This is a genomic window from Desulfopila inferna (genome assembly GCF_016919005.1).
GTDB lineage: Bacteria > Desulfobacterota > Desulfobulbia > Desulfobulbales > Desulfocapsaceae > Desulfopila_A > Desulfopila_A inferna.
In genome coordinates, this window is record NZ_JAFFQE010000006.1 from 1 (window position 1) to 230,686 (window position 230,686).

General features: G+C 49.6%; 177 protein-coding genes (1 of these 177 cut by a window edge). 82 read left to right on the forward strand and 95 right to left on the reverse strand.

The features are described 5' to 3' along the window. Positions 1–667 precede the first annotated feature (667 nt). Positions 668–1,270, forward strand: coding sequence for a hypothetical protein (locus tag JWG88_RS14735; protein WP_205234556.1), 603 nt, complete (start codon positions 668–670; stop codon positions 1,268–1,270). Positions 1,271–1,280: 10 nt separating this feature from the next. Further along, the gene (locus tag JWG88_RS14740; RefSeq protein ID WP_205234557.1) at positions 1,281–1,625 is read left to right on the forward strand and encodes a hypothetical protein; all 345 of its coding nucleotides are present in this window, start codon (positions 1,281–1,283) and stop codon (positions 1,623–1,625) included. Between the two features lie 117 nt (positions 1,626–1,742). On the opposite strand, the gene JWG88_RS14745 is transcribed toward JWG88_RS14740, so the two are convergent. Further along, entirely contained in the window at positions 1,743–2,759 is a 1,017-nt protein-coding gene (locus tag JWG88_RS14745; RefSeq protein WP_205234558.1) for a sugar phosphate nucleotidyltransferase, read from the reverse strand. A 430-nt stretch (positions 2,760–3,189) separates the two neighbouring features. On the opposite strand from JWG88_RS14745, the gene thiS reads away from it, so the two are divergent. From thiS to JWG88_RS14770, 5 genes are all read left to right on the forward strand, one after another. After that, positions 3,190–3,387 carry a sulfur carrier protein ThiS gene (gene thiS, locus JWG88_RS14750; RefSeq protein WP_205234559.1) on the forward strand — a complete coding sequence of 66 codons (198 nt, stop codon included), beginning with the start codon at positions 3,190–3,192 and terminating at the stop codon, positions 3,385–3,387. A 1-nt stretch (position 3,388) separates the two neighbouring features. Further along, positions 3,389–4,165 (forward strand): thiazole synthase, encoded by a 777-nt coding sequence (locus JWG88_RS14755; protein ID WP_205234560.1) that lies wholly within the window; start codon positions 3,389–3,391, stop codon positions 4,163–4,165. Positions 4,166–4,180: 15 nt separating this feature from the next. Further along, positions 4,181–5,281, forward strand: coding sequence for a 2-iminoacetate synthase ThiH (gene thiH / locus JWG88_RS14760; protein WP_306793111.1), 1,101 nt, complete (start codon positions 4,181–4,183; stop codon positions 5,279–5,281). Between the two features lie 158 nt (positions 5,282–5,439). Then, positions 5,440–6,729 carry an IMP cyclohydrolase gene (locus JWG88_RS14765; protein ID WP_205234562.1) on the forward strand — a complete coding sequence of 430 codons (1,290 nt, stop codon included), beginning with the start codon at positions 5,440–5,442 and terminating at the stop codon, positions 6,727–6,729. Between the two features lie 98 nt (positions 6,730–6,827). Beyond that, a complete protein-coding gene (locus tag JWG88_RS14770) occupies positions 6,828–7,277 on the forward strand; it encodes a diacylglycerol kinase (protein WP_240194473.1) in 450 nt (149 codons plus the stop codon). 48 nt (positions 7,278–7,325) lie between these two features. Here JWG88_RS14770 and JWG88_RS14775 read toward each other — a convergent pair whose 3' ends face one another. The 3 genes from JWG88_RS14775 to yoaA are packed head-to-tail and all read right to left on the reverse strand — an operon-like array spanning position 7,326 to position 11,219. After that, on the reverse strand, positions 7,326–8,219 hold the full coding sequence (locus JWG88_RS14775) for a divergent polysaccharide deacetylase family protein (RefSeq protein WP_205234563.1): 894 nt from the start codon (positions 8,217–8,219) through the stop codon (positions 7,326–7,328). Between the two features lie 33 nt (positions 8,220–8,252). After that, positions 8,253–9,227, reverse strand: coding sequence for a polyprenyl synthetase family protein (locus tag JWG88_RS14780; protein ID WP_205234564.1), 975 nt, complete (start codon positions 9,225–9,227; stop codon positions 8,253–8,255). A gap of 42 nt (positions 9,228–9,269) precedes the next feature. Next, entirely contained in the window at positions 9,270–11,219 is a 1,950-nt protein-coding gene (yoaA, locus tag JWG88_RS14785) for a DNA repair helicase YoaA (protein ID WP_205234565.1), read from the reverse strand. Between the two features lie 340 nt (positions 11,220–11,559). Here yoaA and JWG88_RS14790 point away from each other — a divergent pair, with 340 nt between their 5' ends. Further along, entirely contained in the window at positions 11,560–13,395 is a 1,836-nt protein-coding gene (locus tag JWG88_RS14790; protein ID WP_205234566.1) for a response regulator, read from the forward strand. Between the two features lie 25 nt (positions 13,396–13,420). Here the strand turns inward: JWG88_RS14790 and JWG88_RS14795 are convergent, their stop codons facing one another. The 3 genes from JWG88_RS14795 to JWG88_RS14805 all read right to left on the reverse strand — a co-directional run bounded on the left by JWG88_RS14795 (position 13,421) and on the right by JWG88_RS14805 (position 18,394). Next, positions 13,421–14,818: an MFS transporter gene (locus tag JWG88_RS14795; protein ID WP_205234567.1), complete on the reverse strand. Its 1,398-nt coding sequence runs from the start codon at positions 14,816–14,818 to the stop codon at positions 13,421–13,423. Between the two features lie 432 nt (positions 14,819–15,250). After that, positions 15,251–16,444: a hypothetical protein gene (locus tag JWG88_RS14800; RefSeq protein WP_205234568.1), complete on the reverse strand. Its 1,194-nt coding sequence runs from the start codon at positions 16,442–16,444 to the stop codon at positions 15,251–15,253. 189 nt (positions 16,445–16,633) lie between these two features. After that, entirely contained in the window at positions 16,634–18,394 is a 1,761-nt protein-coding gene (locus tag JWG88_RS14805) for an FG-GAP repeat domain-containing protein (RefSeq protein ID WP_205234569.1), read from the reverse strand. Between the two features lie 675 nt (positions 18,395–19,069). Here JWG88_RS14805 and JWG88_RS14810 point away from each other — a divergent pair. Then, the gene (locus JWG88_RS14810) at positions 19,070–19,603 is read left to right on the forward strand and encodes a hypothetical protein (RefSeq protein WP_205234570.1); all 534 of its coding nucleotides are present in this window, start codon (positions 19,070–19,072) and stop codon (positions 19,601–19,603) included. 86 nt (positions 19,604–19,689) lie between these two features. Here JWG88_RS14810 and JWG88_RS14815 read toward each other — a convergent pair whose 3' ends face one another. Beyond that, positions 19,690–20,796 carry a hypothetical protein gene (locus tag JWG88_RS14815; RefSeq protein WP_205234571.1) on the reverse strand — a complete coding sequence of 369 codons (1,107 nt, stop codon included), beginning with the start codon at positions 20,794–20,796 and terminating at the stop codon, positions 19,690–19,692. Positions 20,797–21,208: 412 nt separating this feature from the next. On the opposite strand from JWG88_RS14815, the gene JWG88_RS14820 reads away from it, so the two are divergent. The 15 genes from JWG88_RS14820 (at position 21,209) to JWG88_RS14890 (ending at position 42,036) form a co-directional block, all read left to right on the forward strand. After that, entirely contained in the window at positions 21,209–22,432 is a 1,224-nt protein-coding gene (locus JWG88_RS14820) for a glycosyltransferase family protein (RefSeq protein WP_205234572.1), read from the forward strand. Between the two features lie 36 nt (positions 22,433–22,468). Next, complete coding sequence (locus JWG88_RS14825; protein ID WP_205234573.1) at positions 22,469–23,770, forward strand: glycosyltransferase family 4 protein; 1,302 nt, start codon at positions 22,469–22,471, stop codon at positions 23,768–23,770. Positions 23,771–23,774: 4 nt separating this feature from the next. Next, positions 23,775–24,413, forward strand: a complete 639-nt coding sequence (locus JWG88_RS14830; RefSeq protein WP_205234574.1) for a histidine phosphatase family protein — start codon at positions 23,775–23,777, stop codon at positions 24,411–24,413. Next, on the forward strand, positions 24,410–25,579 hold the full coding sequence (locus JWG88_RS14835) for a glycosyltransferase family protein (protein ID WP_205234575.1): 1,170 nt from the start codon (positions 24,410–24,412) through the stop codon (positions 25,577–25,579). Before JWG88_RS14830 ends, JWG88_RS14835 begins: the two co-directional genes overlap by 4 nt. Further along, complete coding sequence (locus JWG88_RS14840; RefSeq protein WP_205234576.1) at positions 25,579–26,355, forward strand: polysaccharide deacetylase family protein; 777 nt, start codon at positions 25,579–25,581, stop codon at positions 26,353–26,355. Before JWG88_RS14835 ends, JWG88_RS14840 begins: the two co-directional genes overlap by 1 nt. A gap of 126 nt (positions 26,356–26,481) precedes the next feature. Beyond that, complete coding sequence (locus JWG88_RS14845; RefSeq protein WP_205234577.1) at positions 26,482–27,132, forward strand: ABC transporter permease; 651 nt, start codon at positions 26,482–26,484, stop codon at positions 27,130–27,132. A 39-nt stretch (positions 27,133–27,171) separates the two neighbouring features. Continuing rightward, the gene (locus JWG88_RS14850) at positions 27,172–27,912 is read left to right on the forward strand and encodes an ABC transporter ATP-binding protein (protein WP_205234578.1); all 741 of its coding nucleotides are present in this window, start codon (positions 27,172–27,174) and stop codon (positions 27,910–27,912) included. 129 nt (positions 27,913–28,041) lie between these two features. Further along, positions 28,042–32,793 carry an FtsX-like permease family protein gene (locus JWG88_RS14855; RefSeq protein ID WP_205234579.1) on the forward strand — a complete coding sequence of 1,584 codons (4,752 nt, stop codon included), beginning with the start codon at positions 28,042–28,044 and terminating at the stop codon, positions 32,791–32,793. A gap of 6 nt (positions 32,794–32,799) precedes the next feature. After that, positions 32,800–34,785, forward strand: a complete 1,986-nt coding sequence (locus tag JWG88_RS14860; RefSeq protein ID WP_205234580.1) for a DUF6785 family protein — start codon at positions 32,800–32,802, stop codon at positions 34,783–34,785. 235 nt (positions 34,786–35,020) lie between these two features. Then, positions 35,021–36,979 (forward strand): OPT family oligopeptide transporter, encoded by a 1,959-nt coding sequence (locus JWG88_RS14865; RefSeq protein WP_205234581.1) that lies wholly within the window; start codon positions 35,021–35,023, stop codon positions 36,977–36,979. 50 nt (positions 36,980–37,029) lie between these two features. Then, positions 37,030–39,591, forward strand: a complete 2,562-nt coding sequence (locus tag JWG88_RS14870) for an ATP-binding cassette domain-containing protein (protein ID WP_240194475.1) — start codon at positions 37,030–37,032, stop codon at positions 39,589–39,591. Further along, complete coding sequence (locus tag JWG88_RS14875) at positions 39,569–40,087, forward strand: cyclic nucleotide-binding domain-containing protein (protein ID WP_205234582.1); 519 nt, start codon at positions 39,569–39,571, stop codon at positions 40,085–40,087. The genes JWG88_RS14870 and JWG88_RS14875 overlap by 23 nt, the downstream gene beginning before the upstream one ends. A 38-nt stretch (positions 40,088–40,125) precedes the next feature. After that, positions 40,126–40,719 carry a hypothetical protein gene (locus JWG88_RS14880; RefSeq protein WP_205234583.1) on the forward strand — a complete coding sequence of 198 codons (594 nt, stop codon included), beginning with the start codon at positions 40,126–40,128 and terminating at the stop codon, positions 40,717–40,719. Positions 40,720–40,790: 71 nt separating this feature from the next. After that, entirely contained in the window at positions 40,791–41,672 is an 882-nt protein-coding gene (locus tag JWG88_RS14885) for a hypothetical protein (protein ID WP_205234584.1), read from the forward strand. After that, on the forward strand, positions 41,653–42,036 hold the full coding sequence (locus JWG88_RS14890) for a PqqD family protein (protein ID WP_205234585.1): 384 nt from the start codon (positions 41,653–41,655) through the stop codon (positions 42,034–42,036). Before JWG88_RS14885 ends, JWG88_RS14890 begins: the two co-directional genes overlap by 20 nt. Positions 42,037–42,065: 29 nt before the next feature. Here the strand turns inward: JWG88_RS14890 and JWG88_RS14895 are convergent, their stop codons facing one another. Then, the gene (locus JWG88_RS14895) at positions 42,066–42,839 is read right to left on the reverse strand and encodes a uracil-DNA glycosylase (RefSeq protein WP_205234586.1); all 774 of its coding nucleotides are present in this window, start codon (positions 42,837–42,839) and stop codon (positions 42,066–42,068) included. 546 nt (positions 42,840–43,385) lie between these two features. Between JWG88_RS14895 and JWG88_RS14900 the strand changes: the two genes are divergently transcribed. Continuing rightward, positions 43,386–43,760, forward strand: a complete 375-nt coding sequence (locus JWG88_RS14900; protein ID WP_205234587.1) for a helix-turn-helix domain-containing protein — start codon at positions 43,386–43,388, stop codon at positions 43,758–43,760. A 57-nt stretch (positions 43,761–43,817) separates the two neighbouring features. Beyond that, on the forward strand, positions 43,818–44,009 hold the full coding sequence (locus JWG88_RS14905) for an FmdB family zinc ribbon protein (protein ID WP_205234588.1): 192 nt from the start codon (positions 43,818–43,820) through the stop codon (positions 44,007–44,009). Positions 44,010–44,039: 30 nt separating this feature from the next. On the opposite strand, the gene JWG88_RS14910 is transcribed toward JWG88_RS14905, so the two are convergent. Then, complete coding sequence (locus JWG88_RS14910) at positions 44,040–44,360, reverse strand: FtsB family cell division protein (protein WP_205234589.1); 321 nt, start codon at positions 44,358–44,360, stop codon at positions 44,040–44,042. 117 nt (positions 44,361–44,477) lie between these two features. Here JWG88_RS14910 and JWG88_RS14915 point away from each other — a divergent pair, with 117 nt between their 5' ends. After that, positions 44,478–44,897, forward strand: a complete 420-nt coding sequence (locus JWG88_RS14915) for a 2-thiouracil desulfurase family protein (RefSeq protein ID WP_205234590.1) — start codon at positions 44,478–44,480, stop codon at positions 44,895–44,897. 88 nt (positions 44,898–44,985) lie between these two features. Here the strand turns inward: JWG88_RS14915 and tatC are convergent, their stop codons facing one another. Next, positions 44,986–45,681, reverse strand: coding sequence for a twin-arginine translocase subunit TatC (gene tatC / locus JWG88_RS14920; RefSeq protein WP_205234591.1), 696 nt, complete (start codon positions 45,679–45,681; stop codon positions 44,986–44,988). A 287-nt stretch (positions 45,682–45,968) separates the two neighbouring features. Between tatC and serS the strand changes: the two genes are divergently transcribed. The 3 genes from serS (at position 45,969) to JWG88_RS14935 (ending at position 50,130) form a co-directional block, all read left to right on the forward strand. After that, positions 45,969–47,246, forward strand: a complete 1,278-nt coding sequence (gene serS, locus JWG88_RS14925; protein WP_205234592.1) for a serine--tRNA ligase — start codon at positions 45,969–45,971, stop codon at positions 47,244–47,246. 10 nt (positions 47,247–47,256) lie between these two features. Continuing rightward, positions 47,257–48,600, forward strand: coding sequence for a hypothetical protein (locus JWG88_RS14930; protein ID WP_240194478.1), 1,344 nt, complete (start codon positions 47,257–47,259; stop codon positions 48,598–48,600). A gap of 114 nt (positions 48,601–48,714) precedes the next feature. After that, positions 48,715–50,130 (forward strand): MFS transporter, encoded by a 1,416-nt coding sequence (locus tag JWG88_RS14935; protein ID WP_205234593.1) that lies wholly within the window; start codon positions 48,715–48,717, stop codon positions 50,128–50,130. On the opposite strand, the gene mobB is transcribed toward JWG88_RS14935, so the two are convergent. From mobB to JWG88_RS14985, 10 genes are all read right to left on the reverse strand, one after another. Continuing rightward, positions 50,131–50,805, reverse strand: coding sequence for a molybdopterin-guanine dinucleotide biosynthesis protein B (gene mobB, locus JWG88_RS14940; protein ID WP_205234594.1), 675 nt, complete (start codon positions 50,803–50,805; stop codon positions 50,131–50,133). It lies immediately after the preceding gene. A gap of 225 nt (positions 50,806–51,030) precedes the next feature. After that, entirely contained in the window at positions 51,031–51,936 is a 906-nt protein-coding gene (locus JWG88_RS14945) for a formate dehydrogenase subunit gamma (protein WP_240194479.1), read from the reverse strand. A gap of 91 nt (positions 51,937–52,027) precedes the next feature. Beyond that, positions 52,028–52,615 (reverse strand): formate dehydrogenase FDH3 subunit beta, encoded by a 588-nt coding sequence (gene fdh3B / locus JWG88_RS14950; RefSeq protein WP_205234595.1) that lies wholly within the window; start codon positions 52,613–52,615, stop codon positions 52,028–52,030. Between the two features lie 15 nt (positions 52,616–52,630). Then, a complete protein-coding gene (locus JWG88_RS14955) occupies positions 52,631–55,429 on the reverse strand; it encodes a formate dehydrogenase subunit alpha (protein ID WP_205234596.1) in 2,799 nt (932 codons plus the stop codon). A gap of 73 nt (positions 55,430–55,502) precedes the next feature. Continuing rightward, positions 55,503–55,694, reverse strand: a complete 192-nt coding sequence (locus JWG88_RS14960; protein ID WP_205234597.1) for a hypothetical protein — start codon at positions 55,692–55,694, stop codon at positions 55,503–55,505. A gap of 218 nt (positions 55,695–55,912) precedes the next feature. Continuing rightward, a complete protein-coding gene (locus tag JWG88_RS14965) occupies positions 55,913–56,539 on the reverse strand; it encodes a TorD/DmsD family molecular chaperone (protein ID WP_205234598.1) in 627 nt (208 codons plus the stop codon). Then, the gene (locus JWG88_RS14970; protein WP_205234599.1) at positions 56,536–58,386 is read right to left on the reverse strand and encodes a 4Fe-4S binding protein; all 1,851 of its coding nucleotides are present in this window, start codon (positions 58,384–58,386) and stop codon (positions 56,536–56,538) included. The genes JWG88_RS14965 and JWG88_RS14970 overlap by 4 nt, the downstream gene beginning before the upstream one ends. Positions 58,387–58,609: 223 nt before the next feature. Beyond that, positions 58,610–59,287 carry a response regulator transcription factor gene (locus tag JWG88_RS14975; RefSeq protein ID WP_205234600.1) on the reverse strand — a complete coding sequence of 226 codons (678 nt, stop codon included), beginning with the start codon at positions 59,285–59,287 and terminating at the stop codon, positions 58,610–58,612. 128 nt (positions 59,288–59,415) lie between these two features. After that, positions 59,416–61,866, reverse strand: a complete 2,451-nt coding sequence (locus JWG88_RS14980; RefSeq protein WP_205234601.1) for a cache domain-containing protein — start codon at positions 61,864–61,866, stop codon at positions 59,416–59,418. A gap of 38 nt (positions 61,867–61,904) precedes the next feature. After that, positions 61,905–63,086: an ABC transporter substrate-binding protein gene (locus JWG88_RS14985; protein ID WP_240194480.1), complete on the reverse strand. Its 1,182-nt coding sequence runs from the start codon at positions 63,084–63,086 to the stop codon at positions 61,905–61,907. 548 nt (positions 63,087–63,634) lie between these two features. On the opposite strand from JWG88_RS14985, the gene JWG88_RS14990 reads away from it, so the two are divergent. Both JWG88_RS14990 and fdhD read left to right on the forward strand, forming a co-directional pair. After that, positions 63,635–64,552 carry a carbohydrate kinase family protein gene (locus JWG88_RS14990; protein WP_205234602.1) on the forward strand — a complete coding sequence of 306 codons (918 nt, stop codon included), beginning with the start codon at positions 63,635–63,637 and terminating at the stop codon, positions 64,550–64,552. 79 nt (positions 64,553–64,631) lie between these two features. Next, the gene (fdhD, locus tag JWG88_RS14995) at positions 64,632–65,402 is read left to right on the forward strand and encodes a formate dehydrogenase accessory sulfurtransferase FdhD (protein ID WP_205234603.1); all 771 of its coding nucleotides are present in this window, start codon (positions 64,632–64,634) and stop codon (positions 65,400–65,402) included. A gap of 177 nt (positions 65,403–65,579) precedes the next feature. On the opposite strand, the gene JWG88_RS15000 is transcribed toward fdhD, so the two are convergent. Further along, entirely contained in the window at positions 65,580–66,521 is a 942-nt protein-coding gene (locus JWG88_RS15000; RefSeq protein ID WP_205234604.1) for a D-alanine--D-alanine ligase family protein, read from the reverse strand. Between the two features lie 325 nt (positions 66,522–66,846). Here JWG88_RS15000 and rpsU point away from each other — a divergent pair, with 325 nt between their 5' ends. The 6 genes from rpsU to JWG88_RS15030 all read left to right on the forward strand — a co-directional run bounded on the left by rpsU (position 66,847) and on the right by JWG88_RS15030 (position 76,246). After that, positions 66,847–67,038: a 30S ribosomal protein S21 gene (rpsU, locus tag JWG88_RS15005; RefSeq protein WP_353740682.1), complete on the forward strand. Its 192-nt coding sequence runs from the start codon at positions 66,847–66,849 to the stop codon at positions 67,036–67,038. Between the two features lie 108 nt (positions 67,039–67,146). Then, positions 67,147–68,112 carry a site-specific tyrosine recombinase XerD gene (gene xerD, locus JWG88_RS15010; RefSeq protein WP_337833133.1) on the forward strand — a complete coding sequence of 322 codons (966 nt, stop codon included), beginning with the start codon at positions 67,147–67,149 and terminating at the stop codon, positions 68,110–68,112. Between the two features lie 78 nt (positions 68,113–68,190). Next, positions 68,191–70,857: a CBS domain-containing protein gene (locus JWG88_RS15015; RefSeq protein ID WP_205234605.1), complete on the forward strand. Its 2,667-nt coding sequence runs from the start codon at positions 68,191–68,193 to the stop codon at positions 70,855–70,857. A 139-nt stretch (positions 70,858–70,996) separates the two neighbouring features. After that, positions 70,997–71,629, forward strand: coding sequence for a site-2 protease family protein (locus tag JWG88_RS15020; protein ID WP_205234606.1), 633 nt, complete (start codon positions 70,997–70,999; stop codon positions 71,627–71,629). 208 nt (positions 71,630–71,837) lie between these two features. Further along, positions 71,838–72,809 carry an SPFH domain-containing protein gene (locus JWG88_RS15025; protein ID WP_205234607.1) on the forward strand — a complete coding sequence of 324 codons (972 nt, stop codon included), beginning with the start codon at positions 71,838–71,840 and terminating at the stop codon, positions 72,807–72,809. A 23-nt stretch (positions 72,810–72,832) separates the two neighbouring features. Beyond that, on the forward strand, positions 72,833–76,246 hold the full coding sequence (locus tag JWG88_RS15030; protein WP_205234608.1) for an AAA family ATPase: 3,414 nt from the start codon (positions 72,833–72,835) through the stop codon (positions 76,244–76,246). A 141-nt stretch (positions 76,247–76,387) separates the two neighbouring features. On the opposite strand, the gene JWG88_RS15035 is transcribed toward JWG88_RS15030, so the two are convergent. Then, positions 76,388–77,488, reverse strand: coding sequence for an Sfum_1244 family protein (locus JWG88_RS15035; protein WP_205234609.1), 1,101 nt, complete (start codon positions 77,486–77,488; stop codon positions 76,388–76,390). Positions 77,489–77,671: 183 nt separating this feature from the next. Then, positions 77,672–79,375, reverse strand: coding sequence for an AMP-binding protein (locus JWG88_RS15040; RefSeq protein ID WP_205234610.1), 1,704 nt, complete (start codon positions 79,373–79,375; stop codon positions 77,672–77,674). Between the two features lie 322 nt (positions 79,376–79,697). Here JWG88_RS15040 and JWG88_RS15045 point away from each other — a divergent pair, with 322 nt between their 5' ends. Then, positions 79,698–80,678 (forward strand): D-alanyl-D-alanine carboxypeptidase family protein, encoded by a 981-nt coding sequence (locus JWG88_RS15045; protein WP_205234611.1) that lies wholly within the window; start codon positions 79,698–79,700, stop codon positions 80,676–80,678. A 7-nt stretch (positions 80,679–80,685) separates the two neighbouring features. On the opposite strand, the gene JWG88_RS15050 is transcribed toward JWG88_RS15045, so the two are convergent. The 5 genes from JWG88_RS15050 to lexA all read right to left on the reverse strand — a co-directional run bounded on the left by JWG88_RS15050 (position 80,686) and on the right by lexA (position 87,346). Further along, the gene (locus tag JWG88_RS15050; RefSeq protein ID WP_205234612.1) at positions 80,686–81,051 is read right to left on the reverse strand and encodes a response regulator; all 366 of its coding nucleotides are present in this window, start codon (positions 81,049–81,051) and stop codon (positions 80,686–80,688) included. A 186-nt stretch (positions 81,052–81,237) separates the two neighbouring features. Beyond that, on the reverse strand, positions 81,238–84,234 hold the full coding sequence (locus tag JWG88_RS15055) for a DNA polymerase III subunit alpha (RefSeq protein ID WP_205234613.1): 2,997 nt from the start codon (positions 84,232–84,234) through the stop codon (positions 81,238–81,240). A 395-nt stretch (positions 84,235–84,629) separates the two neighbouring features. Further along, positions 84,630–85,841, reverse strand: a complete 1,212-nt coding sequence (locus tag JWG88_RS15060; protein WP_205234614.1) for a DNA polymerase Y family protein — start codon at positions 85,839–85,841, stop codon at positions 84,630–84,632. Positions 85,842–85,847: 6 nt separating this feature from the next. Further along, positions 85,848–86,708 carry a DUF72 domain-containing protein gene (locus JWG88_RS15065; RefSeq protein WP_240194483.1) on the reverse strand — a complete coding sequence of 287 codons (861 nt, stop codon included), beginning with the start codon at positions 86,706–86,708 and terminating at the stop codon, positions 85,848–85,850. Continuing rightward, on the reverse strand, positions 86,705–87,346 hold the full coding sequence (gene lexA, locus JWG88_RS15070) for a transcriptional repressor LexA (RefSeq protein ID WP_205234615.1): 642 nt from the start codon (positions 87,344–87,346) through the stop codon (positions 86,705–86,707). The genes JWG88_RS15065 and lexA overlap by 4 nt, the downstream gene beginning before the upstream one ends. Before the next feature lie 325 nt (positions 87,347–87,671). Here lexA and JWG88_RS15075 point away from each other — a divergent pair, with 325 nt between their 5' ends. Then, on the forward strand, positions 87,672–88,208 hold the full coding sequence (locus JWG88_RS15075) for a hypothetical protein (RefSeq protein ID WP_205234616.1): 537 nt from the start codon (positions 87,672–87,674) through the stop codon (positions 88,206–88,208). Between the two features lie 164 nt (positions 88,209–88,372). After that, positions 88,373–91,585, forward strand: coding sequence for a trehalose-phosphatase (gene otsB / locus JWG88_RS15080; RefSeq protein ID WP_205234617.1), 3,213 nt, complete (start codon positions 88,373–88,375; stop codon positions 91,583–91,585). Between the two features lie 15 nt (positions 91,586–91,600). Here otsB (JWG88_RS15080) and JWG88_RS15085 read toward each other — a convergent pair whose 3' ends face one another. From JWG88_RS15085 to JWG88_RS15100, 4 genes are all read right to left on the reverse strand, one after another. After that, positions 91,601–91,951 (reverse strand): TraR/DksA family transcriptional regulator, encoded by a 351-nt coding sequence (locus tag JWG88_RS15085; protein WP_205234618.1) that lies wholly within the window; start codon positions 91,949–91,951, stop codon positions 91,601–91,603. A gap of 205 nt (positions 91,952–92,156) precedes the next feature. Next, positions 92,157–95,156, reverse strand: coding sequence for a response regulator (locus tag JWG88_RS15090; protein WP_205234619.1), 3,000 nt, complete (start codon positions 95,154–95,156; stop codon positions 92,157–92,159). Continuing rightward, positions 95,137–96,168, reverse strand: coding sequence for an ABC transporter substrate-binding protein (locus JWG88_RS15095; RefSeq protein ID WP_205234620.1), 1,032 nt, complete (start codon positions 96,166–96,168; stop codon positions 95,137–95,139). Before JWG88_RS15095 ends, JWG88_RS15090 begins: the two co-directional genes overlap by 20 nt. Positions 96,169–96,767: 599 nt before the next feature. Continuing rightward, positions 96,768–97,220: an OmpH family outer membrane protein gene (locus JWG88_RS15100; RefSeq protein ID WP_205234621.1), complete on the reverse strand. Its 453-nt coding sequence runs from the start codon at positions 97,218–97,220 to the stop codon at positions 96,768–96,770. Positions 97,221–97,787: 567 nt separating this feature from the next. On the opposite strand from JWG88_RS15100, the gene JWG88_RS15105 reads away from it, so the two are divergent. Together JWG88_RS15105 and JWG88_RS15110 are read left to right on the forward strand one after the other, a co-directional pair. Continuing rightward, on the forward strand, positions 97,788–98,498 hold the full coding sequence (locus tag JWG88_RS15105) for a fumarylacetoacetate hydrolase family protein (protein WP_205234622.1): 711 nt from the start codon (positions 97,788–97,790) through the stop codon (positions 98,496–98,498). Between the two features lie 74 nt (positions 98,499–98,572). After that, positions 98,573–98,977 (forward strand): pyridoxamine 5'-phosphate oxidase family protein, encoded by a 405-nt coding sequence (locus tag JWG88_RS15110; RefSeq protein WP_205234623.1) that lies wholly within the window; start codon positions 98,573–98,575, stop codon positions 98,975–98,977. A 57-nt stretch (positions 98,978–99,034) separates the two neighbouring features. On the opposite strand, the gene JWG88_RS15115 is transcribed toward JWG88_RS15110, so the two are convergent. The 7 genes from JWG88_RS15115 to JWG88_RS15145 all read right to left on the reverse strand — a co-directional run bounded on the left by JWG88_RS15115 (position 99,035) and on the right by JWG88_RS15145 (position 109,995). Further along, positions 99,035–100,636, reverse strand: coding sequence for a TolC family protein (locus tag JWG88_RS15115; RefSeq protein ID WP_205234624.1), 1,602 nt, complete (start codon positions 100,634–100,636; stop codon positions 99,035–99,037). Between the two features lie 191 nt (positions 100,637–100,827). Beyond that, complete coding sequence (locus JWG88_RS15120) at positions 100,828–103,917, reverse strand: efflux RND transporter permease subunit (protein WP_205234625.1); 3,090 nt, start codon at positions 103,915–103,917, stop codon at positions 100,828–100,830. Beyond that, positions 103,914–105,122, reverse strand: coding sequence for an efflux RND transporter periplasmic adaptor subunit (locus tag JWG88_RS15125; protein WP_240194485.1), 1,209 nt, complete (start codon positions 105,120–105,122; stop codon positions 103,914–103,916). The genes JWG88_RS15120 and JWG88_RS15125 overlap by 4 nt, the downstream gene beginning before the upstream one ends. A 234-nt stretch (positions 105,123–105,356) precedes the next feature. Then, a complete protein-coding gene (locus tag JWG88_RS15130) occupies positions 105,357–106,802 on the reverse strand; it encodes an SDR family oxidoreductase (protein ID WP_205234626.1) in 1,446 nt (481 codons plus the stop codon). Then, on the reverse strand, positions 106,795–107,757 hold the full coding sequence (locus JWG88_RS15135; protein WP_240194487.1) for a YbgA family protein: 963 nt from the start codon (positions 107,755–107,757) through the stop codon (positions 106,795–106,797). The genes JWG88_RS15130 and JWG88_RS15135 overlap by 8 nt, the downstream gene beginning before the upstream one ends. 180 nt (positions 107,758–107,937) lie before the next feature. Next, on the reverse strand, positions 107,938–108,831 hold the full coding sequence (locus JWG88_RS15140) for a DMT family transporter (protein WP_205234627.1): 894 nt from the start codon (positions 108,829–108,831) through the stop codon (positions 107,938–107,940). Between the two features lie 225 nt (positions 108,832–109,056). After that, a complete protein-coding gene (locus JWG88_RS15145) occupies positions 109,057–109,995 on the reverse strand; it encodes an Lcl C-terminal domain-containing protein (RefSeq protein WP_205234628.1) in 939 nt (312 codons plus the stop codon). A gap of 164 nt (positions 109,996–110,159) precedes the next feature. Here JWG88_RS15145 and glgX point away from each other — a divergent pair, with 164 nt between their 5' ends. From glgX to JWG88_RS15170, 5 genes are all read left to right on the forward strand, one after another. Beyond that, a complete protein-coding gene (glgX, locus tag JWG88_RS15150) occupies positions 110,160–112,235 on the forward strand; it encodes a glycogen debranching protein GlgX (protein ID WP_205234629.1) in 2,076 nt (691 codons plus the stop codon). Between the two features lie 198 nt (positions 112,236–112,433). Then, the gene (locus tag JWG88_RS15155) at positions 112,434–113,234 is read left to right on the forward strand and encodes a DNA-binding protein (protein ID WP_205234630.1); all 801 of its coding nucleotides are present in this window, start codon (positions 112,434–112,436) and stop codon (positions 113,232–113,234) included. 65 nt (positions 113,235–113,299) lie between these two features. Then, complete coding sequence (locus JWG88_RS15160; protein ID WP_205234631.1) at positions 113,300–114,226, forward strand: ketopantoate reductase family protein; 927 nt, start codon at positions 113,300–113,302, stop codon at positions 114,224–114,226. Next, a complete protein-coding gene (locus JWG88_RS15165; RefSeq protein ID WP_240194489.1) occupies positions 114,210–114,797 on the forward strand; it encodes a 5' nucleotidase, NT5C type in 588 nt (195 codons plus the stop codon). The genes JWG88_RS15160 and JWG88_RS15165 overlap by 17 nt, the downstream gene beginning before the upstream one ends. 89 nt (positions 114,798–114,886) lie before the next feature. Further along, entirely contained in the window at positions 114,887–115,333 is a 447-nt protein-coding gene (locus tag JWG88_RS15170; protein ID WP_205234632.1) for an NUDIX domain-containing protein, read from the forward strand. 357 nt (positions 115,334–115,690) lie between these two features. On the opposite strand, the gene typA is transcribed toward JWG88_RS15170, so the two are convergent. After that, complete coding sequence (typA, locus tag JWG88_RS15175; protein ID WP_205234633.1) at positions 115,691–117,490, reverse strand: translational GTPase TypA; 1,800 nt, start codon at positions 117,488–117,490, stop codon at positions 115,691–115,693. Between the two features lie 338 nt (positions 117,491–117,828). Further along, a complete protein-coding gene (locus tag JWG88_RS15180; protein ID WP_205234634.1) occupies positions 117,829–119,208 on the reverse strand; it encodes a DEAD/DEAH box helicase in 1,380 nt (459 codons plus the stop codon). Positions 119,209–119,683: 475 nt separating this feature from the next. Between JWG88_RS15180 and JWG88_RS15185 the strand changes: the two genes are divergently transcribed. Beyond that, on the forward strand, positions 119,684–120,610 hold the full coding sequence (locus JWG88_RS15185; protein ID WP_205234635.1) for a hypothetical protein: 927 nt from the start codon (positions 119,684–119,686) through the stop codon (positions 120,608–120,610). A 38-nt stretch (positions 120,611–120,648) separates the two neighbouring features. Further along, a complete protein-coding gene (locus JWG88_RS15190) occupies positions 120,649–121,290 on the forward strand; it encodes a hypothetical protein (protein WP_205234636.1) in 642 nt (213 codons plus the stop codon). A gap of 64 nt (positions 121,291–121,354) precedes the next feature. Here the strand turns inward: JWG88_RS15190 and JWG88_RS21980 are convergent, their stop codons facing one another. Continuing rightward, complete coding sequence (locus tag JWG88_RS21980) at positions 121,355–121,747, reverse strand: rhodanese-related (seleno)protein (protein WP_263577196.1); 393 nt, start codon at positions 121,745–121,747, stop codon at positions 121,355–121,357. 549 nt (positions 121,748–122,296) lie between these two features. Here JWG88_RS21980 and JWG88_RS15200 point away from each other — a divergent pair. The 3 genes from JWG88_RS15200 to JWG88_RS15210 all read left to right on the forward strand — a co-directional run bounded on the left by JWG88_RS15200 (position 122,297) and on the right by JWG88_RS15210 (position 127,051). Beyond that, positions 122,297–124,093, forward strand: coding sequence for an ABC transporter ATP-binding protein (locus tag JWG88_RS15200; RefSeq protein WP_337833134.1), 1,797 nt, complete (start codon positions 122,297–122,299; stop codon positions 124,091–124,093). A gap of 150 nt (positions 124,094–124,243) precedes the next feature. After that, entirely contained in the window at positions 124,244–126,040 is a 1,797-nt protein-coding gene (locus tag JWG88_RS15205; RefSeq protein WP_205234638.1) for an ABC transporter ATP-binding protein, read from the forward strand. Between the two features lie 84 nt (positions 126,041–126,124). Then, the gene (locus JWG88_RS15210; protein WP_205234639.1) at positions 126,125–127,051 is read left to right on the forward strand and encodes an HDOD domain-containing protein; all 927 of its coding nucleotides are present in this window, start codon (positions 126,125–126,127) and stop codon (positions 127,049–127,051) included. A gap of 269 nt (positions 127,052–127,320) precedes the next feature. Here JWG88_RS15210 and lpdA read toward each other — a convergent pair whose 3' ends face one another. From lpdA to JWG88_RS15235, 5 genes are all read right to left on the reverse strand, one after another. Beyond that, positions 127,321–128,748 carry a dihydrolipoyl dehydrogenase gene (lpdA, locus tag JWG88_RS15215; protein WP_205234640.1) on the reverse strand — a complete coding sequence of 476 codons (1,428 nt, stop codon included), beginning with the start codon at positions 128,746–128,748 and terminating at the stop codon, positions 127,321–127,323. A gap of 253 nt (positions 128,749–129,001) precedes the next feature. Continuing rightward, positions 129,002–130,327 (reverse strand): dihydrolipoamide acetyltransferase family protein, encoded by a 1,326-nt coding sequence (locus JWG88_RS15220; RefSeq protein WP_205234641.1) that lies wholly within the window; start codon positions 130,325–130,327, stop codon positions 129,002–129,004. Positions 130,328–130,341: 14 nt separating this feature from the next. Next, the gene (locus tag JWG88_RS15225) at positions 130,342–131,319 is read right to left on the reverse strand and encodes an alpha-ketoacid dehydrogenase subunit beta (protein WP_205234642.1); all 978 of its coding nucleotides are present in this window, start codon (positions 131,317–131,319) and stop codon (positions 130,342–130,344) included. Beyond that, complete coding sequence (gene pdhA, locus JWG88_RS15230) at positions 131,312–132,415, reverse strand: pyruvate dehydrogenase (acetyl-transferring) E1 component subunit alpha (protein ID WP_205234643.1); 1,104 nt, start codon at positions 132,413–132,415, stop codon at positions 131,312–131,314. Before pdhA ends, JWG88_RS15225 begins: the two co-directional genes overlap by 8 nt. 160 nt (positions 132,416–132,575) lie before the next feature. After that, positions 132,576–133,463, reverse strand: coding sequence for a carbohydrate kinase family protein (locus tag JWG88_RS15235; protein WP_205234644.1), 888 nt, complete (start codon positions 133,461–133,463; stop codon positions 132,576–132,578). Between the two features lie 443 nt (positions 133,464–133,906). Between JWG88_RS15235 and JWG88_RS15240 the strand changes: the two genes are divergently transcribed. Next, on the forward strand, positions 133,907–136,291 hold the full coding sequence (locus JWG88_RS15240) for a sucrose synthase (RefSeq protein ID WP_205234645.1): 2,385 nt from the start codon (positions 133,907–133,909) through the stop codon (positions 136,289–136,291). A gap of 54 nt (positions 136,292–136,345) precedes the next feature. Here the strand turns inward: JWG88_RS15240 and JWG88_RS15245 are convergent, their stop codons facing one another. Beyond that, the gene (locus JWG88_RS15245) at positions 136,346–136,687 is read right to left on the reverse strand and encodes a hypothetical protein (protein WP_205234646.1); all 342 of its coding nucleotides are present in this window, start codon (positions 136,685–136,687) and stop codon (positions 136,346–136,348) included. Positions 136,688–136,733: 46 nt separating this feature from the next. Then, positions 136,734–138,197, reverse strand: a complete 1,464-nt coding sequence (locus JWG88_RS15250) for a tail fiber domain-containing protein (protein ID WP_205234647.1) — start codon at positions 138,195–138,197, stop codon at positions 136,734–136,736. 341 nt (positions 138,198–138,538) lie between these two features. On the opposite strand from JWG88_RS15250, the gene JWG88_RS15255 reads away from it, so the two are divergent. Then, positions 138,539–142,003 carry a DUF7933 domain-containing protein gene (locus JWG88_RS15255; protein WP_205234648.1) on the forward strand — a complete coding sequence of 1,155 codons (3,465 nt, stop codon included), beginning with the start codon at positions 138,539–138,541 and terminating at the stop codon, positions 142,001–142,003. Positions 142,004–142,323: 320 nt separating this feature from the next. Here JWG88_RS15255 and JWG88_RS15260 read toward each other — a convergent pair whose 3' ends face one another. After that, complete coding sequence (locus tag JWG88_RS15260; RefSeq protein WP_205234649.1) at positions 142,324–142,581, reverse strand: hypothetical protein; 258 nt, start codon at positions 142,579–142,581, stop codon at positions 142,324–142,326. Then, on the reverse strand, positions 142,572–142,829 hold the full coding sequence (locus JWG88_RS15265; RefSeq protein ID WP_205234650.1) for a hypothetical protein: 258 nt from the start codon (positions 142,827–142,829) through the stop codon (positions 142,572–142,574). Before JWG88_RS15265 ends, JWG88_RS15260 begins: the two co-directional genes overlap by 10 nt. A 305-nt stretch (positions 142,830–143,134) precedes the next feature. Here JWG88_RS15265 and JWG88_RS15270 point away from each other — a divergent pair, with 305 nt between their 5' ends. Together JWG88_RS15270 and rbr are read left to right on the forward strand one after the other, a co-directional pair. After that, positions 143,135–143,326 (forward strand): ferredoxin, encoded by a 192-nt coding sequence (locus tag JWG88_RS15270; protein ID WP_205234651.1) that lies wholly within the window; start codon positions 143,135–143,137, stop codon positions 143,324–143,326. Positions 143,327–143,340: 14 nt separating this feature from the next. Further along, complete coding sequence (gene rbr, locus JWG88_RS15275) at positions 143,341–143,916, forward strand: rubrerythrin (protein WP_205234652.1); 576 nt, start codon at positions 143,341–143,343, stop codon at positions 143,914–143,916. A 78-nt stretch (positions 143,917–143,994) separates the two neighbouring features. Here the strand turns inward: rbr and JWG88_RS15280 are convergent, their stop codons facing one another. The 3 genes from JWG88_RS15280 to JWG88_RS15290 form a co-directional block, all read right to left on the reverse strand. Further along, a complete protein-coding gene (locus tag JWG88_RS15280; RefSeq protein WP_205234653.1) occupies positions 143,995–145,170 on the reverse strand; it encodes an MFS transporter in 1,176 nt (391 codons plus the stop codon). 369 nt (positions 145,171–145,539) lie between these two features. Next, positions 145,540–145,848, reverse strand: coding sequence for a cache domain-containing protein (locus JWG88_RS15285; protein ID WP_205234813.1), 309 nt, complete (start codon positions 145,846–145,848; stop codon positions 145,540–145,542). Between the two features lie 213 nt (positions 145,849–146,061). Further along, on the reverse strand, positions 146,062–150,444 hold the full coding sequence (locus tag JWG88_RS15290) for a chemotaxis protein CheB (RefSeq protein WP_205234654.1): 4,383 nt from the start codon (positions 150,442–150,444) through the stop codon (positions 146,062–146,064). A 612-nt stretch (positions 150,445–151,056) separates the two neighbouring features. Here JWG88_RS15290 and JWG88_RS15295 point away from each other — a divergent pair. Beyond that, complete coding sequence (locus tag JWG88_RS15295) at positions 151,057–151,668, forward strand: MBL fold metallo-hydrolase (protein WP_205234655.1); 612 nt, start codon at positions 151,057–151,059, stop codon at positions 151,666–151,668. A gap of 90 nt (positions 151,669–151,758) precedes the next feature. On the opposite strand, the gene JWG88_RS15300 is transcribed toward JWG88_RS15295, so the two are convergent. Beyond that, positions 151,759–152,979: an anion transporter gene (locus JWG88_RS15300; RefSeq protein WP_205234656.1), complete on the reverse strand. Its 1,221-nt coding sequence runs from the start codon at positions 152,977–152,979 to the stop codon at positions 151,759–151,761. A gap of 274 nt (positions 152,980–153,253) precedes the next feature. Here JWG88_RS15300 and JWG88_RS15305 point away from each other — a divergent pair, with 274 nt between their 5' ends. Next, the gene (locus JWG88_RS15305; RefSeq protein WP_205234657.1) at positions 153,254–153,784 is read left to right on the forward strand and encodes a hypothetical protein; all 531 of its coding nucleotides are present in this window, start codon (positions 153,254–153,256) and stop codon (positions 153,782–153,784) included. A 195-nt stretch (positions 153,785–153,979) separates the two neighbouring features. Here JWG88_RS15305 and JWG88_RS15310 read toward each other — a convergent pair whose 3' ends face one another. After that, complete coding sequence (locus JWG88_RS15310; protein ID WP_205234658.1) at positions 153,980–154,831, reverse strand: DMT family transporter; 852 nt, start codon at positions 154,829–154,831, stop codon at positions 153,980–153,982. Positions 154,832–155,061: 230 nt separating this feature from the next. Between JWG88_RS15310 and JWG88_RS15315 the strand changes: the two genes are divergently transcribed. Continuing rightward, positions 155,062–155,559, forward strand: coding sequence for a TspO/MBR family protein (locus JWG88_RS15315; RefSeq protein ID WP_205234659.1), 498 nt, complete (start codon positions 155,062–155,064; stop codon positions 155,557–155,559). A gap of 150 nt (positions 155,560–155,709) precedes the next feature. Here the strand turns inward: JWG88_RS15315 and JWG88_RS15320 are convergent, their stop codons facing one another. The 3 genes from JWG88_RS15320 to JWG88_RS15330 form a co-directional block, all read right to left on the reverse strand. Next, on the reverse strand, positions 155,710–157,089 hold the full coding sequence (locus tag JWG88_RS15320; protein WP_353740683.1) for an aspartate aminotransferase family protein: 1,380 nt from the start codon (positions 157,087–157,089) through the stop codon (positions 155,710–155,712). A gap of 29 nt (positions 157,090–157,118) precedes the next feature. Beyond that, on the reverse strand, positions 157,119–158,828 hold the full coding sequence (locus JWG88_RS15325; protein ID WP_205234661.1) for an aldehyde ferredoxin oxidoreductase C-terminal domain-containing protein: 1,710 nt from the start codon (positions 158,826–158,828) through the stop codon (positions 157,119–157,121). Between the two features lie 390 nt (positions 158,829–159,218). Continuing rightward, on the reverse strand, positions 159,219–161,582 hold the full coding sequence (locus tag JWG88_RS15330; protein WP_205234662.1) for a sigma 54-interacting transcriptional regulator: 2,364 nt from the start codon (positions 161,580–161,582) through the stop codon (positions 159,219–159,221). 445 nt (positions 161,583–162,027) lie between these two features. Between JWG88_RS15330 and ald the strand changes: the two genes are divergently transcribed. The 5 genes from ald to JWG88_RS15355 all read left to right on the forward strand — a co-directional run bounded on the left by ald (position 162,028) and on the right by JWG88_RS15355 (position 167,425). Further along, positions 162,028–163,146: an alanine dehydrogenase gene (ald, locus tag JWG88_RS15335; RefSeq protein WP_205234663.1), complete on the forward strand. Its 1,119-nt coding sequence runs from the start codon at positions 162,028–162,030 to the stop codon at positions 163,144–163,146. Positions 163,147–163,237: 91 nt separating this feature from the next. Further along, complete coding sequence (locus JWG88_RS15340; protein ID WP_205234664.1) at positions 163,238–163,453, forward strand: hypothetical protein; 216 nt, start codon at positions 163,238–163,240, stop codon at positions 163,451–163,453. A 577-nt stretch (positions 163,454–164,030) separates the two neighbouring features. Then, positions 164,031–164,903 carry a SphA family protein gene (locus tag JWG88_RS15345; RefSeq protein ID WP_205234665.1) on the forward strand — a complete coding sequence of 291 codons (873 nt, stop codon included), beginning with the start codon at positions 164,031–164,033 and terminating at the stop codon, positions 164,901–164,903. Between the two features lie 301 nt (positions 164,904–165,204). Then, positions 165,205–166,065, forward strand: a complete 861-nt coding sequence (locus tag JWG88_RS15350; RefSeq protein WP_205234666.1) for a MoaF C-terminal domain-containing protein — start codon at positions 165,205–165,207, stop codon at positions 166,063–166,065. After that, positions 166,052–167,425 (forward strand): aspartate aminotransferase family protein, encoded by a 1,374-nt coding sequence (locus JWG88_RS15355; protein ID WP_205234667.1) that lies wholly within the window; start codon positions 166,052–166,054, stop codon positions 167,423–167,425. Before JWG88_RS15350 ends, JWG88_RS15355 begins: the two co-directional genes overlap by 14 nt. Before the next feature lie 80 nt (positions 167,426–167,505). Here the strand turns inward: JWG88_RS15355 and JWG88_RS15360 are convergent, their stop codons facing one another. The 4 genes from JWG88_RS15360 to JWG88_RS15375 form a co-directional block, all read right to left on the reverse strand. Next, positions 167,506–168,807 carry a TRAP transporter large permease gene (locus JWG88_RS15360; protein ID WP_205234668.1) on the reverse strand — a complete coding sequence of 434 codons (1,302 nt, stop codon included), beginning with the start codon at positions 168,805–168,807 and terminating at the stop codon, positions 167,506–167,508. A gap of 44 nt (positions 168,808–168,851) precedes the next feature. Further along, a complete protein-coding gene (locus JWG88_RS15365; RefSeq protein ID WP_205234669.1) occupies positions 168,852–169,325 on the reverse strand; it encodes a TRAP transporter small permease subunit in 474 nt (157 codons plus the stop codon). A 117-nt stretch (positions 169,326–169,442) separates the two neighbouring features. Next, positions 169,443–170,504, reverse strand: a complete 1,062-nt coding sequence (gene dctP / locus JWG88_RS15370; protein WP_205234670.1) for a TRAP transporter substrate-binding protein DctP — start codon at positions 170,502–170,504, stop codon at positions 169,443–169,445. 653 nt (positions 170,505–171,157) lie between these two features. Then, the gene (locus JWG88_RS15375) at positions 171,158–173,047 is read right to left on the reverse strand and encodes a bifunctional acetyl-CoA hydrolase/transferase family protein/GNAT family N-acetyltransferase (RefSeq protein WP_240194493.1); all 1,890 of its coding nucleotides are present in this window, start codon (positions 173,045–173,047) and stop codon (positions 171,158–171,160) included. Between the two features lie 585 nt (positions 173,048–173,632). Between JWG88_RS15375 and JWG88_RS15380 the strand changes: the two genes are divergently transcribed. Beyond that, positions 173,633–175,663 (forward strand): hypothetical protein, encoded by a 2,031-nt coding sequence (locus JWG88_RS15380; RefSeq protein WP_205234672.1) that lies wholly within the window; start codon positions 173,633–173,635, stop codon positions 175,661–175,663. A gap of 131 nt (positions 175,664–175,794) precedes the next feature. Here JWG88_RS15380 and JWG88_RS15385 read toward each other — a convergent pair whose 3' ends face one another. The 8 genes from JWG88_RS15385 to JWG88_RS15420 all read right to left on the reverse strand — a co-directional run bounded on the left by JWG88_RS15385 (position 175,795) and on the right by JWG88_RS15420 (position 187,891). Next, positions 175,795–176,973 (reverse strand): rhomboid family intramembrane serine protease, encoded by a 1,179-nt coding sequence (locus JWG88_RS15385; RefSeq protein ID WP_205234673.1) that lies wholly within the window; start codon positions 176,971–176,973, stop codon positions 175,795–175,797. Between the two features lie 285 nt (positions 176,974–177,258). Further along, positions 177,259–177,915 carry a MarC family protein gene (locus tag JWG88_RS15390; RefSeq protein WP_205234674.1) on the reverse strand — a complete coding sequence of 219 codons (657 nt, stop codon included), beginning with the start codon at positions 177,913–177,915 and terminating at the stop codon, positions 177,259–177,261. Between the two features lie 100 nt (positions 177,916–178,015). Beyond that, positions 178,016–179,056, reverse strand: a complete 1,041-nt coding sequence (locus JWG88_RS15395; protein ID WP_205234675.1) for a hypothetical protein — start codon at positions 179,054–179,056, stop codon at positions 178,016–178,018. Positions 179,057–179,478: 422 nt separating this feature from the next. Further along, positions 179,479–180,597 (reverse strand): toxic anion resistance protein, encoded by a 1,119-nt coding sequence (locus JWG88_RS15400; protein WP_205234676.1) that lies wholly within the window; start codon positions 180,595–180,597, stop codon positions 179,479–179,481. A gap of 46 nt (positions 180,598–180,643) precedes the next feature. After that, positions 180,644–181,618 (reverse strand): 5-bromo-4-chloroindolyl phosphate hydrolysis family protein, encoded by a 975-nt coding sequence (locus JWG88_RS15405; protein ID WP_205234677.1) that lies wholly within the window; start codon positions 181,616–181,618, stop codon positions 180,644–180,646. A gap of 600 nt (positions 181,619–182,218) precedes the next feature. Next, positions 182,219–184,201: a PAS domain-containing sensor histidine kinase gene (locus tag JWG88_RS15410; RefSeq protein ID WP_205234678.1), complete on the reverse strand. Its 1,983-nt coding sequence runs from the start codon at positions 184,199–184,201 to the stop codon at positions 182,219–182,221. An 808-nt stretch (positions 184,202–185,009) separates the two neighbouring features. Continuing rightward, complete coding sequence (locus JWG88_RS15415; protein ID WP_205234679.1) at positions 185,010–185,447, reverse strand: flavodoxin domain-containing protein; 438 nt, start codon at positions 185,445–185,447, stop codon at positions 185,010–185,012. A 251-nt stretch (positions 185,448–185,698) separates the two neighbouring features. Then, a complete protein-coding gene (locus tag JWG88_RS15420; RefSeq protein ID WP_205234680.1) occupies positions 185,699–187,891 on the reverse strand; it encodes an HAD-IIB family hydrolase in 2,193 nt (730 codons plus the stop codon). A gap of 504 nt (positions 187,892–188,395) precedes the next feature. Between JWG88_RS15420 and JWG88_RS15425 the strand changes: the two genes are divergently transcribed. The 6 genes from JWG88_RS15425 (at position 188,396) to JWG88_RS15450 (ending at position 193,795) form a co-directional block, all read left to right on the forward strand. Then, on the forward strand, positions 188,396–189,334 hold the full coding sequence (locus JWG88_RS15425; protein ID WP_205234681.1) for a UbiA family prenyltransferase: 939 nt from the start codon (positions 188,396–188,398) through the stop codon (positions 189,332–189,334). 208 nt (positions 189,335–189,542) lie between these two features. After that, positions 189,543–190,493: a ubiquinol oxidase subunit II gene (cyoA, locus tag JWG88_RS15430; RefSeq protein ID WP_371927094.1), complete on the forward strand. Its 951-nt coding sequence runs from the start codon at positions 189,543–189,545 to the stop codon at positions 190,491–190,493. 1 nt (position 190,494) lies between these two features. Then, complete coding sequence (gene cyoB, locus JWG88_RS15435) at positions 190,495–192,513, forward strand: cytochrome o ubiquinol oxidase subunit I (protein WP_205234683.1); 2,019 nt, start codon at positions 190,495–190,497, stop codon at positions 192,511–192,513. Positions 192,514–192,525: 12 nt separating this feature from the next. Beyond that, positions 192,526–193,137 (forward strand): cytochrome o ubiquinol oxidase subunit III, encoded by a 612-nt coding sequence (gene cyoC / locus JWG88_RS15440; protein WP_240194495.1) that lies wholly within the window; start codon positions 192,526–192,528, stop codon positions 193,135–193,137. Continuing rightward, positions 193,138–193,467: a cytochrome o ubiquinol oxidase subunit IV gene (gene cyoD, locus JWG88_RS15445; protein WP_205234685.1), complete on the forward strand. Its 330-nt coding sequence runs from the start codon at positions 193,138–193,140 to the stop codon at positions 193,465–193,467. It abuts the gene before it with no gap. Positions 193,468–193,636: 169 nt separating this feature from the next. Continuing rightward, a complete protein-coding gene (locus JWG88_RS15450; RefSeq protein ID WP_205234686.1) occupies positions 193,637–193,795 on the forward strand; it encodes a YgaP family membrane protein in 159 nt (52 codons plus the stop codon). 80 nt (positions 193,796–193,875) lie between these two features. Here JWG88_RS15450 and otsB (JWG88_RS15455) read toward each other — a convergent pair whose 3' ends face one another. The 8 genes from otsB (JWG88_RS15455) to JWG88_RS15490 form a co-directional block, all read right to left on the reverse strand. Further along, the gene (gene otsB / locus JWG88_RS15455) at positions 193,876–195,477 is read right to left on the reverse strand and encodes a trehalose-phosphatase (RefSeq protein ID WP_205234687.1); all 1,602 of its coding nucleotides are present in this window, start codon (positions 195,475–195,477) and stop codon (positions 193,876–193,878) included. A 15-nt stretch (positions 195,478–195,492) separates the two neighbouring features. After that, positions 195,493–196,512 (reverse strand): ATP-binding protein, encoded by a 1,020-nt coding sequence (locus JWG88_RS15460; RefSeq protein WP_205234688.1) that lies wholly within the window; start codon positions 196,510–196,512, stop codon positions 195,493–195,495. A gap of 500 nt (positions 196,513–197,012) precedes the next feature. Beyond that, the gene (locus tag JWG88_RS15465) at positions 197,013–198,038 is read right to left on the reverse strand and encodes a cytochrome d ubiquinol oxidase subunit II (protein ID WP_205234689.1); all 1,026 of its coding nucleotides are present in this window, start codon (positions 198,036–198,038) and stop codon (positions 197,013–197,015) included. A 75-nt stretch (positions 198,039–198,113) separates the two neighbouring features. Next, positions 198,114–199,469: a cytochrome ubiquinol oxidase subunit I gene (locus JWG88_RS15470; RefSeq protein WP_205234690.1), complete on the reverse strand. Its 1,356-nt coding sequence runs from the start codon at positions 199,467–199,469 to the stop codon at positions 198,114–198,116. Between the two features lie 225 nt (positions 199,470–199,694). Continuing rightward, on the reverse strand, positions 199,695–200,300 hold the full coding sequence (locus JWG88_RS15475; protein WP_205234691.1) for a class I SAM-dependent methyltransferase: 606 nt from the start codon (positions 200,298–200,300) through the stop codon (positions 199,695–199,697). Further along, positions 200,297–201,001, reverse strand: coding sequence for a bifunctional demethylmenaquinone methyltransferase/2-methoxy-6-polyprenyl-1,4-benzoquinol methylase UbiE (gene ubiE, locus JWG88_RS15480; protein WP_205234692.1), 705 nt, complete (start codon positions 200,999–201,001; stop codon positions 200,297–200,299). The genes JWG88_RS15475 and ubiE overlap by 4 nt, the downstream gene beginning before the upstream one ends. Continuing rightward, a complete protein-coding gene (gene eboE, locus JWG88_RS15485) occupies positions 200,998–202,182 on the reverse strand; it encodes a metabolite traffic protein EboE (protein ID WP_205234693.1) in 1,185 nt (394 codons plus the stop codon). Before eboE ends, ubiE begins: the two co-directional genes overlap by 4 nt. Beyond that, complete coding sequence (locus JWG88_RS15490; protein ID WP_205234694.1) at positions 202,179–203,393, reverse strand: 3-dehydroquinate synthase; 1,215 nt, start codon at positions 203,391–203,393, stop codon at positions 202,179–202,181. The genes eboE and JWG88_RS15490 overlap by 4 nt, the downstream gene beginning before the upstream one ends. A gap of 845 nt (positions 203,394–204,238) precedes the next feature. Between JWG88_RS15490 and JWG88_RS15495 the strand changes: the two genes are divergently transcribed. After that, positions 204,239–205,516: an NAD(P)/FAD-dependent oxidoreductase gene (locus tag JWG88_RS15495; protein WP_205234695.1), complete on the forward strand. Its 1,278-nt coding sequence runs from the start codon at positions 204,239–204,241 to the stop codon at positions 205,514–205,516. Positions 205,517–205,582: 66 nt separating this feature from the next. Then, positions 205,583–205,780: a rhodanese-like domain-containing protein gene (locus JWG88_RS15500; RefSeq protein ID WP_205234696.1), complete on the forward strand. Its 198-nt coding sequence runs from the start codon at positions 205,583–205,585 to the stop codon at positions 205,778–205,780. Positions 205,781–205,966: 186 nt separating this feature from the next. Here the strand turns inward: JWG88_RS15500 and JWG88_RS15505 are convergent, their stop codons facing one another. From JWG88_RS15505 to JWG88_RS15530, 6 genes are all read right to left on the reverse strand, one after another. After that, the gene (locus tag JWG88_RS15505; protein ID WP_205234697.1) at positions 205,967–206,986 is read right to left on the reverse strand and encodes a homocysteine S-methyltransferase family protein; all 1,020 of its coding nucleotides are present in this window, start codon (positions 206,984–206,986) and stop codon (positions 205,967–205,969) included. A gap of 30 nt (positions 206,987–207,016) precedes the next feature. Continuing rightward, positions 207,017–207,706, reverse strand: coding sequence for an arylesterase (locus JWG88_RS15510; protein WP_240194497.1), 690 nt, complete (start codon positions 207,704–207,706; stop codon positions 207,017–207,019). 16 nt (positions 207,707–207,722) lie between these two features. Beyond that, positions 207,723–210,242 carry an ABC transporter permease gene (locus JWG88_RS15515; protein WP_205234699.1) on the reverse strand — a complete coding sequence of 840 codons (2,520 nt, stop codon included), beginning with the start codon at positions 210,240–210,242 and terminating at the stop codon, positions 207,723–207,725. Continuing rightward, positions 210,239–210,904: an ABC transporter ATP-binding protein gene (locus JWG88_RS15520; protein WP_205234700.1), complete on the reverse strand. Its 666-nt coding sequence runs from the start codon at positions 210,902–210,904 to the stop codon at positions 210,239–210,241. The genes JWG88_RS15515 and JWG88_RS15520 overlap by 4 nt, the downstream gene beginning before the upstream one ends. A 231-nt stretch (positions 210,905–211,135) precedes the next feature. Then, the gene (locus tag JWG88_RS15525) at positions 211,136–212,362 is read right to left on the reverse strand and encodes an isocitrate dehydrogenase (NADP(+)) (RefSeq protein ID WP_205234701.1); all 1,227 of its coding nucleotides are present in this window, start codon (positions 212,360–212,362) and stop codon (positions 211,136–211,138) included. A gap of 198 nt (positions 212,363–212,560) precedes the next feature. Next, positions 212,561–212,983: a CBS domain-containing protein gene (locus tag JWG88_RS15530; protein ID WP_240194499.1), complete on the reverse strand. Its 423-nt coding sequence runs from the start codon at positions 212,981–212,983 to the stop codon at positions 212,561–212,563. A gap of 389 nt (positions 212,984–213,372) precedes the next feature. Here JWG88_RS15530 and JWG88_RS15535 point away from each other — a divergent pair, with 389 nt between their 5' ends. From JWG88_RS15535 to JWG88_RS15555, 5 genes are all read left to right on the forward strand, one after another. Beyond that, the gene (locus tag JWG88_RS15535) at positions 213,373–213,705 is read left to right on the forward strand and encodes a c-type cytochrome (protein ID WP_205234702.1); all 333 of its coding nucleotides are present in this window, start codon (positions 213,373–213,375) and stop codon (positions 213,703–213,705) included. 258 nt (positions 213,706–213,963) lie between these two features. Further along, positions 213,964–216,162 carry a molybdopterin-containing oxidoreductase family protein gene (locus tag JWG88_RS15540; RefSeq protein ID WP_205234703.1) on the forward strand — a complete coding sequence of 733 codons (2,199 nt, stop codon included), beginning with the start codon at positions 213,964–213,966 and terminating at the stop codon, positions 216,160–216,162. 21 nt (positions 216,163–216,183) lie between these two features. Beyond that, positions 216,184–216,738 carry a 4Fe-4S dicluster domain-containing protein gene (locus JWG88_RS15545; RefSeq protein ID WP_205234704.1) on the forward strand — a complete coding sequence of 185 codons (555 nt, stop codon included), beginning with the start codon at positions 216,184–216,186 and terminating at the stop codon, positions 216,736–216,738. Positions 216,739–216,748: 10 nt separating this feature from the next. Continuing rightward, complete coding sequence (nrfD, locus tag JWG88_RS15550) at positions 216,749–217,978, forward strand: NrfD/PsrC family molybdoenzyme membrane anchor subunit (RefSeq protein ID WP_205234705.1); 1,230 nt, start codon at positions 216,749–216,751, stop codon at positions 217,976–217,978. A gap of 409 nt (positions 217,979–218,387) precedes the next feature. Then, a complete protein-coding gene (locus JWG88_RS15555; RefSeq protein WP_205234706.1) occupies positions 218,388–219,881 on the forward strand; it encodes a DUF3373 family protein in 1,494 nt (497 codons plus the stop codon). 360 nt (positions 219,882–220,241) lie between these two features. Here the strand turns inward: JWG88_RS15555 and JWG88_RS15560 are convergent, their stop codons facing one another. From JWG88_RS15560 to JWG88_RS15590, 7 genes are all read right to left on the reverse strand, one after another. Then, complete coding sequence (locus JWG88_RS15560; protein ID WP_205234707.1) at positions 220,242–220,589, reverse strand: P-II family nitrogen regulator; 348 nt, start codon at positions 220,587–220,589, stop codon at positions 220,242–220,244. Between the two features lie 2 nt (positions 220,590–220,591). Next, entirely contained in the window at positions 220,592–221,383 is a 792-nt protein-coding gene (locus tag JWG88_RS15565; RefSeq protein ID WP_205234708.1) for a DUF1538 domain-containing protein, read from the reverse strand. Between the two features lie 5 nt (positions 221,384–221,388). Then, positions 221,389–222,150, reverse strand: a complete 762-nt coding sequence (locus tag JWG88_RS15570; RefSeq protein ID WP_205234709.1) for a DUF1538 domain-containing protein — start codon at positions 222,148–222,150, stop codon at positions 221,389–221,391. A gap of 194 nt (positions 222,151–222,344) precedes the next feature. After that, positions 222,345–223,700 carry a Na+/H+ antiporter NhaA gene (nhaA, locus tag JWG88_RS15575; protein ID WP_205234710.1) on the reverse strand — a complete coding sequence of 452 codons (1,356 nt, stop codon included), beginning with the start codon at positions 223,698–223,700 and terminating at the stop codon, positions 222,345–222,347. 59 nt (positions 223,701–223,759) lie between these two features. Next, positions 223,760–224,293: a nitroreductase family protein gene (locus JWG88_RS15580; protein ID WP_205234711.1), complete on the reverse strand. Its 534-nt coding sequence runs from the start codon at positions 224,291–224,293 to the stop codon at positions 223,760–223,762. 415 nt (positions 224,294–224,708) lie between these two features. Then, complete coding sequence (locus JWG88_RS15585; RefSeq protein ID WP_205234712.1) at positions 224,709–225,149, reverse strand: bacteriohemerythrin; 441 nt, start codon at positions 225,147–225,149, stop codon at positions 224,709–224,711. Positions 225,150–225,471: 322 nt separating this feature from the next. After that, entirely contained in the window at positions 225,472–226,059 is a 588-nt protein-coding gene (locus tag JWG88_RS15590; protein WP_205234713.1) for a M23 family metallopeptidase, read from the reverse strand. A 359-nt stretch (positions 226,060–226,418) separates the two neighbouring features. On the opposite strand from JWG88_RS15590, the gene JWG88_RS21985 reads away from it, so the two are divergent. The 3 genes from JWG88_RS21985 (at position 226,419) to JWG88_RS15600 (ending at position 227,991) form a co-directional block, all read left to right on the forward strand. Beyond that, a complete protein-coding gene (locus tag JWG88_RS21985) occupies positions 226,419–226,553 on the forward strand; it encodes a hypothetical protein (protein WP_306793113.1) in 135 nt (44 codons plus the stop codon). Between the two features lie 18 nt (positions 226,554–226,571). Next, positions 226,572–226,952 carry an AhpC/TSA family protein gene (locus tag JWG88_RS22170; RefSeq protein WP_353740685.1) on the forward strand — a complete coding sequence of 127 codons (381 nt, stop codon included), beginning with the start codon at positions 226,572–226,574 and terminating at the stop codon, positions 226,950–226,952. 211 nt (positions 226,953–227,163) lie between these two features. Beyond that, on the forward strand, positions 227,164–227,991 hold the full coding sequence (locus tag JWG88_RS15600; RefSeq protein ID WP_205234714.1) for an HAD family hydrolase: 828 nt from the start codon (positions 227,164–227,166) through the stop codon (positions 227,989–227,991). A gap of 855 nt (positions 227,992–228,846) precedes the next feature. Here JWG88_RS15600 and JWG88_RS15605 read toward each other — a convergent pair. Beyond that, positions 228,847–229,068, reverse strand: coding sequence for a SlyX family protein (locus JWG88_RS15605; RefSeq protein ID WP_205234715.1), 222 nt, complete (start codon positions 229,066–229,068; stop codon positions 228,847–228,849). Positions 229,069–229,348: 280 nt separating this feature from the next. Continuing rightward, positions 229,349–230,686: the 3' portion of an MFS transporter gene (locus JWG88_RS15610; RefSeq protein WP_205234716.1), read on the reverse strand. It continues 183 nt past the right edge of the window; 1,338 of the gene's 1,521 nt are visible here — the last part of the coding sequence; its start codon lies beyond the right edge, outside the window; it ends in the stop codon at positions 229,349–229,351.

Consider the following 230,686-nt stretch of genomic DNA (forward strand, 5'->3'; position numbering starts at 1 on the left):
CCGTTCCCATTCCGAACACGGATGACGGAGTCTCGCTGCACTCGCTTACCTACGCTCTTCAGCGCCGATGGTACTGCATGGGTGACTATGTGGGAGAGTAGGTCGTCGCCGAATTCTTATAGAAAAGCCCCTTAACGTTTTTTTCGTTGAGGGGCTTTTTTTTTTGCTCAGAATCCCCTTCAGGATAGTTTCAGGAGATCAGCCTCCCTCCTCCTATATCTATTTTTCAATAGACCTTGGTTTTCCATTTCTTCTTTCAGCCCTTTGGCTGAAGGCGACAAACTATTCTGTCTTCTGGCCTCTGACTTCTGTTTTCTGATACGTAGGTCGCATCCCAATTCTTATAAAAAAACCTCTTAACGTCTTTTCGTAGGTTTTTTATGTTCCGAATTTTCAATGGCCACATAAGAATCATGGGATGCCGAGTTGGATTCTCCATAAACAGAGGCTCAGAGTAATTTCGAATCCTGGCATCAAGGTTTCTATTAATCCATCTTCTTGTCAATCTCCTGTTTCATTAAGTTATGTTTTTTTCTTGTCCAGCTACAACAATATTATTTGGTTTTGCAATATTTTTAGAAACTGACTATAAATAATCGAAACATTAATTTAATATCATGCATTTAGCTTGTGTTCGGCTGAGAATACCTGTGGCTATGGCTAGACAGTGTCTGAACGTAATAACCCAATGTGGCGGAATAAGATTATGAGCAATCGGTATCATGTAGTCTTTTGTGGTGATATTATTGACGGTGGCGATGTAACAGAGGTTAAAAAAAAATTAGCCTTACTCTTGAAACAAGATGTCCAGAAGATAGAACACTTATTTTCCGGCAAGACCTTTGTTATTAAGAAGAATATAGATCTCACCACATCTGAAAAAATCCAGCGTTCCTTTAATTCCGCCGGAGCACTCTGCCACATTAAATATCCTGAGTCGGCAACTGCGAACAATGATCAGCAGGAATCTAAAGAATCTCTGCAGGTTGTGGAGGAAGATTGCCAAAATACCGGATCATCACCAGAAGAATTAAAGTCCAGGAAGAAAGATGTTTTTTTGAGGATATCCGTACTTGCGGGCAAATTCAAACTGGTATTGAACGGTGCTCAAAAGAGCATATCTAAATTATGGGCCGATGCATTGGAATCGATCCATTCAGATCTGGAAGTCGACGGTATGAAGATGCTCATAAAAAATAGATATTATCCTCACCTCGTTTGCTGCTGCGATCACCATTTCCTCTCTTCTTATTTTCGTGGTCAGCTATGAAAGGAAATCGATGCCACTCAGTGCTGAAAATTTCGACAAGCTATTGACCCATATAGAATTTATAGAGAAAGCTTTTACTATAGAAGAACTCCAAAATATGACGAAAAACCGCAAAGACTTTCTCGATTATGTTCTCGTACACCCAATTAAAAAGATGGGCTATGAATTTGAAGCCAGTATTAATGAAATTGCCGATGTTTATCTCAAGGATGATTTTAACGTCAATCAACTCAAAAAAGTAAATATGTATCTCGAAATAGCCTCACATGAGCGCGAAGAGCTATTCAACAGCGGTATTATTTCAGATAAAACTCAAAAAAGACTCGATGCCGTCTCCAAAAAGATTGGAAATTGAGACTTAGAATAGCTTTTCCCCTGAACAAGCGATTATTGCATATTCCTCTTGGTTTTCCTGTGCAATTTCCTCAAAATCAAAAAATATTGATTGCCGACAGAATTACCTGATTATCTGTTATTCCTTTTTGGAAGTGAGTGGTGGTATGATCGCATTTTTATCTATATTACAACCTTGGAGAACGCTGTAGGCGCCTATTCGCACATTATCACCTACTTTGCAGTGATGGAGAATAACACCATTTTCGATGATGCATGACTTGCCGATCAAGCTGTTTCCCGTGATATGTACATTTTGCAGAAGTTGGCAGTCGCAGCCTATTTCCACCGTTGGGGCTACCGTTACCATCTCACTGTTGAAAATCGTTATGCCCTGCCGCATCAGTTCAATATTTCGCTGCAGCTGGAGCTGTTTGTGGGCTGCCTCAAGCTCAACCCGGGAATTCACTCCGAGCACTTCCACGGAGGAGCGATTAAGGAATTTCGCCGCGTTCTTTCCTCTTGACACCGCATATTCGACAATATCTGTCAGATACAACTCGCCTTGAGTATTATCAGGTGTCAAGGTGTCCAGGGCCTCAAAAAGAAACTCCCGTTCCACCATATATATTCCCGCATTGATCTCTTTAATCTCTCTTTGCAGCTCATCTGTCTCTTTTTCTTCAACAATTGCCAACACACTGTTTCCCGCCGAGATAATACGGCCGTAGCCTGTCGGATTATCGACTATGGTGGTCATAACCGTGAGCACAGACTGCGCAGCGGTATGGTGCTCGTACATTTTCCTTAAAGAACTTGTACTGATCAGGGGGGTATCTCCACAAAGGATCATCACCACACCGGCATCTTCATTCATGGCAGGTCCAGCCACCTGTACGGCGTGTCCTGTGCCGAGCTGCTTTTCCTGCCGGACGATTTCCACATCAAAATCGACCAGGGAATTTCTCACAGCGTCCTCCTGATGACCGACGACAACAACACATCTTCCCGGCTCAAGCGGCTGCACACTTTGCAGTACATGATGCAGCATCGGCTGGAAAAAAACGTGATGCAAGACTTTGGCCGTAGCCGATTTCATCCTTGTCCCCTTGCCGGCGGCGAGTATAACCACTGAGAGTTGAGAGTTGCGGCTCATTGTTCTCCTTTTTCGATGTTGTGCTAACTGATAAAGTTTTACATCATTATTCTAAAACGTCCTGAAAGGATAAGATTTAATACTATCTTTTCCAAGTCACTTCATCCCATTTCTTCAAGCTATGGCCATTGCCACACAAAAATCAAAACCTTGAGAAGCTCGTTTCTTCCACCTTCTTGAAAACAAGGTTGGCAAGTTTTTAATATCTGATTATATTTGCAGATTATTCTTTACCGGAAGAGAAGAATGGACACGTTTTTTATCAACTGCAGCTCCACACTATTTTTTGAACCAATCCTGCCGTGGGAGCTCGATAAGAGCCTTAGTAATGCGTAATCTGTTGGCTTAACGTGCTTTTCGTTTTCTAATTTTTGCTTACGGGCTCTTCTGGGTGAGGCACTAACAAAAATTTTTCTTCTTTTTTTATGCTATGAACGTCACTATTAACGGTGAAAAGGTTGCTGTTTCACCTGGATCCACTATTGTAGAGGCTCTGGAAGGCTATGGTCTCCCTCAATCATTTGTCGTAGAATTGAATGGTGAAATAATCGACAACAATAATCTCGCCGATTACCTGCTCAATGATAGTGATATTCTGGAAATCATTCGATTTGTAGGAGGAGGCTGATATGCTGACAATTGCAGAAACCTCCTTTTCTTCCAGATTGTTTCTCGGGACAGGAAAATTCGCCTCCTCCAAAATAATGGAGCAGGCAATCTCTGCTTCCGGAACGGAAATGGTTACGGTTGCGCTGCGCAGGGTTGATTTGTCCAATCCGAACGATGACATCATGAGTGTTATCGATCCACGAAAATATACCTTTCTGCCAAACACCTCCGGAGCCAGGAACAGCGATGAAGCCATCCGTCTTGCCAGATTGGCCAGGGCGGCATCGGGGAATCGCTGGCTTAAACTCGAAGTGACCCCCGACCCGCGCACTCTTCTTCCTGATCCCGTCGAAACTCTCGTCGCCACTGAAAAACTGGTTAAGGAAGGCTTTATTGTTTTGCCCTATATGAATGCCGATCCAATCCTTGCCCTGAGGCTCCAGGATGCAGGCGCAGCTGCGGTGATGCCGCTTGGCTCTCCCATCGGCACCAATCAGGGGATTCTGACGGCTTTTCAGATTGAGATAATAATTGAACAGGCCGGCGTTCCCGTGGTTGTCGATGCAGGAATCGGAGCACCTTCTCATGCCGCACAGGCTATGGAAATGGGTGCCGATGCGGTGCTGGTCAATACCGCCATTGCTATAGCCAGGGATCCGATAGCCATGGCAGGCGCTTTTGCCAAGGCAGTGGAGGCTGGCAGAACAGCCTATGAAGCAGGTATGGGAGCTAAGAGTACCAATGCTCAGGCCTCCTCTCCTCTCCAGGGCATCTCTGAAGATCTCTCTTTCCTGTAATAACCAATGATGACGATGCCCGATTTCTTCTCATGGCAAAACCAGCTTGAACGCTGCTCTGAAAGCGATGTTATGCACGCGCTCGAATGTGCCAAACCTGGCATCGGCGAGCTCTCCGCCCTACTCTCTCCTGCTGCTGATCGTTTTCTTCCGCAGCTTGCCGCGCGTTCACGTGACCTGACTCTGCAGCGATTCGGCAGAACAACCCAGCTCTATGCACCCGTATATCTTTCCAACTTCTGCACGAACAGATGTGTCTATTGCGGTTTTTCCGCAACCAACAAGATCGATCGTAAAGCATTGACCCTTGATGAAGCTGAAAAGGAGGCGGAGATTTTATATCGGCGAGGATTCCGCCATATTTTGCTGGTCAGTGGTGAGTCCGATGCGATTATCGATGTTTCTTATCTGGAGAATCTGGCCAAGCGATTATGCTCCCGATTCGCCTCTCTTTCAATTGAGGTTCAACCCCTCTCGACAGAAGCTTACCGCCGATTATTTGCCGCCGGCATTACCGCAGTCGCTGTTTATCAGGAGACTTATGATAGAGAACTCTATAAAGAACTTCATCCGGCAGGCAAGAAACGCGACTATGACTTCCGTCTGGATACGCCTGATCGAGCTGCCGCCGTCGGCATGCGGGAGATAGGAATCGGAGCACTCCTGGGACTTTCAAACTGGCGCGCCGAAGGCATGGCCCTGGGATACCACCTGAACTCTTTGCGCCGGAGGTTCTGGCAGACTAACTTCAGTGTTTCGTTTCCGCGCCTGAGGCCTGCGGCAGGAGCTTTTGCACCGCTGACGGAAGTGAATCTGAAAAACCTCAGTCAGCTGATCTTCGCTCTGCGCATCTTCGACCCCGATGTAGGTCTTATTGTGTCGACCCGCGAAGAGGCCGCTTTCAGGGATGGTATGCTGGGATTGGGCCCAACCCGCTATTCTGCCGGATCAAGTACGGCCCCCGGCGGATATGGCAATCCGGAACTGAATGGAGAACAATTCAGCGTAGGTGATCATCGATCATTGCCTGAGATGGCTGCTGTTATACGAAGCAAAGGATTTGATCCGGTCTGCAAGGATTGGGATGCCTCTTTTCAGGAAAGCACACTTTCGTAGCATGATGGACTCCTAAAAAGCTCGATCTGCATCCGTTTCAGATATTATGCCTGCTATAGAGCTTCGGAGTTTAAGTCCTCAGGGGTGCTTATTGCAGAGTCCATCTTGGCGACTTCAATGTCTTTTTACGGGATTATCATAATGAAAAGGAGAAGAGAATGAGTAATATCAAAAAGATGTACTCCACAATACTGGGAGATAATTTTCCCATGGAAATGAAGATCTCCTTTGGTAACCAGACACTGGTCTATCGCAAGAAAACCTGGGAAATCAAACAGGAAGACGGCAGCGTAGTTGAACGGGGAGTCAGATATGGTGAGAACCCCGATCAGGAAGCAGCCCTCTACGAGCTGGTGGGAGGTAACCTGGTGCTTGGCGATTGCTCCTATATCACGCCTTATAACGGTCTGGTCTCTTCAATTACAGCAGAAGACATGCTGCAGGTGGGTAAGCATCCGGGAAAAATCAACCTCACAGATGTAGATAACGGGCTCAATATCATCAAATACCTGACTGAAAAACCAGCAGCCGTAATTCTCAAACACAATAATCCTTGCGGTGCAGCCTATGGTAACTCCCTGGCCAAGGCTTTTGACAGGGCAAATCGCAGTGACCGAATCGCCGCCTTCGGCGGTGCGGTGGTTCTGAATCGCCCATGCGATAAGGAGACAGCCGCCCTTCTGGCAGAAAATTATCTTGAAGTCGTCTGTGCTCCCGATTTTGAAGAAGGCGCCCTTGACCTGCTGAAAAAAAGAACCAACCTCCGTGTCATAAGAATCTCAGGAATTGAAAGACTTTCCGATTTTGAATCATATCGTTACGTTGATTTTAAAAGTTTGATAGACGGCGGCATCATCGTCCAGCAGTCCCCTGTCAATTCTATTCGTACAGCCCTGGATCTGCAACCGGCAGTAGCCTCCTGGAAAGGAAAAGAGTACCGTTGTCAGAGGGCACCGACAGAACAGGAAGTCGACGATATGATTTTCGGCTGGGCCGTTGAACATGGAGTGACCTCCAACTCGGTCCTGTATGTAAAAGATGGTTGCACCGTCGGCATCGGCACAGGAGAGCAGGACAGAGTCGGAGTTGCCGAAATCGCAGTGCATAAAGCGTATATAAAATATGCCGATATCCTCTGTTTCGACCGTTTCGATATCTCCTATGCCGACCTTGCTCTCGCCATAGAAAGGGGTAAACGGGACCAGGCAGACAAAGAAGAAATTGACGCGAAGGTGCGTGCCGATCGGGCCAACCTGCCAGGATCCGTCATGATATCAGATGCTTTTTTTCCATTTCGCGATGGTGCCGATATAGGAATCCGCCAGGGAGTATCGGCAATCCTGCAGGCAGGCGGTTCAATGCGGGACTTCGAAACTATTGAAGCCTGCAATGAGGCTACCCCTCAAGTTGCTATGATGTTTACAGGACAACGCTCTTTCAAACATTGATTGTAGTCGGGACAATTTTACTTCTACTATTCAGCCACAATTACTTGTCCAATTGAGTGGCGGGATTTTATCTACCTGAATCAAGTTCAGGAAAATTGATGACGTCTCGAAAAAGCACGTTATCTCTAAAACATCAAGAACTTGCCAAAGACATGACCGACATGCAGAAAACGACAGTTATGAAACCACAAAAGCCACCGCTTCAGCGAATCCAATCCGCCTTTTACCACTCAATCGATGGATTAAGCGCCGCCTTTAAAGGGGAAGCCGCCTTCAGGCAAGTGGTTATGATGTTTATTCTTCTTCTGCCGCTTCTCTACTTCCTGCCGATCCCGCTTACTTTTAAGCTATTGTTGCTGGCGGCAAATTTTATTGTGCTCATTTCCGAGATTTTGAATTCTGCGGTGGAGGCGGTAGTCGATCTTGCTTCTCCTGAGCTTCATGAACTTGCTAAAAAAGCCAAAGATATGGGAAGTGCCGCTGTTTTTCTGGCAATGATCATGGCGGTAACGCTCTGGCTCTACACCATCCCGTTCTTGCTGCTTTAGTTCTGCTCTGAGAGAGGATCTTCTGGATGTGCAGTTGTTAAGGTAACATCAATTAACAAGCTTCTCTACTCCGACAAATTTTACCGGAGAGCGCTTGGAATCTATACATGATTGCAGCGCAGTAAGGGTTTCTTTATGCGGGTGGGCAATACCAATAGCCTGTCCGTGCTGCAGCGCAATCCGCATCAATTCGCTAAGCCGTTCGCAGATCGCCTCGACCTCCTCCACGTTATCTAAAAAAATATGCCGCCTGGCTGATCGAATTTCTTTCTGCTGCGCCAGGGTATAACCCAGACTGTTCGGCGTGGTATAACTGTCAACATAGAACAATCGCCTCGCATCTATAAGTTCAAGAAGTGATGTCATGGCGGTCTTATCTTCGCTATAAAAAGATCCCATATGGTTATTCACGCCAACGGCATGAGGTACCATCTTGATATTCTGCAAAAAAAGAGACTCCTGCTGTGCTTGTTCATCGACATACAGTGCTCCAGGACCTGGGTCCCAGGTATTATCTTTGGGCTGAAGCGGTAAATGCAGAAGAATAGTTCTTCCCAGTCTGAAGGCCATATTTTCCAATTCGGATGTGTAAGGCGCATGAGGGAGAAAAGAAAAAGAAAGATTCAACGGAAGATCTATCATCTTCTTCCCTATTTCATGGTGGTATCCCATATCATCGATGATGATAGCACATTCGGGTAAATCCACACGCTCCACTCTGCCGTCAGCTTCTTCGCACATAGGCGGATTCGGCACGGATTCCAGTTCGGCGGCAACAACCATGCGGAAAAAGATAACATAGGTGAGAACTCCGATGGAAAACACCAGGAAGCTCAGCAAACACAGGGTGTATACTATTTTTTTAAAATCTATCCGGGAAAACCTGCTTCGATTCTTAGATGCAGTCTTCTTTTTTTTGCGTCGCGTTCGAGCTCGTGCCATTATCACTTCCCTGCCTTTCCCGACCGGCGGTTATCATTTCTTGCGCTGCAGTGCATACTGAGCCAGCCCCTGAAGAATCCGGATATCTTTGTCCCTAGATGCCGGAAATACGCGCAGATTGCAAAGCGCATCCTCAATACATCGCTGGGCCCTGCTTTCGGCACGACTGAAACCTTCATGTCTTTCGATAAAGTTGTAAACGCTGTGAAACGATTTACTCCGGGTTTCCGGATCCGCCAGAATTTCGATAATGGTATCTCTCCCGCTCTGATCAGCCTGTTCCAGAGCAAGAATCAGCGGCAGCGTCATCTTTCCTTCACAGAGATCATTCCCTGTTGATTTACCGGTAGCGCTCTCTTCCCCCCGGTAGTCCAGAAGGTCATCCACGATTTGGAAACCATATCCTAAATTACGCCCATATTCTCTCAGGGCCTGCTGCTGTTTTCTGTCAGCTTCACCGAAAAGAGCCCCTATTTCCGTAGCTGCAGAGATCAGCAAGGCCGTCTTCCCTTCTATGGCTCGGAAATAATCTGCCTCAGACTGGTTAAAATTTTCAGCATTTCTCAATTGGACAAACTCACCATCTACTATTGCCTCTGTGGCCCCGCAAAATATTTCCAGGGCCTGTTCTCCTCCAAGCCTTCCTATTACCTCCATGGAACGGGAGTGCAGGAAATCCCCGGCAAGAATGGCTGCAGCGATACCATAGGCCTTGCACACAGAAGGTTTTCCTCGCCGTGTTTCAGCACGGTCTATGATATCGTCATGAAAAAGCGTTGCCAGATGAAGGTATTCGAAGGCTATGGAGAGGTTGTAAATTTCCTCCGATGAGCCGCCGCTCAGACGCGAAGAAATCACCGTAAGCAGAGGACGGAAGCGCTTGCCCCCGCCGAACAGTCCATATCGTAAAATCTCGACAAGACGTCCATCCAGTTTTTCCGCCAGCTTTTCAAGATCATCCAGCATAGTGCTGTCTATCCGTTCTATATCAGCTTGAACGAGTTGCATTAAAGCGTTCATATCAGACATACGTTTACCACTGAGTAAAGATTACTTGCCTGTCAATTCGAAAAATTCATCAACCCGCTGCAGATTTCTGACCACGGGAGATGGAGGCAGGGACGCAAGAAATATACGTCCATATCCCTTTGAATACAGGCGAGGATCCATTATTGCCAAAAGACCCCGGTCATCACTTGCCCTCATCAATCGACCGACACCCTGCCTGAGGGTCAAGATGGCTCGAGGTATCTGGAAATCAAAAAAAGGGTTTCCACCGGCCTCCCTGACCGCGGCGATTCTTGCCTGAAGGACAGGATCGCTTGGTACTTCGAATGGAAGCTTGTCGATAATTACGCAGCTTAGGGACGGACCCGGCACATCTACCCCTTCCCAGAAGCTGGCCACGGCCACCAAAACCGAATCGACCTCTTCCTTAAACTGCTGCAGCAGGAAATACCTTGACGCCCTTCCCTGAACAAGCACTGGAAATTGCAGGTGATCCTCGAGAAATTCAGCGACACTGTCCATACCTTTAAAACTGGTGCAGAGAATAAGGGCTCTTCCTTCGGTGATTTGCAGAATATCGTAAATCCGCTGACAAAGCTCCTCAGTATACCGCCGCTCGGAAGGCAGGGGAAAGTCATTTTCGGGAATGTAGAGTTGTGTCCTGTCCTGATAATTGAAGGGGGATTGTAAACGTAGAGTGTTGACGTCCCCTTCCAATCCGAGCCGTTCACATACATAGGAAAAATTTCCCGCAGTGGTAAGGGTGGCGGATGTCAAGATACAGCATTCGACTGCGGGGTAAAGAATTTCCCTGAGATTCTCCGCCACATGAATAGGAGTTGAGCTCAAAGAGATGGCTCTTTCCCGACGCTCATACCAATGCACCTGCCGGGTCTGCTCCACAACATCAGGCAATGCTATTACCAGCAGATTTCCATGTAATTCCTCGGTCCTTTTCAACAGCGTTTTCCAACCCTCGCCATAAGAAGTAAACAGCTCCAGCTCGCTGATAATACGTTCCAATCCGGAAGCAAGATGGCCGACATCGTCATGCCATTCCTGTTGTCCCTCTATAAACTCGCCGAGAGGAAAACGCCCCCTTTCTAACGGAAACATCCGAGAAAAATCATCAACTCTCTTTTTCAGCCCCCTAATCGAGCTTATCATCTTGTCGGCCAGGGAAGGCGGTAAGTCAGCTTCGGCCTGTCTTTCAACATCCTGCACAAGATCAAGAACCTGATATTGACTGAAACTCTTTCCAAAAAAAGTTGAAGCGACATTCTCCAGATGGTGAGCCTCATCGAATATGACCCCTTGATAACGCGGCAGGATCTCACCAAAGCCGGCTTTGCGTAGAGCTAGATCCGAAAAAAACAGATGATGATTGACTATCATGAGCCGGGCCGAACCTGCTTTTCTTCTCAACTCGTTGATGAAACACCTTGGTGCCTCGGGACATTCTCCGCCGAGACATTGGTGTGACTGAGCAGATATCTTGGGCCACAATGGCGAATGATCGTGCAGCCATTCCAGTTCTGCACGATCTCCGGTTTCGGTGCTCAAAAGCCATTCATCCACTTTGTCACAGCTGCCGTCGTCAACAACCGTCAACTGGGGTGAACTTCTATACTGATACCACCTGTAATAACAGAGATAGTTCTGTCTCCCCTTTATACAGACAACCTCTATTTCTTCCCCGAGAATTCTGGTCAGCAGGGGAATTTCTTTCTTGAGAATCTGATCCTGAAGGTTAATGGTTGCCGTGGAGACAACCAGCCGCTTGCCAGACAGGACAGCAGGCAGCAGGTATGCCAGGGTCTTGCCGATTCCGGTCTCCGCTTCAACCAAAAGGATCTCGGCCCTCTCATATTCTCTCTCATTTCCCTTCAGAACATTCTGCACAGCCTCAGCCATCTTCAGCTGGCCGGTCCTGGGTTCAAATTTTTCAAAAGACTTTGCCAGAAGTCCGTTTTCACCAAAATATGTATCCATTACCTCTTTCCGACAAACCCTTTCGAGGAGTTAATTTTTGACGAGTTTTTAGCTGATGCAACTAAAGGACAAGTTATACGTTTTTTATTTTTATTTTTCAACCAAGCCTGTACACTAAATGCATAATACTTGTATATAACAGATTAAGTTTGATAATCTTGTAAAAACCGCGAAGCTCTCAGATGACTGGACAAAAAGCTCGATATATATTTTTGGCAGGCCGCCGACTATACTTCTATATAGAAGTCCCGCCAAAAACCTGCAACCTGGGAGATCGTGCCTTTTGTGACGTCTCCGTGTTTGAGTTTCCGGCTAAAGGACCCCACTTCAAATTGAACCGATGGTAGAGATACTTCCCACAAAAGACATACCCGAATTTCCATCCATCAGGGACCTGCTCTATGACAACGAGATCGTTGTTATAGTAGACGATTCTGCTGAAATTGTACTCCTGCTGGAACATTACCTTACCCGTCAAAATATACCTGTGGCCAAAGCCTCAAACGCTGAAGAACTCTACGCAATATTCAGAAAGGAGAGAGTTGCGCTCATCCTTCTTGACATAGGACTCCCGGGAAAAAGCGGTACCGAAATTCTTTCCGATCTTGTCCCCAACAATCCTGATTTGGGCATCATAATGGTCACCGGAACCACAGATATCCAGACGGCACTGGAATGTCTCAGGAAAGGAGCGGATGATTACCTCACAAAACCTGTGATTCCCGACGAGTTCCTTCATACCCTCAGCCAGACTCTGAAAAAAAGACGCCTTGCTATCGAAAACAGGATATTTCAACGGGAGCTGGAAGTCACGAATTTTCGGACCCAGTTTCTCCACAACCTCAATCTCAAGATGAATTCGGCCTACCTTAATGCACTGGAGCTGGATAGTGTTCTCCAAACCATACTGGCGGGAATTACGTCTGAAGATGGGCTCAAATTCAACAGGGCTTTCCTGGCATTGTACGATAGCAATGGTGAAACTCTCAGCGGTAAACTGGCAACGGGACCATCCACAAGAGAGGAGGCGGAGCAGGTTTGGCAATCAATAAAAACTAAAAATCTTGGATTACACGCCATTCTCAATGGAATAATCGATAACAGCATACATCAGGACACGAAAGTCAACCGGATAGCCAGGGAACTTAAGGTTCAAGCCTCTGAAACAAATCATATTCTGATTCATTCAAGCCTGAAAAGGAAATCAATACTCGTTAAAAACGGCAGGGCAGAGGGTGTTCATGTCCCCAGGGAGTTCCTGCAGTTGCTCAATGAGGAGAATTTTGTTGTCGTTCCTCTCTTCTCTCCGAGCCGATCCCTGGGTGTTCTTATTGCGGATAACTTTGTCACCGGAGCGGAAATTACGTCCGATGACATGATTACTCTCGAAATATTCGCCAATCAGGCGAGTCTTGCTATTGAACACAGTCATCTCTACCGTGATATGAATGAAAAGATCCATGAACTTGAACTTGTCACAGAAGAGCTTGAAAAAAACAAGGATATGCTCATTGAGGCCGAACGCTACTCTACTATAGGATATGTCTCGGCACAACTCGTCCATGCTATCCGCAATCCACTGACTTCGATAGGCGGGACGGCGAGACTCTTACTCCGTCGGGCTCAGGAGGATAATACCAGGAAATTTCTATCTATAATGGCTGAGGAAACCACTAAGATCGAGGAAACTCTGAAAAATCTCTTTCAATTTGTAGATGATATCTCCCTCGAAACGGGACCGCACTCACTCACTGCTACTTTAAGAGAAAGCCTGGCCGTCTTCTATGCAGCATTCAAAAAAACCGGTATCAAGCTGGAGCTTTCTGTTCCGGATAACGACGTAATCCTGAAAATTGATCCACAAATGATGCGCAAGGTTTTCATGCATCTTATCCGCAACAGCATAGAAGCTATGGAGTCGGGAGGAATACTGCGCGTTGAACTTTCCCATAGTGAGGAAGGCACAACCATAAGTATCAGCGATACCGGTTCAGGCATCAGTGATTTCAGCTCCAAACTGGTCAGAGATCCCTTCTATACAACCAAAACCTATGGGACGGGGCTTGGGTTGACTCTCGTAGAGCAGATTCTTGAATTACACGGTGCCGGCTTTTCGCTGCAGCAGGTCTCACCGCACGGAATACGCGCGGTTATCCGTTTCCCTGTGCAGTCCTGATAAATGCGGCATCCGCTATGGAGACTCACCGGCGTCTTAAAGAGATGATCGCTCCGGAGAAGGCAAGAGCAGCAGCAACAAAGAATGTATACCTGAAGGATTGCAGAAATTGTGGCATGAGACCGATATGGTAGCCACCGCCCAATTTCTGTCCATCGGTCAGGAGTTCAAAGAAATAACTGAATATCATGCCGACCAGGGCTACTCCCAGCAGCATTCCCAGATTTCTACAGGTTGCCAGCATTCCTGCTGATATTCCCGTATCCTCAAGGCTGACCCTGGAGAGAACCGAAGCGGTATTAGGCGAAAGAAAAATGGACTGGCCGCAACCGAGCAGGGACAACCTCCAGCCTATATCCAGCAGAGAAGATGTTTCAGTCACTGCAGACAGGAAAATAACCGCACTTCCTGTTACAAACATTCCCATGAATGTCAAATACCTGGATCCCATTCTGTCATATAGTCTCCCCGAGAGCGGGGAAACGACAAAAAGGGTTACCGGGACCGCCATCATCATATACCCTATTTTATCAAAGGAAAGGCCGAGGACATAATTGAAGTAAAACGGCATAAGGATCAGGACAAAAAAGAGAACAGCAAAGGAGAGTGTCACCGACAGCATTGCGACACTGTAGAATTTCTTCCGTAACAAGATGACGGGAATCAGAGGGTCCCCCCTCTTAAATTCCCAACGAAGAAAAAAGACGGTTACCCCAAACAGCAGAAACAGCAGAAAGAGAAACTGGGATATTTTCCAGACATCATGACCGTTGAGGATCACAACCGTCAATGAAACCACGATGCACCACAGCACTGCGCCAAACCAGTCGAAGCGGCTGTCTTCCTTGATATATTTAGGGAGAGTGCCGGCAATGAATATCCAGCCGAAGAGAAAGGCGGTAAAACTGATTGGAACGTTGAGCAGGAAAATTGTACGCCAGTCGTAGGCGTGCAGAATAAAACCGCCAATCAACGGGCCGGTCATCAGCCCAAGCGAAGTGGCAATACCCAGCGAACCAAGCCATCTGCCTATCTGCTCCGGAGGTACGGCAAGGCGTATTATAGCTGGCCCGGTAGACATCATCATAGCGGCGCCAAGCCCCTGAATAAAGCGTGAAACAACAAGTAAAAAAAGATATTGAGAAAAATAGCAGCACAGAGCGCCTAAAGAAAAAACCAGCATGCCGATCAGATAAATGACTCCCTTGCCATATCTATCCGATAGTTTTCCCCAGATCAACAGGGAAACAGAAATGGTTAAAAGATAGATAAGTACAACCCATTCAACTTTGACCAGAGTCGTTGAAAAACTGTCCATGATATACGGCAAGGCAATATTGATCATACTGCTGTCCATGGTCGACAAAAACACTCCGGTTGCAACCATGAAAAAATATGCCGTAGGTTTTTTTGCTAGGCTCATGCTTTCCTTTCATTGACTATTTCACCTATATTCCTACAAGTAAAGGACGATGTCAACCGAGGGATGTGGATGGCCACACGCAACCGAGAAGCCGGCGCCTGTTTTAGTGCAGAAAGGCCTTGCCGGAGGGAATAAAATTGCTAACCGGTCAAACCTGGCCAAAGAAGTTTACTCTTGCCTGCTCTGAATTTAAAAAAATATGAAAATAGATTGGTCACTTTAGATGTGATTCGGCAGTCTTCTTTCTTTGATACCCCTGGATCCGGCTCAAGTTTGGAGTAATGGCGCCAAAAAAAGGGTTTGATCAGGACTGCAGAGCGGGCGGCTGGAATTTTTCTCCGTTCCGTTGGCTAGCGACAAAAAAAGGCCCGGTGAAGCTAACTTCACCGGGCCTTCGAAAATTACAACAACTGCAATGTAGTGTGTCTTAACTTAGAATGCCAGAGAAAGACGCGCACCAACTTCGATCGGATCCTCTTCACCACCAGCAGTAGCATCTCCGGCCAGCAAATAGGCGCCTACCAGATCCAGGTTCAGGTTATCCATGATTTTGTAGGTAACAACCAGGTCGACCTCAAGTCCGAGATCATCTTCACCGAATTCATCTTCTTCAACAAGTTGGGCGTACCAGACATCCAGGCCAATGGTCCATTTAGGCATAGGCACCATTTTGACGCCAACATTGGCGGCCCAGATATTGGAGATTGCGTCGCCCGGGGATCCGTTGGACGGAGTAAGATCGAAAATGCCCAATCCCATGATCTCAGACCAGTAATAGGATTTTCCTGCTGGTAACTGGAAGTCATCGACATCACCATCAAGGTCATCATCATCGCCGCTGGCGTAGAACACCTGACCATGAACATCTGCAGCTCCCATGTTTGCATTTGCCCCGGCAGCCAGCAAGAATGCTGAAACATCGTTATCAAGATAATCTCCGCCGTTATAGATAGCTGTACCCCATGCCCCAAAGGCATCGGTTTTCATATCTACATCCATACCACCCCAGTAGAGATCTGTATCAAAACCTTCGATTTTTGAATAAACTAAATACGGATTCAAGGTCAGAGTATCGCTGACAGTGATAACCGGGAAAAAGGCATAATGATCTTGTTCTACGCCGCCGGTGAATGCATTCGGACGTTTATCTCCCCAGAATTCATACTCTTCAGTAACTTTTATCCATGCGAATGGCAGAGCCACGGTATCGGTAGGATTGAATATTGCCACAACACCGGAAAAATCATCCGCGAAGAGAAAACCACGTGCCAGTGTTGCTCCCTGAACACCAACCTTGAACTGGGAGGAACCAACTTTGAAATCGGCATAGGAGTTCTTAACTTCAAAACTAACACCATCTGCGCCTACATCTCCGAGTGTGTTTCCACCCCAGTGGGAATCAAACTCGAACTTATTAACGAACTGAAAGTTCTCGTTAAAAATTGCGGTATAATAGAGACGAGTACGTGAATCCGCAACTGAGCGGGTACCATCATCATTCATATCAATCATGGTATATCCACGAGCACGCCAGTATCCACCAAATTGGCTTTCCACAGCCGAAACTGAAGAAGCCATGGCGCCAACCATCATCAGGCCGGCAGCTGCAGCAATAATCTTTTTCATTTTTCTCTCCTTGATAACTTTTGTTCCCTTTCTTACGAGGGCCCATTACTCTCCAAAATTCTCATCGACACCGTATTGGCAATCAAAAATCTATTGCCAAATCAACAAGAAAAAACGTATTATCAGTGAAAGTAGCTTGCAGCGCCTTTTCTGTCAAGTTTTTTTTACCTCGGTTTAAATAATTATACTCTATTGTTTCGTCTCTTTTGAATTAACGGGTTTGTCAACTAATTTAAAATCATAGACAACCAGTTTTCCTTTCTGACTGGAGAAATCAAGAAAATCAGCAAAACCTTCATTGGGAATCTGCCCGACCACCAGGCGGACATTGCCGGCCTCTCCCGGTTGCTCCTGCTCCCCGGATGTTTCCCCTTCCCCGGTATAATGAATATATTCGATACCGGTAATATAGCCGTCCAACATGTCGGTGGACCAGAGTTCTTGCATTTCCATGCCATCCCAGCTCAAGCAGACAGCTTTGCCACTGGAAAAGCCGCGGGTATTTTTGAGCACCTTGAAGGTCGACAAGGTATTTTTTGCACTGATTATTTCATCCCTGCCGTCATTGTCAATATCAACTGCTACGAGCCTAACTGGCACATACTGCAGATCAGCAAAGCTTTCCCCATCGTTGGCAACCTCACCAATGACGCCGCTATTATCCTCCTGCCATCTGCTGCCCAGATAAATTTTACTGCCGCCGAAATCATCTTCACTTCTCCACAGGAGCCTGTTGTGTTGACTGTGTACAGCAAGTTCAAGAGTGGAGGTGATTGAAATAATTTCCTTCTCTCCATCACCATCTATATCACCATGGACAAAGTCGAAGAGATTAACCCCCCCCGGCACATTGATTTTTTTACCACGCCTGATCGAATCAGCGTCAGCTTCTATTTCTAAAATATAAAGACCGGGTTCGAGGAAATACGCCTGTGCCTGCGCTCTGCTTTGACCCGCCAGAACAATTCCATCCCCGGGCAGATTTACAGGACGTATTGCCCAGCGGATATCCTTCATATTTACCTGCACGCCCTCCCGGAGATTCCAGGAAAGTACCATCGATGATAAACGGTTGTTTTTCACAGCACTGAGGTATATTTCATCATTGCCGTCATTATCCAGATCGGCAGTGTTCACGGCATGCACGGCGAGGGCCGATTCAAAAGGATACTCTGCACGCTCTTCCAGCATGCCCCGGCTATAATTGAATATTTTCAAATTATTCGGTGAAACAACAATAATCTCTCTGTTACCGTTTCCATCGAGATCACCGGAAGCTAATGAAACTACACCATCGGCAAGGGATGAGCTACGGCGCAAAATATCACCCTGCGCAATTGTTATACCCACATCCTTCATGGACAATGCTGCTCCGGAGACAATATCTTCCTTTAGCCGTCTATCCGGATGTTCAGTCTGGAAAGCCTCTATTCCCTTTTTCTGTTGAAGGGGCAATGCAGAAGCGACCGGGAGAGGCCTAATCCCAAAAACTTCTTCGGTAATTTTTTTTGTGAGTGTTTCAACCGCGGCAAGTATCTGCTGCTCGTTCTCAGCCTCGGTCTTCAGATGAATTGGTGCCGTACCGTTTTCACGATAAAACGTCATCAGCAATGACAACCTGTCTCCCGATGCAGACAGCTGTCCGGCACCGATATATTCCGCATTAAGCTGACTGAAGACGGAAGCGCTCTCTTCAGGATAACCATCAATAAACACCTGCTGCTGCTCAATGCTGAGGCTGTTTTCAACCACGGAAATTCCTTTTCCGGCTTCCAGCCGCCCGGCGATCATAGCCCTTAGGCCATCCCTGAGGTTGCTATATTTCCCGGCTCCCTCAGCGTTAAAGGAAAAAAGCGCTACATTTTCAATATCTTTGCCATAACTCTGAACAGGTACACTGCAGAGAACTACAAGTATGTATAGGAATCGAATTATACATTTTCGCTGCATATTTTCTCCAAATAGTAATATGTTAGCATCCAAAATCAGGCCGAATTGGGTGACGGACACAAAAATGTACCGTGTCGTTTCGCTGGAAGATATAACATGGAAAGACAGGAAAACATTCCGATGAAATTTTTCGAGCAAGCCTGATCAGCCGGGGATGATTTCGGGGACAGACACTTTTAATTTTCTTTTTCCATACTGCAACGTCATCTATATCGTACTTTCCGGCCACTTGCAAAGCTTATGTGAAATGTTCCCGAACTCATTTTCTATTGAAGCAGGCAACTGAGAAGCTGAACTTGTACCGCCCCAAAAAGGCAATTTCGAAGTTCACGTTATCTGTCCTCAATTCCAGGTACCAGATAGATTTTATCGCAGGCATATAATTGATTTCAGAGCTGCGCTTACCCGGAGTTTAATGCTTAACGGAGGAGATGTTTGTGTCAGCACTTCTCTACATATTTCATTTTGATTTCCTCTTGACATTTTATTGTTTGGAGTACACTATATAAAAAAGTTAAAATTTTTGTATTCATGATATATGAATATTGCGCTCATTTTACGATTCATAATTATCATGAGAAGCTGGAAAGTTATCTGGGTTTTTTGAATTTTTCGGTTCTTCTCCGATGAGTAATAACTTTGATAAACCACAACTTCCACGATTGGCAGAAGGACATGAAAACCATATCCGCATACATCCTCGCACTTATTTTTACGGGTATAGTGGTCTCCGGTGCATCCGCAGCCAATCTTGACGGACATGTGCAATACCGTATCGTCAGTTATAGTTTCAGCAGTGATGATCTTTCGGGATATTCCGATTCAGTCGACCTCGGGCCCCTGCTCATTACCGGAACCACATCAGACATTCTCACCGACAGTGGAGCAGGATCATCGAAATTCGGGACAAGCGATCCACAAAACGTAACCGACATTTTCGCCGTTTCAGCTGATTTTTCAGCCACGCCGGATATCTCGTTGCGCGGTGCCTTCGGTATCACCAAGAATCGCTGGGACGCCTCCCTTGATCCCGATTACGATACCGGCTGGGAAGCCAATCTTGGGGTGATATATCAATTGTTCAACAATATTCGCTATGAGGTTCATTTCGGTTATATGGCAACCGGTGACCTTTTCAAGGAGAAGAACACCTACAGCGATGTAGAAAACATCATCATGATCAGCAATCAGTTGACCATGAGTTTCTAGTCATCCGGCTATGCCACATGCCACTTGCGAAGGCTACGCTTCCATAAGAAGGCTTGTCAATACGGGTTCGACGTGACCTTACGAACTCAATTACAATAATACTTTCGCCTTTTCTTCTTTCTTACTATAGCATCGTGGTTATCTGTTTTCTGAGAAGGTCTAATCTGGCCTAGAGACCACCGTGTCGACAGACATGGCGGCAGCATATCGTAGGGCTTTCCTATTTCGTGCAATTTCCTCCAAATCCCATCCGGTGATAGAATAGAACTCTTTTCTCCGTCTATTATTACCTTGGGGGTGACTATGTCCGGAAAGGCAACAAGTGATCCTTGCCGTATCTGTTGAAGGAATGAATCAAAATAAAGACAAGAATGCTCAAGGACCTGTTGCAACGGATCATACTTCTTCTCAAGGTCGGAAGAGTAAGGGATGACTCCCGATGGATCTAAAAATGTACATTGTATCGAATTCTCCCGAACCACGGGTTTTTTTGATCTATGACCAAATGTTTCGGATATCCAAAGAGCCAATGGGCCACTGTTTTCCTGAGCGTCCCTCACTAACTGATACGGCTTTTCCGTTGTTACATCTCCCAAATGGGCATGGAATATCACTTGATCCTTATACCTGCTTTCCATCTTAAGAATTTTAATGATCTTCAGACTGTCGTCACGAGATTCCTGTGATTGCTCAAAAGCGTGCATAGTCAAGCATCTTCCGCTTCCTACAAAAGGGACGCTTCCAGCGATTGATAAGATACCGGTCCCCGAGCCGAATTCACAACCTGTCACTTCCGCAGGCAAATCATCAGACGGTTTCAAATGGATTAGATGATGGACCAGAGCGGCCGTCGCTCGTATATCCAGGATACAATCGAGTGCGCCTAAATGGGCAGAATATCGCTTCAGTATCTTACCCAGATCATCCCCTTTGAGTATCTGCCGTTGCAATAGTTCATAGGGTTTTCGGCCCCGGCGTTCCCAATTGGCGGCTTTTGCATGAAGATCGCGGTTCTTCTTCATGACGCTTTTCAAACCGCTTTCATTCAGGTTAAAGAGGTTTTGAATGTAAAGACGTGTAAAGTCCGCGACCATTGAAGCCTCTTTTTCAAAAGATAAGGCTGTATCCCGCGAATCTACAAGATCATCATAGGCTTTGGCCATCAACACTTCAGGAGAGGGTCTTCTCTTCATAAACATCATCCAATATTTTTTGGCAGCATCTGAAAGTTTTGTGCGGTTTCCTCACCTACACAGCCTCATCTATATACTTTTTCCAGATATTTTTAAAGGACAAGGAAACTTTCACGAGAGAATCTTGACATTAATTTTTAAAATTGATGTCACTTTAAAAACCTGCCTGATAGCTCACTCGAAGCTTTCTGCGGTTTTTCATAGCCTCAATTATGTTATTTTCAAATTATCAGGCGCTACCAAGGTTTTGAGGAAAGCTTGTTGCAGTTTTTTGCTAAGGAGGTGGGCAAATCGCCTGACAGGATTACACGGCTCTACTTGACAAAGGTGCCCCTTCTGCATTAAAAGTTAAGAATATTTAATAAGTATTCTCAAAGATTTGCGCTTTCCAAAAGGAGTCAATGAGGAAACCATGTTTTCATCTTCCGACTACAATATTCTGATGTATTCCCACGATACTTACGGCCTGGGCCACATTCGCAGAACAATGGCCATTGCCAATCATCTTCGTGGTCCGAAAACCAACATCCTTATTCTTACGGGCTCCCCTATTGCCGGACGGTTTTCCTTTCCTGAACATGTCGATTTTGTCCGAATACCCGGTATGATCAAAAAGAAAAACAACGAATATTGTTCCCTCTCCATTCGGATCGACGCCAAACATGCCCTTAAAATCAGAACAGACATCATCAAAGCTACTGCTAAGACATTTCAACCTGATCTTTTTATTGTCGACAAAGAACCACTCGGACTGAAACGTGAAGTCTTGCCGACTCTGAAATGGCTTAAAAAAAGTTTGCCGGCAACTACCACTGTTCTGGGCTTGCGGGATATTCTCGACGAGGCCCGGATAATCCGTAAAGACTGGCAAAAAAAAGGAGTCTACCGCTACCTTGAGAATCTCTATGATGAGATATGGGTATATGGCGAACAGAAAATCTATAATCCAATTGAGCAGTATCAAATTCCGCCGCAGATAGACGGGAAGGTTGTCTTTACAGGCTATATTTCCAGAAAAAAAACAGATGCAGCTAACCGCGCCAAAATACGCAAGCAGTTCAGAATCTTTGATGATGATACATTTATACTGGTTACCACGGGGGGAGGCGGTGACGGCAGCGAAATACTGGAAAATTTTCTCTCCCTTCACGATGAGTATCCAGAGCCGCTACCATTTAAAAGCGTTATCATTACCGGACCTTTTATGCCCCGACAAAAACGGGAAGAATTCAGAATCAGAGCCGACAGGTGCGGAATTAAATTACTGCCTTTCCATCCCCGGCTCGAAGAGCTGATAAATGCGGCAGATCTTGTTGTTACCATGGGAGGCTACAATACACTCTGCGAGATACTTACGCAGCGAACGCCCGCACTGGTAGTCCCCAGGGAATCACCGCGTCTTGAACAGCTCATCCGGGCGGAATGCCTTCATGCCAGAGGACTTATCGAATATATTCCCTGGTCCGAAATCTCTCCCGGCCTACTGCGGGAAAAAATTATCTCCATGGTTTCCCAATCGTCAAAATACAAAAATGCAATGGAGAATTTTTCGCTCTCGGGTCTGGAAACCATGCGCCAGCGCGTAGAAGTGTTCAAAGGGAACAAAAAGCCTGACAGTATAGCGACCACTTCCTGACGATATCGGCCCTCAACAGAATTATCCATACATCCTATGCGCATTCAAAAAAAAATCGATAGTCACAATAAAACAAATGACAAACCCGTGCTGGGATACATCCTCAAGGGCTATCCGCGTATTTCAGAAACATTTATATCAAACGAAATACTCCTTCTCGAGAGCTATGGCTTTAAAATAGTGATCTTTCCAATGCGTCATCCGCGGGAATCTTTTTGCCACGAATCGGTAAAGCGTATTCAGGCCGAGGTGCATTATCTGCCAAGTCATCTTCTCGGGAATTTTTTCAAACTTATTCTTCCCAATATGGCTCTTGCCCTCAAATCTCCAAAACGTTATGGCCTTGCCATCCGTGTGGCGGCAAAACGTCTTGCACGGACAAAAAAAGCGGCAACATTCAAACATCTTTTCCAGGCAGGGTTCATGGTTAATAACCATATCATCAAGGATAGCGCTGTGCGGGTCGACCATCTACACGGCCATTTTGCCCATTCGCCAACCTCTGTGACCATGTTTGCCTCTCTGCTCAGCGGACTGTCATTCAGCTTCACCGCGCACGCCAAGGATATCTACACGTCGAACAAAGAGCAACTCAGGGAAAAAATAGAAAAGGCGCTCTTTGTAGTAACCTGCACCCGCTATAATGCCGAGTATCTTCAGAAAATTGCCGGTTCATCAAACACTCCCATTCATTGCGTCTATCACGGAGTGGATACCGGCCTTTTTCGCTCCCAGGAATCCAGAGAAAACTGCACTCCTCCGTTTACCTTGCTTACAATCGCCCGAATCACCGAAAAAAAGGGTCTACCCGTACTTTACAAGGCCTTGGCCAGATTAAAAAAACTGGGCATCGACTTTCACCATACACTCATCGGCGATGGTGATGACCGCAAAAAGATTCTTGATCTTATCAGTGAGCTTGATCTTACCGACAATTGTGTCTGGCTGGGCACGCAAACTCATGAAGAGGTACTCCGTCACTTTGAAAAGTGCGATCTTTTCCTTCTGAGCTCCCGCGTCGCTGCCGATGGCGACAGGGACGGCATCCCCAATGTTCTGGTGGAAAGTCTGGCCATGGGGGTTCCGGCTATTTCCACCGATGTCTCGGCTATCCCCGAACTGATCCGGCACCGGCACACCGGGCTCATTGTGCCTCCGGATAACAGTGAGGCAATAACCGATGCCATCATATCGCTCCTGAATGACTCCACACTCCGCAGCAAATGCATCAAGGAGGGTCGGAAGCTTGTTCTTGCCCAATTTGATAATGGCCGGCTTACCGCCAAGCTGGCCGATATTTTTACCGGACATGTCGGCGCACAAAAAATGGAGCGGTGAGATCATGGAAAGAGAAGAAAGTAGGGAGAATTTCTCAGCTGATACATGTTTTGGACTGCTGCGCCATGGTACCACACTGTGGAATGAAGAAAAACGCATCCAGGGAAGCCTGGATTCCAGGCTCAGTCTTGCCGGAAAGGAAAAAATGCATGATTGGGCTCGGTTTCTGGCTGCACAGCACTGGAGCAGGATACTGGCAAGTGATCTTGGCAGGGCAAAAGAGAGCGCGGCAATCCTCAATTCCATTATGAAAGTTCCCGTCACTTTTGAAAGCAGGCTTAGAGAGCAACACTGGGGAGAGTGGGAGGGGCGGAGGATCGAGGAGATTAGAGCCAAGTACTCAGAGGAGGTAGCACGACAGGTAGCTTCCGGCTGGGACTTCAGGCCGCCACTGGGAGAGAGCAGACGGGAAGTTCTTCAACGAAGCTGGATCGCTCTTCATGAGGCCTCACTGGCCTGGCCGCAGCAGAAAATCCTGATTGTCTGCCACCAGGGTATAATCAAATGCCTGATTTCCGATATTTTGCACACAAAATTCTTGCCGGACGCTCCCCCACAACTTGATCAAAATTCCCTGCACACCATAATTTTCCGCAACGGCAGTCTCCTCTGCAAGGAACTCAACATCTCTTTGGTATCATGAGAATCGCCTACTACTGCCAAAATGTTCTCGGCATCGGACATTTCCATCGGAGCCTTGAAATCTGTAAACAACTGGCCCGACTCCACAGGGTTACTATGATAACCGGTGGAGCATCTTTGCCGGGAAGCCGGTCCGATATCGACATCTCCTTTTTTCAGCTGCCGGGATTAATGATGGATTCCCGGTTCAACAATCTTGCTCCCTGTGATTCCAGCCAAACTCTAAATGAAACGAAGAAGCTTAGAGCCGAAATGCTCTATGGTTTTTTCCAAAGCTACAAGCCGGATGTATTCCTGATAGAACTCTACCCCTTTGGCAGAAAAGCATTTCGTTTTGAGCTCGATCCGGTTTTAGAGAGCATTAAAAAAGGGCACCTGTCCCCTTGCCTCTGCTTCTGCAGCCTACGAGACATTCTGGTGGAACGGCATGACAGCACAAAATTTGAGAATAGAATCATTGCCACTCTTAACTCTCATTTTGACGGATTATTGATCCATGGGGATCAAAATCTCATTTCCCTTGATCAAACCTTCAGCAGGGTTAGCGATATAACAGTTCCCATTGCCTACACCGGATATGTTACCCCTCCCGTTCCCGATCTCGACCGCGTTCGGCTTCGGAAAAATCTTGGAATTGAAAAAGATACACGTCTTATTGTTGCCAGTATCGGCGGCGGCAATGTTGGCACCGAACTCCTTTTTGCAGTGGCGGAATCTCTTCGGTTCATAGACGATAAATCCTTGTCGCTTCACATTTTCACCGGTCCTTACGCCTCGCAGTCGGTCTATGATTCTCTCAGAAATTCTTCCGACAAAAGAATCAAAGTGGAACGCTTTACCCCGCATTTCACCGACTGGCTCCTGGCTGCGGATCTGTCAGTATCGATGGCAGGCTATAACACCACCATGAATATTCTCTCGACGGGAGTCCCTTCGCTGCTTTACCCCTTCAGCCACAACAGTGAACAATCTCTAAGGATCGGCAAACTTCAAAAAATGGCGCCATTAACAATTCTAAAAGGTGACGAGCTATCTCCCGACAGACTCGCCGCTCTCATTCTTGGCAGGCTTGCAGAAAAACGATTCAATCCCCCAATTCGTCTTGATGGCGCGCAAATCACTGTCACCATTGTGGAGCAATGGTACCAAGCCATGAGGGAGAAGTAATGCGCTATAAGATATCTTCTCTTTACTCTTCCCCCATTCCACACCTGAGCACGAAACTGGGTAATTCCATAGAGTCAGGACTGACTGCGGGTAACGGTTCAGCCGTTGTTTTTTTTCGGGCGGACGATATCGGAGTTCCGTCGCAACAGTTTTTTGAGATGATCTCGCTTTTTATAAAACATGATATGCCGCTTTGCCTTGCAGTCGTACCCACATGGTTGACAGAGAGACGCTGGCACAGACTTAAAGAGGCTACCGCCGGTGCAAGACTGTGCTGGCATCAGCATGGCTGGCGGCATGCCAACCATGAATATTCCGGTAAAAAGCAGGAATTCGGCGACAGCCGTCCTGCAGAGGACCTGCAGAGGGATCTTCTCAGAGGCAGGGAAAGGCTGTCTCAGCTTATCGGCTCTGAATTTTTCCCCTTCTTTACTCCTCCCTGGAACAGATGTGGTGAAAAGACATTGGCACTACTGCAAGAATTTGACTTCAGAGGAATATCAAGAAGCTCCGGTGCGATACCATCGGCAACGGATCTGCCGGATTTTCAGGTAAATGTCGATCTTCATACTGGAAAGGAGCAGGAGCCTGAATTGTCGCTGCACCTCCTGCTCATGCAACTCAGCCGTTCCATGACTTACGGTACTTCCGGGATAATGCTTCATCACCAGCTCATGAATAGTCAGGCACTGCTGTTACTCGATCAACTGCTGCAGTCAGTTCGTGACTTCAAGAGCTTACAGCCCCTCCAATTCCAGGATATGAGCACAGCCTGACTCAAGAAACAGCTCACGATCGTGTCCTAAAACCAAATACGTGACAACGGCACCATTTTTTGGGATAATAATTACTATTGTAATGTTAACTCTTAATGTTAATAATCATTCTCAGGGAGGATCTGCATGAAACGCTTACAAAGACTACCCCTGAAAGTGTCCTTTGGTATTGCCTATAAAAGTATTCGGGTTCGTTTTTTCCGATCACTCATTACCACTTTGAGCCTGATGCTTGCCGTGGCATTTCTCTCCTTCACCCAAATCAGCAACGACATTGCTCAGTCTTTGCTTGTACTTGGCGATGCGGAGCTTTTGGGCAAACTGACCCGACTTGGATATGACATCGACCCAGAAACGTTAAGCGCTACGGGCTCTCCCAAGCAACGCTGGATTGTCTTTCTTTCTCTGCTGGTCTGTATCGTCGGCATTATCAATGCACAACTGATGTCGGTTACCGAACGTTTTCGAGAAATTGGAACCATGAAATGCCTTGGCGCCCTGGATGGATTCGTAGTTGTACTTTTCATCATCGAGGCGGCGATAGAAGGACTTGCCGGGGCGGTGATCGGTGCATTTTTGGGAATACTCTCCGCGCTTCTTACCGGAATCAGTCGGTTTGGCGTGATCTCCGTCACGGCATTATCATGGTGGGAAGTCGGAAATTCTCTGGTGATCGCTGTATTGATCGGTACGTCTCTCAGTCTTTTGGGAGCATTATATCCCGCATTGCTGGCAGCCAGAATGCAGCCGGTTGAGGCCATGCGGGTAGAGCAGTAATCATAAAATCACGACTCAAATTGGACTTGAGGAAAAACCATGGCATCAAAAAACGTAGTCCGGGTGACGGGAGTGACCAAGGACTTCGACCTGGGCAAAATAGTCGTCCCGGTTCTCAAAGGTATAGATCTTGAAATATCCACGGGACATTATATATCCATTATGGGTCCATCAGGCTCCGGCAAATCAACGCTTTTCAACATGATCGGGGGGCTCGACAAACCAACATCCGGAAAAGTGTTTATCGATGAAGTCGATATCGCCCAACTCGATGCCTATGAACTGGCCTGGCTGCGCTGCCGCAAAATCGGTTATATTTTTCAAACCTTCAATCTTATTCCGGTAATGACCGCCCTGGAGAATGTCACCCTGCCCATGACCTTTGCCGGCACTCCCAATGAGGCGGCAACAAAAAAAGGGATGGAACTTCTCCATCTTGTGGGATTGGATGGCCGTCATTCCCACAGGCCCTCTGAACTCTCCGGCGGACAACAGCAAAGGGTTGCCGTGGCGCGCGCCCTGGCTAATGATCCGGCCATTATCCTCGCTGACGAGCCCACCGGGAACCTGGATCTGACCACGGGAGAAGACATCATCACTTTGCTGAAACAACTCTCCAGTAACAGAGGTGTCACCGTCATTTCAGCGACACATGATTACAAAATGCTCAATGTCTCCGACAAGGTTATCTGGATCAGAGACGGCAAGATAGAGAAAATTCAGGATCGCGATGAACTTGATATACAAACAGGGAAAGTGGAAAATACCAGCGAAAACTAAACCGCTCTCCCGAAAAATTGTTTTTCAATACATAAACCACTACTCGTCCATAAAAGCCATGAGTAGCTACTTAAATTGAAAATGATACCGATACGGAAAATACTCTTATTCCTCCTTGGGGTTCTATTCATGCTGCAAAGCCAGGTTTTGGCCGAAGACAGCAGCCACAAAAGCCTGGTTAAGGAGCTCACCCTCTTCGGTGATCGAAGTACCGGCAGTACGGGAAACAGCAGGGCAGCGGCTTTTATATTCAACCACTTCGAGAAACTTGGGTTTTCTCCACAGCACCATTCTTTTACCGTTCCCGTACGAAAAGTACATGATGCATCAATGCAGCTCGGAGAGGATAGCATTGCTCTCCAACCGTTTTTATATAACGCCATAACTCCCCAGGGTATAGACGGCACGCTTACGGGACCACTTTATTACGTTGCTTCCGGTACCATGCCGGAACTGAGTGGAAAACCCATAAAAGACAGTATCGTCCTGATGGACTTCGACTCCGGACTGAACTGGCAGACAGCAGCCTCCCTGGGAGCCAAAGCCGCCATTCTGGTAGATAAGGGTAATATCAAAGGCAGACATTTCTTTGAAGAGAAAACGGAACTTTCACCCATTCAGTTTCCCATATTCTGGATTACCGAGCAGGAGGCGGTTTCTCTTTTCGGCGATTTGACGGAGAGCACCTCCCCTGTCGCCGAATCCATCACCCTGCACTCTGCAGTGGAGTGGCAGGAGACGATCGGCCAAAATATCTACTGCTTCGTCGAAGGCAACGACCCAAGCCTTCGGGATGAGCTGCTCGTCATCGATGCTTTTTATGACAATTCCGTCTTCCTGCCGGGGCAGGCGCCGGGAGCGGATGAAGCGACCTCCATAGTTACTCTTTTAAAAACCGCAGAACACCTGAGCCGCGCTCCCCCGGGCCGCTCTATCCTGCTCCTGGCCAGCAGCGGTCATAGTGAAGCACTTGCCGGTTTCCGGGAACTCATCTGGTCCCTGCAGTCCAAAGAAAAGGATCTTTCAGGTTATCATAAGCTGCTGATGCATGATATTGAGCAGGCACAGAGTTATCTTGAGGAGCTCGCCTCAGTTGATTTTCCCCTTGCCGTCGACCAGGAGCGCGACAACCGTCTGAAAGAAGCTGTTGACAACACCCTGAAGGCCTCCATAGATCAAGTAACCCGGGAACTCGTCAATCTGCGCCTCAACCGGGAAGCTGCCGAGAACAAGGAAAAAATAGACAAGTTGGTGGAGAGACGGTTCGCCCTGCGACAACTCAGCTGGAAGAGACGATTCGATGATCTCGATAAACGGGAAATCACACTGTTCGAGGAACTTATTCCCGCGACCATTGCTGAACATGAAAAGATTATCGACCTCCGCAAAAAACACCTCGAGGTATTTGAGACAAGCCTGGCCTTCCGGGAAAATATAGAAAAATACCGCATAGCCGCCTTTATCTCGCTGCATCTTTCCAGTCACGGCACCGGCATAGGCGGCTTCCACGAAGGCTGGCTTTATCAGCTCAAACCTAATATCAACCGTACCGGAATATACAGTGCCGCTGGAGATGCCATGCGGCAGTTCGCCCAACAAAGTGGCAGTTCCACACCCTACATAGATTCTCTCAGCCCCTCGAGGATGCGTACCTGGGACACCTGGTTTCTCGGAACCCCCTTCCACGGTGGAGAGGTAAGCTCGCTGGCCGGATATCTGGGGTTCACCCTGGCGACCATCGGCGACGCCAGGCATTTATGGGGCACTCCCTGGGATACTTTCGATTCAGTGGACTGGAAGGCTCTGGTTGAACAGGAAAAGCTGGTAACATATCTTGTCGGCGAACTGAGCAGGGTAGAAAATCTTAGCACGGGCAGGATGCCGAGAAACGGTTTTTCAACAGTCACCGGAAGGGCCAATCTTTTGCTCCAGGGAGAACTCTTTGCCGATTATCCGGCACAGGGCACCACAATCATGGCCTTCCAGGGACAAGCCCGGTTTTACGCCACCGTCGATAGCGGCGGCACCTTCCATCTCAAAGGCGTTGCCGACAGTAAAAACGTAGTGGATAAGGTAATCATCGAAGGGTACCGTTTCGATGGCACGGCAGGCCGGGTGAAATGGGCCATAGATAAAAATGAAACCGACAAGGATAATTACAGATTGAAAATCAGGCGGGAGAATACCAATACCGACCTGACCCTCTTCAGCTGCACGGAAACCACTATTTTCGATCTTCTCGAACCCCGGAACTTCAATTATCTCACAAAAATAGACCTTCTTGATGGTCGTCGGGATGCTCCGCCGACGCATTACTGGTACAGCCGCATCGATACCCGCTCATCGATCATTTCCTCGATTTACACCGAACCCGGAACCTGGCTTAAATTGACACTTTCCGATACCGTTCTTACCCGGAAACTCCTGCTGACAAACAGTACGGAAAAATCTCCCCTCGGCTACGGCTATCCTGTCAACACCTACTCCTCCATTCCCAACACCAGCTATCATGCTGCAGAAGATATCTGGACGCTGCTTAAACCGCGCATCAACAACCTGGAGAAACACGGCATTGTGGACCCTCAGGTAAACGCCCTTGAAAAGAAAGGTCTCGCCGCACTGGAAAAAAGCAGACGTGCTCTCGATGACATGGACTATGGAACTTTTAAAGAATCCACGCTCCAGGCACTGGCACTGGCCGGCAGGGTTTACGTGCAGGTCGAAAAAACTCAGAAAGACGTGCTCTTCGGCGTCCTTTTCTACATTGCCCTCTTCGTCCCCTTTTCCTTCTGCCTTGAGCGCTTTCTTTTCAATTATGCCAATATATACAAGCGAATCAGTGCATTTACCGCCATACTGGTGATTCTGATTAGTGTCATCTATAACGTGCACCCTGCCTTCCAACTGGCTTACAGCCCCATGGTGGTGATCCTGGCTTTTTTTATTATAGGCCTCTCTCTAATGGTGAGTTTCATTGTTTTTTCACGGTTTGAAGAAGAGATGATTATACTGCAGAGGCATGCAAGCCATAAACGCCCCTCCGAGATAAGCCGATGGAAGGCTTTTGTCGCCGCCTTCTTTCTGGGTGTATCCAATTTGCGCAGGCGGCGGCTGCGCACAATCCTGACCTGTCTGACCCTGATCATTCTCACGTTCACCATCATGAGTTTTACTACGGTCAAATCCAGCCTGAAAGCGAACAAACTGCTGTTCCAGGAAGATGCGCCCTATGCAGGACTGCTCATCAAATCCTTCAATTGGCAAAGCCTGCCGAGACAGGCGGAAACGGCAATGTCGGCAGGAAGTGCAGACAGGACAACCGCCGCCCGGATATGGCTGGAGGGAAGAAGCATGACCCGGCCGGTGCAGGTTCCCCTCTATCACCAGGAAAACACGGTTGAACTTAGGGGACTGATCGGTATGGACCCGGCCGAAAGGAAGATATCGGCAATCGACTCCATCCTGACTTCGGGAAGATGGTTCACGAGCGAGGACAGGTATGCCATCCTCCTGGGAGACAGCTCCACCGCCCGCCTTGGTCTGAAAGCAGAAGAGCTGCCGCAGACCGTCTATCTCTGGGGCATGGAATTTACTGTTATCGGCACCTTTTCAGGATCACGGCTCGATGCCATAACCGATCTTGATGGTGAACCACTTACCCCGGTCACCTTTCCCGAGGAGGTTTCCACCGAACTCTCCGAAGTCGAGCAGGAAGCCATGGTATCGGGGGAAGACGTCCGCTCTCTGCAGAGCAGATACCGGCATATCGCCGGCAATCAGGTTGCAGTCATTCCCGCAAAAACCCTTTACGCCATGGGGGGATCGTTAAAAAGCGTAGCCATCAAACCCGGTGCAGGCAGAGATATTCAGGAGATTGCCTCACGCCTGGTGGAGCGTTTCAGCCTGCCGATATTTGCAGGAGATGCCAGTGGTGTCTGGTTCTTCTCTCCCAGCAACACCCTGAGTTACAGCGGTGTTCCGAATATCCTGATTCCTCTGATCATCTCTGTTTTTATTGTGCTAAACACCATGATCAGCTCCGTCTATGAGCGAAAAAACGAGATTGCTGTCTACACCTCCGTGGGGCTCGCCCCTTCGCATGTCTCCTTTCTTTTTATAGCGGAAGCCATGGCCCTTGCGGTCATATCCGTCGTCTTTGGCTATCTGCTGGCACAGGTATCGGCTGCACTTTTTTCCACAACACCTTACTGGGCTGGAATAACAGTTAATTATTCGTCACTTGCCGGAGTCGCGGCGATGATCCTCATTATGGCGGTTGTTCTCCTTTCGGTCATATATCCCTCCCGCGTTGCCGCAAAAATCGCCATCCCCGATGTCAAACAGACCTTTCAGCTGCCCACCCCGGTAAACAACAGAATTGAGGTGACACTTCCCTTTTTTATGAAATATGAAGAAAACGAATCCATTGGCGGGTTCCTCTACAGCTATCTTACCGGCCATCAGGATATCTCCCACGGCATGTTCTCCACCGGTCAGGTGGATATTGTCTTCAGCTGCACTACAGCGGCAGAGATAAAGGAGATGGTGATCAGGGCCGCCGAGCCTTCATCACTGAACTGCCTGCACATAAGGGCCAAAGTGTGGCTTGCTCCCTTCGACTTCGGCATCATGCAATGGATTGATATTCAATTCTGTCCGGTTCGGGAAAATCCAGAATATCTGGAAATTAAAATTTCACTACAGCGCAATTCAGGGGAGATTGAGATGTGGAAGCGTACCAATAAGATATTCCTTCATGATATACGTAAACAGCTGCTGATCTGGCGTTCCCTGGACGATGAAGGACACACATCATACCGGATCGTGTTACAAGAGGCGCTGGGACATCAGGATCCTCTGCCTGCAGGTCAAACAGGATAAAAAAATATGGCGGAAAAACAGGGTCACACCATACGGCTGCGGGCAATCATCGTTGGAGTGGTGTTTGCAATGATTATCTGCCTGCTTACGCCGGTCAACAACATCTATCACCAGGCTACTCCCCTTGGCGGCGGCCATTTCCCACTGGCTCCATTTTTTATCTTCTTTCTCCTTGCCCTGATAATAACCCTGCTCAATCGTTTCTTGCAGAGCCGAATGCTGCTGGGCGGCTATGAGCTCATCGTCATCTGGGTACAGATGGTTATCGGCTCCGGCATCGCCTACACCGGTTTTGCCAGAACATTTCTGATCAATCTGACGGCACCTGTCCATTTCGCCACCGTGGGCAACATGTGGGAAGATAAATTGCTGCCGCTGCTGCCCCGACAGCTTATTCCCGAAGAGGGCGCCATAAGGATTCTTTACAAAGGTATAGAAGGCGGTCGCGACATGGACTGGCGGCAACTCTTCTATCAAATACCGTGGGAGGCATGGCTGACGCCGATGCTGCTTTGGTCGATATTCATTCTTCTCAGCTTTTTGGTGATGTTCTGCATCGTCAACATCCTCTCCCGGCAATGGATACATAATGAGCGAATAAATTTTCCACTGCTCAAGGTGCCCGAAATGATAGGTGCCGCGGTCAACGACAAGACACTGGGCAGTCTCCTGTTGGACAGATTCCTCCTGGCGGGCTTATCAATTCCACTCTTTCTCCACCTGCTCAACGGCGCCGCCTTTTATTTTCCATCTGTTCCCAACATTACAACTCTGGTATTGGCAGGGGGTTATTTCCCGGACTACGGCCTTTTTTCGGGATTCCAGAAACTGCGCATCTATTTCTACCCCGCCTTTATCGGTTTCGCCTTTCTCGCCTCGAGACAAATTTCCTTCTCCTTCTGGTTTTTCTACCTGGCAGGCTGCCTGCTCTATGGCATTCTCAATGTACTGGGATTCATCATCCCGGTATCGGAGTTGGGAGTGACTTTCGGTCCCACCCTGTCGCGGCCCGAGGAGATGCAAATGATCGGGGCTTATGGAGTATTCTTTTTTTTCCTGGTATGGTTGGCCAGGCACCATCTCATGGAAGTCACCCGGGCATCCCTGTTCCTGAAAAAGAGGATCCCCTCCGGAACGGAATGGTTTGATGTGCGTCTGGCTTTCTGGGGTACACTCGGCGGCATGGCCGCGCTCGTCTTCTGGTATATGCAGATGGGTGTGAATATTATTAGCGCCATCCTTATGGTATCCTTTTTTTTCATGATCATGATTGTGGCCACCAGAATTATCTGCCAGGGCGGCCTTGCCTATTTCACTCTAACGGCAGCTCCTCTGGACGGTATTATCGCCCTGTTCGGCCCCAAGCTTTTCGCCGGAGTAAGCGGGGTACTGGCCGGTATGAGCCAAAAAACGCTCTTTGTCGATTTGCGTGAATCACTGATGCCTTCTCTGGTGCACGGCAGAAAGGTGCACCATGGTAACAATCCAGCACTTCTTCTTTTTGCGGGACTGGTGATCACCGTTATTTTTTCACTGGCGGCCTCCTTTATCGCCATGATGATGCTTTGTTACCGATACGGCATGCGGGCACTCAATCAGGAATGGGCCACCGGTTCCACGGTCGCTGTTTACGAGAATATCTTCCGCCTGGTTACAACTCCTCCGGACACGGGAACCTGGGTACTTGGTTTTGCCTTCTTCGGAGCCCTGCTTATGCTGATGCTGGTCATCGCCTATCACCGCTTTATCTGGTGGCCGATTCATCCCATTGGATATCTGACCGCCTACAGTTCGGCGATGAGGATTCTCTGGCTCAGCTTTTTTATAGGATGGGTCTGCAATGTTCTGTGCATGCGCTACGGAGGTATACGTTTTTTTAAAAAATTTCAGCTGTTTTTCGTCGGACTGATCATCGGCGATTTTCTGATGGGCGGTGGCTGGGCCATTGTCGGCCTTTTTACCGACATAGGCTACAAGGTCCTACCCGATTGATGTATTTAATGACGATAACATCCGATCTCGGGCGTTATCACTAAGCTGGACTCTTTACAGTACCCCCTTGAGGGGTATAAGAACCTTTAAGCAGATTATTTTCTTGCAAAAAACACAGGAAAACAATCTGCAAGGCACTAAATGAATATGAGAAAAATCCCATGCTGTCGGTCGAACCGTATTCCGAGGGCATAACAATAAAACCGTTCAGACATCAGGCATAGAGCCGACTATCATGTACGATGACAAGGAACTAAAGGAATACAGGGACCTGCTGCCGACTCCGGATCATTTTGAGGAAGGATTCGACTGGAAAACCATCATCGGCGCCATATTCATAGGATTTCTGATGATGCCCGGCTCCATGTATCTCCAGCTGGTTATCGGCCAGGGGATCGGTCCCGCAGCACGGTGGGTTACTATCATCCTTTTTGCCGAGGTTGCCAAGCGGGCTCATTCCGAGCTGAAGCAGCAGGAGATTTTTCTTCTATACTATATGGCCGGCGCGGCTCTGGCCTCGCCATTCTCCGGGCTGCTGTGGAATCAGTATCTGGTGCAGTCCGATGCTGCCAGAATGCTTGGTCTGACGGAGTACATTCCCACCTGGATAGCACCCGCATCCGACTCGCTCTCTCTGGTTGAGAGATCTTTCCTCCATCGGGACTGGCTCATACCGATTCTGCTGCTGGTGGGATCTCAGATCATCCAGCGTATCGACCATTTCGGGCTGGGGTATGCTCTCTACCGCATTACCTCCGATGTCGAAAAACTTCCTTTCCCCATGGCTCCGGTCGCTGCCCTGGGAACCATGGCCCTGGCGGAATCGACGGAGGAAAAGAAGACCAGCTGGAAATGGCGCGTTTTTTCCATAGGGGGCGTGATCGGCCTTGTTTTTGGGGCGGTATATGTTCTAATTCCTATTGTCTCGAGCCTTATCTTTACCGAACCCATCCGGCTTATCCCCATCCCATGGGTGGAACTGACCAGCCATACTGAAGATATTCTGCCTGCGGTGGCCACCGGAATCCAGCTTGATCTTGGCCTGGTTTTCATCGGTATGGTCATTCCCTTCTGGGCCGTGATCGGTGGTTTAATCGGTCTTGTTATTACCATCGTTCTCAACCCCATCCTCTATTCCCAGGGCATCCTCCATCGCTGGCATCCCGGCATGGCCACGGTTGATACGGTTTTTGCCAACAACTTTGATTTTTATATGAGCTTCGGCATAGGCCTGGGGCTGGCTATCGGCTGTATCGGCATATGGTCGGTGGTTCACTCCTTTCGCCAGGCCAAAGACGAGAATACGTCCTGGCAGGATCTCTTCAATCCGCCCAAGGGGAGAGGTGATTTCAACTTCTGGATATCTATTGCCATCTACGTTTTTTCCACTCTGGCCTACGTCTATCTCTGCGTTCTCCTGGTGCCGAATTTCCCCTGGATTTTCTTTTTGGCCTACGGTTTTATCTATACACCGGTAATTTCCTATATAACCGCACGAATGGAAGGTATTGCCGGGCAGTTTGTCAGCCTTCCTCTTGTTCGTGAAGCAAGTTTCATTGCCGGCGCCCGGTATTTTGGTTACCAGGGAATTGAAATCTGGTATGCCCCGATCCCCATACATAATTATGGCGAAGCCACTGTGCAATTTCGTCAGATTGAGCTCACCGGGACATCTATCCGCGGTATTATTAAAGCGGAAATAATTGTCTTTCCCATTGTGATGATCGCCAGCCTGCTGTTCTCACAATTCATCTGGCGGTTGGCGCCTATTCCTTCATCAAGTTATCCCTACGCCCAGGAACTCTGGCATCTCCAGGCCCTCAATACTCTGCTGATGCAGACATCCACGCTTGAGGGCAATTCCCTGTTCTATCAGGCTCTGAATGGAACAACTGTTTTTGCCGGGCTCACCTTCGGCATCGTCATGTATGGTGTTTTGAGTCTTTTCGGCCTACCGGTGCTTCTCATTTACGGGGTGGTACGTGGTCTGGGACAGTCAACTCCGCACGGGATGATCCTCGAGGTGGCCGGAGCTCTACTGGGAAGATATTACTTTTATAAGCGTTACGGCAAGATGTGGCGGCAGTATGCACCGGTACTACTTGCCGGTTTTTCGTGCGGAATGGGCCTCACGGGAATGTTTGCCATGGGATTTGCCCTCATTGCCAAATCTCTCGGCCATATGGCATATTAATACCGTCTATTCCTTTCACAAGGACAGCCGCCGGCAACCGGAGAAGTATTTTGATTACCAAAAAGCCATTATTTTACTGGATACTCCACAAGTACAGAGGCCTGCAGTTCCTCTTGCTTTTTCTGATCGTCTCCAGTCTCTTTTTCAAGGTATTTCCCCTTGAAATGCAGAGAAAAATCATCAATATCGCCATTAATCTGAGAAAACTCGAACTGCTCTATCTCTACTGTGGTCTGTATATGGGTGCCGTGCTGATAGCCGGACTGATTAAATATTATATCAACTGGCTCCAGGCTATAATCGGTCAGAAAATTCTGATTGAAATGCGCCGGGAGCTCTACAATCATGTTCTTAAGCTTCCTCTCCAGTTTTTCCATAGAACTCAGACAGGCATCATAATTTCGGCCATGACTTCCGAGCTCAATGCCGTGGGAACTTTTCTGGGAGGAGCATTGGCCATTCCCATTTCCTCGATTTTAACTTTTCTCGCCTTTCTGGGTTTCATGATTTATCTCAACCCTGTCCTGGGAATTCTGACCACATTAATATATCCCTTCGAATTTATAGTTATTCCCATGCTACAAAAGAGATATAACATCCTCAACCGCTCACGGGTACACACCGTTCGCTCCATGGCTAATCTGGTAAATGAATCCATTTCCGGTATCCACGAGGTGCAGAGCAACAGCAGTTTCCAACTGGAGCAGGGCAAGCTGGATTACTATATCAAAAAGCTCTACAGAACGATGAGCAAACTGTTTATCTTCAAGTATGGCATCAAATTCAGCAACAATTTCTTCCAGAGCCTTGGTCCCTTTCTTCTTTTCCTGATCGGCGGGTATCTTGCCATCAATGGGCAGTTCACCATCGGAGCGCTGGTTGCCTTTTTATCCGCCTATGAAAAGGTGTACGATCCCTGGAAGGAAATGATAGAATATTACCAGATGTATCAGGATGCCCAGGTCCGCTATCGACAAATCATGGAAACCTTTGACAGTAGCGAACGAACGTTGCTGGAAATACCAGAAAATAAAGAGGCGATAACTCTGCAGGGAACAATCGAAGCAAGAAACCTCGGCTTTCAAATCAGCAGTGACGTGCAACTGCTGGAAGACATATCCTTCGACCTCGAAGCCGGGCAGCATCTTGCCCTCATCGGATTTTCAGGATCCGGCAAGAGCACTTTGAGTCATTTGCTGAGCCAGCTGCTCAATTATACCGACGGTACTCTCAAAATAGACGGTCATGAAGTAAACAGTCTCAGCAAACTTGATATTGCCCGAAACATCAGCGTAGTTTCACAACAGCCTTTCATCTTCACCGGAACGGTAAATGATAATCTTCTCTATTCCTGCGTGGCCCTGCGTTTGGCTGGTATAACCGAGGAACTGCCCGGCAGGGAAAAAGTGCTGGCCATGATGCGGGAGGTCGGCCTTGAAGCGGATGTCATCCGCTGGGGTTACCGGTCTGTATTGCCACTTGAAAAAGCACAGCAACTTGCAGATAAAATTCTCTCCATGCGCCGAATTATCCATAACACCTTGCGGGATGAGTTCGATGGTGTTGTTGAATTTTATGATTCCGAAGCATTTCTGGAATACTCCACAATCGGACAAAACATTATCTTTGGAGAATACACCGGTAATTACAGCAGTGATTATCTTCTTAATCGCAAAGATTTCCTCAATTTTCTCAAACAAACGAACCTTGAAGAAACGCTTTTGGTCCTTGGTAGAAATATTGCTGAAACCACGGTGACGCTGCTCCACGACATGCGTGAAGATGATTTTTTCTTCCAGGGAAGTCCTATGGAACCGGGAGAATATGACAGTTACGCCGGAATTATTAAAAAACTGCAGAAAACAAGCCTGATTAATCTCCGCAAAAATGAAAGACATGATCTTCTCAAATTAGCACTCCTCTATATTCCCGGAAAACATAAAATCTATACCCTGCCTGCCAAATTACGTTCTGCCATTATTAAGGCCCGACACATCTTTTTATATGAAATTGAAAAAATCAACCTGGAGCAGTGTAGAGACGGTACCATCCAGCAACATATTCTCCCAATTGAAGGGCATGAAGAAACACAGGAAGCCCCTCTCAGCACGTTCACCCCGTACTGCACCAGTCAGTATCTCTTCAATCACACACTTCTTGATAATGTTCTCTTCGGTACGGTCATAGACCGCGAGGTTCTCAGAGACAGCCTGGGAGCACTGGCAATTCGTCATTTTTCCGAGCAGGGTCTGCTGGATGAGATACTTGAAATAGGCCTTGACTTCCATGTAGGCAGTAAGGGGGACAACCTTTCGGGAGGGCAGAAGCAGAAGGTTGCACTTGCCAGAGCGCTGCTGAAACAGACCCCTCTTCTTATTCTTGATGAAGCGACGGCGAGCCTGGATAACCAGTCACAAACGCAAATTCAGAAATATATCGATAGTCGGCTGAAGGGAAACACCACCGTCATTGCCGTGGTGCATCGTCTTGACATGATTTCAGGATATGATCATATTCTCGTAATGAGAGCAGGGAAAATCGTTGAATCCGGCACATACGATAAACTGCTGAACCAAAAAGGAGTACTCTATGGGCTCATCAATGAAACCTGATTTTAAATGCAAAATTACCTGTGACTTTGAAGTATTACGGAATTCATCGATTTTTGCCGGAGCAGACGGTGAGATGGTAAAACTCTTTGCCTATCTCGCCGGCAGAAAAAAATATGCCGCTGGTGATTATATTATCCACGAGGGACGGGAAGCAGAAGCCGCCTTTTATCTTCTCTCCGGCAGTGCGGAGGTATCAGTGAGTCACAATGACAGGGAAGTCGTGCTGCAGCAGCTCACCCCACCAGTATTTTTTGGAGAACTTGCACTTCTTGCCCGGTTCAAATGGTTTTTTAATGTTCGAGCTCTAGAGGGATGTGAAACTTTAATTATTACCCGTGAAAGCTTTCAAAAAGTCGTTGAGAAGTTTCCCGCGCGCCGGGAATCCCTTATTGAAAGGATCGTCCAACTGCGGGTGCAACGACTCATTGAGCAGACATCATTCATGCTGGAAAAGGTCCCTGACTCTATTCTCAATAAAGGGGGTCCTCTGCTCTGATGTTTTTAACATTCCATAATTGCTCTCCGGTGGTGGTAATGATATTTTTTCTTCAATGTATAGCAGCACTTGTTCTTCTTGTCGGCTCTCCGCTCCCGGCTTCATCTTCCGTTGTGCCTCACGAGATAGCAGGCATCGAACTAGGCGCCAGTGTTGAAAAATATCCGGATTTTGAACTCTCAAACTATCTCAAGGAAACCGTTGTTGTCGATTGGCACGGTTTCCGGAAGGGCGTTATTTCATATGGAATCTGTAATGCTCCCGGCATTATCGTCAAATTACAAATGAAATATGAGGATTCAAGCAAACGGTTCTATGATATTCTTATGCACCGTTTTACCGAAAAATATGGCCGCCCAAGCGAGTGGGAAGGCGATTCGTTCGGCATCAATCAGGTCTGGAAGTGGAGGTTCGTGGACGAAGATGGAAGAAAGATCAATATGATTCTGCAGCACAATATGCAGGATATTGATGAAAACATAGGCAACCAGGTAAAGCTCTATTATCCTGAGATGATAGAAAAAGAACGGCTCTGTTTCATAGAGCAGTGTAAACAAATCAGCGATCCGGAACAGCAAGCCAGAAAAGAGAAACTGAAAGAAAGCGGCTGGGATTACCTTATTCCCCAATAAATCGACTTGTCACTTATTTTCCGACTGCTCAACTTGCACCATATCGCCATCAACAATGCCTGGATCATCAAATGGAAAATCTAGATAATGCTGAACATCGGTGTATCTGCTGGAATGGCATAACCATTAACGTTCCGAATACGTGGGAAGCTACGGTAGCGGGTTCTCACCACCTTCATTTTGATTGTAACTTCCAGGGGGTCATGGAAATGCGCTGGCTCAACGCATCCTCAAAAAACATCCCGGAACTGATCCAGTCGACCGTCCGACAATATCAAACGCTTACCGGAACCAAGCTTTTGCAGAAAACCGTGTCCGACAGTATCAAAAAAGATCTTCTCCCTCTTCAAGCCCACCGCTTTGCCACTGAGGACAAAAATAACGGCCCTCAGCTCGTCTACCTTCATGATCAGCTTTCTTCAACTTTTGTGATGTTCCAGTTTTTTCGGAAGCTATCCGATATTCAGTTTCGAAGATGTCTTAAGTCACTACAATTTGCCTCAGCCGATGATACTTGCTCCACCTGGGCAATTCAGGATTTCCGCGTTAGAATACCTCAAGATTTCAGACTGATGAACTATACAATGGATGCAGGTCTCAGTACATTGCATTTCCGAAAGGTCCAAACTGGCCTGCATATCTGCCGACTGGCTCCGGCGGGTGTGCGGCTGCGCGGCAACACTCTTGATGAAATACTCGCCTCACTTCTCGATCTGCGTGATTTTCATCCCCAATGGGAGGATTCCGGCAATCGAGTAGATTATGCTCGAAATCCAGGTATCTTACAGCAGATCTCTTACCGACTGCAGGGTAAAAAGCCATTCATGGCGGCCACGCTTCGCCATGATTCCGCAGCAGATCGTCTTCTGGGGGTCTTTATGGAAGGCATTCACCCCCTGGATGATCAACTTCACCATGAAATCACGGCAAGCTATGAAATTACTCCAGTCTGAAAAAAAAGGACCTTCGGCCTTGAGCCGCCAGGAGGCGCTGAAATGCGTTCCCGTCATCAATACCTCGGTCTCCTTCGCAGCATTGGATTCCGGAGAAATACTCCTGGAGTATCCCTTGCGCTTGAAACCATTTTTCCTGAGTGTCTTCCGTCGCTTTCAGCACTCATACCAAATACCGACAAAAAGATTGCAGCTTGATGAAATGGGCAGCCGCGTCTGGAAAGATATAGACGGGGAAAACAATGTCCAGAGTATTATCAGCAACTTTGCAGCCGGGTATAATATTACTCTGCATGAAGCGGAAAAATCAGTAACCGTCTTTCTTGCTGATCTTGGCAGAAGAGGCATTATCGCACTGCGATAGCTCACTGGATTGTAGGAAAAGTACCTGAGTCATCGCCGCAAATGTTTCTCGATGAGCTGCAGGTCCTCCCACGTCGCTTTTTTCATTTCCGGATTTTTCAAAAGGAAGGTCGGGTGATAGGTCGGTATTAGCGGAATCTCCCGGTGCTCATCAAGGTGATAAGTATAAAATCGTCCGCGCAACCGGGAGAGAGGCTGACTGATCTGCAACAGTGTCCGTGTTGCCGCGATTCCCATTGAACAGATGATTTTAGGAGAGGCAGCGGCAATCTGTCTCTCCAGATAAGATACACAGGCATCGATATTCTCAGCTTTAGGCTGAACGTCCTGATTTATCCCGCATTTGATGATATTAGACACAAAGGTTTGGTCGGCGGAGAGATGGATAGCCTGCAGCATCCGCTCAAGCATCAGGTCTTCTTCTCTGCCGAAAACAGCTTCGGTCTTTCCGTCGGCCATCAGCCATCCTCCAACGACAAAGAGCCTTATCTGCTTACTTCCTCCTCTGCCGGCAACAGGAATAATTCTTTTCTCTGCCAGACTGCAACCTCGGCAGGTATTAACTTCTTCAGCTATCTCCACTATTGTGCCCCGGTGGCTGGGCGGCCTTGCGTCCACTTTCCCAGCAGGCCGCTTTGGCTGAAGTTTATCAGTCGTTTCTTTCATCGGGGTCTGCAAAGAGAGCTCCGACCGGAGAAATGCCTTTACCTCCTCAGAGCGCGGATAGGTGCAGAGTCCCGAGCCCTCGTGGTAGGACAATAAAGAATGAAGCTGCTGTAATATTTCAAGTTTGGTTGAACTCATCGGTTTTTGAAACTCCTCACGCAGTTTTGTGAGTCCATCATACCCATTTTCACAAAAGGGATCACATATTTTTTCCTAAGACAACAGTTCAACCAGCAACACAAACCCGATCGATAAATTTCTCTGCCATTGGGGAATCCTGAATTTGCGGGAAGAGCCTTTCTTAATTTTCATATGCACACTAAATAAATTATTTTGAACATGCTCCTATGTTCTTCAAATGACACAATGTCGTGCCGAAGAATCACTGCTTCGACAGTCAAAATTCATACCACGCCGTAGGACTTTATGGTTACATTGTAGTACCTCGAACACCAATCAAGTGTTGAATATAAATAGACAAAAAATTCACAATCTGCTTATTTTTTTCAGGCTAATCTGGAAATTTGTGGTATACTACAACAGAGATAAGATGGAATAGTGCATGATCGATCCGCTATTTTCATCCTTCCGAACCGCAATGCATTAAATAGCAAATGCTCATTACTTCAGGAATTGGCACCGTACAAGACTTGCAATCCAAGAAGTGGGCAGGGAGGAGAAGTTTTGGACAAAAACGAATTTGCAGTCTCCAGAAAAAAACTTGGAAAAACACAGAAACAGCTTGCAGAACTGCTGGGAATGGCCCTAAAAACGGTGCACAGTTACGAGCAGGGCTGGCGCAAAATACCATCCCATATAGAACGCCAAATGTTTTTTCTTCTCTGTAAACAGAGAGCCCGGCACAAAACCCTCACTCCATGCTGGGAGAAAAAGCAGTGCGAAGCCAAACTCGATTGTCCAGCCTGGGAATTTCAAAGCGGTCATCTCTGCTGGTTTCTCAGCGGCACAAAATGTGAGGATATAAAAGGAATGACGGACGAGGAAAAAATCCAGAAGTGCAGAGAGTGTGAAATTTTGTCTTCTCTTCTCATTGAATAGTGCTTACTGTCCTGCAACAAGGAATTAATCAGTTAATGTTTTGCAGCAGGTGGATCCATGCCTATTTATGAGTATAAATGTGAAAAATGCGGTACCGTCTTTGAAACTATAGTGGCAGTGCGTTCAAACGACGATATAGTGTGCAAAAATTGCGGCAGCAGGGAAACCCGCAAGCTGATGTCGGCGGGTATCAAAATCTCTCAAAGCGGAGGCAATCCCGGGTGCCAGCCTCGTGGCGGTTTCTCTTGAGGTTAACACAATTGCAGCCGGTCCGGCTGCTTACTTTTCTTTCTTACTAAAGTCGAAGATCACCTCGTTCTTCTTCAAAAGACCGTGCTTTTCTCTGGCCAGACGCTCAAAATATTCAATATCCGTCTGTATTCGCTCAATCTCCTGAAGCATGATCGCATTCTCCTTTTCCAGCTCATTTTTCTGAAGCTGAAGCGCTTCAAGTCTGTTCTGTTCCCTTTTCAAGGTGACAATGCCCATATTTGGTGCAAAAAGAAGCCATAGAAAGGCTGCGAAGGCCAGCACGGCAATAATTCTTGTCAGTCTTTTTCTCTGCAGCGGCGAAAGTACTTTTTTTGGTTTCTTTTTCATTGATGATATCTTAGAATCACTACTTCTAAATGGTTAGGAGCGTCCGTTCATAAACAGCACTGACTCTCGGAGCCTCATGCTTCGTTTATCGATTGCTCCCAAAATTTTCCCTGACGTATGACTATTCCTCCGGCTGATATATATCTGGTGAGCAGTTGCCTCATGGGCCTGTGTACCCGCTATGACGGCAAACTCAAAGCCAGTGAGGAATGTCGCCTGCTGCTGCAGAGCGCCGTGTGGATTCCGATCTGTCCTGAACAGCTCGGAGGACTACCGACTCCGCGAGAGGCAGCCGACATTATCGGCGGCGACGGCCATGACGTTCTAGCCGGCCGGGCCAAGGTCATCACCAAAAGCGGAGAAGATGTCAGTCGGCAGTTTATCAAAGGAGCACGGCAGGTGCTGGCAATTGCCTTGTCGCAAAAAATCCATTCCGTCATCCTCAAATCCCACAGCCCTTCCTGCGGCGCCTCTGGAAAATCAGGGGTTACTGCGGCCCTTCTCAAGGAGAACGGCATCCACCTGGAAGAGTTTTAGTGCCTTACTCCTACCTCCCCCCTGCAATAATCAACATCCACCAAAGCCCCAATCATCCATCTTAGGTAGCGGATTTATCCAGTGTAGATCATTTAATCCTCATTATCATGAGAATTATAATTCCGGCCTCATATAAAAGATACAGAGGACCACCCATCAGCGTCATGTTGACGATGTCGGGTGTCGGAGTGAGCAGCGCCGCCACAATTGCTATCAATAGCATAGCATATCTCCTGCTTCTTTCAAAAAAAGCTCGCGTGCACACCCCTACTTTTGCAAGAAATACCATAAATATCGGCAGTTCGAAAATTACACCGAAGGCCAGTATGAAGAGGGTGGTAAAGTTTACAAACTTGCCGACGGAGATTACCGGCTGTAGTTCCGCGGAACCGAAGCCAAGCAGAAATTTAATGCCGAAAGGCAAGGTGACATAATAACAGAAAAGCGTCCCGCAATAGAAGAGCAGACAGGTAAAAAATATGAAAGTAATAAGCTGGCCGCCCTTGACGCCGAAAGGTTTGCCGATTGATCTCCATAAAACCGTCATCACCCAGGGCATCAGGGCAAAAAGCGAACTGAAAAGGGCGAGCTTGACATGCGCCAGAAAGGGCCCGGCAACATTAAAAAAATAGAGCTTATCCGCAAGGTGATGCTGCACCATCTCCAGCAAGCGCGGGGCCATAAAAAATACGGTTGTCGTGGTCAAAGCTATTGCAAGCGCAAGCATGCGCACGGATTTGCGAAATTCACTTATAAATATAACTAGATTGTTTCTTGCTTCCATAATCTGTAATTGATCCCCGCAGGTCAACGCCCACCAAAATCCCCATCCGGCAAAAGACAGGACGCCACCGCCCGAAGATAGCAGAACGTCGGAAAGAAAGCAATTATCTTGCTGCCCGGAACGATGCACACCGATCCTGAAGGCATGGAGACAGGCGGCGTGACGGTATCTCTCAATAAAGTGGTCGCAACAGCATCAGAGGTTGCTTTCAACCACCACACATGATACATATTTTTTAAAGAACTCTTACCTTTTTTAACCATAAACAGAAAATAAATAAACTCATCATGCTCGAACTACGATTTCTCCGAGAGAATATAGAACTGGTAAAACAAAAAACAGCCAAACGTGGCCTCTCCCCGGAAATCCTCGATGATTTCCTTGCAGTCGACAAAGAACGTCTTGATATCCTCTCGGAAGTGGAAAATCTTAAAAATTCCCGCAATACCGCTTCCCGGACAATCGCCCAGCTGAAAAAGGGCAATGAGCAAGAGAAGAAAAAGGCTGACCCTCTCATCGCGGAGATGAAAAAGACCTCTCAAAAAATTAAAGATCTGGATGCCAGGCTCAGCGAAATCCAGGACAATCTGCAGCACATCGTCATGGCCATTCCCAATATCTGCGATGACTCCGTACCGGAAGGCCAAGACGATTCGGATAATATAGAGATAAAGGTATGGGGAGAAAAACCCCAATTTTCCTTTACTCCCAAGCCCCATTACGAATTAGGGGAGAACCTGCAGATCATTGATTTTGAATGTGGTGCCAAATTAGCCGGCAGCAGGTTTTCCCTCCTGCGCGGCTTTGCCTCCAAGCTCGATAGAGCGCTCACCAATTTTATGCTGGATCTGCATACCGAGAAGCATGGCTATACCGAAGTCCTTCCTCCCTTCATGGTCAATACGGCAAGCATGACTGCAACCGGTCAGCTGCCCAAGTTTGAGGAAGATCTTTTTAAAATAAAGGATTGGGATCTCTATCTCATTCCCACTGCAGAAGTACCGGTAACCAATATTTACAGAGATGAAACTATCGCCGAAAAGGATCTGCCGATTAAATTCACCTCTTTTACGCCCTGCTTCCGCTCCGAGGCAGGATCTCATGGCCGGGACACCAGGGGGCTGATTCGTCAGCATCAGTTCACCAAGGTTGAGTTGGTTAAATTTACGACTCCGGAAACCTCCATGGACGAACTGGAATCACTGCTGGCAGATGCCGAGGAAGTTCTGCAGCTCCTCGGCCTGCACTACCGGATTGTCACGCTCTGTTCCGGTGACCTGGGCTTTTCCGCCACAAAAACATATGATATCGAAGTGTGGCTGCCGGGTCAGCAGGCATATAGAGAAATATCATCCTGCTCTAATTTTCTCGATTTCCAGGCAAGGAGAGGCTCTATACGATATCGCCCCGAAGGGCAGAAAAAGAGTACCCTGGTACATACCTTGAATGGTTCTGGACTGGCCGTCGGACGAACACTTCTCGCGGTAATGGAGAATTATCAACGTGAAGACGGTACAATTCAGGTGCCGGAAGTTCTCGAACCTTACTTTACCAGGAGATTCTGATTTTCCCCCAATGAATAGAAGCCATCCCGAAGATGCCCCCGCCATGAAGGTCATAGGCAAGGAATCCATTTTCACCTCCCTTAAACAGGATGGACCGTTTTCCTGTGAGGAGAGTGTTTCCTGCGCCCATCCCTTCTCCAGGGAAGTCAAAAACTGGGTGCGTGACCACTGCCGCGAGCAGATAGACGTCACTAAATACCGCAGCGTCCGCAACCAGATTTTCGAATTTCTCGACATCCAGTCTTTCAGGGATATACAGACTCTCATCGATAGCGAGGAAGAGCGCGACAAACGGCAAAAGAGATCGAAAATGCTGTTGGGCAACATGTTCGGCATTGAAGGCAATGTTCGCGAAATCGAGGGCAAGCTCAGCGATTATGCCAGAACTGCAAATGATGTAATCATCTATCTGCGCAGCAAAATTCTTGCACCCTTCTCTTCGCATATCGAAACAACCAATGAGATACAGATAACCAGTAATCCCCTGGATTTGCTGCTCATCGTCTTCAATGACAGGTATCACAAGAAAGCGCGGTTTGAAGCCAAACGGAAGTTGACCCTGATGAACCTTGCCGCCTTAATCGATCAGCGGGAACGGGAAACGGGAATTGAGGACAAGTTCTCCAGATTCCTGACCTTTCTCAATGAGTATGTCTGGAGCCCCTCGATGAAAATCGGTGAGCTGGAAATCGCCTATCTGGTCAGCAGCCATGAGCCCCGGTTCTTTTCCTGTACCGGAGTGGAGGTGATCTCCGAGGACCAGCTGCAAGCGGCAGAGCATATTCCGGGAAGGAAAATAACCTTGATCAAGCGAAGGCGCTTCCGCTCCAGAGACAGGGATTATCCAATCTACGTTACCATCCGTAAAAAAACACCCGAAGCAAAAGTTCTGAAGCTGCTGCGCAAAAACGAAAAGAATCCTGCAGTGGCCGTTGACGACGAACTTGGTCTTATGGCTGTCCTCAATACCATCAATGATGTCAAACAGTTTCAGCGGCACCTTACCAACAGCGCTCTCAAGATTGACTCATTCATGACCCTTGAGGATATTTCCGACACCCTCACCGGTAAGGAATATCAAAGTTCAGCAGTGGGCAGTTCTACCAGAACCCAGATGCTCAAGTTCTTTGCCCGACTGGGCGGCATTCGCGTGGAATTCATCCTTCATACCAACAAATCCTATCTGAATTATATCTATCAACGCGATGTGTCACACGATGAATATGAGGTAAAGAGGATATTTGATACCGGTGTCGCCATGCTGCTTTTTCCCTCCGACATATACCGTCTCGACCACCGTAACCTCAGGGAAAAGCAGCTCCGTCGATTTCGCAGACTGATTGAAGATTATTAGCGTTTCCAGTAAGCCGGGAAATCCGGGAGTACTGCAATTTTCTGCTCCATCGCGTTAACACCGGTATCATCGTTTCATAATCTACCTTGTTACGACAACAGAATAAAGATTACCATGAGTGGATCCGCACCATATTCAAGCGATCCTGCCCTGGAAAGGTCGGCTTTGATCGTCACTACTCTGACCTCATTCATGGGACCGTTTATGATTTCCTCGGTCAATGTCGCCCTGCCGGCAATCCAGAAAGATCTGCACATGAATGCGGTCCAGCTGAGTTGGATCGCCACCGCCTATCTTCTGGCAGTTGCCATTGCCCTCGTTCCTGCCGGAAAGATTGCCGACATTTATGGCAGAAAAAAGATCTTTGCCGCGGGCCTGGGTGTATACACTCTTGGATCAGCCGCGGCCCTGCTGGCCCATTCAGCCGCCGCACTCATCGCCACACGCGCCCTCCAGGGATTCGGCGCAGCCATGTTCGTTTCTACGGGAATGGCGATTTTAACCTCGGTTTTTCCCGTGAATAAACGCGGAAAGGCCATCGGCATCTATGTTGCGGCGGTCTATATCGGTTTATCGGCCGGGCCGTTTGTCGGTGGTTTACTGACCCAGCACTTCGGCTGGCGCAGCATCTTCGTGATCATGCTGCCGCTGGGTATCTTCTCCCTTCTGCTGACTCTGCACTATCTCAAGGGTGAATGGCGCGGGGAACCCGGCCAGCGGTTCGATCTGTTCGGCAGCCTACTCTATATTACCGCAGTCCTGGCCCTGGTCTATGGCGCAACGCGGCTGCCGTCCCTTGCGGGCAGCATGCTGCTTTTTAGTGGTCTGCTTCTTTTAGGGTTCTTCATCAGACATCAGTTGTCGGCACGCTTTCCAGTGTTTGATGTCCGCCTTTTTAGTGAGAATAGGACCTTTGCATTTTCGAGCACCGCTGCCCTGCTCAACTACTCAGCTACGTTTGCGGTTACCTTCCTGCTAAGCCTCTATCTCCAATATATTAAGGGAATGTCTCCGCAGGTCGCGGGAACAGTGCTGATGGCCCAGCCTGTGATGATGGCATTGCTCTCTCCTGTTGCCGGTCGATGGTCTGACAGGATCGAGCCCCGCCTCATAGCCAGCATCGGCATGCTGATAACCGTTATCGGTGTAATCCTGTTTATCATGCTGCAACCTGATACCGAAACATATTTGATCGTCGCCAACCTGATCCTGCTCGGCACCGGATTTGCCTTGTTCAGCTCTCCTAACATGAACGCAATAATGAGCGCCGTGGAAAAGCGGCATTACGGACTGGCCTCGGGAGTGGTAGCCACCATGCGGCTGCTTGGGCAGATGTTCAGTATGGCCATGGTCACAGTGGTCCTTGCCCTGATTGTCGGGCGCCAGGCGATCACCCCCGAGAACTACGATCTGTTTCTGCAAAGCATCCACATAATTTTCACCATATCGGCCGTTCTCTGTCTCACGGGCGTCTTTTTTTCCTGGTTTCGGGGTTCCCTGCACGCATCCCCGGAAAAGACGGATAGCTGATTACTCCTTTGCAGATGTATCCCTGTCAGTGAGTCGTATCCTGATCTCAATTTCTTTTATCCCGTCTGTAAGTTTGAGCGCCTCGACAAAACCGACGACCGTGCCGGCCAGGCTATCCTGGATGAATTCCTTAATAGGAATTTTTCTGCCATTCACCAGCAAAGATGTTTTCTCCGGCCGCTTGTTACGCTCGCGAATATATCGCTTTTCGATAAAAGAGGCAATTTCCGGAGCTTCATCCATCCGAAAGATATAATCTCCAGAAATATCCAGATCGGTAACCACGGCAATTACTCCGTGAACTTCAGCGCGAAGATCCTGATCTCTGTTGCTGCGCACTTCAATCTTGGGAATCTTGCGGGCATGCTTGAACCCCTCACCAATGACTATATCCACATCCGGGAAATACCGATGAGCCAGAGTAATAATCGAATGGTGACTGGGCCCGGTCTGCAGCACCATCTGGTCAGGCCCCACAAAGAGAACTGAATCGGCACCGGCCTGACGATGCTTATAGGTATCGGTGCCCTCTTTATCAAAAGCGATCCCGGGTTCATTGCTGGATTTTATCACCGCTACACGATGGCCGAGGTTTTTGAGATTTGAGACAACCCGGCTTACAAGTTCGGTCTTCCCGCTGTCATGATACCCGATAAAAGTTACTACAGCCGACATACTCCCCTCCATGACCAACTCGGTTCTTAACGAATGTCCTTATAGAATACCTACCACAATTAAGCAAAGGGCTCATCAAGAAAAAACCTCACCAAGCCGGGCACCGCAGTATATATATTATGGAACATTGGTCGACAAGGTTATTTGTTCAGAAGGCGAAGACGCAAAAAGGCGGATTAACCTTATGGTCAATCCGCCTTCATTTTCTTACTCCTGAAAATCTGTCTAAAGGGTCTTTTCCAGCTGAGCTGAGTTTGTTTTATAATTATACCTGCTGTGCAGGATATCAACTTCTTCCTGTGGCTTATATCCGGTCCTCATACTCTGCAGGGAACCTTCTATCGCAAAGACAGACATGTAGAAATGAGTGAAATAGAAGGCCACGATGCCCATTCCAAGGATATTATGGATTATGGTGTAAATCCTGACGGTATCCACCCCTGCACCGAATCCCCAGATGATATAGCCCGTATATGCCATAACTCCGCCACCCAGCGTTGCAAACCAGAAGTACATCTTCTGTCCGGCGTTAAACTTACCTGCAGGCACCGGTTTCTTCTTCTTGCTGAGATATCCCCCCACAATAAGCATCCAGGAGATATCATGGAGCTGCGGCAGCATGTCCTTGAACCAGAGAAGAAACATGAGCAAGCCCGGAACAGCAAAAACCATAGCCGAGGCCAAATGGACATATCTTGTACCCCGGATGAAGGCTCCTCCACCGAAAAAAGCGCCAAAAATGATGAGCAGCCCGGTGATAACCAGCAATGAGAACGAAACTGCGGCAATAAAATGGACGATTCTGGCATATTTGCTGAAGAAAAGTATCTGTTCGCCGTCATGGTCGAAATGCTTGGCTCCGACAATCAGATAGTGCAGCAGGAATACAACGGGTACTGCTGTGATAACGATAAGAAACAGTTTCCGAAACCATTCCCCTTGTAAAAGGGTAAAGAGTTCACCGTACTCCTGCCAGTTTCCAGCAATACCGTTCATGAACTGCGTATAATACATGGAAAGAGATGTAGTCAAACCCTGCTGCGCCAGAGGTTCCTGCGCAAATGCCACACCTGCTGACCCTGCCACACATACAATTCCCAGCAGAAACGCAGATGCGATACTTCTCTGCATATCATGCTCCTGTAATAATATGTTGCGCTGCTTCATCCATTTTTGAATGGAAAAAGCAGCGCTGATTGATGAGTAATCCCGTCATTGAAGATTACTTTTTCTCATAAGCCTTATCCCAACCCCAGGCATTTACACCGGAACCCCGTTGGAAGACCCGTTCGCGATAAACATCGGCGACCACATCGGCATCACCTGCCAATAAAGCTTTGGTAGAACACATTCCAGCACACAGAGGTACTTTCCCCTCAGCGATCCGGTTCTGGCCATAGAGACGCTTTTCCTCCTCACTAAAGGTTTCTTCGGGACCGCCGGCACAGAAAGTGCACTTATCCATGGCTCCACGAGCTCCGAAAAAACCGGACTGAGGAAACTGCGGCGCCCCGAAGGGGCAGGCCATAAAGCAGTATCCGCAGCCGATACAGGCCTTTTTATCCACCAGGACAATACCGTCATCACGCTGATATACGGCATCAACCGGACATACCGCGAGACAGGGAGCATCAGCACAATGCATACATGATACTGAAATCGATTTTTCTCCGGGTTTGCCCTGATTCAGGGTAATCACCCGCCGGCGATTCACCCCGACAGGTATATGGTTGCCTTCCTTACAGGCGACGACGCACCCGCTACAATCGATGCAGCGCTCTGCATCGCATAAGAATTTTACTCTTGCCATATCATTTCCTCCTCATCAGGCCTTGCTGATTTTGCACAGTCCATCCTTGGTGGCCTGAATTTGCGTGACAATGTCATATCCGTAATTGGTGACCACATTACCGCATTCTCCGACAACATACGGCGCATGACCTTCAGGATATTTATCGACGAGTGACTCACCCATGAGCACACCTGCAAAATGGTATGGCAGAAAGATAGTCTTCTCATCCACTCTTTCGGTGACAAAGGCCTTGACCTTGATCTTGCCTCCTTCGGGAGACTCCACCCACATCATCTGACCGTCGCGAATTCCCATATCATTGGCCAGCCGTGGATTGATCTCCGCATACATATCCGGCTGCAACTCAGCCAGGTACTGATTGCTGCGGGTTTCGGCGCCGGCCCCCATATGCTCGACCATCCGGCCGGTGGTGATGACGTAGGGAAATTCCTTAACCAGCTCAGGATTCTGCTCACTCTTGAACCTGGTATCGACACGGTAATGATTTTCCTTATCCTCATAGGTAGGATACCGTTTGATAAGATCGGGCCGCGGCGAATGCAGGGGCTCGCGATGGATCGGTATCTGATCCGGAAATTGCCAGACGATGCAGCGGGCTCTGGCGTTGCCGAACGGCGCCATGCCACGGGAGATGGCATTTCGCAATGTCTCCTGGGACAGATCGGTTTTCCAGTTCGTTCCCGGCACGACATCCTTGAATTCAGCATATCCGCCGTTTACTTCGCTTCCGGGATTAGCCACACCCTCGGCAGCCAGCTGGTTTTCCGTACGTCCGCTGGAATCATAGGTTTTCTCGAGTCCGAACCGGTTCCTGAACGGCAGGCCGCCTTCTGCGACCGGTTTGGAAATATCGTAGAGAATTGGTGTTCCCGGATGATCCTCGGTCCAGCACGGCCACGGCATTCCATAGTATTCGCCGTCGCAGGGGCCGCCTTTGGCCTGCATGGAATCGATATCGAAGGTATGCCAGTTCTCCATATGCTTCTTGATTCGTTCCGGAGTCTGGCCGTTATAGCCGATGGTCAGTGATCCCGAACCCAGCTCACGGGTAATATCTTCAGGGACCTGTTTGATATTCTTGTAGAATTTATCGGCGAATCCCAGTTTGTTGACCAGCAGTTCCATAATCTGATAGTCGTCCTTGCTGTTATGAACAGGATCGACAACCTTGTAGCGCCACTGTATCTGCCGCGAGGTAGAGGTGACACTGCCGGATGTCTCATATTGGCTGGCGCTGGGCAGCAGGTAGATGTTGTCGGTCCCGCAGGCGGCGGCAGCCATTGTTGGAAAGGGATCAATCACCACCAGCAGGTCTAGTTTATCATAGGCCTGCTTCACCTTGTGGTACTGGGAGTTGGAGTTGGCCCCACATCCCCACTGAATCATGGCTTTGATAGGAGTATACTGATGGATCTTCTCCTCCTGGTTGACGCCTTCATACCAGCGGGAAAGGGTGAATCCTGGTTTTTGCATCCACTCCGGAGACTTAAACCTGGAGGCAATCCAGTCAAAGTCGACATCCCAGACCCTGCACCAATGCTTCCACGCTCCTTCTGCAAGCCCGTAATATGCCGGCAGGCTGTGAGAGAGGATACACATATCTGTTGAGCCCTGAACATTGTCATGGCCACGGAAGATATTGGTTCCTCCACCGGATTTTCCCATATTGCCCAGGACCAGTTGGAGCAGACAGAAGCTTCTGGTGATCGAACTGCCGATTGAATGCTGGGTTCCACCCATGCACCAGGTGAGGCTGGTCGGCCTGTTATTGGCCAGCAGTTTGGCAACATGGCGGGTCTGATCGGCCGGAATCCCGGTAACATCCTCCACTTCTTCCGGAGTATATTTCTGGACGGTTTCAAGAAGTTCCTCGTAGCCGGAAACCCGGGTCCTGATGAATTCCTTGTCTTCCCAGCCGTTAGCCACGATTTCACGAATCAGGCCCAGCATAAATGCCGCATCCGTTCCTGGACGTATTCGTACATAGTCGCTTGCTTTTGCCGCCAGTTTTGATCTGCGCGGGTCGACGACTATGATCGGTGCATTATTTTTTTCCTTTGCATGCAGGATATGCTGCATGGCCACCGGATGCGCTTCCGGCGGATTCGAGCCGATAAATATGAAACTTTTGGCATGTCTCATATCGTTCAGGCTGTTTGTCATTGCTCCGTAACCCCAAGTATTGGCGACACCTGCCACCGTTGCGGAGTGTCAGATACGGGCCTGGTGATCGACATTATTCGACCCCCAGAAGGCGGCAAATTTCCGGTGTTGATAAGCCATTTCGGTGGAGACCTTGGCGCTGCCGTTGAAATGCAGGGCATCAGGCCCGTCATTTTCACGAATTTCCATGAGCTTGTCACCTATCTCGTTCATGGCCTGATCCCAGCTGATGGTGGTCCATTTGCCATTCACTTTTTTCATGGGATGCTTGAGGCGCTTGGGGCTGGTGACCATATCAATGGCGCCGGCCCCTTTGCAGCAGTGTGATCCTCGTGAAACCGGGTGATCGGCGGCGATATCCTGGCGAACCCAGACACCGTTGTGAACTTCAGCTTCTATTCCACAGCCGACCGAACAGTAGGTACAAATGGTATTGATCTTTTCCGAGTTTGCATAAGGACTGGATTTGCCCTTCGCCGCCTGGGCCCTGGTGGTAAGTTTGGTGGTCATTGCAGCTCCGGTCAGAGCCGCGGTTGCCGCGGATATCTTCAGAAAAGATCTCCTGGCAATTTTAGGGTTGAGAGTAACTCTTCGGCCGGTACTTTCTATGCCCGTTTCCGAAGATTTACGAATTTTACATCTTGCCATATTCTAGCCTCCTTAAGTGCGTGTTCTCCATGCAACCTTGTCGGTTGGCGACTTACATTGAAAAAACGAGGAACTACGATCGCAGAGATTGATAATACTTCTTAAATTTCTCACTCTCATGATAAAGCACATCTTCACCTTCCCGCCTCAGAGAGACGGATTTGGCCTTGGCAGGTTTTATAGCGGCAATACTACCTGCCACAACAGTTGCCCCAGCCAGGATATGCTTAAGAAACGAACGTCGTTTATCCTGATCCTTTTTCATTTTTCCTCCTCCTTAGTTAGCGTCTGTCCGGGGGTGAGCAATTTGGAAGTCTGCGCTGTCTGTTCAAAATCCAAGCACTCGATGAATTCAACCACTGGCATATACTTAATATTCCCTGGATTAAATTTTGCGAGCAACGAAGAGTTAGGGCAGGTAAGCATAGACTCCGAAAGTGCCATTTATGGACAGCACTATTTATTAACATGCCGATTCACCCATTACGGATGTACGACAGATCCAGTCAACCCCTTCTCAAGTTCCAGATAGCCACAGAAGAAGCGGCTGCATGCTTCATAAAAAAGGGCCGAGTCATTTTTTTCGCAGGCCGCCTTAAAATCAGCAGCCAAAGGAATCAGATAATTATTGAGAAGCTCTGCCTGCAGCTCCTCAGTTTTATCTTTAGCCATACCCTCTTCATTCTCAATAAGCCGGGTCAGCACATCAAGCAAAACCACCAGGGAATCCTCCGTTTCGATAACTTCCTTTTTCTTGGAGAGTCCCATCCCGGAAAGGAAAGTACGCAGCTCAACCAGAGTCTTACCATGGCTCCTGCCGTCGAGATAAAACGATGCTGAAGTGCTCAACTGTTCTTCCCCAAAGGGATCTACAAAAAGAGTGTAATATTCATCTTGCAGAGCCTTGAGGTTGCCTTTTTCCAGAAATCGATGGATTTGGGTGACACTTTCGTCGAGGGCAGGGTTAACCCTCTCTCTGGCCAGGGCGTTGAATGTTCCTCTCCAGCGGCTGATCTTCTCTCCATCCGGCTCTTCGATGAAGAACGACTTGAGCAGGTCGAGGAGGCGCAGCCGTACTTTTCGTATTTCTTTTTCTTCCATATCGATCATGTTTTTTCCGCCTCAAATAGTTGTATTACCCGGCAGGTTTCGCAATATTCGAAATGCTCGACATTCACCGACTCCCGCGACGATAAAATCTGCAGTACACGATCCAGGCTCTTCCGGGTGCCGAAGATTTTACCGCACTTTTTACATATGGCCGGATCACCCTGAGAGAGAACCTTCCTGCTGAAATACTCCTCGCCGACATCTTTCATGCCGGACAGACTGAGAACCCCTTCCGGGCAGATCCGGACACAAATGCCGCACCCCACACAAAGTCCGGCCGTATAGGTAAGAGACATGCTTTTTTCATCGGCAAGCAGGGCTCCGGTTGTGCACTCATTCAAACAGGCCAGACACTGGGTACAGCCTGCCGTATCGCATGAAACGGCGGGAAAATCGTTGGAAATCGTCTCCGTCTCCAACTCTTTGTCCGCCTCGCCGATCAAATGGTGAAAGAGAGCGGAGAACAGGGCTCTTCGATTGATGAAAGCAGACACATCCAGAAGTGCTTTGAGCGGATGAGACAGGTCGGTCTCATGCATCGCGGCATCATATTCCTCGACAGGAAGGCAATGCGCAAAGTCCCTTCCGAAAAGAGACGATACTACCTTGTTGGCCCTTTTCATTTCCGGGTGTTGTTTGGCTGCATCCTGCAAAAGGATGATCCGCCGGAACCCCGAAGCGAAAAAGAGGAGAAGATGAAAATATGAAAGCGCCTCAATCATGGAATACTCGAGATAAAAGGCCTTATTCGATCTCCCGCGGCCATTTTGCCACCAGAGAAGATGCAACTCCTGCTCCTCTCCGATAATGAGATCCCTTCCCGGGTCGATATCCAGTTTCCGCAGATACCGCCACAAAGCTTCATCGTTGAAATAACCGTTCTGCATAGCACCCGTCGGGCATGACGCTATACAGGTGCCACACTCCCGACAGAGGCTATGATCGATGACGATGCCTTTTTTCTGTCTGCTCAAAGCCTGATAAAGACAACTGTCAACACAGCGGCTACAACCTATTTCAAGCCGGCCGCTGTATTGGCAGATGCTGTTGTTATGGCAGACAACCTCTTTTATTTCAGCAGAAGACAGCGTCTTGAAAAACTCCGGCAACTGCTTTTCGTGGTATACGCAATCAGCCTTTTCAGGCAGTTCGAGCTCTGCCTCGCCCAGGAAAATCAGGGCAGGCACGTGGAGGATAATTTCCTCCACCCCGTGGACATCCAGGGCATCATTCCTGCATGCCTTCTCGCATTCTTTGCAGAATGTGCAATGCGAATAATCAATATGGAGATGTGGCGAGATACATTTTTCCGGGCAGGCCTCACCGCATGCTCCGCAGTATGTACAGAGTTCACGGTTTAGCGATGCTCGTTTGCGATAACGGATTCTGCAGCTATGCTCGGCTTCTTCTATCACTATCTCGGTTACGGCGGGATAATCGGGGTTCGATCCACGAAGCGGAAGGGCATGAATATCGAGAATGCCCCCGTAGATATCCACGAAAGCGTCGAGCTCCGCGGCGGTTGTGCCGATTACACATATACGTGGGTCGGCATCGATCTGATAGCTGTTATATTGTATTGACTGGTAGCGCTGCAGTTCAGCATCGGCAACGGAAAAAAGCTCACTATCGCTAAGATCGGTGAGTTCCGCCTGCAACTGCAGGGTTGGCGACAGGGGAAAACTGGTTTCGGGAGAAAGCTCCGGGAATCCTCCGGCCAGTAGAATGGTGTCGTTATCGGGCAGCACCAACGATCGTCCCGGCTGAATACTCCCTTGGTATGACCTGAAGTCGACATCACCATTATGATCAGTGCATATATATCTTGTGGAAAACACTTTTTCCATGCATCTCCTCATCCATTGGGGTCCAAGATAACTCCGTCATGGGAAAAACCCTGACTGAGCAAGGCAACCGGAGGTTCCGGCCAGGATACCTTGGCTGCGTCAGGTTTGTGAAATCCCTATAGCAGCCTTGCGGTATGGTTGTACAGTATAGAAAAAAAGAGGGAGAGAGGAAATCGGTGAAAAACCTTAAATCAGGTAAGGAAAAACCAGGTGAAGATGTAGGTTATTTGCCTACGTCGACAGCTTTCTGTGAACCAAATGTATCTTTCTCCGTCCAGAGAACCGCCCTTCTGGTGAGTTCGGAGCCGCTCTTGATGCAGAGTTTCTGCTTTATTCTGTCACGATACGTTCCAATGGTTTTTACACCAAGGTTCATTCGTGAGGCTATTTCCCGGGTGGATAACCCCAGCCCTATCAGGCGAAAGACCTCGAGCTCTCTATCTGTCAGGGCCTCTTCCGTACAGGCCGTGCTGGAGTCGGGGTTGACGTGGAATTTATCAAGCAGACGAGCCATAATTTTATCACTGACATGCACCTTGCCGGCTAGTATGTTTCTGACTGCAGTAACTATGGATTCGGCAGCTTCCTTCTTCATGATATAGCCGCGCGCGCCGGCCCTGATAGCCCGCTCCGCCCAGACTGATTCATCATGCATGGAAAGAACCAGGATGGCCATGTTTCTATTGCTGCCATTGATCTCCTTGACCAGATCGAGCCCGTTTTCTCCTGCCAGTGATATATCGATTATGGCCATATCCGGTCCAGTCTCTCTGATCGCTTTTCTCGCGGAAGAAATATTCTCGGCAACGGCGCATACCTCAAAGCCATCCTCCTGGTTGAGAAGCTCCCTCATGCCCATTCTCAAAATGGGATGGTCATCGACAATAAGTATTTTCGTCATCTTTTATACTCTCATAAGAAAGTCATTGGCCCAGATGGGCTCTGCGATAAGTCAGACTTCGAGAAAGCTTGATGGCAGGCGTCGTATCTGAAACGACGTAGATCGAGCTTTTTACGAGTCCATCACTTTTACTTTTCTCCTTCCAGCGAAATACTGGTGCCCTGGCCCACTTTTGATTCGACGACGAGGCTTGCACCTATAGCCTTGGCCCGGTATTTCATGGTATGCAGACCGATGCCGAGCTGAGTCGACTTTTCTTTAAATCCACAACCGTCATCGTCAATTTTCAAACTGAGCCGTCGCTTTTCAATGAGCAGATGTATTTCAATATTCAGTGGACGTCCATGTCTGGCGGCATTGAAGACAGCCTCTCTGGTAATATAATACAGATGGATAGCCCTCGAGGGATCCATCTGTTCATCGTCAATATCTATAATTAAATTGCACTGCAGATCAAAAAGATTTTCAATCTCCACCTTCAATTCACCGAAGGATGATTCAAGACCATGTTCCACCACATGAACCGGGTATAACCCCTGAGCAAGTCTCCTGGTTATTTCAATGGCCTCCCGGATCAGATTTCTGATAGCGTCAAGTTCTTCCACCTTATCGGGGGCATCCTGTTTCAACTTTTTCTGCAGGACCATGCACAGCAATTCGACCCCGCTGAGATGAGAACCGAGATCGTCGTGAAGATCCCTGCCGATGGTGCTGCGTTCTTCTTCGCTGACCGCTATGATCTGACGCTCCAATCTGGTCATTTCCTCTTCGGCGCAAACTTTCAGGACATGAAGCCAGAGACCGTCAAGCAGCATTGTCATCTGACGGATGTCAGAGGTGTCATAATCCCGGCCGTTGTTATAAACACCGGCAACAATGACAATCTTGCCGCTGTTGTAAATCGGCACATTAAGATGTCGATGTACCATCCTTTTATAAGGAAAGAGCTGCTGTGTACCGGGATACCCGTTGCAGACTACCGCCTCTCCCCGGATCACCGCTTTTCCGGGAAGTCCTGCCTGCTCGAGCGGTCTTGAAATACCAGACACCTGGATGGTTTTTCCTTCCCCTTCAGCTGATATTTCATAACAGCAATAGAGATTGAGGTGCGTTTGTGCCGTGTTGACAAGCGCGAGATACCCCCCTTCACTGCGGGTGATCCTGACTATCCGTTCCAAAATAAACTCATATTTATCCTGGAAACATCGATCTTCCATCATACCGAGTTGCAGTAATGTATCAAGCCGGAGTTCATCCCGCCTGATCAGGAGTTCTTTCTGGGAGAGATCATCCACCATCTGATTGGCCAGGTATCGCAGATCTTCAAATTCCGTAAAGGCCAGATGGGTGTCCTCTATCCTGTTCTTTTCATCAACGGCTCTTCTTAAGAAATTGGTGAAAAGGCTGATGCCGTGTTTGATTCTCAGTGAGTAGAAATAGGCAAAAAGTAACATCAGGGAGACGGCTACGATAAAGAGACTGATGAAAAGAGTGATATTTTCAAAATTAATACGAAGATATGTTTTGCGCTCTTTCTCGATGGCCTGCTCCATATCATCCATGGACATTGTTGCGACAAAGATCCAACCCCAGCTGTCATACGCCTTTACATAGGCAAGATTACGATTGTTTTTAACATCCTGAGAATCCTTGGAAGAGACATAACGCACGAAACCTTCAGCATCCGTGGATATACCTTTTTGCCACATCTCACTGCCAAACTTATATTCCTGATCATCACCAAAATCAGAAATGGAGCGCCCGATAAAACGTTCGTCCCGATGACATATTATGGTGCCGTCGAAACGGAAACCGAGAATCTCGCCATCCCTGCCGAAGCGAATATTCTGAATTCTCGCGAGGACATCGTCCTGCAGGGTCTTTTCCAAATCGTCTATATAGATCCCTGCTCCGATATACCAGTCAAATGGCTTGAAATATTTCACGAATGAGATTTTGGGATATACTCTGCCGACTGCTTCGGGCTTGGTCCAGTTATAACGATATATTCCAGCGCCTTTTTCCTTGACGATCCCGGTAATATCCCGAAATTTTTTACGCGCCTCGCGCAGTTCCGGAGAAAACCGGCTCTTTCCTTCATAAAACGGGTCATCGCCATACAGGTCGATAATGCCGCTTTCAACACCGCCGGCAAAATAATACCCCCTGCCGTTACTCCATCTGATCGGGCGCAGTACCTCAACCACAAGATCCTTAAGCTCTATCTCCGCCATTTCATCCTTGTGCCTGCTGTACATGTGCGAAGAGATTGAATAAGCGGACTGGACCCTGTCACGGATTTCACTTTCGATTCGCTGCACCGCCTGCGAGCGTCTGTACTCCACGAAATCTATTACCTTCTCCACCTCCTCCCGAACACGTTCACGATAGCGGGCATCATAGCTCTGCCTGATATTCTCGATACTCTCGTTATAGGCTTCATATTCATTAAATGCCCAGAAAATAGCCATAAAAACACCAAGCGATATAATCACCGCAGCGGAGGCGTAGAAGGGAGACGAGGAAAGAGAAATTCTTCGGGGGCCGATATTCATCCTCTGCCATATGTTTTTTTTCATATTAAGCAATTACGATCGACATGAGGCTATTTTCGGCATTATTGCACTGCTGTTTCGATGACTTGGATAGTGGGCATTATTCTGGTCAGATAAATCTCATCCAGACCCTGATGATCTTTCTCACCAAAGCTGAGGACGAGTCCGCCGAGGTCGAAGCGGCCAATGGATTCCATAGTGTCCACAAAATTCTTCCTGGTCAACTCTCCCTGGACATGAGTGGCAATTTCAGAGAAGAGTTTCCCGGCGATGTAGCCTTCAAGAGAAGTGAAGCTGATGGGCACATCATGCTGGTATTTGCTCATCGCTTCGAGATATTCCTTAATCAGAGGAAGGGAAGAGTCCCGGGGATTGGGAACCACTTGAGAGACAATCACGTTTTCGGCATAACGGCCGAGAGCCTTCTGCAGACTCTCGGTACCGACAAAAGAAATGCTGCAGTAGATCCTTTCGCCCTCCTCCTTGACCTTGCTCAGTTTGATAAATTCAGCGCAGGCCGAGTAGGCCCCAACCAGAACTATGGCCTCCGGGTTACCCTTATGCACATCCCGCAATCCTCCCATGACCGCCACGGTATTGCGTTCATAAGTCCCTTCGGAGACCAGTTTCATCCCTCTTCTTTTAAGAGCTTGTCTGATGCCCTGCAGGCCGTCAAGCCCGTAACTGTCGTTCTGATAAAAGCAGGCTATTCTGCTGATCTTTTTTTCATCGATGAGATATGAGGCCAGCTTTTCCATCTCCTGATAATAACTGCCCCTGACATTGATAATATTCTTCCTGAATGGTTCACGCAGAAATTCTGCACCGGTAAACGGACCGAAAAACGGCACTTCATGTTGCTCAATTAACGGAATTACCGCCTTTGATGTGGGGGTGCCGACCTCACCTATTATCATAAACACGTTGTGTTTTTCGATGAAGGACCGGATATTCCTTATTGCCCTGTCGGGTTCATAGCCATCATCTCTACTGATAAGGAGAATATCTCTACCCCGAATTCCACCTTCATCGTTTTTCTTGGAAAAGGCGGCCAACAGGCCGGCCCGCAATTCCAAACCAAGATTTTGAGCGGGGCCCGACAGGGCACAGGACTGCCCCAGGACTATTGGCTGATGTTTTACTGCCAGTAGAGGCTCATCGCTCATGGCCGGCACCGTGAAAACAATGGAAAAAGCCACTATCAAAGATACGACTGGAACTGAAATGCTCCTTCGTGTGATCATAATTTACTTGCCTTCATTTGTTTCTGCCTGGAGAGTGATCCGCAATGAAAAAAAAACGGCTCACCTGACACCCCGCAAAAGATAGATAAAAAATTACCTAATAGCAAGGAAAAGCAAACATCAGGATAGGGCCGGAACTTCAGGCTCAGTCGCTGAAACCTGATGATTTCCCAAAAGTCATCAACGCTTGCGAGGATGGTCTCTGCGCTAAGCGCGGGCTCGAAAAGGTTAATAGTTTTTTTAGCAAGAAAATAATCTGTCTGAAGGCTCTTATCCAGCTCAGCCGGGTTAGATATTTTAGGCACCCCCTTTACTTTACCCGGAGGGCTGAGTATTAATAGCTTGAAAATTATTTTATGGTGTTTTCTCAGGAAAATGGTTCTGGAGGAATGTAATGTAAAATCCATGAAATAGGCGGCACTATCTCAGGGGAATGCCCTGATCAGCTTCGCTTGTGGGGGCAGTAGTCCCGGCTCGTTTCCTGGAGGAACAGGTAATCCGTGCCGAAAACAACTATTCTAACAACAGAAACTGAGGTAAAAAAAATCATGAAAATAATACTCTCCGGATCTCTGGCCTATGATAGAATTATGGACTTTCCGGAACTTTTTTCCGACCATCTCCTTCCCGACAAGCTGGATGAAATCAACATCAGCTTCATGGTCAATGGCGTCACCGAAAACTTTGGCGGAACAGCCGGAAATATAGCATACGCCCTAAAGCTTATGGGTGGTGATCCTGAAATCAGTGCCACCATTGGTTTCGATCATCACCGCTACTTCAAGTGGCTGCAAAAAAACGGCATCTCTTCCGAACATATTCACATTGTCGAGGATGAATGGACGGCCGGAGCCTATATTACCACCGATAGAAAGGACAACCAGATTACCGGATTCAACCCCGGTGCCATGAAATATTCATCCAGGTTGAACTTCGATACTCTCGACCGGGACTCCCTGCTGGTAATATCTCCTGGAAATCTCGAGGATATGGTCGAATATCCCAAAAAGGCAAAAGAGAGGGATCTCAAATACATTTTTGATCCAGGCCAGGCCCTGCCCATGTTGCAGAAAGAGGAACTGCTGAATTGCATAGACGGCTGCATGCTCCTGATGGTCAACGACTACGAAATGAATCTGATCCAGAAAAAAACCGGCCTTGCCAGAGAAGAAATCATAGCTCGTTCCGGCTCCACGATTGTCACTCTGGGTCATGAAGGCTCGCGTCTCCACAACAATGGTTCAGCCGTAAAAATTCCCGTTTTTCCGGGAACCAAAGCCACCGATCCGACGGGAGCGGGTGATGCTTACCGGGGCGGGCTCTTAAGCGGTCTGGTTGAAGGAAAAACTCTCGAGGAGAGCTGTATTCTTGGCAGTGTCTGTGCATCGTTTGCCGTGGAACATTACGGAACACAGGTGTATTCATTCTCCAGAGAAGAATTCAACACCAGGCTTAGCCTGCATTAAGCAGGACCGTTATTACCTTACTCCGGATTTGTTGTTAACTTATCCAGCTCCGCTGGGTTAGATACCTTTTTTGAAATAGATGATGAGCAGTCAAGTAACAGTACCTCATAAAACGATAGTAGTGACGCCGCAGGGCAGAGAGGAGCGGGAAGAACTTCTCGCCCTGGAAACTCCCTATACCGTGGCCTTGAATGACCGCGACATCGGCTCGTCCATGGTCCTGCCCGTGGGACTGGAAGAGTTCGGAGTAGGTTTTCTTTTTGGTCAGGGCTTCATCAAACGGCCGCAAGAGGTGGTCGAGGTTCTGGTTTGCCCCGATGGCCGTATCTCCGTGTATGCCGATGTCGATGAGACTTCAAACCATGAAGTTATAATCACCTCCGGCTGCGGCGGCACTGGAAAAATCTCCAGGGAAATGCTGGAAGGCGCCTTTGAACCGCTCCAGGAGGCCACGATCACCTTTCCGGAAATCAAAGATTTCATCCTTTCCGTCCTGCAGATATCACCGCTTGGGGCTCAGACGCACTGCGTTCATGGGTGCGGTCTCTGGGCAGAGGGAAAGCTACAGGTCTTCCACGAGGATGTCGGCAGGCATAATGCCGTCGACAAGGTGCTGGGAGCCATCCTCCTGGGTAATGCCCCGGCAAACGGGGCGATTTACACCACAGGCAGGCTTACCTCAGATATGGTGTTGAAATGTGCACGCATCGGAATACCGATAATAATGTCTAGAACCGCGCCATCTTCTCTCGGCCTGGCCATTGCCAAAAGGGCGGGAGCAACACTTGCAGCTTACGCCAGGCCGGAGAGGCTCAATATATTTCATGGGATTGAACGTATAAAGGTATAGTTGATCCGCAAAGCGGAAATGGCTATTTCTCTTATGGGTACCTTGAAAAATGAGAATTTTCGCCCAAGGTCGAGGCGTGGCAGGAAATTTTAACAGAGGCTTATGGTTGATATTCCGATGTTAAAATTTATTGACACACCGAAGAGATTGGCTGAAAAGGCCATTTTTCAATGTGCCTTATCTTCCCTCAAGTCCTAGTTCAATGAGTTTTTCGAGCATTGCCGAAAAACTCAGGCCATACGCAGATGCCGCCTGTGGGAAAAGACTGGTAGGCGTCATGCCGGGTATCGTATTGGTCTCCAGGAGAAAAAGATCCCCCGCCTCGGAAATGATCATATCGGTGCGGGAATATCCTCTCAGCTGCAGTGCCTTATGTGCAGTCACCCCGAATTCCTGAGCCCGCCGAGTCAGCTCGGAGTCAACCTCCGCCGGACAGACCTCTCGGGTTGCGCCGGGCTGATATTTGGCGTCGTAATTAAAAAATTCAAAATCCTTTCCGGGAATAATCTCGACAAGCGGTAATGCCACAGGGGCATCATTGCCCAAAACCCCCACAGTTACCTCCCTGCCCCGGACAAAACTCTCAACCATGGCTCTCCCGCCATGCTGCTGTGCTATTGCTATACCCGCCGCAAGTTCCGAAACATCCCGAACGATGGTCATGCCCAGGCTTGAGCCGTCAGATACAGGCTTGACCACCAGGGGCAGCCCCAGAGCGGCAACAATTTCTTCAGCTGAATACTCTTTGGCAGTCTCAATAATACGCCATGGAGCTACCGGTAATCCATGAAGTTTGTAAAGTTCCTTTGCCAGATTCTTATCCATGGCCAGAGCGCTTCCGATCACTCCCGACCCCTGATAAGGAATATCCAGGAGATCGAGAAAACCCTGCATGGTACCATCCTCTCCCCACAGGCCATGCAGCAGGATAAATGCAAAATCGATTTTTCCGGCATCTGCTGCTATTCTTGCCAAATCCGTTAAAGGATCATACCGGGTCACATTGAATTTTTTTTGGTCAAGTGCCTTCTCGACCCCTTCTGCTCCCATTAAGGAAACTTCCCGCTCTCCCGAGCGGCCTCCAGCGAGTAATGCCAGGTTTATTCCGTCTCGATTCATTGCTGTCCTCCTATTTCTTGGTAAGGCTGCTCTTGATGGGTGAAACAGTCACTGATCTAGTGTCTTAAATAGTACACTTAAAAAAAACAACAAGCTCTTTTCTTTTTTATAAAACAACGAGAGTCGACATAATTATAATACGTGAATATCACGTGAATATTGGAATAAAAGCAGCATCGGACCACTCAAAACCTCTTGAAAAAGATATTGACACCACACACCATATCTACTATATGTAATAGGTTATTGTTGCATAATCGGGTACATTTACACATACCCTTTTCGATATTACCAGACCAAAAAAACGCTAACGGAGCAAACAATGATAGAAGTCGAAGTTCGTGGAGACCTTGAGTACGCTATTAGACAGTTAAAGAAAAAGCTTCAGATCGACGGCATCAAGCGAGAACTGAAGCGCCGCGAATATTATGAAAAGCCCAGTGTTAAGAAACGTCGCAAGCAGGCTGAAGCTCGGCGTAAGCTCCGTAAGTTTAACCGTATGAAGAAAAGTTTCTGACCCTGTAGATAACAAGAACTACACCCCCTGGTCTCTTCATTTACCTGAAGCGTTGGTAAATGACGGGAAAGAGATTTACAGGATGACCTGAGCAATGGCCGACGGTTAGTGGACGTTGCTCCTTTTTGTAGCCACCACTATACTATACCGATCGACAAAAGAGAAAAAACACCTCTGCCTGAATTGTTTGATGCCCTGCAGGAACAGTTCTACCGGTACCTGATCACGGAGAGACGGCTATCAGACAATAGCGTATCAGCTTATGTTGCTGATATTCAAGGATTTCTTAGCTTCATCTGCCAAAATAAAATTACCCGCCTCAACAACGTTGATATTGCTGTCATCCACCGCTACCTCGAACGCGCCCGAAAAAACAGAATATCTCATCGCACCAATGCCAGGCGCATATCTGCCCTGAAAACCTTTTTTATCTTTCTCCTGCAGGAAAGGATTGTCACTTTCAATCCCTTCTACTCAATTGACCTGCCGAAGAGCGGACGGACATTGCCCAAGGCCTTGACCATCGAAGAGGTCGGCAATCTGCTGAAAGCGCCTGCTGTCTCTACTCCAATAAGTCAGAGAAACCGGACTATGGTCTACCTGCTCTACTCCACGGGACTGCGGGTGACGGAACTGGTGCAATTGCCGCTGAGGGCATGCAATATCAGCTCTGGCTTTGTCAGGGTAATGGGAAAAGGCGGAAAAGAACGTCTTATACCTTTTGGGGAGGCGGCAAAGACACAGCTTGAAAACTACCTCGGCAATGCACGGGCTCATATTCTCGGCGGCAAACGTAGCAATTTCCTTTTTGTCACCAACCGGGGCGGTGCCATGACCCGGCTGCGATTCTGGCAGATTCTCAGAGGAATTGCCACAGCTGCAGGCATCAGCAAAAACATCTCCCCGCACATGCTGCGTCATTCTTTTGCCACTCATCTGCTCGCCCATGGTGCCGATCTGCGGGCTGTCCAACTTATGCTGGGCCACTCCGATATTACCACGACCCAGATCTACACCCATATAGACCAGGACAGGCTCAAGGATATCCATAAGAAATTTCATCCCCGGGGCTGACCCTGCGATGGTGTACACACAAACAAACCCGTCCATTGGAAAGAGGAATTGCTTATTCACCTTTAATGGCCATTGCCGATGCAAATTATAACCACCCATCTCAATGCCGATTTTGACGGTCTGGCTTCTATGATAGCTGCAAAAAAGCTCTATCCCGAAGCCATAATGGCCTTCTCTGGATCTCAGGAAAAGAATGTCCGCGATTTTATAGGAGAAAACCTCGCCTATCGTTACGACTTTCAAAAGTTGAAAAGTATCGATCTCACCAAAGTGACACAGCTCATTGTCGTCGATAACCGTTCCTCCGCCCGTCTAGGTCCAATCAGCCGCTGTCTTGAAAATAAAAACCTGTCCATTCATATATACGATCATCACCCGAAAAATCCCGGAGATATGGTTGGTGAACTGCAGGTTATTGAGGATGTCGGCTCTACCGCCACCATTCTAATGAGGCTCCTCAAGGAAAAAAACATTGAAGTCACAGAGGATGAGGCAACAATTTTCTGCCTTGGAATCTACGAAGACACCGGCTCCCTGACCCATACCACCACTACTCCTCAGGATCTCCGAACGGTTGCCTGGCTTCTCGAAAAGGGGGCCAAGCTTGATCTTGTCTCTCAATTTATCACCTATGAACTGACGACGCAGCAAGTTCAGCTGCTGGGTGAATTGATGAAGACCGCGAACAGCTATGTCATCCAGAATATTCCCATAGTGGTGGTAACCCTGACCCTGAGAGACTATATCGATGACTTTGCCCTCATTGTCAGGCGTTTCATGAACATGGAAAATCTTGATACCCTTTTTGCCCTGATATCAATGGCCGGCAGGATTTATCTCATCGCCAGAAGCAGAATACCGGATGTCAACGTCGGTCTGGTGGCCCGGGATTTCGGCGGAGGAGGTCACGCTTCCGCGGCATCGGCGACGGTACGCAACATGACCCTGATCGAGGCGCAGGAAAAGCTCATCATGATCCTGCACAGACATGTCCGTCCCCAGCCTGTTGCCGAAGAGATGATGTCCCGGCCCGTCATAACTATCCCCACCACAACCACCATCGCCGAAGCCAAGGATATTCTGACGCGCTATAACATCACGGTTCTCCCCGTGGTTCCCAAACCTCGGGAGACCGGTGCGGATAAGGGGCAGATTGTGGCCGGCACCATATCGAGAAGGGTGGTGGAGAAAGCCATTCATCATGACCTCGGCCACCTGCCCGTGAGCGATTACATGACCTCCGATATTGAAACTCTCCCGCTCAAGGCAACACTGGCTGATATTCAGGAACTTATCATCGAGCATCGCCAGCGCCTTCTGCCGGTCATACATGAGAATAAACTGGTCGGGATCATTACCCGCACGGATCTGCTCAACAGGCTGGTCAACGACCCGGCCAACATGCCGAAGAACCTGCTGCATGAGGCAGACTATCCATCCCTGGAAAGAACCAGGAATCTCAACTCAATCATGGTCGAACGTCTCGGCAAAGGGGTTATCAGTCTGCTGCGCAACATAGGCGAAGTGGCCGATGTGCTGAGCTTCAAGGCCTATGCAGTCGGCGGTTTCGTCCGTGATCTGCTCTTGAAGAAGCCCAATTTTGATCTGGATATAGTTATTGAAGGAGAGGGCATAGAGTATGCGAAAGCGCTGGCAGCAAGACTCGGGGGGCGAGTCATTATGCATGAACGCTTTGCTACTGCCAAGGTGCTGCTCCCGGACGGCATGAAAATCGATATCGCCACGGCACGGTTGGAATACTATGAGTATCCGGCGGCGCTACCCACCATAGAGCTCTCATCCTTAAAACTTGACCTTTTTCGCCGCGACTTTACCATAAATGCCATGGCCGTTCAGCTCAACAGTCGGAGCTTTGGAACCCTCAATGATTTCTTCAACTGCCAGAATGACCTGAAATACAAATCTATAAAGGTTCTCCATAATCTCAGCTTCGTTGAGGATCCAACCCGCATCTTCAGGGCGATCAGACTGGAAAAACGAATGGATTTTACCATCGCCAAGCATACCGAACGGCTGATGCGCAATGCCGTCAAGATGGAACTCTTCGGCAAAGCCGACGATCCTCGTTTTTTCACTGAGATAAAGATAATCCTCTCTGAAGAGGATCCCATCCCTGCGATCGAAAGGCTTGCGGAGTTTGATCTTTTCCGCTTTCTCTGGCCTGATCTCAAACCATATCTTAAAATCGACAGACGTTTTCATCACATATTGACCCAGGCGCACAGGGCCATTTCCTGGTTCAAGCTACTCTACCTCAGGGATAATCTGGAAACCTGGATGGTCTATCTCCTTGCCATCATGGGGAGATCCGGAACCAGAGAGCTACAGTCGTTTTGTACACGGTTCAATATTCCCCGGAAAATCTCCTCAACGCTTATTCTCCAGAAAGAACGCAGTGATAAGGTTGCCGATCTCCTGCTGCGCCGCAGGATCATGAACAACAGTGAACTCTATTGGATTTTTGAAGAACTGAGCAATGAAAGCCTTCTTTATCTTATGGCGATTGCGAGAAAAAATCACATTAAACGATATATCTCCAACTATGTCACCACACTGCGCCAGGTCAAACCCTTCACCACCGGTAAAAAACTCGAAAAAATGGGATACACCCCCGGCCCTCTTTTTAAATTAATCCTCAATGACCTGCTGAGTGCCAAACTTGACAATCTGGTACAGACCGAAAGGGACGAAAGGGCTTTTCTGCGGGAGCATTACCCTTTATGAGAGGAGCATCACCGTCGCTTCTTGTTTTTTCCATTCCGATGTTTTATCTGTATCATGTCGTTCGATACCTTGAACACCCTCTACCTGTTGTTCCAGACAGAGTATTTTTTATCATTAAAAAAGAGTGGCAGAATAGATCATGACCGAAATTCTCACAAAGATAGTACTGCTGGCGCCGCCGATACTGCTGGCCCTGACGCTTCACGAGTTTGCCCATGGCTATGTTGCCTACAGGCTGGGCGACCCGACAGCTAAGACCTCAGGAAGATTGACATTGAACCCGATAAGTCACCTCGATCCCTTCGGTACACTGGCCTTTTTCCTCATCAATATCGGCTGGGCAAAACCGGTTCCGGTTAATGGCGCGTATTTCAGGAATCCCCGGAAAGATATGCTCTGGGTGGCTCTTGCCGGTCCGGTCACCAATCTAATTCTCGCTATTGCCAGTGCTCTTGTCGCCAAATTCCTGTACCAGATGTTGTATATTCTGCCCGACTCAGGGATCATCCCAGCCATAATCGCGCCTCTGTTTGAAATGATCAAAGCATCCATCTGGATCAATCTGGTTCTTTGCATCTTCAACTTTCTACCGATACCACCACTTGACGGCAGCCGTATCCTCATGGGCCTCCTGCCTGATAAAATGGCTGAAACATTCTCCTCTTTCGAGAGATATGGCTTTGTTCTCATTCTTATTCTGGCTTTTACCGGGATCCTTTCAAAAATGATCTTCCCCGTGATTCAATTTGCCGGTAACCTGCTGCTCTCCTGAGAGATACATGCATTCAGTGAGAATATGCTTCCTTACAATACTGTCTTAATTTGACACCAACATACTTTTCAGATACGCTCAATTGAGGAAGTAATTTTCTACAGCTGCACCTCCGCTTTTCTCCCGTGACCTCCTGACATGATGGCATTTGTAAAATCGCCCTTCATGAAAGGATACGATTCGCCGCACCATGCCCTAAGGAGTTGCCATGCAATCCGAAAAACCCGGTAAAATGTTCCAGAGAGGTTTCATCCTGAAAATCCTGCGCCGCACCGTTGCGGCCATACTTCTTTTGGGATTTGTCTATGGTATTGTTGCCGCCATTTATGCGACCAAAACCATCTTCAAGGTAAAAGAAAACTATGCCGTCGTTTTGGAGAAATTTGGCGGTAAACGTGATGCGGTGACCGATGTCGGCTGGCATGTCCGGCTGCCGTTTTTCACCCGCATAGAACAGGAGGTCACGCTGATGAACCAGACCATGTTCCTGGGAGGTGAGATTGCACCCCTGCGTATTATCTCTCGGGAAAATGTCGCCCTGTGGACCTCCGGGCTGCTCACTTACAGAATCAGAGACCTTGACCAGTGGGCCATTGAAAATCTACTTCCCATGACCCTTCTCCAGGGCGATTACGATGGAATCGTCAAGGATATTCTGCAAGCCCAGTCCCTCAATAACCTGATCAGTGATCGCGAAGAGATCAAAGAGGAAATATTTCTGGCGCTGAAGTCCCGCCCTATCAACGAAGGTGGGCCATCTCTTGAACAGAAGTATGGGATAGATGTGGTCAGCTTTGTCCTGCGCGACACCCGCTTCGGAGACCAGCTCATAGCAGCATCGGAGGAGAAAAAACGCCGCGAGCTGATAGCAGAAGGTGAAAACTATGCAGCGAGCCAGGAGGCCGACAGAATAAGGAAACTCTATGCCGCCTATCTGGAAGGCATCAGTGCCCTGCAGGAAGGACTCGGCAGCCGGCAGGACGCCTCCACCGATCAGGCATTGCTCCAGTTTCTGGCCCAGCAGAAATGGGCGGACGCCTATGAGAAAAACCAGGCCGGCCAGAATACCGTGGTTATCCAAAGCAGCGGAAATACAACGCCGGTTACTCTGCCTCTGCCTGCCATTGACAAAGCCAAAAACAAAGCCAGAAACAGAGACAAAGACGTGGACACAGAGTAACTTTTTGTGATGGTGGTGACGCAATGCCTAAACGATATACCAAAAAAATATATTATGTATGCCTGCCTGAAAAGCGCATCGCCGAAATCGAATCACTGATTGATTCCTGGTCCTACGACACCAAAGAATTTATGCGGGCCCGGCTCAACCAGTACACCCCACCACAGGGACCGATTCACAGGATCTACACCTCCATCAAAAAGCTTTTCTACCTGAAAAAAGAGAAAAACTTCATCATCCTTCGTGAACCGGCCATACTGACGGACTGGCAGCGCCGCTTTGAACTCTCCGGCGAGACAATTCCCCGGAAAGCCTGGAACAACATACTTGAAAAGGAGGTCAGCAGGAAAGACCACGCCCTGATGCTCGCTATTCTTAACAGGGAGCTCTCCGATGTACATATCCCGGAAGAATTTGCCGAACTCCTCGAGAAGATCTATAAAGCGCATATTCGCAAGGAATATATCTCCGACCCACAGGTTCCCAAAGCTCCGCTGGTGCTGCTTACCGGCTCCAGCGGCAGCGGCAAGACCGCTACTGCAATCGAAGCGATAGAGCAGATAATCTTTTCCAAGGATGTTCGTCCGGAAGTTGACCTGGCTCAGAAGAAAGCCAATGTCATGGCCTCCCTGCCTGTGTGGAAATCACTTGAAGAAGTGGATCCAGAACTTGCCCTGGAAATCGAACGCCGGAAAAAGCTCAAGGTATACCAATTTCTCTCCAGTCTGCCGTTGGTCAGGCTGATTTTCAAAAAGCATATCAGCCGTCATCTCAACGAACTTGAGGAGCAGCACCTGCTTGTCGACTATTCACGCATCACTCCCAATGATTATCAGACCGCACTTTCCGGCGAGCCCGGCAACTATCTGAAAAAGGCCTTTGGCGCAGCCAACCGCACTTCGATCAGACATCTGGAAGAGGCTCACAGCGCCTTCGCCCGCACCGAAAATTCCGGTTCGGGAGGAGTGGAGAGACAGCAGCGCACTCTGGTTGACACCTCAAATATCATCATCGATGAGATTATCAATGGCAGCAGAGACTGTCTGCTTATCGCCACCTCTGACAAGCCGGAGGTTTTCGACTCTGCCATCTACCGTCGATTTGTGGAAAAAGGCATTATCATAGATGTTTCGGAATATTGGATGAAGAAGAACAATCTTCTCGAAATAATTCGGATTGAGCTGAGGAGAAACAATATTCGCACCTATGCGGGGAAAACGCGGCGGCAGGGTGAGACAACATTGCTCAACTATGAAGATCTCAATCTGGCGGTAGGTAAATTTTATGCGATTTTTGCTGAAAGAGCGCTGCAGGTCACACCTGCCTATGTGCGAAAACTGGTCAGTTTTCTTATCAGCATCAAAGGAGATTTCCGCACCGAATATTTGGATGATTCACTGCTGGTGCGGAATGCCTTCGAACTCGTGGCCAAAAATTCCTTCGGGGATCTTTTCAAGAAGGTGGTAGACCGCATTGACCGGACAACCCATTGGAACGACTATATCGGCGAAATCAAAGACACCTTTTCCGAAATGGCCAACAACTGTCTGCTCTATAATGTCAGCGAAGAAAAAGGAGTAGTTTTAAACGGTCCTCCCGGCAGCGGCAAAACCTTCCTGGTCAGATCATGGCTCAGCGAAAACACCAAGATTCACGATATCTCGACCAGCCCCAGTGCCTTGCACAATCCATCTGATCCTGTCGACGGCACCGTTGCCAATCTAACCAAAGTCTACGATATCGCCAAGATGATCGCTCCCACCGTGGTCTTTTTCGATGAAGGCGATTCGCTTGCTCCAAAAAGAAGCAGTACCGGAGGTTCTCCTTCCGACCGGCTGACAAATAAATTCCTTTCCATCGTTGATGGAGAACAACCCTACTCCAAAGTATTCACTGTGCTGACTACAAACCGGCTCGATTTGCTCGATCCGGCCCTTATACGTTCCAAGAGACTTAAGGTGCTCGAAATTTCGGGTCAGCTAGGTCAAAGAGACATCAGCGCCATTATCCACGCCGCCCTGCAGGACATTCCCCGGGCCGATGATTTAACGCCGGAAGCTATCATTGCTGCTGCCAAGGGAGTATGCAACACTCCCGCAGATTATGCCGCCTTCGTCGACAAGGCTCTCTCGCTCAGATCCACCGAGTTGACTGTTCTAAAAAAATTCCAGTCCATTTCCTCCCTCTCCAAGGAGAAGCAGCAGAAATTTCTCACATTCAACCTGAAAACAATCAGCGGCATTATCGATGCGCTTGGCGGCAATCCCGAATTACAGCTCGCGTTGAAAGAATCTCCGGGGGCATTCCTTGATCATTACAGTGAAGCCAAGGAACTCTTCTCCTCTGTCTCTGACGAAAAAGATTATCCTCTCGGCCAATCGCATCTTCGTAATGTGCGCAAGGAGATTTCCCAAAGCCCGATCAGGCGCGGCAAGGTGGAGCTTGATACTTTTCTGGAGGCGGAACTGAGCCAGGAACCGCAGATAGGATTTATCGTTGGGGTTGGTGCAAGTGATGTTGACGGCGTACTCCTCCCCATAGCAACCAGTCTTACCTATGGCCTCACTTCGGAAAGAGTATTGGTAACCGGTGCAGTTTCAGCCTCCGGTTCAGCAACCGCCCAGATGGAAATGGCGGTAAAAATGACCGAACAATCCGCTCAAGAGGCGCTGACCCTGGTAAAAAACTATTTCCAGGCCCTTGATCATGAAATCAGTATGGCCAAGCTCCTCGGCCGATTTCTTTCAAAAATGACCATTCACCATCAGCTGCTTTCAGCCTCCTATAATGTCGGCGGTCCCTCTGCGGGCTATGCCCTGGCACTCAACACCCTTTCGGCCATCCTGCATATCCCTATCTACAATGACTTCGGCATAACCGGCGCACCCTGGACCAAAGGCGTCACTAAATCCGCAGTCGGCGGTTCTGTGATCATTGGCGGCCACAAGAAAAAAACAGAAAAGGTACTGCAGTACCTCCGCAGAATGTATATGCCCAGTCAGAACTACAACAGCCTTGAAATCGATTTTCTGATTAATTACTGGCTGCAGAACAAGGATATTCTAGGAGTGACTCACTTTGGCGATCTGGTACCGGAAACGATCTGGCTGAACGAAGAATATGAAAAGCTTGTGCAGGAATTGACGGAGCAGCGCATCAAATTCAAGCTGAACAAATATCAGCACAATATTTCCGAAGAGGCTGCCAAGGAAAATATTATCAGGCTTAAATCAATGCTGCGGCAGAAGGCGGAAAAAGAGATAGTCCGTAAATTGCGGGCGATACGCAATCACCTGCAAAACCCCAACCATGATCCGCTCTCTTCTCTGGACTCCATCTTCAGGGAGAAAAATCCAACGGTTAAACAGGTGGTTGGCGTATTCGATCCGCTCAAGGAATATGTAAAAATGAGCCGTTTAAGATGGAAGAAAAGCTGAAAGGCCGGGAGCTATTCAGCAGCACCCGGAGTCGGATTTTGCCGCTCGGGATGCTTACCTCTGAACAGTTACAGTTCAGGCTGAACTACTGGTTTTTATCTCTTTGCTGAATAGTTAAAAAGAAATAGATTTCGGCGTTAGTTATTGAGCAGTGTCGAGCCCCAGCGGTGCAATAATCCGGCTGTTAAAGAGGTTCTGAACAAAATCGTCGGGATCTTTTTCTATTCTTCGGGAAATTGCCAGAACTTTCTCAGCCAGTTCCATATTTTTATTTCTGCAGCGGACAGCGGCATCTTCGATATGGCTCCAGTTATTATCTTGGCTGAAGCTTTCCCAGGCTTCGGCCAGCTCGGGAAACAAAATCTTGCGCACGCCTTCAAGAAGGCTCATATACAAGCCCAGGGAGGTTTCACGCCGTTCCCTGGTGATGTATGAGAGAAGACCCTGGGGGTGAGTATCGGCGAGAATATCCTTTATTGAGCGGCAAACCAGCTCTATAGCGGAGCCCGGGAATCGACGGACTATTTTTTCCAGCGTTGCACTCTGCAACGTATCCTGTAAAATCTCGCCCACTTCATGATAAATAAACACATTCATTTCTTCATCGACGATGGTATCGAGCTTTTCCTTAAGTCCCTCCTGATCAAGTTCGCCCTCTTTCAGCAGGCCGTACAGTTTCAGGGTATGACGGAATGGTACTCTAAGCGAAGAGCGCAACTCCTGAATCTGGTCCCAGAGAAAGTAGCGCAGGGAATCCCTGCGAATATATACTACTCCATCCTGGGCCATGGCGAAGGGACTGGCCATTTCTCTGGCTCTTTCCCTCCCCAGTATTATTACGGGACAGCCGGCGACATTGCGCTCCTCAAGTTTGTCGGCAAGAAAGAAAACGGACTTCATCGAACGGCCGTATCCGGCCCCATAAACCAGTCCGTCACCGGAAAAGAGCCGGTTTACGTCCATCAGATTATCAGGTGAATAGGTTTTCCCATTGACACCGAGCAAGCGAAACGACTCATCGGCAATGGAACTCCAGTAATTTTCCTTGCAATCGATCCAGTCAAGCAGATCGGCTGGCTCCGCCTCCTCCCATGGCTCAAGGTCATGCTCCCATTTGTAGAGATTGCGAAGCTTGAGCACCATGGTGCACATGGAATAGATGCCGTGATCCCTGGCATCTGAAATATGACAGTTGTGCTGTATATCTTCGATTATACTTTTATCCTGAAGTGATATCGTCATAAAATTCTCACATTCTGCAGGGAAAGTCACATGGGATGATATGTCTTGATAAATGATGTTTCCTTATTATCAAGGTAATCACTTCTGGGGAAAAGTGGACGACAGATTATTCAACTTCTCCATAACTGTTCAGCAGAAAACTGTGGACCAGCAGTTTGCCCCGGAGCTGTAACATTTCTTCTTTCAGGGCACCATGCTCTGCCCGTCATAAAGATATCGTTTGATCTTATGTGTTGCCGTTTTGATAAAAGGTTCGCGTCTTTCAAATATTTTGCTGATCCGTGAAGCGGTGGAAAGCTGACTGTTGAGTTCCTTGCGCATATCCTCCATAAGCTTATCGACATATTCCTGGCGTTTACTGCGGGCCTGATCGGCGGTTTGCTCGTCGATCAGTTCGTAATCAGGATAAATCCAGGCATCCAGTTGACCGTTATTCTCAACTACCAAAGCCTCTACAACCCAGCCGTAACCGTTTATTTTATGCTCAATGGTTTCCGGATAGACGTTCTCGCCGTTGGACATGACAATGACATTCTTGGATCTGCCGCGAATATAAAGATTGCCGGCATCATCGAGGAATCCCAGGTCACCGGTGGAAAGCCAGCCATCTTTGCTGATCACCTCCGCTGTCCCCTCCTCATCATCGTAATATCCTTTCATTATATTTGGTCCACAGCCACAAATCTCACCAATTCCTGTCTGCGGGTCAGGATCTTTAATGGTTATCTCCACGCCCGGGATAGGCTTCCCGGTGGAACCGGGCACAATGGTGGGATCACCAAGAGGACCTCCGGCAAGAAGCGGTGCCGATTCGGTCAGACCATAACCGATCAGATAGGGAAATCCGGCAGTTACCAGAAATTTTTCGACATCGGGATTGAGGGCTGCTCCGCCTACTCCCATGAACATCAGTTTGCCACCGAAGAACTCAAGCAGTTTTTTGCCTATCCGCTTGTAGATAATTTTCTGCCCTAAGCCCATCCTGCAGAACAGCTTCAGAGCCTTGCTGCCTTCTATCTTGGCGACTATCCGTTTTTTATATATTTTCTCCAAGACCAGGGGAACGGCAAAAATGACATCAGGTCGTTCATGTTGACAAAGCTTCTGCAAAATCGCAGGCGTCGGGGTCTTGCCGGCATAGGCTATGCGACACCCTTTTATCAACGGCAGAATAAAACCGCAGGTAAATTCATAGGTGTGCGAAATAGGCAGGATCGAAAGGAACACATGGCCCACCTTCAACTCCGCAAGTCCTGAGGCTGCATAGGCGTTCGAGGTAAGATTCTTGTGGGACAGCATTACCGCTTTTGAATAGCCTGAAGTTCCCGAAGTATAGAGAATCGAGGCGATATCATCCTCTTCGACTGACGGAAATTGCGTTGCGTCTTTCCCGGCATGCTCCTCAAACTGTTTCTCGGCCTCCTCAAGGTAATCTGAAAATTTGGTAATTTCCAGAACGCCCGAAATTCCAACATAATCGTCAAGAGTAATAATGGGACCCTTAAGTTTCTGTTTGAGCTCATATACCTTATCTATCTGTCTCTGAGTGGTAAAGAGAAGCTTAACTTTCATTTCATTGAGGATATGATGAACATCGGCCTCGGGAAGATCCGGCAGGATAGGGACAGCAATAGCCCCGGTCCGAACCACGGCAAGATAGACAGTACCCCAGTTATGAGAATTTTCGGCGAGAATTGCAACATGGTCGCCTTTTTTCACTCCCTCTCTCATCATTTTCGCGGCCAGCGAGAGTATTCGTCCATGGAATTCTCTATAGCTGAGCGGTGCGGTCATGGCCATGCCGATCGCCGGCTCATCACCATACTTATCGCAGCTGGAATCAATGATGTAGTTCAAGGTCATACGTACTTCCGTCCCCTCTACCATAACTTCACCTCGCAGGAGCTGAGGAGCCTTTCATCGCTCCATATACCTGAAATATTATAATTTTACCTATTGTTAGACTGTTTGAGTATTCCACAAATGAATCGGCAGGTCAATCAAGAAGAAGGATTTTTGCGGCCAGGATCTGTAGGCGAGAGAGTTTTTCCACTTATAATGGCCATACCATAAGGTTTTATAAACCTACTGAAAAATTCCCAGGGACTAATGCTCTTGACAAGTACGCGGACAGGGAATAAAGAATGAGCAGGTCTGTTCAGAAATGAGTCCCCATCTACTTTACAATAAAAGCAAAATTTAAGGCAAAATGTTTTCTAAGATTTCCAGCCATCTGCCGGTTTTTGTATTCCTCCTTGCCCTTCTCTGGATTTTCTCTCTTTCGATAACCACCCTTGCCATGCCGGCTTTGGAAGCCGACAAGAGTCCAGTTTCCATGAAAATTCTGGGAAAATATGGCGATTTTTCCACCATTAAAAAGCAAAATGTTACATACGCTCTGGCTTCGGCAGAAAAACGTGTTGTCAAAAATCTCTCCGCCGCCAGCGTTCTGGTTCTCGATGCCGTCAGTGAAGAAATCATCTTCGCCAAAGATCCGGATACACCGCGTCAGCCGGCAAGCACCATAAAGGTTTTAACCGGCATGATTGCTCTCAAGTCCCTGAAAGAAAGCGACAATATAGCCGTCAGCGCAAAGGCCGCCCGGCAGCCAAGTTCCAAGATCTATCTGGACCAGAGAAAGGAGTACCCTGCAGGTGATCTCATCAATGCAGTTCTACTGTCCTCCGCCAACGATGCCGGGGTGGCCCTGGCGGAGAAGATTGCCGGCTCGGAGCAGGTGTTTGCCAAAATGATGACCCTGCGAGCCAAACTCTGGGGAGCGAAGATGACCGTCTGCAAGACAGCTACAGGCCTCACGGCAAAAGGCCAGCACAGCACTGCCCGCGATTTGGCCATCATCTTCAATCATGCCATGAAGGATGGTGATTTTGCCGAAATAATGAAACACAGCAAGACACGGACAACCGAGGGGAAACTTCTTCGCAACCACAACAAGGCCTTATGGCAGATAGATGGCGCAGAAGGCGGCAAGACCGGCTATACCAATGCCGCCCGGCAGACCTATGTCGGCAAGTTTAAGCGCGGCACGGCAGAGATTGTTGTTGCCATTCTGGGCAGCGAAAAAATGTGGGATGATTTGAAGTTGCTGGTGGAGTATGGCTTTCAGACCAAGCAGCTTATTGCCGAACAGCAGTTGGAAATGACTCAGATGGCCGATGCGACGCCTTAAATCTTCTTCAGTGAAGCAATTCCCGGACCACCTTCAGTATCTCCGATTTTTTAAACGGCTTGGCCATGGCCCTGACATTATCCAGGTATCCGGCAACCGCCAGGTATCTTTCCTTGGCTATTGCCCCACCTCCGGAGATGGCAATCACCGGCACGCTCTCATTGATTTGGCGCAGTTCAAGAATCGTTTTCAGACCGTCTTTTACAGGCATGACAATGTCGGTTATAACAAGATCTGTCGGTTTTTCGCGAAACAGCCGCAGCCCTATCTCGCCATTCAAGGCAAGATACACAATGTAGCCTTCTTCCATCAGCACCTTTTCTAAAAACCGGAGCGTGAGCTCCTCGTCATCTATGATCAGAATTTTTTTCACACCATTCCTCTTCAACTTGATCTGGGAGTGTGTCCGAAAACAGGCATTTTTCGGAGTCGTCGCACTTCATTTCGCTATCTGCGAGCATTGATTTTCTGATTCACCGGCAATCGTAAAAGCTTTTCGAACATAATGGACTCGGCGACTTCGATGAACTATGGAGTCCTGGTATTGTAAGTTACACCTTTACCTTACTTTTTCCAATGCGTCAACTCTATCAACCGTCAAGGTAACCGCCCCAAAATCACTTTCCACCAGCCCATCGAGGACATAAGGTTTTCCCGAACGCAGGATATTGGCATAGCGCCGATAGACACGGGGAAAAAATGTAGCCTCCACCAGACCATATTCGTCTTCAAAGGTGAGAAATTCCATAGCTTCGCCGGTTTTGGTCGACACCAGTTTTCCGGTGAGGAGCCAGCCGAGGAAACGGATGCGTTTCCCTACATGACTTTTAAAATTACGGGAGATCACCATAGTACCGACCCTTTTCCTGAAAAGAACCACGGGATGGACGCTGCACAGAAACCCCAGCGCCTGATACTCCCTTCGCAGCATTTCCTCAGGAGCAGGCTCAGCAAGATCGGGGGCAGGCGGCAGCTGAATCCGGAACAGCGGCGCCTTTTTGCCGGATGCCGTCAGCCTGCGAAAGCGGGCCAGTTCCCAGAGCAGCACCGTCCGATTCGCCTTGTGCTGCAGCGAATCGAGAGCTCCGCAGTGGATGAGCTGCCGGGCCTCATCCTCGGAGGGCTGCGTCCTCTGAAAAAAATCGGCGGGATCTTTATAGTTGCCGCCCTGTTCCCTGTTAGAGCAAATGCGTTCAATCAGTTTTTCCGAAACACCATGTACAGCCCGCAGCCCCACGCGAATACGACGATTTTTACCTTTCCATTTCCTGCCGCTTAAATTGACATCGGGAGGCAAAATTGTCACTCCGCAGCGCTTTACCTCCGAGACATAGGCAAAGGTGGAATAATACCCTCCCTCATTGGAAATCACCGCCGCCATGAATTCCGCGGGAAAGTAGGTCTTCAGGTAGGCCGCCTGGAAAGATACCCGTGCATAGGAGGCCGAATGCGGCTTGCAGAACGAGTACCCGTCAAAGCTCATCATCATCGCCCAGATGGCCTCAACTTCCCTTTCTCCTATGTCCCTGGCGCTGCAGCCTGCAAAGAACTCCTGCCGATAGTCGGCGAGTTTGTGCTCCTTATCCTTTTTCGACATGATCTTGCGCAGGCCATCCGCCCGGGCATGACTGAACCCGGCCAGATGCACAGCCACCCGGGAAACATCCTCCTGATATACCATCAGGCCGAAGGTCTCATCCAGAACATCTTTCAACTCATAATGAAGCGGCTGCCACTCTCCCCCATGAAGACGACGCACATATTCACGGACAAATTCATTTGCCGCGGGACGGATGATGGATGACTGGATGACAAGCTGTTCATAGTCTCCATCGCCCGCCTTCTGCTGGAGCAGACGCATGGCCGGACTTTCTATGTAAAAACACCCCATGGTGGCACCGCGGCCCACGGTTTTCCGGGTCGGCTCATCGTCCTCCGGCACCCAGCCCCGTTCCCGAAAAATCACACCATGAGCGCGCACCCCGGCGATGCAGTCACGAATAACCCCGAGGCTCCTGTTGCCCAGCAGATCTATCTTGACCAGCCCCGCATCCTCGGCACCGTCCTTTTCCCATTGAATAATCGGCACTCCCTTGGGAGCATACTCCACCGGTACATAATTGCTGATCGGCTGCGGCGTGATAATCACCCCTCCCGGATGAACCGAAATATATCGGGGAATGCCGATAATTTTTGCGGCAACCCGTATAATCTCAGGCCAGGGGCCGCTCAGGTTCTCCCCCCGTAATGTCGGCATATTTCCCATCTGCTCAAGGAGATCCGCGCCCCGGGAAAACCACGGCAGTTTTTTGGTAATGCGCGAAATCTCATATCCCGGCATACCGTAGGCTTTGGCGGTTTCACGAATGGCCATTCGCGGTTTGAAAAAAATATGATTGCACACCATAGCCGCATGGCCCTGATGATCGTTGAGCACCTCATGCAGGACTTCGTCTCTTTCATCCCAGGCAAAGTCGATATCGATATCAGGGGGGTCGATGCGGCCGGGGTTGAGAAATCGTTCGAAGTAGAGATTGTATTTAATGGGACATACATTGGTAATTTCAAGGCAATAGGCCACCAGAGAGGCGGCGCCCGACCCCCTGCCGCAGATGCGCCGTTTCCTTCTGCTGCCGTCTTTCCGAGGGCGGTGCACGATATTGCGGACCACCAGAAAATACGAGGAAAAGCCCATGCTCTCAATAACTGCCAGTTCATGCTCCAGTCGGTCGACGACCACCTCGGTCAAATCGGTGCCATACCTCTTTTCGGCCCCGCGATAGGCCCACTGCCGCAGAGTGTGTGCCGCAGATTCGCTTCCTTTCCACGGAGGCATGACCAGACCGAAGTCCGGGCCGTCAAAGAGGCATTCTCCGGCCAGACGGTAACTCTCTCTGAGAGTCTCCGGCCATATGGCAAAACGGGCGCTGTAGACATCGGGCGCAGCAAAGCTGTTAACGACGGTGCATTTTTCCGCTTCCAGTGCCTCTGAAATACTTATATTCCGATCTATTGCCCGCAGCAGGACATAAAGAGCGATATCCTCCTGTTCAGCAATGCCGCAGTCATGTGTTGCCACGGCTCTGATCCGCTTCTGCTGCGCCCATTTGCGCAGTACGGCTGCCTTCTCGGTTGGCCGCGGCCCTAAATCGGCAACCGGATTGGCACCTTTTTCCTGCAGAAAACGCAGGATTTGCTGATCCCGGGAGAGCACAAATAACCCATCTGAAAACTGCGCCAGTGCTTTTTCCAGGCTGAAGTTTTTCTCCGTATGTCTCCTGGTCAGCAGATTGCACAGATGGCTGTATCCTGTCCGGTTGCGTACCAGACAGGTCACTATCCGGTCCGTTCCGGGTTCGCTGATCTCGCTGCCGATGATGGGCCTGATCCCCTCCCTCCGGCAGGCCGCGAGAAAGGCCCACGTCCCATACAAGTTGTCCCGGTCGGTCAGGGCCACGCTTTTATAGCCATACCTTTTAGCCCGGGCACAGATTTCCGCAGGCGACATAGTCCCCCGCATGAGTGAATAATAGGAACGAACATGAAGTGGAAACACTACAATAGACCTGCGCTAAAAATAAAGTAACTCTTCAGCAGCACACCATATGGCGCACCCGGAGTCGGAGTTTATTCCCGTCAGGGTGCTTACCTCTAACCCAGCTGAGCTGGACTCTTTACAGTACCCCCTTGAGGGGTATAAGTACCTTGGCTGTATGTGTAAGTTGACGGCTTTTAAGACAGTTTCCATTTTCTTGTTTTATGTGTCGGTTTTTGGGGAGTAAGGTACTAAACAGTTACAGACAGAGGGTTGCCAAATAATGAGAATCAACCTGAATAGTTACAAAATAAATATACCTGATTACCCCTAACCCTCAGCTCAAGGCCAGAAAATACTGAGTTTCAGGGGTAACCAGAAAAAAATAGGTGATTGGGTAATTGCCAACCCCGGCATCATGAGGGCTGAAGCGTCGTTTCCCGTCCGTGCCGTGGCGCGCCACTACTGCCGGCGTGTATCAGAGAAGACCCAAAACGGTTCCTGATTTCATCCATCGCCCCCAAAATTTTCTCATCTCCTTTATTTTTTGGAGATTCCGCAGGAAATAAAGAAAGCTGCGGTGATTGACGATGCAGCCGGTCACAGACAAGATAACAGCTTCGTATCCGTGTCCGCCGCCTCCAGGCGCGCTGCAGGGCAAGCATGGCCATATCCCTGAGGACAAAATCACTGGAGGTACCGACCCGCCGCGACGCCTGGCGAATAACCGCGGCACCATCGGAGTAAATGATTCTGATCCCGAGACGCCGTGCCTCCCGCCTGGTGGAACGCAGCTCGCTTCCCGCCTCGGCGGCCATGCGGCCGACCACATTCCGCACCTCTTCTCTGTCGTTGGTGTCATCGCCAAAATGATGTTCATGACTGACGGAGACCGCCTGTTTAACTCCCCCGGCAACCATCTCCCGGCTGACTCCGCGACTGGTCTCGTAGAAGAATTCGCCGCGGCGGCCGAAGGGCACCATCAATTCCTGCCTGCTCAGCCGGGCAATCTCCCCTATTCTGGTGATATTGAATTCACGAAGCCTGCGCATTTCCACCGCACTGACTCCCGGCAGCAGAAAGACGGAGAGCGGCGCCAGGAATTCTTCCTCTTCGCCGCATGCAACAATATATTCTCCCACCGGTTTGACCAGACGGGAGGCCACTTTGGCGACAAGCTTGTTGGATGACAGGGTCCAGATAGGATCAACCCCCAGGTCGCGGCACACCTCCTTGCGCACCTTCCAGCCGATATCCGGAGCAGGACCGAACAGTCGGTGGGTTCCGGTCACATCGACAAAAAGATGACCGTCAGCCGGACCGTATTCGATCAGCGGGGAAAATCGTTTGGCTCTTTTCAGAAAATCACGCATGGCCCGCTGGTAGAGACCCACTTTCGGCGGCAGAATCTCGGCAGCTCGGCATATCCTGGTCGCCTGAAATAGCGGCATTCCTTTGCGCACTCCCTCCTGAAAAGCCTCTTCGCTCATATCATAAACCACCGCTCTGGCGGCTTGCAGCGGCGCGATGATAAGAGGCTTGCCGCGCAGAGAGATGTCGACAACCCTTTCCACGGCCACGGCAAAATCAGCCACATTGAAATGAAGTATGGATCGTTCGCGCTGCATCTTGTTCTAGGAGTCTCTTAGTATGCGCTGCAGTTCCCCGGCGTTTCTCGGTGCCTGAGCCCGCACGTGGTTATTGAAGAAAATCATACCCTTTGAAGTCTTTTCCGACATGGTGCGAATGCCTCCCCTTGCCCACTCCTGCAGCTCAGCCGTCGAATAGTCATAATCGAACTTCTTCTGCATATTGCTGGATCTCCAGCCGCTCCGGTTGCGCCCATGGAAACGCAGATAAAAAAAATCCGTACTGGTAACGATATCAAGAGGCGGGAACAGCCCCGGCAAAGGCGGAGCATCGACGGCAACCAGAGCGATATTGCGTCGTTCAAGTTCGGCAAAGACCTGATCGACGGCCCAGGAGGCATGACGAAACTCCACCGCCAGCGGCAATCCCTGCAGCCCGTCAAGCAGCTTTGCCAGGTAATAGCGATTCTGTTCAGTCCTGTTGAAATTTGGCGGTAGCTGGATAAGCACGGCGGCCAGACGATCGCCCAGCGGCTCGATTCCCCGGCGATACAATTGCAGCTGGGTATCCCGGTCTTCCCGGCGCTCATGGGTCAGGGTTCTGGTCAGCTTTGCCGCAAAACGAAAATCAGCGGGCACCTTGACCGCCATCCGGGCAACGGCTTCGGCCCGGGGCATCTGGTACCAGGTATAGTTGAGTTCCACCACGGGAAAGAACCGCATATACAGGCCGAGCATATCGGCGGTCCTGGTACCTGGGGGATAAAAACCGCTGTCGCTCCATTCGGTATACGAATAGCCGGAGGTGCCGATCAGCAGTGGGCAACCGGTGCTGCCGACCACTGGTTTGCTCAGCGCAGAGAGCCCAAACATCATGGCTCCCGGTTCAGCTGTGGCAGTCATCATCGATTGCTTCCTCCGATATCATCAATGGTATCACGGATAACACCCACAACCTTTCCCTGGACAAGCAATTCTCCGAACTGATAGTGCATGGTCCTGTACGCCGTGTTTTCCGGGCGCATTTCAATATGATCGTTTTTCAGGAAAAAACGTTTCACCGTCGCCTCCTCTCCATGGATCAACGCCGCGACGATCTCGCCGTTTTCCGCATACTGCCTCGCCTCGCAGATCACCAGATCACCATCGAGGATACCGGCATCCTGCATGGAATCCCCGGTAATGCGCAGACAGAAAAGATTGTCGCCGCGAAACCGGTTGCCGTCGACCACAACGGTGCCCTCCCATTCCTGCTGAGCATACATAGGCAGACCGGCGGTAATCTGGCCGATAACGGGAAGCTCACGTACCCGCTGCCCCTGGTCTCCGCCGACTGTACCATCCCGCAGACGAAGAGTGCGGCTATAGTGGCCGTCGCGCTCCAGCAGACCCTTTTTTTCAAGCTGCTGTATCATCTGGGCCACGGCGGTATGGCTTACACCCATCTCAAGCGCGGCCTCTCTCAGACTCGGCGCCCCTCCATTCTCGGTTATCTTCTTTTTAAGATAACTGAAAAAATGCTCCTGTTTCTCGGTCAGTTCCATATGCTCTCCAGCTTAATGTATATGTACATTTTCCTAATAATATCATTTCAAGGATTATTGTCAATTTACATTTATAAATGTCAAGCGCTTCCGGCAACAGTATATGTCAGGCTCTACAGATGAACCCATTGATTCGCAAATGGATTTTTTCTGCTGATCGGTACAGGAAAAAAAATCAGGAATGAAATGCTGGTGATTAAACATGCAGGAGGGGGAGCCAGCTTGAAGGACGTGTGTTACTGGCAGGTTTGATATAGGTAGTTATACCAGAGACCTGCCAGGAACCTGCAAATGCGGAAGAGCGGACTTTCTCGATCGGATGCTTATGGCGACGCTATCGAAATTACGATCTACGCCCACCCTTGCCGCCACCACCGCGGCCCCGACCGCCGCCGGTACCGTCACGACGGCCTTTTCCACCACCACGCCCGAGTCCTCTGCCGGGTTGTTCCTGATTGGGATTCTTCCGAAAAGAGTCCTTTTTATTGTCCTGCTGGGTCGTTCCGCTTCCGCCCTTTCTGTTCCTGTCTTCCTGTTGCATTTTGCTGCCCTCCTTGAAAATGGCATGGTTGCCGACCAATCATTTTGTACATTTGCCCATAATGTAGTGATTAAACTTTTTCATGCAACTACTATTATGCCAACCACCAATTCAGGAAAATGCCAGGGAATCCCCATAATCCTTCCGAATCGGATCGTTTATTCCTGCAAGACAGGACCGCAGGCGGCAATCATAGCAGCTCCGCCTTTGCTCTTCTCTTCAATCCATGAACTGGCGCAGACATTCAACGCAAGACTTCTCTACAGATCCGAACGGCACGTTTTTTGCTTTTACAGAATAAAGATACCTGATTACCCCTGATCCTCAGCTCCAGACCGAAATGCTGAGTTTCAGGGGGAATCAGATAAAGAATCTCGTAAAAGTCATCGAAGTTGCCGAGATGGGCTCTGCGATAAGCACCCGTGCGGACATAAACTCCGACTTCGAGAAAGCTCGATATACTCCTACACAGCGGAGGGATGCCCATGCAGACACGGGAGCCGGTATCGGCTTTAAGCGAAGCAAAAGATATCTTCAATCAGCTGCAGAGGGAACTTCCGGCCATTTTCCTCGACTATGACGGCACCCTCACGCCGATTGTCGACGATCCAACCGAAGCAAGACTTGATGATACAACCAGAGAGGTGCTGCAGAGGCTGGCCAAACATATGTTCGTCGCCATCATCAGCGGCAGGGGGATTGAAGATGTCCGGGAGATGGCCGGGATCGACAACCTCACCTATGCCGGCAGCCATGGCTTTGAGATCAGCGACGGCAGCGGCTATTTTGATGAGGATGACCGCAAAGAGCAGTTTCTTTCCACCCTGAAGAAAGCGGAAGAGGATCTCGAGACTGCAACAAAGGATATACCAGGCGTTCAAATCGAGAGAAAACCTTTTGCCATTGCCGTTCATTACCGAGGCGCCGCAGAAAAAGCTATTGCCGACGCCGAGAAACAGGTCAACACAATTATTGACCAACATGACGAACTGAAAAAGACTTCCGGCAAGAAAATCTTTGAGCTGCGCCCGGATGTGGACTGGGACAAAGGCAAAGCGCTGCAGACAATGCTCAGTCGCTTTCATGTCGATTGCTCCAGGATAACACCGTTATATATAGGTGACGACACTACCGACGAGGACGCTTTTCGCTGTATCGGCAACAGCGGCATCACTATCCTGGTCAGCGATCATCCCCGCCCCACCCGAGCCCGCTACATCCTGCGTGATCCAACGGAGGTAACCTCCTTTCTGGAAAGACTGGCCGAAATAGCCGACAGAGCGACAACCAAGGGAATCTGGTCGCTGACCTATGAAGGTTATGATCCCGAAAGCGAAAAACTGCGCGAGGCTCTCTGTACCCTCGGCAACGGCTTTTTCGCCAGCCGCGGCGCAAGCCTGCAGTCATCCGCCGACGAAAAACATTATCCGGGAAGCTATATCGCCGGCTGCTATAACCGTCTGCAAAGCAAAGTTGCCGGAAAGATTATCGAAAACGAAAGTCTCGTCAATATTCCCAACTGGCTCCCCCTTAGCTTCCGCCTTGACGAGGGTCCCTGGTTTGACTGCGATACCATCAAGCCGGCTGACTATCATCAGGAGCTTGACATGGCCTCCGGCATTTTAAACAGGACCATCCGCTTCGTCGATGAGCAGCAGAGAGAGGTTCACCTGAGGGAGCGCCGGTTCGTCAATATGGACATACCTCATCTTGCCGGACTTGAAACCGTAATCACCATAAAAAACTGGTCGGGCACCATCCACTTGCGCACTGCTCTGGACGGCGGAGTGGCTAATACGCTGGTCGCCCGCTATAGAGATCTTAACAACAACCATTTGAGAACAGTTGAACAGGGCATCGATGAAGATGGTGAGATCATCTGGCTGCAATCGGAAACCAGGCAATCGCATATCCGCATTGCCGAGGCGGCACGTACCCGGTTCTTCCTCGATGAGGAGCTTATAACTGAAGCAGAACGACGCCCCCTGCGCGAATCCGATTATATAGGCCAGGAAGTAACCCTTTCGATCAAGGCCGGAGAAGAATTGCGCCTTGAAAAAATAGTCGCCGTTTTTTGTTCAAGGGACCGCGCCATCTCCGAAAGTCTTGACGAAGCACGGCTGCGAATCGCCCATGCCCCAGGCTTCGGGGTCCTGCTCAAGGCTCATCAGCGGGCCTGGCGCCATCTCTGGCAGCGTTGTGGTTTTGATCTGCAGGCATCGCATCCGAGAATCTCCCAGATCCTCAACCTCCATGTTTTTCACATGCTGCAGACCGTATCGGTGCATTCCATCGATCTTGATGCCGGCATTCCTCCACGGGGACTGCATGGCGAAGCATACCGCGGCCTGATCATGTGGGATGAATTATTCGTCTTTCCCTTTTTTAACCTGCGTATTCCCGATCTTACCCGGGCATTCCTCAGATACCGCTACAAGAGGCTGCCACAAGCCAGGCTGGCGGCTGCAGAGGCGGGCTTTAACGGCGCCATGTTCCCATGGCAGAGCGGCAGCAACGGCCGGGAAGAAGCACAGACACTGCATCTCAACCCGCAATCGGGCCGCTGGATTCCCGATAATACCCAACTGCAGCGCCATATCAATATCGCCGTGGCCTACAATGTCTGGCTCTATTATCAGGTAACCGATGACCGTGATTTCATGTCATACTACGGTGCCGAAATGATAATCGAAATAGCCAGATTCTGGGCAAGCCTTACCAGCTATAACGACTCAGTTCAACGCTATGAAATCCACGGAGTTATGGGTCCCGACGAATTCCACACCGCTTATCCGGACTCCACCGAGTCCGGACTGACCAATAACGCCTACACCAATGTCATGGTGGCCTGGCTGTTCTGCAGGGCATTGGAGGTTTTTAAGATGCTGCCGGAAGAACGCAGGCAGTCGACGCGGGAAAATCTCTCTTTAGATGATAAGGAAATTGCGCTTTGGGAGGATATCAGCCGCAAAATGCGGATCGCTTTTCATGATGACGGCATCATCAGCCAGTTCGAAGGATACGATCAACTCGAGGAGTTTGACTGGGAGAGATATAAAAACAAATATGGCGATATTCACCGCCTCGACCGCATCCTCGAGGCGGAAAACGACAGCACCAACCGCTATAAACTTTCCAAACAGGCCGACGTACTCATGCTCTTCTTTCTGCTTTCCGCGGATGAACTGGGCCAGCTCTTCAAACGCCTGGGATATTCCCTGGAGTACGAGAGTATTCCTAAAAACATCGACTATTATCTCAAACGCACTTCACACGGATCAACGCTCAGCCGGGTTGTTCACGCCTGGGTACTGGCCAGATCCAGACGTGAACAATCCTGGCACCTCTTTTGCGATGCCCTGAAAAGCGATGTCTCGGATATTCAGGGGGGTACCACCCACGAAGGCATTCACCTTGGAGCCATGGCAGGAACTGTGGATCTGATGCAGCGCTGCTACACCGGTCTGGAAACACGCCAGGACATCCTCTGGTTTAACCCGGCCCTGCCCGATGAGGTGCAAAGCATGGCTTTTAATATCCTTTATCGCCGGCATTGGCTGCGGGTGACAATCCATCGGGAAAGCATTACCATCAACAGCAGACAGGGACGGACTGCCCCTCCCATTAAAGTAGGGGTGCGGGATACTCTTCATGAACTGCAGCCCGGATGCTCCATTGAACTGGGGCTGAAACGATAGGATTCTCGCTGCTATTTATTTTGCCTCGGCCTCGAGGGCGCAGGCGATACAGGTCAACACGCTGGGATCAAAGCGCAGGCGGCCCTCACTGATTTCCTCTTCGCAAACAACACAGTATCCATACTTCTGGGATTCAATACGTTTAAGAGCCGACTCGATGCGCTGCCGCTCGAGATCCGTCAGCCGGGCCGTCGCCTTATCCATAGCCTGTTGCTGCATGGCGTCCATACGCGACAGGCGCCCCATTCGCGTCTGATCGAGCTCAAGCGGAGTGTCTTCTTTTTTTGCCTGCCTGGCCGCCATTATTTCCGCCAAGCGTTCAATAAGACGCTTTGTATAATACTCTAAATCAATATTGCCATGCATGTTCCATCCTCTTATATTTTTGTCGGGACTACGCTCCGGCGCAGTATCGCACGATAATCGGAGATTCTATGGTCATCGCTAACCAGGCGGTTGATTAAACCTAAAGACCACTGCGCTTTGCTTTTTTTTGAAAAGTATGGTGTGCCGGTTGAGTCTGAATATATAAGCCAAAAAAAAAGTGAACCGGAACAAACCTGCTCTGTGATTATGCCTTAGCTGTACCGGCGACTACTTTCTCTTTTGCCAGTTCATTTTTAACCGCCAGAGCAATATCTTCAAAAAGATAGGGCTTCCTGATATAACTTCCCGCGCCAAGACGGAGGGCCTCTTTTACCTGTTCAGTTTCGGAATAACCGGTGGTGATTACGGCTCTCTGGCCGGGGTGAATCTGCAGAATACGTCTATACGTTTCCAGCCCGTTCATTCCGCCGTCCATCAGCATGTCAAGAAGAAGCAGATCTACGGAATGTTGATTCAGAAAATCGATGGCCTTTTCGCCGCTCGGCACAGTTATGACATTATAGCCCATCCGGCCGAACATCATCGATGCTAAATCGCGCTGTTCCGTCATATCGTCTATAACCAGAATACTTTCCCCCCTGCCGTGGTAATCATTCTTAGTCAGCTCCAGCTGCTCCTGCAGGAGTACTCTTCTCGTCACCGGAAAATACAGACTGAAGGTGGTTCCTTCGCCGGGAACCGTCTGCAGGTCAATATAACCTTCATGATCCTCGACAGCCCCCCAGACAACAGCCATGCCAAGGCCGGTGCCACTTCTTCCCATTACCTTGGTGGTAAAGAAAGGCTCATAAATACGGTCCTGATCCTCCGGGCTGATGCCTGCGCCGGTATCGCCTATAACCAGAACAACATATTCGCCCACACCTATCTTTTCCGTCCTGGGATCCTCATCATCTATAATTGTCACTGCTGTGGCGATTGAAACATATCCGGATTCCTGGATGGCTTCGACAGCATTGATTACCAGATTCATGATGGTTTTAGAGAGATGCAGAGAGGAGCCGAGAATATTGACCAGCCCCGGCTGCAGATCGACCTTTATTTCGACATGAGGGTTATCACGGATTAGTTGCCGATGCTCGGGGCTCTCAAGATATCGGTTGACGACGTTGTTGAGATTGATCACTTCATTGACCACGACACCTCGACGTGCCAGGGTAAGAAGATCCTGAACAATGGCGGAGGCCTTCAATCCCGTATCTTTAATGATCTGCAGAGGAACCTTGAGACTGCTGTCGTCCGGATACTGCACAAGGAGCAAGTCCGGATAACTGACGATACCGGATAGAATGTTGTTGAGATCATGGGCAATGCCGCCGGCAAGGGTAGCGATAGACTCCATTTTCTGTGCTTTTCTCAGTTGTGATCTGGTCTCATCGCTCTTCAGCTCGAGCTCCTTTTTTTCAGTAATGTCAAAGGCAATCTGAAATTTGACGCTGCGGCCGTTAACCCACCTGATGATCCGATCATGATGGACATACCAGTTCCCGTTCACGGGATTTCTGCCCTCCCAGGTCAGCACCTTCGTCGGAATTTCACAGGGGGAAGGAGGTTGCATGCTTTGGCATCTCCTGCAGGGTTCGGTATTATCATATACCACCTTATGGCATTTCCCGCCGATCCTGTTGCCTCCGAAAGATTCAGACATACACGCATTCATGAAGAGGATCTCCCGGGTCTCTATATCACTTACGTATATTGTTGCCTGAATAGAGTTCAAAACCGTAAGCAAGGTGCTGTGAGACTCCTGCAGGGCTTTTTCCGCCTGAGCACGAGCAGAAATATCGCGGACCACATTCAGAATTACCACCTGGTTTCTCAAGACGATCTTTCGAGCATGACACTCTACAGAAAGATGTTTCCCCGCAGAATCCATAATTTCTGTCTCGAAGACAAGCTGTTCTTTTTCTGTCTGCAGAGTCTCCAGCTTTCTTTGCAGCATGTTTTTCTGCACGGGGAGCACGAGGTCGTAGAGATTTTTCCGGGTTAGCTCGGCAAAAGGGTAACCGAGTTTATCAAGTGCTACTTTATTGACATCAATCATTGATCCATGGAGATCATTGATAAAGACCATATCGGCCACGCCTTCAAAAAGATCCTGATAGCGTTCCATTTCACGCGCCTGGCGGATATGATCAAGCATGGAAAAGAGCGAAACTCTCAAACGATTGAACTCGTAGATGCGTGAAGTCGCCAAGGTATTTGAAATATCGTTTTCACCTGAGGTTATCTTATGAGCGAACCTGGTAAGCTGCCGCAAGGGCTCAACAAGTTTTCTGCTAAGAAAAATTGAGGTCAGCAGGGTCAGCAGGATGACAATAATGGCGGGAAACAGCACGGCATTGAGGACGCGATTCTTGGCGGCCCTGAGATTTCGCAGATTACCGAAAAAATAAACCCCGTCAAACTCAGCTCTTTTTGAGACGGCAAAATCCTCACCATTGAGGGTAATGTAGTCCAGAGAGTTGTCGTGATAGAAAGAGGCGGGAAAGGTAAGGGAGGAAGAAAGCTTTCTTCCGGAGAGAAGATCCCAGACCTCACCTTTGTCAAAATAAACCAGCTTATCGGCATATTTTCCTTCCTTGCCGAAAAGTGACTGAAGATGCTCGTCCTTGCTTATCTGGTAGGTGGCCGCGGCCACTCCAACCTGTTCCTGCTGTCTTCTTATCGGCACGCTCTGGATTAACTGGAATCCACCATTTTCGATAGTATTGACCAAAACAGGCTCGGATGTTTGCACCGGAAAGACTTTTTCAATCTGTCTGCCATCGATCCAGACTTCAGAAGGAGTAAAAAAGGAACCTGAAGCCGCATCCTTAATAATAAAATGTAGGTCGGGAATATTGTTATAGACGGTATGGAGATGCTGGGACAACTGTCGATGGGCTCCCAGCATAAGCGTGACGCGAACGGTATTATCATGCGCCAGCGCATTCAGCCTGTTGCTGAGTCTGTTTATGCGGTTTTGAAAGACCTGCCCCGCCTCCCCGCCTTTCGCCTGTATACCTTCCTCAAACTCACTGTTCAGGCTCTTATTGAGGGTGAAGTAAAGAATTCCCGATACCGCTGTGACTGAAACAATAACGAGCAGAACAATAACAACCGTCAGATACCCGGCTAGAGGATAAGCCGGAACGGGCACGTCGAGCGGTTCATCTACATCCTCACTTGCTGAATACTTCATCTGCCGCCAAAAGGATATCTGCAGGAATTTTCAGCCCCAGCTGCTCTGCACGTTTAAGGTTGAAAACAAGGGCGACTCGGGGAGCATCTTCAATAGGAAGACTGCCGGGCTCGGCTCCACTGAGAACAGCCGCCGCTTTTTTGCCGGCCAGCTCTCCCATGGAGAAAAAATCCACGGTGGCGCCGCCGAAAAGCCCCAGTTTGATGAAGGCGTAATTTAATCCTATGGTGGGCTTGTGCGCATGCAGAAGCGTGTGGTTTATAATTTCCGGTGCGGTGTAAACCCGGCCTTTTTTATCCTTAAGCAGCAGCGTACCGAGGTACAGGGCACCAAATTCGGCTGAGTCGTTAAATTGGGCAAGGGTGCTGACGAACTCCTCCCAGGAATTCATCATCTGCAACTCCACCGCCGGAACCGGTATATTACTTTCTTCGTTGAGCTCAAGTTCCACCTGTTGCTGTATGGCTTTACCGGTAGGCGACATGTCGCCCAGAAAGAGAACGCTGTTCATCTCATGCAGAGAGGATAGGACGCGTATGGCTTCGCGGATATAAAGCTTCTCATACACTCCGGTAATATTGTTCCCCGGTATTGAGCGATCAGCCATGAACTCCTTTTGCCGATCATAATTTTCAGGCTGATTGTTCATGCCTGAAAAAATATAGGGAGTGGAAGTGCCGGAAGCTGGCAGCGCCACGGCACGAAAGGCATTATCATCAAGGGTTAGGACAACATCGGGCTGAAAAGCGGCAATTTCCTCCACTGCCAGATTTGCCTGCTCGGCAATAAGTTCCGGAGTATTGTTGTTCTTTTTGGTATCCATATAATACGTTGCGACCTCAAGGTTTTCCCCCTGTTTCCAGCCGGCATCGTTCAACGCCTTAATTGCGCCATCATGCTGTGGCTGACCGCATATATGATCTTTTTCGTAACTGTGGACAATGAAGAGCTTTTTAACATCCGCAGCCATTCCAGAAGAGGAGCCACAGACAATGGCGAGAGAACACGCCATGCTGAAAAATCTCTTACACAACTTCACCATAAACCACCTCATTGCTTGATTAATGCCTTACCCCGACAAATGCCACGATACGAAAAAGAAACGAAAAATGAATTCCAATCTGTGATTTGTCTCTGGAGGAGCTGCGACTGAGTTTGATCGACCCTAAGTCTTTTTCGATGCGCATTTTGCTCATATTGCAACAAACATACTCGCCGAATGACAACATATTCATTCAAACATGCAATGACTTACTCTGTCCGGGCAGCAACAAATCAACCCACTGAGGTTACAGTACCGCAACCTGCATTACAATGGTGAAATCTAAAAATTTGAAGGAGAAAAATGAAGTAGGAAATCAAGGGAATATTGGTGGGAGATGAAATTTCTTATTGATTACCAATCAAAATCAGCCAAAAAATGTTTGTATATTATTGTATTCAAAGGAAAATACACCTATATTATCATTCCAGGTTTGATAACGATATGACGACAAATACAATGTTTTTGCCATATCTTCAAGCCTGCCGGCATGACAGCTGAATAGCATTGGTAATCAGTAATGTGTATGTGGTTAATTTCTGGAAAATATGACGATCTGTGTGGCAATGTTACTTCAGTGCCTCCAGAATCTCATCGGTGACATCCCTGCCGCCGACAATCAAGGAATTGGCATCGAAAATATAATCATAGCCCTTTTCATCTGCTATTTTCTGCAGATCCTTTTTCATTTCCTTGAGAGCCTCTTCCTGCAATTGTTCGCCTCTCTGTTGCATCTGCTGCTGCATCTGCTGCTGGGCCATCATCTGTTCCTCTTCGGCCATACCCTGCAACTCCTCCTGCATCCCCTGGATTTCCGTTCCAAACTCTTCCTGGGCTTTGAGGAAAGCAGGGTGCACTTCGATAATTTTCCCGATATCAACGAAAACAATATTTTTGGGGTCGTTTTTTTCGGCAGCCACCTGACCAACTGGGTACATCAGCATGGTGACCATAAAAAAAATGGCTACAATACCGGCCGCCCGGAAAGAAACTTCCCTGCTGCTCTTTATTTTTTCATACATTCTTTAACCCTCCCCTTCAATTTTTCAAAAAAAAGAGCCGCGAAGACAAACGGTTAACCCTCGCATTCTGTTGAGTGTTTCAGCTGCGCACTCAGACATTCTGCGAGCCTGCCAATACTTCACGACCCTACCTTTGACGCCTGATGTTATATTAAGAGTTTAAGCATCACATCATGTAATTGTCAAATCAGACGCTGCAAACCGCCATTGATACTGCTTCATTTTCACCAGGCGGCTCAAAATTTCTACTTTGAGTTTTTGTGTTGCGGCGATGAGCGCTGCTGCATGGCAGTATCGCTTGGCGTGGCATTGGTTATTGCATTTTTTTCCTGATTCCCCCTGATCCTCAGCTCAAGGTCGGGACTGCACTTTTTACGGGTCTCTGCAGCCCGGACGGCTGCAGCGAAGCCCCCATGGACGGGTGTATGGCGTCCCGGATGAAAAGAGCAGTCCCGGCCTGGGCCATGTGGTGCTGAGTTTCAAGGGTGATCAGATTTTTTTTTAACCGATTTCAGCTCGATATGGTAAAAGATACATACCCCCCACGAAACAACTGAGAGGATTTTTATGAAAGTGACACTGCCTTTAGCAAATGGAGACCACTACCAACTCAGTCCCAGCAAAATAGTGGCTCTGGGTCTTAATTACCTTGAGCATATCAAAGAAAGCCAGTCTGTTGATGTCCGTAATTTTACAGAGGAGGTGCCGACAGAGCCGGTTTTGTTCCCCAAGACTCCGAATGTTCTCATCGGGCCGGGAGAAACAATCATTCTGCCTTCTTTTGTGCGGGATTATGGCTTTACAGACTGCCGTACCGATCATGAGGCGGAACTCGCCATAATCATCAAAGACAGGGTGAAAAATCTGCCTCCAGAACAGGCTCTGCAGCACGTCCTGGGCTTTACCTGCTTTAATGATATCAGCCAGAGAAACCTGCAGAAAGGCGATAAAGCCGGATGGTTTCGCGGAAAATCACTCGACACCTTCGGACCCATCGGCCCGGTAATTGTACCGCCCGAGGCGATCGGCGATCCACAAAATCTTGCTATCCGCTGCCGCCTCAACGGCAAAACTGTTCAGGATTCCAATACCCGTCATATGATTTTTCCGATTCCTGAGATAATATCTTTCGTCTCGAAGAATTTCACCCTCGAACCCGGTGATATTATCATCACCGGCACTCCGAGTGGTGTTGGACCGTTGAAAGATGGAGATACGGTGGAGGTTGAGATTGAGAACATAGGTACGCTGAGCAACCCGGTGAAAGAAGAAAGATAAGGTTGGCGCAGCACACAAGAGGCATTAAAATAGCGTGAGAAGGAGGATACGTTTTCTCACATCAAGGAGGCACAATGAGCACGAAAGCGATTTTCGAAGCGGTGGATCTCGGCAACCGCATGGAGCACGTCTTCGTGACCACCACAAACGGCAATGGCCTGCCCCACCTGGCTGCCGCCGGCATCATCCGTTACATTAGCGAAGACCATATTAGCGTTGAAGCATGGTTTTGTCCAGCCACGATTCAAAATCTTGGCGACAACCCCCTTATTTCAGTGGTCGCCTGGGATCCTGCGACTGATATCGGACATCAAATTCTCGGAGAAGTTGAAAAAGTCGAGGAGATCGCCATGATGGATGGTTTCACTGGGGATCTTGAGAGCGAAGAACAGCTGCCTCAGTCCGAGAGCAGGCTGATTATCCGCGTCGACCAGGTACTCGCCTTCAGCCATGCCCCCCACAGCGATACCGTGGAATGAGCTGATATCTCAATCTGGAAAAGAGATTGTCCATGCTTTTGGAGTGAAGACCGCAGGTCATAAGCCGATACCGCTGCGGGTTTCCGCCACCTGCACGCCGCGCCGTTCTATCAGACTACCCTCGGCCAGATAGAGCTGTACCAGGGCGATGCGGTAATTGACCACGGCCTCTACCTCGGCTATTTGAGTCCGGAGCAGATCACGCTGGGCTTGAGCAACCAGAAGGGCGGTGCTGCTCCCTACTTCAAATCGCTCCTCTTCCGCCTTCAGGGTCTGCTCCTGAAAGATACGGGTTGCCCTGCTCGCCTCGATCTGCCGGCGGAGCCGCTCCACCTCGTTAATAGCCAGGTAGACATCCAACTGAACTATCTGGCGAAGATTCTCAATTGCCTCTACGGCCTGTCTGCGCTGAGCAAAAGCGGCCAGATTGGCTCCCTCGGCAGCACGGTTGCCCAGAAAATGACTCAGACGCAATCCGGCAGTGAAAGCATAGGAGTCGCCGACCACGTCGCTAAAGGAATCGCCAAATGATTCGCCATACCCGTTTTTCCCCAAAGTCATGAAAAGTTCGAGCCGGGGCAGAAGTCCATTGCGCGTCATAATCGTCTCCAGGCGATTGCGGTGCAGCCTCAGCCTGGCTTCACCAAGATCGGGGCGGATCTGCTCCGCCAACTTCAGGCGGTCCTCTGTGTTGTCAATCGGCCGGGGCGATACCCCTGGATCAGTTATGGCTATGATCCTGCTGTTGCGGGCATTGTCAAGGCGGGGGCTGATCAGGCGAAGCAGACGGAGGCGACGATCCTCCAGAAGGCTTTCGGCATTGATCAGGGCCTGCACCCGCAAGGCTTCTTCCGCTCTGGCGGCAGCTGCCTCGAATTCAGGCAGGAATCCCACTTCGATGCTCAACTCGATCTCTTCTCGCTGCTTGCGGGCAACCTCGAGTGACTGCTCAAATATGTCAATCTCCTTGCGCGCCAGAACATACTGCCAGTAAGCAGTTTCAGTATCGGCAAGAAGGATGTTGATAAACCCCTTCAACTCTTCAATGCTCGCCATTGTGTCAATTTCAGCCTGACGTATACTGACCAGATTGACCGACGACCCGAAACCGCGCAGCAGAGACTGGGTTACGCTGAGCTCGGCCCGTGCCTCCTGCTCCTCATCGTCCTCATCAAAAACTGTGGTTTCCCGACCGACCAAAGCCTCGAGCGTAGTCCCGGAGGGCAGGATCTGCCTTACTCCGGCGGCAAATTGGGTTTCCCTGGTAGAATCATCCCGCCGCACAATGGTACCCCCCCGGTCGCTGTCTCTTTTTTCCCGGAAATACCGGAGTTCGGCAAAGAGTTCGGGGTCATAGACTCCACGCTCGATCAATTCGAAAGTTCCGGCAATCACCGGTGAGAGCTGATTGACCTGCAGGTCGCTGTTGTGGCGAAGAGCCAGCATGACTGCCTGCTCCACCGCAAGCTCTTGCGGAATATCGCTTTCTGATTTCTCCATGATCGGCTCCCCGCGGATCTGCAGCTGGGTGGGAATAAGTGCCGGATCATCGGCTTTTTCAAAGACAGGCTGCTCCATCGTATCGGCAAAAATCGGTAGACGCTCAACGGAGGCACAACCGGCGGTAACCATCGCCAATAATCCACCACAGAAGATCATTACAAACCCATAATGATACTCTCGTAAAAATATATCGAAGCCTCCGAGAGGGACTCTGGAAAAAGCTCGATATACTAGGCGCAGTGCCTGAAACGGCGACTTGGCTGAACATGTGGTACGGCAAATTGCCGTTTCAGAACTACAACGACGTTGATCGAGCTTCTTACAAGTCCATCGATGATCAAATATCTTCATGCAGTAGCTTCCCTTTTTTCGGGATGACAAAGTGAATAGACTGCCGGAATCAGAACCAGGGTTATCAGGGCCGAACCGCCCAATCCGCCTACTACCGCACGCGCCAGTGGAGCCTGGGCATCTGCGCCCTCTCCTACTCCCAGAGCAAGAGGGGTCAGGGCCAGAATGGTTGTCAATGAAGTCATCAAAATAGGGCGCAGACGTCTCCTTCCGGCCTCGGCTACGGCCTCGTTGACCTTCATACCGTCGCTACGGAGTTTTCCTGTCTGATCGACCAGGAGAATGGCGTTGTTGACCACAATGCCGCCAAGCATGATGCATCCTATATAGGACTGTAGATTCAAGGTGGTCCCGGTGAGAAAGAGAATCAACAGAACCCCCACCGCGGCAACCGGAACGGAGGCCATCACCACAAACGGATCGCGCAGGGATTCATATTGACAGGCCAGCACCATATAGACAAGGAGCAGGGCAAGCAAGAGCGAGGTCATCAAATCCCTAAAAGCCTTTTGCTGTTCTTCGAAATTGCCGGCCACCATGAGATCATAACCGACAGGACGGGGAATCCGTTCAATCACAGCCTGGACATCTTCGGCAACAGATCCCAGATCCCTGCCCGCCACATTGGCCTGGACCGTGACTATCCTCTGCTGGTCCTTCCTGTTGATCAAGATAGGTCCCAATCCGGAACTGTCCCGCACCAGATTACGCAAGGATACCTGATCACCCGAAGCCGTAGTCAGAGTCAGGTCGAGAATTTCATCCAGGGAGCGATTTTCGGCATCTTCAAGCTGCACGAAAATACGGTACGAATTGCCTTCAGCGCGATACTCTCCGGCCTTGCTGCCGGCAATCGAGGTTTCCAGAACTGTGACGACATCCCGCACACTAAGACCGAGATCGGCAGCTTTGTCGCGGTCGACACGAATTTCCTGCTGCGGTAAGCCGGCTTCCTTGCTCGTTTCAATATCGGTGATTCCCGGAATATCCTCGATCAGTAAGGCTGTCCTTGCAGCCAGCATATCCAGAGTCGGCAGGTCAAATCCTCGAATCTCAATAGTAATCCCCTCGATACCTCCAAGTATTCTCTCCAGCAGAAACTGTCCCTGAGGAGCACGGGTTCGAATGGTCATGCCGGGAATTCTGCCATCTAGTTTCTGCCGCAGATCTTCTGCAATCTCGGTATTGGAACGGTCCCGCTCGGACGCAGGAACCAGTGACAGGCGAATATTGGCCTTGACGGCATCGCCTGGCCTCCAGCCGGAAGCGCCCATGCGAATTACCCGTGAAACAGCCTCGGGCACGGCGGCATAGACAATTTCCTCCATTTTTCTGGCCTGTTGATCAATCACCCCAAGGCGGGTTCCTATCGCCATCTCGCCGCTGACTCTCACTTCGCCCTCGTCACTGGGAGGCAGAAACTCACTCCCGATAAAGGGGAGGAGCAGCAGACTGGCACCAAGCAATGTCAGCGCCATAAAGACGGTAAGCAGGCGATGGCGCAGAACTCTGAGCAACAGACTGCGATAGCCGATATCCAGGTTTTTGAAAAGCTCATCCGCCCGTGTCATCAGTGACCTGATGCGGGGAGAGTGGTTTTTGCCCCTCTGTCCGGGAGCCTCGAGAAGCCTGGAGGCCAGCATCGGCAGAAGAGTCAGCGAAACCAGCAGCGAACAGATCAGAGCAAAGACAATCACGTAGGAGAGTTCCTGAAAAAGGATCCCGGCCACACCACGCACAAACACCAGAGGTAGAAAGATAACCAGAGTAGTGATGGTCGCCGCAACGATGGCCGGTCCCACCTCGCGGGCTCCGTTCACCGCGGCTATCCGAGGACTTTCATGGTCTTCTTCGCGGCGCCTGAAAATATTTTCGAGAACCACCACGGAGCTGTCAACCATCATGCCGACCCCCAGTGCCAGACCGCCGAGGGTCATCATATTCAGGGTAAAACCGCCGAAATAAATGAGGGCGAAGGTGGCTATCACCGAAATAGGAATAGCCAGTGATATCACTACCGTCGAGCGAATATTGCGCAGAAAAAAGAGAAGTACCAGAACGGAGAGCCCGCCGCCGTAGAGGACCGAACGGGCCACATTGGCAATCGACCGTTCGATAAAATTGCCCTGGTTGATAATGGGCACAACACTGATCTGAGGAAAAGCCCTGTTGACTTCGTCTATCTCTTCGAGCACGGCATTGGCTACTTCCACCGTATTGGCATCAGCCTGCTTGCGGATACCGACATGCAGACCCCGCTGCCCGTTTACCCGGACAATGCGCGTCGGTTTCTCATAGGTGTCCAATACCTTGGCAATCTGCCCCAAAGTTACCGCGGCACCCTCCTGGCGAAAGATAATGGTGTTACGGATCTGGTCAAGAGAGGTAAATTCTGCGGGTGCCCGCAGAGTGAGCTCGTACCTTCCCCGGACAATTTTGCCGGTGGGCAGATCGATATTGGCATTGCGAATGGCCTGCAGCACCTGGTTTAGCGGCAGTCTCAGAGCTTTGATGCGGTCGGGATCAAGCTCGACGCGGACCTCGCGGTTAAAACCGCCGAAAAGATCGACCTGGGCAACCCCCGGCACCCTGCCGAAGCGGTAGCGCACCTGGTTCTCGACCAGCTCCGTCAATTCCACCGGATCAAGATTGCTGGAAATGCCCAGGATGACCACGGGAAAGCCGGCTATATCCCACTTGCTTACCCGGGGGCGGCCGACATCGTCCGGCAGCTCATTGATTTCATCCTCCAGCTTGGCCTGCACATCAAGGGCGGCCATGTCGACATCGGTTCCCCAGCTGAAGGTGACACGCACGGTACTGCTGCCTTCGGACGACTGCGAGGTCATCTCCACAACACCTGGAACAGTTCCGACAATCTCTTCTATAATCTGGGTTACCAGGCGCTCCATTACTTCCGGGCTGGCTCCGTCATAATTGGTTCGTATCGAAATGGTCGGCAGTTCGATGCTGGGGAGCAGATCGATCTTCAGGCGGTCCAGGGAAAATAGACCCATAATGATCACAATCAGGGTGATCATTGTCGTAAAAACAGGACGGCGAACACTGAAGCCGGGAAGATTCATTGTATCGCCTTTTCCGTAGAACCGTTGGTAACCGATATTTCATCGGGAATGGTAATTTGCGAACCGTCATTAAGCAGCTGCTGGCCCAGGGTAACCACGCGTCCGGTGAGCTGATCACCGACAATCTGAACAGCGTCGCCCTCACGAATGCCCGTATCGACCGGCTTCCAACTGACCGAGCGACCATCTTCACTCACCAGAAAGATTCCGCTTCGATCATCACGCTTGGCCAAAGCCTCTTCGGGTACCAAAGTAGCCTCTGCTATTTGCTCAAGAACTACTGTGGCCCGGATAAACATTCCCGGTTTCAGGCGCAGCTGATCATTGTCAACAACCAGTTCAACCCGCGCCTGACGAGTCGCCTCTTTAAAAACCGGGGCGATACGTTCTATGGTTCCTGAAAATTTTTCACCGGGATAGGCATCGGTTACCAGAGAGACACCGAGGCCTGGCTGCATTCTCGCGTAATCATGTTCTGTTACAAAAATCACACCGATAATGGGATCGATCTCAACAATGCGAAGCAGAGGGGTGTTCGCCGAAACCGTTGCTCCCTCGTCGACGAAACGCTCCGCGACTACCCGTCTGTCGGCGCCTCCACTCCATCCTGCCGTAATCCTGGTATACCCCAGCCGGATATTGGCCGTCGCCACCTGTGATTCGGCCCGGGTTACATTCGCCTCAGCCACTTCGCGTTTTGCCCGCTTGGCAAGATGAGCCGCTTTGGCCGAATCAAGCTGAGTCTCGGAGGCGACTCCCCGCTTCCGCAGGGTCTCCACCCTTTCCAGCTCACGACCGGCAATCTCCGCCTCACTGCGGGCCTCGGAGAGATTGGCCTGGGCCACGGCAAGATCTGCCCGGGCGAGGGCTACTGCCTGAATATATTCATCGTTCTCCAACTCGGCTACCACCTGGCCGCGCCCAACGAAATCGGCAAGATTGACACTCAACCGTTCCAAGCGGCCACCTACCTTTGGGGCCACCACAAATTCCGCTCGGGGTTCAAGAGCCCCGCTGAATGTTCGACGCAGCTGGATGGAATCATGAGTTATGGCTGCAACCTCTACGGGAATCACACGATCTCCACTTTCCTTCTTCAGTGAATCACCGGACTCTTTGAAAAAGGGTCCATACATCCACAAGAGTCCGCCAATCCCGGCAAGCAGAAGTATGAAGAATGCGAGTTTGCTCAATGAATATTTCATTAATATCTTCCCAAGGAATATGTCTTACTCGAAGGTGTAGTAAAAATGACCAAATTACCACATCAGGATTGCTTTTCATATAAGATTCGGAAGTAGCGGAACGATGCTTTGACCTGAGAACACTTTTTCGGAATCGAGTATAATAATCGACAGAACGGCAGATCGGTTTTCCTTTGCAAGGCCGCAGGAATTTCTTTGGGGGTTCCAGCTTTCGGATATTCTGGAAGAATTTCTTTACTCTTCCAATTTCTTTGAATCACTCACAACGGTTTTGGCCAGATCCGCAAAAACAAAATGGTGCAGAGGAGTGACCGCATACCAGTAGAGTCTGCCCAGCAGTCCACGCGGAATATAGTGGGCTGTTTGCACCAGCTGCTCGGGTTGGCAGTCAAACTCCAGCCAGGCCTGGCCCGGCAGTTTCATCTGGGCGTAAAGCAGCAGACGTTTTCCGTTTTTGATATCAGCTACTTTCCAGAAATCGAGAGCATCCCCGATCCGCAGCTCACGGTGCTGCCTTCTGCCCCTGTTGAGACCGTACCCTCCTGATATTTTATCTATGAATCCCCGCATTCGCCAGAGAATGTTGTACTTGAACCAGCCCTTTTGCCCACCGAGATCACAGGCAGCCTGAAAAACCTGCTCCTGTTTTTCTCCATTGGCATAGGGAACAATACGGATATCGCGGAATACCGCCCCTCCTGGATCATCGAAATCCTTGACGTCACAGGCCTGTTCGCCGCTGCTGTCGCACCAGCGGCTGATTACCTGATTCTGTTGAAGTTCGTTGTTGGCCCTGATGACCGCCTCGCGGAAGGACATGGGCCTTATCTCGGGGTAATATTTTTCGGCATGGTCATTCTGCATGACGGTTTCACTCTTCAGCCCTTCGACAAGGGCGGTTGCCAGCCGGAAAGGCAGAGGGGTGATGAGGATTACCCAGTAGGAAGAGAGACGGGGCGTAAGCAGAGGTACCGGCAGCAGAAACCGCTTCAGCCCCATTACTTCGGCAGTCTGCATCATCATCTCCTCGAAACTCAAGCGTTCAGCCCCGATATCCACCACTAGATCTCTGTAATATCCAATATTTATGGAGGACTCCAGATAATTGAGAACATCTTCTATGCTGATCGGCTGGGTTTTGGTGCGCACCCACTTGGGCGTGATCATAACAGGCAGCTTTTGGGTAAGATGACGAATGATCTCAAAGCTTGAACTGCCTGAGCCAATGATTGCCCCGGCGCGCAGCCAGATGGTCTGTATTTTCCCCGGTTCGGCACCGAGAACCTCGCCGGTCTCCAGCCGGCTGAGCAGATGCTTGCTTGCACTTTCCTTGACCCCGAGACCACCGAGGTAAACGATGCGTTTGACCCCGGCTTCAATACAGGCCGTGCGGAAATTGTCGGCACTTTTTTTATCAAGCTCCCAGTAATTTTCCTTGCCTCCCATGGAATGAATCAGATAAAAAGCCGTGTCTACTCCGGCAAGGGCCTGCCTCAGCGGCTCCATGTCAAATGTACTCCCTTCGACAATCTCCACCTGGTCAGCCACTGCGGTGTGAACCTTGCGGCGGTTGCGCACCAGAAGGCGCAGCCTGTATTCATCTCTCGGCAGGAGACGTTGACACAATCTTCTGCCGATATATCCGGTTGCACCCGTGATCAGGATTGTTTTTTCAGGCATGATTTCTCAGCTTCAGCTCCGTGGGATGCGGTTTGAGATAATATTGATCGAGCAGATAGGTTTCGTGGTATTTTCCGGCATAATGATTGATCAGAGTGATAGGCACTATCAGCGGTACAAAATGCTGCTTATAGTTGTCAATTACCTTGAGCAGTTCCTGCTTTTCATCACGGCTGAGCATTTTCTTGAAATAACCCATCATGTGCATGAGTACATTGACGTGAGAATTGGAGGTGGGTTTGATCTTCATGGCCTCCATCAGCCCCTGTTGATAATTCTGAAACAGTTCAGGGACGTCCGCGCTGCCTGCCTGCGCCACCAGTTTCCCGAGGTTTCTGTAGATCCTTTCGCTGTGGGCCAGAAGAAGCAGCTTATGTCTGGTATGGAAGGTAACCAGCGCTCCGGGAGTTCTCTGCCGCAGGGTTTGCCGCCAGCGCCTGTAGACAAAAACGGATTCTATGAAATTTTCGCGCAATACCATGTCATGCAGCCTTCCTTCCTCTTCCGTCGGAAGCAATGGAAAATGATCCTTGAATATCCCGGCAAAGATCCCTACACCAACATTATGGGGAATGGTATCATCATCATAGACCTTTACCCTTTCCATTCCCGACGAAGGCGATCTGCTTTTAAAGATAAAGCCGCAAAGATCCGCAGTTTCAAGCTCCCGGACGCGTTTTAATGCCCAGGATTTCATTCTCTCAGTATGATCCGTTCCTGTCTTAACGGTGACCAGACGTGGATTTTTCGGATCGCCGATCAGCCGCATGGCCTCACGCGGAATAGGCAGACCGCATTCGACCTCTGGACAGACCGGTACAAAATCAAAATAATGGCCCAGTGTTTCGGTTATATATTTATCGTGCTTATGTCCCCCGTCATACCGGACGCTTTGGCCAAGCAGGCATGAGCTGACCCCCATGTGAATTTTTTCGGGCTGCATGTTTTCAGGCATAAGTCCCTCATTAGCGCGGCAACTTTCGTGGTTTTTACGAGTTTATCATTATAATATAGTATACCACATAATATAGCCGTTGCTGCGGGAGAACAATGTCTGCGACACCATTTTATACAAAAACCTGCAATGCGGGAGATCGGGCTTTTCCGAAGTTGGAGTTTATGCCCGTACGGGTGCTTATCGCGATGTCATTTTCGTCCGGGAAACGCGAAATGTCGTCATAACAATGCCTGCAGATATCAATGAAACACCGAAGATATGATAGAGATACACTTTTTCACCAAGGAAGATGATGGCGAGTATGGTGCTGAACACCGGCATGAGATATATAAATGGTCCGGCCTTGTTGGCGCCTACCATTCTTACCGCCCGGTTCCAGAAAATAAAAGCCAGAACCGAGGCGAACAGGGCCACATAGAGTATGGCCGCCAGGGAGGAGCCGCTTAAATGCATTGCCTTGCCCAAAGAAATTTCGATGATGTAGAGCGGGAGAAGAAAAATCAGGCCGACGATGACGATACCCGAGAGATAGCTGAAGGGATGCAATTCGGCTGGATATCTTTTCAGGTTGGCTGAGTATAAAGCCCAGAAAAGGGCGGCTACCAGTACGAGCACATCTCCCCGATTGAAATCCAGACTCAGCAGAAACATCATATCTCCTCTGGCCAGGATCAGAGAAACACCGCACAAGGATGTCAACACCCCTAAAACCTGCCTGACGCTCATCACCTCTTTATACATAATCCAGGAACATACGGCAATCAGCACGGGAATGCAGGAATTTACCAGCACGGCATTGATAGCCGTCGTCGTCTGCATCGCCAGGTAGATAAGGCTGTTAAAGCCGGTGACCCCCAGGATACCCTGAATGACGATAAAGCGCAGATGCTGTCGTGCCAGCCGGCGTTGCCGCCAGAGGTGAGCTACACCGAAGAAGGAGAGAATCAGCAGAGCAAAAGACCAGCGCCAGAAGGAAAGCGCCAGCGGCGGGATCTCGGCATGCATGCCGCGTCCTATAATAAAATTCCCTGACCAGAACAATGCGGTTAAGACGAGTAACAGATAAGGCATAAGGCTGCTCGCTGACTCCCCACTCTGCGCCGGATTACCGTCTCTCATGAGGAAGTTTATAAAAAAAGGTAGAACTTCAGGTTTCCCAACAGTTCTTACCATATCAGAGAGATAACGACAATTACCGTGCCGCGGATAGCGGCTCAAATTCGCACCAAAAACCATATTTCCCACAAAAAAAGCTGTCCGAAGACAGCTTGAAGGTGAAAAATGGAATTAATTATATTAGTTATGACTCCGGCAAAGCCTTCCAAAACCACCGGGAATCGTTCCGGAAGACCAGAAGACACGGCCCTGCTTATAATCGACAAACCAATATCCGCCGGGTTTGCGCCTGGCGGCGACAAAGATAAATGGCTGAGCCATGGAAAAACAGGGGTTGAGATGAACACCCTTGAAATTCATAACCGGATCCATCAGCGACATCGCCTCCTGCATGGTGGGCAACCGCCAGTCTTGGTGGCCGGCAAAACCTTTTTTTCTAATCCCTTCTATTTTTTTATGCATCGTCCGAATCGAGCAGATATCCAATCCGCCGGCCTGCCATTGCAGCCCGGTTCGCTCGTCAACAACTGTCAGACCATCACCAGGGTCCACCAGACCATTGACAAAACCGCCTCCAGGGTTTTGCTCCGAGTCGAAGAAATTCCATTTCCGCAGAATATCATTCACCTCGTCGTCCCTGATCACTGCAGGTTCGGCCGGCAGAGCAACCCGGTCAAAATGCCATGAAGCGCTTCCCAGCTTCACCAAGGGTGTTCCCATGTTTTCCCGGATGATCTTCTCCACCACAGGTCTGACATATTCCCCTCCCGCTTCACCTTCCAGCACATTGTCTATCAACCAGTTCTTTACCTCTTCATTTACGGCATAGCTTTTTTCGAACCTGGCGACCTCGCCCTGGCCTTCCACGCACTTTTCGATAATTTCAAGAGGAACATCTATCTCGGCCAGAATTCGGGCATGTTTTACCGCCCGCTCCATGAGGCATACTTTCGGCACTTCTCCCCAGCCATCGACAAAAAAGTAGTAGACCTGCTCGCTGTTATCTCTAACCCGTTCCCGGCCACCCCAGGATTCATAGGTCCCAAAACTCAGATCAGGGGTCATTTCCCAGTCGATAGGGCTTATGGTCCGTTCTCCGACCTTAACTTTATGATACATGCTTTCTCCTTCAACAATGAATTCTGTTTGTTCTACACCTCGGCAGATGATACTATGAGATAATATATGTTCAACTCAGAATGCTCATTTACGGACTGAAACTACAGGATAAACGCCTCTCTGTCCCGGCTCATGAGTATTAATTATAATAATCATTATTAATCATGTCCAAAGAAAATGCTATTCCTATTGGAAAAAGAGGTTTCCCTTTACCGCTCGGTGCAACGGTGCTGCCCGACGGAATTAATTTTGCCATTTTTTCAAGACATGGCCACAGCGTCGAGCTCATCATAGAGGCCTTTGCAGAAGACACTGATGCGGAACAATATACTTTTTCTTTAATGCCGGGATTTAACAGAACCGGAGATGTCTGGCACATTCTCCTGCCCCTCTACTGGAAGAAAATCCGCTACGGCTATCGCATCGACGGCAAATCCGACCCGCAGGAAAGAGGAACGCTTTTTAACAATGCCGACATCCTGATCGATCCCTACTGTCGTATGTTGAGCCCCAGGAAATGGGGTGAATTATCCTCGTGCGGAAAGGCTCCCTGCTGCCAGATCCCCTTACACAGTTTTGACTGGAAGAATGACACCCCGCTGAAAATCCCGCTGTCGGAAAGCATCATTTACGAGCTTCACGTCCGCGGTTTCACTCAAAGCGAGACCTCCGGAGTGCGGCATCCCGGAACATATCGCGGTATCATCGAAAAAATTCCATACCTGAAATCCCTGGGAATTACCGCCGTCGAGCTTCTGCCCGTTGCCGAATTTGATGAAAACGACAACTATTTCAGCAATCCCGACACCGGTGAAAAACTGAAAAATTTCTGGGGCTACAGTTCCATCAATTTTTTCTCCCTCAAGTCAGGCTATGCCGCGGATACCGGCAACTGCATCAAGGAATTCAAGGAAATGGTGCTGTCCCTGCACCAGGCAGGCATCGAGGTGATTCTGGACATTGTCTTTAATCACTCCGGAGAAGGCGACTACAATGGTACCACCACCAGCTTCCGCGGCATCGACAATCCTATTTATTACCTGCTGGACCCTGAAACCAAAGAATACATGAATTTTTCAGGATGCGGCAATACCATGAACTGTAATCATCCAGTGGTGCGGGAACTCATCAGGAGCGTGCTGCGCTACTATGTGATCGAAATGCATGTCGACGGTTTCCGTTTTGACCTCGCCTCTATTCTGGGGCGGGATACCAAAGGCAGAGTTCTGCCCGATCCGCCAATGCTGGAAGTTATCGCGGAGGATCCGATCCTGCGTGATACGAAAATTATTGCCGAGGCATGGGATGCCGCGGGCTTGTATCAGGTGGGTTCCTTCTCGACCGACAAACGCTGGAGCGAATGGAACGGCAAATTTCGCGATGACGTGCGTAGTTTTTTCGCAGGCTTTAATAACTCAGTCACTAACCTCGCCACCCGTATCGCCGGCAGCTCGGACCTTTATCATCCCAGTTCGAGGGGCCCATGCAATTCCATTAACTTCATCACCAGCCATGATGGGTTCACCCTCTATGATCTGGTAAGTTATGAGAAGAAACATAACCGGCTCAACGGTGAGGAGAACAGGGACGGGGAAAACCATAATCTCAGCTGGAACAGCGGCAAGGAAGGCCAACCGGCAACGAGAAAAACAGAAAACCTGCGCCTGCGCCGTATAAAAAGCATGGCGCTGACCCTGCTCCTTTCCCAGGGCGTTCCCATGATTACCGCCGGGGATGAATTCGGCCGAACGCAGCAAGGCAACAATAATACCTGGTGCCAGGACAATGAAACAGGCTGGATAGACTGGTCTCTGGCTTCAAAAAACAGTGGATTGCTGCGTTTTTTTAAAAAATGTATCGAATTAAGAAAGAATTACCGTGTCTTTCGCAGAGAACATTTTTTCGTGGTGGGGGCGGATCCGGAGCATGCCGAAATCACCTGGCAATCCCTTAAACCCGGACAGACCGACTGGTCTTCCTCCTGTCACCACCTGGCTTTTCTTCTCAATGGTCTGAATTCTCATTTTTTCGTGATGCTCAACGGTCACAGAACCCTCTCCGCCCGGTTTACTCTGCCTTCTCCGCCAGGAAAAAGAAAGACGGCGAAGTGGTATGAAATTATCAATACTTCTCACGCCTCTCCCAAGGATTTTGTCTCCATTCAGTACGCCGGCGCCCTTAATGCAGGTGACAGGATTGACGTTGCCGCAATGACTGCCGTTGTACTGCAAACAAAATAATGAGGACTCGCGATAAGCACCCGTACGGGCATAAACTCCGACTTCGAGAATGCCGATTTCCATCTTTGCCGGTTTCTGGAGTGATGAACCATTAATGACGATGCGGATCCATTCTTAAGTATGTTGCCTTCCTGCCGAAAAATGATTAATTCTAACGGAGCCGTCATATTCCCAACACAACCTATCAAGGAGCTCTACATGATTCTCTCAACCATTCGCTGCATTCTCTTAACTATGGCTTTTGTTTCAACCGCTGCTTTCTCTACAAATGCTGCAGATTCCGTGGACAACAACACTACCGGAAGCGGTACGGTACTCGAAACAATGGATACCGCTAATTATACCTATATGAACCTCAAAACAGCGGGAGGCGACGTCTGGGTCGCCCTTCCCGCAACAGAAATCGAGGTTGGCGATGAAGTCACTTATGTATACGGTATGACCATGAGCGACTTTCAGTCAAAGACCATTGACAGGACCTTTGAGAGCATAATTTTTTCACCTGGACTGGTGACGGAAGCCGGCGATGCCACTCCACCGATTACTGAAAAAAAGAAGAACTCAAGCTCCACATTTTCGGAAGCCCTGCAGGAGGAAACCAAACAATCTGAAACCATAAAGCCTCAGGAACAGTTGTCACCGGGGAGTATGGGAGCCACCGTTCCCTATATGGAAACGGAGGTCGAAAAAGCTTCGGGAGAAAATGGCTACAGAGTGGCGGAACTCTATGAAAAAGCCGACTCACTTGATGGAAAACAGGTTCGTGTCAGAGGCCGTGTCGTCAAGGTAAGCCCCAACATCATGGGAAAGAACTGGATTCATCTTCAGGATGGTACAGGTGATCCGATGCAAAATACCCATGATCTGGTGATAACCAGCAATGAACTTACCGAGGTTGACGAAATTGTGGTCGCTGAAGGAACAGTAGCAGCCGATAAAGATTTCGGATTCGGCTATGAATATGCTGTTCTCGTCGAGCAGGCCACACTTTCAAAATAGCGCCTCAGCAGTTATGCCGGCCAAAAAATTGTGGTCAACCTCCACCTGATCAAAAGAGTAAAAACATGCACATCGTAATCGTCGGACCAGGTGCTCTGGGGTGTCTGCTCGCGGCCACACTTCACAGAGGTACGACAACGACCGCTGACAGGATTTCCCTGCTGGATTACAATGAAAATCGTGCAGACCGCTTGAATAGCCAGGGAATTCAATATGAACGGGAAGGTATTACCACCCGGTTCACCTTGCCGGCATATTCAAATCCGCTCGAGGTCGACCGCGCCGATGCTCTCTTTATCTGCGTCAAATCCTATGATGTAGACGAAACTCTTGACTTCTGTGCTCCGCTCATGGCTGACGACTGCCTGCTCGTCTTTATGCAGAACGGTATAGCCCACCTGAAACACAGAAGCGTTTCAAAGGGGGCTGCCACAGTTTTCGCAACCACGACCGAAGGTTCTACGTATCTGGGGCCGGGTCATGTACACCATGCGGGTGCAGGTCAGACCCGGCTCGGATTTCTTGACACTCCACGACCCGAGCACAGTCTGCTGCTGCCGCGAATCGTCGAACGGCTGCAGGCCGGCGGCATAAAGGCCGGTATAACGGAATCCATCCTCACCGGAATCTGGAGGAAGCTTTTTGTCAATGTCGGCATCAATGCCTTAACCGTCATCCACGACTGCAAAAACGGTGAGCTCCTGGAGATCCCCGAGGCCCGCAAACAGATGCGCCAGGCAATCAATGAAGCGGTAAAGGTTGGGGAATTTGAGAATATTTTTGTAGAGTCAGCACTTGAGAATACTGAAAATGTCTGCAGGGCGACAGCAGGAAATATCAGCTCAATGCTTCAGGATGTCAGAAAAAAAAGAAAAACAGAAATAGATGCCATCAATGGAATGATTATCAAAATGGCGGGAATTCATGGTCTGGCGACACCAGCAAACTCGTCTCTTGTGGAAAGGGTAAAAAAAATTGAAGCACGTTATTAATGGAGGAATAAAGCCTGATCAGGTTGGTTTCGATTTCGACGGAGTCATTGCCGATATCGGCGAAGCCTTTCTCAGACTCGCGCGGCAAAATCATAATTATATGATTTCACTTGAGGAGATAACAAACTTTCATGTGGAAAAATGTGTTCCTATTCCGGAGTCTGTTGTTCAGGAAATATTCTCCGATATTCTCAAAGATTCTCTAGCCGCCGAGCTCCAGCCGATATCCGGGGCGCTCGAGGTGATCAGCGATCTTGCCTCCCGCGCCAGGGTGACGATCATTACAGCCCGTAACATAGAACGCCCGGTCATAGACTGGCTGGAACATTATCTACCCAGGGAAGTATGCAGTAAAATCGATCTCATCGCAATGGAGGACCATGATCGCAAGGTTGAATATATTCAGCAGAGGGAACTCCGCTATTTTGTCGATGACAGAGCGGAGACCTGCGCCCTGATAGCAGCTGCGGACTTACATCCGCTGCTTTACAGACAGCCCTGGAACAGCAGCTGGAAAGAGTTTGTCTCTGTCGATGACTGGCGGCATATCTCTGAGCTTATCGCCAAATAGGAAGAAAAATCGATATACGCCTCCCCAAAAAACTGCAACGCGGGAGACCGGGCTTTGTACGACACTATCAAGAATAAGGAGCGCAAAGAATGCAGTGTCCTCATTGCAAAAACATCCTGGAAGAGCAGCGCAATCCCATCCCCACTGTCGATATCATTATTGAAATCGAGGAGAGAATCGTCCTCATCAAGCGCAGGAATCCTCCCTATGGTTGGGCGCTGCCTGGGGGATTTGTCGATTATGGAGAATCCTTCGAAAATGCAGCCCGGCGTGAAGCCGAAGAGGAGACCGGTCTGCAGGTTGTCAACCTGAGACAGTTTCATACCTATTCCGATCCCGGCAGAGATGCGCGTTTCCACACCGCTTCCACAGTGTTTATCGGCCAGGCGTCAGGGGTACCCAGGGCCGCTGATGATGCGGCAGAGGCAGAACTTTTTCAACAGGACGATCTACCGGAACTCGCCTTCGATCATGCCAAAATCCTGCAGGATTATTATACATTCAAGAAGTCTGAATCAACATGGCGCCCGGCTTGAGGCGGAATAATTTCCAACTCTTCAAGCCCGACAAGTTCGTTAGATCTTCAAATGTTTTCGTATCCGTCGTGGGTTTCTACGAGTCCGTCAGGTTTATCCAACCGCAACCTGATCGCCAGCTGATAAATATAGAACAGAACACACTCCTAGAGTAACAGCCGGCTCAACACCCAGTAAACAAAAAGACCCATTCCTATGGATCCATACATCATCACTCAGGGAATACAGTTGCTGCCGTATTTACGGGCAATGAACAAAAAAGTTGCCAACCCTATGCCACCTGAAATTATGATCAATGCTATTTCTTTCATACTCTCTCCTGATAGGTTGTCCGAGAGGGCATTCTCGAACAGCCTCCTAGCCGCGAACTCTCACTCCGGTTTTCTTCCGTAATCTGATTGACTTCGGCGTAACCTCGACAAGCTCATCATCATTGATATAGGCGATGCAATCCTCAAGAGTCATTTCAACAGGAGGTGTCAGAACAACGGCGTCGTCTGTACCGGAAGCCCTGACGTTGGTGAGTTTCTTACCCTTGGCAGGATTGACTACCAGATCGGCAGGTCTGGCATTTTCTCCAACGATCTGACCCTGATAGATCGGGTCTCCGGGATGGGCGAAAATTTTGCCCCTCTCCTGTAGATTGAAGAGCGCATAGGCCACGGCAGTACACTGCTCCTTGGCTACCATGACCCCGTTCGTCCTGTTGATTATATCACCGGCCCAGGGTCCGTATTCGCAAAAAACATAGTTCATCATTCCCATGCCTTTGGTATCGGTCATGAACTCAGATCGGTAACCCAGCAGGCCACGGGTAGGTATCTTGAAGACCATGCGGATCATGCCATGCTCACTGCTCATCTCCTCAACCTGCCCCTTGAGTTTGCCCAGTTTTTCCATAACGGCGCCCTGATATTTTTCATCAACATCAACCGTCAGTGTTTCATAGGGTTCCAGGGTCTTGCCGTTTTCCTGCTTGAGAATGACCTGAGGACGGGTAACCTGAAACTCATAGCCTTCACGCCGCATTTTTTCTATCAAAATAGAAAGATGCAGCTCGCCTCTACCGGAAACCTTAAAACCGACGGCATCGGTCAAACTTTCAAACTGCAGGGCCACATCAGCGAGTATTTCCCGGTTGAGCCGCTCCTCCAGATGCCTGGAGGTTACATATTTCCCTTCCTTGCCGGCAAAGGGTGAATCATTAGGGATGAAATTCATGGAAATGGTCGGCGGATCGATCGGGATCAACGGCAACGGCCTGGGATCGTTGAGATCGGTAAAGGTCACCCCGACGGTAACATCTTCCATTCCGGCAACCGCAACGATCTCGCCCACCGAGGCCGAGTCTATCGATACCTTGCCGTCGCTTTCAAATTGAAATATTTTCGAAACCCGAACCGGCTTAATGGAACCGTCTCTTCGGGCAACCGCCAGAGGTTGATTGATCGACATGGTGCCGTTAACTACCTTGCCGATTCCCAGCCTGCCGAGATAGGGTGAGTAATCGATGGTCCCGACCTGCATCTGCAGCGGGGCATCCGGCGAGCCAACCGGTGCGGGAATATGAGCGAGTATCATATCGGAAATATGGTGCATGGTACCGCTGCCCTCTTTTTCATCCTTGGGATCGAGCAGGGAATATCCCTCCTTGGCAGAAGCGTATACCACCGGGAAATCGAGAATATCGTCGGGGGCGTTGAGTTTGACGAAAAGATCGAAAACCTGATCGACAACCCAATCGCAGCGGGCGGCCGGTTTATCTATTTTATTGATGACCACAATGACCGGCAGACTGTTTTCCAGTGCTTTCTTGAGGACGAAATAGGTCTGCGGCATTGGTCCTTCCTGAGCATCGACCAGCAGCAGGGCGCCGTCAGCCATACGAAGAACGCGTTCAACCTGGCCGCCGAAGTCGGCATGGCCGGGAGTGTCAATAATGTTTATGCGGTGATCTCCATACCTGTAGGATCCGTTTTTCGAGGTAATGGTGATGCCCCGTTCACGTTCCAGATCACTGGAATCCATGAGGCGCTCCGCCACAGCCTGATTGTCCCGAAACATTCCGGATTGCCTGAAAAGCTGATCAACCAGCGTTGTTTTTCCATGATCGACATGGGCGATGATCGCCACATTACGGATCTTCTGCTGTTCCATACGTTTTTCCTGCATTTCGATCTACATCGAAAAATATGTGTGACTGTCATCGATAAAGATATGACAGATAATAAAAAAAGCACCCGCATAAAGCGGGTGCCGCCGACCGACGCATTGCATTTATGCGCCAGGTAACCTCTTACAATACTTCTTTCACCTGTTTTTGGCAAATAAATACTCAAGCTGGTCCATCAAACCGGTGATAAATTCGCAAAATTGGCGGCAAACGCTAAAGTAGTTCGACAGGAGGCCAAGAGGATACAACTATTAAATCCATGACCGCGTCGTAAAGTCATCAAAGTTGAAGTTACCGGGACAGACGGGTCCATCATCTTTCCCTATTCTGGAAAAAGAGCGGGTTCCATTACCTTTCGCAGGATTTTGTAGCGCTGATTCGCCGACTTCCGCAGGGCCGAAACCTTATGATCAAGGTAATCATAGACTCGGGGCTGCTTATCCTTGGCCGGGCGCATGATCCTGCCGATAACCTGAACAAGCCTGCCCTCAAAGGTAATCGGTGTGGTGAGAAACAGATTATTCAAACCGGGGCAATCGAACCCCTCGCCGATAAGCTGCAGTGTCGCCACAAGTATCTGCACCTCCCCTTTCTGCACGGTCCCTACAATTTTACCGCGCTTCTCCGTGGATGCCTGTCCCGTCAGCAGGGCGACCCGGAAGCCTTTCTTTTGCAGAGCATCCGCAAATATTTCACAATGACTGACCCTGTCTGAGACGACAAGCGAAGTTCCGGCCTCGCCTTTGCCGGCGACGGTGGCGATATCAGCAATTATCTGCCTGTTGCGGCCCTGATGAGCGGTAAGGGCGGTAATCAGCGCCTGGTAATCTCCCCGGTAGCCGTATTCAAAATTTGTCTTCTTTATCAGCAACTTCGGCTTGATGATGGCACCACTTGCGGCAAGCTCTCCCGGGTCCACCTTGTGGACAGGGTCTCCCATGTAAAAATAGATGAGTCGGGTCATCTGATCGTCACTGCGGAAGGCGGTGGCAGACAACCCCAGCAGAAACCGGCTGTCAAAAACCGAAACCACATCGGTAAACAGCGTTGCCGGAACACGATGACACTCATCCACAATCAAATGTCCGAATTGCGGAGCTAGAACTGCTCCCTGTTTGCGGGCACTGTTGACAATGGCAATGGTAACATCTCCGATTTGATTATGTCCATCGCCTATCAGGCCGGGGGTTATCCGCAGAAATTCTACAATCCGTTCCCGCCACTGGTAGAGCAACTCTTTGGTATGGACCACAATCAGGGTCGGTTGCCGGCGCAGAGCTATCAGTGCTATGGCCATTACCGTCTTGCCGCTGCCGGTTCCCGCCTCGAGCACGCCAAAAGAACGGGCGTTCATCTCTGCCACCGCCTTTTGCTGGTATTCGCGCAATTCTCCATAAAAAGAGAAATCAATTTCGGGCAGCAGCCTCCTGTCGTCGGCTATCAGGGGTGATTCCCCCAGATGCTCACGGCAGAGCAGTACCGCCTGATTGGAAAATCCGCGTGGAAAATGCAGGCCGGTCGGCACCTGCTCGTAATATTTCAGTTGCGGCTTCAGTTTTTTGCCGACCCACCTGCCATAGCGTCTGGCGGCAATATATTTAGGATTATCGATGGTCAGCTCCTCTTTGAGCAGCATCTCGAATTCAAGAGGAATATTTTCAAGCAGACAGTTGCTGGAAACTGTGAGTTTCACTTGGCTCATGACGGCGGATTCTCCGTTTCTGTTGTCCCTTCACCTTCAAAAAATACCTAAAGATTATCTCTTTTCTGATTACCAATGAAACTCAGCCAAAGAAACTTAATTTATGGTCAAAATTATTAAGAATATTCGGGAATATGTTAGTTTTGTCATTCCGGATCAAGCCCGGAATGACGGTAAAAATGGCTTTTGTAAAATCTCCAAGGCAGGTTGCATGAAACTAGCTGAGTTTTGTGAGTAATCAGAATCTCTTTAGTATATGGGATCTTTTATACCACTCAAAAGGTACTGTCAAAAGACCTTTTCTCAGTACAGTTTATTCTCTTTGTTGCAAAAGAATCGGGAACAATTATACTACAACTTACATTAACCACAAACGAGATTAGCCCACTACTGAAGGCAATCACCGGTTTTCCTTTCTGTAGGAATTCAGTCTCCACCGGCAGCTTTCAAACAGCAACAGAATAAACCAGCCACCTTGCCGAATACACTGATCCATATAGCCGCCCAGGCCCCGATAAGCAGAGGGCTTTTCCCGAAAATCGGTATCCCCTGGATACTGGCAGGCACGCTTATTCCCGACATTCCGTGGATACTCCAGCGGGTATTGACGACATGGCAGCTTGCCGATCCTTACCAGGTCCGCCTCTATGTTACCATTCAGGCGAGCCTTGTTTTCTGTCTCCTGTTGAGTCTTGCAATCAGTTCTTTGCACAGGAAGCCGATAGCGCTGTTCCTTCTGCTTGCCGGTAATTCTCTGATGCACCTTCTTCTTGATGCGCTGCAGATAAAGTGGGGAAACGGGGTGCATCTCGCCGCCCCCCTGAACTGGCAGACTACTCATTTAGGTCTGATATGGCCGGAGCATATTATCGGTTACACCGTCACCTTGCTGGGAGTGGTGTATCTTGCCATGAAGTTGCAAACCATCTTAGGCGAAGGCTTTTCCTCAAGGCAGCCTCCACGTTGGAAAACGGCGGTCATCCCCCTGGTCTTCTATTTTCTGCTGCCCTTCATGTTCATGAACCAGTTGCAGCATTCCAACACCAACTACCTGCAGACCCTGAAGGAAACCGAAACCCGAACCGGCAAGGAAATCGAGTTTGATCGCGCCTTCTACTCCAAAGAAAAAGGTACTGTAACCGTTTTTACCGGAGAGGCGCTATCTGTAGCCGGCAGCTTGCCGGAAGAATCAGGCACCATCTCACTCAAGGGCGAGTTTGTCGATCCGCAAACGATCCGCAGCATGGATTTTCACCAGCATAATCACTACAGAGACACGGCCTCCAAGGTCGGGATTTTCCTTACGCTGGCCATCTGGCTCTCCCTCCTGCTGAAAAGCCGGTACAACTCAATCCGGCTGAACTGGACAAGAACCATGAAGAGGTCTTCTTACAGGAGCTAGTCAAAAACGCAACAACTCATATGATAAAGGATACTGAAATGAAAAAGTCGCTGCTGGTCATCACTACCGCATTCCTTCTGCTCTTCCCTGTTTCCTCTATAAATGCAGCTGAAAAAGATCCTCAGTTTATCAGCATGAATATTCCTGGAGCCGTGATAAGCAACGCCCTGCAGCAAATATTACCGCTGACACTGGAGGGCACCTCCTCCAAGCTTGAAGGCACCATTACCATAGTTGGAATCTCAGATCTTCAGCTGCATGACAGGCGTATCTTCTGCCGGATCGATCTGCGGGGTGACGATCTGGATCTTATCACTACGGTGGCGGACCAGGATATCCGCCTGAGATTGGGATCCGCCGATCTCGACTTCGACTGCGAAGCAGAGTTGCGCTATGATGCAACCCTTCAGACCCTCTACGTCAAACCCATCGCCCGGGGTGTCCAAACGGACCAAGCGCTGCAGAAAGGCGAGATCGGCAATGCCCTGCTGCTCTTCCTCAACGGGCGGGAGTTTCCACTGGCCCTCGAGGATATCCAGCCTGTCATAGCGGAAGCCGGCAATAAAATAATAACTATAGAAACACGTATAGCCGATATCAAAGCAGTGGAAGGAGCCCTGCAGTTCAGCCTCCACCCGATAGTAACTACTGCACCGGCAAATGAGACTATACAACAATAGAAGAGGATCTACCCTCTCTGATTCGGAAAGGGTAGAATTTTTTACGGAATTTCTCAGGATATCTTCATTTCTTCTCGACGGGATAATCACTGTTTAGCCACTCCCTCCAGCCGCCTTTCAAGACGTAGACCTGAGTGAAGCCCTCTGCGACAAATCTTTGCGCCACACTGGCGCTGGTAGCTTCATTGGGTCAGGCACAGTAAAAAACTAGGGTATGATCCCTGGGAAAGTTCCGCACAGCGGTATCAATTTCATCGGCAGGAAGGCGAACGGCCCCTTGTATTTTAGAGTCACTTGAGTCCCAGTCAGCTGCCACTCTCACATCTACAAGAATAAATTCGGAAGAACCAAGCATCGCCTTCAGCTCATCTTTATCGATAGTAGCCACTGCCCCGGCCGACAACGGTGCTGAGCCAACAGCTAAGATGGCCAGAAGAATCAGGATAATCTTTTTCACAGTCGTGTCCTCCTCTCGATTAAAATTAAAAAAGCAGATTATTCTTTGTACAACGTCCTCTCAGCATTATGATATCATAAGTTTTCTATTTTTAATTACCAATCAAACTCAGCCAAGGCATTTGCCTTTTCCGGTAACACTGCAAAAATGCTCGAACCCAGCGAAACTGGACTCTTTACAGTACCCCCCTGAGGGGCATAAGAACCTTTAGACAGATTTTTTATAAAAAAAACCTGATTACCCCTAATCCTCAGCTCAAGGTCGGGACTGCTCTTTTCACGGGTCTCTGCAGCCCGGACGGCCGCAGCGAAGCCCCCATGGACGGGTTTATGGCGTCCCGATGAAAAGAGCAGTCCCGGCCTGGGCCAGAAAATGCTGCGTTTCAGGGGTAATCAGAAAAAAAAACAAGAACACTATCTGTAAGGTACTAAGATATGTTAGCTTAGAAGGCACCTTGACATAATAGGTGAGACAACAGCTTAACCATAACCCCAAGACACTTATCCAGCTCCGCTGGGTTTGAGTACCCGAGAAGGCAGCCCGGCTATCGTGAAAGTTATCCGCACATACAGAAAAGGTGAAGACAGTCGCGAAAACACCGGAAAACCACCCTACTCCCGCCTCCTAAGCCACATTCTGCCACTTTTCAAGCAGTACAGATACCGGCTGATGCTTGGTTTTACAGCACTGCTGGCAGTGGATTTTCTGCAGCTCACCATTCCCAGACTGTTGAAGAAAGGAGTAGACAGCCTCGCTGCTCAGACAGCGACCCCGGATTCTCTTCTCTATTATTCGGTTTTTATCATCATAATCGCCCTGGCTGTCACCTGTCTTCGTTTTGTATGGCGCTATACCATCATCGGTTTTTCGCGGTATCTGGAAAGGGCGATCCGCAATCGTATATTCAACCACATCCTCAAAATGGACGAGGCCTTTTTCGAGAAGCGCACAACCGGAGACATCATGGCCCATGCTTCCAACGACCTCACTGCCGTACAGATGGCCTGCGGCATGGGACTGGTGGCCGCGGTCGATGCCCTGGTTATGACCATTGCAGCCATCGGTTTCATGTCCATGCTCCATGTAAAACTGACTATCCTGGCCCTGCTGCCCATGCCCTTTCTCGCCATTTTCACCCGCATACTCTCGGCCCGGCTGCATCGCCGCTTCAACACGGTTCAGGAGCAATTTTCCCTGCTCACGGAATTTTCACGGTCCACGCTTGCCTCCATCAGGCTCATCAAGGCCTATACCATGGAGAAGTTCCAGACCACGGAGTTTGACAAGCTGGGCAGAAAATACGTGAAGAGTAATATCGAGGTGGCCAGGGTGCAGGGATTGATGTTCCCCATTGCCACGCTGGTAGGGAATGTGGGGATGATGATTATTCTCTTTTTCGGCGGACGCCTGGTGGTCAGGGGTGATATTACCATGGGTGATTTTGTCGCCTTCATCACTTACCTGTATATGCTTATCTGGCCGATGATGGCGATAGGCTGGGTAACCAATCTGGTACAGCGGGGCATAACCTCACTCTCCAGAATTGATTCACTGATGATGGAGCGTCCCCTGCTCGATGATCCGCCGGGAGAAAAGGTCGTCTCCGACAAACCGGTCTTTTCTCTGCGGAACCTCTCCTTTTGCTATCCTTCCTCGAATAGACCCGTGCTCAGCGATATTGCCCTGGAACTGGGACCCGGCATTCACGGCATCACCGGCAGAACCGGCAGCGGCAAATCGACAGTGTGCAAGATCCTGGCCCGCTTCTATCCGGTGGAAGACGGCAGTCTCTTCTTCGAGGGCCGGGATGTCAACACCCTCTCCCTGGATACCGTACGCTCCCACATCGGCTATGTCGCCCAGGAACCGACGCTGTTCTCCAGAACCATTGGTGACAACATCAGACTGGGGCTACCGGATGCCTCAGATGAAGCTGTGGAGAAAGCGGCACGGCTGGCTGCCATTCATGATGACATCATGGACTTCCCCAAAGGATACCAGACCCTCATCGGGGAACGGGGCATAAAACTCTCCGGCGGTCAGCGCCAGCGGCTGGCCCTGGCCCGAGCGCTATTGGTAGACCGGCCCGTTCTGCTGATTGATGACGGGTTGTCCGCCGTGGACGTGGAGACGGAGCATGAAATCTTCGCCAGACTCAAGGAACATCTACAGGGAAAAACCGTTGTCATAGTCTCCAACAGGCTGAAACTGCTCACCATGACCGACCACATCATAATCTTCGAGGAAGGTGCCATCGCCGGCGACGGCAGGCACGAACAGCTCCTGGAGGAAAACAGCTTTTACAGAGCCATGTTCACCAAGCAAATGCGTGAAGATATCGTTTAGTACCTTACTCCTTAACTTTTGTCACTCAGTTCAGTACCCCCTTGAGGGGTGTAAAAACAAGAAAATGAGAAATGTATTTGAAATCGTGAAGTTGGATATGCATCCAAGGTACTTACTTGCCGTTTACAGGCGTTAGAGAATGGAAGAGAGATGAAAAATTTCGGCTACGAGGAAGACAAATATGGGGCGGCGCTTGGTGATTATCACCTGTGGCGCCGTATCTTTGTCTTCTGCAGGCCTCATATCTGGATGCTTCTGCTTGCCGTTGTCCTTTCACTGGTGATTACAGGGGCCACCCTTACGCTTCCCTATCTTATCCAGACCACCATCGACGGCTATATCACTAATGCAGAGCTCAGTTTAGACCAACGGCTCAGCGGTATTACCACGTTCAGCGCCGTATTCCTGGGAGCCGTACTGGTCCTTTTCATAACCACCTTTTTTCAGGTGGTGACTCTGGAGCGGATAGCTCAGTCCATCATGCATCGTATCCGCCAGGATCTTTTCGCCCATATGCTGGCACTCGATCCAACCTTCTTCGACGCCAATCCCCTGGGTCGCCTGGTAACCCGGCTCACCAATGATATCCAGAACATGCACGAGATGTTTACCTCCGTGCTGGTGACGATCTTCAACGATCTGCTGCGGGTTCTCGGTATTCTGGTGGTGCTGTTTTTCATCAATAGCCGTCTGGCCCTGATAATGGCATTGTATGTGCCGGCCGCCATACTCATTACCAAGCTCTTTGCCCGGCTCGCCAGAACACAATTTCGCCGCATCCGTAATCAGCTGGCCCGGCTCAACAGCTTTCTCTCCGAATCGATCTCCGGCATGCCGACTCTGCAGATCTTCGGCAGGCAGGAAGAAAGCAGACAGCAGCATGAAGAGTTGAGTCAGGGGTATCTGCAGCGAAACCTTCAGCAGATCAAACTCTTCGGTGCCTTCATGCCGCTGACGGAATTTATGAGCTCAACAGCTATCGCCCTGATTCTGTGGTTCGGAGGCTCCGAAATCATCCGGCAGCAACTCACCCTGGGCGAACTGGTGGCCTTTCTCTCCTATATGCGTCTCTTTTTTCAGCCCCTTCGCGAGCTTGCCCAAAAATACTCGATCGTGCAATCCGCCATGGCCTCGGCCGAACGCATCTTTCATCTCTTCGACACCAGAAGCAGCCTGAAGCTGCCGGAAAAAACCGAGTCGATGGAAAACATCAAAGGAAATCTCCACTTTAAAGACATCCACTTCAGCTACAACGATGACGAACCGATCATCAAGGGCATTAATCTGCAGATCCGGCAGGGAGAGACGGTTGCGCTGGTTGGGACCACCGGATCCGGCAAAACAACGCTTGTCAGCATGCTGCTGCGCTTCTACGAGCCACAGAAAGGAGAAATCCTTCTGGACGGCATCAACATCAATCGTTTTGCACTGGAGGACCTGCGCCGCTTTGTCGGAGTTGTGCTCCAGGATATTTTCATCCTTCAGGATACCCTTCTCGCCAACATCGTCATGGATACGGGCGCCACCCGTGAGGAGGTGGAAACGATTCTGGGGCGGACCGGCATGGAACTGTTTGTCGAGAAACTGCCTTCCGGCCTGGACACCATGCTGGGTGAAGGAGGCCAGCAGCTCTCCACCGGTGAAAAACAGCTCCTTGCCTTCACCCGGGTGCTCTGCCGGGATCCGGCGATTCTGGTGCTGGACGAAGCGACTGCCGCCATCGATACCGAGTCGGAAAATATTCTCGAATACGCTATCGATAATATTTTCGCCAAACGTACCTCCCTGGTGATCGCCCATCGTCTCTCCACCATCCGCCGGGCCGACAAAATCCTGGTGATGGAGAAAGGCAGAATCGTGGAGCAGGGCAGTCACGATGTACTAATGGCCGCCGGCGGTCAGTATGCCGACCTGGTAGCCATGGATATAAAGAGCGGCGACGATTGAGATGGCCGAAAAAAAAGGAATCGTTTATCATTTGTCCACATACACTATTGAACCATAGCTACTATTAATATCCGGAGAATGATTTTGACCAGTGACGGCGGACAGATGGAAAACAGGGAGAAAAAGAGAAAAGAGGTTTTCAGCAAGCTCAATGAAGACTTTTCATTGCCTTCGCCGTCAAAGACGGTCATGGAGGTAATCCGGCTCTGTCAGAGTGAGACTTCATCCCTTAATGAGATAGCGGAACATATCCAGACCGATCCATCCCTGTCCGCGGAAATTATCAAATATGCCAATTCCGCTTTTCTCTCTACCGGCATTCAGGTTGTCTCGGTACACAAGGCCACAATAAAGCTGGGGATGAAAACTGTTGTCAACCTGGCCCTGGGTTTTTCGTTACTCTCCAATAACAAAGGCGGCACCTGCGAGCACTTCTCGTATCCGCTGTTCTGGCGAACCAGCCTTGCAGAGGCTCTGGCTGCCCGCGAACTTGCCCGCAGGGACAAGGAATTTGATCCGGATGAACTCTTTGTCTGTGCCCTTTTGGCCCATATGGGCAACCTATCTTTTGCCACATTGTTCCCGGAAGCCTACGGCAGGATGCTGGAGAACCAGCCCGCCAACAGTCCGCCCAAGGATCTGGAAAGGGAAGAATTCGGTATAGACAGCGGCGAATTGACCGTCGAACTGTTTCTCAACTGGGGCCTGCCGGCCCGGTACGCCCTTGCGGCAGGATTTCATGAAGATCTGGGATATGTCGAACTGGGAACGGGCACAACCCGGCGGGCGGCCGTGCTTCTCTTTCTCGCCCATACTATTGCCCGGATGTGTCAAAGTAACAAGGCTCAACCGCTGCTGTTGAACACGGTTCTCGATACAGCCAAAGAGTATGAGGTCGATATCGGTGAGTTTAGCGAAACTTTCGCGGCCATCGTGGAGAGCTGGCATGAGCATGGTCGTTTATTTGAGATAACAACCAATGAATGTTACTCCTACATGATGGACTCGTAAAAAACTTAATCTCCGTCGTTTCAGTTACTACGCCTAGGATATCATGCTTTTTACGAGCCCATCTCGGCGACTTCAATGACTTTTCACAAGCTCATTTTACATAAATCAACCTGATTCCTCTAATCCTCAGCTCAAGGCCAGAAAATGCTGAGTTTCAGGGGTAATCAGGTAAATCAATGTACTTGGCGAAAACCGTTAACATGCCTGCAGCTCCGGATTCCTCCTTTGGAATTGCAGAAAGTTCAGCATTGTGTTTCGAATGGCTCTCGCTAAGCTTTTTTCCCAGGCAATAAATGTGTGGGACTGCCGAGAAAGATTTCCGCCGCTTCCCCAAGATTCTCCGAGAGTGTCGGATGGGGATGGAGGCTTAAGGCCAGATCCTCGGCGAGAGCTCCCATCTCGACAGCCAGCACCCCTTCGCCAATGAGTCCTTCCGCATTTCTACCGCAGATGCCCACTCCCAGAACCCGGCCATCCTGCCGATCCGTAATGATTTTGGTGATTCCGGCGGTGGAATCCAGCGTGGCGGCTCTGCCGGAATATTTCCAGGGAAAGCGGAGGATCGAAACGGCAATGTCGCAGGCCCCGGCTTCTTCCTCCGTAAGCCCGCACCAGGCTATCTGGGGGTCGGTATAAACCACTGCCGGAACAGCCCGGACATCATAGGCAACGGACTTTCCCGCGGCTGCTTCCGCAGCCACCCTGCCCTGTCGGATAGCGGTATGGGCCAGCATCATACCTCCGCAGACATCACCCACAGCAAAAATGGTGTTATCCATTGTTCTCATCTGGTCATCAGTCCTGATAAATCCCCTGTCATCGGTGGCAACTTTGGTATTCTCCAAACCAAGATCCGCGGAGACCGGCCGGCGTCCCACGGCGACCAGTGCTCGGTCGAAATGCAAGGTTTCAATGCCGCCCTGTTTTTCCAGCCGGGCGATGACACCGTTCTCAGACTCCTGAAGCCCGGCCACTCCGGTGTGCAAATCTATTTTCGAAAAGAGCTGTTTAAGACGCCGCTGCAGCGGAGCAACCAGATCTTTATCGACACCGCTCATCAGACGATTGTCCTGCTCCACCAGATGTATTCTGCTGCCCAGTGCGGCATAGATGGTTCCCAGCTCAAGCCCGGCATAGCCGCCGCCGACTACCAACAGATCCGCCGGGATATCAGGTAACTCCAGGGCTTCTCTGGAACTCATGATCCTGCCGGTGCCGCCGAATGAGGAACCCGGCAGGGAAACGGCTTGCGAGCCGGTGGCGATGATGCACTGATTAAAACGAATACGGCTGATTTCAGCGCCCTGCAAACGAACACCGGTCGAACTTTCGAAATGGGCGGTGCCCCGGATCAGCTGGATGCCACGCGATTCAGCGAGGCTGACAAGCCCATCGGCCATGTCGTCCACGATATGATTCTTCCAGGAAAGGACCTCACCCGGATTGATTTCGGGTCTGCTGAAATGGATTCCCATTTTATGCGCCACTCTGCTTTCTTCCAGGAGTTCGGCGACATGGAGATAGGTTTTCGAGGGTATGCAGCCTTCGTGAAGACAGACGCCACCCGGGTGCCTGCGCGGATCGACCATGGCAACATCGAGCCCCAGATCGGCTCCGCGAAAGGCAGCCCCATAGCCGCCGGGGCCCGAGCCGATAACCAGCAGGTCAACTTTCATTTCCATATCGCCCATAACCATAACTTTCTCCAGGGACTCCGGATCATTGCACCGGATAATCTTATACCAACAGCAAATCTTTATTGGTTCATCGGCAAAAGCGTTGGGCTTCCTTGCGTCAGCGTTAACCTACCGGATTGCCGCAAGCGAATTTTGAAATGGCAGGTTAGCGGTGAGCTTAGCGAACCCCAACAATTTAAAGCTTCTTTGCAACATCGTGGGGTAAATTGCTTTTTCAGGGCACTCTTCTCACCCAAAGGAGCCTCTTTATTGATCAGATCATGGTAATCAGCAATTCTTCCGGATCTTCCAGCGCATCGATGATCAGCCGCTGAAAACGGATGGCATCGGCGCCGTCGGCGACACGATGATCAAAACAGAGTACCACGGGCATCTGCAGGCGCGGCACGATTTCATCCCGGCCATGGCTGTTGGTAACCACCGCCGGCTGCATTCGCCCCTGGCCGAGTCCGAGAATGGCTATTTCGGGATGATTGATAATCGCGGAAAAATAACCGCCGCCGATTGCTCCGGCATTGGTGATCGTGAAGGTCCCGCCAACCATCTCATCCCGGCTGCTTTTGCGGGATTTGGCCCTGGCGATGGATTGACTCAGCTCGATGGACAGCTCCTTAATGCTCTTGCGGTCGACGTCGCGGATAACAGGTACCATCAGACCATGCTCGGTATCCACAGCCACACCGATATGAAAATATTTCTTGATGATGATCTCTTCGGCCTGCAGATCCAGACTGGCATTGAACTGCGGAAATTTTTTCAGGGCCGTGGCCACCGCTTTTAAAGCAAAAACCGTCATGGTAAGCCGACCGCCGGCGGCCTCGATATCGCCCTTATGGCGCCGGCGAAACTCCTCGAGCCTGGTGATATCGGCAATATCCTGACAGTTGACATGCGGTATCTGCGCCCAGGAAGCCGCCATACGGTTGGCGGTCGCCCGGCGGATCGAGCGGAACGGCAGTCGTTCGATCTCACCCCACTGACTGAAATCAGGGAGGGAGGAAACGTCTGCGCTTTCCGCCTGCAGATCGACTCCAAACGATTTCCGCCCTATCGATGCAGCTTTTGATGTATCTTTTTCCTCTTGCCCTTCCTGCCCTTTTTCTGCATGCCGGCGAACATCATCGCCAGTGACCAGACCCTTCCTGCCACTGGGTTTGACCTGGTCCAGCGGGACGCCAAGCTCCCGCGCCAGCCGTCTGGTGGCCGGAGAGGCGGGGATCGGTAATTTGCCTCTGCCGCCCTGCTGTGCAGCGACTTCTTCAGGTTTCTCCTGCTTTGCCTGCGCCTGTTTCTTTTGTTCTTCCGGCACAGGAGGCTGACGATCGCTTTTAGCGGGACCGTCGCTATCCTCAAAGGTGATGAGAACATCGCCTACCTTGACCATATCTCCTTCTTTGACATTGATCGAATCTATGTTTCCGGTGAAGGGAGAAGGAATTTCAACTGCTGCTTTATCGGTTTCCACCTCGAGAAGAGTATCGCCTTCCTTTATCGACTGGCCGCTTGCTACGGGAACCGCCAGAATTTCCGCTTCATGGACACCTTCACCCAAATCCGGCAAACGAAAAGATGTAGTCATAGGAACTCCAGTTATTATTGTGATAGAGTTGAGCGTGCCGCCTCGATAATTCTGCCGACAGTGGGAATATAAAATTTTTCCCTGCTGAAATACGGGATAATGACATCATATCCGGTCACCCGCTCGATGGGGGCTTCCAGATAGTAGAAAGCACCTTCCATCAGCCTGGCGATGATTTCCGCCCCGGGCCCGAAGCTTCTGGGGGCCTCATGAACAACCACGGCACGACCGGTCTGGCGAATGGATTGCACTATCAGGGTATCATCCAGCGGTGAGATGGTAAGCAGATCGACAACCGCTGCTTCTATGCCCTCCTTCTGCAGTTCAGCAGCCGCCTCGAGCGTCGGCTGCAACATGGCGCCATAGGCAATCAGGGTCAGATCCCCTCCTTCCCGGACCAGCTGCGAGGTGCCGATGGGCAGGGTCTCCTCCTCCTCGGGCACTTCCTCGCGCAGGGCACGATAGAGTGCCTTGGATTCATAGAAAATGACGGGATCGGGATCGCGGATGGCGCTGACCAACAGAGCTCTGGCATTGCGCGGCCCTGAGGGGATCACCATTTTCAGTCCCGGAGTATGGGCCCAATAGGCTTCCCTGCTCTCCGAATGATGCTCCAGCGCCCTTACTCCACCTCCATAAGGCGCACGCATGACCAGCGGTACATTGAGCCTGCCCTGCGTCCGCCAGCGCATTCTCGCGGCATGATTCTCCAGTTGATGAAAATTCTGATAGGCAAAGCCGGAAAACTGGATTTCGCATACCGGTTTGAGGCCGTAAACAGCCATGCCGACAGCCATGCCGATAATCGCCGACTCGGCCAGAGGAGTATCGATGACGCGCTGCTCGCCGAAGGTATCGAAAAGGCCGTCGGTGACCCGGAAGACTCCGCCGTCCGGCCCGACATCCTCACCCAGCATAACCACCGAATCATCCCGGGTCATCTCCTGCCGCAATGCCAGATTCAAGGCCTGGACCATGGTCATCTTAGCCATTTTTCACCTCCCCGCCGTTTTCAAGGCACCGCGTCAGCTCTTTTTGCTGATTTTTGAGATACGGAGGCAGCTCGGCGTAAAGATGATTGAACATATCCCGAGGATCTCCCAGCTTCGGCATCTCTTTTTCAACGGCGTCGATGGCCGTCTGGATCTGCTCCAGCACCTCTGCTTCAATCTTCTGACGCGATCCGGCATCCAGTATCTCCTTTTGTTCCAGATAGGCGGCAAAGCGCGGCAGGGGATCCTTTTTTTCCCAGGCCTTCACCTCTTCCTCGCTGCGATAGCGGCTCGGATCATCAGCAGTGGTATGCATCATGATCCGATAGGTTACACACTCCACCAGGGTCGGTCCGCCGCCGGTTCGAGCCCTTTGTGCAGCTTCGCCGACGGCGTTAAAGACTGCCAGGACATCATTGCCATCCACCTGGATTCCAGCCATGTTATAGGCCAGAGATTTTTCGGCGATGGTGGTGGTATGCGTTTGTTTTTTCAAAGGAACGGAAATTGCCCACTGATTGTTCTGGCACACGAAGACCACCGGCGTCTGATAGACCGCGGCACAATTCAGGGCTTCATGAAAGTCACCTTCGGAGGTGGCGCCATCGCCAAAGAAGCACATGACAATCTCATTCGTCTGCCGGTATTTTGCAGCATAGCCAAGGCCAACGGCATGCAGAATCTGCGTAGCCACCGGAACCGCCATGGGCATATCCTTCTGCTTTGCTGAAATAACCGTGCCTTCATTGAAGCCGTTATAATAGAGGATCACACTTTCAAGAGAGCGTCCACGCCAGATCTCTGCCGCGGTTTCCCGAAAGGCGGGTACCATCCAGTCGCGGGGCCTGAGCTGAAAGACGGCGCCGAGCTGAGCAGCCTCCTGGCCCTTTATGGGAGGGAATGTGCCGATTCTTCCCTGCCGCTGCAAATCGAGCATGCGTTCATCAAAGCGCCTGCCGAGCAGCATGGCGCGATAGAGTTCCAGCAACTTCTCTGCAGGAATATCCGGCTCGAGATCCTTATCAAGGTTGCCATGCTCATCGAGTATGGAGAGATACTCGATGGAGCGGGCAATGTTCAGTTGTTTCCTCGGCATAGCAGCCTCCCTATCGGTTACTTCAGGCGGAACGGGAACAGTCGGGCCTCTCCCGTCTGAAGCTGTGCAATAAAACTTAAGGTAACTACTCAGCAGTACACTGATAAACAGTTACACAGGTGGTTGGCCAAACAATACGAATTAAGCGAAAGTGTTATCTTCAAAGTAACTCCTCCAGAGGCGGCAGCTCCGGCGTGGCCCCCGAAAAGCCGCAGACATAAGCAGCCACTTTGGCGGCAAAGGGGTGTATTTTTTCAAGTGGCAACTGCATACACAGGCCGGTAGCCACGGCGGCAGCAAAAGAATCGCCGGCACCGACCGTATCGACCACCAGTGCCGCTTCCCCTTCGAACACCGAATCACCCAACTCAGGAGAAAACAGCCTGCTGCCCTGCCCGCCTTTGGTAAGGATGATTAATTCCAGATCATATGCTGTACACAAGGCTTCAAGGACGGTGGTTTCATCACCTTCAAGATCGAGGAATTCTCTGACAACGAGAAGTTCTTCATCGTTGAGCTTCAGGATCGTGGCGGTCTGCAGAAGCGTGAGGATAGTCGCCCTGTCGTAATGGTGCCGCAGGTTGATATCGAAAAGCCGAATACACTCCGAGGAGGTATGCGACAAAAAATTCCTTATGGATTCAGCCGAGTCGCTATTCCTCTGGGCCAGGGTACCGTAGCAGACCACATCGGCACGGGCGGCAAGATCAAGATGCTCCTGATTGAGAGCCAGGTGATCCCAGGCAACATCCTCATGAATAATATACGATGGTATGCCCTGCTCATCCATACTAACAGTGACCACACCCGTCGGATACCGATCAGTGGAAGTGATATAATGGCCAACTTCTTTCTTTTCCAGTGTCTTGAGGATCTCGACGCCATCATCATCCCGGCCGACACAACTGACGACAACACCTTTATTGCCGAGCTGGGTCGCATGATAGGCAAAGTTGGCAGGCGCGCCTCCCAACTGCTTGCCCCGGGGCAGCATATCCCAGAGTATTTCCCCTATTCCCACCATGAGGAACTCCTTCTTTTTCTGCATCACATTCTCCAAAATTGGTAATTACCTTGATAATCTTCTAAAAAGTCATCGGAGTTGTCAAGGTGGACTTTGCGATAAGCACCCGTACGGCCATAAACTCCGACTTCGAGAAAGTTCGAGATATCAGACGTAGTAACTGAAACGGTGATTCGGAGGGGCACGGCCAATGGCCGTTTCAAACCTTCAACGACGGAGATCGAGCTTTTTACGAGTCCCTCAACCTTTACAAATCTATTATCAGGTAACATAAGTAACATATTAAGAATTTATGTTTTCCTCTGTAAACCTGTCGTTCATCCGGAATTTTTCGGCCTGGTTCAGCACATCGTTGTTGAACAGCACCAAAGGCAGGTGATTCTTGACAGGTTCCTCTACATGATACAATTATTAACTTCAAAATCACAAGCGCTTATCCAGATTCACTTTGGTTAAAAGGAGTTTTCATGATTCTGCAGCAACTCTTCACGTATAAAGACCTGCATCCGCAAATCTTCCACGATGCCCTGCTGTCAATTCAGACTCAAGCGAAAAATTTGATTCTCGGCAGTGAACTGTGGGATGATTTTGTCGCCTTTTGTCACGAAAAGGAGCGGCGGGATGTCCTCTCTTCCCCCCTTGCCATTGCCCTGAAAAAAACGCAGGAGGCTTTGGCTACCGACACCTGGCTTTACCTTGTCATCAGACCACGGGTCGCCACCTGGCATTATCTGCGTTATCATCTGGAAGAGAAGACCTTGAAGGAAATTACCGTCAGTGAATTTCTTTCCGTCAAGGAAAAACTGGTTACCGGGACAACGGAGAATTTCCTGCTCGAAATCGATTTCGCCCCTTTCGAGCGCGACTTCCCCAAAATGAGCCAGGTCCGTTCCATCGGTCACGGCGTCGAATTCCTTAACCGCCGCTTCTCCAGCCGGCTCTCCAATATGCTGAGCAGAGGAGATGAATTACTGTTTTCCTTCCTCCGCATGCACGGTCACCTGGGTATACCCTTCATGATCAATGACAAAATACGCAACGCCAGGGAGTTGCGCAATGCTCTTTCCAGCGGCATGGAGTATCTGGACCTCCAGCCGTCAGGCTTGGAGTGGTCCGATTTGAAGGATGAACTCAATCAAATAGGCTTTGAGCCCGGATGGGGTAGAAGCATTGAAGATATTAATCAAAATTTCAGCATATTGGCAAATCTGCTCGAGGCCTCCGATCACCATAACCTGGAGATATTTCTCAGCAGCATTCCGATGATTTTCAACCTTGTCATTCTCTCGCCGCATGGCTTTTTCGGTCAGGAGAATGTCCTGGGCCTGCCGGACACCGGTGGCCAGGTCGTCTATATCCTCGATCAGGTCAGGGCTCTTGAACGAGAAATGAAGAAGCGCATTTATAACCAGGGCCTCGACATCGAGCCACAGATTCTGATTCTGACCCGGCTTATTCCCGAAGCAGGCGAAACCACCTGTGATCAGCCGGAAGAGCTGGTTGAAGGGACCGAGAACGTCCGAATCCTCAGAATCCCGTTCCGGGACAAGAACGGCGCAGTAATCCCGCAGTGGATTTCGAGATTCGAAATCTGGCCCTATCTGGAAACATATGCCAAGGAAGCCGAAGCAACAATTCTCAAACACCTCGGCAAACGTCCGGATCTTATCATTGGAAACTATTCCGACGGTAATCTGGTGGCCACCCTCCTCTCCAACAGTCTCGGTGTCACCCAATGCAATATTGCCCATGCCCTTGAAAAGACAAAATATCTCTACTCCGCCCTGTTCTGGAAGAGCATGGAGGACCAGTATCACTTTTCCTGCCAGTTTACCGCGGATCTCATCGCCATGAACTCAGCCGACTTCATCATAACCTCCACCTTCCAGGAGATCGCCGGCTCAAATGACGTGGTAGGCCAGTATGAAAGCTACGGTTCTTTCGCCATGCCCGAACTGCAAAGGGTGATTCATGGCATAGATGTTTTTGATCCGAAATTCAATATTGTTTCCCCGGGTGCCGATGAGGACGTCTATTTCCCCTATTATGAAGAAGAGAGACGGCTGCATCACCTGCATGGTGAGATCGAGAGGTTGATTTACGGCGCAGAAGAAGACAGCAGGGGTAATTATGAGGTTGCCGACAAGCCGGTCCTCTTCTCCATGGCCCGGCTGGACCGCATCAAGAATCTTTCCGGACTGGTGGAGTTTTATGCCAGGGATGATCGTTTGCGAGGTCTTTGCAATCTGCTCATCATCGGCGGCACCGTTAATCCCGAGCTGTCCGGCGACGAAGAAGAACGGTTGCAGATTCACAGAATACACCAGCTCTTTGACGAATTCGGCCTGGACGGTCAGGTGCGCTGGCTCGGCAAACGTCTCAACAAACAGCTCAGCGGTGAACTCTACAGATACGTTGCCGATAAACGCGGTGTCTTCGTGCAACCCGCTTTTTTTGAAGCCTTCGGACTGACGGTAATAGAAGCGATGGCGTCAGGACTGCCGACCTTTGCTACGCAATACGGCGGACCGCTCGAAATAATCGTCAATACCGTCTCCGGATTTCATATCAATCCAAATCATGGCGACAAGGCAGCCAAAAAGATCGCTGATTTCTTTGAACAGTGCAGCATGATGCCGCAGCACTGGGAAAAAATCTCCAATGGGGCGATTGCACGGGTCGAAGAGAGGTACACCTGGAAACTCTACGCCAAAAGGCTGTTGTCGCTGAGCTGCATCTATGGATTCTGGAAATACGCCACCAACCTTGAACGCCAGGAAACCGACAGGTACCTGGAAATGCTGTATCATCTTCAATATAAACCACTGGCCGCTTCGATTATACGGGAATGAGCCACTCATTACAGATCAGGCGCGGCTATGGCGTAGTCTAGATTGATTACCCAGCTATCTCTTGGGCAGGAGGATGACGATCGGCTTTTTCTCCTCGGTAAAGAGAAGATAAAAGGAGGAAGCCCCACAATTGATGACATTTCCGGAAGTATAGGTATAGGTGCCGGACGGCTCGACGGTCATTTGCCCGAGTTCGGCGAGGATGCCGCTCTGCAGCTGCAGCGAACCGCCATCACTGATCAGGATGTCCCGGCAATTCAGGGAGAGCGTCGATCCGTTAATTGTGAGTGTCGAACCGCTGCCTATGGTAAGAATCTGGGCATTGGACCTCACCGGTTGCAAAAGAGCCGCGAGGACACTCACCACGGTGATAAGCAAAAACGAATTATTTCTCATCTCATACTCCTCAGGCCACTGCCTGTGAGTGAAAAGGATCGAAGGCTCATCGGCCGATAGCGACCTGGCCGGCCACGGTCTGCGCTTCCAGCTGAGCACGTAACTGTAAAACCTTGGCATTCAGCTCCTCGATGGCCTTCTGCTGTTCCTGAACGACCTTGGCCATTACCGCCACCACATCCATGGTGCTGATCGATTTATGACTGTTGGTGGCCACCAGCTCCGGCACTTCTTCGGCGATAAAGCCGATGGATTCCTCCTCCGGCGCGGCTTTGTAATTGAACCTAACGGGGCGCAGACCGGCAAAAGTCTGCAGGGCGTCCTCGGCTTCAAGCGATCTGATGTTCTCTTTGATTTCTCTGCTGCTGCCCAGCTCGAGATTGCCGCTGATGAAAGCATTGCCTTGCACATGCAAGGTTTGCAAAGGGGTGGCGGTGCCCAGACCGACATTACCGGAAGAGCTTAGAAAGATCGAATCAGTCGGGGCGTTGGGCTTGATCCTGAAGGGTAATTTGGAGCCGTTGGTGACGTCGCGCACAAAGAAATTGGTTTCATTGCCGGCCACATCCCAGACCTGATTGCTCCAGCCACCAGTGCCGTCCTGATCCAGGCGAATCGCCGGGGTGTCGCCGTCAGCGATATGGAGTTCGAGCACCGGAACGGAAGTGCCCAAACCGATATTGCCGTTGTTTCTGAGATAGATGGAGTTGGCCGGAGCACCGGCCTCAAGGATGAACAGTCTCCTTGCCGCATCGACATCCTGGATCGCAAAGATATTCTTGCCCCCGCTGGTAGAGTCGTTGGCGGTCAGCTCCCAGTCATTGCTGGGGAAGGAACCGGAACTGGTATCCATAAACTTGATACGCGTATTGTTTTCCTTAATCCGAATGGTATCAAAACCAAAATTCTCACCATTGACACAATCAAATCCTACACATTCGCTGCCCGTGACGATGAGGTCATCATTGATTGCCTGATCGGCCAGGGCAGGTGTTACCAGAAAGTCCAGGAAGGCCTGCAAGGCCTGGCTGCCTTTCTCCAGAACAGCATCCAGCAAGGTGGTCTCTTCTACGCTTGGAGGAACGATGATGCCGTTTTCGATGAGGAAACCGCCGGATTCAACCTGGGCCTTTGACGAACCGCCTCCTGTTCTGGTATCACCACCCTCCTGCTCCTGCATTCTGGCATTCTGCAAAATTGCCCTGCCGATCCTGATCTCCCAGGAATACAGCCCATCCGAGGCGGTAGCGGGGACGGACCAATAGAGAGGAGCGCCGTCGGAATTCCCGGTGAAGATGATCTCACCGCTGGGTGCCGATACCCGCAACTCCATATAGGTAATTTGGGAGGAGATAGCCACGGCGGAAAGTCCGCTGTGATCAATGCCGACCTCAACAGATCCTTGAGCGGTCTTGCCCACAAAAGCAAACAGCATTACAGCCGCCAGTGCACCAGTCAGGCTGCATAGCATCTTTCTCCAGCCGGACCAACATCCATCTGCCATTCTCATGATCATCTCCCCAAAAACTTGCTTTTTAAACAAAGAGCACAATAAACCAGCCCAGGATTCTTTTTATATAGTCTACAAAATTATTCCATCAAATACTTTTTATATCTTTTTGAAAATAATACTCTTTTATTTCCGAAAAATTTAAAAACCACTAAAATTGTTTTGATCAATTCATAGCATTTGCATTATCCTGGCAATCACGCTCTGATTTTTGCTCGTTGCCGATTCTCCTGAAAGTGAATGTAGTTATTTCGGCGGAACCATCGGTATGCAGAAAAGCACTGGGCTCCCGCCCTAGAGCTGCCCCATCTTAAGTAAATTTTTATGAAGGAGAAACTTTGATGTTTTCGGAAGTGTGGTATTGCCTGGCCAAAAGGACTCTTCAGCTGTCGATGTTTCTCCTTTTCCTTTCTCAGCCCTGTCGGGCCGATGTTTCCATAACCCAGAGTATAGCTCCCGATACTATCGGTCCGGGCAGCACGACAACGCTCAGTTTCGCCATCTCCAGCACCGAGACAATGCCGGTCTCCGATCTTGCCTTTACTCTCTACCTGCCTGCCGCAACGACACTTGCCGCCCCTGCCCTTGCCGGCAACAGCTGCAACGGCATCCTGACCGCCGCCGATGGCGGGAGCACTATTGCCCTTACCGGAGGCTATCTGAGCGCCCAGTCATCCTGCACCATCTCGGTGGATATAGTCTCCAACCTCCCAGGAATTCACACCCACTCAGTCAGCCCCTTGACCTCCAGTGCCGGAACCTGGGAAGCGAATACCGCCGATCTCACCGTCGACATCGGCCGGCCCGGATTCATGAAAAGCTTCTACCCCGCAACCATATCATCAGGAGGCAGAAGCACCTTAACCTTCACGATAGACAACAGTCTCAACCCTAATCCTGTATACAACCTTCTTTTCAGCGACACCTTGCCGGCAGGCATGGTGGTGGCCGATCCGCCCAATGCAACCACAACATGCGGCGGCACCATTCTGGCTGCGACGGGAACGAAACTCATCTCATTGGAGCCCTTGAATACCATAAGTTCAGTTGCAGGAGGAAGCAGTTGCACCGTGACCATCGATGTCACGGCAAGCGGCAACGGGACTCTCTCAAATTCCAGCGGCAGCCTGTCTACATACTTGTCCGGCACGCCTTTGACCAGCGGCAAGGCCAACGCCGCTCTCACCGTCACCCGCGATGCCCTCCACCTGCAGAAGTCTTTTGTCGACGACCCGATACCAGCGGGCTCCCAAGGCATGCTCCGCTATACCATCTCCAACTACGACAGGGAGAATACCGCCACCGCCATCACCTTCACCGACAATCTCGATGCCGCACTTGCCGGACTTACCGTCTCGGATTTGCCCCAGAGCGACGTCTGCGGCAACGGATCGCTGCTGAGCGGCAGCGGCATACTCACCCTGAGCGGGGCGAGCCTGGATCCCCGGGCCTCCTGCAGCTTTTCCGTGCCCATATCCGTGCCCGGAGATGCGGCCAGCGGCCGGTATGCCGGAACCACCAGCACTGTAACCGGACAGTTGAATGGCAACAGCGTTATCGGATCCGCGGCCGTCGATACCCTTTTCGTGCAGCCGGTCCCCCTGCTCATCAAGGAGTTCAGCGATGATCCAGTTGCCGCACCCGGTCAGGCAACCCTGCGATTTACGGTCACCAACACCAGCACCGTCTCCCCTGCTACGGCAATTACCTTCAGGGATAACCTGCTGGGTGCCATCATCATCCCAACAGGAACTCTCCCCACTGATCCCTGCGGCGGCGGATCATGGCTTCAGTCAATTGACCAACCCGGCGATATCATGCTGACTCTTGAATCAGGAAATCTGGCAGCCGGCGAATCCTGCAGCTTTGAAGTCCTTCTCGATATTCCCGAAGGCTTGCCCAGTGGCGGGATCGTCAATACCACCAGCGAGATCACCGCCACGATAGACGAAGTGAATTATGCCGGCAGACCGGCAACGGACACCCTGGTCATCCTCGGTGGCGCCCCGAATCTGGCCAAGAGCTTCACCAACGACCCGGTTATGCCGGGCGGGACCGTCAACCTCCAGTTCACCCTCACTAACACTTCTGAAGATAGCACCGCCACCGGCATCTCCTTCACCGACGACCTCGAGACGGTTCTAACCGGCTTGCGCACCACCGGGCTGCCCAGATCCGGGATCTGCGGCTCCGGCTCGCTGCTCAGCGGCTCCGACATCCTGAGCCTGAGCGGAGGGGCCTTGGCACCGGGGGCTTCCTGTACCTTCAACGTGACCCTGCAAGTTCCCGGGAATGTCCTGCCAGGCAACTTTTACAACACCACCAGCAGCCTGTCGGCCATCGTCGGCGGCGTTTCCGTTACCGGCCCTCCGGCTACGGACACCCTCACCGTCTCCAGCCTCAGCTTTAGCAAATCCTTCACCAATGATCCTGTCATCGCCGGGGAGACTGTTAATCTGGAATTCACCATCAGTAATAGCCACCCAACCGATAGCATCAGTAATCTTTCCTTTTCAGATTTCCTTCCCTCGGTTCTCTCGGGATTGAACTCCACCAGCGGGATTCAGAACGATATCTGCGGAGCGGGTTCCACACTCAGCGGGACCTCCACGCTTTTCTTCAGCGGCGGCTCACTGGAAGCAGGGAACTCCTGCACCTTCACCACAGATTTGCAGGTGCCTCAAGGCACGCCATCCGGCTCCTATCTCAATGCCACCAGTAGCCTTCTGGCAAACGGATTGAATACCGGCATCCAAGCCACCGACATCCTCGTGGTGAACAATTCTCTGCTAAAGCTGACTAAGAGCTTCACCGACGCCCCGGTTGCGCCTGGAGAGGATGCCACCCTCGTGTACACCCTCACCAATCTCCACCCTTCGGCTCAGGCCTCGGCAATCTCCTTTAGCGACAACTTCGATAACGCCCTCACCGGACTTACCGCTGTGAACCTTCCGGCCGACGGCTTCTGCGGGCCGGTATCGACGTTGAGCGGCGGTGGACTTGTCACCATGGCAGGCGGCGTTCTCGACGGCGGTTCATCCTGCAGCTTCAGTATCACCCTGCGGCCCCCCGCCCAACAGACAGGAGCCGCAGCGATCAGTACCACCAGCGGCCTAAGCGGCATTATCAACTCTCTTCCTGTGGTGGGCGATCCGGCAAGCGATACGCTGCTGATCACCAACATCGGCTTCAACAAATCTTTCACCTCGTTCTCCACGGCCGGTGGAACGGCGCGGCTGACCTTCAATCTGCGCAACAATGATCTGGAAAGCAGGGTGAGCGAACTCTCCTTTATCGACGATCTCAGTTCCATGTCCCCAGGTGTCGTTGCCGATGGGCTCCCCCTCCTCAATGTCTGCGGCAATGGTTCAAGGCTGTCCGGCAGCGACAGGATTACCCTGAACAACGCCAGCCTGGGTCCCAACGGTTCCTGTTCCTTCAGCGTCCTGCTGCGAATGCCTCGCCATACACCGGAGGGTGAGCTGATCAACACCACCGAACCCCTTCTTCTCAATGGCCTGGAGATCACCGCTCCGGCCACAGCGGCATTGCTGATCGACAACGACCTTGATAACGACCGACTGCCGGACCTGTGGGAGCGCGACAACGGACTCGATCCTACCAACCCCGGGGACGCGGCACTGGATTACGATGGCGACGGCTTCTCAAACTACCAGGAATATCTCTACCGCACCCATCCTCGCCGGTACGATGCCGATGACAACAATAATGGCCTGCCTGACTCCTATGACCGCATGAAAGCAGCATTGGTGCCCATGCACTATCTGCTCAACCACAGCCAATAGCCTATCAATCCAGCGGCATGGCGGAATACCCGGACCCCGCCTTGCCGCAACCTGCCAAAAATCTGTAATGGAGAAAATCGGGTTTTCTCGAAGTCGAAGTTTATGCCCGTACGGGTGCTTACCGCGAGTCCATCTTTCGTTGGCAGAGAATTGTCTCCTTGGTCACGATCTCCTTTCCTTTGTTTGTAGTCATTATGTCACTCTGCCAATTTCTGCGAAATCGATCGAAAACATATTCCAGAGTATAGAAAAGGCCCCCTCGAAGATATTTCGCAGCGTATTTTTGCAAAAGTCCCCGGGTATCGTGGTGCAGGTGTTTGTCAATCCGGTATTCCGGGCGTATCGTAAGGATCATCTCTTTGCCGGAAACCCGCTCCAGGGCATCTAAAAACTTCGGCAGCATTCCGCTGGTAATCGAATTTTTGCCTATGCAAGTCGATCATCATGCCGACATCAAAAACACTGTTTCTGCTCAGCGAAGTGATGTCCCGAGATTGAAAGTCGATATCCTCGAGTTGGGATAACCTTTTTATAATATGACAGCCGCGGATAATGCGTTCATCATTGTCTATCCCCAAGACTTTAGCCGCTCCGGTTTTTTGACGATAAAACAATAGTACCCCAGATTGCAGCCAAGATCGATGACGGTTTTATCCTGAAAATCGAGACTGCGAAGGTGTCTGGTGATGCCATCTTCTTCATCCCCGATTCCATAGGAAAGAAACTGCTTATCAGGTATAATAATAGGGCGCCAGATAATTTCAGGGCCCAGCTGTCGGAGGATTATCTTCAGTTCTTCTATTTCTTTTGAGTTGTTATCCGTCATGATGTCTCTGCTGGTTGGCACACAGCAAACTAGTAGCGTGCAAAATCAGCACCCTGCAAGTGCTTGAGAATATGTTAAATCCCTGTTTTAAAGAAAAGACACGAGCACCACAGATATAATCAGCGAAGATAGAGTAAGGTAAAAAAAGTGAAAAGTAAAATATCTGCCTATCATCTATCGGAAAGAAAAGGAATTTGCACTTAATCCGGATTTTCAATACACTGTTGAAAGCTATCGGGAAAATGATGGAAGCACTTACGGCTCTCTATTGGTATTTTCCCTCCTGACAACAAAAGGAGATTTACATGAAAGCAACAATCACAAAAAATTGTATGGGAGACAGAAATTGCAATAAGCTTTGTCCCGAGGTTTTTGAGTATGATGAGGATCAGCTTCTTTCAATTGTCAAATATGATGTCATTCCGCAGCATTTTGAAGATATTGTCCGCCAGGCTGCAGCCGAATGCGGAGCCGACGCCATAATAATAGAGGAGTAAACCGGGGAACCAAGATGACTAACTTCAGGGAAAGCAGAACGGCAAAGAATCTTCTCATTTCTTTTTCCGCCGAATCACAGGCCCGAACCAGATATGATTTTTTTGCCGCCAGGGCGGAGGAGGAAGGCTTTATGCAAATCTCCAGAATTTTCAAGGAAACCGCCCTCCAGGAATATGAACATGCTCATAGATTCTTTAAGTTCTTCAATGGAGGAGATCTTGAGATAAGCTGGAGCTTTCCCGCCGGTGTCACCAGAGATACGCATGCCAATCTTCTTGCCGCGGCTGAACTGGAACTGTATGTTCACGGCACCATGTATCGGCAGTTTGCAGAAATAGCCCTGCAGGAGGGATTTGAGCGTGCTGCCGACACTTTCGATGCAATCAGCGTCGCTGAAAAACAGCATGAAAAGCTCTACCGTCAGCTCGCTCAAAATATTGCCGATGAAAGCATCTTCAATCGACCCGAGGAGATATTATGGAGATGCCTCAGCTGCGGTTATCTGCATCGCGGCCGGCAGGCTCCGCAGAAATGTCCCGCCTGTGTCAAACCCATGGGCTATTTTGAGATTCTGGGTGAAAACTGGTAATTTCTCCGCAATCGCCGGTCTTTTTTCCAGGGCCGTCTGCCTGGTCGACGGCCTCCCCTCTCCCCACGGATTGCCATACTACTCCTCTTTCCTTTTCAGGGATTTAATACAGAACACCAGAGGAATCCCGGCCAGCCCTATTACACCGCAGATGACGTAAGTCGTTTCCAGCCCCACCAGATCTGCAACAAAACCGACAAGGACAACGACTGCCGATCTGGCCAGAAAACTCACCATCATAAAAACACCGTTTGCGGCAGAAGAACCCTCTTTTGAATATTCCTGAACCATAGCCAGCATAACCGGTGTTGTAGAAAGCAGGGAGAAACCGGTAATCAGCAAAATTATCAGCTGCAACCAGCCTGCAGTTACCGTAAAGAGCAGCAGGGAGCAAGGTGCAACAACGAGGCAGAAAGCCAGGAGCTGCTTGCGGCCGAAGCGATCACTCAATCCCCCAACCGCCAATATGCCGACAACACCTGCCCCCTCGAAGAGGGCAAGAGCAATTCCGGCAAGCCAGACATTACCGCTTTGCTGCATGATATAGAGGGGGAGAAACGCCGTGAGACAAGCGTGCATAAAACCGCGGACAAAGAGAATGGCCGAAAGCGGCAGCAGCAGCCCCTTCATCTCCCGGCAGGTTCTGCGGATAGAAGGTTTTTGGGTTGATCTAACCTTTACCGGAATATCCTTGAATTTAAAATACATCACCAAAGACACCACGATGCCTACAATCATCACCGGATAAAAACCGTCAAAACCCAGAAGGGAAATCGCTCCGATTATGGCCAAGGGGCCGAGCATCCTGGCAAGTTCGCCGCCCGTCATATAAAAACTCATGGCCCTGCCGGTCCTTTCACCGGCAACTCTATAGACCATGACCGGAGCAGGAACATGGAACAGGGAGACGCTTATGCCTGTTAAAAACAGCAGAATCAGCAGAACGCCATAGCTTGGAGCAACGCCCAGAAGCGACATGGGAATAGCCGTCAGAGCCGGGGCCAATATGATAAAATACCTGACACTTATTCGATCGGCGAGCTTACCGATAGAGGGGTTGAGCAATGCCGGGATTTGCATGACGGTGGAAAGAAACCCTGCCTGGGTCAGAGAAAGTCCGAACTTTTCTATAAGAAAGGGCAGTAGCGGCGCAAGAAAGCTTGAGTATATGTCATGGACAAAGTGACAGATCGACAGCAGCAGAACTTTCTCCGTATCAAACGCCGGATGAGTTTTTTTATCGGATTGAGGCATCGTAATTCATTATGATAATTGTTTGCTGATATGAAATTTTTTCAGAAGACAATTCTTAATCCGACTGAGATTAAAAGTCACATTGTATTGAGCAATACACATACACCAGATAAATTCATGATTCTACAGGTAAATAACCCGAGAAGCCATTGACGGCAATTAGAGCGGATAAACAATTACATATCTGATTACCAATGAAACTCAGCCAAAGAAACTTAATTTATGGCCAAATAATTAAGAATATTCGGAAATATGTTAGTTTCGTCATTCCGGATCTAGTCCGGAATAACGTTAAAAATGGGAAATGATATTTCTGATGGCTTTGACCGGAGCAAGAAATTCATCGGCATCCTGAGTGGCGGCGATAAATCAATCAACTGTTTTCAAGGGGGCGTAACCCGAAATTTTATCTTGTCCTCGAAAGATATATTCTTCCACTCCAGTCTCCCCTGACAGCATCTTACCAATAAAGACTTCCATTCCTTCGAGTTCCCTAGCATTAAGGGTAAGAATATTTTTTTCTACCGGATGAGCTAAAGTCAGTCCCGTTTTGTCAAGCATATATCCATAGCCTGTTTCGCCTATACTGTGTCCAGATATAAGTTCGACAAGAAAGTCAACCTTCATGACAAGACCGACAGTCCCTAAAAACTCGGAGGTAGAATTTCTTATCGGTATATCCTGCTAAAAACTGATATGGATTTTCTTACTCGTTTGCATGTCAAGAGATAAACAGCAAAGGAAAAAATGTCCGGCATCAGATACTCTACTTAATGTATGGCAACAAAGGATCTATTTCGTGCTATACAATCGGGACTGCAAGATGTAATTTCTGATCAATATTTTAGCCTTTTCCCTTATCGTTTTTTTCACTTGGAAAAAGAGCAGACTCTATCTGGGCGAGTAGGTCTCGAGAAGATGCATCTTTTCTAATATACTTTGCGGCACCAGCTTCGAACATGCCTTGGCCATATGTTCCTCTTCGTGCATGGAAAGCGCGAAAATTATCATCTCCTCCATTTCCGTTTTGATTTTTCGAGTAGCCTCGATGCCGCTCATGCCCGGCATGTTGATATCCATGAGGATAAGTTGCGGTTTATGTTTTAAGGCGAGTTCTAAGCCTTTTTCTCCAGAATGGGCCTCCATGATGGTATATTCGAATGTTAGATCATTGAGCATCTGAACCAAGAGAAATCGTAGATCCTCCTGGTCGTCGACGACGAGAATGAGAGGCTTGTCCTCTTTCTCCACCCTCTCCGGCTGAATTGGCTCACCCTGTTCCTTTGCTTCAGCGTTTCTGGAAAAGGTGATAATTTCCGTTGGCAGATGTATGTTGATACATGTCCCGTTTTGCAGACTGGATTTGATTGCAATCTTCCCCAATAATGCTTCTACCTGTTCCTTTACGCTTAAGATCCCATATTTTTCTCCGGTTGAGTCGATGACCCTTTCGGGTTCGAATCCTTTTCCTTTATCCTCAACTGTTATGTTTATGCCGCCATCATCCTGGAATTTAACATGCAGCATTGCTTCCCGGACTTTGGCATGCTTGTGAATGTTGAAGAGCAGTTCGCGCAAAGAGCGATAGATAATGTAGCCACCTTCATCGCTTATAGGTCGGTCGTCACCGGTGAGGTTTACCTGAACTTGCAGATCGAGACTTGTTCGTGCCCATCGAGTCAGCCACTCGAGGCATACTGAAATACCACTCTCGAAGAAAAGCGGAGGGCTGATGTCCGTGGTCACGGAACGGGAATTGTTGATTGCTTCATCGAGCCGCTGCAGGGCCGCGCTGAGATTTTTCTCGACGTTCTCGTTATTCGCAATATTACGCACCTGCTCCACTCGAAGCCTTGCTGTAACAAGCGCCTGTTGTATTTCATCATGCAGGTACTGCGAAAACTTTCTTCTTTCACGCTGCTCAAAGGCGAGGAAGCGGGCAGTAAGGTCACGGAGCTGCCTGGTACGCTGGTCCACTCTTTGTTCCAGATTAAGTTTTAATTCCTGCAAATCCGCTTCCGCCCTCACCCGTTCGGTAATGTCATGGGCTACGGCCGATATCCCATAACTTTCTCCCGATTCTCCCTTGATGAGTGAGAGGCACAGCAGTACGCTCTTTTTTTCTCCTTCTTTGGTTCGACGCACCGTTTCAAAAGGCGTAATATTTTCGCCCCGCCGCAATTTTTCGTAGACTGCTTCCATTTCCTGCCGGTGTTCCGGCGGAACAATAAGGTTGATATGCTGCCCAATGGCTTCATTAGCACTGTAGCCATAGAGTTCTTCGGCCCCCTTGTTCCAATCGGCAATAATTCCCTCGCTCGTTTTACCTATGATAACTTCGTGAGAGGAGTTGACGATGGCGGCCAGGCGTCCGAGTTTTTGTGCCCGGGCCATTCGCTCGCTTTCATCCTGAATGAAGGCTATAAAACCATGGACGGTACCGTCGGCTGTGATATGCGGTTCATACTGTACCAGGACCGATCGGTCTCCGTCATATTGATACGGCAGGGTGCCGGTATACCGGCTCCGCTTTCCGGAGAGGGCCTGCTCGACGTGTTGGCGGATGGCGGCATAGGCATCGTCGCCTACCACCTCCTTGACCGTTCTGCCGATGACCTGTTGTTTGCTCAACCCGAACCATTGTTCATAGACCGCATTGCAGTACCTGTACGTCTGGTTGCTGTCGACGTAGGAAACCAGCACCGGCATGGAATCGGTTACCAGGCGCAGCATGTTCTCCCGAATTTCCAGGTCCTGTTTAGCGCGTTGCAGTTGGGTAATATCGAAGAAGGAGATAGTTACGCCATCGATGGTATTGTTCACCGAACGATAGGGCGAGATCTGCATGTAAAATTCTTGAAGAGTTTCCTTGTGCTTGACTTCTATTTTAGATTTTTCAAGTTTTCTCAATACAATTCTGGCCTCGTGAGCCAGGTCAGCCCCTGAAAAAAGATGTACGACATCATTGATCGGCCTGCCTTTATCGGATTCTATGATTCTGAAAATGGTGGTGGCTGCGGGGGTGAAATCCTTTATGCACAAGCCGTTGTCGAGAAAAACCGTGGCAATTTGAGTCGACTCGTAAAGATTGTGTAAGTCGCTGTTGGCGTCGTCAAGTTCCGTAATCTTGTTCTTCAATTCTGAATTGACTGTCTCCAATTCTTCGTTGACTGATTGCAGTTCCTCCTTGGATGTCTGCATTTCCTCATTTGATGACTGCAACTCCTCGTTCATCGATAGCAATTCCTCATTCGACGACTTGAGCTCCTCGTTTGACGTTTCCAGCTCTTCAATGGTCGACTGCGGATACACCTTGGTATCCTTGAGCTCTTGCTCCAGTTGCCGGTTGATCTCTTCGCCCTCGGTCGACGTCTCCGTCATGCCCTTTTGCGATGATCCAGCAGGTGCACTCATTTCGCGAATGACAACTATAAACAGACCACTGCCTTGACCCATCTCCTGAAAAGGGCTGAGGTTGACCATGAGTCGCTGTAATCCCTCATGCGTTTTGATCATGACATCGTGATGAATGGACTCCTCTTTGGACTGAATGACCTTGTGCAGAGCGCTGCGCAGGGTCAGCCGCAGGCTTTTATGCGCGATATCGAGGAGATTGTTGCGAGGCACGCCGCGTGGAAGATCGAGATATCGCAATCGCGGGCCTGCCCAATAGAGGATATCGGCATCCTCATTTATGACTGCCGAGAAAGGAATGTATTGTTCCAGAATCTTGCGTTCAAATGTCTGGGCCAATATCTTTTCGTTTTCCTTCTTCTGCTCACCGGGAGACGTTTTCGATATAGACATGGCCGAAGGCCGCCTGCCGAGGGGAAAATCGATCATGGACGGAGGGACGTTCTTGCGGGCCTGAAAAATGCGGTGTGATTTGCTTATCGCTTTGAACAGTTGTGGTTTGGCGGAGATGTTTTCCGAAGGCCCGAGAAAAAGATAGCCGTCGCTGTTGAGGGCATAGTGGAAGATGGGCAGTACCTTACCTTGCAAAGAACTGTCAAAGTAGATCAAAAGATTGCGACAGGTAATAAGATCAAGCCTCGAATATGGCGGATCGCTGATGATGTTGTGTGGAGAGAAAACGCACATCTCCCTGATATTTTTGTTCACGCAATAGGAATTGCCCTGTTTGTGGAAATATCGATCAAGGTATTGTGCAGGAATCTGTTCTGATATGCCTTCCGAATAGGTGGCTCTTCGCGCAGTCATCAAGGCGTTTTCGTCAATATCGGTGGCGAAAATCTGCACCGGCATGTTCATTTTTTTCTTGGAGATTTCGTCCCGGATGATCAACGCAAGGGTGTAGGCCTCCTCGCCGGTGGCGCATCCGGCTACCCAGACACGGATGCCCCTATTATCGTTAATTTCCTGTTTTTTCTGGAGGATACCCGGAATAATTCGTTCCTGTAGATACTCGAAGGATCGCGGATCACGAAAGAAGTGAGTGACGCCGATGAGCAGGTCCTTGAATAGCAGGGTTGATTCCTCGTGGTCTTCCCTGACCTTCTCCGCATAAACCTTCAGGGAGTCGATGTGCAGAATCTGCATTCTGCGCCGTATACGCCGCAGAACGGTGTTGCGTTTGTAATCATGAAATTCATGATTCGTCCGTTCCTCGAGAACACCGAAGATGGCATCGAGGTGGATGTGCGTATCATCGCTGTCCTCCATCTCCTTCCTGAGAGAATCGGATTTGTCAAGGAACTTCAGCAGGACTTGCGGCATCTCTTCAACATTAAGAACCATATCAACCTGATTCGTGCAAATTGCGTTCCTGGGCATGGAATCGTATTTTGCCGTCTCGGGATTTTGAGCGATGACCAGCCCTCCTTGCTCCTTCACGGCCTTCAGCCCCAGAGTGCCATCCGAGCCGGTGCCGGAGAGAATGATGCAGATTGCTTTTTCCCCCCAATCCTCGGAGAGCGATCTGAAAAAGTGGTCAATGGGCATTCGATGCCCGCGCGATTCGCTGGGTTTTTCAAGATGTAGATAGCCGTTTTTCATGGTGAGCGTCGAATTTGACGGTATCACATAGACATGATCGGGTTCTATTTTCATGTCCTCTCCGGCGGAAAGGACGGGCATGTCAGTATATTTGGAGAGAAGTTCCGGCATCAGGCTTTCATGATCGGGATGCAGATGCTGCACCAGCACGAACGCCAGTCCGGAATCTTTCGCCATATTCCTGAAGAATTTTTGGAATGTTTCAAGGCCTCCGGCGGAAGCGCCAATGCCAGCGATATGAAATTTCTTTTTTTCCATGATTATGAGGTCGAGAATGAAGAGTTCTAAATAAACTCAGTCAAGGGATTCAGAGCACTGCCAAATCGAACCGGTAGAAATAAATTTTCTCTAGATGTTTGTCAACAAGGAATTTGTCTGAGTCTGGCGGGTTACTGGAAAAAATACCCGGTACTGTCGGTGATGCTCCACCATCTCTCCAGACCCATTGGCTTTGAATCTTTTGCTTGGCGATCAGCTGTCAGCTGAATCGTGAGATTTTTGAAATTTCCGGTAAAGCTCCATTTTCTTCAGATGAGCAGATTCTATATATTTCCTTTGGGAGATATTGCTGTCATAAGTACTGTTAAGGAATTATATGGAATTGTGCAAAAAGAAATGATCATAGGGCTAAGTGAAAAATGGAAACCATACAGGTCGCTGGCCGCCTATTATTTCTGGCATTATTATTTGAGTAGTAGAAATCGAGTACATCGGCAAGATACCTGATCGGGTAGCCGGGGTTCTGCTCCCCCCCCCACACCACCAAGCAAGCGGGTCCGCAATAAATGGCCAAAAAGAAAAACGTGGTCAGCACGGTCTGTTCCCCTTATCTTTTCAATAACTCCAAAAAAGGAAAAAGAGGAGGCTGCAATGAAAGAAATACTTCCAGGCGTATTCCATTGGACGACCTTCCACGAGGGGATTGGCCAGAAAGTTCACTCCTACTTCCTTTCCTGCATCGATCCCCCGGTGCTGATCGATCCGAGGGTTCCGGAGAGAGGCCTCGACTGGTTTGAAAATCACAAGCCGGCCCATGCCTTTCTCACCAACCGCCACCATTACCGGCACAGTGACCGCTTTGAAAAAGCCTTCGGAACCAGAGTCTGGTGCCATAAGGACGGGATGCATGAATTCACGGCAGGGGAAAAAGTTCATTCCTTTGCCTACGGAGAAGAGCTTCCCGGAGGCATCCTGGCCCTGGAGGTTGGGGTACTCTGCCCGGAGGAAACGGCCCTTTATTGTCCATGCTCGGGCGGCATTCTAGCCATCGGTGACGCCATCATCCGCTATGGAGAAGAGCTTGGCTTTGTGCCGGAGGAGCTGATGGGAGAGGATCCTAAGGGAGTGGAGAGGGGGTTACGACGTGTCTTTCTCCGTCACATGGAGAGGGACTTTGACCATCTGCTTTTGGCCCATGGAAAACCATGGGTCGGTGGCGCGAAGAAAGGGCTGCAGCGGTTTCTGGAGAGCCTGCCGAATTGATCCGGACCACTCGGAATTAGGAATTCATCAAGAGTATCAGCGGACTGAAGGTCACGGAAGAAAGCCTTGCTATGGACCATCTGGTACGGATTAACTGACAACAGCTATCCAGAACAGCAGTATCAAGAGCGATGCTGCCGTGACAGGGATGCCGATACGGGCATGCTGCAGGAACGTCAGGCGTATACCTGCGGCATTGGCTTGTTCAACAACGATGAGATTTGCAATGGAGCCCAGCAGGAACAGATTACCGGCGAAGGTGCTGGCCAGGGAAAGGGTATACCATTGCAATGGCTGTTGTGGGTCGAGGGCTCCGGCGAGCAGCATGACGGCGGGGACATTGCTGAAAACATTGCTTAATACCACCGACACTCCAGTGAGCAGTGGCAGGCTGTGCAGGTTGACGCCAAGGATTTTGAGCTGTTCGATTGCCGCATGCAGATAACCGCTTTCGCTCAAGCCGTGAATGAGTATAAAAAGTGCGCTAAAAAGAGAAATGAGGTGCCAGTCGATAAGGCTGGTAATGTCCCGGGTTTTCATTTTCCTGCTGCAGAGCAGAACCCCGGCAATGCCGATTGCCGATATTTCCCTGGGAAAAGGGAGGAGAAAAAGAAAAAGCAGAACCATGAGGGCAATAAGTCCTTTGGTGGTCTGCCAGGAGTTGAAGGGTTGCTCGATGGTATTGTCTGGCAGGGTTGCATGTTCATCCGCCAGATGGACCCGGCCGCGGTAGAGCCACAGGATAATGAAACAGGAAAACAACAGAGAGAGCAGCGAGGGTGGGCCGCACCAGAGAAAAAACTCCCAGAAATCAAGATTGCCGGTCTGGCCGATCAGCATATTCTGCGGGTTGCCGATGATAGTTGCGGCAGACCCTATATTGCTTGAAACTGCAAGACCTAAAAGGTAGGGCAGCGGGTTGAGCCGCGCCTTGATAAGGGCGCCTGCAAGAATGGGAGTGAAGGCAAAACAGACGATATCATTTGCGAGGATGGCCGAAAGGCTTGCGCTGGCTGCCATTATGACCAGCAGGAACAGGTTCGGACGAGATGAATATGGTATAATCTTTCTGGCAATCCAGGTGTAGAAACCGCCGAGGCGGAATTGTGCCGAAAGGATCATCAGGGAATAGAGCAGCAGTATGGTCGTCAGGTCTATGGCATGAAAAGCCGATTCAGGCGAAATCCCCCCGAAGACAACCATGGCTATGGCACCGAGAAGAGCGATGCCGGTCCTGTCGATAGTAAGCCCCGGTATTTTCCCAAGAGCTATTCCAGCATAGGAGAGTGTGAAAATGATAAGCGCCGTCATTGCATATACTCATGTTGAAAAAGACTGGTCTCCTAGCCGGGCGATGAGCAGCCTGAAGCGAGTGCGGCTGGACGTGTTGCTGAAAATACCATAGGATGAGAAAAAGGGGGATGACTTTGATGCGGGACAACAATTATGACAAGTCAGCCTCCTGCCTTAACCGGCATAAGAGCCACTGTTCTCCGCAAGGCAATGATATCTTTGAGTCAATGGCAGCCTAACCGCCAGGGTCGGTGCGGCTTCCTGGTTCTTTATAAAAAAAATGGGTGCCGAGATGAAAACCTGCATCGTGACACATTTCACCGGATTAACAGCCATAGTGCTCATCGTCATTCTCTCCTCCTGCACTATGGCTCCAGAGCGGCATCTTGGCGACAAGGTCGTAGCAGATGAGCGGATCGAACTGAAGAGAACGAAAGAGAACAAAATATGGTCAACCAACGATCTCTCCATTCATTACGGCCTGCTGGATCAAGGAAATTTCTTCGACATCAACGGTTTTGTGGAGATAAGCACCAGCGTCACCTATACATTCCCTCTCGCCGACTATCTCTATATCCATGTCTACCTCCTCGATGACGAGGGCGTGTACACCAGCCGCCACACTATCCGTCCCAACATTTCCATCTACAATACCTTTCCGGAAAAAGCGGGTTTCCGCGCTACCCTGCCCAAAGACCGGGAGACAGCATACATTGCCTTCGGTTATCTTGGGAACTTTGTCAGCATTGAGAGGGAGGGAGGCGGGAGAAGGCGCGGTTACGAAAAACTCGACTGGCCAATCTACCATGATCCATTCAAGTAGAAAACTGGAGAATGGTCGTTCCTGGCGGCCAACTCGTTTGAGTTATATCGTGCCCCAAAAAGGTACTTGATTTATGAAACTACATGCCGTCAATGAATCAAACGCAAAGATCCAGACAAAAACAGAAAGGGACAGGAAAAAGCGGCTCTCGCACCGGTAAATCGGATTTCCAGATGGGGCTAAGCAAGGATGCTGCTATTTCTCATATATGGTTACAACCACGGCCGTAAGAATAAAAAGCACTCCCCAGTAACCGAGAAATGTAAAATATTCTCCAAAAAGTATATATGCGGCAAGTGCCGCAACCACGGGTTCAATGGTTGCTACAATTGAGGCCCGCCCTGCTTCAAGACACTTCAATCCAATGTAATAACAATAATTGGCTATGTATGTTGAAATAACGGAGACACTTATAAGTGCTGTCCAGGCAAGAGGCGTTTTATGAGTAAATTCAACGAAAGGTAAAATTGCCAATGCGCCAAGAGGAAGAAGATATAGAAACAGGTTCGCTGATGTATACTTCTTCGAAAAGTGTTTTCCTATGGTGTAATAGAGAGAGTAACAAAACCCCGCACAAATACCGGAGAGAAGCGCAACAACTCCTATGGAATGGGATCCGCTGGCGTTGCCTCCGGTTTTTGATATCAGATAAACTCCGGCAATAACGAGAATTACCGATATAATTTTTATACGGGTCAGTTTTTCTTTATAAATAAAGTAAGAAAAGACGACAACCCAGGCGGGTGCAGTGTATAAGAGTACGGAGGCAAAAGCGGCGCCACCGGTTTTAACTGCATACTGGTAAGAAATATAAAAGAGAGAAATTCCAAAGAGAGAAAAGACGACCAGTAAAGGAGTGTCCTTAACATCTATACGAGTATTCCCCTGGATAACTGCTTGTGTCGCAAAACATATCCATGTTAACAAAGCTCGCCAGAACGCGACTTCCATCGGTTCAATCCCCTGCGCAAAAGCCAGGCTCGAGAAAATCCCAATAAGCCCCCAGCAGATCGCAGCAGATAGTATAAAAATATAACCAGTAATCATGCCGCTATGTTTTACTAACGTTATTTGCCTTTGCAAGTAAAAAAACACTCGCTATACTTTATCCATGAGATGACAGCATAAGTATCATATTTACTGGTGAGGAAAAAGGCGGAACCGGAAAAGCCACCTTGGCAGCCAATATGGCGGCTATAAAAATCTCCGAGCAAAGCCTGGAGAGGGATTGAAGAAGTCTAATCATTACTGGCGATAGGCAACAAGGGGAGATTTGTTTGGCCTTACAATCAAAGCAGATACAGATTCTGGGACTTATCGGTTGGCTGGTTGTGAGTTTTGGCGCTTCTGCTGTTGGAGGGGCAGCATCAATACAGGCCAAATCGTTTTACAGTCAGCTGGTCCAGCCTGCATGGGCGCCGCCTCCAGGGCTTTTCGGGCCAGTCTGGACCGTTTTGTACGCCTTGATGGCTATCTCTGCATGGCTGGCATGGCGCTCCGGCGGGTTCCGCATTAATCGCATCCCACTCTCGCTCTTTCTAGTGCAACTCACCCTGAACGCCCTCTGGAGCTGGATCTTCTTTGTTTGGCAGCGCGGCGCCTTGGCATTTGCCGACACCGTGTTGCTTTGGGTCCTTATTGCTGCTACCCTCGTCTTTTTTTGGCGCGTGCGTCCTCTTGCCGGCGCTCTCCTCATTCCGTACCTGCTGTGGGTTGGTTACGCATCTGCCCTCACCTACTCTCTATGGCAGCTTAACCCCCAAGTTTTAGGATAGCGGCGCGCTGTCTAACTCTGGGCTGCTGAGGAACGGAATGCAGGTTATCAGGATTACCCGGAGAACCAGGTAAAGAAGTAATCGGGGGGGAACCACAAACCCGGAGCGTCGTCTCAGCCGCTCCAGGTTCGTGGTAAAGCAGAGAGACTGTTATTGCACTTCCCTGGCTACGTCAAGCAGGATTTCCACCGCCTTGTGGGCATGATCCCTGGTAAGCACCAGCGGCGGCATGAACCGGAAGACATTGCCATAGCGGCCGCAAGGTACCATCAGCATACCTCGATTCAGCATGCCCATGATTATACCACCGACAGCATCCCTGTTGAGGGGCTCCCGGCTCTCTTTGTTTTCGACCATTTCAATGCCGATCATCAACCCTCTTCCACGGACATCACCAATTATCCGTATGTCCCCGGCACCTTCCATAATCAGCTCCCTGATCTCCTGGCCCAGCTCGCCGGCCCGCTTGATCAAGGCGTTGTCGTTTTCGGTGAGGATTTCTATGTTAGCCAGACAGGCAGCACTTGATACCGCGTTGCCCGCAAAAGTATTGGGCTGGGAATGGTCATCGATCTGCTGGGCCAGATCTTTCCGGATAGTCAGACCTGCCATGGGTACATCACCGCCCATTCCTTTTCCCCAGGTGATCATATCGGGTTCTACCTCGGTATGCTCAATACACCACATTTTGCCGGTCCGCCCCGCGCCGGCCTGCACTTCATCCGATATATAGAGAGCGCCATGCTTTTCACAGGCTTTTTTGACTATCTCCAGGTAGCCGGGAGGAGGTGGCAGATAACCGCCCTCGCCCTGCTGCGCCTCAATGATCAGCGCCCCGACATCGTCTGCACCTGTATAGGGGGTATTAAGAACGTAATCCACATACTTGGCACACTGCAGATTGCAGCTGGGATAAGTCAAGCCAAAGCAACATCGGTAGCAATATGGATAGGGGAGATGAATAACACCCGGAATAAATGGTCCATAACCCTGGCGATATTGATCGCCAGTGGTAAGGGAATTAGATCCGCACCACACACCATGATAAGCACCATGGAATGCAGCAATCTGGGTGCGGCCGGTAATTTTCCGGACGAACTTGATTGCTGTTTCAACCGCGCCGCTTCCCCCCTGGGTAAAATAGGTGATGCAATTGTCACGCAGCCCGGCCGGCATAATTTTGGCCAGACTTTGTGCCAGTTCGGTGCGTTTCACATTAGAGATGTCACTGGCGTGCATCAACACCCCCATCTGCTTTTGCATCGCCTCAACAACCCGGGGATGGCAGCGTCCTACCGAGTTAACAGCCACACCGGCGGTGATATCGATCATTACATTGCCATCCGGATCCCTGACTGTGGTTCCTCTGCCTTCGGAAAACACAAAAGGAAATCTGCCGCCGCCGCGCGCCATGGATTCAGAGCCGAATGAGTTATCGAGACTCTCCTGGGTCTTTGGCCCGGGAAAACCCTCTGTAACGATTTTTGGTGCATCCGGGTATGAAAGCTCAGCTAGATCTTTTTCATTGATCATTTTCTATTTCTCCTTTTGAAATATAATTATTGATGAACATTGTCGAGTTCATCATCGGAAACATCGAATCGATTGCCTCCAGGCTCCAAGTCTTCCGATAGAAAAAACTTCGGCAGACGATCGTCGAGTCGGCCAAGACCTGCTGCTTTGTTAAATTTACGTTCCTCTTCATTGACCATGCTCCCCAGCCGCATAAGATATTGCTCTTCCAGCGATTCATCGAGAACCGCACTGACACAATCAATTAAGTATTTTTGAAGTTCAGGCATATCCAGTGGAGGTAAGGCTGCGAACAAGCAGATTCCAAGAGTGTCAATGGCAGCAAAGTAACGTTGTAAGAATTGGGATACCGGGGCCTGGCCGGTAGAGGCCGACGGATCATAATCAGGGTTTGCCGGACTTGGTAGAGCGTTACCACAGGTATGATCGGCGCCCATTGGTGAGGTGGCGTAGGTCACTCCGGTTCCTTTGAGAACCCTGGGGTCATAACCGGACAGGCACTGTCCCTTAACCTGGGGTATCCGCGCCACCCCAAGTTGCTCCCCGGTATATTTGCAGCCGTTGCCAATCATTCGACCCATTTTTGTGCCCTCGGCAATTTCGAAGACCAGCCGCAGTGCTCCGGGCCCATCCCCCCAAGGCAGGATTCCGGCATCCATCGCCACGGCAATCGCACCTCCGACATCCATGGTATCCAGGCCAAAATCATTGCAGACCGCATTCATGGCCGCAATGATATCAACGTCGTCAATCAGGCAGTTAGCGCCCATAAGAGCCAAGGTTTCGAACTCAAGACCTGAAACCACCACCTCTCCTTCGGCATCGGTATATATGTTTGAACAACTCATGACACATCCGGTCATGCATCGATGACTACAGTCACCGTTAGGCCGGGCATCGATCAGTTCCGCGATATACTCACCTGAAATTTTTTCAGCACCGTCAAATTTCCCCTGAGAATAGTTTTTGGTACTTATTGCTCCCATTTCATTAATCATACCGACAAGGAGCGGCGTGCCGAATCGCCTCAGCCCTGCAGCCAGGGGATGCGAGGTAATCCCTCTGGTAAAATCCTTGATCGAGGACTTGAGCAATGCGGTATTTTTGACTTCAGGCCCCTGGCAATCCAGATCATCTACAATGATCATCTTGACTTTCTTGGCACCCATTACAGCTCCAAGTCCTCCTCTAGCTGCCATGCGGGGAAAATGATCCGGAGAGGTTATCGCTATTCCCGCTGCCATCAGTTCCATTTCCCCGGCCTGGCCGATAGCAATGACACTGACCGCATCGCCGTGATCGTGGCGCACTGACTCGATACTCGCCTTAATTCCCTTCATTTTGAGATGATCGGCTGGAAAGAAGGTGAGTCCTTTTTTGTCTATCTTCAGGGCAGTCCACTGCTTGGCGAACCCTTCCAGAACAATTGCCTGAATACCCAGGCGAGCAAGCATATGCGCTGCCGCCCCTCCGGCATTGGCTTCCTTGATACCTTTGGTCAAAGGGCTTTTTGCACCGACGGAGATCCTGCCGCTATTGGGCACATTTGAACCGGCTAAGACTCCCGGGGCAAAAATCAGTTTGTTGTATTCCCCCAGAGGATCACAATCTGGTGGAACCTCCTGAGATATAATTCTTGATGTCAATCCTCGACCACCGAGATTACGATATGTATCAGGTGTTGGAATCGATTCATATGTTGCGGTATTGAGATTTATTCTTAGGATATTGGCCATTTCCTCCCTCCTGGAGAAGTTTAAAATAGTTCATATTCGAGCCGGATGAGTGGGCCGCTTACGGAGGGATTGCAACATCGGTGCCGATAACAACAGAGGGTGAGTCTTTACTCATCCCTCACCGTTAAACAGGCCATATCGGCGGCTGTCGGGCGCTATCAAATAAAACGGAAATGATCAAATATGTAGTGAAATTGGGAGTTAACAACCTGAGGGTAGTTCTCGGAAAAACTATGTTGGCAGGAAAGCACCAGAAAGAGACAGCTGCATGGAACGGCAATGAGGTGCAAGAAGTGTGTCAAATATGCACATTTGACAGCTCCATCCAATACAACTCATTGAATTTTAAAAAAATAAGCATTAATGAGTCATCTCTGACCCAAAACGCCTCTACTTCAACCCGCACACTTTCATTTTTCGGAATAAGGTCTTTCGCGACACCCCCAACTCCTTGGCCGCCTTGGATTTATTCCATCTGGTCTGCTCGAGTGCTTCCATAATCACCTTCTTTTCCACTTCTATCAGGGTATCTTTTAGGTTTTGACCGTTTCTGGGAACAGGAGAATCCACATATCCTGTTTCTTTTTGCCTCTGCATTCCTGGTACCTGCATGAAATCCAGGTTTTTCATAGTAATAAAGCGACGAAGGGCATTCTGAAGCTCCCTGATATTGCCGGGCCAGGGATAGTTTTTCAGGGTCTCCAGTTCTTCACTGGAGAGCGAGGCTATACTGTGAGAAGATCCATATTCCTTTAAAAAATGATTAATTAAGATAAAAATATCATCTCCCCTTTCCCGCAAAGGCGGCAGGTGAATGGGAATTACATGTATCCTGAAAAAGAAATCCTGTCGTATATTGTCGGTCCCCACCAGAAGTTGCAGATCCTTGTTCGATGCCGCGATGATACGCAGGTCTGGCCGGATAAGACGCCTGCTTCCCACAGGTGAAAATCCGCCACCGTCGATTGCCCTCAACAGCTTAACCTGAAGATTAGGACTGATATCACCTATTTCATCGAGAAACAGCGTGCCTCCACCTGCCGCCTCAAGATAGCCCTTTTTGTCCGCATTAGCCCCGGTAAAGGCACCCCGGGCTGTACCGAAAAACTCGCTTTCGATCAGATTCTCCGGAATGGCAGCACAGTTGACTGCAATGAAATTTTTGTCCTTGCGGGCGCTGGTATCGTGAATCGCCTGGGCGACCAGCTCCTTTCCGGTACCAGATTCTCCATACACAAAAACATTATCATCGGTGGTCGCCGCCTTGACAATAAGCTCAAAGACATCCTGCATGGCCTGACAATTGCCGATGATATTTTTGAATTTATAGCGATCACGTATCGTCGAGCGCAGCAGAAGATTCTCATTACGAAGCCTCTCCTCCATATTTTTAAATACCGTGAAGTCTGCTAAGAATCCTTCAACCGACGCGCCTCCATCTTCATCATGAGAGAGCACTTGGGCCTTATCGAAAACCCATTTCATTTCGCCGGCCGCGGTCATGACCCGATATTCGCATTCATATGGCTTGTTCTCACTGATTGCCAGGCGAGCTCTTTCATGCAGGCGTTCCAGGTCATCGGGATGAATCAGATGTTTCAATTCAAATAAATCGTTTCCGATAAAAAAAGAAGGCTCATGACCAAAAATCTGCCTGCACCCTTCACTGACAAAATTAACCCGCCAGGAGTTTTTTGATATGGTTATCCTGTAAGCCATTCCCGGCAAATTACGCAACAGTGCTGAGAGGCGACGCTCACTTCTTAAAACCTGACGCTCAGCCCGCTTAACCCTGGTGACATCCCGAATAGATTCTATCGCCCCGACTACCTGACCCTCATGATCCAGAATAGGCCCGGCCGTGACCCAGATTTCTCCACCCTCTCCATTATACAGATCGGGAATAACTCGCTCGGCCAGGATCTTTTTTTCTTCAACCTGGATGGCATGATCCCGGAAGAGATCCTTTACCTTTTCAGAACCCCGGATATCCTTGTTAAGGACTCCCTCGAGAATCAGCTGCAGCAGAAGAGGTTCTGAAGAGGTATAAAATTTTTTCAGATACGGCTTGAAATTTTTGCCCATCACCGTACTCTTCGTCACCCCGGTCATATCAACCATGGCACGGTTCCAGGCGATGATGTTTTCGCTGGTATCTACTACAGAAATTGGATATGGGAGAAAATCGATTATATCGGCCAGCTGCTTTCTCGAAGTCTCGAGCTCCATGGTCCGCTGGCGGACCAGTTCTTCAAGCATCAGCCGGTATTTTTCAAGCTGCTCTTCAATCTTTCTCTTTTCTGTGATGTCTCTCGCTGTCCCTTCCACAGCAATGACTTGACCATCATCGTCGAATATCGGAATTTCAATGGTAACGAAACGCCTCAGTGCCCCGCTTTTGTGATAAATCTCCATCTCATAAGGTGGTTGACGCACCCCCTGGCAGGAAAGCCGTGTCGACTGCTCCGCAATTTTATTGATCTCGTTTGGTGTCCAGAGTTCATCAGCCTTCATGCCGATATATTCATCAGGCGCAAAACCGAGAATGTTGCCGTAGGATGGGCTGATAAAAGTGAACCGGCCCTCCTTGTCATGACGATAAAAGAGGAATTCTTCCTTGAGATTATCCAGCATCCTGGCGTAGCGCCCTTCGCTTTCCAACAACGCCTGCGAAAGTTTCTCGTTTTCAGCAACTTTTGATTCGAGTTCTTTTTCAAGAGAGAGAACCTGTGCCGCTGTTTGCCTGTTCGCCATAGTAACCTCCTGATATATAGCGGTTTTAGCTAGACCAGCAGCTTCGCCCATTATTATCGCTAACTATACTGGATGGACACTACAGAATGATCAGATCCTGTCGCTGCCCATATTGCATACAATATTAATCCCTATTTGTAAATGATAGAGCACGACAAAAAGGGTCAAGAAGGCAACATTAGGGACCAACCTGACCCATTTCTGCGATCAGAAACGTGAAATTTCACATCCCGCCCCTGCTTCCACTGCACCACTACTCCACTTTTATAACTTACCGGGGAACCTTGGTATATATTTTGCTTACCTTCGCGGGTAGATTACATGCAATGCAGTCGTGTGATCCCTGATGTATATCCCGCTGCCATGAAGTGGAGACTGCGATTCACCGCACTTCGGCTTCAGAGGCAATCATTTAAGAATGAAATAGTAATGGAGACAAACAATTATGATCGTCGGTATTCTCAAAGAAATTAAATCAGAAGAAAATCGTGTCTGCATGACTCCCGCAGGGGTAGAAGTACTCAAGCAAAATGGTCATACCGTTCTGGTAGAGCAAGATGCCGGGCAGGGCAGCGGCTTTTCAGATCAGGCATTCATCAGCGCCGGCGCGACCATCATCTCGTCACCAGAGGGGATCTATGCCGAGGCCGATATGGTCATGCATGTAAAAGAGCCGCAGCCGTCTGAATACGAAATGATTCGCCCAGGCCAGATAGTTTTCACCTATCTTCATCTGGCCGCGGATCAACGCCAGACCGAAGCACTGATCAACCGGCGCTCTGTCAATATCGCTTATGAAACGATCCAGAAAGACGATGGCTCGCTCCCCCTGCTGACGCCTATGAGCGAGGTCGCCGGTCGAATGGCCATCCAGGAAGGTGCCAAATATCTGGAGATGGCGCAGGGTGGCTCCGGTGTTCTTTTGGGTGGTATACCAGGGGTCGATCCGGGAACAGTTATGGTCATTGGAGGCGGTGTTGTGGGTGTCAACGCCGCCAAAATGGCCTGCGGACTAGGCGCCAAAGTCTATATCCTGGATATGAACCTTGACCGGTTGCGCTATCTGTCCGATGTCATGCCTGCCAATTGCATACCGCTTATGTCCAGCCCGGAAACAATCCGTCACCTCTCCACAAAGGCGGATGTAGTGGTAGGCGCGGTTCTGATTCCCGGGACCAAGGCCCCAAAACTTATTACCAAAGACATGCTCAAAACCATGAAACCTGGATCTGTTATCGTGGATGTAGCCATCGACCAGGGGGGCTGTTTTGAAACCTCCAAAGCAACCACCCATGGTAACCCGATTTATACCGTCGATAAGGTCATCCATTATTGCGTCGCGAATATGCCGGGTGGAGTCGCCAGAACATCTACCCTGGGCCTGACCAACGCCACGCTTCCTTATGTAGTACAGATCGCCAACAAGGGCTGGGAACAGGCAATGCTTGAAAACCAGGAAATAAGACGGGGGGCCAATGTGATTGATGGTCATATTACCTATGAGGGCGTGGCCCAGGCCTTTGATATGCCGTACACCCCTATCGATACACTGCTGAATAAATAATGTATCCTGATTACCCCTAATCCTCAGCTCAAGGTCGGGACTGCTCTTTTCACGGGTCTCTGCAGCCCGGACGGCTGCAGCGAAGCCCCCATTGACGGGTTTATGGCGTCCCGATGAAAAGAGCAGTCCCGGCCTGGGCCAGGAGAGGCTGAGTTTCAGGGGTAATCAGATAATGTATTGCAACTGCGCCTCCAGCGCCCTGCCCAATCGTGCTCCGGAAAGCACGCGCCGGGAACTTGAGGCGACTGCTGTTAACAGACCAGTTTTGGTTGCCCTTCCCGTCGCCCTTCTTCTTTTCCTTTTTTGAACCAGACAGGGACTCTTCAGCATTACCAGATCACCCGGTCAAGGGTTCCACGCCTTCCACACTGTTGCGGATAACACCATAATCCCTGGAAAAAAGTTTGGGCCACATTCTTGAACTTAAATGGGTCACAAAGGCGCAACAGCTAGATTTTATTAAGTTAAATTACTGTATTTATTGATATTACAGCTATAGAGCGGTTTTGATACAGAGTGGGCCTACATTAACTCCTGCCGTACTCAAGCGAGGCAGAAACCATACTCCGAAACTTTAACGAAATACTGCTATCTTCCCTGTTTCCCTTTGCAGAACCTCATATAAATGCTCAAGGGCAGAGGAGCTGTAATCCCGTCACCTGCTGGCACTCATCTTGCTATCTGCTATGCAAAGGTTACTGAACCATTGACAAAATTCTCATTCACTTCAAAGGCAGTGGCCGCAAGGGTTTTTAACCAAGGGTCTCATGGCCCTCTTCAATTGCTCAATCCAATAATGGCTGTACTTCAAAAGCAGCCATACAGCGGTCCTTTGCAGATTTCTGTGAAGACCTTAGAACCATTTTTTAAGGAGGAAAGAGGTTATGAAAAAACGTTTTTGGGCAGCCATGTTGTCTTTAGCAATTTTATCTTGCACCACCCTTGCAGCCGCCGACGTCATCGATCCACTCGACAACGGCTCGGCCCCCCCTGGCCTCTTTGCACTGGTCACTTATTTTGGGCAGGATAACATACCTGAGGTTACCGACCAGGATGGCAATGAATATGATTTTGGTCTCAAGGCAAGCAGTATGGTGATCCGTCCGGTATATTTCATCGGCCAGGTAGCGAACAAATTCACCTACGGCCTTAACGCCATCATCCCTACTGTCCACCTGAGTCTGGACAGCGATAATGCCTTTGGGGCGCCATCGAGCAATGAGTTCGGTCTTGGCGATATCGGTATCAGCCCCTTTATATTTCTCTATGAAAACTTCGATTCACAGCTCTTTTTGTCCTTCTGGGAATTTGCATTTTTGCCCACTGGAGATTATGACAAAAACAACGCCGTCAATATCGGCAGGGATACCTACTGGTTTCAACACCAGCTGGCCTTTGGCTGGTATCCAGGCAAATTCGGGATAGACGCAAATCTCAACTATTTTCAATATACCGAGAGTGATGAGCTGAACTACGAGGAATCCGATGCGGTCGAGGTCGAAACTGTCGTTCACTATGCATTGACCGATAATTTCAGGGTAGGCCTCAACGCCGCGTACTGGATAGGCGTTGAAGGTGCAAAAGACAACGGGGTAACTATTCCGGACAGTGAACCTATGAGCTTTAAACTCGGACTCAACCTTTATTATATGATGAGTGAGAGTTTCTCAGTAGGTTTTCGCTGGATGCATACTGTTGACTCCGAGAACTCCACCATGGGCGATTCGGCATATATAAAACTGGCATACGTCTTTTAAACAGCCCTCCAATGTATGTGACCGGTCATCGGAGCTCTTTGATGACCGGTCAAGCTTCAAGCCCTCCGCATCTTCCTGACTCATCCATTATCGCTCAATGCCCCTCAAAGGGCAACAATCTCAATCTTATTGCGCGACGGCAAAGATCGACGAGGAGGATCAGACATAGCTTGAATTTCAGCCCAGCTGGTGCGGAAGAACATCGTGAATCAGCATTGCCGGCGGAGCTGACAACCGATCAGGCACCAGGAAAGATGCGATATGTGATGACTTGAATACTGGAGAATCGGGAGGGATTAACGTGCAGAAAAACAAAAGAGATCAAAAAGAGATGACATTCATGCAGGTTGGAGATTTTGTCTCTGATTTCGGAGGCAATGAGCTCGAGCATACGGACGATCTGACCGGCAGAACCCTTGACATCGATTTCGATACCGGCTGGACGGTTCGTTATCGCTTTATGCCCGATCGGCGCCTGGAGTGGCGGATGCTTGCTGGATCGGGGTTTGATCAGAAGGCGGCAAAACAGGGCCTGGAAAGTTACCGCGCCACCTGCCTGCGCGAAGGCTATTTTCTGGTCGATTTCATCAGCAGTCATCAGCCGGTCCAGACGATGAGCCTGCTCGTTGACCTGATCCAAAATATTGCCACGATGGTTGAGGCCACCATGCCGACCCGCGAAGAAACGTTGAAGCCCCTCTTCCAGAGGGTCTTGGATAAGGAGCTGCTGACGCCTGTACGGGCAACGATCGCCCACGGCGCTCTGGATTGCCGCTTTGGCGAAGATACGCCAATCCACGAGCCGACCGAGGATCTGATCGGCAAAAGGGTGCGCTATCAATACGGCAAAAAAGACGCCTACGAGCATATTTACTTGAGCAGCAGGTTGTATACCTGGAACTGTATTCAGGGCCCGGAGGCCGGCCTGGCCGACACCGACTATTGCCGGTATTACCGGGTCGCAGATGATTTTTACCTGTTTGTCTGGCTGGAAAAGATCATACCCACTGTCGGTCTGGTTCTCATTGATTTTCAACAAAAAAAGACCAGCGGCAAAATTTTTGGCTATCAAGACGGCGATTTCGGCGCTACCTGCAATACCCCGGTGGGTGCCAATCTTAGCATTCAAAATCAGACGAGGTACGACCATGTTGGGAATTGATCTGCACGAGACCGCTGCCGCTTTGCAGCGCGAACTGCTGGAGTTTACCAGATTGCATCCCCGTTCCGGTGAATGCTACCGGCAGGGTCTGGAACATTACCTCTACGGAGCTCCTCTGCACTGGATGCAGCAATGGTCCGGCAGCTATCCTGTCTATGTGGCCACAGCTCAAGGGGCAAGGGTTGAGGATGTGGACGGCAACAGCTATATAGATTTTGCCCTCGGTGATTCCGGGGCCATGTACGGCCACGCAAACCCGGCCACAGTCAAGGCAATAAGTAACCAGCTTGCCAAGGGCTCAACTTTTATGCTGCCCACCGAGGAGAGCCTCTGGGTCGGCAAGGAACTGGCAAGACGTTTTGGCCTTCGCTATTGGCAGCTTACCACCTCGGCAACAGACGCCAATCGTTTTGTGCTGCGGCTCTGCCGAATGATCACCGGCCGCAACAAGATGCTTACCTTCAACTGGAACTACCACGGCAGTGTCGATGAGACCCAGGTTGAATTCGACTCCGGACGGCTCATGGTACCGCGCCAGGATGTTTACCATAACGGTATTGATCATCGTCAGACCACACGCCTGGCGGAATTTAACGACATAGCCGGCCTGGAAGAGTCCCTCAGCCATGGAGACGTGGCCTGCGTTCTCACCGAACCGGTGATGACCAATATCGGCATGGTGCCACCGGATCCCTGCTACCACAAGGCCCTGCGCGAGATGACGCGGCGTTACGATGTACCACTGATTATCGATGAAACACATACTATCTCCAGCGGCCCGAGCGGCTATACCGGCAAATACGGGCTGATGCCGGATTTTTTGGTTCTCGGCAAAGCAATCGGAGGCGGAATCCCCATTGCCGTCTGGGGGGCCAGCGAGACAATGGCCGAACGGATCTGGCAGGCGCGGCCGCCTTTCAAGCCGGGTGAGCCGATCAATCACTACGGATTCGGTGGCACCCTGGCCGGCAGCGCCCTCCAAATAGTGGCACTCAAGGCTACCCTTGAGGAAATCATGACCGATGACAATTTCTGCCGTATGGAGAAGATGGCTCTTCGCTTTGAAGCCGGCACCAACGAGGTGATCAAAAAACACCGGCTTCCCTGGCATGTCACGCGTATAGGTGCCCGTGCTGAATATCTGTTTTTGGATCATCCCCCGAAGAATGGTGGCGAAGCTCACTTGGGCCGGCATGCGCTGCTCGAGGCCTATATTCATCTCTACCTGTTGAATAGGGGCATTCTCCTGACTCCCTTCCACAATATGGCCCTGATGTGCCCATTCGTCAGCGAAGCCGACGTTGACCGGCATTCACTTTTGCTGGATGAATGTTTATTCACCATCAAAGAGGAGCGCTGAGGCAAACAAGGTTGAAGATCTTCACGCTGCGAAAATGATGGCGGTACTCTGCCAAACACGCGTTGATCCGCCGGCAGCAATTAACCGAGCTTGTTCGGCAGCCAGGTAGCGAGTTCGGGGAACACCATCACCGCAATCAGGACGATTAACTGTATCAGCATGAAGGGCGGGGCTGCGCGCCAGATATCGTTAGTGGTAACATTGGGTGGAGCAACACCCTTCATCATGATCAACGCCCAGCCAAAAGGTGGAGAAAGATATGCCAGCTGCATATTCAAGATAAACAGGATGGCAAACCAGATAGGATCGAAGCCGAGCATTATGGCGATAGGCATCATGATTGGGGCACAGATGGTCACGACGGCATAGTCGTCCATAAACATCCCGAATATCATCAAGGTCAGCTGCATGACAATGAGCACCGTCCAGCGGCTGACTTCGAGTGCCTCAATAAAGGACATGATCATATCCTGGGCGCCGGCACTCGAATAGAAAACGCCAAAGAGGGTAGCCGGAATAAGGATCCACAGCGCCATTCCGGTTATTTTGAGGGTCTCGGAACATGAATCACGGATGACCCTCAGACTCAGCTTCCCTTGCAGGGCGCAAATGAGCATCGCCCCCAGCGCGCCGACTCCGGCCGCTTCGGTGGGGGTGGCGATACCAAGAAAAATCGAGCCAAGAACCAGCACTACCAGCATGCAGGGCAGGAAAATTTCCCTCAGCGAGTGAAAACGCATGGACCAGGTTACCGTCTCGCTGGTCTTGGGCAGTGATTTGGGGCTGACAAGACCGGTGATGACGACAAAGAGGATATAACATGTGGCCAGGATGAGGCCGGGGACAAGACCACCGAAAAAAAGCTGCCCTATCGAGATTCTGGCGATGAAGGCAAAGATTATCATGATAATAGCAGGCGGAATGATCTCGCCGAGCACGCCCCCCGCCATAACTGTACCCAGAGCCACATTCTTGCTGTAGTTGTGCTTGAGCATCGCTGGTACGGCCACCAGTCCCATGGTCAGAATCCCAGGGCCAAAACCTCCACACATGGCCAGTGCCACACAGACCACGATGGAAACAATGGCCAGACCACCGCGAATACCGGAAAGCCAATAATTCAATCCTTGAAACATGCGTTCGGATATTCCCGACTGGACCAGCAGATTCCCCATGATGATAAAGAGCGGAATGGTCATCAGTGTCGGGCTGGTAATTTGCTGATATGTCGTGGTTGCCACCGTATAAAGAGCATCCGGTCCATCAACGAAGAAGGTAAAGGCAACCGTTATTGCCCCAAGGGCAAAGGTTACCGGTATTCCCAAGGCCAGCAGAACCAACAACCCTCCAAACAAAGTTACTGTGATGATTTCAATGCTCATAAGTGATCCGATTCTGATTCTCGATTATTAGCGGGCTGCGGATATTACTTTTTTCTGAAAACAACGACGATGCACCCCAACAGGAACAGGAGCGTGCCGAAAGGTATAAAAAGCTTGAGGGGATAAAGAGGCAATCTGAAAGCCCCCATGGCGACCTCCTTTATCCGCCATGCGTCCATACCCATTTGCCAGCTCTTCCAAAGCAAAGCGCCGAGGAAACAGAAAGCCGCCACCAGGGTGAACCATCGGATCACTTTTTTTATGGTCCCGGGAAAGTGCTGGTAGAGCATCTCGATGCGTATGTGGCTGTTGTGCACAAGTGCGTAGCCGCCGGCAACCATGACATAGACACCGAAGAGCTGTTTGTTGATCAGCCAGGCCCAGGATGTGGGACTATTGAAAACATAGCGGGCTGTCACCTCATAGGCGACAACGGCCATTATAGCCAAGAGCAGTAAGCTGCAGACATCTCCGATCACTTTGATGAGGCGAGTGATACCGTCTAATAATATGTTCATTAATAACCATCCATAAACAACGGGACGGATTCATTCCAGATCGTCCCGCTGTTTCTGTTTGTTACACAGGATTGAGCAAACTCTTACCGTCAAGGCAATATCCATCAACCCTGCTGATCAGTTGACTCCACGCCATTCTTTAATCATTTTAATAGCCTTCGCGCTGGCCTCATCCTGCTTGGCATAATCTTCCCACATCTGATGGGCGACATCGGCATACTCCTGCTGGCACTGCTGATCGAGAACATTGACTATGACTTCTCCCTCTTCAACAAGCTTATTCACGGCTTCCATTTCACTTTCATAGGCCTCCACCGTGGCGTGCCAGTAGTCTTCGGCTGCCGCATGCATTGCGGCTTTGAGATCATCCGGCAGGGCATTCCACTTTTTCATGCTGACCAGGATGTGACCGGTTGTATGATCGCATTCCATGCCCTTAACCCAGTACGGCGCCACTTCATTCCATTTCAGGCCGGTGACCGCACTGACATCCCATTCAGCTGCATCCACGGTTCCCAGCTTCAGGCCCATATAGGTTTCAGTTGGTGACATCTGCACTCCCTGCATGCCAACTCCGGTGTGGTAAGCCATATTGCCGCCGTCGGCTTTAATCTTCATGCCTTGCAGATCATCGCACGTTTTTATAGGTTCTGTCGACAGGACAAACGGAACCGGGCCATAGGTATGAATATCGAGAAGATACAACCCCTCCTTGGCATACTCTTCGCGGAGAAGGTCCATGAATCCATTTTCCGTGAAGAAATCTCTTACTGCCTGAGCTTTGGCTTTAAAAGTAGAGGCCTCCGGAATAGAAAAAGCCAGAGGAAGATTGAATTCTACATATCCAATAGGAACCATACCACCCCACATGCCGCCCATGCCATGCAGCATGTCGACAACTCCCCTTTTAGTAGCGCCGAAAAGCTGATCGCCAGGAACAAGTTCAGGTTCTGCAAAAATCTTTATCTGCAATTTTCCATCGCTTTTTTCAGCTGCCGAATCAGCGAACACCTTCAGTGTCTCCATAGAAACGTCACCGCGAGGAAATAATGACTGGATCTTCATGCGATACACTTTTTCCGCTGCCTCAGCAGAATCGACCCGGGGACCGAAAGCCGTCATCAACATAACAGCACAGGCTATCACGATACCCCCAGCAAACATGATACTTTCCTTCATCTGATTTCCTCCTTTCCTTTGATAATTTAGTACATTTATTGATGCCTTACGTCTTCAACTTCGGCATTCACAATGGATCTTGCATATCGCCATGAGCCGGAAGTCACCAGCCATCAGGTGATGACAAAGGAGAGGAGTTGCACCTCACTGATGCCATCCCGTTGATCCATGGGCTAACCCCATGCAAAATAGAGGCCACCGGACCCTCCAATAAGCCCCAGTAGAGCAGAGCACTGGTTTTCGGCGATTAGCTGAACCCTTGCCGTCCGAGTTACGAAGAAGCACCTTATCAGGGCAATAGCATGATCTGCACAGAGTGGGTCAAATTTGCACTGTGGCTGCGATTAAACGTCGCTATTTATTTGGTTTTAAAAGAAATAACAAAATCGGACACAAATGACCCACAGTGCCCCTGGCCAAGCAGGCTTTACATTTAATTTTACATACCATGCAGCAGCGCTTTTCTCAAAATTGCCTATTGTCGATGAGCGCAAAAGAAAGACGGGGAACCGGTGGCAGAGAAAACGAAAATCAATGCTCGCAGGTAAGCGCAGACTCCGATATTAAGTATATGGCTGTGCCTGATTCCCGAAAACTCCTCGGAGTCTGCGCTTACCTGATCTGAGAAAAAATTGTAATTCTCCGACACACTTCTAGGAGTCTTGCCCTGAAGAAGTGCGGTCCGGTTTGGAAAACTTCATCCGGATTACAACTTCTTCCTCGTTTTCCGTGATATCCGTGGAGGAGAAGCACTTTTTGCAGAGATTGATCATTGATAAGTTTTCGGGCAATGTAGTGGCGATGAATCCCTCGAAACCATTAGTCGCGGCAACTCTTTCCAGCTCCCTGAAGATATAGGTGGCAACGCCCTGCCCCTGGTAGTCTTCCCGTACTACGAAGGCCACTTCAGCCCATTTTTCATCCATTTTCGCGTAGGTCCCAATGGCGACTATCTCTTTGTTGCCCCTGTTTTGAACGGTGCCGATCAAAGAGATATTCTTACGATAATCCATGTTTGCCCAGTGCTCCTGCGCCATTTTCCGGGAAAAGGTAGTAACTGCATGAAAAAAACGCAGATAAACCGTTTCCTCTTCCAGCGAATAAAAGAAATTACGATAGGCTATTTCATCCGAAGGCAGAAGCGGGCGCACCGACAAGGTCTTCAGGTTTTTCAGGGTAATTCTGCTTTTGTATTCCTCGATGAATATCAGATCTTCAGCCAATGGAGGTAATTGATCAGGGAAAATATAATGGTTTTTCTTGGCATCCTCGATCAGGCTCTCCCGAAAATCGGGATGGGCGATTTGGCACAGTTCAATCACCCGCTGACTGATGCTCTTTCCTTTAAGCTGGGCAATACCAAATTCGGTGACGACAAAGTTGACATCCGCCCGGAGGGTAGCCACCCCTGCCCCGGCACTGAGAGTGGCCACGATCCGTGAAACCTGCCCCCCTTTTGCAGTTGATGGAAGTGCAATTATCGACAATCCTCCTTTTGACAGCGTCGCTCCCCGGATGAAATTTGCCTGATCACCGGTCCCACTGAAAAACTGCCTGCCCACGGAATCAGAACAGACCTGCCCTGTCAGATCAACCTCCAGGGCAGAACTGATCGAGATGAAATTGTCGTTTTTGCCTATTATGCCCGGAGTATTCACCCAGTCTGCCGTTCCAAAGTAGAACTGAATATTGTTGTCTATATAATCGTAGGCAATCCTCGAGCCCATGCAGAATGTTGCTACCGCACGATCCGTCATGAAATTTTTATGTTTGTTGGTAATCACGCCCTGTTTGATGAGGGGAATAAACCCATCGGAGATCATATGAGTGTGGATGCCAAGATCATTCTTGTCATTAAAATACGGCAACAGGGCATAGGGCATGTGTCCGTAGCCGACCTGCAAAGTGCTGCCGTCATCAACAAGCTCCTTGACGTATTGAGCGATACGCCTGGCTGTCTCCTCATCGACGGTTTCCGGGCCAATGAAAATCAATTCCTCTTCAAAAGGCACCAGATAGTCGATATCGTTGACATGGAGAAAGCCGTCGCCATGCGTTCTGGGCATCCGTGGATTAATTTGGGCAATGACTGTTTTTGCACTCCTGACTGCTTCCAGGGTGACATCAACGGACACGCCCAGGCTGGCAATACCGAAGACATCGGGGGGGCTAATCTGTATCAGCACCGTATCGATAACAATCTGCTTGTTTCTTAAAAGCTGCGGCAGTTGGGAAAGATAGGTCGGTATATAGTCAACCTTGCCTTCAAAAGCCGCCTGCTGCATGTTCACAGGCACAAAGAAGAGTTTGACCGAGAAGCGCTGCAGAAAGACTTCGTCTCCAAGATAATCGGCAAGGGTATGAGCCAGCATCTGAAATATCATGATATCGTCCAGATTGTTGTTCATTACCAGAGTATGAATGAGATGCTGCGGTTCTCCGCACCCCGACCCGATAAAGATTTGGCTGCCGTTTTTTATCTTGCCGATTGCCTCCTCGGCCGTGACATATTTTGATTTTAACACATTGTCATTTTTCATCATTTCATGCGAGACTCCCTGTCTCGTGAGCATGCCGGCCCGGTTTGAAAGAGTCAAGATGACCCGGATTTTGAAAAGAAAAATAAAATCAATCCCCTAACTCCAAATAATTATTTTGAACCGTTGTTATTCAAAGGTAGTCAGATGATATATTCTACCTTATGAGACTGTTTTTTTCAGCAGGTTAATACCGTTATCAAGTCACGGCGATCCTTCTGCGGACGTGGAATCCCAGCAGGTGTTGTGCTATCTGCAATCGGAAAAGAGCAGCGACAGCTGGTGATCACCCCAGAACATCTCCTTCGAGACATCGAGAGCGCCCCCTTTCACCAAACACAACTTATACCCTTTTTTCTTTTACATTCAAAGAAAAGCAATGGGGAAGGGTTTTTCATTGCCAGGCCAGGAAGCTAAAAAATTACCGAATTAGCCTTATGTTCTGCCTTTGCCAGGCGATGATGTCCTCTCCTTGTATTTTCGCATAAGCGAACAAAAATCGGGCAATGTGCCTCAATTTGCGCTATTATTTACTTTCAACTGTCGGTTAAAGGTGTTTCTACAATCAGGAAAAATGTAAGGGAGATCTCTATGAAACTCGGTCATGCCGTTGTCACAGGTTCGATTCTGCAACTCCTCTGTTGGGGCGCCGCACAGGCTCTTGCAACCCCTGCCATTCCCCAGCCGTTGGGAGACAGAGGTTTTAAAGTCTACCAGAAGGTTGCCGGAGAGTGGCGGGCAGCTGGTTTTCTCGCCTTCAACGAGTTTTTCAGCGAAGCAAAACTTCCGGTGGGAAACGGTGAAAAACCGCTTGTTCTTCGTCTGGAAAAGATCGGCATCGGCAATGGCCATCTCGATTTAGCCAGAGTCAATGGACAACGGCCTCAAGCGGTTGATGGTGACGGATCACCGTTTTCGTTGATGAAGCTCGAAGCCAAGGATTTCGATGTTTTGCGCTTTGCCGAAAACGATCACTTTCTCGAGCTGCAATTTCCCACAGGCGGAGAATTGCGCATTGCCGCCCGGGTAGAGGGGAGTTTTATCTCGCAGACCCCATTCCGCTTTCCCCCATCCAATAATTATTCCCTAATCAGCCCGAAAAGCGAGTTCTATAGATTCTCGCCAACCACCGAGCCGCAGATCCTCTTTGCCGAGGAAACGTCTCCCGGCACCGGCCACCCCTGGGGCGTGGCCACAGCCTCCAGCATGTTGGACAGCCGCAACCTCTATGTGCGGCTCGATTTCCAGTCGGACAACACTCTGGATGGCGGCAAGGACTACGCCAGCCTGCATCTGCACACCACTGACGGCGTAAAGACATTTACCGTCCGCCAGGATGAGCGCCGGTGGGGGGAGGCGAAATTCGGCTATACTTCCGAGGTGCCCTGGCAGCATAAAATTTACGATTTCACCATCCCGCGCAGCGAACTGCCCGAGAGCGAAACCATTGAATTGGCCATGAGCGCATACGGTACCGCCGCGATCAGTAGCTGGTCTTCGCCGGCCCTGGCCTATGGCGCGCAGAACCAGGAATATATGGCTGCCTACATCTATGAAGATTCAGCGGGCACGCAGGTGCAAAGCCAGCTTGTCGATAAAAACGGTGATCTGTCCGGTTCTTTCCTGCCGGTAACCGATCTGAGTATGCAATATAAATCTAATGCGGACATCGCGTACGACGGCAATACCGATCACTTTCTCGTGGTCTGGGAGAATGACGATGTCCCGTATATCCAGCGTACACTCATCTCAGGCGACAACCAGACCACAACTGATGTGCTGCCGATAACCTCCCTCAATCAACTGGATGATCCCGCCGTTGCCTATAATGTTACCAATGGCAGGTTTCTTCTGGCCTGGGAGGAGTGGACCATCGTCGGCACCAATTCACATATTGGTGGCAGCATTGTCAATGCGGTCAATCAGATCGTCGCCGAAACCGTGATTTCCGATGTCGATAGCCGGAAGGATCATCCCCGCATTGCCGGTATTGGCGAGGGAGGATTTCTCGTCGTCTGGGAGGATAACAGAAATGCGACTATGGACAAGGATATCTACTTCCGCATGATAGCAACTGACGGCATACCCACTACAGCTGAAGCGCCGGTCTTCAGCGGCCCCGGGTCGCAAGCGGCACCCGACGTCGCCTATGACCCGGTGCGGCAGCGCGCCCTTGTTGTCTGGGAGGACGATAACGACGGCGGCAATGATATTCGCGGCCGGTTTGTGACTGCTGGAGGCACACTAGCGGAGGAGCCATTTTTCATTAGCGAGGCGGCCGGAGAGCAGCGCCAACCACAGGTAGCCTATGCCGGAAATGGCAATTTTCTGGTAGTATGGCAGGATCAGGGAGTTCAGCCTCATTATGAAATTCATGGTCGTTTCTATACCAGCAACGGAGAAACGCTGGGCGATGAGAGGATCTTGGTATCCATGGGCAACAGTGTTTATAATCCCTCACTCACCGGAAGCGGCGGCACATCGCTTCTTCTGGCCTACAACTACAATACCGTCGGATTTGAGAATTACGGCACAGTGGCTATCAGCGCACCGGCCTCGAGCAAACTTCTTCTGTATATGCCGGCGATACTCCAGCCCCGTGAACGCCAGCAAAACAATTGAACAGAGATTTCAGTCCGCGCCGGATTGTTCGGGAGATAAAACGTTCAACCGGCGCCGGAAGTTAAATAGATAATTCCAGGAATCCCCTTACATCTCACGCAGCGTGGGAATAATCCGCCAACACTATAATCTTACATCCGGATATTCTCCAGCAGGCGGCGGATTTTTCTCTCGGTCTCCGGTCGTGGATGCAGATCGAGCGCCGCCAGCAGGTGCTGGTAGGCTGCGGTGGCAAAACCTTGCCGCACACGGATTTGCCCCAGTTGATAATACAATTCCGGCAGCAACGGAGAATTGGGGTGGGTCGCCAGGGCGAGTCTCACCAAGCGGTTGGCCGGATCAAGAAGATTGCGCTTTTCTAGAAGCTGCGCCCCTTCCAGGATCGTTTCCGCCTCAAGGGTTTGAAAATCCTGCATCCCAGCACCTTGAAGGAGTTCCTGAAGACGATTGGCATCAGCCGAAGTGATGGCGTGTTCCATTTTTTCCCGAAAGCCTGCCGCCTGCGCAGAGTGGGGTTCCGACATCAGGCCCAGGGAACGTCCGATTGCAACGGCCTGCTGCAGAAAGGACAGGTGCCAGCGGGATTCACCAAGTGCGGCAACGGCCAGTCCCGCAAAGAATCCGCCCAGATGGGCGCCATAAGCGACACTGCCGCCGGCCTGTGACAGAAACGGCAGCAGATTGTCGATCAGCACATAGATGCCGAGCACGATACGAGCCGGTATCCTGACCACGCTCATGAAAATGGGAAAAAGCAGGATGAAGACTTTGACCCTGTTATCAGGGAACATGAGAAAATAGTAGCCAAGCACCCCCGAGATCGCTCCCGAGGCCCCCACCAGAGGGGTGAGCGAAATGCCGGCAAAAACGGCAAAACTCAGGGTGGCAATCACTCCCGTTGCCAGGTACATCAGGAGAAATTTGATCCTGCCCAGCTGGTGTTCGGCATTGTCCCCATAGATATAGAGGAACAGCATGTTGCCCAGAAGATGCATGAGGCTACCATGCAGAAACAGCGAGGTGAACAGGCTGATCAGAGTGGGATCGGCAGGTTTGTAGCCATATTGAAAAAGCAGCAGGTCGTTCAACGAGGCCTGGGACAGCACCATCCGTATATAGCTTTCCGGAATCCCCTGTTCCATCAGCATTCTCACATAATCGACCAGCAGCGGATTGGATGCTCCCACCGGTTTACCACTCAGTGGAATGTTGATGAAGACGAAAATGAAGATATTGACGGCTATTATCCCCCAGGTCACATAGGGGGTGAAGCGTTCGGGATTGGGGCTGTCGCCGATGGGTAGAAACAAGGAGTCTCCTTATGCTTTATGGGGTCAGAGTAAAATTAAATATCGAAATTTAGAATTACTCCTTTTTCCCTTTTTCGCCTTTAACCCGCCGAAATATTATCAGAGGGTTGGCAGCCCGCAACCCGCACTATTCCAGCGGGGAGGAATCCGTCCAGCAAGGCAAGACAGTTGTTTGGACAGAATAATTCTATCCCGGCAAGTTTGCAAGTTTGTACGAATCGGCTCGACACTTCTTCGGCCATGCTCGAGTCAAGCCGCAGGAGCAGCTTTACATCCCCTACTACATCACTGCACCCAGCCGGGAAAGACTACCGAAAACCCTTCGACCATGAACTGGACGGCGATGGCGATAATGATCATGCCGAACACCCGTGATATGAGGTCAAGGGGCAAGTTGCCGACCTTGTTCTGGATGAACGAACCGCTGAGCAGTGTTAAAAACAGAATCGTCAGAACAGCGACAACGACGACGCTTAACAGCAAGAGAGTGAACAGGGATGTACTCTGATGACCATAGATTATGACGGTGGTGATGGCGCCGGGACCGGCGATAACCGGTACCCCGATGGGAATAAAAATCTGCTGATAACGCCGCAGGACCTTTTCCCGAAGGTCGTGTTCCCTGGTTTCCCTGGCCTTGGCTATTTTCACAGCGGTCCCTTTCATCATGCTGAAGCCGAATTGCAGCAGGATAAGTCCCCCGCCGATTTTAAAGCTTGCCAGGTCAACTTTGAGACTCATCAGCAGTTGTTGACCGTACCAGAGAAAAAAAAGCAGCACCACGGCGCAGGTAAAGACAACCAGTGCCGCAAGAAGCCATTGGAAATTTTTTCTGTCGCTCGCCGAAGCAGTGACCCACAGAGGAATTTTCTCAACAGGATTAACAATTGCCAGCATGGCGATGGCAAAATTATAGATTAAATCCCAGTGTATTGTCATCATAGCCTTTTGCACTGCTGTTCTTCATGATAGACGATACTTTCGTAGAGAGGAGATGTTAGTGTAGATTCTCTCGCCGCTTTCATCTACTGCAGGAACGAGATCAGCTGACGGTCTCGTTCTCCAATACGCCAAGCAGTCCATGATATTGGCCGTCAGCGCCTCTATGCTCCGAGCCGGCAGGAGAAAGAAGCCCTGGCAGAAGCTGTTCTGGAAGCAGGTAGAAGGTTACGGTGCTTCTTCCGTAGATTCCAGCCGGAAAAGAATCATCAAGCGCAGCCTCCCAGAAACCGCCCCAGTCAGTATGGTACGGTAGAAGAAACTCCAGCGAGCCTCGCTCATAATGGCTGGACGTGGTGATTCTTTCGAAATCAGCGATTAGGCCTTGATGAATTTTGGCACTGGATTTGTGAAATTTTTCAATATGCTGGACAATATATTGCGGACTCTCCCTGAAGTAGGACGGCAATGCAAGTTTGAGTATGGGGACGGCATCTTTTCCCGCGCCGGAACTGTAGCGTTTGAAAATCTCCTCTCCTGCCTTCCTGGACGAGGCCATCCAGAGTTTGATCCCCGGAGTGATGTCGAATTGCCGAAAGAGATGAAGCCAGGCCGCAAAACGCAGTGCCGTGCTTTCCGGTCGGGGCGTCTGTAACTGGGTTTTAACGGCCTCCAAATCGTTAACCAGGTTCCTGGCAATTTCATCTTCGTCGAGGAAGAAAACCTCTTCCCGCAAAGATTCTTCTTCATTGTCAAGCATTTCAGCGAGAGCAAGTATCAACTGGGCCTGGCGGAGTTCCGCGTCAAATTCACCCGTGGCCAGTTCGGCCGCGCCTTTTTGCAATAGCGACGAGATCCCCTCCATTCCGGTATCGGCGCCCGTCTCGGTTCCAGCGACGGCAGACTGTTCTTTATAGGTTTTGATCCGCTTGCTCAGTTCAAGGTAGAGTTCGAGCTTATCCCCGAAGGGGGCTGGCGTGTGTACCTTGCAGAAACTTTGCTCCACCAGCGACGGATCGTTGTTTTCCGGAGAAAGCAGGTCAACTTCTGCGATTTGCAGGAAGTGGAGGGGGTTACACAAGAGCAAAAGGGGATACAATCGATTTTTGGAAAGCCTGGTATCGGGAAAAAGCAAAGTCTCCATGAAGTTCACCATTGTTGTGGGAGATATTCAAATCTGAACACCCTGATTTTCTGCAACCCGATTCCCTGGAAATTGGATACGCTGAATTCAGGGATAACAAGACACAAAAGCATAAGCCTGCGAAGCGTTAGCACATGCCTGTGAAAGTACCTTCAAGAAGTATGCCAGCATCGGCTCAGGAAGTTGCGGTTATTGGCGGCAATTCGCCTCCTACAAAAACTGAGCCGAATGCCCATCTCGGCAGGCAGGGAGAGGATCCAGTGTTGCCGAAACCATCGAATCATCTCATTCCAACTCAATCACGAAAAGATCAATCACGAAAGGGTCAAATCATTGCTAGACTCCTACAGACCAGGCATCCCCTTTGCAATCCAGTCCTTCACCTCATGATAAGCCCGAAGATAGTTGATGTTCGCATTGCATCACAGCTGTTCCCGCACCCGTTCTCCGGCATCGATAAGCGTTCTGCGCAATTCGGCTTCAAGATTCCCCAACTCGAGTTCAGCCTGCTTTCGTTTTTTTCGGCCTTCATCAGCGATATTCAGGCTTTCCTCAATGGTCTCGATGAGTGAGGCATTAGCCTGCTTGACCGCTTCGATATCGAAGACGCCCCGTTCAATCTCGCGCCGGGCTTCTGCATTGCCCTGCTTGAGGTTTTCGGCATTGGCTTTCAGCAGTTCGTTGGTCAGATCGCTGGCAGAGCGGATGACTCCGGCCGCCTCGCGGGAGCGGTGAATAGTCACGGCCTGGGCCAGCTGCTGCCGCCACAGAGGCAGGGTGTTGGCAGTGGTGGAGATGATTTTGTTGATCAATCCCTTATCGTTCTCCTGTACCAGCCTTATGCTGGGCAGACTCTGCATCGCCACCTGGCGGGTCAATTTAAGATCATGCACGCGCCGCTCCAGGGCGTCGCGATTGGCTCGCAGATCCCGCAATTGCTGAACCGCGGTCATAGATTTTCCTTCTTCCGCCTGCCGTGCCATAGTGGGGATATCCAGCTCGTCGAGCTGCTTCAGTTTCTCCTCCCCTGCTGCTATATAGCGTTCCAGATGGTGAAAATACTCAAGATTAGCAGCATAGAGGCGATCAAGCGAGGCTATATCCTTGAGCAGTTGGGTCTTGTGCCGCTCAAGTTCATCACCGATAGCGTCTATCTGGTTGCGTACTTCCTCGTAACGCTGGAGAAATTGAGCCATGGGCTTGGTCTTTTTCAGCAGGCGGGAAAAGAATCCGGGTTTGCGGTTGGGATCCAGATCATCCAGTTCGAAGTCACGTACTGTACCCACCATACGGTTGAGAGCCTCTCCCGCGGGTCCGGTGTCCTTGTTGCGCACCCCTTCCAGCATGTCGTCGGAGATGCTTGCCAGCTGCTGCTGGGCCGGTGCACCGAAATAGAGCAGGCTGTGGCTGTCATCGAGGTCGATCTGCTTAATCAGTGCCTCAATTTCCTTGCGTTCTGGAGGATCTGCCTGGCGGTAGGCCACCGGCGGCTTGCCCTGAAGCAAGCTTGATTCTATATTTTTAAGTTCCGTTTCGTTCATCCTTCTCCCTTCGATAAAAATTTAACACCAGGAAAAACACGCCTGATCAATGCAAACCCTCGCGCTTCAATTGGTTCTCCAGCACCTCTATATCAACGTCAAGATCACGCAGGTCGTTCTCAAGAAGGCGCTCATACTGCTGTCCGAAAACTTCTTCTATGGTCACGAGTACACGACGGAAATTATCCTCCAGAGTCTGATTGCGGAGGTTCGCGTGGGTCTCTGCATAGCCGGTGACCACCCGTTGAGCACCATCGAGATAGATGTTGAGAAATTTGCGCGCCCGGCGAAAATCGCGGGGATCGCGGGCTATCTCCGTCAGAATATCCCGGCCAAGAGCAGATATTCGAGCCAGCCGCTGATTCAACTCGGGTTGATTGATGCGGGCGGCGGCCTGCTCAATGTGTAAAATCTGCTGCTCAGCCTGTTGCAGAGCCTCTGTAACGGGCTGAGTGTTGCCGACATTATCTTTCACCGCCACCGGCTGGGTATAAAGATCAAGTCCATAGAGCAAAACAAAAGCAACAAAAGAGCCTGCCCCAAAGCCGATGGAAGTGGCGATATCATGCCCGGCACCGGCCCAGGCGGTAATACCGGTGGCCAGGGCGACTGTCAGCCCACCCATGGTTTTAAAGGGCCAGCGTATGGTTTTTTGAAAACGCTGCTGCCGCAGGTTTACCTCCTGGCGAAATCCATGACGTGTAAGCACGGCGGCTGCCAGAAATAGGCCATATGAGCAGGCATTGCTCACAAAAACCGTGAAGTTGCCGCCGCCAAGCGCGATCACCATGGCTGGGATCAAAGGCAGAGGCAGCAACCACAACAATCTTGACTTACGGGGCCTGAGGGCAGCTGCTTCCCGCCTGCGCTGTCGATAACTCTGCACGGCCTTGGCTTTTTCCCTGGCCTGTTTTTCAAGTTCGGCCGCTCCTTTGGGAAACCATTGAGCAAAAAGGTTCGTCCCTTCCGCTACCATTGATTCAAGGGCACGGGCCCACCCCTGATGAGATTTCTTTCCCATAATTATACAGCCAGTAAAGCCTGCCAGGTGGCCACGCCAATAGTGGCAAATAACAGGATCAGTCCAAGCAATTTACGTAAAACTTTCGGCACAGTCGTTCCTCTACTAATTATTTGTTTTGATCAGACACACCTGTGAATGATTCATATGTCAAAACCGGTTATTCCCTGTGGCTCATATAGTAAGTATGAATTCCGTAAGAGTGAATGATTGCCAAACATTTTGTGATTTTATTCAACCAGTGATCGGGAGTGCCGCAGGGCATCTCCCCAGTACCAGACACAGTGGGATGCGGGTGGCGCAAACGGTTCAATGTAAACAAGGAGGCGAAATTAAAAAAAAATCTGAATACCTCTGAAACTCAGCATTTTCTGGCCCAGGCCGGGACTGCTCTTTTCATCGGCACGCCATAAACCCGTCCATGGGGGCTTCGCTGCAGCCGTCCGGGCTGCAGAGACCCGTGAAAAAAGCAGTCCCGACCTTGAGCTGAAGATTGGGGGTAATCAGAAAAAAAATGGAAGGGGGTATGTTGACAATACGACCAATGCTCTGCCGCCCAGGATTGTCAGAGGGCAGGAATCTATAATATATAGAAAGTATTTAACGGTTCTTGGGAAAGGTAAAATAAAAAGTTGATCCTTTCCCCGGCAGAGATTCTACCCAGATCTTCCCGCCATGGCGTTCAACAATCTTCTGACACAAGGCGAGACCTATACCTGTTCCCGGATATTCACTGTCAGTATGAAGACGTTGAAACAACTTAAAGACGCGCTCGCGATATAGTGGCGAAAAACCGATCCCATTATCTTTGACAAAAAATTGATAACCATCTGCATACGGGCTGCAACCGATCTCAATTTTGGGGCGTGAGCTTTTGTTGTATTTAATACTGTTCGATATAAGATTGCGAAAGAGGCTTTGGATCTGGCTGGCATCAACAGAGAGGGTTGGCAGCTGCTCGCAATAGACATCTGCATGTTTCTCATCCAGTGCTGTTCTAAGATCATCTACAACCCTTTTGACAAGATAATCGATGTTTGTAGTGATAAACTTATTCTGGCGAGTGGTCACTCGCGACAGTGACAGGAAATCTTCGATCATGATCTTCATACGACGACCGGCAGCCACAGTTCTCTCCAGATAATCCTGACCCTTCTCATCCAGTTGATTGCCAAGATGGAGTTGTAGCAGCTGGAGGAAGCCGACTATAGAACGTAATGGCTCTTGAAGGTCATGAGAGACCGCATAGGCGAATTGTTCAAGATCCTTATTTGAACGCTCCAGTTCCATCTTTGCCTTTTTGCGCTCGGTGATATCCATCACAACGCCTATCATGCGTTTAGGCCGTCCCTGATCATCATAAAACACGCGTCCTTTCGGGGAAATCCAGTGTATACTGCCGTCCGGCCAGCAGACCCGCACCTTGCATGACAGCAACCCCGTTTCTTCGGCCCTGGAAAAGGCTTCCTCAAAAATGGGCCGGTCCTCGGACAACACGTGGCGCATCGCGATCTTATACCCCCATTTCGGCTGCATCTCGGCATAGCCCCAGATTTTATCGTGTTCCAGCGATCTTTCTGCGGTATCGGTGATCAGGTCCAGATCCCATATACCGATATCGGCCGCGGTCAGGGCAAACCGCAGCCGTTCTTCGCTCAGTCGCAGCTTTTCCTCTATATTTTTCACGTCATTGATATCACGGAAATTACCTACCCTATATATCGGCTCACCCTTTTCGTCGCGGATTATGACCACGTTATCACCAACCCAGATATACTCACCGCCTTTTGCCCTGAATCGATATTCCAGAGACCCGGAAGGTATGTCGCTTTCCATTATCTGGTCAAGTTCTTCTTGAAAACGTTCAACATCTTCCGGATGTATACGGTTACATATGTCTGCAATGGAAAATGCTGCGAACTCCTCCACAGGAATTCCGGTAATTCGGCTGATGACGGGGCTTACATAATCATAAGTATTTCTACGCAGATCCCGGCGATAAGAAGCATCCATTGAATTATTGAGGACACTCTTTAAATGATCTTCGCTCATTCGCAACTGCTGCTGTTCTCGATGCAGAATTTCCTCTAGACGTTTCTGGACATCCAGGCGAGCAATCATGTCGGGGGAATTGTCAATTATCTGATAGGCGTTTTCAGCCCGTTCTCTCTGCTGGTGCAGCTCGCTGGAGTCATTGCCTTCGATCAGCAGCTGGACAGTCTGGCCATTTTTAATACTCCTGACGCTCCAAGTAAACCAAACTTCCTTTCCGTTTTTAGTTAACGCTTTGCTTTCAATTCTATTATTTGGACCGTGGTCCTGGATGATCTTGGCGATGAGTTCTGAATTATCTTCTCCCTCACTATCCTTTTCGGGCAGAATCCTACCGACAAATGGCTCTCCAGCTACCTCTTCTCGCGAATAGCCGAATAATTCTTCGCTAAAGCGGTTGAAAAAGGTGATCATTCCCTTCTCATTGATACCTATGATGATACAACTAATCGTCTCGACCAGTTGCTGATAGTTAATTTTGAACTCCATTTCGGGCTCTTTCTTATGATCACTAAATTTATGTAAATTCATTACTTCCTGCAAATGACTGTTTAAAAACGATATAGGTTTATTACAACAATAATGATTAAGAAAAACATTTGACTAACATTAAGGAGTGTAAGGAGAACATTCTACTTATATAGGAAAGCAGGCTAAGCATTTTTGCGACGAGGCGGCACCCCGTGCTGCATGTGCATGTGGCCAGCAGTCGTCGAGATATGTCCAACCGGCGGTATTCGTGCTGAAGCTAAGGATTGGGGGAGAGAGGAGAGGATGTGGAAGAGGTGAACAACGGAATATCAGCTGAAACAACATCTCCGCTCACATTCCGTCGTATTCATGTTCAGAGAACAAATCTCGGAGGGCTATTCTACATTTCAAGAGCAATGCTGTATATCCGGAAATGCAACATTAAAGTCATTGGTTCTATAGGCGATTCCATGAAACCATGGTAAAGATACAACCCTCTGACTCCCTCTGATAGAGTCAGGAACAACGGATACCCACCTGTCAAGAAACATTAAAGGCTGCACTTTCTACAGATCCGGTTTAATCAGAGCCTTGGGTCAATCGATCCAGGTCCACCGCAGTCAGGAGTATAACAGGAAACATCTTTAAAAGTGCATTTCTCTTTGCAGCCAGGGCACATTCCCGGCGGAACGGGTGCCTGAAATGTATGACCGCAATTTCCACATTTCCAGAAAGAATCCATTTTATCCACTTGGCTTCCTTGTTGTTTCTCACTCATAATCATTCCTTAATTTAAATATTGATGTTATATCGGACGGGCATTGGTGGAGCACTGAATTCAGTAATCACCGTTGTGGTAATGCCCATATTATGCAGTAATCCTGGCAGACAGCTTCTTGCCATAATCCTGTGCTACCTTGACACCTCCATCGACCGAAATACCTTTCAACATCAGCGGAGAATCGACCATATCCATTTCATAAATGTTTTTCATGGTATCGAATATTCGTTCAGCGGCTTCCCCGCTCCAGCCGAAGGAGCCGAATGATCCTCCTTTTTTCCCCTTCAGATCTGCCTTTTCGGCGATAAACAGAAAGCTCTTCATCCTGGTCATCATTTCACCATGGTAGGTGGGTGAGCCGAATGCATAAATATCATAGCCGGCAAGATCACTCTCCTTTTTGATCTCATTGACGTCTTTAATAGTCACCTCATTGGCCGAAAAACGAAGCCCTTCGGCGATGAGTTCGGCGATTTTCTGGCTTTCACCTGTACGGGTTGCATAAACAATAAGTGCTCGAGCCATTTTGACATATTCCTTAAGAGTAAATTTTTTTCCTGCAAAATCATAAATAGTCCGACACATCACCAAAACACACACTAGACCGTTAATAATAACTATTATCAACACCATTGCTTTGTCTGTCAATGGGATGATTTTTATTAAACGGAGAAAAATCTGAGTAGATATACTGAATAGGACAAAGGACCAAATCAGGTCCGAATTCCGGAATTTAAAGTATTTTTGCGAAACTGCAATTTTGGAAAGCGATTATTCTATTTTTGCAGAAAACCATACTGGTAAAGTCCGTCGATTATACCGGCGGCATATTGTTCGGAACTGAAATAAATGTTGGTCTTCCCCTTCAGTTTGTTCATCTTCTCGCTTTGATTGGCAACGATAAGACCCCGTGTTTTTCCGGTGATCATATCTTCATCGTCGCTCGAATCGCCGGCAACCATGATATAGCGCGGAGAAAATTCGTATTTATAGCTGATATAATCAATCGCCCTGCCCTTTGAGGCACGAAGCGGCAGGATATCTAAAAACTGTCCGTGGGTATAGATGACATTACAGCGCAGCCGGTATTCCGCCAGTTTTTGACGAATCTGATCGAGACGTCCGTCCTTTTCTTCCAGGTAGTAGCTTATCTTATAATTACTCTGCCCCTCGGCCTCCTGAAAGACCAAAAAATCAAAGGAATCGAGGGCATCCTTTATGGCCTCCGGCTTCCACTGATAGGAAATCTGATTTTGCCAGCCTTTATCCATGCGAAAATCGGGACCGTAATATATTTCCGTGCCAACGGAGCATAAGAGGATATCAGGTATGGGAATGTCATATTCCGTCATCGCCTCCAGGGCCAGTTCGAGACTGCGTCCGGTGGCGATCCCCCAGGCCAGTTCTTCCTGATGGCTTTCCAGGAGCTGGAACAGCTCCCGCATATGGGCATCATTGCCGACCAGGGTATTATCTATGGTGGTGATCATAAGACGATTTACATTTGTTAATCGCTTGCCGAATGAGGGCCGTTCACTGCCATAGGGAACAACGATCTTTTCCTTTTCCTGCTCTTCCACAGTGTCGGGAAACAATTGACGGAGCTGGGCCAGGTATTTTTTACAATGGGCATTCCATGAATAATGCCGGCGTACCCCGTTGATGCCATTGTTCGAATACATATTCCATGCTTCCTGGTCAACCAGGAGTGAATGTATTGCTAGAGCCACTTTTTCCGAGTCTCCGACATCCACGAGAATGCCATTGTCGCAATTCTCGACAATATCCCGAGGGCCGCCCTCCTGAGTCGCCACTATCGGCAGGCCAACGGCAGAGGCCTCGATCAGGGTAATACCGAAAGGTTCGATAAGAGCGGGATTGACAAATACTCCGCGCGTCTCCGCACAAAGCCTGTACAGTTCCGGGACTTCAGTTGCAAAATCGTGCTTTTTCGGGATCGCCAGTTTACCGTAAAGATCATAGGTATCCATCTGCAGCAGCATGTTCGTAAGAACATCCTTTTCATTTTCTTCCATTTTGCTGATATCATTTCTTATACCTGCAAAAATCGCCAGATTGGCTATGGCCTGCAGACTCTTGTCACTGCCGTAGGCCTTGATCAAACCGGTAATATTCTTTCTATGGTCTGGTCGGCACAGGGCGAGAATAAACGGTTTTTCAGGTTTGGCCCAAAAACGGTTCAGTTCATTGAGAAGCGTCACCCTGGTCTGCTTGACCTCATCGCTGAGAAGCTCGCTGTCTATCTGCAGATCATAATAAGGGTAAAAGACTTCCAGGTCGATGCCGGGGGGGATCACAGCGAAATTGCGATGCTTGCCGTTGGTGTAAAGGCCATACTGTTTATCGATCTCCTGCTGTGTTGAAGTTACAATGAGATCGGCCTTCCTGATAATTTTTTCTTCCCTGCCGATACGGGTGGACATTTTGTAATGGCTGTTGATTCTCTTTTCACTCAGACCATCAGCCAGCAGTTTAGTCTTCTTGTTGCGCCCCATGGAATGCCCGGTAAACACCAGAGGAGTATCGAAAGCGGCGGCAAGCTCCATGGCAACATAGCCCGCATCGGTATAATGCCCGTGAAAAACGTCGGGGCTTCGGTCCTGTGACTTTATATAGCGGATGGTGTTGTCGATAAACTCCTCCAGATGAGGCCAGAGCAGTTCTTTGCGGATATATTTTCTGCCGCCGCATCGTATTCGAACGATGCGAACCTTTTCGGAGATTTCTTCAATGACATTGCTGTAATCCGGGGCGACTGATTTGCTCTCTATCAGTCTGGTGAAAAGGTCGACCCGGGCTACCTCCTTCTGCTCACCCAGGGTTTTGGCCAGTTCGAGAACATATTTAACCTGGCCCCCGGTATCCGCATCCACACCTAACTCGGGAGACTCGCTGCGGATAAGCCCGTGGATACTGAAAAGGAGGATATATAGTCCGTTTGGTTCCATGTTTGCTGCTTTACTCCTGAAAGTCTGTCAAAACGAGAAAACATAAAGCTTTGTTCCCGCCCGTCCACCATTCTTTGTTCTTTTCCGGGGCCGGATATTCTCATTACATCATCTTTAATCCTATCTTTTTCATGTCCTCAGTGCAAATCTTTTCGTGTATTTCAGCTGTGATGCGAATCTACAGAGGCTGCCTTCTAAAAATTTCTATACGAGGCGATTAGGATTCTTCTTCATTTTTTGTAAATATTCAGCAAGTAGCTAAAAACCGGCAATTTACTCTGAACTGCAACTATTCAGCAGAGCTCCAGATGTGCGCAGGTAAGCGCAGACTCCGAGCAGCCGGGAAGACTATAGTGTGCCTATGTTTTTCGGGCTGATCGTGTGCAGATGGGGTGCTGCTGAATAGTTGCCATTTTTTAGATTTTCGAAACTGAAGATATGAACGAGTAGATTTTTGTGATACAAAGAAGAAATAAAAATACAGTATGAAATTCAGAGGATAATATGAACGTCACCGAAAGTAGAAGAGTTTCCAGGCTAAAGCTGTTCATGGCTCTTTCCAGAACACCGCACGGCTTGCTCGATATGTGCACACCATTGCTGGCGGCTTTGCTGTGGCTGGGAAGACCTCCCGAACCGGAGATTATTGTGCTCGGCATGATCGCTGCTTTTGCCGGATATACCGCGGTCTATGCCCTGAATGATATTGTCGATTATGAAAACGACAAAAAAAAGATTATTCAAAGCGGCTTTCATCGGGACACCGGCTATCTCGATGCCTCCTTTATCCGACATCCCCTGGCCCAGGGATTCTTGAGCATGACCGAAGCAGTTGTATGGACCGCGAGCTGGATGATGATTTCCCTGACCAGCGCCTATCTGCTCAATCCCATATGCGCCCTCATCCTGATAGTTGGTTGCGCTCTGGAGATTCTCTACTGCCTTTTGCTGCAGGTAAGTCACCTCCGCACCATGGTAAGCGGTGTTGTAAAAACACTCGGGGGCCTTGCTGCGGTATTTGCAGTTGACGCCTCTCCGGATCCCATGCTGCTGCTCTTGATTTTCTCCTGGCTGTTTCTCTGGGAGATTGGTGGTCAGAATGTGCCGGCTGACTGGCATGACATCCAGGAGGATATTACCCTGCAAGCCAGGACTGTTCCTGTTTCCCTGGGAGCCCGGATTGCCAGCATGATTGTTCTGGGTACCCTGAGCGCAAGCCTTATTCTCGGCGGTGTGCTTTTCCTGGCCGCTCCTCTGCGCTTCCCGCTCCCTTTCTACCTGGGTACGATTTTGGCAGGCCTGTATCTGCTGATACTGCCGGCGCTGCGCCTTTTTCGGACCAGGGACAGAGATGAGGCATCGGCTCTGTTCAACCGGGCAAGCTATTATCCCTGTGTCCTTTTCATTCTGACTCTGGCGACTTTGACTCCGGTTTTCAGGTGATCTTCGGAGGTCAGGGAAGGCAAATGACCATTTTTTCAAAGACGGCACATATTCTCGGGAGCAACCTTGCCCATGAAGTATATTTTTGATATCAATCATATTATGGTCTATATTTACGATGTCTTCTTTTTACACTAAAATCGCAAAACCAAATTCAGAGGTCACTCCGGAATCAAACCGGTGCCTCCGGAGAGAAGAAAATATGAGCATGAACAAATTGTCTTTTCATTCGCCCAAAGCAAAGATAATGGCAACCTTCTTCTGGGTGCTGATTTCCTTCTGCAGCGCCGCCCTGCTCGGCGGCTGCAGCGAAATGGTCCTCCTTAACCCCAAGGGACCTGTGGGCGAGACCGAACGCTTCGTCATCATTGTGGCCTTTATCCTGATGCTGATCGTTGTTATTCCGGTTATCATCATGGCCTTTTCTTTCCCCTGGAAATATCGAGCTTCAAATACCACCGCGAAATATCTGCCCAAATGGAGCTATTCCGGCAGAATTGAGCTGGTCATCTGGCTGACCCCGGCAGTTATCGTTATCGGCCTGGGGACGCTGATCTGGAACGCAACCTTTGAGCTGGACCCATACAGGCCCCTGGACTCCGATGCCGAACCCGTCACTATCGAAGCCATATCTCTGGACTGGAAATGGCTGTTTATCTATCCCGAGCAGAACATCGCCGTCGTCAATGAAATAGTGTTTCCCACCGATGTACCGCTCAATTTCAGAATTACTTCCGATACTGTCATGACCTCCTTTTTTATACCGCAGCTTGGCAGTCAGATATATGCCATGGCCGGAATGGCGACAAAGCTGCATCTGCTGGCCAGCGAGCCGGGGGTCTTCGCCGGCCAGAACCAGCAGTTCAGCGGCAGCGGCTACTCCTATATGAATTTCACGGCAACCGCAACTTCCCCTGAACAGTACGAGGCATGGCTGCAAAAGATCAGAAACTCACCTGAAGCCCTCGATATCGCGAAATATGAGGAGTTGGTTGAACCAACCCCGGGGTATCCGGTTACCTATTTTTCTTCGGTCAAAGCCAATCTATTTGAGGATATTATGGCCAAATACAACGCAAGCGGCAGTGCAAAAGACGCCATCAGGAGGAAATCCGTTTCCATGCCTGTGCAGAACGTTGCCGGCCTGGAAGGAGAATGACATGTTTGGAAAATTAAACATCAACGCCGTCCCTTATCATGACCCCATCGCCATGGGCGCCGTGATCGGTTCTATATTACTGGGCCTGCTGATCCTGGGTTTTATTACCTACCAGCGAAGGTGGACATATCTCTGGGCAGGATGGCTGATCAGCCTCGATCATAAAAAGATCGGTATCATGTATATTATTCTGGCACTGGTGATGCTGCTGCGTGGATTTTCCGATGCCGTCATGATGCGGGCTCAACAGGCCATAGCAGTGGGTGGATTCGAGGGCTTTCTTCATGCGGACCACTACAACCAGATTTTCACGGCCCATGGCACCATAATGATTATTTTTGTAGCCATGCCGTTTCTCACTGGCTTGATGAACATCATCGTTCCGCCGCAGATCGGCGCCCGTGACGTCGCCTTTCCCTATCTCAATTCGTTGAGTTTCTGGCTGACCGCGGCTGGAGCGATGCTGGTCATGCAGTCTCTGGGAGTGGGAGAGTTCTCCAAAGCCGGCTGGTCCGGATACGCGCCGCTGTCGGAGTTGGAGTACAGCCCGGAAACCGGGGTCGATTACTGGCTGTGGGCATTGCAGATCGCCGGTATCGGCTCGTTATTGACCAGCATCAATTTCATCGTCACTATTCTCAGGATGCGCGCCCCGGGGATGACGCTTATGCGCATGCCGATCTTCACCTGGAATACGTTGTGCACCTCCATCCTCATACTTTTTTCATTCCCTGTTCTTACCGCCGCCCTTTCCATGCTGACGCTCGACCGCTATTTGGACATGCATTTTTTCACCAATACTCTGGGCGGCAACACCATGATGTATGTCAATCTCTTCTGGATCTGGGGTCATCCCGAAGTCTACATCGTCGTCCTGCCGGCCTTCGGTGTATATTCGGAGATCGTTGCCACCTTTTCGAGAAAACCGTTGTTCGGGTATGTCTCGATGGTCTGGGCAACCGTAGCGATTACGGTTCTGTCGTTTTCCGTATGGGTGCATCATTTCTTCACCATGGGTGCGGGACCTAACGTCAACCTCTTCTTCGGCATCACGACCATGATCATCGCCGTTCCCACCGGCGTCAAGATTTTCAACTGGCTTTTCACTATGTTCCGTGGCCGCGTCAGATTGGCAACACCGATGTACTGGACCCTTGGATTTATATCAACATTTGCGGTGGGTGGCATGACCGGCGTTTTGCTGGCGGCACCCCCTGCCGACTTTGTCTTTCATAACAGCCTGTTTTTAGTTGCCCACTTCCATAATGTATTGATTCCCGGGGCCCTGTTTGGCTATTTTGCCGCCTATTCGTATTGGTTTCCCAAAGCAATCGGCTTTCCCCTGGATGAAAAATGGGGCAAACGGGCCTTCTGGTGCTGGCTTATCGGCTTTTATCTTGCTTTCATTCCCCTGTACATCCTCGGCTTTATGGGAATGTCACGCCGTCTTTCCTTCTATGAAAATACGGCCTGGCAACCATACCTGGTCATCGCTGCGGTGGGAACGTTTATCATTCTCTTCGGAGTAATCTGCCAGATGATTCAGCTGCTGGTCAGTATCAAAAACAGAGACGCCACCCGAGATTTGACTGGTGATTCCTGGGATGACGGCCGCACCCTCGAGTGGGCCACTGCCTCGCCGCCACCGGTCTACAACTTCGCCACCATTCCGGTGGTGCACAGCAGAGACGCCTTCGAGGATATGAAGGAGCGAGGTACGGCTTATCAAAGACCGGATCATTACGAGGATATCCATATGCCCAAGGATACAGCCTTTGGTCTCGTCAACGGTGTTCTTGCTTTTGTTTTCGGCTTTGCCATGGTCTGGTACATCTGGTGGCTGGCCATCGTTGCCGCCCTGGGAGTGCTTGTCACAATCATAGCCCGCGCCTCCGATGACAAGATCCATTACTTTATCCCTGCCGCCATCGTCGAAGACACCGAAAACGAGTGGTACCGGCAGTTGGATGCCTCTGCAGCGATGCATGCGGCAGAAAAACCAGGAACCGCAAAACCATAGATGAGAGCAACTATGATACGTGAGGATATCAATACCGGCCCCATTTCCGTTGAGGGACATGAAGAGCATGCCGCAGGAAGCCACGCACTCGGCTTCTGGCTCTACCTCATGTCCGATCTGGTAATTTTTGCGGCAATTTTTGCAACCTATGCCGTGCTGGTCGATAACGTCGCCGGAGGCCCTTCGGGAAAAGAGTTGTTTCACCTGCCGTTTGTCTTTGGAGAAACGATGCTGCTGCTGTTCAGCAGCGCCACCTGCGGCATGGCTATACTGGCTCTGCATGAGGGTAAAAGGGAGAGGGTTCTTTCCTGGCTGACCCTCACCTTTCTGCTGGGTCTTGGCTTTATCATCATGGAAATCAGCGAGTTTCACGCCCTGATCAGCGAAGGCCACGGCCCTGATCGCAGTGCTTTCCTGTCGGCCTTTTTCACTTTGGTGGGCACCCACGGCCTCCATGTGGCCTCCGGTCTTCTCTGGATGGCGGTAATGATGGTTCAGGTGATTTCCAAGGGGTTGACCATACCCGTGCATTCCCGCCTGATACGGCTCAGCATGTTCTGGCATTTTCTGGACATCGTCTGGGTGGCGCTCTTTACCATTGTCTACCTGATGGGGGATATATAAATGGAACATACACCTGTCGACAGCAGCGGAGCAAGCCGGGGAAGTTATAGATCATATGCAATCGGCTTCATCCTCTCCATAGTTCTGACTGCCCTTGCCTTTGGCAGTGTAATGATCGGCGGTTTCTCCCGATTAACAATCCTGGCCATAATTGTCGGTGCCGCCATAGCCCAGATGCTGGTGCATCTGCATTATTTCCTGCACCTGGATTCTTCATCGGAGTCGCGCTGGAATCTTCTCGCCTTTATCTTCACGGTTTTGATCATGGCCCTTTTTGTCGGGGGTACGCTGTGGATTATGTATAATCTCAATTACCGCATGATGTACTAAATCAGCAGAGCTAAATCAGAAAGGAAAAACCTGCCCGGCTATGGGTAATAATGAGGTCTCCCCAGCCCTCTCTTTTATGAAGTGAATGGCATATTTTCTGCACCTCCTTGTTTAATCGGCCCGGGATCTTAATTTGGAGCTGGAAGATTAACTTAGACAGGAGGGTGGAATGGAAAAGAATGTAGGAAGTCTTGACAAGAATATTCGGTACCTGCTTGCGGCTGTCCTGGTCCTTATCGCGCTGTTTACCCCGCTGGACCCAATCTGGAGAATTGTGCTTCTGATCTTGGCAGCCATTGCTTTTGTCACTGCGATTACCGGGCTGTGACCGCTTTGGAGGGTGCTCGGGATAAGCACCCGTAATAAAAACGGCAAAAAATCATGACCAGGCGCCGGGCACTTATGTGCTCATCGCTTTTTTCTCTGAAGCATGTCGACGAGCTCTTCAAGGAATTTTTGAACCTGCCCGCAGTCATCAAGGGCATAACGGGCCGATGAACGGCGGGAAGTTTCAGGAGACTCGCTGTCTTTTACCACAATGCCAATGCCGCCGGCCTGGAGTTCCCTGAAGGCATCCTCGTCGGTTACATCGTCGCCGATATAAAAAGGAAGGATATCGGAGTCATCCTGCTCCAGGACTTCGAGCAGCCGGCATAAGGCTTTCCCCTTATGCCAGTCTATTTCAGGCTGCAATTCAAAGATTTTTTTGCCGGTTCTTTTGCGAAGGCGGGGATTCTCAACCAGCACTTGATCCACAGCTTCTTCTACTGCCTGTTCCCTGTTTTCTTTCACATTCCGGTAATGTATCGCGATCGAAAATCTCTTTCTTTCGACCTGGGCGCTCGGAATATCCGAGAGCAGTGGCCGAAGTGATTTTTCAGCACTGTCCAGTGCCGGCAGAAATTCAAGGCCTTGCTGATGATCCACATGCCTTTCTGCAGGGCCGGAAATATCAAATCCGTGGCTGCCTGCAAAAAAGAGACCGTCAATGCCCACCAACTCTTGCACATCGGGTAAATCCCGGCCACTGATCACCGCCACCGTGCATCTCTTTGCAAGTGCCGATATTGTAAGCCTCATATCCTCAGATAGAATTGCAAGGTCGGGACGTTCAACAATCGGAGTCAGGGTTCCATCATAATCCAAAGCTATAAAGGGATGCTTCGCCTCAAGCTGCTTTTCTATTTCCTCCATAACGTCCAGGGCCGAGGGAAGATCATCAATACTCTGTTCCCAGGCCGGAATTTCACCGTCCACGGTGAGTTCGGACATATAGTTAACCACAATGTCTGCCCCATTACTTTTCAGGGCCTCGGCCTGGCCGACCCGATCTACACCGACCACCAAACCGAAATTCCCATTCCGCCCTGCCTGTACGCCTGAGATGGCGTCTTCCAGAACAATGGCGCGCCCGGGAATTACCTTGAGGCGCCGAGCGGCTTCGAGGAAAATATCGGCTTCGGGTTTACCGTTGAGACCAAGTTGTTCAGAAACCATACCATCAACTCTGGTATCAAACAGATCTTCAATTCCGACAGCCTTCAATACCACCTGGCAGTTTTTGCTGGAGGAAACAATCGCCGTCTTAAAACCCCTCTCCCTCAGCAGATGAAGAAAGGCTAAGGTAAGTTCATAAGCTTCAACACCATACTTTTCCAAATGCTCGTTCAGTAGCTGATTTTTACGGTTTCCCAGGCCGCAGACCGTCTCTGCATCCGGGGGATCATCTTTGCTGCCGAACGGTAAATCGATCCCCCGGGACTCCAGAAAGCTTCTGACCCCCTCGTAACGTGGTTTGCCGTCGACGTAATTATTGTAGTCCGGACCTGAATCAAAAGGTTCCCATGAGCTGTCCCCTGATGCTGCCCTCTTTTGCAGATATTCATCGAAGAGCCTTTTCCAGGATGCGGCATGCATCTTTGCCGTCTTGGTAACCACCCCGTCCAGATCGAACAGAACCGCATCGAATTTCTCCCTGGCGACATCCATTACCGGTGATTGGCAGACCATTTTGCTCCTCCTTGTTTATCTTTTAGGAAGGATCAGCCTGAAGATCATACCTCGCCCCTCAAGCTGTTCATACTGGAGTTCACCGCCGTGGGCCTCGATAATCTTTTTGCAGATCGGCAATCCCAGACCGGTACCTTCCTTTTTCTTCGAGACAAAGGGTTGGAAGATATCATCGATTATTGCAGTAGAGATTCCCGGCCCCTGATCTTGCACTTCTATTACGAGGTTGCGGGAATCGTCCATCCTGGTGCGTATTATTACCGTCTCCCGGGCCGAAGAAGCCTCCACTGCATTGTTTATCAGATTAAGCAGTGCCTGTTGCAGCCGATTGGGATCATAGAAGAAACGTACCTGGTCATCCTCCAGGGCCAACTTGAGGTTTACATTATATTTCCCGGCAAGTTCTTTAGCAACAGGCAGTATTTCCTGAAGAAAGTTACTAACTTCACCCTCATGCCACTCAAGTTCAAGAGGTCTGGCAAAAGCCAGCAAATCCTTGATCATCGTTTCCAGCCTCTGCGTTTGCTGCACAATAATATCAAGCTTCTTTCCCACAGCATCTTCCGGTTCGAGTTTACGTCTGATCTGCAGGCACAGTCCACCGATGGCCATCAATGGTGTCTTCATGTCATGGGCAACGAAGGCAACTGCCTTGCCCATTGCGGCCAGGCCTTCCTCCCGCCGTCTCATCTCTTGATTAGCTTTTTCCCGATCCCGCAGCCAGCCGATCAAGCCCCCGAGTATAATGAATAATACAACCTCGAAAATACCCGCAAAATCATCGGGGATACTTCCGCTTGAGCTCCTGATGACATCAGGCATATACAGTACGGTAATACCAAAAGCTGCAGCCAACCCACCGCGCAAACCGAACCAAAATCCGGCCAAAAAAACAGGGAGGAGATACAACTCCCTATATATCAGGTGCCATACCACTTCTTCCTGTGGCTCCAGGTAATAAAGCACGCTTATGAGAAGAATCAGAAAAGCAACAATGCTTATTCGAAGAATATTTTTTTTGGTTGTTGACACCATTTTCAGCAGAACCGGCTTACATAATATTGTGGCAATGACAATGTTTCTTGCCTGAAGAAAGCTACTCCATCTTCATCCAATAGGTGATGATCTCGTAAAAAGTCATCGGGGCTGCCGAGATGGACTCTGCGATAAGCAGCCGTACGGGCATAAACTCCGACTATGAGAAATTTCGATGACCAGGCGCAGATCGAGCTTTTGACGAGTCCAGTATAACTGATCCGCAAAGAGTGCCATCAGCCTGTTTTGCGCCTACCCAAAAATGGTTGACTATAAAAACAGCATATCCTGTGCCACTTTGCCGACTAAAAGGAGCGCTATGGCTTATGCTGCTGCGCTGATAGAATAAATCGCCGCAGGAAAAAAACAGGAAGGGGACAAAACCGAAAGGAGCTCAACTCTCGGCTGAAGGGCATTTTGTTTTTCCCGGCTACCACGGTGCTACCGGGATCCAGACCGAAAGTGTCATCATGCTTTTTCACCTTTCGAGCAGTTATGTACTAATGATCGCTGTATCCTTCCATTGTATTTTTTCCCCGGAAAATCCAATAACTGTAACTGGTATAGGCAAGGATTATGGGTAATAGAATTGCCATAACCACCAGCATGAACTGGAGTGTTGTCTGACTGGCGGCGACATCCTGTACGGTCAGAGAGGCAGTATCTATACTGGGAATCATAGCAGGATACAGACCAATGGAGAGTCCGGTAAAAGAGAAAGTGATAATCAGCCAGTTCCAGAACAGCGGAGCAAATTCCCTTCTCTGTCGCAGACTCCGAAAATACATGTAAAAACACACCAGCGTTAGCAGCAGAAAGAAATAGAGAAATGAAGGTGGCCATTCCAGCCATTTGGCTGCCATATTCTGATGCAGCGCGCTGGTTGCCAGAAATACCGCGGCGGATACAATCAAGGTGACCGCACCTGAAAGCCTGCCTATTCGATAACTCCACTCCTTCAGCTTTGCAGTTGTTGTCTTGGCAATCAGAAAGCCTGATCCGAGCATCAGGTAGCCAAAAATAACGCCGGCGGTGGCAACAAAGGAATACCAGTTTATCCAGTCTCCCGGTTGTCCGGCAAAAGACTCAGCTTCCACCGTAATTCCACCAAGCAGCCCGCCAAGGGCAAATCCTTGGCCCAGGGTTGTCATCAGACTGCCGATGCCGAAGGAGAAGAGCCACACCTTTTTCCATTTGGCATTGGCATGAAATTCGAAAGCCACTCCACGAAAAATAAATCCGAACAGCATTAGGGTAAAGGGGATATAAAGGGCGGAAAGAACTATGGAATAAAAGAGCGGAAAGGCCCCGAACAGCATACCGCCGAGGATAACGATCCAGGTCTGATTACCATGCCAGATGGAATGGATCGATTGCATCATCTCATTTTTTTCCTCACTGTCCCAGACAAAGAGGGTCATCATGCCGATGCCAAGATCCGCTCCATCGGTGAGAGCGTAATAGAGCAGAAAAAAACCGACCAGCAGCAGCCATATGTTGGCCAGATTCGCATTTATTATGTCCATCTGAATAAGCCCCGTTTAAAGTGGTTTTTGCAGTAGCTCTCTTTTTCCAGTCACCGGTGAATAGATTTTGACATATCATCGGAAAGGCGGCTGAAAATCCGGCCCTTTGTTAAGCAGGCGTTTTGCCAACACAAGAAAAATAATCAACAGCAGGAAGTAAATAGCAACGAAACCAATCAGAGAACCGGCCACCGTCTCCGCCGGCAGTCTGCTCACCCCATCTTCAGTGCGCAACACACCCTGGATCACCCATGGCTGTCTGCCCACCTCGCGAACGACCCATCCGGCCTCCATGGCGATATAGCTCATGGGAATCGCCCACATCCAGGAATACAGCAGCCATTTTTGCCGGCCTGCCCGCTCCGCAGTCAGTTTTCCTTTCCACCAGGCCCAGAGCGACCATAAAATGAGGAAGACAAAGAAGAACCCCAGAAACATCATGATCCTGAAGGAATAAAAAGTGAGCGCCACCGGCGGCTGGTCCTCTGCCGGGACCTCGCGCAATCCCATAACCTGACCGGTGGGCGAGTAGGTGGTGATGAGGCTGAGGGCGTAGGGCACTTCGATATCCCAGGTATTGTCCTGGAGATTTTCATCGGGCCAGGCCAGAATTTTCCAGCCCGCACCCTCGCCTTGGGGATTGGTCTCCCAGTGAGCTTCAAGAGCTGCCAGCTTGACAGGCTGGTTCTGGAAGACCGATTTGCCGGCGCCATCACCATTGACAACCTGGAGGGTAGTGATGAAAAGCCCGGCTATAATCATCATCTTGAAGGAGAGAAGAAAAAAATCCGGATGTCTGCCTCGCAGCAGATACCAGGCACTGATGCCGCCGATAACAAAAATGGAAATCTCCAGGCAGGCGAACCACATGTGGGTAATGCCCCAGAAGGCATCCGGATTCCAGATGGCTGCAAAAATATCCGTCAGATAAAAACGTCCTTCGATGAAATCTCCGCCGACCGGAGTCTGCATCCACGAATTGGCCGCCATAATCCAAAAGGCCGAAAGCGAGCCGCCAAAAGCGACCATGCAGGTCGCGAAAAGATGCATTCCGGCTGAGACCCGTTTCCACCCGAAGGCCATAATCCCGAGGAATGCGGCCTCGAGCATGAAGGCCATGGAGGCCTCGAAGCCGAGAAGATGCCCGAAGATATCACCACCGGTACGGGAAAAGGCGCTCCAGTTCGTACCAAACTGAAACTCCATGGGGATGCCGCTGACCACCCCCACGGCAAAATTGAGCAGGAAAAGACGCATCCAGAAACGGGCATGATGGTAATATATTTCCTTACGGGTAATGAGCCAGAGTGCTTCCGTTACCACCAGGAAAATGCTCAGACCGATGGTGAGCACCGGCCAGATAATATGAAAAATCGCAGTAAAAGCAAAGTGAATGCGGGAGAGCAAGATATGATCCTGAAAGATTTCCATGCCGGAGTGACTCCCCTGATTAATGTTGTGTTGTCAACTCTGATGCATCCAGCCATCTGACATCGTGGCAACTTTTTACGAGATTATCAACTCTTCCCTCAGTTTTCCTGGACAACATGAATATCTGCCCCAAATTCTGAACTCATCCTGGACAGACACTGACTGGTTATATCAATCATACTTTCTGCTGGAAAAATTACAAAAAAATAAGGCACTAAAGACGGATCAATTTTTCATTTCCATCTTGACAGCCGCACCCAGAATTGCAAAACGAGACTCTTTGTAACCCTCGAGCAGATTCAGCTCTGATGCAGCGAGGGCGGCTCGATATTGAGGACCGTGAAAACGATTCTCCCGCGGATGTGCCAGCATGATGCGGAAAAGGGGATTGGCGTACAGAGGCGGATAGATTTCCTCAAAGAAAAAGACGCCATTGTCCTTGAGTACCCTGGCTATCTCGGTAATTCCCTTCTGCCAGTCTTCCAGATGATGAATAATACCGTAATTAAAAACAGCATCAAAACTGTTATCGGCAAAAGGCAGTTCCTGGGCGTCACCCGCCAGCAGGTGCAGGGGCACATCTCTCCAAGCTTTTCGCTTCTTTTTAGCAGCTTGCAGCATTTCCACGTCAATGTCAAGGGCATGGATTGAGCCCGGAGCGAAAGACTGATGGATAATCTGCGCCCCTACTCCACAGCCGCAGCCGATTTCCAGGCATTTTCCACCGGAGGCGAAGCCGCCCATTCTTTTAAAAAACCGTGCTTCCTGTTGTTGCACATATCGCCGTACGCGGCTATTGACCCAGATACGTTCCGGCCAGTTTACCTTCATTGCGCCTCCTTACGACCCTGGAATATCTTGGAAATGCCGAAGGTCAGTTTTTTAATGTTGAGATCCGCAAAGCCCGCCGCCGTAATTTCAGCTGAGAATGCCTCATCGTCGGGAAAGGAATCGACCGATTCCGCCAGATAACTATAGGCATAATTAGTGCGGGAAATAAGATTACCCAGCGGCGGCAGGATATGGTCAAAATAAAATCGATAGAGGCGGTGAAGCTGCGGCTGATCCGGATAGGAAAACTCCATAATATACAGCTTTCCACCTGCCTTGAGAACACGATGGAATTCACCGAGAGCCAGATAGCGCTCCTCCACATTACGGATACCAAACGAAATCGTTACCGCATCCACCGAATTGCTGCGTATCGGCAATCGACGACCATCTCCTGCGGTCAGGCTTATCCTGGAGTTATGCTCTCTGTCATTGATCTTTTTTCTGCCGACCACCAGCATGCCCGGTGAAAAATCAACCCCGACAATACGTGCCTGAGGATGCCTGAGGCTGATGGCCAGAGCAGTCTCGGCAGTGCCCACCGCAACATCGAGAACAATGCCTCCTTCTTTGACATCCAGGGTTTCCGCCAGCACCTTGCGCCAGTAAATATCCCGGCGCAGGGAGAGAAAACTATTCTGAAAATCATAGCTTGGCGCAATAGTTTCAAACATCGCCTTGACGGCCGTATCTTTCATCATCTACTCCCAATAGCTTTGCTCACCCATTCGATCTCCCGAATGAGGCAGTCGGTAACGGAGCCGCCCTGTAGTTCAGGCGGCAGAATATTCCAGGTATAGGTCTCTACCTCCAGCACCGGATGTTCAGGAAGCAGAGGCAGTATTTCTTCGAGGAAAAAACGGGTGCTGCTGCACTCCATGGTCTCATCAAGGAAGACCGGCACATGAAAATGAACGCGCCATTCCTCGACATCTGCAGGAGCAGCGGCAATTGCCAGATCGAGATCGTCATAGCGCAGCAGTTCCCCGTCTGACCTCCGGCCCACCGTCTGATGCAAATAGCAGGGCTCCTGGAATCTTCTCAGGAGACCGATTCGAGAATCCATGAGCCGCAGGGCGGAAGATACCTGCACATGGCCGATCCTGATCTCGTTGTCAGCCAGAAGGTTAAGGGAATCTTTTGGATTTTCAAACTGCAGCGCCTGATGACAGCAGTCGTAGCAAACTGCCAAACGATCCCGCCTGGCTGATGTCAAGTCCAGACGGTCGAAGAGATCAATCACATCGCCGGTAGTTTCCAGAATGCAGCCAGGTTCAGGTTCCATGGAAAGCAGGATTTCCCTACCGGATTCCTGTACCAGGTGATCGAAGAAATCGAGTGCTGAGCAAATATTATTTTGCACAGTGGAAAAATCCGCCGGACGGATATTGGGGCGAAACCCCACCGGCACAGTGGATATCGAGCCGGTCATGCCCTCCGGCAGCCACATGTTCAGCAACTGCGCCAGCTTTTTGGTATAGTCAAGCCGCTCGGAGAAGCGCCAGTCCGGAAGATAGACCGCCTGCTTGACAGGAGCATTATGAAAGGTTCCGTAGGGAAAACCGTTGAGACTGGCAACATAGAACCCTTCTCCGTAGCACCATTGCCGGAATTCCCGGGCCTCTGCAGGCCCTATTTCGTTGACCGCTCTGCCGGAGAGCCGCAGTCCCAGGGGAAAGGGGTCATCAGGCGATAGCCGCTCCCTGACCACAGGAGCATATCGGCGGACCGCGGAGAAAATTTCCGGCCAGCTTTCTCCCGGGTGAATATTTGTGCAGTAGGTTATCGCCGGCCGCACTGCGCTTGGCTGCCGGTTCCGGCAGGCACAGTCGGCAGGTTTTTTCCCCTCCACCTTAAGGCTCGATTCCGTGGATAGTGTCACGGCAGCTCCTCACAAAGAGGCGTATATCCGGGAAAATCAGAATCTTCACTGCCGGAATGCAGCAATAATTCATTGATACACCTTTTCATCAGTGATGTATCAATCCGGTCTACCTCTTTTCTACTGCCGATGCCGGTCAACAATGTGATCGCCAGTCCCCCGCCAAGATGTTCCTGAAATTCAGCGAGGGCGGCACCAACATCAAGATCGGCAAGTGCCGGATGCGATAGCGGCAGTCCCAGATCACCAAGAAGGGAGAAAATCTGCTGCAGCTCATTTTCCTGCAGTATCCCGAGATAATAGGAATATAGACTGTCCAAAGCCATCCCGACGGAAACCGCTTCTCCATGATTAAGTGTTCCGCGGGTAATTTCTTCTAGTTTGTGGGCCGACCAGTGACCAAAATCAAGTGGGCGGGCCGAACCAAGTTCGAAAGGATCTCCTCCACCACCGATATGAGACATGTGCAGAGCGGCGCATCGATGGATCATATCTTCCATCGACTGCGGACTGAATGAAGCCAGATCCGCCCTCTTTTCGAAGAGAGAGGCAAAAAAAACTTTATCCTTTATAAGCGCTACCTTGACCGCCTCGGCAATACCGGAACGCAGCTCTCTGGCAGGCAGTGTTTCAAGAAAAGAAAAATCATTTATCACCGCAAACGGGGGCGCGAACGTGCCAATAAAGTTTTTACGGCCCTCCATATTTATGCCGTTTTTCACACCGATTCCGGCATCGTTCTGTGCGAGAACAGTGGTCGGTATGCGAATAAGGCGCACCCCCCGATGAGCAATGGCTGCGGCATACCCCACGGCGTCAAGGACGGCACCACCACCGATAGCCACTATGAAAGAGTGCCGGCAAATCCTGTGTTCCTTGATATACTGGATCAATAAGTCGATTATCCGGGGGTCGTTTTTGCAGGCCTCTCCTCCCTCAACCGTGAATACCGGGGCAGGCAAACTCATGGTCTCGGGGTGTTTTCCGGCGTAGTTTTCAATACGACGGATCAGGGAAGGGCGTTCGGCAAGCACACCAGAGTCCAGAAAGCACAGCAATGTATGGCTTTTCTCCCCCGCTCTCGAAAATACCGAGGCCAGTAGCGGATCATCCTCTCGAAAGATATCATGGCTGAAAAAGACAGGAAAGCTGTATTGGATGCTGAACTGCTGCTCAAGAGTCTGCCTGGAATTTGTGCAAATCTTATTCATGGATTTTATTGGTCAAAAAAGGATCAGATGAGAAAACAAAAAGGGAGGCAAAGTGCGGCCTCCTGTTGAAATTGCGCCGCTGCAGGCGGCAACGGCACCATTCATGGTTCAACGATGAACCATACTATCAGCTGGTTTCGGATTCCGGTGAGGTCTGAACTCCACCAAGTACTTCATACTTATAACTAATTTTCCTGTTTATACAAGTATATCAATGTTTACTACTTAAAAACAACTGAATTTGAAACAATGCATGACGAAATTTTTTATAAAATCCGGAAAGTCCAACTCTTCCGGACTGGTTAGAATTTATTTATGTTTTTCAATATTTGCAATAGGGGACGAGGTCCGGTTTGACAGGACGTTTTTGCTCATTTTCAATTGTATGGAAACTGCCTGGTGGGCAGCACCGTCGGCGTCCCGGATTTTTCTCTTCCGGTGGCAAAGTTCTTTAAAACTTTGATAATTCACCACAACTACTTTAAAGGCGGTGAGCCGAAGGCCTATGATGGCATGTTAGTTGCAAAGTCAGATAAACACGAGCTCACTAGTATGAATGAGCCATTTTCAAGTACGATGGACTCGTAAAAAGCTGATCTAGATCGTCGTAAGATCTGAAAAGGCGATTTGCCGAACCACATGTACTGCCAAATGTTCTGCCAAATCACTGTTTCAGATACTACGCCCAACATATCGAGCTTTCTTGAAGTCGGAGTTTATACCCATGCGGGTGCTTATCGCAGAGCCCATCTCGGCGACTTCGGTGGCTTTTCACGAGATTATAAGGTATACTTTAAGCCGAAATACCAGACACATAAGAAGGTATTATAAAAGTGGAAAATGGCATGAAAGATCTCGGCATCAAACGGACAGAGCGTAGCAGGATAGTGATAATCGGCGGCGGCTTCGCCGGTCTGCATCTCACTGCAGATTTGCAGAAAAGCGGATACCAGATTGTCCTGCTGGACCGGGAAAATCATCATACTTTCCAGCACCTGCTCTATCAGATAGCAACCTCTGCGCTCGAAATCGACTCCATTGCCTATCCTCTACGGAAGCTGCTTGAAAGACATGATGATTTTCACTTCCGCATGGTGAATGTGCAGACAATCGAAGCTGAAAAAAACCGGGTTGCCACCAGTTCCGGATACCTGCATTACGATTATCTGGTCATTGCCACGGGAGCTGTCACAAATTTTTTCGGCATGGATTCCGTTGCCCGCCATGCTTTGCCCATGAAGACTATCGCCGAAGCTTTGGAAATAAGGAACCGGGTGCTCAAAAATCTTGAAAAGGCGCTGCTGACTACCAATGATGAAGAACGCCGGAAGCTGGCCACCATAATCATAGCTGGAGGCGGACCTGCCGGAGTGGAAACCGCCGGTGCATTCGCCGAGTTCAAGCGATATGTGATGCCGCGGGATTACCCTGACCTTGATCCGGAACTGTGCAAAGTCTACCTGATCGAGCTTCTTCCCCGCGTTCTCGCCCAGATGTCCGAGAAAGTATCTGAGGATACGGAGAAATATTTAGAAGACATGGGAGTGAGAGTTATTACCGAAACGCAGATAAAGAGCTATGACGGCGAGGTGGTGAAGACCGACAAAGGTGAATTCCCGGCCAGAATCCTGCTCTGGACCGGAGGCGTTTCCGGCGCATTCATCGATGGTTTAGATAAGGACCTGGTCGATAAAAAAGGCCGAATAGCAACAGATGAATACGGCCGCGTCAAGGGCCATGAAAATATTTTTGCATTAGGAGATGTCGCCCAAATGACAACTATGAAATATCCAAAGGGCCATCAGCAGCTTGCTGCGGTTGCCGTGCAGCAGGGCCGCTGGCTGGCCCGTTACTTCCTGGAACTGGAAAAAGGAAAACAGAGCGAGCCGTTTGCGTATAAAGATAGGGGAATGATGGCGAACATCGGTCGAAAAAAGGGGGTGATAGAGCTTCCCGGCGGCCGGACATTCAAAGGTTTTCTGCCATGGTTAATCTGGCTTGTAGTGCATTTGTTCTCTCTGGCAGGTTTTAAAAACAAGATGATAACGTTTTTTACCTGGTCCTGGTTCTACATCAGCAGGGATATGGCTACTCGTGTTATCATAGAAAAGAGGGACAAGTGATGGAAGAACTCATTCCTGACAATCTCGTCCACCTGCTTTTCCTCTAATTTCAAGAAGGAGAAAATTATGCCGAAATATGATTCAATTCAGGTTGCAGAGGCCCGACGGCTTGTACAGTCCGGTGATGCCCTGCTTGTTTGTGCTTACGAAAGCGAAGAAAAATTCAAAAAAAACTGCCTTGAAGGAGCTCTTTCACTGCAGGAATTCAAGGAAAAGGAAGGTGAAATCCCCAGGGACCAAGAGATTATCTTCTATTGCAACTGAAAAGGCAATGCATCCTCTGCTGGTCGAGCAGAAGAATTTGCCGATAAAGGATTCAGCAACGTCAAGGTTCTCGATGGCGGTACCGACGCCTGGAAGGATGAAGGCTATCCCTTTATGCTCTGAGCCCGGACATTTCGTCTAATAATCATCCCTTAGATGCTATTCGCTGATGTGCGGTGGCAGTCTCTACTCGCTGCCGTACAGGAAATGTTTGGCCATGTTCTCCGAATATCTCGAGGCCGCGGGCGTCCTGCCCATTGCTTCGGCGACCTCCCGAATATGCGCCGGGAATGCACCGCAGCAGACTCCCAGGTATTTCACCCCGAGTTGATAGGCTTCCTCGGCAAACTTTCTGATCTCGTAGCGATTGCACATCAGCGGATCAAGGGCAGTGGGAAATGTGCGTCCATGGGGGGACGGGCAGGTGCATTCCCTGTCTTCGAGATTGAAAAACGTCGGTTGCTCCACAGTGGTGCGGTACGGCACAGGCAGGCCGGCCACATGACACGACACATTCTCTCTAATTTCCCTGAGGTAAGGCAGCATTGTCTGCGGCCCCCGGAAACAATTCATACCAACGACCTCTGCCCCCCTTTGTTCGAGTTCCCGGCAGGTATCGATAATTGACCAGCCGTCCCGAAGCATGTTTTCTTCCATCGGTGCCATGGTAACTACAGCCGGCATTCCAACCTCCTTGATAACGTCGAGGGCGCAAAAGGCCTCTTCGGCATAATAGAAGGTTTCACCGATAAAGAAATCGACCCCTTCATCCATACCCCACTGTATCATCTCTTCAAACATTTTCCGGACCTCGTCCCTGATTGCCTTGTCGGCGGGATTCCAGATATTTGAATTTGAGATGTTACCGGCAACCAGATTGGGCTCCTCGTCAGGGCCGACCTCGCCGGCCACCTGCACCGCAATTCTCAGGGCAGCCCGGTTCAGTTCTTCCAGCATATCCTCCTTCCCTATTGTCTTCAGCTTCTCGCGGTGTGCATTGTAGGTAAAGGCCTCCATAACATCGGAGCCGGCATGCTGAAAATCTTTATGCAGCCGTTTAAGGCATTCGGGATGCTCAATGGCTACTTCGGGCACGAATTCACCGGCAGTAAGATACCCCCGGCGCTCCATCTCAAAGAGATATCCTTGGGCACAAAGAACGCCGCCATCATTCAGTCTCTCCAGCAAATCTCTTTTATTGGCCATTGCAGCTCCTTTTTTTGGAATTACAGCAGTTCAGCCGGAAGGTCGATGCGAATGCAATTTTTCAATAGCCTGGACAACATAGGGATAGATGTTCCTGACAATATGCCTGTATCCTTCCTCGTTGGGATGAATGCCATCCTCGCGGTTCAGCGAGGCTTCGGCCGCCACATCTTCGAGGAAAAAAGGCATAAAAATGACATTGTGCTCCCGGGCGAGTTCAGGATAAATGGCATTGAATTTAAGGGTATACTGCTCTCCCAGGTTCCATACCATTTGCATGCCGGCGAGGATGGTGACAATGTCTTTCCCCTGCAGTTTAGTCAGAATTTCATCAATATTTTTTTTCACCAGAGCGGGATCGATACCACGCAGGCCATCGTTTGCACCAATCTCCAGTATGATAATTTCCGGATTCTGCCCAAGAATCCAGTCAAGCCTGGAGAGGGTGCCGCTGCTTGTCTCACCACTTACCCCGGCGTTGACGACCCGGAAATCATAACCGTTCTCCTGGAGCTTTTTCTGGAGCTGCAGCGGATAACTTTTCTGCAGATCAACTCCCAGCCCGGCAGTGAGACTGTCGCCCAACGCTACTATTTTGCCGGTTTTACCGTTTTCCGGCTCTGCTGCAGAAACCGAGGATCTCTTCCCTCTTTCCTCCTGATTATCGCATCCAGGGAGAAAAGGACCGGCCAGCAGGATCAGTAATAGAAGGTTTGCCAAACAGTATATCCTTTTTCTATCCATTTCCATGTTCTCTCAAAAAACGTGCCGGTTTTTGCCTGACAATTGCCAGTGAACTGAGCAGCCCTGTCACCACAACGAAGGCCACGGTGAGAATAACCAGAATAAAAGAAGCGGTGATATCAGAAGAATAAGGTATCTCGAAGAAAAAGCGACAGAGAGCCCAGCTGCCCGCCTGAGCGAAAACCAATGCTGTAACCGCACTGAAAAGCCCAATCAATCCATTTTCATAGACAAAGAGTCGATAGACAAAAGCACCTCTGGCTCCAAGTATTTTGTAGTATACCGCCTCCCTTGTCCTGGCCAATCTGGTTGCCAGAATGGAACTGACCAGAATCAGCGCTCCTGCAATTATCGAAAATGCTGCGAAGAAATTTACAATCCCGGAGAGCTTTTCCATCAAAGACCCTATATTTTCAGCAGCTTCTGAAACATTGATAAAACTGATATTCGGGTATCTCTCCACTATTCTGCTCTGCAGCGTCGCGATTGCATCCTTTTCAATTTGCACTGCGCTGAAAAAGGTCTGCGGCGCCTCTTTTAACGAATCTTCGGGAAAGACAAAATAGAAAAAGGGATATAATCTCGACTTGGTTCTGCTGCGAATGCTGGTTACCTCGGCCTCCAGCTCCACCCCCTGGATATTGAAAAGCAATTTGTCGTGCATCTGCAGATCTCCCATCTCGACGACGGTGTCAAGAATGGAGACCGGCAGATCCGCCTTGTTGTCCCTGGTCTGCCCGAACAGAGAATCTCCTTCGACAAGAACCTCATCCTCGAGCAGATGATCCCGGTAGGTCAGGTTGAATTCCCTGGCAAAGTTATCCCGTTTTTTCCTCAGCTCTTCTTCACGATTGATATCTTCACCGTTTATAGCCACCAGCCTGGCGCGAATAATGGGGTACAGCGGTGGCGGCTCCTCGAAAAAGGCGGCAAAGCCCTCCCTTTGAGCCGGCTGGATATCGAGAAAAAAAAGATTGGGAGCATCCTCCGGATACGAATCGATGTAGGTTTGATGGAGATTGTGCTCAACCAGATAGATCGAGAAAAGCAGCGACAGTGCGGAAGCCAGGGTGACGATGATGGAGCGCGTCGCATTTCCCGCTCTGGTCATGCTCCTCAAGGCTTGGCGGAGACTCAACCGCTTGATGTTCAGCCTTGCTGCAATCTTGAAAAGCAGCGCAGACAGTAAGGAGATTACTCCGATGAAAAGCAGAACACCGGCCATGAACGCCAGGCTCAGAAATGGATCCTCCAACTGTCGTAAAACCAGCAGTGAAACCAAAATGAGGCCGGCACCTATGGTCAGATAAAAGACAACATCCCTGGCCACGTGTACCTTCTCCTTTCTGAAAATCGCCAGTGGCTTGATATTGCGGAGCCGATGGAGCGGCAGAAAGGTAAAAAGAAGAACGACGGCAAGCCCAAGGACGAGGCCTTCCATCAGATCCGCCGGCTGTATGATCGCCTGATCATAGATAGGCAGCAGCTCTTTGAACAGATAAGGAAAATAGAAAGCCAAACCTACACCGGCCGCAATGCCCAGAAACACGCCGACAATACCGAGCAGAAGGACGATGAGGAAATAATGGCGATAGAGAAATCGGCTAGTGGCCCCGACGGTTCTGGTTATGGCGATGGTTTTCTCTTTCTGTCTGATCAGGGCGGTAAGGCAGCTCTGCATTCCCAATCCGGCAAGCAGGAGGGTGAATATCGAAATCAAAGAGAGAAAGAAAAGAAGATTATCGAAAAATCGCTTAATCCTGGATCCTGCCTCATGAAAGGTCGTGACCCGTTCCCTGTCTTCCAGGGCTACGGATTGCAGAGCCGCGGATAATTCCTTCAGTTCATCGTCATCGGCTGCTTTAAGAAGAATTTCATATTGAATTCGGCTGCCCTTCCCAATTAGATCGATTTTCTCAAGGTCATCGGCGGAGACAAATATCCTCGGCCCGAAGTCAAGAAAATCAACGGGGCTGTCCGATTCGTGCACAACCACATCAACAATACGGAGTTCCTCCTTGCCGACTGCAAGGACATCTCCGAGCTGCAGCCCCAGCCTTTTCAAGACATCATCGGCCACCACAACCGTTCCACTCTGCAGAACCGCCGACAAAGGCTCCCCTGAAGCGAGGACAATGCTGCCATAGAGGGGGAAATTGCGCTCGACCGCCTTTATTTTAGCAAAGAGGGTGCTTTCCTGAACCGGACTCCTTACCACCGAGTAAAACTCATGAATTCTGGTCGCAGTGACCTTTTTCTCCTGTTCGAGTCGCTGAATTTCCGAGAGAAGAGGCGCGCCAAAGGGATAATGGGAGTGCACTATTATATCACCGCCATGAAGCTCCCTGGCATCCTGGAACAGGGTACGGTTCACCCCGCCCCTGAAGCTGTTCAGCGCCGCGATTGTGGTCAGCGACAGAGCGACACAGAGAATAAAGAGGAGGCCGTGCCGCCAGCCGTGCACCAGTTCCCGCCAAAAAAATTGTTTATGCAGAATTCCTTTTCTGATCATTTTCCCAGCTTACCGTCATGCAGGGAGATTACCCGCCCGGCCAGGGATGCAATTTCGGTGCTGTGAGTAGCCATGATAAGCGTGGTATTCCATTCCTGCTGCATCTCCAGAAGCAGTTCCACAATCTCATCACTGTTTTTTGAATCGAGATTTCCCGTGGGCTCATCGGCAAAGACAATCTCGGGAGTGTTGATAAGGGCGCGACACAATGCGACCCGCTGTTTTTCCCCGCCGGAGAGCTGTTCGGGAAAATTAGTGCGCCTCTGGTGGAGTCCGACCCGTTCGAGAAGACGGGCGGCTTTGACCCCGGCTTCCGGATCTCCACATAGTTCGGCGGGAAACATCACATTTTCGTAGGCATTAAGTGATGGTATGAGGTGGAAGGCCTGAAAGACGAATCCCGTCTTTCTGTTCCTGATTTCGGCGAGTTGATCCTCATCCAGCGGCGTGATGTCCCTGCCGTCAAGGATGATGCTGCCGGAACTGGGCTTGTCAAGGCCGGAGAGGATGTGCAACAGTGTGGTCTTGCCGCTGCCGCTGCTGCCGGAGATAACCACAAACTCACCTGCCTCCACCTTCAGGGAAATATGGTCGAGGATAACGATTTCTCTCTCCCCTATTGTATAGGTCTTGGTTATGTCGCGTGACTCCAGAATTGCCATGATTTTTCTTCACCCTTTATGTATTTATCATATGTATCCAACCAATTTCACTACCGTAAGCATATTTTATAAAAATACGACATCCTGTAAGATGGAATCCGTGCACGAGATGCTGAAAATCGGCGGGGAGATGATGTGCGGCTGCAGCCCTCAGCGAGGGAAAACTGGCTGTTGTCAATTCATGGTAATTCCCGCAGCGCAACCGGGAGGATAGGCTGCGGGAACATCAACTCAGGGCAGTTTTTTCTGCAGGTTATCTGCCAAAGTATTCAAGAACTGCTCGGTGTTAAGATAATGTGCGGGTTTCAGCTTCGCACCATGAATACAGAGAGCCAGATCCTTGGTCATGCTGCCGCTTTCCACGGTTTCGATGCACACCTGCTCCAGGGCCTCACAGAAGTGTATCAAATCACTGTTGTCATCGAGCTTTCCCCGAAAAGCAAGTCCTCTGCTCCAGGCGAAAATAGAGGCGATGGGATTGGTTGAGGTGGGGTTGCCCTTCTGGTATTCCCGGAAATGCCGGGTCACGGTGCCATGGGCAGCCTCTGCCTCCATGGTTTTTCCATCGGGAGTGATCAGCGTCGAGGTCATCAGTCCAAGCGACCCGAAGCCCTGAGCCAAGGTGTCCGACTGCACATCTCCGTCATAATTTTTGCAGGCCCAGACAAAACCGCCTTCCCATTTCAAGGCGGCCGCCACCATATCGTCGATCAGGCGATGCTCATAGCCGATGCCCAGTGTTTCCATGCGCTCCCGGTAATGCTTCTGGTACACTTCTTCAAAAATGTCCTTGAACCTGCCGTCATATTTCTTCAGAATAGTATTTTTGGTGGAGAGGTACAGCGGCCACTGCTTGTCAATGGCCTTGTTGAAGCAGGAATGAGCGAAGCCATAAATCGATTCGTCGGTATTATACATGGACATAGCCACCCCGCCTCCCTCAAACTGAAAAACGTCATACTGCTCCGGCTCACCTCCGTCTTCCGGAGTGAAGGTCATGGTCAGCCGGCCCTTTCCCCTGACCACGATATCGGTTGCTTTATACTGATCGCCGAAGGCATGCCGGCCGATGCAGATAGTTTTCTTCCAGGTGGTAACCAGGCGGGGGATATTCTCTATGAGGATGGGCTCCCGGAAGACGGTGCCGCCCAGAATATTCCGGATGGTGCCGTTGGGGGATCGCCACATCTGCTTCAAGCCGAATTCCTCAACACGTTCTTCATCGGGAGTAATGGTGGCGCACTTGATGCCGACGCCATGCTTTTTGATGGCATTGGCCGCATCTACGGTGATTTGGTCATCGGTTTCATCTCGCGCTTGGATACTTAAATCATAATACTCGATGGGAAGGTCCAGATAGGGAAAGATCAGTTTCTTTTTTATTTCGCTCCAGATGATACGCGTCATTTCATCGCCATCCAGCTCTACAACGGGGTTGATTACTTTGATTTTATTCATTATTTCGTCTTCTATTGAGATTGAAGTAGGTATCCGATTTTCAGGAAGATAATCATTGAGGGCGAAGATTACAGCCCGGCTAAAACATTTCAGGTTTCAAAACTGATAGAATACCACCATAGCCTTCGATTTTTATAGGTTTTCCAGCAAGTACCGGTTTCTAAACCAGAGAGACCAAGGAGCCTGTCAATATCACTCTCAGAGGAAAACATCTCCAAACAGACTGCTTTTCAGTATCAGATCGGCCTGGGTAATCATGCCCACTAGTTTGCCCGACTCCTCCACCGGCATACGCCGGACCCCGACACGGTTCATCAGCCTGGCAACGTATCGAATGTCCATTTCGGCGGGCGTGGTAATCAGCGGTTTCGCCATGATCTCATAGACATTGACAATATCTGCCTTCTTGCCTTCGATAAGCACTCCTCTGATGATATCCTGGGAAACAATAAGCCCCCATGCATCATCCGGACCACGTTTCTGCACAATCAGACTTGTCGTCTTTTCCTTTCTCATCATCTGCGCCGCTTCCGAGACGGTAGCCATGCCATCTATATAATGGATCGTGGTATTCATTATATCCCTGGCCCTTACTATTCGCGTTCCACTTGCTGTCATCATCTCCCCCTTTTAATGGCGATAGATATAATAAATAATTAATACTTTGACGATCTTGATAAGATCAACATTAACAACCTATCTTGGTTTCAACGTTTTTTCCATTGATTTTTGAGCCTTCTCAGGCACGTCAAACAATTAACTTCCATGACCCATCATGTTCAATTCTGAACATAGAAAAAATATTCTAGATTTTAAATTGGATAAGGTGCTGTAATACTAGCTATAATATGCAATTTTTCAAGCGTTATTGCGAAATAAATTTAATAACAATTTAAGAAAATACTTGTACTAGGGGGCTATATCGCATATATGGTAATTTAGAAATAAGCTAAATACTACACAAGTTTCTTATTCGACGAAACATGAACAATTTTTTTTAGGAGAATGTCATGAAAACCAAAGAAATTGCCAAAATCGCAAGTGTATTCTTTTTCATTGGTCTGTTTTCAACGATGGCGGTTGCCGGTGACGATGCAGATCCACGTAAGGGTAAGTACCTCTGGAAGAAAAACTGCCAAACCTGTCACATCGAAGGTGAGGAAGGCGGCAAGCTCTCACCGAGCACGAAAACCCAGCAGCAGTGGAACAGTTTTTTCGAGAGCGATCATGCCGGTCAAGCCCAGGAAAGATGCATGAAGTATTCCGAGAATGATCTCCATGATATCCAGCACTATATGTACGATCACGCTTTAGACTCAGATCAGCCTGAGACCTGTAGTTAAAGGGAGTCCCGCTGTAGAACTACGAGGTGCTGGTGAAGGCCAGCCCTGCGAAACCGGGATTTGACGACCTACAGTTTGGATTAATCCCAAATATTTAGAATATTTATCAATAGTAATAATCTCGTGAAAAGTTGCCACGAAGCTTTTAGATGGCTGGATAAAAAGTTCGATATATAAGATCGGGCTTTCTCGAAGTCGGAGTTTATGCCCGTACGGGTGCTTATCGCGACGCCATCAATACTATTCGGAGTGAATGTTTTGACTATCGCATTTTCCAAAAAATTAAGCAGAAGAAACTTCCTTCTCGCTTCGAGCTGTGCCATAGGCGCCGGTTCCGTTGCCATGATGGGAAGCCGTTATAGGGCATTGGCCGCATCAAAACATGTGTTCGAGCTCGATGATCTCGCCAATCGCGATGTTTTTACCAGTTGCGGCATGTGTGTCAATAAGTGCGGAGTGATTGCCAGGGTGCGCAATGGCGTCATTGAAAAACTTGACCCAAATCCTCACTTCCTGAAAAGCAGGGGGATGCTGTGTGCCAGAGGCAATGCCGGGCTTGATACGGTGTACAGTCCTGATCGCATAAAATATCCAATGATCAGAACCGGTGAGCGCGGCGACGGCAAGTTCCGTCAGGCCAGCTGGGAGGAAGCCCTTGACCTGGTGGCAAAAAATCTACAGGACCTTGCAGAGAAATACACCAGGGCCGGCACGGTTTTTGTGTCAACAGAGGGCTATCAGGAGCATTTCTTTACCACTTTTGCCGAATGCTACGGCTCACCCAATACACTTCGGCACCCATCGCTCTGCCTCGCTTCCAACATCCAGGGGTTCGGGGCAACCTACGGAACCAATCCGACCCCGGATGTGCTGAACGCCGACTATCTTATCATGTCGGGAGCAAATCGCAGTGAAGCGCTCATCACCCCCGACTCCATAGATATGCTGACAGGTGAAGGTGGAAAAAGAAAGGTGGTGTACCTTGATCCGCGTTTCACCAAGACGGCTGCCAAGGCCACAGAGTGGTTTCCAATCAGAGCAGGCAGCGATATGGCCTTTATTCTAGCCATGACCAATGTCATTGTCACAGAAGGTTTATACGCCAAACAGTTCGTTGCCGACATGACCATTGGTTTTGATGAACTGAAGACTCACATCGAACAATATACTCCAGAGTGGGCAGAAGCCGAATGCGATATCCCGGCCGCTGATATACGCCGCATTGCCAGAGAATTTGCGGCGGCGGCACCACGGGCGGTGTATTACCAGGGACGACGCAGTTCCTTCTTTGATAATGACACTCAGATGCGCAGAGCCATGGCGATACTCAATGGTGTCATCGGCAACTGGGATCAGCCAGGCGGAATGGTGCCCAATAGCAGCATCGTTCTGGAAAGGCATGACTATCTGGCTCCCTGGTACGATGGTGTCCCTCCTCGCCTCGACAGCGGCAGTGCCTCGTACCTCTCGGAAAAAGACGGTTCATGGAAGTACTTTCGTGATCGCGTTATTGAAGGAAAACCGTATCCCGTCAAAGGGATGATGATATACAAGCAGAACCCGCTGGTCTCTGTGGCCAACCGGCAGAAGACCCTGGAAATGATGGAGCAGATGGAATTCATCTGCACCATCGATATCACCATGAATGATACGGCTTACTATTCAGACGTTATCCTGCCGGAAGCCACCTACCTTGAGCGGCTTGATCCGATAGAGTCTCTCGGCGGCATCCTGCCGGTGGTAACTACCCGGGAACCGTGTATAAAACCAATGTATGAGTCTAAACCGAATCTCTGGATAATACAGCAGCTTTCCAAACGGCTCGATGATGAAATCTATGCCTCATTTGATTTCACCATGGAGGAGTATCGTCATCATCAGTTGAGAAATAGACCTGATATCACCAAGGCCCTGAAAGAAAAAGGTGTCTTCTATGAGAAGACGACACCAACCTATGGCGATACATACGGTAAGCGCCTGAAAACCAAAAGCGGAAAAATTGAAATCTATTCTGAAAAATATGCCCAAAAAGGCCTCGATCCTCTACCGGTATATTCACGCCCTGCAGATATCCCCGAAGGCAGATACCGCCTGATTTTAGGTCGGAACGCCTATTTGACCCACGGTACCACAGCCAACAATGCCTACCTGCATGATTTGATGCCCGAGAACAGTCTCTGGCTCAACGCCGGAGAAGCGCGCAAACGGGGGCTGCGAAATGGTCAGGTTGTCAAGGTGACAAGCAGCCTGGCCTCAGAGCAGCTCAAACTTTTTGTCACCGAAAAAATACGCCCGGACTGCGTGTTTATGTCACATGGTTTTGGCGTAATCACCTCAGGACAGAGACTCCTGCAAGGTAAGAGCGGCAGTGATGCTGCACTCATAGAAGATAACGTCGAGCCAATTTCTGGAAACATTGCCATGCACCAGACCTTTGTTGAGATACATCCGGCATAGGCTGCAAAGGGAGATATTTAGATGAAAACCAAACGTTTTGCGATGGTGCTTGATAGCAGCAAGTGTATAGATTGCAAGGCTTGTACCGTTGCCTGCAAAATTGAAAACAAGGTTCCAATGGGGCAGGACAACTACCGTAACTGGGTAGCAGAAGGGCCGCTGCGGGGTAAATTTCCAGATCTTGGCCAGTCTTTTCAACCGGGTCAGTGCATGCAGTGTGCAAACACCCCCTGCGATCATGTCTGCCCGACCGGAGCCACCAGAGTCAACCGGGACGGCATCGTTCTTGTCGACGATCATAAATGCATCGGCTGTAAATACTGCATTACCGCCTGCCCTTATAATGCCAGGTACTATAACGAAGTCACAGGTGCTGTCGATAAGTGCACCTTTTGCGTGCAGCGGATCTACAGGGGCAGGCAGCCAGCTTGTGTGGAAACCTGTCCCACCAAAGTACGGGTTTTCGGAGATCTCAACGACCGGAACAGTGAAGTATCGCGGCTGCTGGTAAAACATGCCTACAAGGTTGAGAAGCCGGAGATGGGCACTGATCCTTTCCTTTTCTATATAATTTGAGGTTGATGCGATGAATGCAACGATAGAAAAAACTGTTAAAGAGCACACCTCCGGATTTGCCGGCAGCCGGGCTGCAAATGTTGGTTGGTTTGCCCTGCTCGGTGCTGGTGTCGCTGCCGGGGCTGTCGCTGTCATTTACGTGCTCAGCGTGGGGCATCTTCATGCCTACAACCTGACCAGAGAGGTGCCCTGGGGGATACTTATTTCAACATACGTCTTTTTTGTAGTTTCCAGCACGGGGTTGTGTCTGGTTTCCAGCCTGGGACACGTTTTCGGAATAAAGCAATTTGAAATTATCGGCAAGAGAGCGATTATCCTGGCAATTCTCACACTGCTTATTGGTTTTGGCACAATCGCCATGGAATTGAATCATCCGTTCCGCATGGTTGTCTGGGTGGTGCTCAGTCCCAATCTGAGCTCGCCAATCTGGTGGATGGGTACCCTTTACGGTATTTATCTGGTGCTGCTCTGTATTGAGTTTTATGCACTGATGAAACATCGACATGCCTTGGCTTCCGTAGTGGGGCTTCTAGGCTTTATTGCTGCGGTGACAGCACATTCAAATCTCGGCGCGGTGTTCGGTTTGCTTGAAGCCAGACCGTTCTGGCACGGCTCATTCCTGCCGATTTATTTTATCCTCTCGGCCATGGTGTCGGGCGGAGCATTGTTGGCTATGATTGTTTATTTTAACAATTCCTTCCGCGGCAGGGCAGTACCGTTGAACGAGCAGCGTTTTATGCAGTCGCTGGGAAAGTTGCAGGCGCTTTTGCTTGGCATTCTGATTTTTTTCGTGATCTGGAAGACAATACCCGGCCTATATGGCAAACCACCGGGAAAGTATGAGGCTACCATGGCTCTCTTAACCGGCCCCCTTGCCGTTAATTTCTGGTTTTTTGAGGTTCTTATCGGACTGGCCATTCCTTTTGCCATTTTACTGAATCCAAAGACCAGAACAACTTTTGGGGTGATGTTTGCAGGACTGCTCTCCACTGTTGGTATATTTTTCATGCGCTATGATCTTGTGGTTGCGGGCCAGCTTGTACCCCTGCGGGTAGACAGGGCTGAGAACGTTTCAACGCTGCTCCACTATGTTCCTTCACTGGCGGAAGTCACCATTGTTATCGCGGCAATTTGTCTCTGCGTGCTACTCTATATCATGGCTGAGCGCAAACTTGATCTTGGTGGCGGGAAAGAACTGCCTGCGGCTGTCGGGGAAATTGAAGAAGCCATTAGAAACTAGAGATATAAAGGCTGTTGTGCATATCTTGGCAACTGATAATCTGGCAGGATCCCGCATGATGCGAGGCCTGCCATTTTTTTGTTAAGTGTTTGTAAAAACTGGAAAAAATTTCCGAAATAATTCATGAAAATTACATTACCCATTTTACTGAGTCCAGCTTGTACCTACAAAAATAGCTGTAGCTCAAGTTATTTTTTTCTCTGCGGATTTGCCTGCCGAGCCATCCTCTCCGTATCCAGGATTTGCGGTAGATTATTACAGCTGCTTCCCTGAAGCATCGATTATGGACTCATCAGCAAATTTTGAGGCTACAACTACGCCAAAGTGTTTAATCGTTAAGCTTATTAATTTTATATTTAACAGCAGCCATATATTCGGCTGTATTATGAAACAGGAAAAGGAGGAAGTTATGGTAAAGAAGCTATCCACTTTGGCATTAGTGGGATTTTTGAGCCTGCCGGTTGCGGCAGTCGCCAACCCGACAATCTCGGAACTGGAGGCCAAGATTAATGCCTTGAGCAGTCAGCTTACCGAGTTGCAGTCAGCACTGGCAGAAAAGGCCCAGGCAGATGAGAAAACTAAGGAACAGGTCGACTACATTGAAAAGGTTGTGATTGATCATGACTACAAGGCCGAGGACTGGGATCTGGCGGCCAGGATCAAGTTCACCGGCGATTTTCGTACCAGACTTGACTATTACGATGCAGAGACAGTCCTTGGAAGCGAACTTGAAAACGATACCCTGTGGACCAACAGGCTGAGAATCGGCATGCTCACCCAGGTAACCGAAGATGTGAGTGTCAGCACCAGACTGGCCATGTTCAAAGCCTGGGGCTCTCAATCAGGCTTTAACGATGATTCAGGGGCCATGTATCCGGTTTTTGACGGCAATATTACACGTACTCCGGCAGATAGCGCTCTTTACGTTGATAGAGCGATGGGTACCTGGGATAACATTGGCGGTATGCCCGTATGGTTTTCCATCGGCAGAAGACCAACCACAGACGGACCTCCGGCAGAACTCCGATTAGGCTTGGACAAGAGGATGGCAACACCGGTAAATTTCATGGATTGGCCCTTTGACGGGCTGACCATTGGATATCGCTATGATTGGGGCATAGAAGCTTTGGGCAAAGGCAAGGTCCGCTTCTGTTATGGTCGTGGTTTTGAGAATGGGCTGCAGAATGAGACCAACCTGCTGAATGATACTGATTTTGCAGGCTTTGCCTGGGATGTTCTTGACAAAGGTGACCGACTTTTGGCCATGCAGTCATTCATGGCTTTTAATCTCTTCAACTATCCTCGGTTCAAGGAGCCGCTCATTAATGCTGCTTTCGCCAGCAACCCTCTCTTTGGAGATCGCGAAACTGCAGGGAATCTTTGGCATACCAGCGCAGTTTATCAGGATAAGGTTGCTTCACTCAACTATTTCCTGGCCTTGGGCTGGTCGCAGACACGACCGGATGACAATGGCCTCTTTAATGGTACCACGCGTAATACCGATAACGAAAACGGTTACAGCTTCTATGCCGGAGTACGTTATGACCTTGATGATGCGGGTCTTAAACTCGGCCTCGAATATAACTATGGATCCGAGTACTGGATCGGCATGACTCCGGGACATGATGACATCTACCAGGGCAAGCTGTCCACACGCGGCTCTGTCTATGAAGTCTATGCCATCTATGATCTGCCTACCGGCGAAGCCTTTTCGAAATATGCCAGAACATTTGTCCGTCTGGGTTATCAGCATTATGCCTATGACTATACGGGTTCAGGTGACTGGAATTTTGCGCCGATGGATGTGGATGATCCGGGTACTGCCATGATGCTGCAGGGCATGGGGATGGATTCGGTTGAGAGTGCCGATCAGGTCTATGTAACCTTCGAAGTGTTTTTTTAACACCATTTTGAGATTTTGACCGGGGAGCATCATGCTCTCCGGTCGGTCCCGTCAAAACCTTAATTGGCATCGCAGATGGACTTAGCCACTTCAAGGACTCTTCACGATAGCATTTTTACAGTCTCAATTTCTTTTCCTTTCGGTCTGTTAAAAAACAATCTGATTACTCCTGAAACTTAGCATCTCCTGGCCCAGTCCCAACCTTGAGCTGAGGATTAGGGTAATCAGGAAAGTATAGAAAACCACAGGCACTTTTAAAGTCGGCAGCTCAACTGGATGATTGCCTCACAAATTGTTTTTCTGTTTTTTGGCAAGAAATAATCAGCCATAAGGTTCAAACCAGCTTAGCTGAATCAAGCTTTATAAGTATTGATCCCTGACCTCTTTTTTGAACTTCTCAATCTGGCTTTCCAGTCCGATGACTCGCTCCACCGGCAGTACAAAGGCTATGCCGGTGCCCGGCTTATCAAATCTTCCCGCAGTACCTACCGCATCGAGGATGGTATCGACCAGATGTTCTTCTATCAAAAACATGATGATATCAGTCTGAGCCTCGAGCGAGAGACCGAAAAATGTTTTTGCTTCCCGAATCCCCGTACCGCGTGCAGGGATGATGGTGGCACCCGTTGCACCCGCTTTTTTCCCGGCGTCCACCACCGTGTCCACTATATCGGTTTTCACGCTTGCTAAAATCACTTTGAACCGCATAATCAATCCTCCATGGATCTGGTATTACTGCGCCGCCGACTACTCCAGGCAGCATACTGGGCGTACCCTATAACTGAAATTATAGGAAAAAGACTGGCAAAGGCTATCAGACCGAAACCATCCAGGGCAGGATCCCTCCCCGGAACAGCCTCAGACAGGCCCAGCCCCAAAGCAGCGACAATAGGGACGGTGACCGTGGAAGTTGTAACTCCGCCTGAATCATAGGCCAGTGCTATAATTTGTTTTGGTGCAAAAATCGTTTGTATCATCACAATGACATAGCCGACCAGTATATAGATAAACAAGGGGGAGCCATGAACAATACGAAAAGCGCCGAGAGCGATACCTACGGCCACGCCAATGGCCACGGCAAGGCGCAGTCCGAGCTTATTTATGGTGCCGGCGGATACCTCATGTGCTTTAAAGGCCACAGCCATGAGAGAAGGCTCGGCGATTGTGGTTGCAAACCCAATCAAGGCAGCGAAGCAATAAATCCAGCCATACGACTGCCACGTGGAAACAGGTGCGGCATCCTTTATCCCGGTGAGGAATTCAGGATCGCTAAGCTGTGCTGCCATGCTCTGTCCCAACGGGAAAAGTGCCATCTCCAGTCCGACCAGGAAGAGAGCAAGACCGACAATGACATAAACTACACCGACGGCCACACTAATGAACCTGGGAATGGACTGGCGCAGTACAAAGATTTGAAATCCGACAATAAGTGCCAGAATAGGCAGAACATCCCGGAGAGTCAGTAGAAGAGTAAAGAAAAAATCGAGAAGAAATGTCTTCATACCCATCACCCAAAGATTATTATACCATATCCCATCACAAAGACCATGGGCAGCAGGGAAGCGAAGGCTATCAAACCAAATCCATCCACCAGAGGATCTCGGCCTTTGATGATTGAAGCCAGCCCGACGCCAAGCGCCGCCACCAGGGGAACGGTAACGGTCGAGGTGGTGACGCCTCCGGCGTCATAGGCTATCCCTATTATTTCAGGAGGGGCAAAAACGGTCATAACCATGACCATCACGTAGCCGCCGATTATCAGGTAATGAATAGGCCAGCCCCGAATGATCCGCAACGTACCGACCAGGATAGCCACACCTACAGAGCAGGCCACGCTGATACGCAAGCCCATTGCATATGAACTAATGGCAGAGGCTGTAGCTTCAATCAGGTCACTTTTAGCTGCAATTTCACCGGATTCTCTGGCAACGGCAATAAGTGCGGGTTCTGCAATGGTCGTGGAGAACCCGAGCAGAAAGGAAAAGAGCAGGAGCCACACCAGACTTCCCTTTCTCGCCAGAGCCTGGGCCAGCGTCTCACCGATTGGAAAAAGGGCCATCTCCAGTCCCTGGACGAACATGCTCAAGCCGATAACCACCAGAATGCTGCCGACGACGACCTCGGCAAAATTCGGCAAGGGCTGCCGTATTACTACCAGCTGAAAAAAACCGATGACCAGCACAATCGGCAGCAGATCCCGGCAGGATGACAGTAATTTCCCCGCAGCGGCCTTGGAAAATATCTTTATTGCATACAATCGGTCGGTCATTTTATCCTTTCGTTACGATCTGATGGAGTCGTAAAATGTGATCGGTGTCGAGATGGACTCTGCGATGGACGCAGACTCCCAGAGCTCGATAACCCAGGCGTGATGCCTGAAACGGCAACTTTGCAGTACATGTGGTGCGGCTAATGACCGTAGCCAGATCAACAACGAGGTGGATCGAGCTTCTTACAAGCCCATCAAGATCTGCGTAGCACCAGATATCCCATAAGCCCGCAGACAACGGAGCCTGAAATGATTCCCATCTTGGCATATTCAAGATATGCGGGTGTGGTAAATGACAGTCCCGAGATAAAGAGTGACATGGTAAAGCCGATTCCGCCCAGACAGCTTGCTCCGAGAATATGCCTCCAGGTCACCCCCTGGATGAGATCGGCCTTCAGCAGCTTGGTAGCGACATAGGTAAACGAGAATATGCCGATAGGCTTACCGATGGCAAGCCCAAGAGCCACTCCCAGCGTCACCGGGTGAAACAGTGCCGAGGGAAGTTCAATTGCCTGTAACACCACCCCGGCGTTGGCAAGGGCAAACAGTGGAAGAATCAAAAAGCCAACCCATGAGGAAAGACTGTGCTCCAGCCGCTGCAGCGGTGTAGCCACGCGTTTGCAGGCATGCTCTATCTCCAGAACAGCATTGAGATGCCTCTGATTAACCATGATGGATGTACCGCAATCTCCATCTTTGCAGCGAATTTCAGGCAGTCTGTCCTGCACCATCTCAAGAAATATATCAGTATCATATTTCCCGACAGCCGGAATGAACATGGCCGCGACCACCCCGGCTATTGTGGCGTGCAGTCCGGCGTGCGCCACGGCAAACCAGAGCAACAGGCCCAGAATAAAATAAGGAAGAATCTGTAATACCCAGAAACGGTTGAGGAGATAGAGGCAGCCGGTTATACCGATGGCGATAAAGAGATAAGTCACATCTATCGACGGTGTATAAAAAAGGGCAATAACAAGAATGGCGCCTAAATCATCGGCAATCGCAAAAGCCGTAAGGAAAAGACGGAGTCCGAAAGGTATTCTTTTTCCGAGGGTACTCAGCACCGCCAGAGAAAAGGCGATGTCAGTCGCCATCGGAATCCCCCAGCCTTTGAGACTATCCCCGCCTATGTTAAAGAGAACATAGATTAGCGCCGGAAAGATCATCCCGCCTAAGGCGGCGGCTATCGGCAGGACGGCACGTTTGGGATCGGAGAGACCGCCCACCAGCATCTCCCGTTTGATCTCCAGACCGACTGTGAAGAAAAAGATGGCCATGAGGGCTTCATTGACCCAATGCCCCAAAGTGTGTTTAAGGGCAAAGCCCGGCACTCCGATAACAAGTTCCTGGTGCCAGAAACTTCCATATCCCTGCGGATCGACATTCGACCAGATGAAGGCCATCACAGCTGCCGCAAAGAGAAGGAAGCCACTCTGCGATATTTTGGTGAAAAAATACTGAAAAGCATTGGTCTGCAGTATTTTTGAAATCACCCCGGCTGGATTGATCAGCCCTTCAATTGTTCGTTCTATTTTTTTATATGGCCCCATATATCATTCTGGAATTATCTTTCTTCGGTCCTCAGATACACTATCAATTTGCGGGGACCTTATCTTTTATCACCGTAACGATTATAGCTTATCCGCTCCCACAGGAGCGTATCCCGTCCATGGCCTGTCTTTTCTTCCGCTGGGTAGCCGAAGGCCACAACTGCCTCCACTTCCATCCCCTGGCGCAGACCTAGAAGGTCGGCGACAAATGCAGAGGCGGGCAGACCGTTCTCATGCTGCCGCAAACGTATCTGCACCCAGCAGCTGCCCAGGCCCAATTCCGTTGCGGCGAGATGAAGAATGATTGAAGCAATGGAACAATCTTCTACCCAGACATCACATTTTTCGGGGTCTGCACAGACCACGATTGCCAAAGGAGCATTTTTGACAAAGGCTGCCCCATGCGTCTTCGCTCGGGCCAGCGCCTGCAATGTCTTTTCATCATCAACAACGACAAATTCCCAAGGATTTAAGCTTCTCGATGACGGTGAACGAAGCACGGCTTCAACAAGATAATCCACCTTCTCCTGTTCAACAGCTTTGGCCTGAAACTGCCTGACAGATCTTCTGCCTTGTAGAAGTTCGAGTAACATGAAGACTCCTTTAAAGATGGCAAAATTGCTTTTTTCCTTTTGAATAACCTCCTGATACACCACGAGGCTCTCCTCCTGAGCCCAGTGCTTTTCGATCAATAAACTTGCACTGTGGGGAGATCGGGCTTTCTCGAAGTCAGAGTTTATGCCCGTACGGGTGCTTGTCGCGACACCATCAGTTTGGATTATCCGCAAATAGGATTAATCATATTTTGTATGTCATACAACAAAAAAAGGGAAGAAAAAAGAGGAATTGCATGAGTCCCGGAGAACGAAGACCACATATCTGCAGCGTAAAGAAGAAAAGAAAGCTCTGTTCATTGTATCGGGAACCGCCCTATGCTGCTTCCTGAAATGGAATTATTTTCGAGCGGTTTAGGTTGTTCGCGAAGGTATCTCTCGAAGAGAGTGCACACTATAGGGATTCTATTTCCGCCGGAATGGTCTTTCCGGACCGCGTCAGGAGGAATTCCATTATCCTGGTATCCTGCTTGACAATATGCTCAATCAGCCAATGCCTTATCATGTCCATTATTTCACTGTTGAGAATGATGGTTCCCTCAATATGTTCGCGGCAGATACGGTAAACCTCATTGCGGAAGTTTTTGTGGATTTCCCAGTGCTTTTCGAGGTCAGGGTAGCCGATCTGGCGCATAAATTCTTCTTCGAACTGAAAGTGATAATCAACATAATCGGAGATTTTCTGCAAAATACCGGATCGTGTCGCCCCCAGTTCTCCCCGACTGTTGCCGGTCATAACGTCATCAAGCTGATTATATAGATTAATCCAATGTTTATGCTGTTCATCCAGTTTTTCGTTGCCTACGCTATAGGCATCTTTCCACTGAAGTTTCATTGGTTTCTCTCCTTTTAACGGATTTTATCGTCATTCTATATTCAACCCGCTTTCCTGTTTATTCAATCCAGAAAAACAGCATAATATTCATCTTCCGGGTACCAAATCATCCGGAATTCTCATTAAGCAGCCGAAAGATCTCTTCAGCTCCTGCAAGATGTCCGGGCCGGCTGTATATGGTAAAGTTCATTTTTATACAATAGGGAGTTTCAAATTTCAAGCAACACCTGCGGGGCCGCCATAGACCTGCCATGCTATTCACAAAAGGGAAAAAAAAAGAATATGTTCAAGTCTTCGGTTTTGCCGGAACAATGGCAGAAGATTACGAACGAAACTTTCTTCGGCTGGGGAAATGTATCCTTTCTGAAGCAACCATCTTTAGAGGGTCCAGCAGTTCAACCTGCGAACCATGCATCAAGTTCCAGTCAAAGTTCTCAGGAGCAATGTGTTTGTCAACCCGCATCAGGGAAAGATGCAGGTGGGCGGGCATCCGGTTTTTCCTGCCCGTGGTATCGGCTACGGTTCCTATTGTTTGCCCCGCACTCAGCCTTTCCCCCACGGCAAGGAGGTCAAAGGGTATAATATGTGCGTAAATCGAACAAAAACGCAATCTCTGTTCATATTCATGATCCAAAAACAATGAGTAGCCGAGAAAATCCCTGCATATGGCCACAATTCTGCCTGATGCCATGACAGGAACCAATGTTTTTGGAGAGAAGGCGCACTCCTTTCCCGTTTCGTCCTTATAATAACAGAGGTCGATCCCTTCATGCCGGGTAGGGCGAAGGCCGGAATCCGGCCACCACTTCTCTCTACTGCCGAACTCCATTCCCGGATATAAATAATATTCGGTTTCTCCGATCACGAAGCTGTTGCACTCTTCGATATACTGCAAATAGGGAAATAGCATATGAGATCTCGTAAAAAGTCAGCCGAGATGCAATAATTTTGCTCCTCTGTCATCCATCCAGCTAATATCATTTCTCCCAAAGTCGGGGTCAAGGAAATTATGCACAAAAACTCTAATGGGCTTGTAAAAGCACGATTTACGGGACCGGGAGTCTGACTTTCCACTAGTCTGCACTTATCGCGACACCATCAACTTTTTGTGATTATCTTTTAAACAGTATCGGAGAAGTTTCAACTCCAATTTACTATTAATTCGACGTGAAGCTCTTAGATGGCACACTAAAAGTTCACCCGCCTGCCGCAATCAATAACCGAAGATCAGTCGATTTAAACGCCATTGTGTTGCCAGCGGAGGTCTAAATGACAGAAGAAAAATTTCCTGTTCATCAGCTCGGCGAGGTCAGCGTGTATAATGAAGATTCATCACCCATTCAGCTCTTCAGGCTGTGGTCGGAAAAAGTAGCTGTGATCGTATTTATTCGTCATTTCAACTGAATTATCTGCCGTCAGCAGATTGCTGAACTTAGAAAACAACACAGCTCCTTTATCGAAAAAAATGCAGAAGTGGCTGTTGTCGGAACGGGATCCATCGCCCAATTAAAGGAATTCAGCCAAATTATCGGATTCAGCGGCCGGTTATTTACAGATCCTTTCAGACAATCTTTTAAGCTGCTTGGTTTGACCGGCGAAGTTGAAGGGATTATGTCCCTCGAACCACTTACGACAGCATATTCGGCCCTGCGTAGCGGCTTTACCCCGGAATCTCCCGGGAACTTTCTTCAGTTGAACGGAGCTGTTATAGTCACACCTGAAGAGTCCGTTCCATACTTATTCCGCAGCACGGCAGCAGGAGAAAATCCTCCGGTATCTGAACTCCTGTCAGCACTTCCGTAAGCAGGAAAAAACCTCTCTTCATTCAGTGAACTAAATTATTGCGCCATTTTGCCGGACCTGTACTATTTATCCCAAGTTGAGCTGGACTCCTTACAGTACCCCCTTGAGGGGGACAGATTATTTTCTTGTAAAGAAAATAAGAAAAAAAATCTGTAAGATACTAACCCCGGGGAGCCGGTAAACCGATTTTTCAGGAGTAAGGTATTAAAAGATGAAAGAGAAAATTCAAATAATCTTCACCGACCTTGACGGCACCCTCCTCAACAGGGATAAAAAAATCAGCCGAGTCAATTATGCCCGATTGGAGGAGCTTGGCAGACACAAAGTGGTGCGAGTGATAGCTACCGGCAGATCACTCTATTCCTTCAGATGTCTGTTCCCTGACCAGGTGCCTGCAGATTATCTGATCTTCTCCACCGGTGCAGGTATTGTCGATCTTAACACGAAAGAACTGATATACTCGGCAAATATAGGAAAACACGACATTCGCAAGATTTCCAGTTATCTGCAGGAGCAGCAGGCGGATTTCATGGTACATCACACCGTTCCCGATAATCACCGTTTCTTTTATTGGGGCGACGTCCTTTCAAACAGTGATTTCAAGCGCAGGATCGACCTCTACCGAGTGTATGCTCAGGAGTTCACCTCTCTGGAATCGCTGCCCGAAAGCTCGGCGCAGATCATCGCCATCTTTTCGGAGGATCCGGTACAGTTCAACCTGGTGAAAGTGGGACTTGGAGACTATCAGATAACCAGGACGACTTCTCCTCTGGACGGCAAGTCGATCTGGATGGAAATATTGCCCAGCCATGTCGGTAAAGGTGCTGCTGCAGCCTGGCTCTGCAGCCGGCTCAAGCTCGATCGACGTTTTTCTGTAGGAATAGGAAATGACTACAATGACTTGAGCCTGCTGCAATTTACAGAACACAGCTTTGTCGTTGCCGAGGCGCCGCAGGAGATGCTTGAAAATTTCCCGGCAACCTGTTCACATGATGATGACGGCTTCCACCATGCAATTCGTATTGTGCTGGAGTTGTGATAAAACCGGAAATAATCTTGTTTATGATGACATTTTTTTTGTTGCCATTCCGAGATTTAATTCCAGAATGGCAACTGTTTTAACCAAGTATCAATTCGCTGAGCTGGACTCTTTACAGTACCTCCTTGAGGGGGCATAAGCGGCTTGGTGATTTGGTTTTCAAGCACTAGCCCATTTTGGTTATTTGTTTATTCTCAAAGAAATGCTGAGCTGGGTTGCGAGGCTTGATGCACTAACCCAGCGGAGTTGGAGTCTTTATGGTACCCCCTTGAGGGGTATAAGTGGCTTCGATATTGAGTTTATTCACGGATTTTAATAAAATTTTAGTTACTTATTTATTCTCAAAGGAAAACTGAGCTGAGTTGGGAGTCCTAAAGCACTAACCCAGCGGAGCTGGATAAGTGCCTTGGATATAAGAGCTATTTCACGAATTTTAATTTTGTTTTTTTGTTACTTGTTGATTTTCAAAGGAATACCGAGTTGAGTTGGGAGTCTTCAGGCACTAACCCAGCGGAGCTGGATAAGTGCCTTGGATATAGGGGCTAATTCACGAATTTTAATTTTGTTTTTTTGTTACTTGTTGATTTTCAAAGGAATACCGAGTTGAATTGGGAGTCTTCAGGCACTAACCCAGCGGAGCTGGATAAGTGCCTTGGATATAGGGGCTAATTCACGAATTTTAATTTTGTTTTTTTGTTACTTGTTGATTTTCAAAGGAATACCGAGTTGAGTTGGGAGTCCTCAGGCACTAACCCAGCAGAGCTGGATAAGTGCCTTGGATATAGGGGCTAATTCACGAATTTTAATTTTGTTTTTTTGTTACTTGTTGATTTGGCGTTTTTCAGTCGTAAGGCACTAATAATGAGGCGGGACCTCCCGTTTCATCCGCTGCTCAACACCTTCATAGCTCACCTGCAACATGTCGCGCAGCCGGTGTAGATAAACCTCCATTTTATCCAGCTGCTTCTGTTGGGCGAAAACTACATCGTTGAGCTTTTCTATAGTATATTCCTGATACTCCAGTTTTTCCTCAAGAACCATCATCCGCTGTTCGACATTTCCGGTTTCTTTCTGCATAACAATCCCCCCTGATTTGTTAACCATTCACGACTGCTGCAGCTTTCGTTTAACAGTCGTACACTCCTGCAATTGTCTCTAACAAGTGTATCGGCTGTAGATGAAATGACCGTGATTCCGGACCACCCATCACCTTGAACCTGTATTATATCACAGTATATTTACACTCGAAGAAGTCCAGTCAATTTACTGTCGATCTCCCCCTGCCGCTTCCGCAAAAGATACCTTTTTGCTTATGATAGCGGAGAATTACCAACAGCAGCTGGTTCAAGAATATTTTTTATTTCTGCGCTGCCCCGCCGGATAGTCCCAGACAACAGAAAAGACAGCACAGGGAAGCGAGAGAAGATACTAAAAAAACGGAGTACACTCCGGAAAGCACCCCTTCCCGGAGTAATTCGATCGTTGCCTGAGGCACCTGGCTCTGGAATTCCAGCCGCAGAATATTTTCGGCGCCCTGCTGAAGCTGCACCATAAGATCCGGCGGCAGCAGAGCTGCGGTTTTTTCCAGATGGCGGAAAAGCGCCGAAGTAACCAATCCGCCGGAGATACCAACACCTATGGTTCCCCCCAGGGACCGGCCAAACTGATGGAAGGAGGTGACAATACCAAGATCTTTTGCGGTCACGCTGTTCTGCACTAGAATCAGCGTTGACAAAGAGACAATCCCCATGCCGATCCCCACCAGCAGAAAAACCAGAAAACACTCGCCCATGCCGGTCTGCAAATCGAAACGCAGAGTAAAAAGAGAGCCGACAAGCAGCACCAGACCTCCTGCCACCGACCAGTTTTTTTCATTGCCGCCCCGGGTCATTCTGCCGTAGTAAAGAGCACCGGCAGACCACCCCAGACTCAGGGAAACCATAGCCAGACCGACCTGCATAGGACTGAGCCCGAGGCTGCCCTGGATGTAGATGGGCACATAGGCAAAGAGGCTGAAAATAGTAACGCTGGCAAAAAAGATGGCACCGTTTCCAAGCGAGAAGTTGCGATTGCGGAAGAAACGCAGCTTTATCATCGGGTCGACGACCCTTCTTTCGATGCGATAAAAAGAAACTCCGAGAAGAACAGTCGTACCCATGAGCACGATCATCTCCACCGATGTCCAGGCGACCTCTCTGCCGCCGGCGGTAAAGATGACCAGCAGGGCCAGCACAGACATGGAAAAGAAAAAGAGACCGGCCAGGTCAAGAGATCCTTTCTGCTTTTCTCTGCCGCCGCTCTCTCGAAGGAAATAGGCAATGCCGAACAAAGAAAGGATTCCAATGGGAATATTTATAAAAAAGATCCAGCGCCAGGAAAAATACGAAACTATAAAACCGCCAAGAGTGGGACCGATAACGCTGGAGATCCCCCAGACCGTACTGCCCAGAGAGAGGGTCCTGGCGCGCTTTCCAGGAGGCGCTACTTCGGAGAGAACAATATAGACCAAGGCAAAATTGCCGCCGGCGCCGATCCCCTGAAAGACCCGACAGATAATAAGAAAGGGCATCGAATAGGCCATTCCTGCTGCAACGGAAGAGATCAGAAAAAGGACGATGGAAAAGAGAAACAGTTTCCTGGTGTCGTAAATGTCGGCTAGTTTGCCGAAGACCGGCAGAGAAACGGCACGGAAAAG

Bases quoted from the DNA above. Each gene is read 5' to 3' on its own strand.
- JWG88_RS14740 (WP_205234557.1), top strand. From the start codon at position 1,281: ATGCCACTCAGTGCTGAAAATTTCGACAAGCTATTGACCCATATAGAA.
- JWG88_RS14745 (WP_205234558.1), bottom strand. From the start codon at position 2,759: ATGAGCCGCAACTCTCAACTCTCAGTGGTTATACTCGCCGCCGGCAAG.
- thiS (WP_205234559.1), top strand. From the start codon at position 3,190: ATGAACGTCACTATTAACGGTGAAAAGGTTGCTGTTTCACCTGGATCC.
- JWG88_RS14755 (WP_205234560.1), top strand. From the start codon at position 3,389: ATGCTGACAATTGCAGAAACCTCCTTTTCTTCCAGATTGTTTCTCGGG.
- thiH (WP_306793111.1), top strand. From the start codon at position 4,181: ATGCCCGATTTCTTCTCATGGCAAAACCAGCTTGAACGCTGCTCTGAA.
- JWG88_RS14765 (WP_205234562.1), top strand. From the start codon at position 5,440: ATGAGTAATATCAAAAAGATGTACTCCACAATACTGGGAGATAATTTT.
- JWG88_RS14770 (WP_240194473.1), top strand. From the start codon at position 6,828: ATGACGTCTCGAAAAAGCACGTTATCTCTAAAACATCAAGAACTTGCC.
- JWG88_RS14775 (WP_205234563.1), bottom strand. From the start codon at position 8,219: ATGGCACGAGCTCGAACGCGACGCAAAAAAAAGAAGACTGCATCTAAG.
- JWG88_RS14780 (WP_205234564.1), bottom strand. From the start codon at position 9,227: ATGCAACTCGTTCAAGCTGATATAGAACGGATAGACAGCACTATGCTG.
- yoaA (WP_205234565.1), bottom strand. From the start codon at position 11,219: ATGGATACATATTTTGGTGAAAACGGACTTCTGGCAAAGTCTTTTGAA.
- JWG88_RS14790 (WP_205234566.1), top strand. From the start codon at position 11,560: ATGGTAGAGATACTTCCCACAAAAGACATACCCGAATTTCCATCCATC.
- JWG88_RS14795 (WP_205234567.1), bottom strand. From the start codon at position 14,818: ATGAGCCTAGCAAAAAAACCTACGGCATATTTTTTCATGGTTGCAACC.
- JWG88_RS14800 (WP_205234568.1), bottom strand. From the start codon at position 16,444: ATGAAAAAGATTATTGCTGCAGCTGCCGGCCTGATGATGGTTGGCGCC.
- JWG88_RS14805 (WP_205234569.1), bottom strand. From the start codon at position 18,394: ATGCAGCGAAAATGTATAATTCGATTCCTATACATACTTGTAGTTCTC.
- JWG88_RS14810 (WP_205234570.1), top strand. From the start codon at position 19,070: ATGAAAACCATATCCGCATACATCCTCGCACTTATTTTTACGGGTATA.
- JWG88_RS14815 (WP_205234571.1), bottom strand. From the start codon at position 20,796: ATGAAGAGAAGACCCTCTCCTGAAGTGTTGATGGCCAAAGCCTATGAT.
- JWG88_RS14820 (WP_205234572.1), top strand. From the start codon at position 21,209: ATGTTTTCATCTTCCGACTACAATATTCTGATGTATTCCCACGATACT.
- JWG88_RS14825 (WP_205234573.1), top strand. From the start codon at position 22,469: ATGCGCATTCAAAAAAAAATCGATAGTCACAATAAAACAAATGACAAA.
- JWG88_RS14830 (WP_205234574.1), top strand. From the start codon at position 23,775: ATGGAAAGAGAAGAAAGTAGGGAGAATTTCTCAGCTGATACATGTTTT.
- JWG88_RS14835 (WP_205234575.1), top strand. From the start codon at position 24,410: ATGAGAATCGCCTACTACTGCCAAAATGTTCTCGGCATCGGACATTTC.
- JWG88_RS14840 (WP_205234576.1), top strand. From the start codon at position 25,579: ATGCGCTATAAGATATCTTCTCTTTACTCTTCCCCCATTCCACACCTG.
- JWG88_RS14845 (WP_205234577.1), top strand. From the start codon at position 26,482: ATGAAACGCTTACAAAGACTACCCCTGAAAGTGTCCTTTGGTATTGCC.
- JWG88_RS14850 (WP_205234578.1), top strand. From the start codon at position 27,172: ATGGCATCAAAAAACGTAGTCCGGGTGACGGGAGTGACCAAGGACTTC.
- JWG88_RS14855 (WP_205234579.1), top strand. From the start codon at position 28,042: ATGCTGCAAAGCCAGGTTTTGGCCGAAGACAGCAGCCACAAAAGCCTG.
- JWG88_RS14860 (WP_205234580.1), top strand. From the start codon at position 32,800: ATGGCGGAAAAACAGGGTCACACCATACGGCTGCGGGCAATCATCGTT.
- JWG88_RS14865 (WP_205234581.1), top strand. From the start codon at position 35,021: ATGTACGATGACAAGGAACTAAAGGAATACAGGGACCTGCTGCCGACT.
- JWG88_RS14875 (WP_205234582.1), top strand. From the start codon at position 39,569: ATGGGCTCATCAATGAAACCTGATTTTAAATGCAAAATTACCTGTGAC.
- JWG88_RS14880 (WP_205234583.1), top strand. From the start codon at position 40,126: ATGATATTTTTTCTTCAATGTATAGCAGCACTTGTTCTTCTTGTCGGC.
- JWG88_RS14885 (WP_205234584.1), top strand. From the start codon at position 40,791: ATGGAAAATCTAGATAATGCTGAACATCGGTGTATCTGCTGGAATGGC.
- JWG88_RS14890 (WP_205234585.1), top strand. From the start codon at position 41,653: ATGAAATTACTCCAGTCTGAAAAAAAAGGACCTTCGGCCTTGAGCCGC.
- JWG88_RS14895 (WP_205234586.1), bottom strand. From the start codon at position 42,839: ATGAGTTCAACCAAACTTGAAATATTACAGCAGCTTCATTCTTTATTG.
- JWG88_RS14905 (WP_205234588.1), top strand. From the start codon at position 43,818: ATGCCTATTTATGAGTATAAATGTGAAAAATGCGGTACCGTCTTTGAA.
- JWG88_RS14910 (WP_205234589.1), bottom strand. From the start codon at position 44,360: ATGAAAAAGAAACCAAAAAAAGTACTTTCGCCGCTGCAGAGAAAAAGA.
- JWG88_RS14915 (WP_205234590.1), top strand. From the start codon at position 44,478: ATGACTATTCCTCCGGCTGATATATATCTGGTGAGCAGTTGCCTCATG.
- tatC (WP_205234591.1), bottom strand. From the start codon at position 45,681: ATGGAAGCAAGAAACAATCTAGTTATATTTATAAGTGAATTTCGCAAA.
- serS (WP_205234592.1), top strand. From the start codon at position 45,969: ATGCTCGAACTACGATTTCTCCGAGAGAATATAGAACTGGTAAAACAA.
- JWG88_RS14930 (WP_240194478.1), top strand. From the start codon at position 47,257: ATGAATAGAAGCCATCCCGAAGATGCCCCCGCCATGAAGGTCATAGGC.
- JWG88_RS14935 (WP_205234593.1), top strand. From the start codon at position 48,715: ATGAGTGGATCCGCACCATATTCAAGCGATCCTGCCCTGGAAAGGTCG.
- mobB (WP_205234594.1), bottom strand. From the start codon at position 50,805: ATGTCGGCTGTAGTAACTTTTATCGGGTATCATGACAGCGGGAAGACC.
- JWG88_RS14945 (WP_240194479.1), bottom strand. From the start codon at position 51,936: ATGCAGAGAAGTATCGCATCTGCGTTTCTGCTGGGAATTGTATGTGTG.
- fdh3B (WP_205234595.1), bottom strand. From the start codon at position 52,615: ATGGCAAGAGTAAAATTCTTATGCGATGCAGAGCGCTGCATCGATTGT.
- JWG88_RS14960 (WP_205234597.1), bottom strand. From the start codon at position 55,694: ATGAAAAAGGATCAGGATAAACGACGTTCGTTTCTTAAGCATATCCTG.
- JWG88_RS14965 (WP_205234598.1), bottom strand. From the start codon at position 56,539: ATGATCGATATGGAAGAAAAAGAAATACGAAAAGTACGGCTGCGCCTC.
- JWG88_RS14970 (WP_205234599.1), bottom strand. From the start codon at position 58,386: ATGGAAAAAGTGTTTTCCACAAGATATATATGCACTGATCATAATGGT.
- JWG88_RS14975 (WP_205234600.1), bottom strand. From the start codon at position 59,287: ATGACGAAAATACTTATTGTCGATGACCATCCCATTTTGAGAATGGGC.
- JWG88_RS14980 (WP_205234601.1), bottom strand. From the start codon at position 61,866: ATGAAAAAAAACATATGGCAGAGGATGAATATCGGCCCCCGAAGAATT.
- JWG88_RS14985 (WP_240194480.1), bottom strand. From the start codon at position 63,086: ATGATCACACGAAGGAGCATTTCAGTTCCAGTCGTATCTTTGATAGTG.
- JWG88_RS14990 (WP_205234602.1), top strand. From the start codon at position 63,635: ATGAAAATAATACTCTCCGGATCTCTGGCCTATGATAGAATTATGGAC.
- fdhD (WP_205234603.1), top strand. From the start codon at position 64,632: ATGATGAGCAGTCAAGTAACAGTACCTCATAAAACGATAGTAGTGACG.
- JWG88_RS15000 (WP_205234604.1), bottom strand. From the start codon at position 66,521: ATGAATCGAGACGGAATAAACCTGGCATTACTCGCTGGAGGCCGCTCG.
- JWG88_RS15015 (WP_205234605.1), top strand. From the start codon at position 68,191: ATGCAAATTATAACCACCCATCTCAATGCCGATTTTGACGGTCTGGCT.
- JWG88_RS15020 (WP_205234606.1), top strand. From the start codon at position 70,997: ATGACCGAAATTCTCACAAAGATAGTACTGCTGGCGCCGCCGATACTG.
- JWG88_RS15025 (WP_205234607.1), top strand. From the start codon at position 71,838: ATGCAATCCGAAAAACCCGGTAAAATGTTCCAGAGAGGTTTCATCCTG.
- JWG88_RS15030 (WP_205234608.1), top strand. From the start codon at position 72,833: ATGCCTAAACGATATACCAAAAAAATATATTATGTATGCCTGCCTGAA.
- JWG88_RS15035 (WP_205234609.1), bottom strand. From the start codon at position 77,488: ATGACGATATCACTTCAGGATAAAAGTATAATCGAAGATATACAGCAC.
- JWG88_RS15040 (WP_205234610.1), bottom strand. From the start codon at position 79,375: ATGGTAGAGGGGACGGAAGTACGTATGACCTTGAACTACATCATTGAT.
- JWG88_RS15045 (WP_205234611.1), top strand. From the start codon at position 79,698: ATGTTTTCTAAGATTTCCAGCCATCTGCCGGTTTTTGTATTCCTCCTT.
- JWG88_RS15060 (WP_205234614.1), bottom strand. From the start codon at position 85,841: ATGCAGCGCGAACGATCCATACTTCATTTCAATGTGGCTGATTTTGCC.
- JWG88_RS15065 (WP_240194483.1), bottom strand. From the start codon at position 86,708: ATGATGACTGCCACAGCTGAACCGGGAGCCATGATGTTTGGGCTCTCT.
- lexA (WP_205234615.1), bottom strand. From the start codon at position 87,346: ATGGAACTGACCGAGAAACAGGAGCATTTTTTCAGTTATCTTAAAAAG.
- JWG88_RS15075 (WP_205234616.1), top strand. From the start codon at position 87,672: ATGGCGACGCTATCGAAATTACGATCTACGCCCACCCTTGCCGCCACC.
- otsB (WP_205234617.1), top strand. From the start codon at position 88,373: ATGCAGACACGGGAGCCGGTATCGGCTTTAAGCGAAGCAAAAGATATC.
- JWG88_RS15085 (WP_205234618.1), bottom strand. From the start codon at position 91,951: ATGCATGGCAATATTGATTTAGAGTATTATACAAAGCGTCTTATTGAA.
- JWG88_RS15090 (WP_205234619.1), bottom strand. From the start codon at position 95,156: ATGAAGTATTCAGCAAGTGAGGATGTAGATGAACCGCTCGACGTGCCC.
- JWG88_RS15095 (WP_205234620.1), bottom strand. From the start codon at position 96,168: ATGGCGTGTTCTCTCGCCATTGTCTGTGGCTCCTCTTCTGGAATGGCT.
- JWG88_RS15100 (WP_205234621.1), bottom strand. From the start codon at position 97,220: ATGTATGAAAAAATAAAGAGCAGCAGGGAAGTTTCTTTCCGGGCGGCC.
- JWG88_RS15105 (WP_205234622.1), top strand. From the start codon at position 97,788: ATGAAAGTGACACTGCCTTTAGCAAATGGAGACCACTACCAACTCAGT.
- JWG88_RS15110 (WP_205234623.1), top strand. From the start codon at position 98,573: ATGAGCACGAAAGCGATTTTCGAAGCGGTGGATCTCGGCAACCGCATG.
- JWG88_RS15115 (WP_205234624.1), bottom strand. From the start codon at position 100,636: ATGATCTTCTGTGGTGGATTATTGGCGATGGTTACCGCCGGTTGTGCC.
- JWG88_RS15120 (WP_205234625.1), bottom strand. From the start codon at position 103,917: ATGAATCTTCCCGGCTTCAGTGTTCGCCGTCCTGTTTTTACGACAATG.
- JWG88_RS15125 (WP_240194485.1), bottom strand. From the start codon at position 105,122: ATGAAATATTCATTGAGCAAACTCGCATTCTTCATACTTCTGCTTGCC.
- JWG88_RS15130 (WP_205234626.1), bottom strand. From the start codon at position 106,802: ATGCCTGAAAAAACAATCCTGATCACGGGTGCAACCGGATATATCGGC.
- JWG88_RS15135 (WP_240194487.1), bottom strand. From the start codon at position 107,757: ATGCCTGAAAACATGCAGCCCGAAAAAATTCACATGGGGGTCAGCTCA.
- JWG88_RS15140 (WP_205234627.1), bottom strand. From the start codon at position 108,831: ATGCCTTATCTGTTACTCGTCTTAACCGCATTGTTCTGGTCAGGGAAT.
- JWG88_RS15145 (WP_205234628.1), bottom strand. From the start codon at position 109,995: ATGTATCATAAAGTTAAGGTCGGAGAACGGACCATAAGCCCTATCGAC.
- glgX (WP_205234629.1), top strand. From the start codon at position 110,160: ATGTCCAAAGAAAATGCTATTCCTATTGGAAAAAGAGGTTTCCCTTTA.
- JWG88_RS15155 (WP_205234630.1), top strand. From the start codon at position 112,434: ATGATTCTCTCAACCATTCGCTGCATTCTCTTAACTATGGCTTTTGTT.
- JWG88_RS15160 (WP_205234631.1), top strand. From the start codon at position 113,300: ATGCACATCGTAATCGTCGGACCAGGTGCTCTGGGGTGTCTGCTCGCG.
- JWG88_RS15170 (WP_205234632.1), top strand. From the start codon at position 114,887: ATGCAGTGTCCTCATTGCAAAAACATCCTGGAAGAGCAGCGCAATCCC.
- typA (WP_205234633.1), bottom strand. From the start codon at position 117,490: ATGGAACAGCAGAAGATCCGTAATGTGGCGATCATCGCCCATGTCGAT.
- JWG88_RS15180 (WP_205234634.1), bottom strand. From the start codon at position 119,208: ATGAGCCAAGTGAAACTCACAGTTTCCAGCAACTGTCTGCTTGAAAAT.
- JWG88_RS15190 (WP_205234636.1), top strand. From the start codon at position 120,649: ATGAAAAAGTCGCTGCTGGTCATCACTACCGCATTCCTTCTGCTCTTC.
- JWG88_RS15205 (WP_205234638.1), top strand. From the start codon at position 124,244: ATGAAAAATTTCGGCTACGAGGAAGACAAATATGGGGCGGCGCTTGGT.
- lpdA (WP_205234640.1), bottom strand. From the start codon at position 128,748: ATGGTTATGGGCGATATGGAAATGAAAGTTGACCTGCTGGTTATCGGC.
- JWG88_RS15220 (WP_205234641.1), bottom strand. From the start codon at position 130,327: ATGACTACATCTTTTCGTTTGCCGGATTTGGGTGAAGGTGTCCATGAA.
- JWG88_RS15225 (WP_205234642.1), bottom strand. From the start codon at position 131,319: ATGGCTAAGATGACCATGGTCCAGGCCTTGAATCTGGCATTGCGGCAG.
- pdhA (WP_205234643.1), bottom strand. From the start codon at position 132,415: ATGCCGAGGAAACAACTGAACATTGCCCGCTCCATCGAGTATCTCTCC.
- JWG88_RS15235 (WP_205234644.1), bottom strand. From the start codon at position 133,463: ATGCAGAAAAAGAAGGAGTTCCTCATGGTGGGAATAGGGGAAATACTC.
- JWG88_RS15240 (WP_205234645.1), top strand. From the start codon at position 133,907: ATGATTCTGCAGCAACTCTTCACGTATAAAGACCTGCATCCGCAAATC.
- JWG88_RS15245 (WP_205234646.1), bottom strand. From the start codon at position 136,687: ATGAGAAATAATTCGTTTTTGCTTATCACCGTGGTGAGTGTCCTCGCG.
- JWG88_RS15250 (WP_205234647.1), bottom strand. From the start codon at position 138,197: ATGAGAATGGCAGATGGATGTTGGTCCGGCTGGAGAAAGATGCTATGC.
- JWG88_RS15255 (WP_205234648.1), top strand. From the start codon at position 138,539: ATGTTTTCGGAAGTGTGGTATTGCCTGGCCAAAAGGACTCTTCAGCTG.
- JWG88_RS15265 (WP_205234650.1), bottom strand. From the start codon at position 142,829: ATGACGGATAACAACTCAAAAGAAATAGAAGAACTGAAGATAATCCTC.
- JWG88_RS15270 (WP_205234651.1), top strand. From the start codon at position 143,135: ATGAAAGCAACAATCACAAAAAATTGTATGGGAGACAGAAATTGCAAT.
- rbr (WP_205234652.1), top strand. From the start codon at position 143,341: ATGACTAACTTCAGGGAAAGCAGAACGGCAAAGAATCTTCTCATTTCT.
- JWG88_RS15280 (WP_205234653.1), bottom strand. From the start codon at position 145,170: ATGCCTCAATCCGATAAAAAAACTCATCCGGCGTTTGATACGGAGAAA.
- JWG88_RS15290 (WP_205234654.1), bottom strand. From the start codon at position 150,444: ATGGAAAAAAAGAAATTTCATATCGCTGGCATTGGCGCTTCCGCCGGA.
- JWG88_RS15295 (WP_205234655.1), top strand. From the start codon at position 151,057: ATGAAAGAAATACTTCCAGGCGTATTCCATTGGACGACCTTCCACGAG.
- JWG88_RS15300 (WP_205234656.1), bottom strand. From the start codon at position 152,979: ATGACGGCGCTTATCATTTTCACACTCTCCTATGCTGGAATAGCTCTT.
- JWG88_RS15305 (WP_205234657.1), top strand. From the start codon at position 153,254: ATGAAAACCTGCATCGTGACACATTTCACCGGATTAACAGCCATAGTG.
- JWG88_RS15310 (WP_205234658.1), bottom strand. From the start codon at position 154,831: ATGATTACTGGTTATATTTTTATACTATCTGCTGCGATCTGCTGGGGG.
- JWG88_RS15325 (WP_205234661.1), bottom strand. From the start codon at position 158,828: ATGGCCAATATCCTAAGAATAAATCTCAATACCGCAACATATGAATCG.
- JWG88_RS15330 (WP_205234662.1), bottom strand. From the start codon at position 161,582: ATGGCGAACAGGCAAACAGCGGCACAGGTTCTCTCTCTTGAAAAAGAA.
- ald (WP_205234663.1), top strand. From the start codon at position 162,028: ATGATCGTCGGTATTCTCAAAGAAATTAAATCAGAAGAAAATCGTGTC.
- JWG88_RS15345 (WP_205234665.1), top strand. From the start codon at position 164,031: ATGAAAAAACGTTTTTGGGCAGCCATGTTGTCTTTAGCAATTTTATCT.
- JWG88_RS15355 (WP_205234667.1), top strand. From the start codon at position 166,052: ATGTTGGGAATTGATCTGCACGAGACCGCTGCCGCTTTGCAGCGCGAA.
- JWG88_RS15360 (WP_205234668.1), bottom strand. From the start codon at position 168,807: ATGAGCATTGAAATCATCACAGTAACTTTGTTTGGAGGGTTGTTGGTT.
- JWG88_RS15365 (WP_205234669.1), bottom strand. From the start codon at position 169,325: ATGAACATATTATTAGACGGTATCACTCGCCTCATCAAAGTGATCGGA.
- dctP (WP_205234670.1), bottom strand. From the start codon at position 170,504: ATGAAGGAAAGTATCATGTTTGCTGGGGGTATCGTGATAGCCTGTGCT.
- JWG88_RS15375 (WP_240194493.1), bottom strand. From the start codon at position 173,047: ATGATGAAAAATGACAATGTGTTAAAATCAAAATATGTCACGGCCGAG.
- JWG88_RS15380 (WP_205234672.1), top strand. From the start codon at position 173,633: ATGAAACTCGGTCATGCCGTTGTCACAGGTTCGATTCTGCAACTCCTC.
- JWG88_RS15390 (WP_205234674.1), bottom strand. From the start codon at position 177,915: ATGATGACAATACACTGGGATTTAATCTATAATTTTGCCATCGCCATG.
- JWG88_RS15395 (WP_205234675.1), bottom strand. From the start codon at position 179,056: ATGGAGACTTTGCTTTTTCCCGATACCAGGCTTTCCAAAAATCGATTG.
- JWG88_RS15400 (WP_205234676.1), bottom strand. From the start codon at position 180,597: ATGAACGAAACGGAACTTAAAAATATAGAATCAAGCTTGCTTCAGGGC.
- JWG88_RS15405 (WP_205234677.1), bottom strand. From the start codon at position 181,618: ATGGGAAAGAAATCTCATCAGGGGTGGGCCCGTGCCCTTGAATCAATG.
- JWG88_RS15410 (WP_205234678.1), bottom strand. From the start codon at position 184,201: ATGAATTTACATAAATTTAGTGATCATAAGAAAGAGCCCGAAATGGAG.
- JWG88_RS15415 (WP_205234679.1), bottom strand. From the start codon at position 185,447: ATGGCTCGAGCACTTATTGTTTATGCAACCCGTACAGGTGAAAGCCAG.
- JWG88_RS15420 (WP_205234680.1), bottom strand. From the start codon at position 187,891: ATGGAACCAAACGGACTATATATCCTCCTTTTCAGTATCCACGGGCTT.
- JWG88_RS15425 (WP_205234681.1), top strand. From the start codon at position 188,396: ATGAACGTCACCGAAAGTAGAAGAGTTTCCAGGCTAAAGCTGTTCATG.
- cyoA (WP_371927094.1), top strand. From the start codon at position 189,543: ATGAACAAATTGTCTTTTCATTCGCCCAAAGCAAAGATAATGGCAACC.
- cyoB (WP_205234683.1), top strand. From the start codon at position 190,495: ATGTTTGGAAAATTAAACATCAACGCCGTCCCTTATCATGACCCCATC.
- cyoC (WP_240194495.1), top strand. From the start codon at position 192,526: ATGATACGTGAGGATATCAATACCGGCCCCATTTCCGTTGAGGGACAT.
- cyoD (WP_205234685.1), top strand. From the start codon at position 193,138: ATGGAACATACACCTGTCGACAGCAGCGGAGCAAGCCGGGGAAGTTAT.
- JWG88_RS15450 (WP_205234686.1), top strand. From the start codon at position 193,637: ATGGAAAAGAATGTAGGAAGTCTTGACAAGAATATTCGGTACCTGCTT.
- otsB (WP_205234687.1), bottom strand. From the start codon at position 195,477: ATGGTCTGCCAATCACCGGTAATGGATGTCGCCAGGGAGAAATTCGAT.
- JWG88_RS15460 (WP_205234688.1), bottom strand. From the start codon at position 196,512: ATGGTGTCAACAACCAAAAAAAATATTCTTCGAATAAGCATTGTTGCT.
- JWG88_RS15465 (WP_205234689.1), bottom strand. From the start codon at position 198,038: ATGGACATAATAAATGCGAATCTGGCCAACATATGGCTGCTGCTGGTC.
- JWG88_RS15470 (WP_205234690.1), bottom strand. From the start codon at position 199,469: ATGGAAATCTTTCAGGATCATATCTTGCTCTCCCGCATTCACTTTGCT.
- JWG88_RS15475 (WP_205234691.1), bottom strand. From the start codon at position 200,300: ATGAAGGTAAACTGGCCGGAACGTATCTGGGTCAATAGCCGCGTACGG.
- ubiE (WP_205234692.1), bottom strand. From the start codon at position 201,001: ATGATGAAAGATACGGCCGTCAAGGCGATGTTTGAAACTATTGCGCCA.
- JWG88_RS15490 (WP_205234694.1), bottom strand. From the start codon at position 203,393: ATGAATAAGATTTGCACAAATTCCAGGCAGACTCTTGAGCAGCAGTTC.
- JWG88_RS15495 (WP_205234695.1), top strand. From the start codon at position 204,239: ATGAAAGATCTCGGCATCAAACGGACAGAGCGTAGCAGGATAGTGATA.
- JWG88_RS15500 (WP_205234696.1), top strand. From the start codon at position 205,583: ATGCCGAAATATGATTCAATTCAGGTTGCAGAGGCCCGACGGCTTGTA.
- JWG88_RS15505 (WP_205234697.1), bottom strand. From the start codon at position 206,986: ATGGCCAATAAAAGAGATTTGCTGGAGAGACTGAATGATGGCGGCGTT.
- JWG88_RS15515 (WP_205234699.1), bottom strand. From the start codon at position 210,242: ATGATCAGAAAAGGAATTCTGCATAAACAATTTTTTTGGCGGGAACTG.
- JWG88_RS15520 (WP_205234700.1), bottom strand. From the start codon at position 210,904: ATGGCAATTCTGGAGTCACGCGACATAACCAAGACCTATACAATAGGG.
- JWG88_RS15525 (WP_205234701.1), bottom strand. From the start codon at position 212,362: ATGAATAAAATCAAAGTAATCAACCCCGTTGTAGAGCTGGATGGCGAT.
- JWG88_RS15530 (WP_240194499.1), bottom strand. From the start codon at position 212,983: ATGATGACAGCAAGTGGAACGCGAATAGTAAGGGCCAGGGATATAATG.
- JWG88_RS15535 (WP_205234702.1), top strand. From the start codon at position 213,373: ATGAAAACCAAAGAAATTGCCAAAATCGCAAGTGTATTCTTTTTCATT.
- JWG88_RS15545 (WP_205234704.1), top strand. From the start codon at position 216,184: ATGAAAACCAAACGTTTTGCGATGGTGCTTGATAGCAGCAAGTGTATA.
- nrfD (WP_205234705.1), top strand. From the start codon at position 216,749: ATGAATGCAACGATAGAAAAAACTGTTAAAGAGCACACCTCCGGATTT.
- JWG88_RS15555 (WP_205234706.1), top strand. From the start codon at position 218,388: ATGGTAAAGAAGCTATCCACTTTGGCATTAGTGGGATTTTTGAGCCTG.
- JWG88_RS15560 (WP_205234707.1), bottom strand. From the start codon at position 220,589: ATGCGGTTCAAAGTGATTTTAGCAAGCGTGAAAACCGATATAGTGGAC.
- JWG88_RS15565 (WP_205234708.1), bottom strand. From the start codon at position 221,383: ATGAAGACATTTCTTCTCGATTTTTTCTTTACTCTTCTACTGACTCTC.
- JWG88_RS15570 (WP_205234709.1), bottom strand. From the start codon at position 222,150: ATGACCGACCGATTGTATGCAATAAAGATATTTTCCAAGGCCGCTGCG.
- nhaA (WP_205234710.1), bottom strand. From the start codon at position 223,700: ATGGGGCCATATAAAAAAATAGAACGAACAATTGAAGGGCTGATCAAT.
- JWG88_RS15580 (WP_205234711.1), bottom strand. From the start codon at position 224,293: ATGTTACTCGAACTTCTACAAGGCAGAAGATCTGTCAGGCAGTTTCAG.
- JWG88_RS15585 (WP_205234712.1), bottom strand. From the start codon at position 225,149: ATGAAACTTCAGTGGAAAGATGCCTATAGCGTAGGCAACGAAAAACTG.
- JWG88_RS15590 (WP_205234713.1), bottom strand. From the start codon at position 226,059: ATGCTATTTCCCTATTTGCAGTATATCGAAGAGTGCAACAGCTTCGTG.
- JWG88_RS21985 (WP_306793113.1), top strand. From the start codon at position 226,419: ATGACAGAAGAAAAATTTCCTGTTCATCAGCTCGGCGAGGTCAGCGTG.
- JWG88_RS15600 (WP_205234714.1), top strand. From the start codon at position 227,164: ATGAAAGAGAAAATTCAAATAATCTTCACCGACCTTGACGGCACCCTC.
- JWG88_RS15605 (WP_205234715.1), bottom strand. From the start codon at position 229,068: ATGCAGAAAGAAACCGGAAATGTCGAACAGCGGATGATGGTTCTTGAG.